The sequence below is a fragment of the Flavobacterium micromati genome (assembly GCF_900129585.1).
In the GTDB taxonomy this organism is placed as follows: domain Bacteria; phylum Bacteroidota; class Bacteroidia; order Flavobacteriales; family Flavobacteriaceae; genus Flavobacterium; species Flavobacterium micromati.
The window spans coordinates 115,344-346,029 of record NZ_FQWF01000002.1; the positions used below are offsets into that span (position 1 = coordinate 115,344).

Annotated in this window: 206 protein-coding genes and 3 tRNA genes (1 of these 209 running past the window's edge); 93 read left to right on the forward strand and 116 right to left on the reverse strand. The window is 32.5% G+C overall.

Annotated features, from left to right (window positions below):
• The 4 genes from BUB42_RS02700 to BUB42_RS16360 all read left to right on the forward strand — a co-directional run.
• A protein-coding gene (locus tag BUB42_RS02700) for a DNA-binding protein (protein WP_073016943.1) crosses the window boundary here: on the forward strand, positions 1-701 show its 3' portion. The gene continues 301 nt to the left of window position 1, outside the view; the window shows 701 of its 1,002 coding nt (coding positions 302-1,002); its start codon lies off the left edge, out of view; its stop codon occupies positions 699-701.
• Positions 702-703: 2 nt separating this feature from the next.
• Positions 704-1,186, forward strand: a complete 483-nt coding sequence (locus BUB42_RS02705; protein ID WP_073016945.1) for a type II toxin-antitoxin system death-on-curing family toxin — start codon at positions 704-706, stop codon at positions 1,184-1,186.
• 97 nt (positions 1,187-1,283) lie between these two features.
• Positions 1,284-4,643 (forward strand): helicase-related protein, encoded by a 3,360-nt coding sequence (locus tag BUB42_RS02710; RefSeq protein WP_073016947.1) that lies wholly within the window; start codon positions 1,284-1,286, stop codon positions 4,641-4,643.
• Between the two features lie 182 nt (positions 4,644-4,825).
• On the forward strand, positions 4,826-4,972 hold the full coding sequence (locus tag BUB42_RS16360) for a hypothetical protein (RefSeq protein ID WP_170857175.1): 147 nt from the start codon (positions 4,826-4,828) through the stop codon (positions 4,970-4,972).
• 56 nt (positions 4,973-5,028) lie between these two features.
• Here the strand turns inward: BUB42_RS16360 and carB are convergent, their stop codons facing one another.
• Positions 5,029-7,881, reverse strand: coding sequence for a carbamoyl-phosphate synthase large subunit (gene carB, locus BUB42_RS02715; RefSeq protein WP_073016948.1), 2,853 nt, complete (start codon positions 7,879-7,881; stop codon positions 5,029-5,031).
• Between the two features lie 156 nt (positions 7,882-8,037).
• The gene (gene rpmH / locus BUB42_RS02720; protein ID WP_007136275.1) at positions 8,038-8,199 is read right to left on the reverse strand and encodes a 50S ribosomal protein L34; all 162 of its coding nucleotides are present in this window, start codon (positions 8,197-8,199) and stop codon (positions 8,038-8,040) included.
• A 162-nt stretch (positions 8,200-8,361) separates the two neighbouring features.
• Between rpmH and BUB42_RS02725 the strand changes: the two genes are divergently transcribed.
• On the forward strand, positions 8,362-8,877 hold the full coding sequence (locus BUB42_RS02725; RefSeq protein ID WP_073016949.1) for a hypothetical protein: 516 nt from the start codon (positions 8,362-8,364) through the stop codon (positions 8,875-8,877).
• Between the two features lie 50 nt (positions 8,878-8,927).
• Here BUB42_RS02725 and BUB42_RS02730 read toward each other — a convergent pair whose 3' ends face one another.
• Both BUB42_RS02730 and BUB42_RS02735 read right to left on the reverse strand, forming a co-directional pair.
• Complete coding sequence (locus BUB42_RS02730) at positions 8,928-9,821, reverse strand: lytic transglycosylase domain-containing protein (RefSeq protein WP_073016950.1); 894 nt, start codon at positions 9,819-9,821, stop codon at positions 8,928-8,930.
• A gap of 41 nt (positions 9,822-9,862) precedes the next feature.
• Positions 9,863-10,531 carry an alpha/beta hydrolase gene (locus BUB42_RS02735; protein ID WP_073016951.1) on the reverse strand — a complete coding sequence of 223 codons (669 nt, stop codon included), beginning with the start codon at positions 10,529-10,531 and terminating at the stop codon, positions 9,863-9,865.
• Between the two features lie 112 nt (positions 10,532-10,643).
• On the opposite strand from BUB42_RS02735, the gene BUB42_RS02740 reads away from it, so the two are divergent.
• The 6 genes from BUB42_RS02740 (at position 10,644) to BUB42_RS02765 (ending at position 16,049) form a co-directional block, all read left to right on the forward strand.
• Positions 10,644-11,360, forward strand: coding sequence for a pirin family protein (locus BUB42_RS02740; protein WP_073016952.1), 717 nt, complete (start codon positions 10,644-10,646; stop codon positions 11,358-11,360).
• A 29-nt stretch (positions 11,361-11,389) separates the two neighbouring features.
• On the forward strand, positions 11,390-11,674 hold the full coding sequence (locus tag BUB42_RS02745; RefSeq protein WP_073017354.1) for a GNAT family N-acetyltransferase: 285 nt from the start codon (positions 11,390-11,392) through the stop codon (positions 11,672-11,674).
• Between the two features lie 414 nt (positions 11,675-12,088).
• Positions 12,089-12,535, forward strand: coding sequence for a MarR family winged helix-turn-helix transcriptional regulator (locus BUB42_RS02750; RefSeq protein ID WP_073016954.1), 447 nt, complete (start codon positions 12,089-12,091; stop codon positions 12,533-12,535).
• 1 nt (position 12,536) lies between these two features.
• The gene (locus BUB42_RS02755) at positions 12,537-13,922 is read left to right on the forward strand and encodes a TolC family protein (RefSeq protein WP_073016955.1); all 1,386 of its coding nucleotides are present in this window, start codon (positions 12,537-12,539) and stop codon (positions 13,920-13,922) included.
• Positions 13,923-13,934: 12 nt separating this feature from the next.
• Positions 13,935-14,888 carry an HlyD family secretion protein gene (locus BUB42_RS02760; RefSeq protein WP_073017356.1) on the forward strand — a complete coding sequence of 318 codons (954 nt, stop codon included), beginning with the start codon at positions 13,935-13,937 and terminating at the stop codon, positions 14,886-14,888.
• Between the two features lie 3 nt (positions 14,889-14,891).
• Positions 14,892-16,049 carry an ABC transporter permease gene (locus BUB42_RS02765; RefSeq protein WP_073016956.1) on the forward strand — a complete coding sequence of 386 codons (1,158 nt, stop codon included), beginning with the start codon at positions 14,892-14,894 and terminating at the stop codon, positions 16,047-16,049.
• Positions 16,050-16,140: 91 nt separating this feature from the next.
• Here the strand turns inward: BUB42_RS02765 and BUB42_RS02770 are convergent, their stop codons facing one another.
• The 5 genes from BUB42_RS02770 to BUB42_RS02790 form a co-directional block, all read right to left on the reverse strand.
• Positions 16,141-17,775 carry an ABC-F family ATP-binding cassette domain-containing protein gene (locus BUB42_RS02770; RefSeq protein WP_073016957.1) on the reverse strand — a complete coding sequence of 545 codons (1,635 nt, stop codon included), beginning with the start codon at positions 17,773-17,775 and terminating at the stop codon, positions 16,141-16,143.
• Between the two features lie 164 nt (positions 17,776-17,939).
• Positions 17,940-19,406 (reverse strand): alanine/glycine:cation symporter family protein, encoded by a 1,467-nt coding sequence (locus tag BUB42_RS02775; protein WP_073016958.1) that lies wholly within the window; start codon positions 19,404-19,406, stop codon positions 17,940-17,942.
• A gap of 334 nt (positions 19,407-19,740) precedes the next feature.
• A complete protein-coding gene (locus tag BUB42_RS02780; protein WP_073016960.1) occupies positions 19,741-21,204 on the reverse strand; it encodes an alanine/glycine:cation symporter family protein in 1,464 nt (487 codons plus the stop codon).
• Between the two features lie 464 nt (positions 21,205-21,668).
• Positions 21,669-22,844, reverse strand: a complete 1,176-nt coding sequence (locus tag BUB42_RS02785; RefSeq protein ID WP_073016963.1) for a GlmU family protein — start codon at positions 22,842-22,844, stop codon at positions 21,669-21,671.
• 171 nt (positions 22,845-23,015) lie between these two features.
• On the reverse strand, positions 23,016-23,267 hold the full coding sequence (locus BUB42_RS02790; protein WP_073016965.1) for a type B 50S ribosomal protein L31: 252 nt from the start codon (positions 23,265-23,267) through the stop codon (positions 23,016-23,018).
• 238 nt (positions 23,268-23,505) lie between these two features.
• Here BUB42_RS02790 and BUB42_RS02795 point away from each other — a divergent pair, with 238 nt between their 5' ends.
• The 10 genes from BUB42_RS02795 (at position 23,506) to BUB42_RS02840 (ending at position 32,308) form a co-directional block, all read left to right on the forward strand.
• Positions 23,506-24,048, forward strand: a complete 543-nt coding sequence (locus tag BUB42_RS02795) for a DUF4199 domain-containing protein (protein ID WP_073016967.1) — start codon at positions 23,506-23,508, stop codon at positions 24,046-24,048.
• A 4-nt stretch (positions 24,049-24,052) separates the two neighbouring features.
• Entirely contained in the window at positions 24,053-25,012 is a 960-nt protein-coding gene (locus tag BUB42_RS02800) for a glycosyltransferase family 2 protein (RefSeq protein ID WP_073016969.1), read from the forward strand.
• 76 nt (positions 25,013-25,088) lie between these two features.
• The gene (locus tag BUB42_RS02805) at positions 25,089-25,544 is read left to right on the forward strand and encodes an ORF6N domain-containing protein (protein WP_244533870.1); all 456 of its coding nucleotides are present in this window, start codon (positions 25,089-25,091) and stop codon (positions 25,542-25,544) included.
• Positions 25,545-25,678: 134 nt separating this feature from the next.
• Positions 25,679-27,406, forward strand: coding sequence for a phospho-sugar mutase (locus BUB42_RS02810; RefSeq protein ID WP_073016971.1), 1,728 nt, complete (start codon positions 25,679-25,681; stop codon positions 27,404-27,406).
• Positions 27,407-27,525: 119 nt separating this feature from the next.
• A complete protein-coding gene (locus BUB42_RS16665) occupies positions 27,526-27,693 on the forward strand; it encodes a DUF1016 N-terminal domain-containing protein (RefSeq protein ID WP_244533871.1) in 168 nt (55 codons plus the stop codon).
• 234 nt (positions 27,694-27,927) lie between these two features.
• Positions 27,928-29,754: an ABC transporter ATP-binding protein gene (locus tag BUB42_RS02820; RefSeq protein WP_073016973.1), complete on the forward strand. Its 1,827-nt coding sequence runs from the start codon at positions 27,928-27,930 to the stop codon at positions 29,752-29,754.
• Positions 29,755-29,796: 42 nt separating this feature from the next.
• Positions 29,797-30,498, forward strand: coding sequence for a hypothetical protein (locus BUB42_RS02825; RefSeq protein ID WP_073016975.1), 702 nt, complete (start codon positions 29,797-29,799; stop codon positions 30,496-30,498).
• A gap of 418 nt (positions 30,499-30,916) precedes the next feature.
• Positions 30,917-31,168: a hypothetical protein gene (locus BUB42_RS02830; protein ID WP_073016977.1), complete on the forward strand. Its 252-nt coding sequence runs from the start codon at positions 30,917-30,919 to the stop codon at positions 31,166-31,168.
• 66 nt (positions 31,169-31,234) lie between these two features.
• A complete protein-coding gene (locus BUB42_RS02835; RefSeq protein WP_073016979.1) occupies positions 31,235-31,495 on the forward strand; it encodes a hypothetical protein in 261 nt (86 codons plus the stop codon).
• 15 nt (positions 31,496-31,510) lie between these two features.
• Complete coding sequence (locus BUB42_RS02840) at positions 31,511-32,308, forward strand: DUF3667 domain-containing protein (protein ID WP_073016981.1); 798 nt, start codon at positions 31,511-31,513, stop codon at positions 32,306-32,308.
• A gap of 134 nt (positions 32,309-32,442) precedes the next feature.
• On the opposite strand, the gene BUB42_RS02845 is transcribed toward BUB42_RS02840, so the two are convergent.
• The 3 genes from BUB42_RS02845 to BUB42_RS02855 form a co-directional block, all read right to left on the reverse strand.
• On the reverse strand, positions 32,443-33,165 hold the full coding sequence (locus BUB42_RS02845) for a hypothetical protein (RefSeq protein ID WP_073016982.1): 723 nt from the start codon (positions 33,163-33,165) through the stop codon (positions 32,443-32,445).
• A gap of 121 nt (positions 33,166-33,286) precedes the next feature.
• Positions 33,287-35,755, reverse strand: coding sequence for a TonB-dependent receptor (locus tag BUB42_RS02850; protein WP_073016984.1), 2,469 nt, complete (start codon positions 35,753-35,755; stop codon positions 33,287-33,289).
• A 12-nt stretch (positions 35,756-35,767) separates the two neighbouring features.
• Positions 35,768-37,465: a M23 family metallopeptidase gene (locus BUB42_RS02855; protein WP_073016986.1), complete on the reverse strand. Its 1,698-nt coding sequence runs from the start codon at positions 37,463-37,465 to the stop codon at positions 35,768-35,770.
• A 175-nt stretch (positions 37,466-37,640) separates the two neighbouring features.
• On the opposite strand from BUB42_RS02855, the gene BUB42_RS02860 reads away from it, so the two are divergent.
• The 3 genes from BUB42_RS02860 to rny all read left to right on the forward strand — a co-directional run bounded on the left by BUB42_RS02860 (position 37,641) and on the right by rny (position 40,009).
• Complete coding sequence (locus BUB42_RS02860) at positions 37,641-37,931, forward strand: hypothetical protein (RefSeq protein ID WP_073016988.1); 291 nt, start codon at positions 37,641-37,643, stop codon at positions 37,929-37,931.
• Between the two features lie 8 nt (positions 37,932-37,939).
• On the forward strand, positions 37,940-38,233 hold the full coding sequence (locus tag BUB42_RS02865) for a cell division protein ZapA (protein WP_073016989.1): 294 nt from the start codon (positions 37,940-37,942) through the stop codon (positions 38,231-38,233).
• 210 nt (positions 38,234-38,443) lie between these two features.
• Entirely contained in the window at positions 38,444-40,009 is a 1,566-nt protein-coding gene (gene rny / locus BUB42_RS02870; RefSeq protein WP_073016991.1) for a ribonuclease Y, read from the forward strand.
• A 127-nt stretch (positions 40,010-40,136) separates the two neighbouring features.
• On the opposite strand, the gene xerD is transcribed toward rny, so the two are convergent.
• Entirely contained in the window at positions 40,137-41,039 is a 903-nt protein-coding gene (gene xerD, locus BUB42_RS02875; protein ID WP_073016993.1) for a site-specific tyrosine recombinase XerD, read from the reverse strand.
• A gap of 77 nt (positions 41,040-41,116) precedes the next feature.
• The gene (locus BUB42_RS02880) at positions 41,117-41,668 is read right to left on the reverse strand and encodes a DUF3575 domain-containing protein (RefSeq protein ID WP_073016995.1); all 552 of its coding nucleotides are present in this window, start codon (positions 41,666-41,668) and stop codon (positions 41,117-41,119) included.
• A 480-nt stretch (positions 41,669-42,148) separates the two neighbouring features.
• On the opposite strand from BUB42_RS02880, the gene BUB42_RS02885 reads away from it, so the two are divergent.
• The 3 genes from BUB42_RS02885 (at position 42,149) to BUB42_RS02895 (ending at position 45,785) form a co-directional block, all read left to right on the forward strand.
• A complete protein-coding gene (locus tag BUB42_RS02885) occupies positions 42,149-42,712 on the forward strand; it encodes a porin family protein (protein WP_073016997.1) in 564 nt (187 codons plus the stop codon).
• 78 nt (positions 42,713-42,790) lie between these two features.
• Complete coding sequence (gene aroQ / locus BUB42_RS02890; protein ID WP_073017007.1) at positions 42,791-43,204, forward strand: type II 3-dehydroquinate dehydratase; 414 nt, start codon at positions 42,791-42,793, stop codon at positions 43,202-43,204.
• Between the two features lie 94 nt (positions 43,205-43,298).
• Positions 43,299-45,785: a DUF5686 and carboxypeptidase regulatory-like domain-containing protein gene (locus BUB42_RS02895; protein WP_073017018.1), complete on the forward strand. Its 2,487-nt coding sequence runs from the start codon at positions 43,299-43,301 to the stop codon at positions 45,783-45,785.
• A gap of 261 nt (positions 45,786-46,046) precedes the next feature.
• On the opposite strand, the gene BUB42_RS02900 is transcribed toward BUB42_RS02895, so the two are convergent.
• The 4 genes from BUB42_RS02900 to BUB42_RS02915 all read right to left on the reverse strand — a co-directional run bounded on the left by BUB42_RS02900 (position 46,047) and on the right by BUB42_RS02915 (position 49,500).
• Positions 46,047-46,916, reverse strand: coding sequence for a cation diffusion facilitator family transporter (locus BUB42_RS02900; protein WP_073017020.1), 870 nt, complete (start codon positions 46,914-46,916; stop codon positions 46,047-46,049).
• Between the two features lie 114 nt (positions 46,917-47,030).
• Entirely contained in the window at positions 47,031-48,341 is a 1,311-nt protein-coding gene (gene murA / locus BUB42_RS02905; RefSeq protein ID WP_073017022.1) for a UDP-N-acetylglucosamine 1-carboxyvinyltransferase, read from the reverse strand.
• A gap of 66 nt (positions 48,342-48,407) precedes the next feature.
• On the reverse strand, positions 48,408-49,133 hold the full coding sequence (locus tag BUB42_RS02910; protein ID WP_073017024.1) for a DUF4290 domain-containing protein: 726 nt from the start codon (positions 49,131-49,133) through the stop codon (positions 48,408-48,410).
• An 82-nt stretch (positions 49,134-49,215) separates the two neighbouring features.
• A complete protein-coding gene (locus BUB42_RS02915) occupies positions 49,216-49,500 on the reverse strand; it encodes a DUF493 family protein (protein ID WP_073017026.1) in 285 nt (94 codons plus the stop codon).
• 145 nt (positions 49,501-49,645) lie between these two features.
• Between BUB42_RS02915 and BUB42_RS02920 the strand changes: the two genes are divergently transcribed.
• The 5 genes from BUB42_RS02920 (at position 49,646) to BUB42_RS02940 (ending at position 54,217) form a co-directional block, all read left to right on the forward strand.
• Positions 49,646-50,185 (forward strand): AAA family ATPase, encoded by a 540-nt coding sequence (locus tag BUB42_RS02920; RefSeq protein WP_073017027.1) that lies wholly within the window; start codon positions 49,646-49,648, stop codon positions 50,183-50,185.
• Positions 50,186-50,244: 59 nt separating this feature from the next.
• A complete protein-coding gene (locus BUB42_RS02925; RefSeq protein ID WP_073017029.1) occupies positions 50,245-52,140 on the forward strand; it encodes a RecQ family ATP-dependent DNA helicase in 1,896 nt (631 codons plus the stop codon).
• Positions 52,140-53,087, forward strand: a complete 948-nt coding sequence (fmt, locus tag BUB42_RS02930; RefSeq protein WP_073017031.1) for a methionyl-tRNA formyltransferase — start codon at positions 52,140-52,142, stop codon at positions 53,085-53,087. The genes BUB42_RS02925 and fmt overlap by 1 nt, the downstream gene beginning before the upstream one ends.
• A gap of 178 nt (positions 53,088-53,265) precedes the next feature.
• Positions 53,266-53,538 (forward strand): HU family DNA-binding protein, encoded by a 273-nt coding sequence (locus BUB42_RS02935; RefSeq protein WP_073017033.1) that lies wholly within the window; start codon positions 53,266-53,268, stop codon positions 53,536-53,538.
• A gap of 118 nt (positions 53,539-53,656) precedes the next feature.
• Positions 53,657-54,217, forward strand: coding sequence for a YqgE/AlgH family protein (locus BUB42_RS02940; RefSeq protein WP_073017359.1), 561 nt, complete (start codon positions 53,657-53,659; stop codon positions 54,215-54,217).
• Here the strand turns inward: BUB42_RS02940 and BUB42_RS02945 are convergent.
• Positions 54,214-55,053 (reverse strand): aminotransferase class IV, encoded by an 840-nt coding sequence (locus BUB42_RS02945; protein ID WP_073017034.1) that lies wholly within the window; start codon positions 55,051-55,053, stop codon positions 54,214-54,216. The two genes, BUB42_RS02940 and BUB42_RS02945, sit on opposite strands and share 4 nt — an antisense overlap.
• A gap of 55 nt (positions 55,054-55,108) precedes the next feature.
• Positions 55,109-55,501: an START-like domain-containing protein gene (locus BUB42_RS02950; protein ID WP_073017036.1), complete on the reverse strand. Its 393-nt coding sequence runs from the start codon at positions 55,499-55,501 to the stop codon at positions 55,109-55,111.
• Positions 55,502-55,652: 151 nt separating this feature from the next.
• Here BUB42_RS02950 and BUB42_RS02955 point away from each other — a divergent pair.
• Positions 55,653-55,726: transfer RNA gene (locus BUB42_RS02955), tRNA-Met, on the forward strand.
• A gap of 560 nt (positions 55,727-56,286) precedes the next feature.
• Positions 56,287-57,825 (forward strand): Fic family protein, encoded by a 1,539-nt coding sequence (locus tag BUB42_RS02960; RefSeq protein ID WP_073017038.1) that lies wholly within the window; start codon positions 56,287-56,289, stop codon positions 57,823-57,825.
• Positions 57,826-58,628: 803 nt separating this feature from the next.
• Here the strand turns inward: BUB42_RS02960 and BUB42_RS02965 are convergent.
• Entirely contained in the window at positions 58,629-58,829 is a 201-nt protein-coding gene (locus tag BUB42_RS02965; RefSeq protein WP_073017040.1) for a hypothetical protein, read from the reverse strand.
• Positions 58,830-60,273: 1,444 nt separating this feature from the next.
• On the opposite strand from BUB42_RS02965, the gene BUB42_RS02970 reads away from it, so the two are divergent.
• Positions 60,274-60,450: a histone H1 gene (locus tag BUB42_RS02970; protein WP_073017042.1), complete on the forward strand. Its 177-nt coding sequence runs from the start codon at positions 60,274-60,276 to the stop codon at positions 60,448-60,450.
• 278 nt (positions 60,451-60,728) lie between these two features.
• Here the strand turns inward: BUB42_RS02970 and BUB42_RS02975 are convergent, their stop codons facing one another.
• The 3 genes from BUB42_RS02975 to BUB42_RS02985 form a co-directional block, all read right to left on the reverse strand.
• Positions 60,729-61,715, reverse strand: coding sequence for an OmpA family protein (locus BUB42_RS02975; protein WP_084118274.1), 987 nt, complete (start codon positions 61,713-61,715; stop codon positions 60,729-60,731).
• 4 nt (positions 61,716-61,719) lie between these two features.
• Positions 61,720-64,002 (reverse strand): outer membrane beta-barrel protein, encoded by a 2,283-nt coding sequence (locus tag BUB42_RS02980; RefSeq protein WP_073017046.1) that lies wholly within the window; start codon positions 64,000-64,002, stop codon positions 61,720-61,722.
• Between the two features lie 1,021 nt (positions 64,003-65,023).
• The gene (locus BUB42_RS02985) at positions 65,024-65,476 is read right to left on the reverse strand and encodes a DUF4442 domain-containing protein (RefSeq protein WP_073017048.1); all 453 of its coding nucleotides are present in this window, start codon (positions 65,474-65,476) and stop codon (positions 65,024-65,026) included.
• Between the two features lie 194 nt (positions 65,477-65,670).
• Between BUB42_RS02985 and BUB42_RS02990 the strand changes: the two genes are divergently transcribed.
• From BUB42_RS02990 to BUB42_RS03010, 5 genes are all read left to right on the forward strand, one after another.
• Positions 65,671-66,126, forward strand: coding sequence for a DUF4870 domain-containing protein (locus BUB42_RS02990; RefSeq protein ID WP_073017050.1), 456 nt, complete (start codon positions 65,671-65,673; stop codon positions 66,124-66,126).
• A 224-nt stretch (positions 66,127-66,350) separates the two neighbouring features.
• Positions 66,351-66,683, forward strand: a complete 333-nt coding sequence (locus BUB42_RS02995) for a PadR family transcriptional regulator (RefSeq protein WP_073017052.1) — start codon at positions 66,351-66,353, stop codon at positions 66,681-66,683.
• Between the two features lie 2 nt (positions 66,684-66,685).
• Positions 66,686-68,413 carry a PspC domain-containing protein gene (locus BUB42_RS03000; RefSeq protein WP_073017054.1) on the forward strand — a complete coding sequence of 576 codons (1,728 nt, stop codon included), beginning with the start codon at positions 66,686-66,688 and terminating at the stop codon, positions 68,411-68,413.
• 20 nt (positions 68,414-68,433) lie between these two features.
• A complete protein-coding gene (locus tag BUB42_RS03005) occupies positions 68,434-69,156 on the forward strand; it encodes a head GIN domain-containing protein (protein WP_244533872.1) in 723 nt (240 codons plus the stop codon).
• An 83-nt stretch (positions 69,157-69,239) separates the two neighbouring features.
• Entirely contained in the window at positions 69,240-70,073 is an 834-nt protein-coding gene (locus BUB42_RS03010) for a GIN domain-containing protein (RefSeq protein WP_073017057.1), read from the forward strand.
• Positions 70,074-70,207: 134 nt separating this feature from the next.
• Here BUB42_RS03010 and trxB read toward each other — a convergent pair whose 3' ends face one another.
• The 3 genes from trxB to BUB42_RS03025 all read right to left on the reverse strand — a co-directional run bounded on the left by trxB (position 70,208) and on the right by BUB42_RS03025 (position 73,069).
• Entirely contained in the window at positions 70,208-71,155 is a 948-nt protein-coding gene (gene trxB / locus BUB42_RS03015; RefSeq protein WP_073017059.1) for a thioredoxin-disulfide reductase, read from the reverse strand.
• 579 nt (positions 71,156-71,734) lie between these two features.
• On the reverse strand, positions 71,735-72,178 hold the full coding sequence (locus BUB42_RS03020; protein WP_073017061.1) for a hypothetical protein: 444 nt from the start codon (positions 72,176-72,178) through the stop codon (positions 71,735-71,737).
• An 816-nt stretch (positions 72,179-72,994) separates the two neighbouring features.
• Positions 72,995-73,069, reverse strand: a tRNA-Pro gene (locus BUB42_RS03025).
• Between the two features lie 320 nt (positions 73,070-73,389).
• Here BUB42_RS03025 and BUB42_RS03030 point away from each other — a divergent pair.
• The 7 genes from BUB42_RS03030 to BUB42_RS03060 all read left to right on the forward strand — a co-directional run bounded on the left by BUB42_RS03030 (position 73,390) and on the right by BUB42_RS03060 (position 78,940).
• Positions 73,390-74,157, forward strand: a complete 768-nt coding sequence (locus BUB42_RS03030) for a ParA family protein (protein ID WP_073017062.1) — start codon at positions 73,390-73,392, stop codon at positions 74,155-74,157.
• Between the two features lie 4 nt (positions 74,158-74,161).
• On the forward strand, positions 74,162-75,061 hold the full coding sequence (locus tag BUB42_RS03035; RefSeq protein WP_073017064.1) for a ParB/RepB/Spo0J family partition protein: 900 nt from the start codon (positions 74,162-74,164) through the stop codon (positions 75,059-75,061).
• On the forward strand, positions 75,061-75,621 hold the full coding sequence (locus BUB42_RS03040) for a DUF5683 domain-containing protein (RefSeq protein WP_073017066.1): 561 nt from the start codon (positions 75,061-75,063) through the stop codon (positions 75,619-75,621). The genes BUB42_RS03035 and BUB42_RS03040 overlap by 1 nt, the downstream gene beginning before the upstream one ends.
• 42 nt (positions 75,622-75,663) lie before the next feature.
• Positions 75,664-75,867, forward strand: coding sequence for a hypothetical protein (locus BUB42_RS03045; protein WP_073017068.1), 204 nt, complete (start codon positions 75,664-75,666; stop codon positions 75,865-75,867).
• Positions 75,868-76,578: a 4-hydroxy-tetrahydrodipicolinate reductase gene (dapB, locus tag BUB42_RS03050; protein WP_073017070.1), complete on the forward strand. Its 711-nt coding sequence runs from the start codon at positions 75,868-75,870 to the stop codon at positions 76,576-76,578.
• Between the two features lie 116 nt (positions 76,579-76,694).
• Positions 76,695-78,248, forward strand: a complete 1,554-nt coding sequence (lepB, locus tag BUB42_RS03055) for a signal peptidase I (RefSeq protein WP_073017072.1) — start codon at positions 76,695-76,697, stop codon at positions 78,246-78,248.
• A gap of 68 nt (positions 78,249-78,316) precedes the next feature.
• Positions 78,317-78,940 (forward strand): WbqC family protein, encoded by a 624-nt coding sequence (locus BUB42_RS03060; RefSeq protein ID WP_073017074.1) that lies wholly within the window; start codon positions 78,317-78,319, stop codon positions 78,938-78,940.
• Positions 78,941-79,102: 162 nt separating this feature from the next.
• Here BUB42_RS03060 and BUB42_RS03065 read toward each other — a convergent pair whose 3' ends face one another.
• The 6 genes from BUB42_RS03065 to BUB42_RS03090 all read right to left on the reverse strand — a co-directional run bounded on the left by BUB42_RS03065 (position 79,103) and on the right by BUB42_RS03090 (position 85,289).
• Entirely contained in the window at positions 79,103-80,149 is a 1,047-nt protein-coding gene (locus tag BUB42_RS03065; RefSeq protein ID WP_073017361.1) for an endonuclease/exonuclease/phosphatase family protein, read from the reverse strand.
• A 40-nt stretch (positions 80,150-80,189) separates the two neighbouring features.
• The gene (locus BUB42_RS03070; RefSeq protein ID WP_073017076.1) at positions 80,190-81,059 is read right to left on the reverse strand and encodes a rhomboid family intramembrane serine protease; all 870 of its coding nucleotides are present in this window, start codon (positions 81,057-81,059) and stop codon (positions 80,190-80,192) included.
• A gap of 26 nt (positions 81,060-81,085) precedes the next feature.
• Positions 81,086-81,832, reverse strand: a complete 747-nt coding sequence (locus BUB42_RS03075) for a rhomboid family intramembrane serine protease (RefSeq protein ID WP_073017077.1) — start codon at positions 81,830-81,832, stop codon at positions 81,086-81,088.
• Positions 81,829-83,670, reverse strand: a complete 1,842-nt coding sequence (gene mutL, locus BUB42_RS03080; protein ID WP_073017079.1) for a DNA mismatch repair endonuclease MutL — start codon at positions 83,668-83,670, stop codon at positions 81,829-81,831. The genes BUB42_RS03075 and mutL overlap by 4 nt, the downstream gene beginning before the upstream one ends.
• A 164-nt stretch (positions 83,671-83,834) precedes the next feature.
• Positions 83,835-84,407 carry a 6,7-dimethyl-8-ribityllumazine synthase gene (ribH, locus tag BUB42_RS03085; protein ID WP_073017081.1) on the reverse strand — a complete coding sequence of 191 codons (573 nt, stop codon included), beginning with the start codon at positions 84,405-84,407 and terminating at the stop codon, positions 83,835-83,837.
• A 105-nt stretch (positions 84,408-84,512) separates the two neighbouring features.
• Positions 84,513-85,289, reverse strand: coding sequence for a tetratricopeptide repeat protein (locus tag BUB42_RS03090; protein ID WP_073017083.1), 777 nt, complete (start codon positions 85,287-85,289; stop codon positions 84,513-84,515).
• 232 nt (positions 85,290-85,521) lie between these two features.
• Here BUB42_RS03090 and recF point away from each other — a divergent pair, with 232 nt between their 5' ends.
• The 6 genes from recF to murB all read left to right on the forward strand — a co-directional run bounded on the left by recF (position 85,522) and on the right by murB (position 92,041).
• Positions 85,522-86,601, forward strand: coding sequence for a DNA replication/repair protein RecF (gene recF, locus BUB42_RS03095; protein WP_073017085.1), 1,080 nt, complete (start codon positions 85,522-85,524; stop codon positions 86,599-86,601).
• 78 nt (positions 86,602-86,679) lie between these two features.
• Positions 86,680-87,378, forward strand: coding sequence for a thioredoxin domain-containing protein (locus BUB42_RS03100; RefSeq protein ID WP_073017087.1), 699 nt, complete (start codon positions 86,680-86,682; stop codon positions 87,376-87,378).
• Between the two features lie 5 nt (positions 87,379-87,383).
• Positions 87,384-88,055: a DUF2461 domain-containing protein gene (locus tag BUB42_RS03105; protein ID WP_073017089.1), complete on the forward strand. Its 672-nt coding sequence runs from the start codon at positions 87,384-87,386 to the stop codon at positions 88,053-88,055.
• Between the two features lie 14 nt (positions 88,056-88,069).
• Entirely contained in the window at positions 88,070-89,137 is a 1,068-nt protein-coding gene (locus BUB42_RS03110) for a glycosyltransferase (RefSeq protein WP_073017091.1), read from the forward strand.
• Positions 89,138-89,139: 2 nt separating this feature from the next.
• Positions 89,140-90,987: an asparagine synthase (glutamine-hydrolyzing) gene (gene asnB / locus BUB42_RS03115; RefSeq protein WP_073017092.1), complete on the forward strand. Its 1,848-nt coding sequence runs from the start codon at positions 89,140-89,142 to the stop codon at positions 90,985-90,987.
• Between the two features lie 40 nt (positions 90,988-91,027).
• The gene (gene murB / locus BUB42_RS03120) at positions 91,028-92,041 is read left to right on the forward strand and encodes a UDP-N-acetylmuramate dehydrogenase (protein ID WP_073017094.1); all 1,014 of its coding nucleotides are present in this window, start codon (positions 91,028-91,030) and stop codon (positions 92,039-92,041) included.
• Between the two features lie 416 nt (positions 92,042-92,457).
• Here murB and BUB42_RS03125 read toward each other — a convergent pair whose 3' ends face one another.
• Positions 92,458-92,895, reverse strand: a complete 438-nt coding sequence (locus tag BUB42_RS03125; protein WP_244533873.1) for a cupin domain-containing protein — start codon at positions 92,893-92,895, stop codon at positions 92,458-92,460.
• Positions 92,896-93,608: 713 nt separating this feature from the next.
• On the opposite strand from BUB42_RS03125, the gene BUB42_RS03130 reads away from it, so the two are divergent.
• From BUB42_RS03130 to BUB42_RS03155, 6 genes are all read left to right on the forward strand, one after another.
• Positions 93,609-94,715, forward strand: a complete 1,107-nt coding sequence (locus BUB42_RS03130; protein ID WP_073017096.1) for a glycosyltransferase — start codon at positions 93,609-93,611, stop codon at positions 94,713-94,715.
• A complete protein-coding gene (locus tag BUB42_RS03135; RefSeq protein ID WP_073017098.1) occupies positions 94,706-95,257 on the forward strand; it encodes an RNA polymerase sigma factor in 552 nt (183 codons plus the stop codon). The genes BUB42_RS03130 and BUB42_RS03135 overlap by 10 nt, the downstream gene beginning before the upstream one ends.
• Positions 95,258-95,430: 173 nt before the next feature.
• Positions 95,431-96,261, forward strand: a complete 831-nt coding sequence (locus BUB42_RS03140) for an energy transducer TonB (protein ID WP_073017100.1) — start codon at positions 95,431-95,433, stop codon at positions 96,259-96,261.
• A 412-nt stretch (positions 96,262-96,673) separates the two neighbouring features.
• A complete protein-coding gene (gene lipA, locus BUB42_RS03145; protein WP_073017102.1) occupies positions 96,674-97,573 on the forward strand; it encodes a lipoyl synthase in 900 nt (299 codons plus the stop codon).
• A gap of 35 nt (positions 97,574-97,608) precedes the next feature.
• Complete coding sequence (gene gap / locus BUB42_RS03150; RefSeq protein WP_073017104.1) at positions 97,609-98,613, forward strand: type I glyceraldehyde-3-phosphate dehydrogenase; 1,005 nt, start codon at positions 97,609-97,611, stop codon at positions 98,611-98,613.
• 16 nt (positions 98,614-98,629) lie between these two features.
• Entirely contained in the window at positions 98,630-100,795 is a 2,166-nt protein-coding gene (locus BUB42_RS03155; RefSeq protein WP_073017106.1) for a tetratricopeptide repeat-containing hybrid sensor histidine kinase/response regulator, read from the forward strand.
• A gap of 4 nt (positions 100,796-100,799) precedes the next feature.
• Here the strand turns inward: BUB42_RS03155 and BUB42_RS03160 are convergent, their stop codons facing one another.
• Together BUB42_RS03160 and lpxK are read right to left on the reverse strand one after the other, a co-directional pair.
• Positions 100,800-101,612: a purine-nucleoside phosphorylase gene (locus BUB42_RS03160; protein ID WP_073017108.1), complete on the reverse strand. Its 813-nt coding sequence runs from the start codon at positions 101,610-101,612 to the stop codon at positions 100,800-100,802.
• Positions 101,584-102,621, reverse strand: a complete 1,038-nt coding sequence (gene lpxK / locus BUB42_RS03165) for a tetraacyldisaccharide 4'-kinase (RefSeq protein WP_073017110.1) — start codon at positions 102,619-102,621, stop codon at positions 101,584-101,586. Before lpxK ends, BUB42_RS03160 begins: the two co-directional genes overlap by 29 nt.
• A gap of 335 nt (positions 102,622-102,956) precedes the next feature.
• On the opposite strand from lpxK, the gene BUB42_RS03170 reads away from it, so the two are divergent.
• From BUB42_RS03170 to rluF, 4 genes are all read left to right on the forward strand, one after another.
• On the forward strand, positions 102,957-104,051 hold the full coding sequence (locus tag BUB42_RS03170; RefSeq protein ID WP_073017112.1) for a Nif3-like dinuclear metal center hexameric protein: 1,095 nt from the start codon (positions 102,957-102,959) through the stop codon (positions 104,049-104,051).
• 3 nt (positions 104,052-104,054) lie between these two features.
• Entirely contained in the window at positions 104,055-104,834 is a 780-nt protein-coding gene (locus tag BUB42_RS03175; protein ID WP_073017114.1) for a zinc ribbon domain-containing protein, read from the forward strand.
• 95 nt (positions 104,835-104,929) lie between these two features.
• On the forward strand, positions 104,930-105,778 hold the full coding sequence (locus BUB42_RS03180; protein WP_073017116.1) for an alpha/beta fold hydrolase: 849 nt from the start codon (positions 104,930-104,932) through the stop codon (positions 105,776-105,778).
• A 95-nt stretch (positions 105,779-105,873) separates the two neighbouring features.
• Positions 105,874-106,689 carry a 23S rRNA pseudouridine(2604) synthase RluF gene (rluF, locus tag BUB42_RS03185; protein ID WP_073017125.1) on the forward strand — a complete coding sequence of 272 codons (816 nt, stop codon included), beginning with the start codon at positions 105,874-105,876 and terminating at the stop codon, positions 106,687-106,689.
• 66 nt (positions 106,690-106,755) lie between these two features.
• On the opposite strand, the gene BUB42_RS03190 is transcribed toward rluF, so the two are convergent.
• Both BUB42_RS03190 and ffh read right to left on the reverse strand, forming a co-directional pair.
• Positions 106,756-107,637, reverse strand: coding sequence for a bifunctional 5,10-methylenetetrahydrofolate dehydrogenase/5,10-methenyltetrahydrofolate cyclohydrolase (locus tag BUB42_RS03190; RefSeq protein WP_073017127.1), 882 nt, complete (start codon positions 107,635-107,637; stop codon positions 106,756-106,758).
• A 150-nt stretch (positions 107,638-107,787) separates the two neighbouring features.
• On the reverse strand, positions 107,788-109,149 hold the full coding sequence (gene ffh / locus BUB42_RS03195; RefSeq protein WP_073017128.1) for a signal recognition particle protein: 1,362 nt from the start codon (positions 109,147-109,149) through the stop codon (positions 107,788-107,790).
• Between the two features lie 599 nt (positions 109,150-109,748).
• Here ffh and BUB42_RS03200 point away from each other — a divergent pair.
• The gene (locus BUB42_RS03200; RefSeq protein ID WP_073017130.1) at positions 109,749-110,399 is read left to right on the forward strand and encodes a TolC family protein; all 651 of its coding nucleotides are present in this window, start codon (positions 109,749-109,751) and stop codon (positions 110,397-110,399) included.
• Positions 110,400-110,811: 412 nt separating this feature from the next.
• On the opposite strand, the gene secDF is transcribed toward BUB42_RS03200, so the two are convergent.
• The 12 genes from secDF to BUB42_RS03260 form a co-directional block, all read right to left on the reverse strand.
• The gene (secDF, locus tag BUB42_RS03205; RefSeq protein ID WP_073017132.1) at positions 110,812-113,784 is read right to left on the reverse strand and encodes a protein translocase subunit SecDF; all 2,973 of its coding nucleotides are present in this window, start codon (positions 113,782-113,784) and stop codon (positions 110,812-110,814) included.
• A 226-nt stretch (positions 113,785-114,010) separates the two neighbouring features.
• Positions 114,011-114,946 (reverse strand): malate dehydrogenase, encoded by a 936-nt coding sequence (gene mdh / locus BUB42_RS03210; RefSeq protein ID WP_073017134.1) that lies wholly within the window; start codon positions 114,944-114,946, stop codon positions 114,011-114,013.
• Positions 114,947-115,028: 82 nt separating this feature from the next.
• Positions 115,029-116,972 (reverse strand): DNA topoisomerase (ATP-hydrolyzing) subunit B, encoded by a 1,944-nt coding sequence (gyrB, locus tag BUB42_RS03215; RefSeq protein ID WP_073017135.1) that lies wholly within the window; start codon positions 116,970-116,972, stop codon positions 115,029-115,031.
• 551 nt (positions 116,973-117,523) lie between these two features.
• A complete protein-coding gene (locus tag BUB42_RS03220; RefSeq protein WP_073017137.1) occupies positions 117,524-118,807 on the reverse strand; it encodes an amidohydrolase family protein in 1,284 nt (427 codons plus the stop codon).
• Between the two features lie 3 nt (positions 118,808-118,810).
• Positions 118,811-119,935 carry a hypothetical protein gene (locus tag BUB42_RS03225; protein WP_139257262.1) on the reverse strand — a complete coding sequence of 375 codons (1,125 nt, stop codon included), beginning with the start codon at positions 119,933-119,935 and terminating at the stop codon, positions 118,811-118,813.
• A 733-nt stretch (positions 119,936-120,668) separates the two neighbouring features.
• Positions 120,669-122,285, reverse strand: a complete 1,617-nt coding sequence (asnB, locus tag BUB42_RS03230; RefSeq protein WP_073017141.1) for an asparagine synthase B — start codon at positions 122,283-122,285, stop codon at positions 120,669-120,671.
• A gap of 173 nt (positions 122,286-122,458) precedes the next feature.
• A complete protein-coding gene (locus tag BUB42_RS03235) occupies positions 122,459-124,084 on the reverse strand; it encodes an amidohydrolase (RefSeq protein ID WP_073017143.1) in 1,626 nt (541 codons plus the stop codon).
• Between the two features lie 332 nt (positions 124,085-124,416).
• Positions 124,417-124,602, reverse strand: a complete 186-nt coding sequence (locus tag BUB42_RS16885; RefSeq protein ID WP_396177516.1) for a hypothetical protein — start codon at positions 124,600-124,602, stop codon at positions 124,417-124,419.
• Between the two features lie 94 nt (positions 124,603-124,696).
• Positions 124,697-125,020, reverse strand: a complete 324-nt coding sequence (locus BUB42_RS03245) for a type II toxin-antitoxin system RelE/ParE family toxin (RefSeq protein ID WP_073017145.1) — start codon at positions 125,018-125,020, stop codon at positions 124,697-124,699.
• Entirely contained in the window at positions 125,017-125,244 is a 228-nt protein-coding gene (locus tag BUB42_RS03250) for an addiction module component CHP02574 family protein (RefSeq protein WP_073017146.1), read from the reverse strand. Before BUB42_RS03250 ends, BUB42_RS03245 begins: the two co-directional genes overlap by 4 nt.
• A gap of 426 nt (positions 125,245-125,670) precedes the next feature.
• Complete coding sequence (asnB, locus tag BUB42_RS03255; RefSeq protein WP_073017148.1) at positions 125,671-127,347, reverse strand: asparagine synthase B; 1,677 nt, start codon at positions 127,345-127,347, stop codon at positions 125,671-125,673.
• A 361-nt stretch (positions 127,348-127,708) separates the two neighbouring features.
• The gene (locus tag BUB42_RS03260) at positions 127,709-128,158 is read right to left on the reverse strand and encodes a hypothetical protein (RefSeq protein ID WP_073017150.1); all 450 of its coding nucleotides are present in this window, start codon (positions 128,156-128,158) and stop codon (positions 127,709-127,711) included.
• A gap of 214 nt (positions 128,159-128,372) precedes the next feature.
• Between BUB42_RS03260 and BUB42_RS03265 the strand changes: the two genes are divergently transcribed.
• Positions 128,373-128,918, forward strand: a complete 546-nt coding sequence (locus BUB42_RS03265) for a DUF2911 domain-containing protein (protein ID WP_073017152.1) — start codon at positions 128,373-128,375, stop codon at positions 128,916-128,918.
• Positions 128,919-128,996: 78 nt separating this feature from the next.
• Here BUB42_RS03265 and BUB42_RS03270 read toward each other — a convergent pair whose 3' ends face one another.
• The 3 genes from BUB42_RS03270 to BUB42_RS03280 all read right to left on the reverse strand — a co-directional run bounded on the left by BUB42_RS03270 (position 128,997) and on the right by BUB42_RS03280 (position 134,794).
• The gene (locus BUB42_RS03270) at positions 128,997-130,802 is read right to left on the reverse strand and encodes a TonB-dependent receptor (protein WP_317614888.1); all 1,806 of its coding nucleotides are present in this window, start codon (positions 130,800-130,802) and stop codon (positions 128,997-128,999) included.
• Between the two features lie 40 nt (positions 130,803-130,842).
• Positions 130,843-131,706: a PhzF family phenazine biosynthesis protein gene (locus tag BUB42_RS03275; RefSeq protein WP_073017154.1), complete on the reverse strand. Its 864-nt coding sequence runs from the start codon at positions 131,704-131,706 to the stop codon at positions 130,843-130,845.
• Positions 131,707-131,779: 73 nt separating this feature from the next.
• On the reverse strand, positions 131,780-134,794 hold the full coding sequence (locus BUB42_RS03280) for a tetratricopeptide repeat protein (protein ID WP_073017155.1): 3,015 nt from the start codon (positions 134,792-134,794) through the stop codon (positions 131,780-131,782).
• Positions 134,795-135,037: 243 nt separating this feature from the next.
• On the opposite strand from BUB42_RS03280, the gene BUB42_RS03285 reads away from it, so the two are divergent.
• From BUB42_RS03285 to BUB42_RS03295, 3 genes are all read left to right on the forward strand, one after another.
• Complete coding sequence (locus BUB42_RS03285) at positions 135,038-135,724, forward strand: cell division ATP-binding protein FtsE (RefSeq protein WP_073017157.1); 687 nt, start codon at positions 135,038-135,040, stop codon at positions 135,722-135,724.
• On the forward strand, positions 135,724-136,611 hold the full coding sequence (locus BUB42_RS03290; RefSeq protein WP_073017159.1) for a glycosyltransferase family 2 protein: 888 nt from the start codon (positions 135,724-135,726) through the stop codon (positions 136,609-136,611). The genes BUB42_RS03285 and BUB42_RS03290 overlap by 1 nt, the downstream gene beginning before the upstream one ends.
• A 76-nt stretch (positions 136,612-136,687) precedes the next feature.
• On the forward strand, positions 136,688-137,623 hold the full coding sequence (locus tag BUB42_RS03295) for a glycosyltransferase family 2 protein (protein WP_073017160.1): 936 nt from the start codon (positions 136,688-136,690) through the stop codon (positions 137,621-137,623).
• On the opposite strand, the gene BUB42_RS03300 is transcribed toward BUB42_RS03295, so the two are convergent.
• Positions 137,610-138,014, reverse strand: a complete 405-nt coding sequence (locus tag BUB42_RS03300) for a sugar 3,4-ketoisomerase (RefSeq protein WP_073017162.1) — start codon at positions 138,012-138,014, stop codon at positions 137,610-137,612. The genes BUB42_RS03295 and BUB42_RS03300 overlap by 14 nt on opposite strands.
• Position 138,015: 1 nt before the next feature.
• A complete protein-coding gene (locus BUB42_RS03305) occupies positions 138,016-139,095 on the reverse strand; it encodes a glycosyltransferase (protein ID WP_073017164.1) in 1,080 nt (359 codons plus the stop codon).
• A 49-nt stretch (positions 139,096-139,144) separates the two neighbouring features.
• Between BUB42_RS03305 and BUB42_RS03310 the strand changes: the two genes are divergently transcribed.
• Positions 139,145-140,047, forward strand: a complete 903-nt coding sequence (locus tag BUB42_RS03310) for a glycosyltransferase family 2 protein (RefSeq protein WP_073017166.1) — start codon at positions 139,145-139,147, stop codon at positions 140,045-140,047.
• Here BUB42_RS03310 and BUB42_RS03315 read toward each other — a convergent pair.
• From BUB42_RS03315 to BUB42_RS03330, 4 genes are all read right to left on the reverse strand, one after another.
• Entirely contained in the window at positions 140,040-141,500 is a 1,461-nt protein-coding gene (locus BUB42_RS03315; protein ID WP_073017168.1) for an oligosaccharide flippase family protein, read from the reverse strand. The genes BUB42_RS03310 and BUB42_RS03315 overlap by 8 nt on opposite strands.
• A gap of 196 nt (positions 141,501-141,696) precedes the next feature.
• Positions 141,697-142,842, reverse strand: a complete 1,146-nt coding sequence (locus tag BUB42_RS03320; RefSeq protein ID WP_073017170.1) for a DegT/DnrJ/EryC1/StrS family aminotransferase — start codon at positions 142,840-142,842, stop codon at positions 141,697-141,699.
• Positions 142,839-143,789: a FemAB family protein gene (locus BUB42_RS03325; RefSeq protein WP_139257266.1), complete on the reverse strand. Its 951-nt coding sequence runs from the start codon at positions 143,787-143,789 to the stop codon at positions 142,839-142,841. The genes BUB42_RS03320 and BUB42_RS03325 overlap by 4 nt, the downstream gene beginning before the upstream one ends.
• A 35-nt stretch (positions 143,790-143,824) precedes the next feature.
• A complete protein-coding gene (locus BUB42_RS03330) occupies positions 143,825-144,427 on the reverse strand; it encodes a trimeric intracellular cation channel family protein (RefSeq protein WP_073017173.1) in 603 nt (200 codons plus the stop codon).
• A 179-nt stretch (positions 144,428-144,606) separates the two neighbouring features.
• On the opposite strand from BUB42_RS03330, the gene BUB42_RS03335 reads away from it, so the two are divergent.
• From BUB42_RS03335 to BUB42_RS03365, 7 genes are all read left to right on the forward strand, one after another.
• On the forward strand, positions 144,607-145,392 hold the full coding sequence (locus BUB42_RS03335; RefSeq protein WP_073017366.1) for a TrmH family RNA methyltransferase: 786 nt from the start codon (positions 144,607-144,609) through the stop codon (positions 145,390-145,392).
• A gap of 174 nt (positions 145,393-145,566) precedes the next feature.
• Positions 145,567-147,120 (forward strand): serine hydrolase, encoded by a 1,554-nt coding sequence (locus tag BUB42_RS03340; RefSeq protein ID WP_073017368.1) that lies wholly within the window; start codon positions 145,567-145,569, stop codon positions 147,118-147,120.
• 258 nt (positions 147,121-147,378) lie between these two features.
• The gene (locus BUB42_RS03345) at positions 147,379-149,601 is read left to right on the forward strand and encodes a RelA/SpoT family protein (RefSeq protein ID WP_073017370.1); all 2,223 of its coding nucleotides are present in this window, start codon (positions 147,379-147,381) and stop codon (positions 149,599-149,601) included.
• 104 nt (positions 149,602-149,705) lie between these two features.
• Positions 149,706-150,173, forward strand: coding sequence for a Fur family transcriptional regulator (locus tag BUB42_RS03350; protein WP_073017175.1), 468 nt, complete (start codon positions 149,706-149,708; stop codon positions 150,171-150,173).
• A gap of 41 nt (positions 150,174-150,214) precedes the next feature.
• A complete protein-coding gene (locus BUB42_RS03355) occupies positions 150,215-151,486 on the forward strand; it encodes an adenylosuccinate synthase (protein ID WP_073017177.1) in 1,272 nt (423 codons plus the stop codon).
• Between the two features lie 98 nt (positions 151,487-151,584).
• A complete protein-coding gene (locus tag BUB42_RS03360) occupies positions 151,585-152,616 on the forward strand; it encodes a cellulase family glycosylhydrolase (RefSeq protein ID WP_073017178.1) in 1,032 nt (343 codons plus the stop codon).
• Between the two features lie 31 nt (positions 152,617-152,647).
• Positions 152,648-153,229 carry an NUDIX domain-containing protein gene (locus BUB42_RS03365; protein ID WP_073017180.1) on the forward strand — a complete coding sequence of 194 codons (582 nt, stop codon included), beginning with the start codon at positions 152,648-152,650 and terminating at the stop codon, positions 153,227-153,229.
• 19 nt (positions 153,230-153,248) lie between these two features.
• On the opposite strand, the gene BUB42_RS03370 is transcribed toward BUB42_RS03365, so the two are convergent.
• The 4 genes from BUB42_RS03370 to BUB42_RS03385 all read right to left on the reverse strand — a co-directional run bounded on the left by BUB42_RS03370 (position 153,249) and on the right by BUB42_RS03385 (position 156,926).
• Positions 153,249-153,887, reverse strand: coding sequence for a peroxiredoxin (locus BUB42_RS03370; protein ID WP_073017182.1), 639 nt, complete (start codon positions 153,885-153,887; stop codon positions 153,249-153,251).
• Positions 153,888-154,124: 237 nt separating this feature from the next.
• On the reverse strand, positions 154,125-155,336 hold the full coding sequence (locus tag BUB42_RS03375) for an MFS transporter (RefSeq protein ID WP_073017184.1): 1,212 nt from the start codon (positions 155,334-155,336) through the stop codon (positions 154,125-154,127).
• A 44-nt stretch (positions 155,337-155,380) separates the two neighbouring features.
• On the reverse strand, positions 155,381-156,289 hold the full coding sequence (locus tag BUB42_RS03380) for an AEC family transporter (protein WP_073017371.1): 909 nt from the start codon (positions 156,287-156,289) through the stop codon (positions 155,381-155,383).
• Positions 156,290-156,479: 190 nt separating this feature from the next.
• Positions 156,480-156,926, reverse strand: a complete 447-nt coding sequence (locus BUB42_RS03385; RefSeq protein WP_073017186.1) for a hypothetical protein — start codon at positions 156,924-156,926, stop codon at positions 156,480-156,482.
• A 287-nt stretch (positions 156,927-157,213) separates the two neighbouring features.
• Between BUB42_RS03385 and meaB the strand changes: the two genes are divergently transcribed.
• The gene (gene meaB, locus BUB42_RS03390; RefSeq protein ID WP_073017187.1) at positions 157,214-158,326 is read left to right on the forward strand and encodes a methylmalonyl Co-A mutase-associated GTPase MeaB; all 1,113 of its coding nucleotides are present in this window, start codon (positions 157,214-157,216) and stop codon (positions 158,324-158,326) included.
• 288 nt (positions 158,327-158,614) lie between these two features.
• On the opposite strand, the gene BUB42_RS03395 is transcribed toward meaB, so the two are convergent.
• From BUB42_RS03395 to BUB42_RS03410, 4 genes are all read right to left on the reverse strand, one after another.
• The gene (locus BUB42_RS03395) at positions 158,615-161,695 is read right to left on the reverse strand and encodes a WD40/YVTN/BNR-like repeat-containing protein (RefSeq protein WP_073017189.1); all 3,081 of its coding nucleotides are present in this window, start codon (positions 161,693-161,695) and stop codon (positions 158,615-158,617) included.
• A 62-nt stretch (positions 161,696-161,757) separates the two neighbouring features.
• On the reverse strand, positions 161,758-162,498 hold the full coding sequence (locus BUB42_RS03400; protein ID WP_073017191.1) for an outer membrane lipoprotein-sorting protein: 741 nt from the start codon (positions 162,496-162,498) through the stop codon (positions 161,758-161,760).
• A 270-nt stretch (positions 162,499-162,768) separates the two neighbouring features.
• Positions 162,769-162,999, reverse strand: a complete 231-nt coding sequence (locus tag BUB42_RS03405; RefSeq protein ID WP_072990014.1) for a hypothetical protein — start codon at positions 162,997-162,999, stop codon at positions 162,769-162,771.
• Between the two features lie 7 nt (positions 163,000-163,006).
• A complete protein-coding gene (locus tag BUB42_RS03410; RefSeq protein ID WP_073017193.1) occupies positions 163,007-164,401 on the reverse strand; it encodes an MATE family efflux transporter in 1,395 nt (464 codons plus the stop codon).
• A 218-nt stretch (positions 164,402-164,619) separates the two neighbouring features.
• Here BUB42_RS03410 and BUB42_RS03415 point away from each other — a divergent pair, with 218 nt between their 5' ends.
• Complete coding sequence (locus tag BUB42_RS03415) at positions 164,620-165,129, forward strand: hypothetical protein (protein WP_073017194.1); 510 nt, start codon at positions 164,620-164,622, stop codon at positions 165,127-165,129.
• 50 nt (positions 165,130-165,179) lie between these two features.
• Here BUB42_RS03415 and BUB42_RS03420 read toward each other — a convergent pair whose 3' ends face one another.
• Positions 165,180-166,058, reverse strand: coding sequence for a PPK2 family polyphosphate kinase (locus BUB42_RS03420; protein WP_073017196.1), 879 nt, complete (start codon positions 166,056-166,058; stop codon positions 165,180-165,182).
• 141 nt (positions 166,059-166,199) lie between these two features.
• Between BUB42_RS03420 and BUB42_RS03425 the strand changes: the two genes are divergently transcribed.
• From BUB42_RS03425 to BUB42_RS03435, 3 genes are all read left to right on the forward strand, one after another.
• A complete protein-coding gene (locus BUB42_RS03425) occupies positions 166,200-167,048 on the forward strand; it encodes a DUF6929 family protein (protein WP_073017198.1) in 849 nt (282 codons plus the stop codon).
• A gap of 69 nt (positions 167,049-167,117) precedes the next feature.
• Positions 167,118-168,983, forward strand: coding sequence for a M61 family metallopeptidase (locus BUB42_RS03430; protein WP_073017200.1), 1,866 nt, complete (start codon positions 167,118-167,120; stop codon positions 168,981-168,983).
• A gap of 202 nt (positions 168,984-169,185) precedes the next feature.
• Entirely contained in the window at positions 169,186-169,896 is a 711-nt protein-coding gene (locus BUB42_RS03435; RefSeq protein WP_073017202.1) for a DUF4369 domain-containing protein, read from the forward strand.
• A gap of 274 nt (positions 169,897-170,170) precedes the next feature.
• Here the strand turns inward: BUB42_RS03435 and BUB42_RS03440 are convergent.
• From BUB42_RS03440 to idi, 6 genes are all read right to left on the reverse strand, one after another.
• Positions 170,171-170,244 (reverse strand) — tRNA-Thr (locus tag BUB42_RS03440).
• 78 nt (positions 170,245-170,322) lie between these two features.
• Complete coding sequence (locus tag BUB42_RS03445) at positions 170,323-170,589, reverse strand: hypothetical protein (RefSeq protein WP_073017203.1); 267 nt, start codon at positions 170,587-170,589, stop codon at positions 170,323-170,325.
• A gap of 160 nt (positions 170,590-170,749) precedes the next feature.
• Positions 170,750-171,712 (reverse strand): type I phosphomannose isomerase catalytic subunit, encoded by a 963-nt coding sequence (locus tag BUB42_RS03450; protein ID WP_073017205.1) that lies wholly within the window; start codon positions 171,710-171,712, stop codon positions 170,750-170,752.
• 137 nt (positions 171,713-171,849) lie between these two features.
• Positions 171,850-172,308 (reverse strand): peroxiredoxin, encoded by a 459-nt coding sequence (locus BUB42_RS03455; RefSeq protein WP_073017207.1) that lies wholly within the window; start codon positions 172,306-172,308, stop codon positions 171,850-171,852.
• Entirely contained in the window at positions 172,308-172,718 is a 411-nt protein-coding gene (locus BUB42_RS03460) for a 6-pyruvoyl trahydropterin synthase family protein (protein WP_073017209.1), read from the reverse strand. The genes BUB42_RS03455 and BUB42_RS03460 overlap by 1 nt, the downstream gene beginning before the upstream one ends.
• Positions 172,719-172,740: 22 nt before the next feature.
• Positions 172,741-173,292: an isopentenyl-diphosphate Delta-isomerase gene (idi, locus tag BUB42_RS03465; RefSeq protein WP_073017211.1), complete on the reverse strand. Its 552-nt coding sequence runs from the start codon at positions 173,290-173,292 to the stop codon at positions 172,741-172,743.
• A 166-nt stretch (positions 173,293-173,458) separates the two neighbouring features.
• Between idi and BUB42_RS03470 the strand changes: the two genes are divergently transcribed.
• A complete protein-coding gene (locus BUB42_RS03470) occupies positions 173,459-173,920 on the forward strand; it encodes a GNAT family N-acetyltransferase (RefSeq protein WP_073017213.1) in 462 nt (153 codons plus the stop codon).
• 146 nt (positions 173,921-174,066) lie between these two features.
• The gene (gene msrB, locus BUB42_RS03475) at positions 174,067-174,633 is read left to right on the forward strand and encodes a peptide-methionine (R)-S-oxide reductase MsrB (protein ID WP_073017215.1); all 567 of its coding nucleotides are present in this window, start codon (positions 174,067-174,069) and stop codon (positions 174,631-174,633) included.
• A gap of 244 nt (positions 174,634-174,877) precedes the next feature.
• Here msrB and BUB42_RS03480 read toward each other — a convergent pair whose 3' ends face one another.
• The 3 genes from BUB42_RS03480 to BUB42_RS03490 are packed head-to-tail and all read right to left on the reverse strand — an operon-like array spanning position 174,878 to position 176,961.
• Entirely contained in the window at positions 174,878-176,437 is a 1,560-nt protein-coding gene (locus tag BUB42_RS03480; protein WP_073017217.1) for an NAD(P)/FAD-dependent oxidoreductase, read from the reverse strand.
• 9 nt (positions 176,438-176,446) lie between these two features.
• Entirely contained in the window at positions 176,447-176,713 is a 267-nt protein-coding gene (locus BUB42_RS03485) for a type II toxin-antitoxin system RelE family toxin (RefSeq protein WP_073017219.1), read from the reverse strand.
• On the reverse strand, positions 176,710-176,961 hold the full coding sequence (locus tag BUB42_RS03490) for a hypothetical protein (RefSeq protein WP_073017221.1): 252 nt from the start codon (positions 176,959-176,961) through the stop codon (positions 176,710-176,712). The genes BUB42_RS03485 and BUB42_RS03490 overlap by 4 nt, the downstream gene beginning before the upstream one ends.
• 91 nt (positions 176,962-177,052) lie before the next feature.
• Here BUB42_RS03490 and BUB42_RS03495 point away from each other — a divergent pair, with 91 nt between their 5' ends.
• Positions 177,053-177,289 (forward strand): hypothetical protein, encoded by a 237-nt coding sequence (locus BUB42_RS03495; protein WP_073017223.1) that lies wholly within the window; start codon positions 177,053-177,055, stop codon positions 177,287-177,289.
• Positions 177,290-177,531: 242 nt separating this feature from the next.
• On the opposite strand, the gene BUB42_RS03500 is transcribed toward BUB42_RS03495, so the two are convergent.
• The gene (locus tag BUB42_RS03500) at positions 177,532-179,727 is read right to left on the reverse strand and encodes an ATP-dependent DNA helicase RecQ (protein ID WP_073017224.1); all 2,196 of its coding nucleotides are present in this window, start codon (positions 179,725-179,727) and stop codon (positions 177,532-177,534) included.
• An 84-nt stretch (positions 179,728-179,811) separates the two neighbouring features.
• Here BUB42_RS03500 and BUB42_RS03505 point away from each other — a divergent pair, with 84 nt between their 5' ends.
• From BUB42_RS03505 to BUB42_RS03525, 5 genes are all read left to right on the forward strand, one after another.
• Positions 179,812-180,777 (forward strand): KpsF/GutQ family sugar-phosphate isomerase, encoded by a 966-nt coding sequence (locus tag BUB42_RS03505; protein WP_073017226.1) that lies wholly within the window; start codon positions 179,812-179,814, stop codon positions 180,775-180,777.
• Positions 180,777-181,592: a twin-arginine translocase subunit TatC gene (gene tatC, locus BUB42_RS03510; protein ID WP_073017228.1), complete on the forward strand. Its 816-nt coding sequence runs from the start codon at positions 180,777-180,779 to the stop codon at positions 181,590-181,592. The genes BUB42_RS03505 and tatC overlap by 1 nt, the downstream gene beginning before the upstream one ends.
• Positions 181,585-181,938 (forward strand): carboxymuconolactone decarboxylase family protein, encoded by a 354-nt coding sequence (locus BUB42_RS03515; protein WP_073017230.1) that lies wholly within the window; start codon positions 181,585-181,587, stop codon positions 181,936-181,938. Before tatC ends, BUB42_RS03515 begins: the two co-directional genes overlap by 8 nt.
• Before the next feature lie 145 nt (positions 181,939-182,083).
• Positions 182,084-182,824 (forward strand): LPS export ABC transporter ATP-binding protein, encoded by a 741-nt coding sequence (lptB, locus tag BUB42_RS03520; protein ID WP_073017231.1) that lies wholly within the window; start codon positions 182,084-182,086, stop codon positions 182,822-182,824.
• An 88-nt stretch (positions 182,825-182,912) separates the two neighbouring features.
• Positions 182,913-183,137, forward strand: coding sequence for a DUF5808 domain-containing protein (locus BUB42_RS03525; protein WP_073017233.1), 225 nt, complete (start codon positions 182,913-182,915; stop codon positions 183,135-183,137).
• A 16-nt stretch (positions 183,138-183,153) separates the two neighbouring features.
• On the opposite strand, the gene BUB42_RS03530 is transcribed toward BUB42_RS03525, so the two are convergent.
• A complete protein-coding gene (locus BUB42_RS03530; protein ID WP_073017235.1) occupies positions 183,154-184,017 on the reverse strand; it encodes a glycoside hydrolase family 25 protein in 864 nt (287 codons plus the stop codon).
• Between the two features lie 8 nt (positions 184,018-184,025).
• Positions 184,026-184,742, reverse strand: coding sequence for a CDP-alcohol phosphatidyltransferase family protein (locus BUB42_RS03535; protein ID WP_073017237.1), 717 nt, complete (start codon positions 184,740-184,742; stop codon positions 184,026-184,028).
• A gap of 324 nt (positions 184,743-185,066) precedes the next feature.
• On the opposite strand from BUB42_RS03535, the gene BUB42_RS03540 reads away from it, so the two are divergent.
• A complete protein-coding gene (locus tag BUB42_RS03540) occupies positions 185,067-186,146 on the forward strand; it encodes a putative type IX sorting system protein PorV2 (RefSeq protein ID WP_244533874.1) in 1,080 nt (359 codons plus the stop codon).
• Between the two features lie 88 nt (positions 186,147-186,234).
• Positions 186,235-187,374: a lipoprotein N-acyltransferase Lnb domain-containing protein gene (locus tag BUB42_RS03545; protein ID WP_084118278.1), complete on the forward strand. Its 1,140-nt coding sequence runs from the start codon at positions 186,235-186,237 to the stop codon at positions 187,372-187,374.
• Between the two features lie 146 nt (positions 187,375-187,520).
• Here the strand turns inward: BUB42_RS03545 and BUB42_RS03550 are convergent, their stop codons facing one another.
• From BUB42_RS03550 to BUB42_RS03705, 32 genes are all read right to left on the reverse strand, one after another.
• Positions 187,521-188,915, reverse strand: a complete 1,395-nt coding sequence (locus tag BUB42_RS03550) for an exopolysaccharide biosynthesis polyprenyl glycosylphosphotransferase (RefSeq protein ID WP_073017239.1) — start codon at positions 188,913-188,915, stop codon at positions 187,521-187,523.
• A 233-nt stretch (positions 188,916-189,148) separates the two neighbouring features.
• Entirely contained in the window at positions 189,149-190,489 is a 1,341-nt protein-coding gene (locus BUB42_RS03555) for an O-antigen ligase family protein (protein WP_073017240.1), read from the reverse strand.
• Positions 190,490-190,491: 2 nt separating this feature from the next.
• Complete coding sequence (locus BUB42_RS03560) at positions 190,492-191,571, reverse strand: glycosyltransferase (protein WP_073017242.1); 1,080 nt, start codon at positions 191,569-191,571, stop codon at positions 190,492-190,494.
• Positions 191,571-192,686 (reverse strand): glycosyltransferase family 4 protein, encoded by a 1,116-nt coding sequence (locus BUB42_RS03565; protein WP_073017244.1) that lies wholly within the window; start codon positions 192,684-192,686, stop codon positions 191,571-191,573. The genes BUB42_RS03560 and BUB42_RS03565 overlap by 1 nt, the downstream gene beginning before the upstream one ends.
• Complete coding sequence (locus tag BUB42_RS03570; protein WP_073017246.1) at positions 192,686-193,687, reverse strand: glycosyltransferase family 2 protein; 1,002 nt, start codon at positions 193,685-193,687, stop codon at positions 192,686-192,688. The genes BUB42_RS03565 and BUB42_RS03570 overlap by 1 nt, the downstream gene beginning before the upstream one ends.
• Complete coding sequence (locus BUB42_RS03575) at positions 193,684-195,219, reverse strand: glycosyltransferase family 2 protein (RefSeq protein WP_073017248.1); 1,536 nt, start codon at positions 195,217-195,219, stop codon at positions 193,684-193,686. Before BUB42_RS03575 ends, BUB42_RS03570 begins: the two co-directional genes overlap by 4 nt.
• The gene (locus BUB42_RS03580) at positions 195,216-196,385 is read right to left on the reverse strand and encodes a glycosyltransferase family 4 protein (RefSeq protein ID WP_073017250.1); all 1,170 of its coding nucleotides are present in this window, start codon (positions 196,383-196,385) and stop codon (positions 195,216-195,218) included. Before BUB42_RS03580 ends, BUB42_RS03575 begins: the two co-directional genes overlap by 4 nt.
• Before the next feature lie 61 nt (positions 196,386-196,446).
• A complete protein-coding gene (locus BUB42_RS03585; RefSeq protein ID WP_073017252.1) occupies positions 196,447-197,316 on the reverse strand; it encodes a hypothetical protein in 870 nt (289 codons plus the stop codon).
• Positions 197,317-197,590: 274 nt separating this feature from the next.
• Positions 197,591-198,007 (reverse strand): GxxExxY protein, encoded by a 417-nt coding sequence (locus BUB42_RS03590; protein ID WP_073017254.1) that lies wholly within the window; start codon positions 198,005-198,007, stop codon positions 197,591-197,593.
• A 1,233-nt stretch (positions 198,008-199,240) separates the two neighbouring features.
• Positions 199,241-200,674: an MBOAT family O-acyltransferase gene (locus BUB42_RS03595; protein WP_073017255.1), complete on the reverse strand. Its 1,434-nt coding sequence runs from the start codon at positions 200,672-200,674 to the stop codon at positions 199,241-199,243.
• A gap of 22 nt (positions 200,675-200,696) precedes the next feature.
• Positions 200,697-201,773, reverse strand: coding sequence for a glycosyltransferase family 4 protein (locus BUB42_RS03600; RefSeq protein ID WP_244533875.1), 1,077 nt, complete (start codon positions 201,771-201,773; stop codon positions 200,697-200,699).
• Positions 201,764-203,155, reverse strand: coding sequence for a hypothetical protein (locus tag BUB42_RS03605; protein ID WP_073017257.1), 1,392 nt, complete (start codon positions 203,153-203,155; stop codon positions 201,764-201,766). The genes BUB42_RS03600 and BUB42_RS03605 overlap by 10 nt, the downstream gene beginning before the upstream one ends.
• Positions 203,156-203,191: 36 nt before the next feature.
• Positions 203,192-204,313 (reverse strand): UDP-N-acetylglucosamine 2-epimerase, encoded by a 1,122-nt coding sequence (neuC, locus tag BUB42_RS03610; protein WP_073017267.1) that lies wholly within the window; start codon positions 204,311-204,313, stop codon positions 203,192-203,194.
• Positions 204,314-204,691: 378 nt separating this feature from the next.
• On the reverse strand, positions 204,692-205,024 hold the full coding sequence (locus tag BUB42_RS03615) for a GIY-YIG nuclease family protein (protein WP_073017268.1): 333 nt from the start codon (positions 205,022-205,024) through the stop codon (positions 204,692-204,694).
• A 420-nt stretch (positions 205,025-205,444) separates the two neighbouring features.
• Positions 205,445-206,494, reverse strand: coding sequence for an N-acetylneuraminate synthase family protein (locus BUB42_RS03620; protein ID WP_073017270.1), 1,050 nt, complete (start codon positions 206,492-206,494; stop codon positions 205,445-205,447).
• 185 nt (positions 206,495-206,679) lie between these two features.
• Positions 206,680-207,321, reverse strand: a complete 642-nt coding sequence (locus tag BUB42_RS03625) for a hypothetical protein (RefSeq protein ID WP_073017272.1) — start codon at positions 207,319-207,321, stop codon at positions 206,680-206,682.
• Entirely contained in the window at positions 207,311-207,991 is a 681-nt protein-coding gene (locus tag BUB42_RS03630; RefSeq protein WP_073017273.1) for an acylneuraminate cytidylyltransferase family protein, read from the reverse strand. The genes BUB42_RS03625 and BUB42_RS03630 overlap by 11 nt, the downstream gene beginning before the upstream one ends.
• A gap of 1 nt (position 207,992) precedes the next feature.
• The gene (locus tag BUB42_RS03635; RefSeq protein WP_073017275.1) at positions 207,993-208,877 is read right to left on the reverse strand and encodes a glycosyltransferase family 2 protein; all 885 of its coding nucleotides are present in this window, start codon (positions 208,875-208,877) and stop codon (positions 207,993-207,995) included.
• 49 nt (positions 208,878-208,926) lie between these two features.
• Entirely contained in the window at positions 208,927-210,162 is a 1,236-nt protein-coding gene (locus tag BUB42_RS03640; RefSeq protein ID WP_073017277.1) for a glycosyltransferase family protein, read from the reverse strand.
• Positions 210,159-211,271 carry a non-hydrolyzing UDP-N-acetylglucosamine 2-epimerase gene (gene wecB / locus BUB42_RS03645; RefSeq protein WP_073017279.1) on the reverse strand — a complete coding sequence of 371 codons (1,113 nt, stop codon included), beginning with the start codon at positions 211,269-211,271 and terminating at the stop codon, positions 210,159-210,161. Before wecB ends, BUB42_RS03640 begins: the two co-directional genes overlap by 4 nt.
• A 5-nt stretch (positions 211,272-211,276) precedes the next feature.
• Positions 211,277-212,191 carry a glycosyltransferase family 2 protein gene (locus tag BUB42_RS03650; RefSeq protein WP_073017281.1) on the reverse strand — a complete coding sequence of 305 codons (915 nt, stop codon included), beginning with the start codon at positions 212,189-212,191 and terminating at the stop codon, positions 211,277-211,279.
• Positions 212,188-213,132 carry a glycosyltransferase family 2 protein gene (locus tag BUB42_RS03655; protein WP_073017283.1) on the reverse strand — a complete coding sequence of 315 codons (945 nt, stop codon included), beginning with the start codon at positions 213,130-213,132 and terminating at the stop codon, positions 212,188-212,190. Before BUB42_RS03655 ends, BUB42_RS03650 begins: the two co-directional genes overlap by 4 nt.
• Positions 213,133-213,972, reverse strand: a complete 840-nt coding sequence (locus tag BUB42_RS03660) for a glycosyltransferase family 2 protein (RefSeq protein WP_073017285.1) — start codon at positions 213,970-213,972, stop codon at positions 213,133-213,135. It lies immediately after the preceding gene.
• Positions 213,973-214,575, reverse strand: a complete 603-nt coding sequence (locus BUB42_RS16365; RefSeq protein WP_170857177.1) for a glycosyltransferase — start codon at positions 214,573-214,575, stop codon at positions 213,973-213,975.
• A gap of 538 nt (positions 214,576-215,113) precedes the next feature.
• Positions 215,114-216,052, reverse strand: coding sequence for a glycosyltransferase family 2 protein (locus tag BUB42_RS03670; protein ID WP_073017289.1), 939 nt, complete (start codon positions 216,050-216,052; stop codon positions 215,114-215,116).
• 29 nt (positions 216,053-216,081) lie between these two features.
• Positions 216,082-216,906 carry a glycosyltransferase family 2 protein gene (locus BUB42_RS03675; protein ID WP_073017291.1) on the reverse strand — a complete coding sequence of 275 codons (825 nt, stop codon included), beginning with the start codon at positions 216,904-216,906 and terminating at the stop codon, positions 216,082-216,084.
• Positions 216,907-216,930: 24 nt separating this feature from the next.
• The gene (locus tag BUB42_RS03680; protein ID WP_170857178.1) at positions 216,931-218,136 is read right to left on the reverse strand and encodes an ATP-binding protein; all 1,206 of its coding nucleotides are present in this window, start codon (positions 218,134-218,136) and stop codon (positions 216,931-216,933) included.
• A gap of 177 nt (positions 218,137-218,313) precedes the next feature.
• Positions 218,314-219,369: a glycosyltransferase family 4 protein gene (locus tag BUB42_RS03685; RefSeq protein WP_073017293.1), complete on the reverse strand. Its 1,056-nt coding sequence runs from the start codon at positions 219,367-219,369 to the stop codon at positions 218,314-218,316.
• 10 nt (positions 219,370-219,379) lie between these two features.
• Entirely contained in the window at positions 219,380-220,465 is a 1,086-nt protein-coding gene (locus tag BUB42_RS03690; protein ID WP_073017295.1) for a glycosyltransferase, read from the reverse strand.
• A complete protein-coding gene (gene glf, locus BUB42_RS03695) occupies positions 220,458-221,567 on the reverse strand; it encodes a UDP-galactopyranose mutase (RefSeq protein ID WP_073017388.1) in 1,110 nt (369 codons plus the stop codon). The genes BUB42_RS03690 and glf overlap by 8 nt, the downstream gene beginning before the upstream one ends.
• Positions 221,568-221,571: 4 nt before the next feature.
• Positions 221,572-222,822, reverse strand: a complete 1,251-nt coding sequence (locus tag BUB42_RS16670) for an ABC transporter ATP-binding protein (protein ID WP_244533876.1) — start codon at positions 222,820-222,822, stop codon at positions 221,572-221,574.
• Positions 222,823-223,045: 223 nt separating this feature from the next.
• The gene (locus tag BUB42_RS03705; RefSeq protein WP_073017297.1) at positions 223,046-223,915 is read right to left on the reverse strand and encodes an ABC transporter permease; all 870 of its coding nucleotides are present in this window, start codon (positions 223,913-223,915) and stop codon (positions 223,046-223,048) included.
• Positions 223,916-224,139: 224 nt separating this feature from the next.
• Between BUB42_RS03705 and BUB42_RS03710 the strand changes: the two genes are divergently transcribed.
• The gene (locus BUB42_RS03710; RefSeq protein WP_073017390.1) at positions 224,140-224,817 is read left to right on the forward strand and encodes a ribonuclease HII; all 678 of its coding nucleotides are present in this window, start codon (positions 224,140-224,142) and stop codon (positions 224,815-224,817) included.
• Positions 224,818-225,820: 1,003 nt separating this feature from the next.
• On the opposite strand, the gene lipB is transcribed toward BUB42_RS03710, so the two are convergent.
• The 4 genes from lipB to BUB42_RS03725 form a co-directional block, all read right to left on the reverse strand.
• Positions 225,821-226,522, reverse strand: coding sequence for a lipoyl(octanoyl) transferase LipB (gene lipB / locus BUB42_RS03715; protein ID WP_073017392.1), 702 nt, complete (start codon positions 226,520-226,522; stop codon positions 225,821-225,823).
• Between the two features lie 631 nt (positions 226,523-227,153).
• The gene (locus tag BUB42_RS16370; protein WP_170857179.1) at positions 227,154-227,300 is read right to left on the reverse strand and encodes a hypothetical protein; all 147 of its coding nucleotides are present in this window, start codon (positions 227,298-227,300) and stop codon (positions 227,154-227,156) included.
• Positions 227,301-227,389: 89 nt separating this feature from the next.
• Positions 227,390-227,920, reverse strand: a complete 531-nt coding sequence (locus BUB42_RS03720) for a hypothetical protein (RefSeq protein WP_073017298.1) — start codon at positions 227,918-227,920, stop codon at positions 227,390-227,392.
• Between the two features lie 115 nt (positions 227,921-228,035).
• Positions 228,036-228,770 (reverse strand): hypothetical protein, encoded by a 735-nt coding sequence (locus tag BUB42_RS03725; RefSeq protein ID WP_073017300.1) that lies wholly within the window; start codon positions 228,768-228,770, stop codon positions 228,036-228,038.
• A gap of 205 nt (positions 228,771-228,975) precedes the next feature.
• On the opposite strand from BUB42_RS03725, the gene lysS reads away from it, so the two are divergent.
• Positions 228,976-230,673: a lysine--tRNA ligase gene (gene lysS / locus BUB42_RS03730; protein WP_073017302.1), complete on the forward strand. Its 1,698-nt coding sequence runs from the start codon at positions 228,976-228,978 to the stop codon at positions 230,671-230,673.
• Positions 230,674-230,686: the final 13 nt, after the last annotated feature.

Here is a 230,686-nt window from a genome sequence, read left to right on the forward strand (position 1 = left end):
TGGGCTTATTCAATTTTCGCTCACTTTTAAACATTGGAATGCTACTGGTAGAAAGCGAAATGGCAAAAGCACTTCGTAGCAAAATGTTAGATATTGTTATTGATAGTCTAAACCAAAAAACAGGTGGTTCTACTAAATACATCAACCAACGCGATGAAGATTTTTTAAATGCAATTCTCAAAGAACCACAGTATCGTAAAGAGTTTACAAATGCTTTGAACGAGTATCTTGATTTGGGTGCTTTCAAATATTCCTATTATACCGATAAAATATACCAAGCCGTTTTCAAAGAAAAATCAGAAGAGTACAAACGAATTTTGAAGTTAGAAGCTAAAGACAACGTACGAGATACAATGTATGCCGAAGTTTTAAAACTAATAGCTTCTTTTGAAACAGGTATGGCTCACGAAATGAAATTACTTTCAGAGAAAGAAGGTAGAAAAATTACAAAGGTAGAAATGGATAACTTGCTAATAAGTTTTGCAATACATCCACTATATAAACCATTGATAGATGATGCTCGAACCAAAATGGCAACCAGAGATTATGGTTTCCGCAGAGTATTACACGATAATCTGGAGCAGTACATTGATACAGTTTCCAAAACTGATTTCGATAGATTTTTGGGTGAAAAAAGTAAAACACTCGAAGAGCGTATTGACGAAAATATTGATGTGTTCAAAAGACTTAAAAATAGATAAAGATGGCATACAATTATTTTGATGTCGACTATGCGATAAAAGAACACGACTATATTATTGAAAAGTCAGGTGGTTTGTCCGGAATAAAAGACAAAGGGCATTTAGAAGCAGTTTTAGATTTTGTGCAAAGCGATATGTATTATCCAACATTTGAAGAAAAAGCGGCTTATCTTTTTTATGCATTAAATAAAAATCACGCATTTACAGATGGAAATAAAAGAGCTTCCATAGTATTAACGGCTTACTTTTTCGAATTAAACCAATTAGATTTTATCGTAGGTCGGTTTATAAGAGAAATAGAAAATATAGCGGTTGACGTAGCAGATAATGCGATTGATAGAGATTTGCTTTTTGAAATTATAACTTCATTTATTTACGAAGATGATTTTAGTATAGAATTAAAAATGAAAATTATTGAAGCAAAAACAATTCATTTAGAAAATAAAACACTTTTAGAAAATGACAATAACCAACACCAAGAGTAACAATAATTATATTGAGCAAATAATGCAATATAATCAATAGTATGGACAATAGAATGCGCAATATTAATTAAAATAAGAGTTTAAGTAAATTACAACGATGGCAAACAATTTCATAACCAATAATAAAACTCATAAATCACTAAAAGGACGATTAAATACATTAATCGGAATTAGTGACGAACTTAAATTTCTAGTAGGTTTCTTCTATTTTTCGGGTTGGCAAGAACTTTTTGAAAATCTAAAAAAGAACGAAAATTTAACCTTAAAATTATTGGTAGGTTTACAAGTAGACCAAATCCTAAATAAAATTGTAGAACACGGCAGTCAAGAAGAAGAGTTATCACAAGACGACCAGTTCAACCAGTTTATGACTTCAATGGGTAATGCCATTAACAACGAAGAAATGGACACAGAAGCATTCTACAACCAAGTAGAATTCTTTTTGCAAATGCTAAACGAAAAACGATTGACTATTCGTAAAACCGAAAACTCAAACCACGCCAAATTATACCTATTCCGTTTAAACGAGGAACAGGCAGAAATACAAGCAATGTCTGGTCAATTTATAACAGGAAGTAGTAATTTAACACGTGCGGGTTTATCAGGTCAAGAAGAATTTAATGTCGAGATAAAAGATTATGGTTTCAACGATGCAGAAACATATTTTGATGAACTTTGGGAACGAGCTATTCCAATTTCAGAAATCGAAAACAGAAAAGAATTCCTAATTCAATTCATTCAACACAAATCACAAGCAGCTTCTGTAACACCATTTGAAGCCTATGTTTTAATCTTAAAAACCTATTTAGACCTTCAACAACAAAAACAAATTAAACCCGAAGTAGAAAATCTATTGGAGGAAATTGGATATAAAAAATACAGTTATCAAACCGATGCAGTAAACCAAGCATTATCAATAATAGAAGAATACAACGGCGTTATTATTGCCGATGTGGTAGGTTTAGGAAAATCGGTAATTGCTTCTTTAATAGCCAAAAATTTAGGTAAAAGAGGAATGGTTATTTGTCCTCCAGGACTTATAGGTGACAAGACATATAGCTCGGGTTGGTGGGGATATATCAACGATTTTAAACTATACGATTGGGAAGTAGAAAGTCGTGGTAAATTAGAAGATTTGGCAGACACTATCCAAACCAAAGGAATTGAAGTAGTAATTGTCGATGAAGCACATTATTTTAGAAACCAAGATACTGCCGATTATGAAGCATTACTTACTATTTGTAGAGACAGAACTGTTATTTTATTAACGGCTACACCATTTAATAATTCTCCTGCGGATATATTTTCATTGTTGAAATTATTTATTGTTCCGGGTAAATCTGGGATAACTATTGATGACAATTTAGAAGGATTGTTTCGTGGATTTAATTACAAATACAAACGCCTTTCAGACATCATCAAAAATTGGAATTCAAATAAACCACAAAAAAGACAAAAAGCAGAAGCACTTTATGTTACAATGCTAAACAAGGAATTACCAGTTGATATTTATATTGTAAGACACGAAACCAAAATATTAGCCAATCAAATTAAAAATATAATTGCATCAGTTGTAATTCGTAGAAACCGTTTGGATTTAAAGGAAGATTACGTTTATAAAGCTGAAGTTGGTGATTTATCAATAGTAAAAGACCCAGTGGAATTATTTTATCATTTAACACACGAACAAAGTACATTTTATGACAGAATTCTAAACGAATATTTTGAAGAAAACGGAAGGTTCAAAGGGGCAATTTACCAACCTTTCAGTTATGAAAAAATTGTTGATGAAGAAAAATTAGACGAACAAGGAAACAGACAATTCCAACAACAACAAAACTTATTTGACTTTATGAGACGTTTATTGGTAAAACGTTTCGAAAGTTCTTTTGGAGCGTTCAGTCAATCCATCGATAGATTTTTACAAGTACATATATTGGTTAGAGATTTTATTGAAAAATCAAATGGTAAATACATATTAGATAGAGGTTTAATAGATAAAATTAAATCGTATGACGAAGATGATATTGATAGAGTTTTAGGTGAATATTCTAAAGACTTATTAAACAAAAAAGTACCTAAAAACAATACGGTTTATGATGTAAATGATTTTCAACGTAAAACGGAGTTTCTGCAAGATATAGAAAATGATATAGTGGTATTTCAGGAAATTCAAGCCCAATTAAAAGTCTTGAAAATTGTAGATAATGATCCAAAAAGAGAACGTATTGCGGAAGAAATAAAAGCAGTTCTAGCAGCTGATAAAAACAGAAAAGTGATATTGTTTTCAGAATATGTCGATACAATAAAACATTTAGAACCTTATTTCCGTGAAAAATTCGGAATAAGATTGTTAGTTTGTGATGGAAAGGTCTCAAAAGAATTAGCTAAAAACTTAAACACAGATTACAATGCGCAATACAAAGGAACTCAAACCAACCATTTTGATGTATTGCTAACCAGTGACAAGCTTTCAGAAGGATTTAATTTGAACCGAGCTGGAGTAATTGTCAATTATGATATTCCTTGGAACCCAACAAGAGTAATACAAAGAGTTGGTCGTATCAATCGTATCGGAACTAAAGTATTTGATGAATTGTATATCTATAACTTCTTTCCATCGGAAATAGGTGCTGATATAGTAAAATCAAGAGAGATAGCAGCTCAAAAAATGTTCTTAATTCACAGTTCATTGGGTGAAGATGCCAAAATGTTTGATGAAGAAGAGGAGCCAACAGCATCAGGACTATTCAATAAATTAAATCAAAACCCGGATGAAGGAGGCGAAGTAAACACATCAACTCATATCAGAAATACATACAAGGATATTGAAGAGAAATATCCAGAGGTTATCAAAAAAATTAGCAATTTACCAACAAGAGTAAAAACAAGTAAGGCATTTGATAAATACCAATTGAATGTATTAAGAAAAAAAGGATTAAGTCTATTTGCTCAAATTATTGAAAAGGAAGAAGGAATTCATACGAATATTACAGAAGTAACATTTGAAGAGTTAGTAGTTCATTCACAATGTGAATTCGATGAAAACAAATTACCATTATCAAAAGATTTTTGGAATAATTATGAAAATATTAAAACCTTCAAACCCAATTACAAAACAGGTAGAAGTGATATTGCTTTGGAATCAAAAGCATTAGAAAATTTAAAAGTATATTTGAAAGTATTGGCAGGTAATGAAGAAAGCTTAGCAAACTTCGTAAAAATGCTAATAAAGGATTTAAAAAAATACCATACACTTTCAGTAAGAACACTTGGCAGATTAGGAAGAAAAACAATTGATATAAAATCAAGCGAAAAAGAAATTAAAGCACTAACCAACGAGATTAATTGGGTTAGAAACCATTTTGGAGATGATTATTTAGATAGAATTTTAAAAAGAGTAGACAATCAAAAAAATGAGGTAATTATTGCGGTGGAGAATAAAATTAATATCTAAAACCAGATAACTAATTAAATTATTTAGTAAAAATTTGTTTAACTTTATTTGTTGATGATGTCTCACAATAAATTATGTATTGGATTTTAAATTTACATTATTTAACTTTACAGAAAGTTGTTTAACTACGAATTTCATTTCAAAAAAATGAATCATTCTGATAAACCCTAAAAAAAATTGGAATGAAAGAATATAAGAGATCGCTGGACCAACAAAAAATTATTGATTCAATGAGCAAAGTATACGAGAAACTAATCGAGTTCAAAAAGAAGTCAAATAGTGAATTAATCATCATGAAGGACAATAAAATAGTTAGCGTTAAGCCATGAAGAAACACAAAAAAAGCCCCAATTAAGGGGCTTTTTTACTATCTATATTTCAAGTATTATTTACTCAAATACATTTTTCTTCTCGAATACAATTCATAAAACTGATCGTCTTTCAAGTCATCAATAAACAAGATGCTTTCTCCTGTTGATTTCATCTCTGGGCCTAATGCCTTGTTGACATTATGGAACTTACTGAAAGAGAAAACCGGTTGCTTGATTGCATATCCTTTTAATTGCGGGTTGAAAGTAAAATCAGTTACTTTATTGTGACCTAACATCACTTTTGTCGCATAATTCACATACGGTTCGCCATACGCTTTTGCGATAAATGGAACGGTACGAGACGCTCTTGGATTGGCTTCAATGATATAAACGATTTCGTCTTTTATAGCAAACTGTATATTAATTAAACCTACTGTTCGCAAGGCCAACGCTATTTTCTTCGTATGATCTTTTATTTGTTGCATTACAAGTTCGCCTAAGTTGAATGGTGGCAACGTAGCATTACTATCGCCTGAATGCACTCCGCAAGGTTCTATGTGCTCCATAATTCCTATGATATACACATTTTCACCATCGCAAATGGCATCTGCTTCAGCTTCAATAGCACCATCAAGATAATGGTCTAAAAGCAATTTATTCCCTGGAATAGTTTTCAATAAATTAATAACGTGCTCTTCGAGTTCTTGCTTGTTGATTACAATTTTCATTCCCTGACCACCTAACACATACGACGGACGAATCAATAATGGAAAGTCTAAAGTATCTGCTAAAGCAGAAGCTTCATCAGCAGTTTCAGCAATCCCAAATTGTGGAAACGGAATATCTAATTCAGTTAGCAATTCAGAGAAACGGCCTCTATCTTCGGCTAAATCCAAAGCATCAAAGCTTGTTCCTATAATTTTGATTCCATATTTAGACAATTTTTCTGCTAATTTTAAAGCGGTTTGTCCGCCCAGTTGTACGATAACGCCTTCTGGTTTTTCATGTTGGATAATATCGTAAATATGTTCCCAAAAAACCGGTTCGAAGTACAATTTATCGGCGGTGTCAAAGTCAGTCGAAACTGTTTCTGGATTACAGTTAATCATGATCGTTTCATAGCCACATTCTTTGGCGGCAAGCACACCATGCACACATGAATAATCAAACTCAATTCCTTGTCCAATTCTATTTGGCCCTGAGCCAAGAACTACAATTTTCTTTTTATCAGTAACAATACTTTCGTTATCAACGTAACGTGTTCCGTCTGCTTTTTCAATTTCAGCTTCAAAAGTCGAATAGTAATATGGTGTTTTTGCTTTAAATTCGGCTGCACACGTATCTACTAATTTGAAAACTCTGTTAATATTCATGTCCATTCGCAGCGTATGAACCTGACTTTCAAGACAACCCATCATGTGCGCAATTTGTCTGTCGGCAAATCCTTTTTGCTTCGCTTCCAGCAATATTTCTCTTGGTAAAGAATCAATTTTATAATTAGAAATTTCTTTTTCTAAAGTGTAAAGCTCTTCATATTGCTTCAAAAACCACATATCAATTTTTGTGATTTCATGAATACGACTCAATGGAATTCCAAGAGCGATTGCATCATAAATCACAAAAACACGATCCCAACTCGCATAAGTTAGTTTCTCAATAATTTGCTCGTAGTTTGTATATCCTTTTCCGTCTGCTCCTAACCCATTTCTTTTTATTTCCAATGATTGAGTAGCTTTGTGTAACGCTTCTTGGAACGAACGTCCAATTCCCATTACTTCCCCCACGGATTTCATTTGAAGTCCTAAAGTTCTGTCGGCGCCCTCAAATTTATCGAAGTTCCAACGTGGAATTTTCACAATCACATAATCTAATGTCGGTTCGAATAAAGCAGAAGTTGATTTGGTGATTTGGTTTTGCAATTCATCTAAATAGTATCCTAGCGCCAATTTAGAAGCAATTTTTGCAATAGGATAACCAGTCGCTTTTGATGCTAATGCAGAAGAACGCGACACACGAGGATTAATTTCAATGGCTACAATATCTTCTTTTTCGTCAGGCGAAACGGCAAATTGCACATTACAACCTCCTGCAAAATTCCCAATACTGCGCATCATCAAAATGGCATAATCACGCATTCTTTGAAAAGTACGATCCGATAATGTCATTGCTGGAGCAACCGTAATCGAATCACCAGTGTGGATTCCCATGGGATCCATATTTTCAATTGAACAGATAATGACAACATTGTCGTTCTTGTCTCTCAACAATTCCAACTCATATTCTTTCCAACCCATTAAAGCTTTGTCAATTAAAACCTCATGGATAGGTGACGCTTCTAAACCTCGAGTTAAAAGTTCATTAAAATCTTCTTTCTTGTAGACAATCGCGGCTCCAGTTCCACCAAGGGTAAACGAAGGACGAATCACTAATGGAAACCCAAATTCCTGCGCAATTTCTTTTCCTCTTAAATACGAAGTACAAATTTCGGCAGGTGCAGAAGGGACATTTATTTTTTTAAGCAACTGTTTGAACTGCTCTCTGTCTTCGGTAATGTTGATGGCGTTAACGTCAACACCTATCATTTTTACTCCAAAATCAGCCCAAATTCCTTTCTCATCCGCTTCTAAACACAAGTTTAAAGCGGTTTGTCCGCCCATTGTAGGCAAAACCGAATCGATTTGTGGATGTGCTTTTAAGATTTCAATAATGGATTTTGTAGTCAGCGGTTTCAAATAGATATGATCGGCCATCGATGGATCGGTCATAATTGTAGCTGGATTCGAATTGATTAAGATGACCTCAATTCCCTCTTCACGAATAGAACGAGCTGATTGTGATCCTGCATAATCAAATTCACAGGCTTGACCAATAACAATAGGCCCTGAACCTATTATCAAAACGGATTTAATGGATGTGTCTTTTGGCATTTTGTAGTGTGTTGTGTAGTTGTAGTATTTTATCGTAACTGTAAATTCTGTTTTTTAGTAGCCTAGTAGGCTGATTTTAAGACATTACGAGCCGACAAGGTATAAAAAAAGGCGATACTAAAAAAAGTAACGCCTTATTTATGTTTAAAAAAAACATTATTTTTTGTGTCTTGGTTCACAAGAAACAGTCAATTTATGTCTTCCTTTAGCTCTTCTTCTAGCAAGAACTTTTCTTCCATTCGCAGAAGCCATTCTGTCCATAAATCCGTGCTTATTTCTTCTTTTTCTTTTCGATGGTTGAAACGTTCTTTTGCTCATTGCTTTGTATCTTTAAAATCTTATTTATAGCTCTTCTTAATTTGGATACCGTTACCCGAAATCCGAGTGCAAATATACAAAGACTTTTTTTCCTCACAAGTAGTTTTGTAAAAATATTTTCAATTCATTTTACTATATTTGTGATCTTAAAATAATCACAACATGTTTCACAGAAATATTAAACTTATTCTAGCCGGACTTATTATTGTTACTGGCGTTTGGCAATTTACAGAGAACAATATTGGCAACGGAATTTTCCTTTTACTAATAAGTGCATTCCCTATTTTCCTTTATTTCAAAAATGAATTTATTCTTTTAGCTTTTTTAAAACTAAGAAAACAAGATTTTGAAGGTGCTAAAAAATGGTTGGCTTACATAAAAAATCCAGAAACTGCTTTAATACAAAAGCAACAAGGTTACTTTAACTATTTACATGGAATTATGCTTTCTCAAACAAATATTATTCAAGCGGAGAAATATTTCAAGAAAGCAATCGCATTAGGATTATCTATGGATATGGATTTGGCTGTAGCCAAATTAAATCTAGCTGGCGTTGCAATGTCCCGAAGAAGAAAACTAGAAGCTACTACTTTGTTAAACGAAGCAAAAAAGCTTGACAAACAAAATATGTTGAAAGAGCAAATCACAATGATGAAAGATCAAATGAAAAAATTATAGTTTTTAAAAGAGCCAAATGTTTGACATTTGGCTCTTTTTTTATAATCAAATCAATATCCACTTAAGGGAATTTCGATTTGGTATTTGTTACTAGTATTGTTTAACAATCTTGTTTCCCGGAGCCAAGGATTGTGAATCTTCAAAATTTTATAATTGATCCCTTGACTATTAGCAAAATCAGCCAAATCGGTAATAGAACTATCAATTATAATTTTTTGAGTTGGCAAAGATTCATATAAATCCTCGGATGCAATAGCAAAACCATATTTTTGCGGATTTTGCATAATTCCTTTTAAGGCTAAAATCCTAAAAACATAGCGAGCCGTTTCTTCGGTGAGAAGTAAATCATAATAATTAGATACTTTTTGAATCGAAATTTGTTTATTTACACCGCCCATTCCGCCGTTATAAGAGGCTGCGGCCAAAGTCCATGTACCAAATTTAGCTTTTGCTTTTAGCAAATAAGTGCATGCCGCTTGAGTTGATTTTTCTAAATCATAACGTTGATCCACATTTTCATTGACTTCCATTCCGAGTTCTCTAGCCGTTTCTGGCATGAATTGCCAAATACCTCTCGCTCCTGCTGATGAAACTGCATTGACCAGTCCACTTTCGATAACTGCTAAATATTTAAAATCATCAGGAATACCGTTCTTTTTTAAAATAGGCTCAATTACAGGAAAAGCACGATTTGCTCTTTTTATAGCCAAAATAGTGGAAGAGTGTAGATTTACATTTATCAGCAACTCTCGATCCATACGCTCTTTAACATCTGATATTTTCATCGGTGTTTCTTCCGCTGCAAAATCCAATTTCATTGGTAAAATATAACCAATTTCATTGGTAATATCTTTATTTTCTTTAGAATTTGATGCGGCAAAAATAAATATTCCACTGACAAAAATCACGATCAGGATTATTGCAACTTTATTAATTAATTTCATCTTTTCTATTATTTTAATTTCATGTAATCATAAAAGTACATTTATTTCTTTTCTGCTGCTAATATTATCGATGGTAGATTTTCGTTAAGCCATTTATATTTACTTAAAATCATGATGTGAGTTCCGCCTTTTACAACAATACACTTGTTTATATATTTGATAGGGAAAACATCATCGGTATCGCCGTGAATATGAATTACATTTTCATCAATTACTGTTCTATCCCATAAAATTATTTGTTCTACCGCCCATTTCAAATAGCGAATATCGCGCACTGCTAGAAATTTTTCATATAATTTAAGTCGTTTGTTAATAGTTGCACCAAACGAAAATTTAGCTAAATTTTCGATGTTCAAAATTAAACTCATTGGAATAAACTTATAAGCTTTAGTAGTTTTAGCCAATTTAAATCTTCTAGGAAATTCGAGATTACTTTTTACACTTGAAATAATAATTACTTTTTTAGCGTCAACAAAACGAGCCATTTCTTGAACTAAAATTCCACCAAATGAAACTCCAATTAACACTGGATTTGGATGTTTTATATTATTCGCAATACGCTCTGCGTAATTCTTTAAAGATTCGTGATCAAATGGTATTTCCCATTTTAATAGATGTACTTCAAAATCGGCTTCTGGCAGAATGATTCTTTCAAAAATGGAAGTGCTTGCTGCCAATCCTGGCATCATATAAACGTGTATTTTACTCATAGTGTTTTTAACGATTTTATAACGTTATTCCGTTTTATAATCTCGAATTTTGCCTAAAATTAAATTTTTATTTTAAACTTTCCCCACTTTCTTTTTTAATTAGTGATACTTTATGACAACACAACTTTATCCATCAAGCTCAAGAGGCACGGCCGATTACGGTTGGCTCAAAGCCAATTTCTCCTTTTCTTTCGGAAATTATCACAATCCTAACCGCATGCAATTTGGACTGCTTCGCGTTCTCAATGACGACATGATCGACGGCGGAACAGGCTTTGGCACACATGGTCACGCAAATATGGAAATTATTACAATTCCACTTGAAGGTGCGCTAAAGCACCGCGATAGCATGGGTAATGATGGAATTATTCGCTTTGGTGAAGTGCAGGTTATGAGTGCGGGTAGCGGGATAGAACATTCTGAAATGAATGCTAGTGAAACCGATAAGACAAAAATGCTACAATTATGGGTATTCCCTGATAGAGAAAATGTAAGTCCGAGATATGACCAAAAATCATTTGATATTGATAATCAAATCAATACCTTTGTAAACATTGTTTCGCCAAATGATATGAACGATGGAAATGCACTTTGGGTTTACCAAAAAACCTTTTTTCACTTAGGGATTTTCGATAGCAATACTCAATCGACCTATACAGTTCGAATTCCTGAAAATGGTGTCTATTTATTTTTAATCGAAGGCGAAATAGAAATTAATAACCAAGTTTTGAAGGCAAGAGATGCCATGGGAATAACCGATTTTGAGTCATTTGAAATTAAAGTTGTTTCCAAATCAAAAATACTTTTGGTAGAAGTACCAATGAATTAGATTTAAATATTATGAATGTAGAGCACCCTATGGAAATCAAAGACAACACTTTTTCAAGACAATTTGAGACTACAGTAAACGAGGGATTAATTACAGTTGAATATTCTTTTCAAGAGAAAAAAATATTTTTAACAAAAATAAACGTTCCAGAAGGATTTGAAAACGAAGAAGTTATTTCTGATTTCCTAAAAAACATTATGGAAATCGCGACCGAACGAAAATTGAAAGTAGTTCCTATCCTTCCTAAAATAGTAGTTTTTTTTAAAAAGAATCCCATTTATAAAGAGCTGCTTCCCCCAGGAATAAGACTATAAAAAAAGCGACTGTATCCTAAAATACAGTCGCTTTTTCTTTAAATGCATAAAACAAAATTAATAACACATTTTGTTACTTCCTTTTAGCCAACGATAAACCTTGCTGCATAGTCGGCCTGATTGGATCTGCAAAAAACTACACAATAATTCAAGAAATATTTATGTACTTAAATTGTTTATTAAATACTTCAAAACTTTTGTAATTGAAATCAGAATACGTAACCATACCTCTTTGAAATAGAATCGTACTGATAAACCAATAGTTACATAAATAACCCTGTAAAAAATTCAGCATGATTTAATGAAATTAGACCTTTAAAGGCTAAATCAGTTGTTCATTTAAAAGAAAAAACATAATAACAACAATTATTGAGAAAAACTCAATATCTTTTTAGTTGTTTAAACAACCTTATTATGGAAACTATTTATTCTATTGAAAATCTGCATACTATATTATCAGGAAGAACTCACTCTGCTTTCAATAGAGCACTACTGTCTAATTTCAGAAAAAACAATATCCTATTAACTAGAGAACAGTGGACGATTTTGGGCGTTTTATGGAAAAATGACGGCTGTACACAACAAACCTTAGCAAATCAAACCTCCACAGACAAACCTGGTATAACGCGCTTAATTGATAATTTAGAAAAAGAAAACCTAGTAGAACGACATCCTGACACCAATGACAAACGATTGAAATTAATTTATCTCACACCCAAGGGAAAATCAATTGAAGAAGAAGTATTGAATGTCGTCAATCAAACTCTCACTGAGGCAGTAAAAGATATTGAATCCGAAAGGCTTCAAATAGTAAAAGAAACTTTCCAACAGATCTATGATAATTTAGAAACAAAAAAATAAGATGAAAAAATATTTAGCCCTTTCCGTCCTTCTGCTATTTTCATTTACGACCAGTTATGCTCAAATAGAAGTTTCAACTTCCTTGCAAGAAGCAGTTCAAAAAGCAATTGAAAAGAACAGTTCTATAAAAAATAAAGAACTCGAAATCGAAAAACTAAACCTTCAGGAAAAGAGCGTTTGGAATAAATATATCCCAACTGTTGAAGCGAGTGCTATTTATTCTTATTATGATAATAAAACTACGATAGATCTTCCCACCACGACAGTGCCCATTATTAATAATCCGCTGTTTGAAGGCAAATCAACTTTCGATAATTATGGAAACATTTTTAATGGAGGTTTGATGGCAAAAACCGTTCTATTTAGCGGCATGCAAATTCCTAACGGGGCCAAAGCGCTGAAACAAAAAGCCATAGGAACGGAATACCTCAAAGAATCAGAAAAAGACGTTATTATAAAAGACGTCATTAATACTTTTGACCAAATTGCTTTATTAAATGAAGTGGAAAAACTCCTAAATGATAGTGAAAAAAGACTGGAAACAGAAACCAAAAGAGTTTCAAAAGCTATCGAACAAGGTCTTGCTATTCCTTATGACAGAGATAAAATAAAATTAGCTTCATTAGAATTGGGCTCAAAAAGAGTAGAACTAGAAGGAAAACGCAAACTAGTCTATAGAAAAATCCGCTATCTTACTGGCTTTAAGGATTCAGAGATAAATACTGTTCAATATAATTTGGTTCCTTATCTAATTACAGCAGACAAATTAAATACCGAAAACAAACAGGAAATTAAAGCCTTAGAATCATTCAAGTTGGCGTACGAATATTTGTTAAAGAAAGAAAAAGGCACTTATCTTCCTACTTTAGGCGTTTTTGGAGGAGTCACTCATTCTAGTCTATTTAATGCAAATACGACAACTCCTATAATCACCGGCATAAATGCTGCGCTCTATTTAGGCTTAAATGAATTGACAATAAGTCCAAATTGGATGATTGGAGCAGGAATGAAATGGGAAGTATTTGCCGGTTTTGAACGAAAACACAAAGTTCATGAAGCCAAGATAAACATCGAACAAGTTCAAAACCAAATTGATGATACCAAAGAAAAATTGCAATTGCTCCTAGAAAACAACCTAGTAAACTATTCTGTTTTGAATCAAAAACTAGAAATAGTCTCGCAACAAGATAAAATCGCCAGTAACAATTTGAACTTAGCCATCAAACAATATAAAGAGGGCCTAATAAATATTTCTGAGCGTTTAGAAGCCGAAAATGATTCTTACAAAGCATCGCTAAACAAAATAAACACACTCATAGAGCAGCGATTGGCAGCTATTGAAACAATTATAGCAACAGGTGAATTAACAAAACATATTTCAAATTAAATGCAAGAAGCTATGAAAAAAATGATCACTTTGGTGGCAATCTCAACTTTACTTATGGGTTGTGGAAAATCAAAAAACGAGACTCAAATTCAAGGAAAGGTTGAAAAGGAACAAATTGCAGTCGTCAGTAAGATTCCCGGAAAGATTGTAAAAATATTTGTAAAAGAAGGTGATGTGGTAAAAAAAGGAGATACACTTGCCCTCCTTGACATTCCAGAAGTTGACGCAAAAAAGAATCAGGCAGAAGGCGCAGTTACCTCAGCAAGAGCGCAGTACAATATGGCTGTAAAAGGAGCAACTGAAAATCAGATTAAACAACTTGAAGCCAAAAAACAAGGACTAAAAGAACAATATGACTTTGCTCAAAAATCCATAAAACGTTTGAGTAATATGCTCAAAGACTCCTTGGTTTCACAACAAACTTATGATGAAACATTTGCCAAAAATCAAGGGGCACAGGCTCAATATGCAGCAGTGCAAGCAGAATTAGACGAAGCAAAAAGAGGCGGACGAATTGAGCAACAAACTATGGCTCTTGGCCAACAAGACAAGGCTATTGGCGCATTACAGGAAGTAGAAACTGCTGACAAAGAACGCTATATCCTTGCTCCCCAAGATATGAGTATCGAAACCATTACATTAAACTTGGGCGAGCTTGCATTACCGGGCTATACTTTGTTTAACGGTTATATAACGGATAGTATTTACTTCCGTTTTACCGTCGCGGAAAGCCAATTGGATAAAGTAAAAAAAGGACAGGAAATAACAGTTCATGTTCCCTACAAAAAGAAAGACCTTAAAGGAACTGTCACTATAATAAAACAATTAGGAGCTTATGGAAATATTGCAACTGCTTATCCTGATTATGAAATACAGGAAAGTTTGTTCGAAATAAAAGTAACTCCTTCGAATGGCGAAGAAGCAAAAGACCTGATTACAAAAACCACTGTAACTTTATCCCTATAAATTATGCAAAACTTCCTGTCACTTCTCAAAAGAGAATTCAAACTCTTTTGGCAGAATAAAGTACTACGATTGCTTTTTATTGGAGCCCCATTGCTTTATGGTATTTTGTTAGGCTACGTTTATGGCAAGGGAAAAGTAACTGATTTACCCATTATTGTGGTCGATGAAGATCGCAGTGAAATGAGTTCAAAAGCATTGCAAATGTTTGACGATAATGAAGTCCTTAATATCACTTCATTATTATATGACCAAAGTAATCTTTCCCAAATCGCCATAGACAAAGAAGCGGCATGCGTAGTGATTATTCCCAAGGGATTCGAAAAAATGGTATTGACAAAAAAATATCCTGAAATTGTAACGATTGTAAATACCTCAAATGTTTTAACTGCCAATTATGCTTCTACGGCTTTGCAAGTTTGTTTAGGGACCTTAAAAGCTGGAATCCAAATAGAAACGTTACGCAAACAAGGAGTACCGGAAAATTTGGTTGCAACACAATACGAACCGTTTAAAACAACATTCGTAAAAAAGTTCAATCGAAGTACGAACTACATGTATTTTCTTTGGCCTGGAGTATTAGCAGCTGTTTTGCAACAAGTTTTATTACTGGGTTTAGCGTTGGCATTTGCATCAGAATATGAAAATGGTACCTTCAAGGAATTAGTTGAAAAATGTCCCTCGTTACTAAAATTAATGAGCGTGAAAATTATTCCTTATTTGATTATGAGCTTCGGACTGTGGCTATTGTATTGGTTATTTACTTTGTGGTTCAGAATTCCTTTCTATGACAATCTGCTTCCGCTTACGTTTGTCGCAGGAATATTTGTGATTTCTGTGTGCTTCATCGGAATTTTAGTCAGTATTCTGGTTCCGAACCAGCTAAAAGCAACTGAGATCTTAATGGTAATTGCTACACCGAGTTTTATTTTAAGCGGTTTTACCTGGCCTTTAAGTCAGATGCCTGTTTGGGTCCAAGACATAGCCAATTGCATTCCTTTAACCCATTTCTTAAAAGCTTTCCGGGTTTTAATTATCGAAAACGGTACACTTTCACAAACTTATAGCTCTATCTGGAATATGATCGTGATAGGCCTAGTTTGCGGTTTTTTAGCATATATCGCTCTGTATTTCAAAAGAAAAAACATCCTAAAGGAAATTTAATTCCCTACTTTACTAAACACAAAAGGCATAAGAATTCACTTATGCCTTTTTTATATCTATAAACAGTTATTCAAAATCTATTTTCTAAACACTACTTCTCGATCTCTTTCATGCTATCTATCTTCTTGTGCGCCAAGAAACCCGTGATATCTTCAAAATGCTCCACTACTCTTTTATTTCCAAACTCAAAAACCTTTGTCGCTAATCCGTCAAGGAAATCCCTGTCGTGAGAAACTAAGATTAAAGTTCCATCAAAATCACGTAACGCATCTTTGATAATATCTTTAGTTTTCATGTCCAAGTGATTCGAAGGTTCATCCAGAATCAATAAGTTTACTGGTTCCAGCAACAATTTAATCATCGCTAAACGTGTTTTTTCTCCACCAGAAAGCACTTTTACTTTTTTAGTCACATCATCACCATGAAACATAAAAGCGCCTAAAATATCTTTGATTTTTGTTCGAACATCACCAACGGCAATATCATCAATAGTTTCAAAAATAGTAGCATTTTCATTTAGTAATGACGCCTGATTTTGTGCAAAATACCCAATTTGAGCGTTGTGGCCTATCTCAAGACTACCACCATTTATTTCGATTTGCTTCATGATGGCTTTGATCATCGTTGATTTTCCTTCACCATTTTTGCCTACAAAAGCTACTTTTTCGCCTCTTTCAATAACGATATTTGCATCTTTAAAAACTACATGATCTCCATAAGATTTTGATAAATCTTTTACAATTACCGGATATTGACCAGAACGAACTGCAGCTGGAAATTTAAGTTTTAGCGCCGAAGTATCGACTTCATCAACTTGAACGATAACTAATTTTTCTAACATTTTAACGCGTGATTGAACCGCGTCTGTTTTAGAAAAAGTACCTTTAAATCGGTCGATAAAAGTTCTATTATCAGCAATCATTCGCTGCTGTTCATCGTACGCTTTTTGTTGATGCATTCTACGATCCTTTCGCAACTCCAAATAATGAGTATACTTTGCTTTATAATCGTAAATACGACCCATAGTAACTTCGATCGTTCGATTCGTGATATTATCGACAAAAGTCTTGTCGTGTGAAATTACCACAACGGCCTTAGCTGAATTAATCAAGAAATCCTCAAGCCATTGAATACTTTCAATATCCATGTGATTTGTAGGTTCATCTAGCAAAATTAAGTCTGGTTTTTGCAAAAGGATTTTTGCGAGTTCAATACGCATTCTCCAACCACCTGAAAATTCAGAGGTTTGACGGGTAAAATCTTCGCGCATAAATCCTAAGCCAACTAGTATTTTCTCGACTTCAGCTTCATAATTCACTTCTTCAATCGCGTAAAATTTCTCACTAAGGTCAGAAACTCGTTCGATTAATTTCATGTAAGCATCACTCTCATAGTCCGTTCTAATGGTCAATTGTTCGTTGATTTCGTCAATTTCTGCTTTCATCGAAAAAATTTCGCCAAAAGCTTTAGAAGTTTCTTCCATTACGGTTGCGCCATCAGTAGTCAATAAGTGTTGAGGCAAATAAGCCACAATCGCATCTTTTGGTGCCGATATATTTCCTGTTGAAGGTTTGCTTTGCCCAGCGATAATCTTAAGTAGCGTAGATTTTCCTGCTCCATTTTTGCCCATCAAGGCAATTTTATCATTTTCATTTATTGCAAAAGAAACATCACTAAAAAGCGTTGTGCCACCAAACTGCACAGAAATATCGTTAACTGTAATCATTGAATTGTTGATTTGAAGATTCGGCTTTTCGTTACTCTAAAAACCGATTTGTTATAAAAAGTGCAAAGATAGATTAATTAGTAATTTGTTTGCTAAAAAATAAAAGCTTCTAAAAACAGATTAAATTCTGCTTATTAGAAGCTGTTAAGCTATTAGTTAATAAATTATTTCTCGTCATTCTTTTTATTAATAGAATTCCAAATATGGGCATTAGACACTCCAATATCATCAGGATGAAAAACAGGGTCATTTCCGGCTTTTCGTTGTTTTTCGTAATCTTTCAACGCTAACAATGCTGGTTTCTGTAAAAGAAGAATGGCAATAATATTGAACCAAGCCATTAATCCTACTCCTAAGTCGCCTATGTTCCAAGCTAGTTTAGCTTGATTGATAGAACCATAAATAATAACTACCATCATCAATACTTTCAGCAAATGAGTATAAATAGGAGATTTTAAATTCCTAGTTAAATAAGAAATGTTTGTCTCGGCTATATAGTAGTAAGCTAACAAGGTCGTAAAAGCGAAGAAAAACAACGCTATAGCAACAAAATAGGAACCAAAACCAGGCAAAACACTATCCATTGCTATTTGAGTAAATCCAGCACCCGCCGAAACATTTTGGGCTCCAGAAAATAAATACTCAGTAGCTCCATCCGGACCTAAAACTGGATTGATCACGTTGTATTTTCCGGTGATGAGTAACATAAATCCTGTGGCTGAACACACTAATAAAGTATCAATATATACTGAAAATGACTGAACTAAACCTTGTTTAGTAGGATGTGAAACATTTGCGGCAGCAGCAATATGTGGTGCAGTTCCTTGACCTGCTTCATTTGAATAAATCCCTCTTTTTACTCCCCATTGGATTGCCAAGCCAAAAACCGCTCCAAATCCAGCTTCCATGTCAAAAGCACTTTTAAAAACAAGAGCTACAACACCTGGAAGTTTATCAATATCAATTGCAATGATTACTAATACAATTACAATGTACGCAATCGCCATTAGTGGGACAACAAATTCAGTAACCTTTGCGATTCTTTTTACACCACCAAAAACGATGGCACCAAATATTAGAGCCACTACTAATCCTGATTTCCAAGTATCTATTTCAAATGCATTTTGTATTCCATCTGCAACAGAATTAGCTTGAACACCCGGTAATAAGAACCCTGCAGAAATGATAGAAACGACCGCAAAAAGGACACTAAACCATTTTACGCCCAATCCTCTTTCAATATAAAAAGCTGGTCCTCCACGAAATTCTCCCAAATGCTTTTCCTTGTAAATTTGAGCTAAAGTAGCCTCCACAAAAGCGGTACTTGCTCCAAAAAAAGCAACCATCCACATCCAAAATAATGCTCCAGGTCCTCCAAAAGCTATTGCCGTAGCAACGCCTGCGATATTTCCGGTACCTACTCTACCCGCTAATGACATTGACAACGCCTGAAAAGAAGAAACCCCAGATTCAGAACTTTTACCGTCAAATAATAACCTAAACATCTCCTTAATATGACGTAGCTGTAGAAAACGAGTCCTAACAGAAAAATACAAACCCGTCCCTAAACACAAAATAATTAATGCATTACTCCACACAATACTATTCAATATCCCAATAATCTCTTCCATAAATCTCTTACTTTATTACTAATTTAAACGGAGTAGATTGTACTCGTTTTTAATTATTTTTATAAAAATAAAGCTTTAAGTTAAAAAAAACTAACTCTGAGGCTCTAAAAGGGAATTGATGAATAAAAGAGAGTTGTACTAAATCCCTAAAAAGTTAAAAATAAAGAATACAACCAGAACATAAGTTGGTAATTAAATGCTTAATTGTACAAATTATTGAATAGTTGTAAAAATAAATGAAAAAAAATAAACTGAATCCATAAATCAATTTCTTTGCAAGTATTCCTTTTTAAATCTATTGTTGGTGCAACAATACAATATGATTACAGATTAGTTAAACGTGCTTACTTTTAGTTATGGTATTCCATATATGTGCATTATGCACTCCAATATCGTTGGGGTTAAAAGTAGGATCTAGTCCCAGCTTCTTTTGCTTTTCATAATCTTTTAAGGCAGCCAATGCTGGTTTTTGTAACAAAATAATTGCCACGATATTAAACCAAGCCATTAATCCAACACCAATATCACCAATATCCCAAGCTAATTTTGCTTGATTGATTGAACCATACATAATCACAAGCATCATAATTGCTTTCAATGCATAATTATAAACAGGCGATTCAAATTTTCTTGTCAAATAAGAGACATTAGTTTCAGCAATATAATAGTAGGCAATAATAGTTGTAAAAGCGAAGAAAAATAAAGCTACCGCAACAAAGTAAGATCCAAAACCAGGGAAAACACTATCCATTGCACTTTGTGTAAAACCAGGTCCCACAGCAACATTTTGCGCACCAGAGTATAAAAATTCATTTGTATTCGAAGATCCAAAAGCTGGATTGTAAACATTATACTTCCCAGTTATCAATAGCATAAATCCAGTTGCTGAGCAAACTAACAGCGTATCAATATAAACTGAAAAAGACTGCACTAATCCTTGTTTCACAGGATGCGAAACATTTGCGGCAGCGGCAATATGAGGAGCAGTTCCCTGACCCGCTTCATTAGAATAAATCCCTCTTTTTACGCCCCATTGAATTGCTAAGCCAAATACAGCTCCAAAACCAGCATCCATATTAAAAGCACTTTTAAATACTAGCGCAATTACATCAGGAAGTTGTTTTATATCAATTGCGATTATTATAACGGCAATCAATATATATCCTATTGCCATAAAAGGAACAATATATTCGGTGAATTTGGCAATTCTTTTTACACCACCAAAAACAATAGCGGCAAAGATCAAAACAACACCTAATCCAGTAATCCATGTATCTAATTGAAAAGCATTTTTAATCCCATCAGCAACTGAATTTGCCTGAACTCCTGGTAATAAGATACCAGCAGAGATCACAGAAACGATTGCAAATAGTACACCAAACCATTTCACTCCTAATCCACGTTCGATATAAAAAGCAGGACCTCCACGAAATTCTCCTAAATGTTTTTCTTTATAAATTTGGGCTAATGTTGCTTCAATGAATGCGGTGCTTGCTCCAAGAAATGCGACTAACCACATCCAGAACATTGCTCCTGGACCACCAAATGCAATGGCAGTTGCAACACCTGCGATATTTCCAGTACCCACTCTACCCGCTAATGACATCGATAAAGCCTGAAAAGAAGAAACACCAGATTCAGTACTTTTTCCGTCAAATAACAAGCGAAACATTTCCTTGAAATGCCGCACTTGCAGAAATCGGGTACGATACGAAAAATACAGCCCTGTCCCTAAACATAATATAATCAATGCATTACTCCAAACAATTGCATTAACAGCAGCAACAAAATCCTCCATAAATTCAGTTTTGTAAATATTCTAAGAGATCAATAAAACAATTGATTTATCCTTTTCTATCTAATTTTTTGTTATTTAATATTTCTAAAATTTGCTTACCTAAATGATATTCTTGGCATATTCCACAGTCGAAGACATACAGATCAATGATAATTCACTTTGATTTAAAAAAAATAATGCTACCACTTAAATTTTTACAGTATTCGTGGGGCGTTTTCTTTACTATTTTTCGCTAAAACTAAAACATACCAATAAAAAAAACTAGCGTAGAACAAATAAAAAAACGATTTCTAAATTAACGTACTAGAAATCAACTCGTAATGAACTATATTAATTTTAGTTTATAGCTAGACTATTAAGAAATAACCTCGCTATTATCAACTTGCGCTAGTAAGTACAAGGCATAAAAAAACTGTCTCTTCGCAAAGTAGACAGTTTTAGGTTTGATTTTTTTTATTGCTGAATTATTCTTTTCGCCACTTTTTACTTTCCTCAAAAATATGTTCCAAGATAGCTGCTTCTCTTTCATCAAATTCAATTCCGCGGCGACTCATTACCAGTCTGGCAGTCTCAAAAGCTTTTTTAGTTAAGTAAGTCGTAAATCCAGCAGCTCCGCCCCATGAAAAACTTGGTACAAAATTTCGAGGAAACCCACTTCCAAAAATATTTGCACTCACGCCAACCACTGTTCCTGTGTTAAACATGGTATTAATTCCGCATTTACTATGATCCCCCATCATCAAGCCACAAAACTGAAGTCCTGTTTTTGCAAATCCTTCGGTTTCATAACTCCATAATTTTACTTCTTCGTAATTGTTTTTCAGATTAGAATTATTCGTATCAGCGCCTAAGTTACACCATTCACCAATAACAGAATCGCCTAGATATCCTTCGTGTCCTTTATTGGCATGAGCAAAAAGAACGGCATTTTTTACTTCACCACCAATTCTTGAATACGGCCCAACTGTTGTAGCGCCATACACTTTAGATCCCATTTTCACTTGGGCATTTTCGCATAAAGCAAATGGTCCTCTAATAACAGATCCTTCCATAATTTCAGAATCCTTACCTATATATATCGGTCCAGCAGAAGCGTTAAGAGTTACGAATTCTAATGTTGCTCCGTCTTCGATGAAGATATTTTCAGCAGCAATAACATTAACACTTTTAGGAATTGGCTGTGACTTTCTGTCTTCGGTTAGGTAATCAAAATCCTCTTGTATTGCCAAATTGTTTTTCGAAAAAATGTCCCAAGTGTTTTTCACTGTGATACAATCTTCTTCAAATTCTAAAATTTCGTAAGTGTCAAAATCTACTTCTTCTTGCTCATCATTAGTGTAAAAAGCAATAACTTCATCTCCCTTAAAAATAGCCTGATTTGTCTCCAAATTACTTACCATTTCAGTCAAGATAGCATTAGGCAAGAACGAAGCATTGATCATCACATTTTCTTCTAATTCAACCATTGGATATTTCTCAGATAAATATTCCTCTGTTAATGTCGTTGTCGTAGAACCCAAACGCAATTCCCATTTTTGACGAATAGTCATAATTCCAATTAGGATATCAGCAACTGGACGTGTAAAAGTAAAAGGCAACAGTGCGTTTCTTGCTGGGCCATCAAAGAGGATATAATTCATAAAAAAGATATATTATAGGTTTGTTTTAGATACTTTTCAGAACACAAAAATAATTATAAAAAATAGTTTTATGTTTTAATTAAACCAGAAAGTTAAAAGCTTTTGGTTTACTGCAAAAATAAAAGCCACGCTTTTAGGCGTGGCTTTATTATATTCATCAACATGCTACAATTATTTAGCGTGTTTAGCGTATTTAGTTTTGAATTTATCAATACGTCCTGCAGTATCAATAAGTTTAGATTTCCCTGTGTAAAAAGGGTGAGAAGTTCTAGAGATTTCCATTTTTACAACTGGATATTCAACACCATCGTGAGTTATAGTTTCTTTAGTATCTGCAGTAGATTTAGTGATAAAAACTTCGTCATTTGACATGTCTTTAAATGCAACTAATCTGTAATTTTCTGGGTGAATTCCTTGTTTCATCTTGTTGATCTTTTTTATTTGTTGATTATAACTTGTCTTGAAGCTTTTCCTGTAACAGAAAAGGTATAAACTCGCTACAACCTTTTGATTTACATTATTATTTTGAGTCTGCAAATTTACAATTATTTTTCAATAAACAATTCATTGAGTCATTTTTTTTTATAATCGTTAATAGTAATTTTTAGATGGCTATATATTGGGAATTGTTATATTTGTGGCTTAATAAATGAAGTTAAAAATGGAAAAAAAAATATCCCCAGCAAAATCTGGACTAATATTCGGTGTTTTATTTGGCGTAATAATGGTTTTAGAGTTTGTCATAATGTATACCATCGGCATGAAATCTCTCGTTGGAACAAGTGTAGGTATGGTTGTAAATGTTGCTAATTATTTAATCTTACCGTTCTTATTTATTTATCTAGGATGCAATAATTATAAAAAAAACATAAATAATGGGTTTATATCTTTTGGCGAATGCTTAAAAACTGGAGTTTCAATAACTTTTGTTGCGGCTTTGATTTACGCCATTTTTAGCGTTATTTTCAATTTAATTTTTCCAGAATTTATCGCTGAAATGCTTTCAATATCAAAAAGTGAAATGATCAAGACAACACCTAATATAACGAGTGAACAACTAGAATTAGGATTAAATATGATTGAAAAATTCATGAATCCGCTAATTGTTTTTCCCGTTACTCTTGCCATGTATTCCTTTTTTGGATTGATTTATTCACTAATTGTAGGTGTAATTGTAAAGAACGAAAATCCGCAAAGTCTCTAATTAAATGAATTTATCCATACTTATACCTCTTCTTAACGAAGAGGAATCACTTAAAGAATTGTACACTTGGATCATAAAAGTGATGCAAGAACATAACTATGCGTACGAAATTATTTTTCTCGATGATGGAAGCACTGATAGTTCTTGGGCTATAATTGAAGAATTTGCTCAAGATAATAGTAATGTGAAAGGGATTCGTTTCATGAAAAACTTTGGAAAATCGCAAGCTTTGCATGCTGGTTTTGCTAAAGCGCAAGGTGACGTAATTATTACTATGGATGCTGATTTACAAGACAGTCCAGAAGAAATTCCGGGATTATATGAAATGATTGTAAATGGCAAATATGATTTGGTTTCCGGTTGGAAAAAAAAGCGATATGATTCTGTTGTCGCTAAGAATCTACCCTCAAAATTATTCAATTGGGCTGCGAGAAAAACATCGGGAGTTGAATTGAATGATTTTAATTGCGGACTCAAAGCTTACAAAAACATTGTGGTAAAAAACATTGAAGTTTCTGGTGAGATGCACCGCTATATTCCTGTATTGGCAAAGAATGCTGGTTTTGGAAAAATTGGTGAAAAAGTGGTTCAGCATCAAGCTAGAAAATATGGCGAAACTAAATTTGGAATGGAACGTTTTATCAACGGATTTCTGGATTTAATTACGATATGGTTTTTATCCCGTTTTGGCAAACGACCAATGCACTTGTTTGGCGCTTTAGGCTCGGTAATGTTTATTATTGGTTTTATGCTTGCAGGCTTCATCGGTATTTCAAAACTATACTATATGTATAATGACATGCGATATAGCTTAGTTACTAACAATCCGTGGTTTTTTATCGCATTAACATCAATGATTTTGGGAACACAATTGTTTTTAGCTGGATTTCTGGGCGAAATAATTTTACGTACCAAAAATAATGAGGAACGGTATAAAGTGGCTTCCGAAGTTAATTTTATATAATTAAAACTTCTTGTTGAAAGAATATGGATATATAAAAAGCTATGTATGGAAATTGAAATCATCAAAAATAAAATCTTTGAAATTCGCGGCTGTCATGCTTGATTTTGATTTAGCGGCTTTGTATCTTGTAGATAATAAAAGACTTAAAGCTTCTGTAAGAAGAAATATAAGTCGTTTCCCAGAAGATTTTATGTTTGAGCTTACAAAAATTGAGTTTGATAACTTGAGGACTAAATTTTCGTCCTCAAGTTATGGAGGTGTAAGATACATGCCATTTGCTTTTACAGAACATGGAATTGCAATGCTTTCTAGTGTTTTGAATAGTGAAAAAGCAATAGAAGTCAACATTTCAATTATTAGAGCGTTTGTAACTTTCAGACAGTTCTCATTAACGTATAGCGAATTAAAAGATAGAATTTTAGCCATAGAAAATCAGTTTCCAGATATCTATAAAGCGTTAAATTATTTAGTTGATAAAGACAGCGACACTAAAAAACACATAGAGAGAAACAAAATAGGATATAAAAAATAAAGTTCTTGATTAATTAACTAGCCCTGAAGTAGCGGCATCCTTTTTCTTTTTTTCTTAAAAAAGAAAAAGATACAGCGTCTCGAAGCTTCGGAAACAGGATAAGCTCCTAAAACTTAAACTAAAAAAAATATAAAATGGAAATCAAACAAAACATTTTAGACGCATTAAATGAATGGCTTACGCCAACATTTGACAACGAAACTCAAGAAGCAGTAAAGGAACTAATGACAACTTCTCCGGTAGAACTAGTAGAAAGTTTCTATAAAAATTTAGAGTTTGGAACTGGCGGAATGCGCGGTGTTATGGGCGTTGGTAACAATCGTATCAATAAATACACGCTTGGAAAAAGTACCCAAGGTCTTTCTAATTATATGCATAAAGTTTTCCCAAACAAGGATTTGAAAGTTGCAATTGCTTATGATTGCCGACACAACAGTAAATCGTTGGCAAAAGTTGTTGCTGATGTTTTTACTGCCAATGGGATTTCGGTGTACTTATTTTCAGATTTACGACCAACTCCTGAGCTATCATTTACTGTAAAACATTTAGGTTGCCAAGCTGGAATCGTGCTCACCGCTTCTCACAATCCGCCGGAATACAATGGTTACAAAGTGTACTGGGAAGATGGTGGGCAAATAGTGCCGCCAGAAGATGAAGCTATAATTAACACTATTGAAAATTTGAATTACAGTGAAATCAAGTTCGATGCTAATGACAATTTGATACACTATATAGATATCGAAGTTGATAAAGCTTTTATCAAATCATCGATTGAAAATGCAAGTTTTAATACACCGGCTGCAGCCAAAGAAAATCTAAATATTGTTTTTACATCATTACACGGAACTTCTATCACGTTAGTTCCTGACACTTTATCGCAAGCTGGATATACTAATGTGAACATTGTTCCAGAGCAAGCAGTTCCAAATGGCGATTTCCCAACTGTAAAATCTCCAAATCCAGAGGAGCCAGAAGCTTTATCAATGGCAACTGCATTAGCTGATAAATTGCAAGCTGATATTGTGATTGGGACTGATCCTGATTGCGATCGTTTAGGTGTTGCCGTTCGAAATAACGAGGGACAAATGACGTTGTTAAATGGAAATCAAACGATGATTTTAATGACTGCTTTTTTATTAGAACAATGGAAAAAAGCAGATAAAATTACTGGTAAACAGTTTGTAGGATCCACTATAGTTTCCACACCTATGATGATGGAATTAGCGACAAACTACGTCGTAGAATGCAAAGTAGGATTGACTGGTTTCAAATGGATTGCTAAAATGATCAAGGATTTCCCAGAGTTAGAATTTATAGGTGGCGGCGAAGAAAGTTTTGGCTTTATGGTGGGTGATGCTGTTCGTGATAAGGATGCGGTTGCAGCAACTCTATTGATATGTGAAATGGCGGCTCAAGCCAAAGCAAAAGGAAGTTCGATTTACAAAGAACTACTGAAATTGTATGTTGACAACGGATTTTACAAAGAGCATTTGGTTTCGTTAACCAAAAAAGGAATCGACGGGTTGCTGGAAATTGGTCAAATGATGATTGACATGAGAGAAAATCCATTGAAAGAAATTAACGGACAAAGAGTTATTATACTTGAAGACTATCAATCATCAACTGCTAAAAACTTATTGGATGGAACGGAAACTTTAATGGATATTCCAAAATCGAATGTATTGATTTATTACACTGAGGATGGTTCCAAAATTTGTGCAAGACCAAGCGGAACCGAACCAAAAATTAAATTTTATATAAGTGTAAACACCGAATTAGAAGATGTGCAAGATTTTGATGAAGTCGAAAGTATTTTAGATAACAAAATAAAAAATATCATTGCAGCGATGCAATTGAACTAAATTTACAAGTGGAAAAATTGGATACAAATGACGCTCCAAAACTATTAGAATCAATAATTGGTTTAATAGATCAAACGCGTAATTAAGTAGCCAAAACTGTCCATCAAGAACTCAAGTTATTGTATTGGAATATTGAAAAAACTATCAACGAAGAGGTTTTAAATAATGATAGAGCCTATTATGGAAAGAAATTAATTCCCGTATTAAGTGAAGCACTTACTGAAAAATATGGAGTGGGTTTCAACAAAAGAAATTTACAAAGCTTAATTAAATACTCTAATAGATGACCTTGCAATTGCGCACACAGCGCCTGCAAAATTGAGCTGGTCACACATTAGGAATTTCATTTACATCACCAACACTGCTAAAATGGAGTTTTATATTCAAGTGCCTATCTGAAAAAATGAATAATTCTCACTTAAGCGCAAATAAAAGTTGCAGAATAACTGACACTGTTTCCTGAAAAAAGAATATTATTAGAAAAAGCTATAGCCATAGCAGAACACAACAATAAAAAATAAATGAGCAATCTCAAGAAATTATTACCTTATACAAAACCCTATAAATCGCACATCATTTGGAATGTGATTTATAACATTTTATACGCTTTGTTTAGCACTATTTCAATGCTTACGCTACTTCCCGTTATGGACGTACTTTTTGGGAAAACAAAAACAGTGCTTATAAAACCAATTTACTCAGGAATAGGCGATATAAAACAATTTGGAACAGATTATATGCACTTCCAAATTTCTACATTGACAAAAGGAAACAGCATTGAAGTTGCCTTATTATTTGTAGTTCTTTTGATAATGACAACATTTCTATTTAAAAACTTATTCAATTATTTGGCGTCTTACCATATCATGCATCTTAAAAACGGCGTGTTAAAGGATTTGCGGAAATCAATGTATAATAAAATTATAGAATTACCAATTTCGTTCTATTCGGAGAAACGAAAAGGAGATATTATGGCTCGAATGCTAGGAGATGTAAATGAGGTACAAAACTCCTTTTTTTCGATTTTAGAATTGATAATAAAAGAACCTTTAACTATTATTTTTGCGCTTGTTACAATGTTTATCATTAGCACTAAACTAACGTTATTCGTTTTAATTTTTTTACCAATATCAGGATATATCATTTCCAAATTAGCGAAAAATTTAAGAGCACAATCATTAGAGGCGCAACGAGAAAGTGGATTTTTAATATCCATAGTTGATGAAACTTTGGGCGGATTGAAAGTAATTAAAAGCTACAATGCCGAACCCAATTTTAAAAGCAGATTCAATGATTCCGTAACACGATTATTAGATTTATCCAACAGCATAGGCGGTAGAAATAATTTAGCTACGCCATTAAGTGAGTTTCTGGGTGTAACAACTATCGCAATTTTACTTTTTTACGGGGGTAACTTGGTTTTAATTGAAAAAACTTTGGATGGATCATCATTCATTGTTTATCTAACATTAGCATTTAATATTTTAACTCCGGCAAAAGCAATTTCTAAAGCTTCGTATGCTGTAAAAAATGGTTTAGCTGCGGCAGAGCGTGTTTTTGAAGTTCTAGAAGTTGAAAACGAAATAACATCTAAAGAAAATGCTGTTCAGAAAAATTCTTTTGAATCGGATATTACGATAAAAAATATCAACTTTAAATATGAAGATGAGAACGTTCTAAAAAACTTTTCACTGCAAGTCAAAAAAGGTCAAACGATCGCGCTTGTGGGACAATCAGGAAGTGGAAAAAGTACGATTGCCAATTTATTAACTCGATTCTACGATGTCAACGAAGGAACAATTACGATTGATGGAATAGACATAAAAGACCTGCATTTGCAATCGCTACGCGGTTTAATGGGACTTGTTACGCAAGACAGTATTTTATTTAATGATACGATTAAAGCTAATATTTCTTTAGGACAACTTGATGCAACTGATGAGGAAATTATCGAAGCTTTGAAAATTGCGAATGCTTATGAATTTGTAAAAGATTTACCAAAAGGAATTCACACCAACATTGGCGACAGCGGAAACAAGCTTTCTGGTGGACAAAAACAAAGATTGTCAATAGCGAGAGCGGTTTTGAAAAACCCGCCAATTATGATTTTGGACGAGGCTACCTCAGCATTAGATACTGAAAGTGAAAAATTTGTGCAAGTTGCATTAGAAAATATGATGCAAAATAGAACTTCTATTGTCATTGCGCACAGACTTTCCACTATTCAAAAAGCAGATACGATTGTGGTAATGCAAAAAGGAAAAATTGTAGAACAAGGCAATCACGAAGAATTAATTGCAATGAACGGAGTTTATAATAAATTAGTAAGCTTACAATCTTTGGAATAGAAAAAGAGTTTGGAGCTGTTTACTTATTTTAAAAATTAAAAAATGTACATCAACAATCCATGCATTAAGCTTCCCAATGATACAAATACCGTTGTATGGAAATATCTTGATTTGTCAAAATTTTTAGATTTACTACTATCGCATAAACTATTCATGTCGCGCTCAGATAAATTTGAGGATCAGTATGAAGGTACTTTTAGCGAACCAACATTTGAGGAAATCAAGAAGCTTGCAATAGATAATCCTGATTTTTTAAATCACTACAAAACGCACAGAGAAAAAGTAGCAGTTAGTAGTTGGCATATAAATGAATACGAATCATTTGCGATGTGGCAAATTTTTACACAAAACAGTGAAGGATTAGCTATTCAATCCACTATTGGTCGCTTGCAGCGATCATTACGTCCTGAAACTGATTTTGAGCAATACATTGGCGAAGTTAACTACATTGATTACAAGAAGGAACTCATTCCGTTTGATGATTCATTTTTCCCTTTTTTGTTTAAACGAAAGAGTTTTCAATATGAACGAGAAGTTCGCGTTATTACTGATATTGGCGAAAGCGACCTACAAATTAATGAGGGATTAAAGATTAGTGTGGATATAAACGAACTGATCGAAAAGATATACATACACCCGAAATCAGAAAACTGGTATAAAAACTTGGTGATTCAATTAGTGAAACAATTGGGATTTAAATTTACTATTGAAAAATCAGATTTAGAAAGTGATATTTTGATTTAATTTCGAACTATCACTCTTAGGCTTCATCCTTTTATTTTGAAATCCTTTTTGAACTTTAAGCAATTGCATTCTTTTCATTTTCAGTAATATTTCTGCATCATCTTGGCCTTCACTTGAAGCGATGCCAAAAAATTAGATAAGTAGTTCCATCTTTTTAATAAAATTTTAAAAAAAATCCATTTGGACGAAACTTGACCTATTTTGCAAATCAATAAATCTGGAATCTGTGCGATTTTAAAGCAACCCTTACTATTGACTAATTAAATTAAACAACCTAGAGGTAATTGCATTTCACTTAAATTAGTAGAAGAAAAAAAAATAATACTAGCACAATAGTTTTTTTTTAAATAATTGAGAGTTATTTAGCATAATAATGTATTTTAGCCGCAAAATATTAACAAATTAAGCATTACAAAAAATGGAACATAATGATCTCAAAAACTTGACTAACGAAGATTTAGAAATAGAATTTAAAAAAAGAAAATCAGCTCGCACATTTGCTGGTTTTTATACTGGGATGTTTATTGGTATTGCAGTTTGGAGTACCGTAAAAAACGGATTCGGCTTGTTGACTTTTTTACCTATTCTGGTATCATATTTTTTTAGAAAAACGAGCACGAATTATAATGAAATCAAACAAGAAATGGCAATTAGAAAAAGCACCTTGTAAACTACCTTTAAACTATTGCAAATCAAAAAAATTAATCAGCTATCAAATTTAAACCAACTCAAAATTATGAAAAAAAATACCTTGGCAGAAATATCAAATGAAGAACTTTTAAAAAAAAGAGATTTGATGAAAGGAGTAACAATTGGGTTTTCGATTATATACCTTTTTGTCCTGGCTTTCATCCTTTATCTTGTCTTGACAAGAGGCTTTAAAAACATTTCACCTGTCGTATTATTTACTCCTGTCTTTATTTGCACTATAACATTAATGCCATTCCTAATCTATTTTGGAATGTTGAAAAAAGAAATGAAATCCAGACAACTTTAATTCACCTCACAATCAATGGAACAAAATTGTCAAAACTGCAGCACTCTAATTCTTAATAATTTCTGCGATAATTGTGGACAGAAAAAATTTAAAAAAATAGACCGAAAATACATTTGGGATGAGATTCAATACACTTTCTTACATACCAATAAAGGATTTCTATATTCGATAAAAAACATTATCAAGAATCCAGGGAAAACAGCGAGAGCGTTCATTGACGGAAATAGAGTAAATCATTATAAACCAATATTGTTGGTATTTGTGTTAAGTGGTATCTCCACTTTTATCTCGGTAAAAATAATTGGTTTCGAAAAAATCATGAGTGCATTTTATGCGAAGGAAACTCTCAACTCTGGATATATGAATGATGTAATAACTTCTCTTAAAAGCTATAATTCAATTTTGATGCTATTGTTTGTTCCCGTCTTTGCATTAACGACCAAACTTGCATTTAGAAAATGGGGAAATAACTATTATGAACACATGGTAATGAATGCTTATATTGTTTGCGTTTACACTCTCTTTAGCATTATGATAATTAGTCCGTTACTCTATCTTTTCAAAAATAATATGGACTATTTTACAGTGATCTCAAGTTTGACAATGTTAAGTGTTCCTTTTATTTTAATTTGGTTTTTTAAAGGATTTTATCCAGACAAGTCACTAAAAAGTATTTTTGGTAGTGTACTTATAACTTTTACTTTTTTATCTGTTTTGTTTTTACTTTTAATGGTACTTGCGGTTATTGGAGGTGTTATTTATGCCATGGTCGCTGGACCGGAAGCACTAGAGTATTTCAAGCCTAAACAATAATTATAAGTATATATTTAAAGCGAATAATTATAAAAAAAACCTAGTTGTTTGAACAATTAAAACAGCTAGGTTTTGAATTTTGATATTGAAATCGAAAAATCAGACTTGGAAAGTGAGATTTTAATCTAACATTTTTATACAGGCTCATAACTAATCGCTTCCCATTCCTTTTTTGATAAGTCGATGTAGTAATAATTTACTACATCTTTCTTGTCAAATTGGCCGTTTTTATTCGTATCCTCAACTGTTCTATAATACAATCTGTTTTTAGATTCGATCAATTTCCAATCGATTAATTCCTGAAAATCAATTGAAATTTTCGTGAATTTTTCGCCACTTATTTTACTTAAGTACAGTGCTTTTATATCACTAGTGTCCAGTTTTCCATCTTTGTTAGTGTCGATGTCAAACATTGTATAAACCATAATTTGATTATTTGTTCTTTCAGCAACTTTTTTTAAATAAGTGGCAGTTTGAATTAAAACTGGTTTTTCAGTCAATTTTTTAATAGAATCGGAATCGATTTTTTGAAATTTAATATTTTGTAAAAAACCAGTAATTTCAAATTCCCCATAATTCGATATAGTGAAACTCAAGTCATTTACACTTGACGAACCATACCGAGCCTTAGTTCCTTTTTCCCGAATACTTAAATCGGCAATTGGATGAAGTAAATAGTCAGTTCCCTCCATTTGCAGTGGTAAATCAGCGATTTGTATCTGTGATGAATCCGATCTCGCCACTAATTTTTCTTTTGCATTTTGGTCGTAAGTCACTTTTGGTTTTTCAACTTCCTCTTTGCAACTTGCTAAAAGTAAAACTGCTATTGCTATAAATGTAAAATGTAATTTTTTCATGATTTGATACTATTAAAATTCAAATGTAGTCATTTTAAAAAAATGGCAACATTATTCAAGACCTGATTTGCAAAATTAAACTAAACTCAAAAAGTTAAATATAAGTGCTAGTAATCTTCAGTTACAACTTAGCTGTCAGTTTTATATTAAAAACACGCGTTGTCATAAAATTCGGAATTGCATACTGATTTTTTGAGTAAACATCTCTCACCCATGTGTTAGTAATTGCATTTTGATTATTAAAAAGATTGAATATTTCCAATCCAATAGCTAATTCTTTGAAATCTTTGAATAACTTATTTTTTATTTCTCCCGATGTGTTATCAATAAAAACTTTTGAAAAACCTACATCCACTCGGCGATAATCATTCAATCTGTTTTGGTACAAGTAAGGATCAGTATAAGATGGCGATCCACCGGGCAATCCTGTATTATAAACTAAATTTAAATACAATTTTATGCTAGGAATATTTGGCATATAATCTTGAAATAAAAGCGCAAATTTCAATCGCTGATCTGTCGGTCTTGCAATAAAACCTCTGTCATTACTATTTTCCTCTGTTTTTAAATAACCAAAACTAATCCATGATTCTGTTCCTGGAACAAATTCACCATTTAACCGCAAATCTAAGCCTTGGGCGAAAGCCGTAGCATTGTTATTAGCAGCATAACGCAACCGAACGTTGTCTATTGTATACGTATTGACATCAGTCAATGATTTATAATACAGTTCTGAAACGAGTTTAAAAGGCCGACTCCACATTTTAAAACTAAAATCATTCGCCAGCACAAAATGAATAGATTGTTGCGCTTTCGTATTGGGTTGCACCATTCCCGCAGCATCTCTTAATTCTCTGTAAAATGGCGGCTGATGGTAAAATCCACCTGAAAATCTAAAAAGCATATCCCTATCCCAATTCGGTTTTATGGCAAATTGCGCTCTTGGACTAAAAGTAGTTTGAGATCTTGAAGCTGTTGCGGCTCCCTGAACTTCCCAATTGTGCATCCTAACGCCAGCATTATACCAAACTTCACTCGATCCAATTAATGATTTTAAACTCCATTGCGCGTAACCAGAAAATCTATTGATTGTATTAAAATTCGTAGCACGTATGTTTTGAAAAGGAATAAGCGGTCCCGTGTAAGGTGAATATGGTTGGTCATTTCTGGGCAAATCAATAATGGGAGGATTTAAAGAAAACCCCGCTGAATCTATGACCTCCCACTCTATTACTCGGTCTCTAATAGATTCTCTCGTGTATTTAATTCCCCATTCAATTTGGCTTTCTTTCCAATCGTGAAAACCTTTGATTTCTGTATTTACGATTAATGCATCCAAATCGTTTCGAGCGTGATTTAGCTGCGAGCCTATTCCCCTAGTAAACGAAACCTCTCCAAAAGTTTCTGAACCAATGCTAGCATCCACTTCGCCTAATCTATACTGCGCAAAAATATCAAAATATTCTTGTTCTAAAGTGTGAAAAGCGGAACCAATAAACTTCAAAGTGAAATTATCAGATACATTAAAAGTTGTTTTTATTGCTCCAAAATAAGTATCGTATTTATCCTTTTCCTGACCTTGATAAAAAACAGTTAGCGCTAAAGGATTACTTATAGTTCCAAAATTAGTTTGCCGCGTAAGAGGCTGAAATTGGTATTTATTTTGCGAAATGTTGCCCAGAAAACTCCATTGCCACCTAGCCGAAGATTGATAGTTAATATTCGTTTGGATATCAGCAAACGAAGGTGTAAAATTAGTTTGTGTCTCTTGGCTGTTTACCAAAAGGCTGTTGTTGCGGTATCGTATTCCTGTTACTGCTGACCACTTCTTATCTTTAGAAACCGCATCGACAGCAACGCTTCCACCAAGGAAACTGGCTTCGAGGCTTGCGCCAAATTGAATTGGCTTTCTGTACGTGATATCGAGAACAGATGATAATTTATCGCCAAATTTAGCTTGGAAACCACCAGCTGAGAAATCAACGTTTTGGACTAAATCAGTGTTTGTAAAACTCAATCCCTCTTGCTGCCCAGAGCGAATAAGAAAAGGACGATACACTTCAATTTCATTGACATAAACTAGATTTTCATCATAATTCCCTCCACGAACGGCATATTGAGTACTCAATTCGTTATTAGAGTTTACGCCAGGCAAAGACTTTAATATGTTTTCAATTCCAGCATTAGCTCCTGGAATCTTCCGAATTATTTCGGGTTCAATCGTTGTAACACCTTGTGTTATTTTTCTGTTTTTAGCTGAAACGATAACTTCACCCATTTGCTCCTCTTGATCGCTCATAACGGGATTGAACTCTTTTTGCTCATTTGCATTAAAAGTAAAACTCATCGTGATTTTTTTTAACGAAATGTGGGTAAAAACAACTACTACTTTCTGATTAGCGGGAATTTTCAAATCGTAAAAACCATTACTATTAGACTGTGAAATGACATTAAGACAAGAAACATTGACATTTTCAACTGGTTGTTTATTTTTGTCTAAAATAACCCCTCTAACCCTAGCAGTTTGTGCAGACAGAGTTAAAGTTGCTAAAAACAAAAAGAAAACTGATACAAATTGATGTGCGCTCAAAGGTTTTACTTTTTATTTTTTTTGATTTCTAAAAAATTTTGTTTCAAAGGTAGTTGAATTGCCTACATTATCAGTGACAACTACTATCAAATCATTGGCACCTTCAGCCACAATTCCATCATCAAAGTAGTGCGTTATTTTTCTAGTTTTGTTATCGTATTCCATCAAAATCCACTTCCCGTTTAAATAACCATTATATGATTTTATTCCAGATCGCTCATCATAAATTGAAAGTTGAATCGTTTTTTGAGCGCTAATCCATTTTCCTTCTATCGGTGTAGCAATACTTATTTTAGGTGCAATAGTGTCAGAAACTAAAGCATACTTTCCAAGAATTTTTACTTTCGTATTAAAATTGTTATCGGTTCTGTAGGTTGAATTATAAATTATTCTTTTGCCATCAATTCTGGCTATAAACATTTTTTCTTTCTGAGCTTCAGTTGAAATAGAATCTTGAATTGTTACAGTAAAATTAGTATGAGCTGGAACTGTATCATCATGCAATGTCATTGTATCATTTGCAACAGCAAAATTAAACTCAAAATCATCATAAAAAGTATTAGCTGGAAAAAATACTGACATATTCTTTAACGCAAAATTACTGTCTTTATTCGCTTTGATAAAATAATTTGACTGTACAAGTTCTTTGCTAATAACCGTTGGTACTAAATCATATTGAATAGGAACAGAAATCACTTTTGAGTTACCAAATAAATCAGACACCTCGATCCGATAAATTGAAGCTAAATTGGGAGAAACTTGTAAAATACCGTTATTCTCAGCCGCTTTTATAATGCTCAAATTATAAGGATTTTTCATAAATAGTTTCTGAACACGCTGCTTGGTCTGTTTATACCGAGAGTAATCTATTAATGTATTGATATACCTCATTTCATCAAATGAGTAAGTTGTGAATTCGTAACCAAAATTTGGCTGACCGTTATAAAACGACTGAACTTTATACACTCCATTATTATTAAATGAAACATCATCGGTATCAAACGTAGAAATTCCAAAACCTATTGTTCCGTTTGCAACCACTTTTTCAGCAATATAAGTTCCATCTTTTTGAAGGGCAACATTAAGTAATACTGGACGTTTAGCACGATTTACAGTCGTATTTATATCTAAAGGGTAAACGTAAACACTAGAAATGGTGGGTTTCTTAGTGTCTTTTATAAAATTATTGTATCCAAAAAACATTGGATTAATTACAAACTCTGACGCAGTATCTCTAAACTCAAAATGTAAATGAGGTCCTTCAGAAGCGCCAGTATTTCCAGAAAAACCAATTACCTGACCTTTAGTGACCATCATTTCATCTGGTTTGAAGAACATTTCAATTTCAAAATTTTCTTCTTTGTAATGAATTTTCTTAATGTAATTTTCTATGTCGCCATTCGTCTTTTTTAAATGACCATAAACAGAAGTGTAACCATTAGGATGGTTTATGTAAATTGTTTTTCCATTGCCAAAAGTAGAAATCTTGATTCTCGAAATGTAACCATCAGCCACGCTGTAAACATTTAAGCCTTCTTTTTGTTGCGTCTTTAAATCGAAACCAGCATGAAAATGATTGGGTCTCAACTCACCAAAGTTTCCTGATAATTGCATCGGAATATCTAAGGGCGACCTAAAATAATCCTTTGGATAATCTACTTGTGCAAAAACTGCAATATTAAAAATTAGAAAAAATAAAGAAAATTTCATTGTTTTACATTTTTGCTAAGATAAAAAAAGTATTCAAAAAAGTACAAAAAAAAAGAATTTACAACAATTTGATTTATAATTATTTAACTAATTTTAGGCAAAAAAAATAATAAAATATTGCAAAATTAAAAAGGAATACTAACTTTGTATGATTAAGTAATGAATACGAGATATAATGAGTATAATTGCAGAAATTCTTGATACTCTTGAAATTAAAGTTCAAAACCTTTTCATAAAAATGAAAATTTTAGAGCAAAATAATCAAGATTTGAAAGATGAAATAATTAAAACTGCAACCGTCTTAAAAGCTCAATCAGAAGAGATTGAAGCTCTTAAAAAGCAATACGAAACACTCAAAATAGCCAATTCATTATTAGGCAGTGATAATAATAAAAGAGATACAAAGTTTAAAATAAATTCATTAATTCGCGAAATTGATTATTGTATAGCGCAGCTATCAGATTAATAAAAGATATGGACGAAAAGCTTAAAATTAAAATATCAATTGCAGATAGGGTTTATCCTTTAACGGTAGATTTATCGCAAGAAGAAGGATTGAGAAGTGCTTCAAAAAAAATTGATAAAATGATTAAGCAATTTGAAGAAAACTACGCGGTGCGAGATAAACAGGATGTTTTAGCGATGTGCGCTTTACAATTTGCCTCGCAAACAGAGCAAAAACAAATTGATAAAACCATTGATGGAGAAGCAACCATAGAAAGAATTAAAAAAATCAATGCAATTTTAGATCAATATCTCGACAAATAAACGTTCTTTACAAAAACTAAGATACTGCCTACATTAGTTCACATTTGGTAAACTCAACACTAACAATTTAGAATGAGCAAATCATCACTACTAAAGCATGCCACGCTTCGGCGAGGAAACTTGAACAGTGAGTTAGCTCAAAACTTGTCTTTTCGAGTTTATTCAATCATACTGATGTAGGCTTTTTTTATATATAAATTTTAAACAAACATGGACAACATACTAACGATCGTTATTGCAGGAATAATAGGCATTGTGGCGGGTTTTGCAATCGCAAAATTGATAGAGAAAAGCAATATTTCTAACTTAATTAATAATTCAAAAAAAGAGGCAGCCTCTATTTTGAAAGATGCCAATCTGGAAGCCGAAAATATTAAAAAAGATAAAATTCTTCAAGCAAAAGAAAAATTTATCGAATTAAAAGCAGATCACGAACAAGTAATATTGTCACGAGATAAAAAAGTAGCTGAAATAGAGAAAAGGGTTCGCGATAAGGAATCTCAAATTTCTAATGAATTATCAAAAGCTAGAAAAGTAAATGATGACTTTGAATCCAAGAGTTTAGAATTCAGTACTAAAATTGAAAATTTAGACAAAAAACAATTTGAAGTTGATAAACTGCACAAAACTCAGCTGCAACAACTAGAAGTTATTTCAGGTTTATCAGCTGAAGAAGCTAAAAACCAATTAGTGGAAGGACTAAAAGCCGAAGCAAAAAGCAAAGCAATGTCCCATATTCAAGATACTATTGAGGAAGCTAAACTTACTGCTCAGCAAGAGGCCAAAAAAATTATCATAAATACGATACAGAGAGTTGGAACAGAAGAAGCGGTCGAAAACTGTGTTTCTGTTTTTAACATTGAATCTGATGATGTTAAAGGTAGAATTATTGGTAGAGAAGGACGAAATATACGCGCATTAGAAGCGGCAACTGGAGTAGAAATTATTGTAGATGATACACCAGAGGCTATCATTTTATCTTGTTTTGATCCAGTTCGTAGAGAAATAGCACGTTTAGCATTGCATAAATTAGTAACTGACGGTAGGATTCACCCAGCGCGTATTGAAGAAGTTGTTGCAAAAACAGCGAAACAAATCGACGATGAAATTATAGAAGTTGGTAAACGTACCGTAATTGACTTAGGGATTCACGGCTTGCATCCTGAATTAATAAAAGTGGTAGGACGCATGAAATACCGTTCTTCTTACGGACAAAATTTATTGCAGCACTCGCGTGAAGTATCAAAACTATGCGGAATTATGGCTGCTGAACTTGGACTGAATGTAAAACTGGCCAAAAGAGCAGGTTTATTGCACGATATAGGTAAAGTACCAGATGCAGAAAGTGATTTACCACACGCTTTGTTAGGAATGCAATGGGCTGAAAAATACGGAGAAAAAGAAGAAGTTTGTAACGCTATAGGTGCGCACCACGATGAAATAGAAATGAAATCGTTATTGTCTCCAATTATTCAGGTTTGTGATGCTATATCGGGTGCGAGACCAGGTGCTAGAAGACAAGTATTGGATTCGTACATTCAAAGATTAAAAGATCTTGAAGAAGTAGCATACGGATTTACCGGAGTAAAAAATGCGTACGCTATTCAAGCTGGTAGAGAACTTCGTGTTATCGTGGAAAGCGAAAAGGTTTCAGATGAAAACGCAGCGACATTATCATTTGAAATCTCACAAAAAATCCAAACCGAAATGACTTATCCAGGGCAGGTAAAAGTTACGGTAATTAGAGAAACAAGAGCTGTGAATATTGCAAAATAATTCTCCCAGAGTCACTAAAAAAGAAGAAAACAAAAAAAGACCTAATGAATTTTGATTCAATAGGTCTTTTTTTTGCCTTTTCATTTCTGTAAAAACGCTTACTATTTATGGCTTCTTTTAAATGACTTTACGCGTTTTTTCTGGGGTGAAATGAATGCAACACGTTGGTCAAAAACTTTCTGTCAAGATGCACGTAGATTTCAGTTGTTGTTATCGATTCATGACCTAACATTAATTGTATAGACCGCAAGTCGGCACCGTTTTCTAATAAATGTGTTGCAAACGAATGGCGCAAAGTATGCGGACTTATAGTTTTATTTAATTTTATTTTGACAGCTAAATTTTTGATAATAGTAAAAATCATTGCACGCGTTAGCTGTCGTCCTCGCCTATTCAAAAACAAAGTATCTTCATACCCTTTTTGAATATTTACATGAATTCTCACTGTTTCTCGATACATTTCGATGTATTTCTGGGTCACTTCGCTAATAGGAACAAAGCGTTGTTTATTTCCTTTTCCCGTGATTTTAATAAACCCTTCTTCAAAAAACAAGTCTGAGTTTTTCAAAGTTATCAATTCTGAGACCCGCAAACCGCAACCGTATAGTGTTTCAATCATAGCCCGATTGCGTTCGCCTTCACTTGAAGATAAATCAATTGCCGCAATGAGATTGTCAATTTCTTCAACTGATAAAGTGTCTGGAAGTTTCCGACCCGTTTTAGGCGAATCTATAAGTTCCAACGGATTGTTCGACCTAAGATCTTCGAATATTAAATAACTAAAAAAACTTTTTAATCCAGATATTATTCTGGATTGCGAGCGTGTATTTACCTGTTTTGACACAGCGTAGATAAACTGCTGCACTGATTCTTCGGTAATTTTTATTGGTGATACATCAATTTTATTTTCTTTTAAAAATGAAACTAAGCGCTCTATGTCGTACGAATAATTTTCGATCGTATTTTTAGACAAACCACGCTCAATTCTTAAATATGATTGAAAGTTTTTTATGTGTATAATCCATTCCATGTTGACAAAGGAACGCTTTTTAATCATAAAAAAACCTCCCAAGTTGGGAGGTTTTAATTGTACGGTATATTTTTCAATTAGAATCCGTAACCAAGAGCAAATCCGAAGTTAGGTAAAACACCACTAGCTTTTAAAGTAGAGAATGATGAATCTGAATTTTTATAATTAAAGTTGTTATACGCTAAACCTAAGTTTAGATCTAAAGAAAAACCACTTTCCCAAATCCACTGATAACCGCCTTTAGCACCAACTTTAAACGCACCAAAATTCGTTTCATTTGTAGATGAATTCATATTTCCTTGATCATCAAAGGAAAAACTATTCTCTATTTCAACTTTTCCAGCTGAATATCCTGCCTGACCTCCCGCATAAAAACCTCGTAATGCTTCATTAAAATAATAACGGTATTGAACTTCACCACCAAAATTTGAATATTTTGCATCTCCAATTTTAAATCCACCAATTCCAGCTCCAACAACGAAAGATGAGTTTTCTCCTAATTTATGCTCGAAGCTAACTAAATCAGTACCACCTAATATTGAAAGCGGATTAACCTTAACAACATTTTCTTGTGCACTTACAAATCCAAAAGCCATTACTGCAATTGCTGATAAAATAATTTTCTTCATTTTTATATTTTTAAATATTTAGAGCGCTAACATACATATAACCTTGTTAATATAAACTAACTTTTTACAAAAATTTTAAGAAAAAAAATAAAAATAATAACTGGTTTTTACGACAAATGTTATCTAAAATATTAATTTACATTGTATTATAAACTTATCATATCACTAAAATTAGTGATAAAAAATTGAGACAAAATAATGTAGAATTTGAAAGAAAATATTTATGTTTAAAATTTTATTTAAAAAATTAAAAAAATAAAATAGCAGAAAACTTTAAATTAAATACCAGCTAAAGAAACGCTAATAATTCTAAAAACTCATTTCTTGAAATTGAATACCATTTTTAAAAGATATTTAAATGTAGTTGTTTTATTTTACTTTTATAAATAGAATTATTTATTACCTTGCAATAATTTTGAAATAAACTAGTTTAAAGTAAGAGTCCTATTTCAATTATTAATAACCATTAACAAACAAATTATGAAAAAAATAATTCTAACTGCAGTTGTTATTTTTGCAGCATCTTTAAGCTCTCAAGCACAATTAGTAAAATTTGGTATCAAAGCGGGTTTAAATTACGCTAATCAAACAGGTAGTGATATTAACATCACAGCTGCTAATTATGACAATGAAGCTATAACCAGTTATCATGCTGGTTTAATCGCAGAAATTACACTTACTGAGGGTTTCGCTATACAGCCTGAATTGTTATATTCTACTCAAGGGGCAACTTATAAAAACGCAGCGGAAGAGTTTACAAATAAATTGGGATACCTTTCTATTCCTGTTCTTGCTAAATTCAGTCTTAACAAAAGCATTAGTTTAGATCTTGGTCCTCAAGCTTCCTTTTTATTAAGTGAAAGAAAAAATGTAAACTTTAAAGAATCTGAAACTTTTGAATTTGGAGTTGTAGGTGGATTAACTTTAAATATAACAAAAAGTATCTTTGTTCAAGGTCGCTACGTTTTAGGTTTGACCGAAGCTACTCAAGATGCAACTGTTAAAAATTCAGTTGTTCAAGTTTCAGCTGGATTTAAATTCTAAAATTTAGAAAAAAAAAAAAAAAATCAGGAACCGTTCTATAATTAGAACGGTTTTTTTATTTTTACAAAAACAGGAATTATGAAAATCAGTATCATCAATGGACCCAATTTAAATCTTCTCGGCAAACGCGAACCAGAAGTTTATGGAAACTTAACTTTTGAAGAATATTTTACCACTTTGCAGATAAAATTTCCGGCAATCGAATTTACTTATTTCCAAAGCAATATTGAGGGAGAATTAATTGATAAAATACAGGAACTTGGGTTTTCATTTGATGGAATTATTTTAAACGCTGCTGCTTACACCCACACATCAATAGGAATTGGAGATGCAGTAAAAGCAATAACAACTCCAGTTATTGAAGTGCATATTTCTAATACCTTTTCTCGTGAAAGTTTTAGACATCAATCTTATATTTCAGGCAATGCCAAAGGAGTAATTTTAGGCTTTGGCTTAAAAAGTTACGAACTAGCAGTTCAGTCATTTTTATAAAACGCCGAGGTATCTCCTTTCGATACAAATATTTAACAAATAATTAATATACTGTTTTTAAAGTTCTTCTATTTTTGTGAGAGAAAAAACTTTCATGAAAAAATATTGTTTATTACTTCTTTTTTTAGGTTCTTTTGCGATTCAAGCACAACTAAAAGGCACCGTTACTGATGACAAAGGAAATCCTCTCCCATTTGTTACTATTTTCCAGCAAGACACTTACAATGGCACAACGTCAAATGAATTAGGCTCTTACGAATTCAATTTGCGGAAAAAAGAAAAGCCAACTGTTGTTTTTCAGTTTTTAGGTTTTAAAACTCAAAAAGTTACAATAGATATTGATAAGCTTCCTTACATTTTAAATATAAAAATGGTTGAAGAAAGTTTTTCACTTAATGAAGTTGTAATAAACAACAAAGTTAATCCAGCCCTAGCCATCATTAAGAACGCAATTGCTAACAGAAAACAAAATACAGAAAAGATCAATAGGTTTAATGCCGATTTCTATTCCAGAGGGATTTTTAAATTAAAAAATGCGCCAAAAAAAATCTTAGGACAAAAAATTGGCGATCTAAACGGCGCTTTAGATTCTACAGGAACGGGAATTATTTCATTATCGGAAACGTTTTCAAAAATATCATTTGAAAAACCAGATAACTTAAAAGAAGTGGTTACTGCATCTAAAGTTAGCGGAAAAGATAATGGCTACAGCTATAATACCGCTCGTTCTTCTTTTTACGATTTTTATGATAATGCCATTGATTTTGGGGTTCAAATGATCTCTCCAATTGCTACTAATGCATTCAATTATTATAATTATAAATTGGAAAGTACCTTTTTTGACGAAAATAAAAAGATGATCAACAAGATAAAAGTAAATGCAAAGCGAGACAGTGAACCTGTTTTTGAAGGTTACATTTACATTGTAGAAGATTCTTGGGCCATTTATGCTGTAGATTTGGATATAAAAGGCTATCGAATGAAAGAGGAATTTTTAGATGTAATGACGCTAAAGCAAAATTTTAGTTATAACAACAGCAATAAAATCTGGGCAAAAAATACGCAAAGCCTTGAAATCACAGCTGGAGCATTTGGAATAAAATTTTCAGGAAAATATAATTATGTGTACAGCAACTATGAATTTATTGATTCTTTTGTTCCCAAAACGTTTACCAATGAAATTACGCGAATTGAAATAAATGCAAATAAGAAAGACACACTTTTTTGGAACGCAAACAGACCTATTCCGTTAACATTGGAGGAAACCACGGATTACGTTCGAAAAGATAGTATTTACAAAGTGCGAAATTCTCAAAAATATCTCGATTCAGTTGACACAAAAGAGAATAAATTCAAAATCCTAAAATTACTCACTGGCTACACTTTTAAAAACAGTTCCGAAAAATATAGTCTCGCTTACGAAGGATTATTGAGTTTAGGTTCGCTTAGTTTTAATACCGTACAAGGCTATAATTTTGATTCAGGATTTAAATATACCAATTATAAAAACCAAGAAACAACTGGAAAATATACTTCAGTAAGCACCAAATTTAATTATGGTTTTGCTGATGATCGTTTGCGCGTAACTGGGCAGTTTATCCACCGATTTAACAATCAAAATTATGCGACTTTGTATCTGACAGGAGGAAGTTCTGTAAAGCAATTTAATGCCAATGAGCCTATTAGTAAGATCATCAATAGTATTAGTTCGCTTGCTTTTAAAAACAACTTTATGAAACTATATAATTTAGAGGCCGCCGCAATAGGTTACACGCGAGACATTGCCAATGGTGTAAATATAAATGGGAAAGTAGAATACCAGCAGCGTAAACCGCTATTTAACAATACTGATTACTCGACTTTTAAAAGAGATGACCTATATACTAGCAATAACCCACTGGCACCAAATGATTTTATAACATCTCCTTTTGAGCAACATCATTTGACCAAATTAAATTTGCTTGCAAGAATTAATTTTGGCAACACCTATTCTTCGCGCCCCGATGGAAAGTTTAATATTCGAAATGAAAAATACCCCACGCTCTATGTAGGTTATGAAAAAGCTGTCGCTGCAAGTGAAAATAAATATGAGTTTGATCAAATAAGTACCAGAGTTACTTACGATTTAAAACTAGCAAATAAGGGACTTTTAGGTTTTAATCTAAAAGCTGGTAAATTTTTCAATGCCGAAAACATTGCTTTTATAGACTTTAAACATTTTAATGGAAATCTAACCCGAGTAGGTCAAACAGAACGCTATTTGAATGTATTTAATTTGCTGCCGTATTATTCAAACAGTACTAATGATCGCTACTTTGAATTTCATAGTGAGTACAATGATAGAGGTTTTATAATGAATAAAATTCCACTGTTGAACAAGCTTAAATCGACCTTAAATATTGGTGCTCATGCGCTCTCAACCTCTAATAACAAAACTTACACTGAATTTACAGTTGGCTTAGACAATTTAGGATTTGGCAAATTTAAGATGCTCCGTTTAGATTACGTTCGTTCCTATCAAAATGGCTTTCAAGGTGACGGAGTTGTTTTTGGGCTAAAATTTTTAAATATATTGGAGTAATAGAATAATTATAGAAAACCGATTTTAAATTAAATATTTACCTCTCAATAATTATCTCCAGCATGAAATTATTTTTAAACTGGAGATAATTTATATCCAATATTAGCACTAAAATTTAAATTCAATATGAAAGCAAGTGTATTTGTTATAGTGCAAAAGTCTCAATGCTCAAGAGCAACTTAATTGAGACACATTCATCAGCATTACAACTTAAAATTAGATTATAAACTTATCTACTGCAATACTAATTTTTATAATAATCTATTCATTAGGTTCAATGTGGATCAAAACTTGACCTAATTCTGTAATGCGTTCGCGTAAAGTATCTTTCAGTTTATGAGCTAGATCATGACCTTCTTTTACTGTGATCTTAGAATCAACGGTTGCATGCAAATCGACGTGATATTGCATACCTGCTTTTCTAATAAAACATTTTTCAGTGCCTATAATCCCATTTACTTCTAATGATACTTCTCTAATTTGAGCAATCAAATCATCATACAAATGTTCATCCATTATTTCGCCTAAAGCGGGTCGGAAAATTTTGTAACTATTATAAACAATAAATCCGGATGCAAATAGCGCAGCCCAATCATCAGCTGATTCAAAACCAGTTCCAAAAAATAACGCTACCGAAATTCCAATAAAAGCAGCCACTGAAGTGATTGCATCACTCCGATGGTGCCATGCATCGGCTTTTAAAGAAGAACTATTGGTTTGAATACTTCGTTTCATCACAACTCGAAAGGAGTATTCTTTCCAAATAATTATCGCGCTTAATACAATTAATGTCCAGGGTTCTGGTAATTGATGCGGCGTTTGTATGTTTTGAATACTTTCATACGCAATAATCACAGCCGACGAAATTAGAAAACCAACTACAATAAAAGTAATCAAAGGCTCAGCTCTTCCGTGCCCGTACGGGTGATTATCATCGGCAGGTTTATTAGAATATTTTATACCAAACAAAACTAAAAGAGATGCGAAAATATCAGTTGTCGATTCAATTGCATCTGCAATCAAAGCATAGGAATTTCCAAAAAAACCAGCAAGACCTTTAATAATGGCCAAAGCTGAATTTCCGATAATACTGAAATATGTTGCTCTAATTGCTGTTTTTTCGCTTGTCATGCGTTATTTTTATATGATGTATTAAAAATAAAATCGTTTAAATAAACTAAGCAAGATTTAAAAATAAAATCTTTATTGGTTTATTTAAACGAAATTTTAAATGATTTATGTTATTTATTCCCGCACAATGTGAGCGCCAATAGCTCTCAATCGTTCGTCTATGCGTTCATATCCACGATCGATTTGTTCAATATTTTGAATTGTACTTGTACCTTTTGCGGAAAGCGCTGCGATCAGCAATGAAATTCCAGCACGAATATCTGGTGATGACATTGTAGTTGCTTTTAATTGTGATTCAAAATTATGTCCCATAACAACCGCCCGATGGGGATCGCACAACATTATTTTAGCACCCATATCAATCAACTTATCCACAAAAAATAATCTACTTTCAAACATTTTTTGATGAATTAGCACATCTCCTTTTGCCTGAGTTGCAACTACTAGAACGATACTCAATAAATCTGGCGTAAATCCAGGCCATGGTGCATCAGCAATAGTTAATATAGAACCATCAATATCTGTTTTTACCTCATATCCATCAACGTGAGCAGGAATGTAAATATCATCTCCTCTTCGTTCTAATGTGATTCCTAATTTTCTAAAGGTATTTGGGATTAATCCTAAGTTATCCCAACTCACATTCTTAATTGTAATTTCTGATTTTGTCATAGCAGCTAGACCAATCCAGCTTCCTATTTCGATCATGTCTGGAAGAATTCGGTGCTCGCAACCACCTAAGTTTTGTACACCTTCAATAGTCAATAAGTTAGAACCCACACCAGATATTTTAGCACCCATAGAATTCAGCATCTTACATAATTGTTGCAAGTAAGGTTCGCAAGCTGCGTTGTATAGCGTTGTAACACCTTTAGCTAAAACTGCCGCCATAACAATATTTGCAGTGCCAGTTACAGATGCTTCGTCTAATAGCATATCGGAACCTGTTAATCCTTTTGGTGCTTCTACTCCATAAAAGTGATCTTCTCTATTATATCTAAATGTAGCTCCAAGATTGATAAATCCTTCAAAATGCGTATCTAATCTTCTGCGTCCTATTTTATCTCCACCTGGTTTTGGAATATAACCTTTTCCAAAACGCGCTAACAATGGACCAACAATCATAATCGAACCTCTCAACGAACCGCCTTCTTTTTTAAAAGCTTCGGTTTCTAAATACTGCATATTTACATCGTCAGCTTGAAAAGTATAAGAACCATGCGCTGTTTTTTCAATTTTAACTCCTAAATTTCCTAAAAGAGTAATTAATTTATTAATATCGATAATATCAGGAATATTATTGATCATCACTTTTTCAGCTGTTAAAAGAACAGCACATAATATTTGCAGCGCTTCATTTTTAGCTCCTTGAGGTGTAATTTCTCCTTTTAGGCTAATTCCTCCTTCTATTTTAAATATTCCCATTCTGTTTTAATTTATAGGTTACGGGTTCCAAATTAAAAAAACTTTAATTCTTTACCAATAACAATTTTATAAAGGTTTTCTGTTTTGATTTTTATGAACTGGATTTGGTTTTCCAGTTTTACTATTTTTATTACTCAGAATTTTTGGCTGACCAACAGGTAAAATTTTATTTGAAACGCGCTTGTTAGTACGCAACAAATCAGTAGTGTTCAATAATTCTTCCTCACTTTGAATCAAATTTAATTTACCATCAGACAGTTCAAATAAATGTTCGAAAATTACATCATCTTTTACGGTGTCTTTATTCCAACTTAAATATGATTTTTTCATGTGATTAGCGATAACTTTTACCAAAGCATTTTTCATATCACCGTCCTCCCACTTATTAGCCACATCAATCATGTACTTTATGTTGTTGCCATAAAATCTATATTTTGGAAAATTTTGAGGGTATTTTAAAACATCTGGTTTTAATTGCAAAACTTCGCGCGACGGAATAGGATATGGAGAGTCAGCAACTAACTTAAAATCGGACATGATAAAAAGCTGATCCCACAATTTATGCTGAAAATCAGGAACGTCGCGTAAATGAGGATTTAAACTTCCCATCACCTGAATAATGTATTTTGCCGCTTTGTTGCGCTCAATATCATCTTCAATTTGAGTTGCTTGATCGATCAATTTTTGCAAATGACGGCCATATTCTGGAATGAGTAAATGTGATCGCTCTGCATTATATTCCAAATGATGAACCACATCGTTTGAGTTTTCTTTAATATATTTTGAATTCATATTTGGATGTATATTTTAAATTTTAACGATAAAAGTCTAAACAATGCTTCTTAGCCAAAATATCTTTTAAAATTATTTTTATTTAAAGGGAGACGATACCTTCAATTGTAGAAACTTCTAGGTATTTTTCTACTATTTCTTGTGAATCTTTCATCGTAACATCAACAGATATACTAGTGTATTTTCCGGTTTTTGATTTTTTTGTATTAATGACAGCACCCATACAATCAAAGGCATGTTCAACTCGTTCTACATTGTCATTTACAGTAGGTACAATAAATTTAAACAAATAAATCGTTGGCCAAGTATTACTCATATCCAACTCTACTTTTAATCTATCGTAAAATTCTTTTGTTTTTTGATCCATTATTTATTTGAAAAGAAAAGCAAAGATACAGTTTCGAAAGCAAAATATGAATTTTGGATATATTTTTTTACTTCTGCCAATTTATAAGCTTTGATTTTTTTAAATACCAATTAATTAAAGTAATTTTGCGCCTTATTTTTAAAAAGTGCAGAAGAAAATTATAGTTATTATCGGCGGTCCCGGAACAGGTAAAACCACTATTATAGATGGGTTAGTCGATAAAGGGCATTGTTGTTATCCAGAAATTTCTAGAGAAGTAACATTAGAAGCTAAAAAACAAGGAATTGAACAATTATTTCTTGAAAAACCTTTACTATTTAGCGAATTACTGCTGGAAGGAAGAAAAAAACAATTTCAAAATGCGACAGACGAAGCCCATGAAGTTGTATTTATTGACCGCGGAATTCCAGATGTGCTAGCTTACATGCACTACATAGGCGATAGTTATCCTGCAACTTTTGATCACGCTTGTCGTGAACATAAATACTCAAAAATATTTCTCCTTCCGCCGTGGGAAGAAATTTATATCAGCGATGATGCGCGTTACGAAAATTTTGAACAAGCAAAACTAATCTACTCTCATCTTGTGGAAACTTATCAAAATTACGGTTACGAATTGATAGAAGTACCAAAAGACACGATGAATAACAGAATTCTTTTTATCTTAGATGAAATTTCTAAATAAACCTCGGTTAAATATTGTGTAATTGAGCTTGTTTTTTACTGAATTGAAAACTGTAATTTATGCTAGAAGCATTAGCGCTACTTCAAAAATACTGGAAACACGATAAATTTAGATCACTCCAAAACGAAATAATCGCATCAGTTTTGAGCGGTCAAGACACTTTTGCATTGATGCCAACTGGTGGCGGAAAATCAGTTTGTTTCCAAATTCCAGCTTTGATGAACGATGGAATTTGTTTAGTTGTTTCGCCTTTGGTCGCATTAATGAAAGACCAAGTAGCCAATTTGCAGCAGCGAAATATCAAAGCAATTGCCCTTACAGGAGGAATCAGATCAGAGGAAATGATTGACTTGCTTGATAATTGCCAATTTGGAAATTACAAATTTCTTTATCTATCTCCAGAACGTTTGCAATCCGACTGGATTTTAGAGCGGATAAAAAGTTTACCTATTAATTTAATTACCATTGACGAAGCACATTGTGTATCTCAATGGGGACATGATTTTCGTCCTGCCTATTTAAAAATTTCATTACTTAAAAAGCATTTTCCAAAAACGCCTTTCCTCGCATTAACCGCTACTGCAACTCCAAGAGTAAAAACCGATATTATAACCGAGTTAGGATTACATAATCCTCAAATATTTGAGAAATCATTTGCTAGAGAGAATATTGCATATATGGTTTTTGAACTTGAAGATAAAATTTTTAGAATAGAACAAATTCTTAAAAAAAACCCCGAACCTTCTATTATTTACGTTCGAAATAGAAAATCGTGTTTAGATATTTCGTCTCAATTACAGTCATTAGGTTTTAAAGCAACATATTATCATGGAGGACTTTCGTCCAAAGAAAAAGATAAAAATATGCAATCTTGGATGAATGAAGACGTTCAAATTATTGTCGCTACAAATGCTTTTGGAATGGGGATTGACAAAGCCAATGTTAAAACAGTAATTCATATTCAATTACCAGAAAATATAGAGAATTATTATCAAGAAGCTGGGCGCGCTGGACGAAATGGAGAAAGAGCTTTTGCGATTCTTTTGACCAGTCCATCTGATATTATTCAAGCAAAGAATCAGTTTATCAATATTTTACCTGATAAAAAGTTTTTAAATTTAATGTATCTTAAACTAAATAATTATTTCCAAGTTGCTTACGGAGAAGGAATTAATGAGCAGTTTACATTCAATTTACATCATTTTTGTTTACGATATGAATTTCCTACGTTGAAAACGTATAATGCACTACAGTTTTTAGATCGGCAAGGAATTATCACTTTGTCTCAAGAATTTAGCGAAAAAATCACACTGCAGTTTCTTATTCCGTCTAAAGAAGTGATTCGATATGTGAGCTTAAATGTAAATGATGAAGAAATAATTCTAGCTATTTTACGCACCTATCCTGGAATTTATGAAATGCAAACTGCTTTTAACTTACAATTAATTGCAAAAAAATCAAATCATAAAGAAGCGGAAATTCTGGCTGTTTTAAAGAAATTAAAAGAAAAAGAAATTATAGAATATCACTCCAAAAATAACGATGCTACCATTTTATTCAATGAAGTGCGAGAAGATGAGCGAACTATTAGTCGAGTTTCAAAACATTTGGAAAACCAAAATCTTCTAAAAAAAGAGCAATTACAAGCTGTTTATCATTATATAAATGAAAGAGCGATTTGTAAAAATAAGTTGATTTTAAATTATTTTGGTGAAAAAATAATTACTGATTGTGGTATTTGCTCCTTTTGCATCACAAAGAAAATTAAGAAAAAAGATGTTACTTTATTGTCTAAAGAAATTATTACATTACTTAAAATCGAAGACTTAAACTCAAGAGATATTCAAAATAAAACAAAAAATAATCCAGAGGACGTTATCTTTGTACTGCAGGAATTATTAGAAAACGATTTTATTTTGGTTAAACCAAATAATAAATATACACTGAAATCATAATGGAAAAAGTACGAATTGTTTTTATGGGAACCCCAGAATTTGCGGTCGGAATTCTAGAAACTATAATTAAAAATAATTATGAAGTTGTTGGCGTTATCACCGCAGCTGATAAACCGGCTGGGCGTGGACAAAAAATAAAATATTCAGCCGTAAAAGAATTTGCAATAGCAAATAATCTAACTTTATTACAGCCAACCAACTTAAAAGATGAAAGTTTTTTACTAGACTTAAAGGCTTTGAATGCTAATTTACAAATTGTGGTGGCTTTTAGAATGTTGCCAAAAGTAGTTTGGGAAATGCCATTTTTAGGAACATTTAATCTTCATGCGTCCATATTACCTAATTACCGCGGTGCAGCACCTATTAATTGGGCGATTATTAATGGAGAGACAAAAACTGGTGTTACTACTTTCTTTATAGATGACAAAATCGATACCGGAGCGATGATATTAAGCTCAGAAATACCGATAGATAATGACGAAAATGCAGGACAATTGCACGATCGGTTAATGTTTTTAGGAAGTTCAACTGTTATTGATACGTTGAAATTAATAGAACAAGGATCTGTAAAAACCATAATCCAGACAGACAATACTGAAGTAAAGACTGCTTATAAGCTCGATAAGGAGAATTGTAAAATTGATTGGTCTAAATCAGCAGTTGAAATAAACAATTTAATTCGCGGTTTGAGCCCCTATCCTGCAGCTTGGTGTTTTTTTAGAGACCTTATTGAGGAATGGAATGTTAAAATTTATGAAAGCAAGATTATTTCTGATCAGCATGCTCATGCGATTGGCACTTTGATTTGTACCAAAAAAGAAATTAAGGTTGCAGTAAAAGAGGGATTTATTCAAATACTGCAATTGCAATTAGCGGGTAAAAAGAAAATGAGCGCTTCAGAATTACTAAATGGAATGAAATTTTCTGCAGAAGTAAAAGCATACTGACTCCACTAAACAAAGGACTTTTTAGCTTTTAATGCAAAAATTCTTTCTTTTATGAACAAAAAATATAAGTTATTAACAAATTAAATTAAAATACCATAAAATACTTGCAAAGGCCGTTATTCCTATTAAATTTGTGTATTAACAATATTGTATAACCAACAATTAATAACTATTTATTATGAACAAATCAGAATTAATCGATGCTATTGCTGCAGATGCAGGAATCACAAAAGCTGCAGCTAAACTAGCTTTAGAGTCATTTTTAGGAAACGTAGGAGGGACTTTAAAAAAAGGTGGTAGAGTTTCTTTAGTAGGTTTCGGATCATGGTCTGTTTCTGCAAGAGCTGCCAGAGATGGTAGAAACCCTCAAACAGGAAAAACGATCCAAATCGCTGCTAAAAATGTAGTGAAGTTTAAAGCAGGTGCAGAATTAGAAGGTGCAGTAAACTAATTTAAGTTCCTACTATATAAACAAAACCTCCCCTTCGGGAGGTTTTTTTATGTGTTTCAACGATTATATTTGGCATCCTTATAATAAAAAACTTAACTTTAATAAAAAATCGAATCCAATGATTAGAGATAAGTTAAAAAAAGGCTATTTGCTTATTGCTGAGCCAACGATTATCGGAGATGTGTCATTTAATAGATCAGTAATTTTATTAGCGGATTATAATGAGGAGGGATCTATTGGTTTCATCATAAATAAGCCGTTAAAGTACACTATTCAAGATTTAATTCCAGAGATCGAGGCCCGATTTAAGATTTATAATGGTGGACCTGTTGAACAAGACAACCTTTATTTTATTCACAATATTCCTGAATTGATCCCTAATAGTATTGAGATCTCTAACGGAATATATTGGGGAGGTGATTTTGAATCGGCAAAAGAGCTAATCAATAAAGGCGAAATAAGCAATAACAATATTCGTTTCTTTTTAGGTTACACTGGCTGGCACGAAAAACAGTTAGAAAGCGAAATGGAAAGTAATTCTTGGATTATTAACTCGAACAGTTATAAAAATAAAATAATAGGAAAATCAGCAACTCATTTCTGGAAGGAGCAAATTAAGGAACTTGGTGGCGATTATCTGATATGGTTAAATGCTCCTGAAAATCCTTACCTTAATTAAATACTGCTAATCATTTCGTTTAATTTTTCCAATAATTCTATCGATTTATTTGTAGCAAAACTTTTTTTACGATACTGCGTAATAGGCTGAATTCCCTTTATAACATTGGTAATAAATAGCTCATCGGCTTTTTGAAGATCAAATGGAGAAATTACTTCCTCAACTACCTCTAAATTTTCTATTTTTTTAGCCACATTCAAAACTTGTTTTCTCATAACGCCATTAAGACATCCTTCAGAAATAGGCGGAGTGATTAATTTATTTCCTAAAAGCATAAAAATATTCCCTTGCAATGCTTCCACAACATTCTTACTATCGTTTAATAACAAACAATTGTCCAAGCCATTTTCAGATGCAAAAATACTTCCTGTAATATTTATTATCTTATTAGTTGTTTTTATCGATGAAAGTAATTGCTTAGTTATGTAAAAGTCTTTGTACAAATCGACCTCGTAATTAATTTTCTCTATTGTGTATAAAGTATTTTCGAGGGCTACAGCACTAATTAAAAAAGATATTGAATTATTTCTTGGTAAATAATAACCTCCGTCATTTCGATAAACAGTAATTCGAGCACGAGATGAAGACTGTATTGAATTTGCATTTACAACAGAAAGAATCTGTTCTTCAAGATACTCCATCGTAAAATTCATTGGAATTTCCATTCGAACTACTCGCATTGATGACATTAGCCTAAAATAATGATCTTCTAAAAAAAGAATTTTATTATTTAGTATTTTGATTGTCTCAAAAACCCCGTCACCATATAAAAAAGCACGATTATTTGTAAGCACAGTAGCATCCTGAGACACGATATTTCCATTAAAATTAATCATAAAAAAAGCCCTAATTAATATTTAGGGCAAATATAAGTTATAAAATAGGATTTATCTATACAGATCCTATGAGATGTTTTAAATCTGAAATTTGATTTTCCCATAATAAAGTTGCTTCGTCTACCTCATCTTGCTCAGCAAAATCTACAACCATCAACGAAACATCTTTAGTAAGCTCATCAACTAAGATATGTAGCTCAAAAAAATATTCCGTATCGTTCCCGCTATCATCAACCCATTTAAATTTTACTTTTTCGCCAGTTTTCTTTGAAGCGAGTCTCGCCTTTTCTTCGGAGTCATTCCAAATAAAGGTAAAAAATTCACCACGTGAATTTACATTATCAGCAAACCATTCAGACAACCCTGATGGCGTTGATATATATTGATATAATAATTGAGGCGAGGAATTTATGGGGAACTCGATTTCGTAACGTACTTTCTGGTCCATGAGCTGCATTTAATTTTCCCGAAATATATAGAATAAAACTACAAGAAAAAAGCCTTTTAAGAAATATTTTTTTTTCTTTAAAATATGTTTGCACGCTTTAATAAAATATCTATATTTGCACCCGCGTTCAAGGCAGTGTTCTTGGATATTTGGCGAGGTAGCTCAGTCGGTTAGAGCGCAGGATTCATAACCCTGAGGTCACGAGTTCAAATCTCGTTCTCGCTACACAAACAAACCCTTAAACATCAACTGTTTAAGGGTTTTTTCATTTAAATAAATTCGTCACTCCATGACAAATTGGAGTGACGAATATACAAAAAACGAACGTGTTATCACCTTAATAATGTGAACAATACACCTTACAGACCGCAGGAATATTACTGTTCAGTCTTCGTAAGAGTATTATAATTTATAAACTCATACCCTTTTTTAAAAGAAAGGATTTATAATTTGGACAGAATTACTTAATCTTAATATTTTACATAAATAAAACAGTTTTGATAAAATTATTTCATTCAAACTAAACAAGACTATTTCCTAATTTCATTTGATTTTAGATTGATTCATGTTTACAACTAAGCTTTTTAAAGTTATTTACTTAAATTATCATTCAGGACTGAATCGCTATTATCTAATCAGTTGCTAAAATTTTATTTATATTCATTTCACATAATTAAGTCCATAACAATAAGTATTTTTTCTCTAAATTGATAAAAAACAAGTTCTTTTCACCAGATATAAGTATTTTTCACTTATTTTTGAATAATCAATTTTCACCAATAGACATGATTACTAATCAATTTTCACTAAAAATAAGTGTTTTTCACGGTCGTAAAGCACCTGAAGAAGGAATACTGGTAGGTTATGGTGCTTTAATAGAAGCTTTAACTCTCGCTATGCCATTCCCAAATCGTTTATCATTGATAAGTACTAAAAAACGTCAATATAAAACTGATCATTGGCAAGTGCTTACTTCGCGTCACGAACCAGAAGACACTCTTTATAAACAATTAGTATTTGCTTTAAAATACGAAGGAATAAATTTATTGTTTTTTAAAAAACTATTTGAACAACTATCAGAAGAAACCATAACTTCCGTGGTGCAAATAGAGCCGCAAGGACAATACAGTCGTAAAGTTTGGTTCTTATACGAATGGCTTATGGGGAAGTCACTTCCAATTCCAGATTTAAATAAAGGAAATTTCATTACTCTAATTGATGAAGATATACAATTTGCTTTGCCTATAAGTACAAATTCCAGCCGCCATCGTATAAAAAACAACTTGCCTGGTACTGTTGATTTTTGTCCGCTAATATTTAAAACTCCAAAGTTGAATGACTATATAGCTGATGATCTTTCCCATAAAAAAAATAGTTATTTAAACGCAATTCGCAAAGACGTACTACAACGAGCATCAGCATTTTTGTTGCTAAAAGATTCCAAAGCATCTTTTACCATAGAAGGAGAAACCCCCTCTAATAATAGAGCAATTAGGTGGGGAAAAGCCATAGGTCAAGCAGGTTCAAAACCATTAGAAAAAGAGGAACTATTGCGATTACAGCAAATAGTGATAGAAAATAGTCGCTTCCTAAAAATGGGCTTTAGAGATGAAGGTGGCTTTGTAGGAGAACATGACAGAACAAACGGAGAACCAATGCCAGAACATATTTCAGCAAAATGGCAAGATATCGAAAAGTTGATAGACGGATTAATTGCAAGTTATAAAAACATTGAAGAAACTGGCTTTAATGCTGTTTTGGCAGCTGCAAAAATAGCTTTTGGATTTATTTTTATTCATCCTTTTGTAGATGGCAACGGAAGAATACACCGATATATAATACATCATATTTTAACCAAAATGCAATTTGCACAACAAGGAATAATCTTCCCGGTGTCTGCTTCTATTTTAAATCATATTGACGATTATAGAATCGTATTAGAATCTTATTCACATCCATTATTGGACTTTATAGAATGGAAAACTACAGAATCTAACAATGTAGCGGTATTGAACGAGACAATTGATTATTACCGCTATTTTGACGCAACAAAACAAGCAGAGTTCTTATTTGATTGCGTTAATGATACTATTGTAAATGTAATTCCCAATGAGGTAAACTATCTACAGAAATATGATGCTATGAAAAAATATTTGGATGATATTTTTCAAATGCCAGACAAAACAGTTGCATTACTAACTCGGTTTTTAGAACAAAATAATGGGATACTTTCAAAAAGAGCTCTAGAAAAAGAGTTTAATGTCCTATCTGAAATTGAGATAAAGGAAATTGAAGAAAATTACAATTCAATTTTTAATAATTAATTTTCATCACCACACTAGCTAAAACTTGTTTTAACAACCTTTTTACCCTTACTATTTCGACAAATAAAGGAGTGACGAAAAAGAGTGACGAAATCATCTTAAAACTAGTCAAAACAAGATTATCAATAAAACTAAATATTTAATTAACAACGTTTTATATATTTAAAAAATCATAAATCTGGGATTCATAACCCTGAGGTCACGGGTTCAAATCCCGTCCTCGCTACAAAACAAACCCTTAAACTTCAATTGTTTAAGGGTTTTTTGTTGAAATTCAGTTTTAATTAAATACAACTTTCATAATAATGCCAGCGAGAAATAAAATTCTACATCTGCACGTTTTGCATTAGTCACTCCACTCGTAAATTGTTCTTTTTAGCCGTATTTACTTTCTACACTTATCTTGTCTCTTTTTTCCTTAATTGATTTTAAGAAGTCTGTGGTCTTTCAAAATTTGTTGTAAAACTAAATAAATTGATCACTTTTTTTAAATAGATAGTGCGCTCTAGTAATTACAAACAATTAAAAAAAAATATTGTATTTGATGAAAAAAAAATATAATGGTAGACTTTACCGAAGTTATGTCAAGAGATTTAAAAAAACACTGAAACAGCGTACATGAAAAATTTAAAAATTAATTTTAAATTGCTAACTACGATAATTTTTTAAAATTGATTGCTATTCAAAAAAAAATAGGTTTCCTAGGATAGAAACCTACTGTTAATGGAATTAAATATTTAATTTAAAAATGATTTTTAGAGTCAAGTTCCTTAGAAAGGTCTTAGCTTTGTCGCAAAACTATTTTAAACTTCTTTTTCAAGCCCATTTTTAAGCTCATTCTTAAGCTCATTCTCAAGCTCACCTTTTTTAGAGATTTGTTTTTCTCTAACGGTTGGATAACTTTCTTCTCTTTGTTTGCTGTTGGAATAATAAATATTCCAAATAGTAAAGTACAGATAAATTGAAAAAATTATTGCTCCAATAATAAAAAACCCAATACTCATGTTGTTCTTCTTTGACGAATAGCTATTGCGAACAATAAAATTGTACCCGGCCAATGCGCTGAATATAAAGCTTCTTGTTCTCTTCCTAAAATACCCAATGTAATTGAATAGAGCATGCATATAAATGCTAATATGACAGGGTACCATGTAAAAATAAATAATTTCATCTTGTTTTGTTTATTAATTAGTTGTGAATTTAGTTAAAAAAAATTGTGAAAATTATTTTTTTTATTTTATTTAATAATTGTTTGATTACACAAGAAAATAAAAATAGTTAGTTTAAAATTATGTTTATATTTAGCAAACTCGCTTAACTTTTATTGCCGACGTTGCGATAAATGTCAAAATCATAAAATCTAAGTAAAATTTCTCCAATATATCATTTGTTAAGAGCGATGTGAGTAAATCTGTCTTAAATCCCAATTTTTTATTGATCTTCCTGATATTGGTTTTACGTAGGTTTTTGGGACGTTATTTATTCTTACATCATCCTCCAATTATAAATTGAGTAAATAATTTAATAATTACAACTATCAGTATTTTGGTTCTTTGTATAATGATAAATTTGTAGAAAATGCTCAGATATAAACGTAAAGAAGCCTACTACAAATTAGAAAATATCTTGACTTGCTAGAATAACAAAAAAAAGACTAACGAAAATATTAAAAACAGCAAAACTTAAATTTATATAAAAAAACCTCGATTTAAAAATAATTAATCTAAAGTGAGATTATAAATTTGCGATCCATAACCCCAAAGCCACGGGTTCAATTTTTAATCAGTACAAAGTTTTTCTTCATACAATCATTTCCAGTATTTTAAGTACCTATTGCATTTGCATTCGCCCTTCCTATAAAACCAAACTATTTTAAACCAAAAATCTTTACTGGAAGAATTCTGAAAATATTAAATGATTTGTTTAACCAAAAAATCCCATTTGATGCTAATCGCTCCTATTGTTTAGAAGCTTAGCGTTTTTGGGCAAAGTTTGAAAACTGGAATTATCAATAAACGTATTGTCATAGAACTGAAAAAAAAATCTCACGGAAAGACTTCTATGGGAAACCCAGTTCTTTACTAGTTTTGTCTTAAAAAAATATTCCACACCTTATACGTAATAAAAATGGTTTGTTAAAATTTGAAAATAAATAAAACAATAACGTTCTCAAGATTTTTGAAAATCAAAGTTTAGTTATAATTAAGTAGACAGTCGATTAAAAATTAAACGATTTATAAAGATTAATGTCTTTTTGCATGAAAGTTCAGCACTGGCGTATTTAAAAGCCAGACCTTTAAATAAAAAAGAATTTCTAAAATTCATTATAAAAAAGTGTTTAGTATTAAATTGACACATTTAAATTTAAAAAACTACGAAATTTTCGTACTATCATCTTTGAATATTGGTTTCATTTCAGTATTTTTGTTTTAATAAATTAAAAAAAATATGAAAGATCTTATTGAAAAAATCAACGCTGAATTTGAAACATTTAAAACAGAAACTGTTTCATTGACAGAAAAAGGAGTTAAAGCTGCTGGAGCAAGAGCTCGTAAATCAACTTTAGAGCTTGAGAAAATGCTTAAAGAATTTAGAAAAGTTTCAATAGAAGAGGCAAAAAAATAATTTCCTGAAAAGCAATTTATATATAAAGCTAACCATCTTGGTTGGCTTTATTTATTTTTACTCATTGAAATGGAAGTTGATTTTGGATACATCAAGTACCTCTATTCGTAGTTTCTAAAGTCGATTAATGTCCTAAAATTTATTTGGCTTTCATTCGTATTTAAAATGAATTCCGACTTTAATTTTACAATAATCAAAACAAAAAACCCCTAAAATCCGAAGATCTTGGGGTTTTTCTCTCTACAATTATAATTTAAAAAGCAGTTGCCTTCCATTATCTATCGCACAATTATCGACATTTCAACACGTCTTGCTTGCTCTGCTGTTGACTTTCGATCTTCACCTTTAAAAGAAGTTAGAATTCTACTTGCCTGTATTTTGTTGTTGATGAACGCTTTTTCAACAGATTCTGCCCTTCGCATGGATAACTGCTTGTTGTAATTAACACTGCCTACAGGACTGGCCCAACCTTCAAGTAAAATTTTTGCTTCTGGATATTGAATCAAAATTTGTGTTAGATCTTGCACATATTTTAAATACTCAGCCTCAAGCGATTCTGAATTGTTGGCAAAATACACTTGCTGCCTAAAATAAGTTCTGTTTTTATCTGATGATCCACTTTTAATTTTGGAATTCATTTTTGATTCCAAACTATCCATTTGTCGTCTTACATCATTCAATCTAGAATTGACATTTTTTAATGAATCGGCTAAAGAACCATTATTACTAAGGCTAGTTCTTCCATTTTCAACAGCCTTCAAAGAATCAATTTTCCGCTGTAAGTCTTTAATTTTACTATTGTTTGATGGAATAACTGTTGTTGCATTATTACCATTTGGATTATACATTGGGCTCGTAGCAGCATTACCAGGCATAATGATAGTCGAATTGTCTCTCGCCATAGAAGGAAATCTACTGTCTCGCGGACTTAAATTATCAATTCGCTGGTTTAAGTACCTAATTTCCCTCAGTAATTGTTCATTCGTAATGTTATACTGACCGTAATTCTCCGCAGGATAACGTTGTTGATAATTTGATCTTAACTCAGACAAATTTGATTTGTTTTGATTATTTTCTCTCTCTTTTAATTGAGAGCGTCTAGCATCCGCCACCGTGCTCAAAAAAGAGTTCAGTTCAGATTTTGTCATTACAATTTTACTCTTCGTAGGACTCTTTTCGCTTTGCGCAAAAAGAGCCATTGAAAATAACATACATACAAAAAGTACTATTGTTTTTACTTTATCTAGCGTGTTTACTTCTAGCATCCTATTAAAATTTTAGTTTATAGCCTATAGATATTCTGTGTATATCAACAAAATTGTGCGCTGTATAATCAGCAAACAACTTACCACCAAATACATTAAATGTTGTACCTAAAACTAAGTTAGGAGCAAAAGTACTTTCACCAGCAACATCATTGTATCCAAGTCCTAATCCAGCGTAAGGCTCTAAAATAACGCCCGCGTCAACTTTAAAAGGTAAAACTACGTTTGCGTTTACTCCAAATCCAGTATTTTTGCCTGGCGCTAAATATAAGTCGGGCATGAATTTAAACGGAGAATTGGTAAAGGCATAATTGCCTCTTAAACCTACAATCATTGCGACATCGCTAGCTATTGCAACACCTGTGAACACTGATAATCCTTCATTAACTACCCATCCAGCCGCCATTCCTTGATTAGCAGTATCAGTTTTAACCACGGTATTTCCATCCACATCAGTTGTTACACTAGTTTGTGCAGGTTGAATCATTTGTGGAGCTACCGGTGCGGTTTGACCTGATGATATTACAACAGTTTTATCTTCATTTTGCGCTTGTGGAGCATTATTTAAATTATCAATCCTATCAGTATTTCTATCTATTTTTTTATCTAGTTCGTTTAATTTATCAAGAATTTTTTGTGAAGCATCTTCTTGACGATCTGGTGAAAGATTTTGTCTATAAGTTCCCGTATTAATTTGTAGTAACAAACTTTCTAAACGATCCATACGATCCTCGATAGATTGTGGTTTACGAGATTCCTCATCAACACCTTGTATAACTTTTTCAATTAACTCTTCTAATTCTTTAGGAGTCATTTCTACTCGTGATTCAAGTTTTTCCGCTTTTACTGTTGAGGTAGATTCCTGACCATCATTCAATTTGCGATCTAAATCTTTTTTCTCCTCTATAATTTCAACCGCTTTTTTAGTGTCATTATTTTTATACGCCTCAGATAATTCAGACTGTAATTGATCTATTCGATCTTGATACACCTGCGTTCTATCATCTACTCTTCGATCTACTGTATTCTGCAGAATTTGATCAGTATCAGCGGCTCTTTTTCCTAATTGAAAACGAAGCCCAACGCTGTACATTGCATGCTGTCTAAGCTCATCTGGAGAGATAGTATTTTGAAGATCGTCTCCATCGCGTCTAGAAGTAAACATTAAATTAGCATCACCAAATGCCTCAAGATTTCTACCAAGAGGGACATTCAAGCCTAGACCACCTTTTGCAAAATACCCAGAAGCGGCTGCCGTTAATCCATTTTTACCTGTATAACTATTTTGATTAACATTTAAATATCCTCCACCTACGCTTATGTAAGGAACTAAACCACGGGAAACATTCAGTTTAGCAATAAAGTCTCCACCATACATTGCCACATCATCAAAATCAAATGATATTTTTTCATTTTGTGTAGCTTGGTAAAAATAACCTCTTACACCGATGTAATTATTTAGATCAAAACCTACTTTTCCTCCCAGAAAGTAAGAGTCACGTAAATTACTAGCATTATCAAAGTTCACATAAGCTCCAGATGGTTCAAAAATTAATTTAAATCCACCCAAACCACCAGAAAATTTATTTCTATAAGCCCGATCTAATGCACTTAATTCTTCTGGAGCGCGACCGCCAAGATATAGTTGTAAACCAGCTAAAACTGACCAATTGTACATTCTAGAATTATTGTTGTCATTTAACCAATCTTCAATATCACTTTGATCTTGGCCATCTTGAAATAAGACTGAAGCAGGATTCATATTAAAAACTGTGTTTTTAGCTTCTAAATTTAAAAACAAACGGGTACCAAGCTTAATTTGTGTACCTAATCCTAAACCAACATAAATTTGCTCTGATTTTTGCTCATTTGATGGCGCATTAGCAGCAGCAATATCTACCTTTAATTTTTGCACACCCGCACCTAAGGTTATATAAGGTACAAAAGTACCGCGTGTTGGAATATTAGCTTTGAATTCTCCACCAATACGTTCAATGTCTACGCTTCTAGAATTAAAATTATTGACAAAATCATCTGAAAATACGTTAAAACCATCTACTGTATTCTTTAGATCTGCTGATCTCTCGTAAATACCCCGAAGTTCAATTGCTTCACCAAATCCAAAACCCACTCTACCACCATACATAACACCATCTTCAATTGCAGTGTTTTTGTCAAACCAATTATAACTCGCTGTAGGCTGAAGCGTTACTGTCACATCTTTCATTTGCGCCTGTACATTTGCTCCAAGAAAAGCGAAAGTACAAATTGTAAAAATTTTCTTCATATCATTAAAATTTATATTAATAAAATTGTACCTCATTAATTCCTTATCTTTTTAGTTTAAGATTAACAAGCTTACAGCTAAAACAAATAATTCATTTTCGTACTAATTATTTTTTTTTAGAGACCAAATTTCTATTTATAACCTGGAAATGAAAATAAGATTAAACGTAGAGTTAAATTTTTTTCCACTTTATATTGAAAATGCGAAAAAAGGATTTTAATAACAACACTTCATCAGGCATTCTCTACTATAATTATAATTTTGGAAGAAAAAAAATTAGTTAATTTATTGATTTTGCTATGGTACAAAGATAAATCAAGTAATATCCTAGTTTTTTATAGGATTCAAGAAGATACTTATACAATTTACTTATGAAAACTTTATGATTTAAACTGCAACTTAATCGATCGTCTTTAGTGATGTAAGGGAAGAAAAGTGATTCTAATTAACTAAGAACCTTAAAATAATGCCTATTCCAGTTAAGAATTTATATAAAGTATTTATGGTTGGATAAAATTATTGACAATAACAATTTACTATAATCACATTTAAAACCATCAAGATAAAAAAATAGTAACAATCGTACCAATTGGATTTTTTAGTGTTGCTGTAAGTGCGCATGAGTTTAAAGCTGTAGTAAAGGATAAAACCAAGATTAGAATCTTGTTGTGCAAAAAAAGATAGCAAGTCAAAGGCGATGACGGCTGACGAAGTAGCTAGGTGTCAAGCTCAAAGCAAATCAGACGGAAAAAAATGCGAAACAGGATCAGGTAAAAAATGTTAGTTTAGAATATTCAAGGATCTTAAAATACAAATGCCGCTGAAATATCAGCGGCATTTTTCTTTATAAATTTATGTAATATTAAAAAAATAATTATCGGAATAATGCAAAACATAATTGTTTTTAAATGATTCCGAATTTTAACCCCGACTGGGCTTAACTAACTTAATGCTCTTAATGGTTTAGGAAAATCTATTAGTTGGAATAGCTAGATTTTTACCAAATTGTAAATGATGCAAATTACTTGATTCTAACACTCCACTCAAAATCCATTTCAGAAACTTGAATTCCTTTTTCATCAGTTGCAATAGACTTCATCCAGAAGGTTTGCCCTTCTCCTGTTGCGATTGTTTCTTCAATTGCTTTTTCAATAAGATGACCATCGTTACAAACAAATGTTATTCTTCCAGTTGCCTTTTTTGTAAAATTGCTTTTATTATTAGCAACCAACATTGATATTTTTCTACCGCTCTTTTGAATTTGGAACATCACTAACGCGCCAGTTGATAGCTCAGCAGCCATTGCTTGCACTGCAAAATACATTGAGTTGAAAGGATTTTGATTGATCCAGCGGTGTTTGACAGATACTGCGCATTTATTTTCATCGATTGCTTTTACACGAACTCCGCAAATAAATGCGGACGGCAATTTAAATAATAGAAATTGATTGAGTTTAGACGCTGTAAGTTTCATTATCAGTAGATTTTTTGCTAAAATACAAAATAATACTATGCATACATAATAATATAATATGTTAAAAATAAGTTAATTTATAGTACTATGCGAAACAAGATACTGTCTTTTAAATATATATTTGCATAAGAAATTACTAGGTAAGCTATCAGGAATTTAATACTACGTTTCAATCATCATTAAAAATCAAAAAAATGGAATCAACAACTGAAAAAAACATCGCTACTTTTACTCATTTGAGTACATTAACTCAATATTTTATCCCGTTTGGGAATTATATTTTTCCCATAATTTTATGGAGCACTAAAAAAGAGCAGTCGGAATTTGTGGATCATCACGGTAAACAAGTGCTCAATTTTCAATTGAGTTTATTACTTTATTCTCTCGTATTACTTATGATTGCAATTCCTTCTTTTCTAATTTCGGTATTTAATAATATGTCATTAAACGCTTTGATAAACGATCACGATTTAAATATATCTAATTTTAATTTTGAAGGTAATATTATTCTGCTAACACTGGGATTACTTTGCATATTGCTTTTTGGGTTTTTGAAAGTGGCTGAGTTTTTTCTAATCATTTACGCTTCTGTAAAAACCTCAAACGGCGAAAAATACCAATATCCAATTACGATTTCTTTTATAAAATAGATAAAAATCACAATTAAGAAAATAGACGTCATTATCCAGTAAATACCCTAGCCCTGATTGAAATGAAAATCCTTTTTTCTCGCTGCGGCGAAAAAAAAGATTGTAATGGAAAGCGGGAAATAGCTCCAAAAAAAGAATCAAGTCATCATCAAGCCAGATAATCGAGCTGGCAAATCAATCAAAAAATGAACAGTTTAATCAACTAAAAAACAAAAAATTGAATTATGAACATTGAAAACACAAAAGCTCAAATGCGCAAAGGTGTTCTCGAGTTTTGCATCCTATCGGTATTGAAAGAGAAAGATGCATACACATCGGAAATATTAGACACTTTAAAAAACGCAAAATTGTTAGTCGTGGAAGGAACGATTTATCCATTGCTAACCCGACTCAAAAACGACGGTTTACTCAGCTATCGCTGGGAAGAATCAACTTCAGGACCACCTAGAAAATATTACGGTCTCACTGAAATAGGACAAACATTTTTAAACGAACTAGATAGTACTTGGACTGAATTATCCGATGCTGTAAACCTTATAACCAACCAAAAACAATAGTCATGAACAAAACTGTAAATATAAACATAGGCGGAATGTTTTTTCATATTGATGAAGATGCATACCAAAAATTAACCCGCTATTTTGATGCTATAAAACGCTCTTTGTCCAACTCATCTGGGCATGACGAAATCATTAAAGACATTGAAATGCGCGTTTCGGAATTATTGCACGAGAAGCAATTGAGTGATAAACACGTAATAGGTTTGAAAGATGTTGATGAAGTTATTGCGGTAATGGGACAACCAGAAGATTACATTATTGAAGATAATAATGCTGCAGAACCTCATTACAGCTCAACTTCAAGAAGGACTAAAAAACTATATCGAGATAAGGAAAAAGGTATGATTGGTGGTGTATCATCCGGTTTAGGATATTATTTTGGGATTGATGCGGTGTGGATTAGGATTGTCCTGATTCTATTAGTTTTTGCTGGTTTCGGAACAGGAATTTTAGCGTATATCATACTTTGGATTGTCACTCCAGAAGCCATCACTACATCAGAAAAACTGGAAATGACGGGAGAACCCGTCACGATTTCGAATATCGAAAAAAAAGTAAGAGCCGAATTTGATACTGTTTCTGATAAATTCAAAAATGTGGATTATGACAAATACGGAAACCAAATAAAGACGGGTGCTGAGAAATTTGGAAGCTCGTTCAGTGATTTTATAATGACTGTTTTTAAAATTTTCGCGAAATTCTTAGGGGTGATTTTAATTTTTACGGGTATTGCCACTTTAGTTTCCCTTTTAATTGCTGTTTTCACTGTGGGATCCTCTGATTTTATTAATGTTCCATGGCAAAATTTTATAGAAGCAGGAAATTTTACTGATTATCCTATTTGGGCCTTTGGACTTTTAATGTTCTTTGCCATTGGAATACCTTTCTTTTTTCTAACAATATTAGGTTTTAAATTACTTGCACCCAATATAAAATCAGTTGGAAATATTGTAAAATATACCTTGCTTGCGCTATGGCTTATCGCAGTATCTCTAGCAATATCTATTGGAATTAAACAAGCTAGTGCGTTTACAGTTGATGGTAGAATGGTCAAAAAAGAAACAATTAACATAAATCCTACTGACACACTTTTTATTAAATTTATACACAATGATTATTTTGCCAAAAATTTGGACGATCGCAATGATTTTATGGTCACTCAAGATTCCACAGGCACAGATATTATCTACTCAAATGAAGTAAGTTTAAAAATCGAAAGAACAGATGAAAAATCACCTTATATCCAAATCGAAAAACAAGCAAAAGGAAAATCATTATCAGAAGCTAAGAAGAGAGCCGAGCAAATAAAATACGGTTATAGAATTGAGGGTAGTCGATTAATTTTTGACAATTATTTAATAACTGATTTAAAAAACAAATACCGAGATCAAGAAATTGAAATCATATTATTTTTACCAAAAGGTACTCTGGTTAAACCAGACGATTCCATGCAAAATTACAATCGAACTGATAGCGATTACCTTATATGGAATCCGGGATCTAGCAATGAGGTTTTTAGAGTTGAAGACAACATAATGAGGTGTACAAACTGTGTGACTGATGAAAACAAGCAAAACAATAGTAATGAAGCTGCGGATAGCACACAAACTTCCATCACAATAGATGAAAATGGAGTTTCTATAAAAGGGGACACTATTATTGAATCTAAGAAAAAATTCAAGGGACTGACTATAAACAAAGATGGAATAATAATTAAAACCAATTAGTTATGTTAAAAATAATCACAATGATCACAAAATTTATTTTGGTGGCATTAACAGCACTACTTTTTTCATCATGCAATCATTCTGTCAATTGGAACACAATAGAAGGGAGTGGAAATGTAACGACTGAAAAAAGAACAATAGAGGGTAAATTCACAAATGTGGAAGTAAATAATGGAATTGATCTGACTATTGAACAATCACAAACTACTGAAATAATAGTAGAGGCCGATGATAATTTACAGGAACATATCACAACTACAATCGAAAATGGAACACTTATCATTTCCTGTGACAAAAATTCATTAATAGATTTAACCTCAAAAAAAGTAACAGTAAAAATGCCTATTATTGAAGCGCTGGAAGCAACAAGCAGTTCTACTATATCAAGCGCAAACACATTGATGGGTGAAAATATTACAATACACAGTTCAAGCGGTGCAACGATTGAAATAGACCTTGAAGCGGATACAATTATATGTGACAGCAGTAGCGGAAGTGATATCACTATTAACGGAAAAGCGCTTGAACTAAAAACAACTGCCTCTAGTGGAAGCGACATCAAAGCAATTAATCTATTAGCTAATAATGTAACAGCCGATGTTTCAAGTGGCGCAAGCATTAGCGTGCATGCGATTGTGAACTTGAACGCACAAGCATCAAGCGGAGGAGATATTAAGTATGCAGTTGAACCAAAAAAAACTGTAAAATATGTTAGCTCTGGAGGAAGTATCAAAAAAGGATAACATTTTTATTCCAAATACTATAAAATCATCCATCGTAAATGGATGATTTTTTTATATTTGTGAATACATTTAAATAAACTAAAATGAAAAAACACTTTACTCTATTACTAGTCGTCTTGTTTACAACAGTACTATTGGCACAATCAAAGGAAAAAATAAAAGGTTCAAAAATTGTAACAATTGCGAGTAGAGAAATTGGTGATTTTGAAGCGTTAGTAGTTGAAGATAATTTAGAAATAAGTCTGGAACGTGGCGAGAAGGCGGAAATCAAAATTGAAGCTGATGAAAACTTACATGAAATTATTGTAGCAGAAGTATCTACTAATACGTTGCGTATTCATACTACAAAACAAGCTATAAATTTTAAGAAACTATTGATACGAGTAACTTACACTGATAAACTGAATTTTATTACTGCCAAAAATGAAACCGTTATCAATGCAATTCAAGAACTTTTACTGGATTCCATTACTTTAAAAGCCGAGGATGAATCCAAATTATTTATTAATGCCAGCGTAACTAACTTTATTCTTGAAGCCGATGGTAAATCTAAAACGGAATTGAACTTAAAGTCTACAACTGCCAAAATCGGATTACTTAAGAATTCGACTTTGAAAGCATTAATTAACACAGTCGATTTAAAAATAGACCAATATCAAAAATCAATTGCAACGCTAGAGGGAGCCTCTGAAAACGTTATAATTCGTGTAGATAATAACTCCGCTTTTATTGGAAATAAGTTTACCACTAAAAAAGCTGAAATCACTACTGAAAGTTATACGAACTGCAGTTTATTTGTTGAAAACGCGGTTATAATAACGGCAACGGATAAATCGGAAATTCAACTTTTAGGCTCACCAAAAATCGAGATACAAAAATTTCTGGATGAAGCAAAGTTATTTAAGAAATTGAAATAGAATAAAATGAGTGCGCGGTATTAGTAGTACATATAATCTTGACAATTTGTTTACCTGATTAAAAAAATACTTAAATAAAAAGAGTCCCAATTTTTTAAAATTGAGACTCTTTTTATTAAGCTTATCTTTTATAATTATTCTTTAGCAGCCAAATATCTTTCAGCATCTAAGGCAGCCATGCATCCTGTTCCAGCAGCAGTAATTGCCTGACGATAAACATGATCGGCAGCGTCACCAGATACAAAAACACCTTCAACATTCGTTCTTGAACTTCCCGGAGTATTCACAATATAACCTGTTTCGTCTAATGTGATATAATCCTTAAAAATATCTGTATTGGGAGTGTGACCAATAGCAACGAAGAAACCAGTCGCTTCAATGTCAAAAGTTTCTCCAGTTGTTTTATTCAGTGCTCTCACGCCTGTAACCACTTGGTCATCACCTAAAACTTCTACAGTATCGTGGTTCATTAGGATAGTAATGTTTTCTGTTTTACGAACGCGGGCTTCCATGATTTTAGAAGCTCTAAATTTTTCGCTACGAACTAACATTGTTACTTTCTTGCACAATTTAGATAAATAGTGAGCCTCTTCACAAGCTGAATCCCCTGCTCCAACGATTACTACTTCCTGATTTCTATAGAAAAAACCGTCGCAAACTGCACAAGCAGAAACGCCACCACCCATTTTTAAGTAATGTTGCTCTGATGGCAACCCTAAGTATTTAGCTGAAGCTCCAGTAGAAATAATCACTGTTTCACAATGCAATTCTTTTTCGTCATTGATCCACACTTTAAAAACATCACCAGAAAAATCAACTTTAGTAGCCCAACCATCCCGCACATCAGTACCAAAACGTTGTGCCTGAGCTTGTAAACCCACCATCATTTCTGGACCTGTAATTCCCTCGGGATTTCCGGGCCAGTTTTCTACTTCGTTAGTTGTTGTAAGTTGGCCTCCAGGCTGAATTCCTTGGTATAAAACTGGAAACATATTAGCTCTAGCGGCATAAATTCCAGCAGTGTAACCTGCAGGACCAGAACCTATAATAAGACATTTAATTTTCTCGATTGTATCTGACATAGTAGAATTATTTCATTTTTGATGGTGCAAAAATAAGATATAATTACTGTAAAAAACAGGTTCAAGTATCAGTTTTAATTATTGTCTAATAAAAAATTTCCTTGTGTAATAAAATAGAAAGGATTTTTTGCCTGATTGCCAGAGTTGATTCCAAAAAACGGAAATTCAAATCTGCGCCACCCTTTAGGTAAGATATGTAACGTTTTGCTAAGCTTGGATTTTAAAATCTTAACTCTTTAGATCTTATACTTATTAACCTTAAAATCTTTAGGTATTAAGGTAGATAAAATGCCATACTTTTTAGAAAATTAACATCACAAGGTTTGCTAATAAATGAGTAATCTGCCCGATATAAAACATTGGTATTCTGTGATGGTTCACTTTTAGGAAGGCGTAATTAGCCAACTAGTTCGAATTATTTTTTTCGGTAATTCAATGGAAACATCTTCTAACCCTTATCCATAATTAGTTTTTCATATTATGTTTGTCTCATCTCCTTATATTCCGTCTCAATTAAAGCTAAATATATAAACCCCGCCAGAATATCTGACAGGGTCAACTTTAACTTATTCAATATTATTAATTTCCTTCACTGAGTGAAAAACTGCCATCACCACTAAAGTTAGTTAACGTAATGGTGACGGTCCAAATCCCAGACGTACCTGACGATGTAACACCATCTATAGAATCAGGTTCAGTATCGCTATTAATTGTGCGATTGAGTACGATATTCCCCTTAGAATCCTCCACTATCATGACAAAGGTACCTTTCGAAGTTGCTGTGATATCAGCATTGTAGTCAGCCGTGTTGAGTTTGTTGTTCCAAATAAATGAACGAGATACGGTGCCTACGTTACCTGTAAAACTTGCATCAATATCGCCATTAAAATCTGATCTATCGCCATTCAGTAATGTTCCATTCACAGATACCCTTGCAAAGGTGTCGTCATCATTGCTGCACGCCACAAAAAATACTACTGCAACTAAAAGCGCTGCTATTTTTAAAAATCCTCTACTTTTCATAAAAAAATATTTTAATTAATTGTATTTAAATATAACGGCACATAAAGAATCATATTGGATAATAAATTCTCCTATGAAGTACAACTATTGCTCATTTAAGTTGCCACAAGATAAAATCTCATAAAAAAAATTACGAAATAAGTAGTTGTTATACAATGTATTTTCAGTTTACGAAAAGTAACTTAAGCCTTTCTGTAAGTAAATTTTGTTTTACAATAAGTTGATTTTTGGGATGTTAAAGTTTTCATCCGTTTTATTTTAAAAATTAAAACCTAAGTTAAATCATTGCATTAGGTCACATTTTTTATGTACTGTAGAACTCGGTAACTAAATGAGTCACATTTAAATCAAACCAAATAAAATGATTACCTCAAAATTACAAAATGCCAATAATCATTTAATAAACAAGCTTTTATAACTATTTGATTTATTAAAAAGCCGGTGTGGCAGAGTTGATTCCAAAAAATGGAAATTCAAATCTGCGACCTTCCTGATTTTTAATTGGGACGTAATAACTACATTTTCTTTAAAATCAATTCCGTTATTTTCACACTAATTTTTTCCATTTCTTTATTTCTTACGCGCAAACAATTCCTTGGATTTTAAATTCAAATGACTAAAAATAAACAAATTCGCAATCATTATAAATTGCTGTAAAACCATCATGCAAACTCAAATGACGCTGTGATCTTTTTAGTAAAATCAGGGAAGTACAACCAACTTAATATGCGCGAATTGCATTTGAATAGAGAATTTAGACTTAAAACATAATTTTAGCGCATAAAAAAACCTTCTTGGTTTACAAGAAGGTTTTTGTCGGGGTGGCAGGATTCGAACCTGCGGCCTCCTGCTCCCAAAGCAGGCGCGATAACCGAGCTACGCTACACCCCGAAAGCGGGTGCAAATATACAATTATTTTTTGCATCTACAAGCTATTTGAGAAAATTAGAATCAAAATTAACTTTATGATTCAGTTTAGTTTTCCTTGTAAAAATAACTTTAATCATCGTCATAATAAATAGTTTCTGGATCTCTATAAATTTCTAAAATACCTGAAACGGTCTAGCTGGTTTAGCTCTTAAAAAATCTAATGATTAAAAGAAATTGAAATGAATACACACCATGCAATCCAACATTATCAATTGTTAACAAAATAGATTTTCATAAACCATAAATAATTGTATTTTTACGCTTCAAAAATTACACGACAAATGGGCAAAATCATTGCGATTGCTAATCAAAAAGGAGGCGTTGGAAAGACTACAACATCAGTTAATCTTGCTGCTTCATTAGGGGTTTTAGAAAAAAAAGTACTTCTTATCGATGCTGATCCACAGGCAAATGCCAGTTCTGGTTTAGGTATTGATGTTGATTCAGTTGAAATTGGGACCTACCAAATTTTAGAACACAGTCACGCTCCAAGAGAGGCTATCATTCAATGTTCGGCTCCAAATGTCGATGTTATTCCCGCTCATATTGACCTTGTTGCAATCGAAATCGAATTGGTAGACAAGGAGAATAGAGAATATATGTTCAAAAAAGCATTAGAAAGTGTAAAAGACGACTACGATTACATTATTATTGATTGTGCTCCGTCTTTAGGACTTCTGACTGTAAACGCCCTGACAGCTGCTGATTCGGTAATTATTCCTATCCAATGTGAATATTTTGCATTAGAAGGTTTAGGGAAATTATTGAATACAATTAAAAGTATCCAAAAAATTCACAACCCAGATCTAGATATTGAAGGTTTGCTTTTGACAATGTTTGATTCTAGATTGCGTTTATCCAATCAAGTTGTTGAAGAAGTTCAGAAGCATTTTAATGACATGGTTTTTACAACTATCATTCAACGCAATGTAAAGCTAAGTGAAGCACCAAGTTTTGGCGAAAGTATCATAAACTATGATGCAACCAGTAAAGGAGCAGTCAATTATCTTGACTTAGCGCAAGAGATTATAAAGAAAAATAGCAAATAATTTTATGGCACAAGCAATAAAAAAACAAGCCCTTGGAAGAGGATTATCGGCATTATTAAAAGATCCAGAAAACGATATAAAATCTGTTGATGATAAAAATGCAGATAAAGTTGTAGGAAATATTATTGAGCTTGATATTACAGCTATTGAAATAAATCCGTTCCAACCTAGAAGTAATTTTAATGAAGAATCACTAAGAGAATTAGCTACTTCAATAAAAGAATTAGGTGTTATTCAGCCTATTACTGTTCGGAAATTAGAATTTAATAAATACCAGTTAATCTCAGGAGAACGTCGTCTCCGAGCCTCTACTTTGGTAGGAATAACTACTGTTCCAGCTTACATTCGAATTGCAAATGACAACGAATCACTTGTTATGGCGCTTGTCGAGAATATACAACGTCATGATTTAGATCCAATAGAAATTGCACTTTCATATCAACGCTTAATTGATGAAATTCAATTGACTCAGGAACAAATGAGTGATCGTGTGGGTAAAAAAAGATCTACAATTGCTAACTATTTGCGACTTTTAAAACTAGATCCAATAATCCAAACTGGGATTCGGGATGGTTTTATAAGTATGGGTCACGGTCGTGCGATTATAAATGTCGAAGATCAAGACGTTCAAACTGATATTTATCAAAAAATAGTTAGTCGAAATTTATCAGTTCGGGATACCGAAGCCTTGGTCAAAAACTACCAAGAAAGTTTAAAACCAAAAACAGCTGGAAAACCAAAAGCAACTTCTTTTGAAATTCCCGACGATCAGAAAAGTACATTTACTAACTATTTTGGAACCAAAGTAGACGTAAAGGTGGCAGGAAATGGAAAAGGAAAAATTACGATTCCATTCCATTCAGAAGAAGACTTCAACAGAATTATCAAATTAATAAACGGATAGTGAATAAGTTTATTTTCACAATATTTATTTTTTTAAATATAGGAACTGCAACTGTTTTTGCCCAAGAAAAAACAACTGCAGTTCTTGTAGCAAAAGACACTTTAAAATCAAATGATATCGATCCTTTGACTCCAGCTAAAGCAGCTTTTTACTCTGCTATACTGCCTGGTTTAGGTCAAGCATACAATAAAAAATATTGGAAAATACCGCTTGTATATGGTGCTTTAGGAACGAGTATTTACTTTTATATTGATAACAATAGACAATATATACAGCTACGAGATGCTTATAAACGTAGACTAGAAGGATACACTGACGATAAATTTGCTTTTTTAAGCGATTCTAGATTAATAACTGCACAAAGGGGTTATCAACGTAACCGCGATTTATCCGCATTACTTACAGTTGCACTTTATGCTTTAAATATTATAGACGCCAATGTGGATGCCGCTTTACTCCAATTTAACGTTGATGAAAATATATCTATCCGCCCTACAATTTATCCAAATGATGTAACATTTAAAACAAATGTTGGACTAACACTTAATTATAATTTCTAGTTTACTTTAAAACTACACTTGAATAAAATAAACCTACTTACCATGTCATTACTTAATAAAATAGGAAAAAAAATGTTTTTTATGATCGTTACAGTTTTACTGATAATGACCTTAATTAATTATTCAAATTTTGAAAGATTTAATGTTATCAGGATGAATGAATTCTTTTCTGGATTTTTTGCAGGAACTTTATTAGCTCTTTTGATTGCAGGGATGCTCAATTACACTAAAATAAAAAATAAATAAATGAAAATTGCGCTTTTAGGATATGGGAAAATGGGTCAAGTAATTGAGCGAATAGCGCTTGAAAGAGGACACGAAATCGTTTTGAAAAAGGACGAAAATAATACTTTTGAAGGTCTTTCCCTTGCTGATGTTGCAATCGATTTTAGTATTCCAACGGCTGCAGTAACTAATATTTCAAGCTGTTTCAATAACAATGTTCCAGTAATATCAGGAACAACTGGTTGGCTGGAGCACTATGATGAAATGGTGGCACTTTGTAAAGCTACAAAAGGGGCGTTCATTTCTAGTTCTAATTTTAGTTTAGGTGTAAATGTATTCTTTGAAATCAACGAATATTTAGCAAAAATCATGTCTAAGTTTGATTCGTATTCGGTTACAATGGAGGAAATTCATCATACTCAAAAACTAGATGCACCTAGTGGAACTGCAATTTCATTAGCTAAAGGGGTGATTGAAAACAGTTCCTATACTAATTGGACACTGGAAATTCCCGACAGTAATCAAATTCACATTGAAGCAAAACGAATAGAAAATATTCCAGGAACACATACTGTAAGATACAATTCACCCGTAGATGCAATAGAAATTAAACACACAGCGCACAATCGCGAGGGTTTTGCACTAGGAGCTATAATTGCCGCCGAGTGGCTTGTGGGAAAACAAGGGGTTTACACAATGAAAGACGTTCTTGAATTGCAAAGTTTACAATAAAAAAAAGAGAATAATTCAAGAGATTTCTAAATTTTAGTTTTTCAGTTAACAGTAATTAGAGCGATTATTAGTTTGCACTAATTTTAAAAATTATCACTTAAAAAAAATAACGTATTATGTCTACATATCAATGGTTTGTGTTTTTCTTACTTATCCAAATTATTCATTTTCTTGGAACATGGAAATTATATAAGAGCGCAGGTAGGAAAAGCTGGGAAGCTGCCATTCCCGTTTACAATGCCATCGTTTTGATGAAAATAATTAAACGTCCTACTTGGTGGACTATTTTATTATTCGTTCCAATTATCAATTTGATTATTTTTCCTGTAATCTGGGTCGAGACTTTACGAAGCTTTGGAAAAAGATCAACATTAGACACTTTTTTAGGCATTGTAACTCTTGGACTTTATATTTATTACGTCAATTACACTCAAAAGTTAAATTACGTTGCTGATAGAAGTTTGATTCCTCAAAATAAAACTGCCGATACTATCAGTTCGTTACTTTTTGCAGTAATTGTCGCAACTCTTGTACATACGTACCTAATTCAGCCGTTTACTATACCAACTTCGTCATTAGAAAAATCATTGTTAGTAGGTGACTTTTTATTTGTGAGCAAGATGAATTACGGAGCTAGAGTTCCTATGACTACGATTGCATTACCTATGGTTCACGATTCGATTCCGTTTACAAAATTAAAATCGTACTTGATTAAACCACAGTTACCTTATATGAGATTGCCAGGAATTCAAAACATTGATCGTACAGATATTGTTGTTTTCAATTGGCCTGTGGATACCGTGTTTAAGTTTTTTGACACATCAAAAAGACGCGCATATAAACCGGTTGATAAAAAATCAAACTATGTTAAAAGATGCGTAGGAATTCCAGGAGATAATTTATTAATCAAAGATGGGATTATTTACATTGATGGAAAAATTTTGCAATTAACAGAAAGAGCTAAACCTCAGTTTTCTTATAAAGTTGCTTTTGATGGTAAAACACCAGTAAATCTTGAATATTTATTCCAAGATTTAAGTATCACCGATCCGGCGTTTTTTACAAACGACACGAAGAGAGATACCCTGTTTTTGAGCGCACTAACTGAAATTGGCGCTGAACGTTTTAAAAATACACCAGGAATAACCGCGGTTATTAGACAAATTTCAACTGCAGCTGATTTTAGCGTTTTCCCTCACAATAATAAATGGAATCGCGATAATTATGGTCCTATTTATATTCCTGAACAAGGAAAAACAGTTCCTTTAAATGCGGAAACATTGCCATTTTACAAAGCAATCATAACTGATTATGAAAATAACGATTTAAAAGTAAATGGTTCAGAGATTCGAATAAATGGTAAAATTGCTACTAGTTACACTTTTGGACAAAATTATTATTGGATGATGGGAGATAACCGCCACAATTCAGAAGATAGCCGTTACTGGGGATTTGTACCTCAAAACCACATTGTAGGAAAACCTGTTTTTATCTGGCTAAGTGTTGACCCAAATGGAAAAGGATTAAACAAAATACGTTGGGACAGAGTTTTTACAACAGTGAGTGGCGAAGGTCAACCACAATCGTACTTTAAATTATTTTTACTTGGGCTGGTAATCTTTTTTGTAGGAGAATATTTCTGGAAAAAGAGAAAAGCGGCGAAAATTTAAATAAAATTAAAAGTTTAAGGTTTTAAATAAAATTAGAACCTTAGACTTTTTGCTTTAAATAAATCAACATGAACACTTTAATACATCCCTGTTATTTTCCATCAATCAGTCATTTTGTAGCACTCGCACAATCGGAGGAAGTTACATTTGAAGTTGCCGATAATTTTCAAAAACAAACCAACAGAAATCGAACCTATATTTACAGCCCAAACGGAATTCAGTTATTGAATATTCCAATAAAACACTGTAAAGACTCGCGTCAGAAAACGAAAGACGTTAGAATTGAACCCGACTTCGACTGGCAGAAACAGCATTTTAAATCGCTTGAAGCCGCTTACAGAAGCTCACCATTCTTTGAATTTTTTGAAGCTGATATTCGTCCTATTTTTGAAAAAAAACACGAATTTCTACTGGATTTGAACTTTGAATCATTAGAAATTGTTTTCAAATGTTTGCGAATGAAAGTTGAATTTAATAAAACAGCTGAATATTTCACGCATGTAGACTCTACTAAAACGGATTTTAGAAATTTAGTTGAAGGTAAAAAAGATAGTTCCACATTTACAAAATACACCCAAGTTTTTGATGATAAACATGGATTTATTAATAATCTAAGCGTTCTTGATTTAATCTTTAATGAAGGTAAATATGCTATGGATTATTTAAAAGAACAAACGCTGATAGTTAAATAGATACTTTTTAAGGATTAAAGGATCATAATTTGGGCGTGTTCGCCGCGGCGAACTGGGCTTTACGTTCCCGCTTTTTTTTATAAAGCGATAAAAATCGCATCATAAAAAAAAAGCTCCACTTCAATCCCTCACGCAAAAAATCGTGAAAAGAAAAATTTGCTTTTATTCATAAGTCAAACGCGCCATGATAGGAAAGTGATCTGAGTTTATAAAGTCGGGGAAATTTTCAAAATTTTTAACAGTCATTTTTTCATCGGCAAAAATATAATCAATGCGAGCTGGATAATATCTGAATTTATAGGTTGCTCCAAATCCTGTACCAGCTTCTTCAAAACCATCCTTCATATTACCTTTGATACTTCTGTAAACATACGAAAAGGCACTGTTATTCATATCACCACAAATAATAGTAGGATAAATCGATTTTAATTTATGTTCCCTCAAAATTTCTGCTTGCTGCTGCTGCTGTTTAAAAGCTTTACTTATTCTATTTAAAAGTTTTTGTGATTTCTGCTGATTGATCACATCGATATTTTCATCGATTTCATTCACATCAGGTGATATTTTTATCGATTGTAAATGCATATTGTAAACTCTGATAATATCCTTACCTTTTTTTATATCAGCATAGACAACATTGTTACTTGAATTTGGAAAAATAATATTTCCTTGATTTATAATCGGGAATTTAGAAAAAATAGCTTGACCAGATTTTATTTGGTTTCCAGTGGTGTAAATATATCGATGTCGATACACTTTTAAATCAATATTAGCTGAAGGAGCGTATTCCTGAATGCATAAAATATCAGGATTTTTGTCATTGATAAAATCCACTATATCCGAAGGTACATCATCACGATCAATCCAATTGAAAACATTCAGCAATCGCACATTGTAACTCATTACGGTAAAGTCTTTTTCTTCAATTACAAAAGTAGCTGCAGAAAATTTGTAGAATTTATTGATAAATGTAATTCCTAGCAATAGAACTAAACCAGATACGATCAATCTCTTTTTAAATTGCACTGCCCAGTACACAAAAAACATCGCATTAAGTATAAAGAAAATAGGCATAAAAAGCGTTAGAACAGATAAAATTGGAAATGATTTAGGAGCTAAAAAAGGTAAGACGTACGCGATAAAAGTCACAAGAATAACAACAATATTTAGAAAAAACATTCCTTTGTTAAACCATGATAAATTTTTCATTCTACTATTTTTTATTTTTACAAAAAATTCTTTTTGGATTTTACTTACCAACTTTAAACAAAAATTCTTTTTCCTCTTTCGTCAAACTGTCATACCCAGATTGACTTATTTTATCCAATATATCATCAATTTGTTGCTGTGATTTGTCCTTTGTAATAATTTTCGAAACGCTTTTTTCAATTGGTTTGCTATAATTTTTATGTACTTTTCTAAAAGGTGTCGATTCCTTTTTTTGAAACAGAGTAGCAAAAAAATTTAAAACCGAAGAGACAATTTTACTTAGATCAAATCCACTTTCTAGCAATTTAATGAATATAAATCCAAACAAAGCTCCCGCAAGATGAGAAATATGTCCGCCCATATTTTCAGATCGAATTTGCATTAAATCAATAATCAGAATTACCGCTGTGACATGCCACAACTTTACATTTCCAATTATCAGTAATCTAAGTTCCATCATTGGATTATAAGTGGTTGTTGCAACTAATATCGCCATTATTGCGGCAGAGGCACCAACAAGGGGAGCACTAATATTAAGAACATAAAAGATTAAAACATAACTAACACCAGCAAAAATAGCACTTAATACATACAAACCTAATAATTGCTTTCCTGTAAAATAAGTCATAAACAATCGGCCTGCAAAATTCAGCACTAACAAGTTAAAAATGATATGCATTATTCCTGCATGAAAAAAAGCGTAGGTCAGCAAAGACCATGGTTTCCAAATCAGATTTGCAGGATTAGAGGACAAACTTACATATTGAACATAATCAATATCAATTCCTACTAGAGATAAAAGTCCAAACAGTGCCCACGGAAGTACAAACAAAGCAGCATTCCAAAAGATGAGCTGCGTTACAATCCCTCCTACTTTATATTGTAATTTTATGTCGTCAATTATATCCATACTTTTATTCAATTTAAAATTAAATTCTAGTTCCAGCGATTATCATTAAACTGATTTTTTTTCCAATACCACATAATTATAAAACCAAACAAAGCGCCACCAACGTGCGCAAAATGTGCAATTCCGCCACCTCCAAAAATAGACTTTCCAGAAATCCCTAAATACAAATCAATTAAAACAATACCCGGAACAAAATATTTAGCTTTTATTGGAACAGGAATAAACAATAAGGCTAATTCAGCGTTAGGAAACATAAAGGCAAATGCGACAATCGTTCCATATATTGCACCTGATGCTCCCACCGCAGTTCCTGCATAAGCACTAGTGAATTTATTAAAATCAGATACGGTGAGCAATTCTTGCCAACCTGTATTAATTTTTCCTTCGCTTAATATTTGTAAAATGTCTTGCTTTGAAAATCCATTAGCGATGAGCGTATTCAAACCATCCTGAAAATAATAGTAATTTACAGAAGTATGTACCAAAGCCGCTCCTAAACCGCATGAAATATAGAAAAATAGGAATTTTTTACTCCCCCAAACGTTTTCTAAAGCTGATCCAAACGAATATAAAGCAAACATATTAAAAAGAATATGCATTAAGCCGCCATGCATAAACATGTGTGATAGTATTTGCCAATACTCAAAACCAGGGTTTTCTGGAAAATACAATGCTAAATATTTATAGGCAACATCGCCTAAAAAAAGGGTTCCAACAAAAAACAAAACATTTATAATTACTAATTGTTTTACGGTTTCAGTGACGTTTCTCATAATGCAAATTTTTTATCTAAATCTTCCACACGCATCGTGATGAAAGTGGGTTTATGAAATGGCGATACATTGGGATCTTTACAGGCAAAAAGCCCATTAACCAAGTTTTCTTGTTCTTTTTCAGTTAAGTATGATCCTGTTTTTACAGCTAAACTTTTAGCCATTGATTTAGCGATCGAATCATTTTGACTAAAACTACTTTCTGGAATTCCATCTTGTAAATCGTTTAATAACTGCTCTAAAACTATTGAAACTTCACTCTCCGTTACATTTACAGGAATTCCTGATATAACTATATGATCCGTATCATTTTCTTCAAATACAAATCCAGTATTTATTAATGAAAGTTGTAATCCAGAGATCAGTTCCATTTCACTACTTGAATAAAACAAATTCAATGGAAACAACAACTGCTGACTCGATGCCTGTTTTACCGTCATATTCAGTAAAAATTGCTCATACAAAACCCGCTGATGCGCGCGCTGCTGATCTACAATTACCATTCCTGATTTGATTGACGAAATAATGTATTTTTTATGAATTTGATACGTTTTATGAACAGAATTTTCTACTTCTTCATCTTGAAACAATGAAGAAGTAATTTCTTCATTTTCAAATGTTAGGTGTTGACTTTCGTTTGGATTCTCGTCTAATCCCACATATAAGCTTTCCCAATTAGCCGTTGATTCTGGTTTCTTATAAGTTGAAAATTGCTTGCTTGGCCTTTCTTCAGAAAACGGATTAAAATTTCCATCAACCTGAATTGTAGGTGTCGCGCCGTCAAAATCTTTATAATGATAAGGTGTATCTAAATTTGAATCCCTATCAAAATCTAAAACTGGTGCAACATTAAACTGACCTAAACCATGTTTAATAGAAGCCCGTAAGATGGCGTATAATGCTTGTTCATCATCGAACTTAATTTCGGTTTTAGTGGGATGAATATTAATATCAATAGTATGGGGTGGCAATGTAAGATTTAAAAAATAACTAGGTTGTGCACCGTCTTTTAAAATTCCATCATAAGCAGCCATCACCGCATGATGCAAATAGCCACTTTTTATAAATCGGTCGTTGACAAAGAAAAACTGCTCACCCCTACTTTTCTTGGCAAATTCAGGTTTGCTTACAAATCCTTCAATAGTTACAATTTCTGTTTCCTCTTGAACTGGTATCAGCTTTTCATTGGTTTTACCCGCAAAAACAGCAACAATTCGCTGGCGTGAAGTTGCTGGAGCTAAATTGAACATTTCACTACCGTTATGATAAAAAGTAAAATGAATTTTTGGGTGGGCCAATGCTATACGCTGAAATTCATCAACAACATGGCGGTATTCCACCGTATCTGATTTCAGGAAATTACGCCTTGCAGGAATATTAAAGAATAAATTTTTAACAGCAAAAGAAGTTCCTTTAGGCAAAACAGCCGCATCTTGGGATATAAATTTACTACCTTCAATAATTATATGATTTCCCAGTTCCTCCTGATCTTGCTTAGTTTTCATCTCCACATGTGCAATTGCGGCAATTGATGCTAATGCCTCACCTCGAAAACCTTTTGTATGCAATGAAAATAAATCCTCTGCCTGACGGATCTTAGATGTAGCATGACGCTCAAAACACAATCGAGCATCAGTAACACTCATTCCTAAACCATTATCAATGACTTGTACCAATGCTTTTCCAGCATCTTTTATGATCAATTTGATATCTGTTGCACGCGCATCAACTGCATTTTCAAGTAACTCTTTCACCACCGAAGCGGGTCTTTGAACTACTTCACCAGCAGCAATCTGATTCGCGACATGATCAGGAAGTAATTGAATAATACTCGACATTAATGAATTGGGTTTAGAATTTTGAGTTAATATTTTTAAAACGTAGCAATGCAAATTTAATGAATTTCCATTCGCAATAGTAGCTTATTAAGTCATAATTAAAACAAAAAACCTACACTATTGAAAACAGTATAGGTTTGTTAATTTATAAACATTTCAACTATTTATTCCTTCAATTCTAATGGCAGGTTTTCTATTTGTAAAGCTCCTGATGATAATAAATGTTGATCATCTATTTGATGTGTAAACGAAGCTTGCTGACGAATGTATGCCATCTTTATAGCTGCAATAGCGGCTTCGGTACCTTTATTGCCATGGATTCCTCCACTTCGATCAATGGATTGTTGCATTGTATTATCAGTCAAAACACAAAAGATAACAGGAATATCAGTTTGAACATTTAAATCTTTAATTCCTTGGGTTACTCCTTCACAAACAAAATCAAAATGCTTAGTTTGCCCTTGAATTACGCATCCAATAGCAATAACAGCATCAACATTTTGCGTTTGTAACATTTTTTTTGAGCCATAAATAAGTTCAAAACTTCCTGGAACATTCCACCTAATAATATGATGAGCTGGAACTTGGTTTTCTAATAATGCTTTAACAGCTCCTTTACAAAGTCCTTCGGTAATAGTCTCATTCCATTCTGAAACAACAATCCCAAACCGAAAATCTTTCGCATTTGGGATTGAATTTTTGTCGTACTCAGATAAATTTTTATTTACAGTAGCCATTTGATTGTCGTTTTAAATTTCAGAGTTATATTTTGTCATGTTAAAGGTAGCATTTTGAAATCAAAAATATACTCCCGCGCATCACCAATCTAAAATCCTTATTTACTATTGCGCTAATCCTATTAACACATCAATTGAAGCTGCTTCTGGTGATGCGTCATAATTTTCCTTAATATCAGTAAAATATTTTAGGGCATCTGCTTTATTTCCTAGAGTTAGAGCTACTTTTCCAGCTTTTAATAAAAAACGTGGCGTAGTAAAATCATTTTTATTTGACTCCGCAGCTTTTAGGTAATTTTCTAAAGCTTCTTTCGGCTGGTTCTTTTCAGAGTATGCATCTCCAATCGCTCCTTTTGCTAAAGCTCCTAAAACAATATCATCTGAATTGAATTTACTTAAATAATCAATTGCTTCAGTATATTTTCCCGTATTCAAATAAGCAATTCCAGCATAATAATTTGCTAAATTTCCAGCGTCTGTGCCTGAATATTCATCGGCTATCTTCAAAAATCCAAATTTCCCTTCAGATCCATTTAATGATAATTTATATAAAGAATCACTTGACACGCCATCAGTTGCTTTTTGAAAATTTTGCTGCGCAACAAACATTTCATTAGCGGCTTCTTCTTGTTGTGGCGCTGCAATAAATCGTTGGTATCCTAAATAACCAATCATGATAATAGCAGTTGCGGCAACCAATCCAATAATGATTTTTTGATTTTTAGCAACCCAATCCTCAGTTATTGTCGCTGTTTCATCTAATTTTGAAAAAACTTCAGCTGTTGTGCTGTCTTTGTCATCGATTACTTTTGCTTCAATTCCTTCTTCGTTAACCTCTTTTTCTTTTGGTGCTTTATATCCTCGTTTATTGTACGTTGCCATTTTTTATAATTTAGTGAAGCGCAAAAATAAAATTTTTATTCAAACTCACGCAAGAAATATGCTTTTATATTAAAAAAAAATGCTACAATCGAAACTTTCGGTGAACTATCGCATTAAATAATTTGAGAATGCATTCAAAAAGTATTTAATTTCGAAAATTTTCGATAATTTGCGCTCTTATTGAAAAAACTTCGCACAATTAGCAAAGTTCTCAATATCAGCCAGTCCACTCATGTATTTAAAAAGTATTTCATTATTTAATTATAAGAATTTTGCTGAAGCAAACTTCGACTTCGACCGAAAGATAAATTGTTTTGTAGGCAAAAACGGAATTGGAAAGACCAATGTTCTGGATGCTATCTATCATTTATCCTATGGGAAAAGCTACTTTAATCCGTTAGCCGTTCAAAATATAAAGCATGGCGAAGAGTTCTTTGTAATTGATGCCGAGTTTGAAAAAAAGGAACGAATTGAACAAATTGTTTGTAGTTTAAAAAAAGGTCAGAAAAAAATATTAAAGCGTAATGGCAAAGCATACGATAAATTTTCAGACCACATCGGGTTTATTCCTCTTGTGATAATTTCTCCAGCAGATAGAGATCTAATTGTAGAAGGCAGCGAAACCCGACGCAAATTTATGGACAGTGTGATTTCACAGTTGGATTCACAATATTTAAAACAACTTATTCAGTACCAAAAAGTAATTAGTCAGCGCAATGCATTGCTGAAATATTTTGCTTTAAATCATGTTTTTGAAAACGATACATTATCTATATATAATGAGCAGCTAATCATCTATGGAAAATATATCTTTGAAAAACGAAAAGAATTTATTGAACAATTTATCCCTACTTTTAACAAACACCATCAAGCGATAACGGGTTCAGAAGAAACGGTTCAATTAGTTTACGAAAGTCATTTGCACGAAAAAGATTTATTAATCCTTTTACAAGAAAATATAAATAAAGATAGAGCATTACATTATACTAGCGTGGGCATTCATAAAGACGATCTTGCATTTGAAATTGATAATCATCCCATAAAGAAATTTGGTTCACAAGGTCAGCAAAAATCGTATTTGATCGCTCTTAAATTAGCACAATTTGAATTTTTAAAAAAGCAAAGCGGTGTAAAACCATTACTGTTATTTGATGATATTTTTGATAAATTAGACGAAAGTCGGGTCAGTAAAATAATAGAAATGGTCAATAGCGATACTTTTGGACAGCTTTTTATATCAGACACACACCCCGAGCGCACTGAAAATATCTTAAAATCGACAAATCAATCTTATAAAATTTTTAATTTGTAACTTTTTTTTATTGATCCCAAAGATTTTGAAGCTCAATAATTAACTACTTTTACACAATCAATTTTAAATATAATAACCTTGAAATTTAATCCAATATTACTAGTAATTGTATCTTTTATACTATTTTCATGTAATGGTCAAACAGCAAATAATAGCCAAATTTTAGATGCTAAAACCTTTTCAGAAAAAATTGTTGCCACGCCAAATGCCCAAATTCTAGATGTCAGAACTGCAACTGAATTTTCATCAGATCATATTGATCAGGCTGTAAATGCTGACTGGCTAGGAAATAATTTCATTGATGGCACCAGCAAATTAGATAGAACTAAACCTCTATTTGTTTACTGTAAAAGTGGTGTAAGAAGTCAAAGCGCTGCAACAAAATTAGAAGAATTGGGCTTTACTAAAATTTATCTCTTGCAAGGCGGGATTTTGAAATGGGATGCAGCAGGTTTGTCAAAACCTAGTACTGAAGCAATAGGAATGACAGCGCGAGAATATAGTGAATTACTAAATTCTGATAAAAAAGTGCTGATTAATTTCTACGCGGAATGGTGTGCACCTTGCAAAAAAATGGCTCCTTACGTCAAAACAATGCAAACTGAATTTGCTGACAACGTAACAATTATCAGATTGGATGCCGACAAAAATAAAACGCTCATGAACGAAATGAAAATTAGTGAACTTCCCACCTTACTTTTATATGACAAGAAAGAAATAAAATGGAGACAATCTGGTTTTGTTAGCGAAGATGATTTACGAAAACAAATACAATAGTTACGATGCTTTCAAAAGACACACTTCAATTCTTAGATGATTTAAAAGCTAATAACAATCGGGATTGGTTTTTAGAAAATAAAAAAAGATACGAGATTTTTAAAAATGATTATTTACAAACAGCTAATGATTTGCTAGATGCTTTAAAGCCGCTCGATCCATCACTAGAAATGCTAGAAGGTAAAAAGTGCACTTTTAGAATCAATCGTGATATTCGGTTTTCAAAAGACAAAACACCTTATAAAACGCATTTAAGTTTTTGGTTTTCATCTGGAGCCAAAGGTCAAAATCGTTCCGGATATTATATTCATCTAGAGAAAGGAGCAAGTTTTATTGCCGGTGGATTGTATTGTCCAGAAGCAGGTGATTTAAAAAAGATACGCAAAGAAATCGCCTTTTTTTATGATGATTTAGAAGCAATTCTTGATGAAAAGGATTTTAAAAGAGAATTTACCGATTTTGCTCGGGAGGAAAAAAACACATTGAAAAATCCGCCAAGAGGATATGAAAAAGAGCATCCCGCAATTGATTTACTAAAATTAAAAAGCTTTGAATCAGCACAAAAAATTGAAATAACAGCAGCTACAAAAAAAGATTTTGTTGCTGTAATGAGCCAAAAATTAATCGTTTTAAAACCTTTAAACGATTTTCTCAACCGCGCTTTAACTTCTGAGTAATTTACGTAGGATCGATGAAAAAAAAGAAAATACTTTTTCTTGGCGAATCATTTCGAGCGGATGCCATAACATGGATAAATGGCCTAAGGGAATTTGGCGATTTCGAAATTATAACTTGGGAATTAAAAACGCCCAGTAATAATAAAACGAACCGCATTTTGAGATTACTAGAATTTATCTTCGCTGTTTTCAAAATAAAAAAAATAATTAAAACAGAGAATCCTGATATGGTTATCGCTGAACGCACAACTAGTTATGGTTTTCTAGCGGCAATGACAGGAATACATCCAATGGCAATCGCACAGCAAGGTCAAACTGATTTGTGGCCTGCAAAGACCGTTACAATTCCTTTTAAAAAGTTAATTCAGGGTTATGCTTTTAATCAAGCAGATTTAATTCATGCTTGGGGTGAAGTGATGACACTTACGATGAAAGAATCAAATGTTGATATGAATAAAGTGTTGGTTTTACCAAAGGGAATTGATTTAGATGTCTTTGCAAATCAGAATAACGCTAATCCACAAAAAATTTGTGCCATCGTTACAAGATCTCTTTTACCTGAATACCGTCACGATATTATTTTAAAAGCTTTTGGTGTTTTAAATAGAGAAGGAATTGACTTTTTACTAATTGTTGTTGGCGACGGAACGCAACTTCCTATTTTAAAACAGTTAGCAAGACAAATTAAAATACATGAAAAAGTGATTTTTACGGGTCGAATCCCAAATACGCAATTACCACAATTATTACAAGAGTCCAATATTTACATTAGCATGCCAACAACTGAAGGAGTTTCGGCATCTTTATTTGAAGCAATGGCTTGTAATTGCTATCCAATAGTGACTGATATCGCAGGAAATAGAAATTGGATCCAGCACCGTGAAAATGGAAATTTAGTTCCAGTTGATGATTGTAACGCTCTTGCGGAAGAACTTATTTGGTCTTTTGAAAATAAAACTCATAGAGAACAAGCGGTTCTAATAAATAGAAAAACCGTTGAACATAAAGCTAATTACAAAACAAACATGAAAATTATTTCCAATAAATATCACAATTTAATCAATTTATATACTACTAAGTAAATATGTGCGGAATTAATGGAATTTTACACTTGCAATCGCAAAAAAATGTTGACGAACGTGTTTTACTTAAAATGCGCGATTCGCTTGAACATCGAGGCCCAGACGACAAAGGATTTTTTATAGATAAAAACATTGGATTGGGACATAGACGTCTTTCCATCCTCGATACTTCAACTGCCGGACATCAGCCTTTTTTATCAGAAAACGGACGATATGTGCTGACTTATAACGGAGAAATTTACAATTTTACAACATTTTACTCCGAATTGAAAAGTAACGGTTTCAATATTAAAACATCGTCGGATACCGAGGTTTTAATGAAATTATTTGAGTTGTATGGCGTAAATATGTTTCATCGCCTCAACGGAATGTTTGCTTTTGCGATTTGGGATAAATTAGAAAAAAAACTTACTGTCGTTCGGGATCGAATGGGTGTAAAACCACTATATTATTCTTTTTACAACGAAACTTTTTATTTTGCATCAGAGCAAAAAGCACTTTTTACTGCTGGTATTCCACTAAAAATAGCGCAAAACGGTTTAGAAGAATATATTTTCAATCGGTTTGTTGCTGGAGAAAATACGATGTATCAAAATATATACAAGTTACTTCCGGGACATTTTATGACAATACCTGAAAGCGGAAAAGTTACCACCACAAAATGGTGGAATCTAAAAGAAGAAATTCTCAATCAGTCTGAAATAAAAAATCCCGTTGAATGGTTTCGTGAAACATTTGACGACGCAGTGAGTTTGCGCATGGTAAGTGATGTTCCTGTTGGGGTTTTATTAAGTGGCGGACTTGATTCTTCATCAATTATAGCGTCGCTGCATCAGCAAAAATTCCAAGATATTCAAGCTTTTAATATGGGTTTTGAGGAGAAGAAACACAATGAAGCTCACTTAGCAGAACTACTAGCTCACAAAATGGATTATGGATTTCATACGATGCAACTGCAAAATCAAGATCTTTTTGACAAATTAATGAGTGCCACTTATTTTCAAGACGAACCAGTTATGCATCTAAGTGAGCCACATATTTTAGCAGTTGCTCAAATGGCAAGACCTAAAGTTAAAGTGTTATTATCAGGCGAAGGCGCAGATGAACTTATGGGCGGATATGTACGCTACAAACCATTAAAATATCCTACATTACTTCAGTCCATTGCCACCGTTAGTAATTCCTCCTTTTTGCAAAATAAACCGCGCTATGAAAAACTAGCCCGTTACTCACAAATTGAAACAAATTCGGATTTAATTTTATTTAACGGCTGCAATATTTATCCAAAAGATATAGCGGAAAATTTTGGAATAAATGCACCACCAAAAAACGAATATCGCAAGCAACTTTACAAGGAAGCAAAGTCTCTCTATCCAAAAAATCTGCGAAGGCAAGCACTTTACTTTGACCAACATACCTATTTATGTTCACTTCTTGATCGAAATGACCGCTGTACAATGGGTGCTTCAATAGAATGCAGAGAGCCATTTCTAGACCCAAGATTAATTATTGGACTGGGATCGCTGGATGACAATTGGCTTTTTAAAGGAAAAAAATGGAAATATATCTTGAAAAAATCGATGGAGGATCGTTTGCCTAAAGAAATCCTCAAATTTAAGAAAGTAGGTCTCAGTGCACCATGGGGAGATTATATCACTCAAAGTCCAGCTTTTAAAGATGAATTGGAGTCTTTTAAAAAAAGTGATGTTTTCAAAATGCCTTACTTTGAGCACATCAATATAAAGAAATTAGTGCAACAATTACAAAATGGCGACACTCAAATGACACCTTACATAATGCCACTATTCATGATGCATATCTGGATGAAAACCTATACAACTAAATTTTAATTCTTACTTTTGAATTCAGATTCAAAAAAGCGCAATTTTCATGGAAATCCAGTATCAATATTCGTTAAAAAACCTTAATACTTTTGGCATTGAAGCCAAAGCAAAGCAGTTTATAGCCGTTCACTCTATTGAGGAATTACAATTAGTTTTAGATCAAAACAAAACGCAAAAAAAATTCATTTTAGGCGGTGGTAGTAATATGCTTTTGACAAAAGATATTGACGCTTTAGTGATTCACATAGATTTAAAGGGAATAAAAATTATTGATGAGGATGAAAATTATGTTTGGGTAGAAAGTCAAGCTGGCGAAAACTGGCATGAATTTGTACTTTACACTATCGATCACAATTTTGGCGGATTAGAAAACATGTCGCTCATTCCGGGAAATGTAGGTACAACGCCTGTGCAAAATATAGGTGCTTATGGAACTGAAATCAAGGACACTTTTGTTTCGTGTCAAGCTGTAGCAATAGATAGCCAAGAAACTAAAACTTTTACTAAAGAAGAATGTAGTTTTGGCTACAGAGAAAGTATCTTTAAAAATGAAGTAAAAGATCACTACATAATTACGTCAGTAGTTTTTAAATTGACTAAAAAGGATCACAAAATCAACACTTCTTATGGAGATATAATTGCTGAGTTGGCTAAGAATAAGATCACGAAGCCATCATTAAAAGACGTTAGTGATGCAGTAATTGCGATCAGAAAAAGTAAATTACCAGATCCAAAAGAGCTTGGAAATAGCGGTAGTTTTTTTAAAAATCCTATTCTACTAAAATCGGAATTTGAAAAAATTCATAAGCAATTTCCTGAAATGAAATACTACGATATTTCAGAAACCGAGGTAAAAGTTCCGGCAGGTTGGCTTATTGAACAAGCCGGATTTAAGGGAAAGCGTTTTGGTGACGCAGGGATTCATAAAAATCAAGCCTTAGTTTTAGTAAATTATGGCAATGCAACTGGGCAAGAAATTCTAGAAATTTCGAGAAACATTCAAGATACAATATTTAAAAAATTTGGTATTTATATTGAAGCTGAAGTAAATGTGATTTAAGTTCTTGCATTCCATATTTAGTTCAAATAAGAAGTAGAAGATAAATTTATTTCAAATTGTCAATATCTAAATGTTATTTTAACAATACTTGGTCACAGGCTCAAGCTATTTACTCCAGCAATCTATAAAAAACGAAAATCAGCAAAAAATTAAAAAATTTCTTCAATAAAATAGCTTTCTTCTTATACTCATTCTCAACAATGTCGCGTTCTATACAGTAAATATTGCTTTGAAATTGGTGAAATTTATAAAAGTCCAGCATCTTTAATACAGAGAAGATCATAGAACAATTTACACTTCCATTTTTTTTCAGGTCAAGACCATATTTAAGAGTATTTTCAAAAACTTACAGGAATATTTCGTCCTCTTGAACTATTATGAGAAAACTCGATCATTTTCGTTGTAAAATTTAGGATTCACCCTTTGGTCATTTCAATCATATGATCAATTACATGAATGTGTTCGTGCTGAGGGCTAAACATAACAATTTCTGCATCTGCAATGACCTTAACATTATGCCCTGCTGGCCAATAAAAAAGATCGTTTGAATTTACGGTCTCTTCTGCTCCGCTAGCATCTGTAGTAGTTACTTGACCACTCACGATATATCCCCAATGTGGACACTGGCATAAATTTCCTTCTAGTCCTATAAATAAGGGAGTAGTATCGACTCCCTGAGCAAGGCTAAAATACTCGCCGCTAATCTTACCAAAACCAGTAGCATCTCCAAAATCAGTTTTTACTCTAAGAACAGCTCCGGGAATTTGCATTTTCACATCAATCTCATCTTTAGCAATTTTCATAATTTCATTTGTTTTAATTATATTTATCAAGGAAAGCAGAAAGTGTTTCATTATACTCCATTATGGACAAAAACCATTTGTTAGAATAAAATAAAAATTTTCATACTACACATCCAAGATAGATAAATAAATCTGATTATCAACACTTTAAAAAAAAATATAATTATAAAACAGCTTCTCAGTGTAACTTAGTTAACATATCCAAGAGAAAAAGTTGTTCTACCCATTTGTTAGTTTTGTAGTCAATGAAAAACTATTTACTTATCTTCGTTTTTTTGAAGCGAAAAAAAACAGTCGATTAGTCGCTATTAAAAATTGACTAAAAACAACCTTAAAAATGCATCAACACAAAGATGTTTTGCAGTTCATTTAAGAGGGAAAATGAAAATTATAGCGGTAAAAAGCTTAATCGAATCCATAAAAAAACTATTTTATAAGTACAAAAAAATACTAAGAACTTTGTTCATGTAAAAATTTATTTGAAAACCCATTATTTAATTGTGAGGTTTCCTTGCATTAAAAATTGAAATAATCGAGAACCAAGCTAAAAAAAAATCTTAAAAAGGAAAAAAGAAAATCATTACACCATAATTTCTACGTCAGAAAAAATAACTGAATCAAAAATAGTTATTACAAATAAGATGAGAAAATAGAGAGTATAAATTCTTTTCGAAATTCACATATTCTCTTTAACAATTCCTATTTGTATTCATACCTTTGCACCTCCCGAAATTTCGGGCATTTAAAAACTCACTAAACTCAAAATGCTTATACTTATTCTTTACTTTTTTATTATTATCGTTGCAGTTCAAATTTTGTTTTACCTTGGAATCTTTGGAAAATTTGCTTTCGCGAAAGCACAAATTATAACTCCAAAAATAGTTTCTATTTCAGTAATAGTTTGCGCCAAAAATGAAGCAGAAAATGTTAGCAATTTTATTCCATTGTTAATAGAACAAGATTACCCTGATTTTGAAATTGTTTTGATTGACGACGCATCAAGCGACAATACTTTAGAAATTTTTGAAACGTATGAAAAACAGCATTCTAATATTCGTTTAGTAAAAGTTCAAAATAATGAAGCTTTTTGGGGAAACAAAAAGTACGCGTTAACTCTCGGAATAAAAGCCGCCCAAAAAGAATACCTGTTATTCACAGATGCTGATTGTTATCCTACTTCTAAGGATTGGATTACTGCAATGAGTTCGCAAATCACGATGCAAAAAACTATTGTTTTAGGCTACGGTAAATATGAGACAATTGCTAATTCCTATTTAAATAAAGTAATTCGTTTTGAGACTTTAATCACCGCAATTCAGTATTTTTCATGGGCAAAAACGGGACGCGCATACATGGGAGTTGGAAGAAATTTAGCCTATAAAAAAGAAGAGTTTTATAATGTAAACGGCTTTATTTCTCATATTCATGTTCGCTCTGGTGATGATGATTTATTCATCAATGAAGCTGCTAAATCTAGAAATACAACAATTGTATACGCTGCTGAAAGTTTCACACTTTCAAAACCTAAAACGACTTATAAAGAGTGGTTCATACAGAAAAGACGTCACATCGCTACTGCAAATTATTATAAAACATTTGATAAAATTCAACTTGGAGTCTTCTACTTTTCCCAATTTTTATTTTTAATATTGCCAATAATTTTATTATTATGGGAATTTGAATGGATTCTTGTACTAAGTTTGATAGGACTTCGTTATTTAGTAACGTGGTTAGTGATAGGATTTTCGGCTGCAAAATTAAAAGAAAAAGATGTCGTTTATTTGTATCCAATAATTGAACTGACGCTCGTACTTACTCAAATAAATATTTTTATCACAAACGTATTCTCAAAACCAGTACAGTGGAAGTAAAACAACAAATAGAAAAGGCAAAACAAGGCGATCAAGTGGCCTTCACTTTTCTATTGAATCACTATTGGAATGAAGTTTATGGTTTCATGCTTAAGCGTACCGAAAATGAAACTACTGCCGAAGACATTACCATTGAAACTTTCTCGAAAGCGTTTGACAAAATAATCACTTACAACCCCGAATTTCAATTCAATACTTGGCTTATCGCTATTGCAAAAAACGTACATATTGATTTATTACGCAAAAGAAAAGCCAGTCTTTTTATTGAAATCACTGACGACGAAAACCAACAAGCTTATAATATCGCAGATACAACTCCATCTGCCGAAGATGAATTAATCACTGAGCAAAATCTTTCACTCTTACTGCAGTATATTAAAGAACTAAAACCGCATTATCAGGAGGTAATTCAGTTACGGTATTTTCAAGAGTTGAGTTACCAAGAAATCGCTACTAAAATCGATGAACCATTAAGTAATGTGAAAGTCAAATTGCTTCGCGCCAAAAAACTACTGGCTGAAATTATACGAAACAAACGGTAAAATTCATTATCGGGAAGAATTTAATTAAACAACTACTATTTTGCTAATAATATTTTTTTATCTTTAAGAAAAAAAATAAAATATTGATACTAAAATTCTTATTTATGCGTTGGTAATTAAAACACCGTTTGCTTATGATGTGAATGCTACTTAACCATTAAAAACCACACATTATGTCAAAATTAAGTATTTACGAAACCGGCTGGATTGATTTAGTTTTTCAAGACAGAAACAAAAAGTACGGCGCATATCAATTGCGTCAAGATAGCGCAAAAACTTCATTTTTAGCGCTTTTTACTGGAGTGGCACTTCTATTTGGAGCAATGACAATCCCTAAAATTTTAAATTACATTAATCCTGATGTGCAAGTAATTACAATTACACCAGAAATTATTGATAAAATTGTCCAATTATCTAGTGTAAAACCAAACGAGCCTAAACCGATGGAAACACTTCCGGCGGTAAAAAGTATCCCAGCAACAGAAATTGTCAAAACGATACAATTGCGCAATCCTGAAATTGTTGAAGCGACTACAGCCACACCAGATATTGCAAAAAATATTGATTATAAAAATACAACAACTTTAGCTAATGATGGATCAGGAATAACAGGTTTAAATCCTGCTCCTGCTGATGGAAATGGCGCATCAATAAATCCTATTGCTGTAGCATATAACGAAAATAACATTGTCAATAGCGGAGTACTTGATAAACTACCAGAATTTCCTGGAGGCATCAGTAAATTTTATTCCTATGTAGGTAATAATTTTGAAAAACCAGAAATCGAAAATACTACAAATACTATGCGCATTTTTGTTTCGTTTGTCATCGAAAAAGATGGAAAAATGACTGATATTCAAGTTTTAAAAGATCCTGGCTACGGTTTGGGAAAAGAAGCTATTAGAGTGCTAAAATCATTGCGAACTAAATGGATTCCCGGAATGCTCGGAGGCAAAGCGGTTCGCACTGCATATAACTTACCTATTTCGGTGCAAATGCAGTAATTAATAATATGAAATTTTAAAAGCAGTATCGCAAGATGCTGCTTTTTTAGTTTGATCTATATTATCTTTTCTTGTAGTTTAGTTTTTTATGGCTCAAACTTGTTGGCCTTTATCAACAATTATTTTTTATGATAAATCTACAAAGCAGAAAACGTTTAGTGCAACTTACTAGTTTTTTAAAAAAAACGAACTTTAGGACTTCAAAACGTATATTAGAGCTCTGATGATCCCGAAGCGTCTGGAGATATCCTCGCAGTGCAACGGAGAAATAATGGCGAAAGCAGGACCATTTAAAAATGAAAAAATAAAAACAGCTGCTCCTAAAAGAACTATTGAATTTTGTTTAAATAAAAGCGCAAACCATTGAACAAATAAACTACATTCCTTATCTTTGCAGTCTTAAAAATAATATATGGAAACTGTTTTAGAAAATACTTTAGCTGTTACAACCCTCAATAAAACTGAACAACCATTAGCCAAGCCAAAATGGTTGAAGGTAAAACTTCCAATAGGCCAGAAATATACTGAACTCCGCAGTTTAGTTGATAAATATAGCTTGAATACAATATGTACTTCAGGCAGTTGCCCTAATATGGGCGAATGCTGGGGCGAAGGAACGGCGACATTTATGATATTAGGAAATATATGTACGCGTTCATGCGGTTTTTGTGGTGTAAAAACGGGACGACCTGAAACGGTTGATTGGGATGAACCAGAGAAAGTGGCGCGTTCTATCAAAATCATGAAGATAAAACATGCCGTAATTACCAGCGTGGATAGAGATGACTTGAAAGATGGCGGTTCTATCATTTGGATTGAGACGGTAAAAGCCATTAGAAGAATGAATCCTACTACTACGCTAGAAACATTGATTCCTGACTTTCAAGGCAATGAAAGAAATATTGATCGCATTGTCGAGGCTAACCCTGAAGTAGTTTCACATAATGTAGAAACTGTGCGTAGGTTGACTCGTGAAGTGCGAATTCAAGCAAAATATGATAAAAGTTTAGAAGTTTTACGCTATTTAAAAGAAAAAGGAATTAATAGAACTAAGTCGGGGATTATGCTTGGCCTAGGTGAACTTGAAGAGGAAGTGTATCAAACGATGCGTGATTTACGCGCTGTAAATGTTGATATTGTAACAATTGGACAGTACTTGCAACCTAGTAAAAAACACTTGCCAGTTAAAGAATTTATTACTCCTGAACAATTCGAAAAATATGAAAAGTATGGTTTAGAACTTGGTTTCCGTCACGTTGAAAGCGGACCATTAGTGCGATCATCATACAAAGCTCAAAAACATATTCTATAATCCTCTACCACTTAAAAAGGAAAAAAATTAAAAAATTGAAAACAAGAATTGCTATTAACGGTTTTGGAAGAATAGGACGAAATTTATTTAGATTACTTATAAACCATCCCGAAATTGAAGTCATTGCCATAAATGATGTTGCTAACACAAAAACAATGGCTCATTTAATAAAATACGATAGTATTCACGGGGTTTTACCATATACTGTGAGCAGTGATGACAAGGGGATTATTGTTGATGGAAAACAGTATTTATTTTTTCATGAAAAGAAGATTATTAATCTTGACTGGAAAAGTATTAACATTGATTACGTTATTGAATCAACGGGGAAATTCAAAACATTTGATGAATTGAATGCGCATATTTTGGCTGGTGCCAAAAAAGTAATTCTTTCTGCTCCCTCTGAATGTGACTCTATAAAAACGGTAGTTCTTGGTGTGAATGACAAAATCCTTGATGGCACCGAAACAATAATTTCTAACGCTAGTTGTACTACAAATAATGCCGCACCAATGATGAAAGTTATTGATGAACTTTGTGGAATAAAGCAAGCATATATTACAACAATTCATTCTTATACAACAGATCAAAGTTTGCACGATCAACCGCACAAAGACTTACGTCGAGCGCGCGGCGCGAGTCAGTCTATAGTTCCTACAACAACAGGCGCTGCAAAAGCTTTGACAAAAATATTCCCAGAATTCGAAGGGAAAATTGGCGGTTGCGGTATAAGAGTACCGGTTCCCGATGGTTCTTTGACTGATATCACCTTTAATGTAAATAGAGCGGTTACTATTGAAGAAATAAATTTAGCATTTAAAACTGCGGCAAACACTACGCTAAAAGGCATTTTAGAATACACTGAAGATCCAATTGTGTCCGTCGATGTTATTGGCAATAGAAATTCATGTATATTTGATGCACAACTAACCTCCGTTATCGAAAAAATGGTAAAAGTAGTAGGTTGGTACGATAATGAAATAGGATATTCCTCTAGAATTATTGACTTAATTAAATTGACAAACATCAAAAGCAAATAAAAAAAACCGGTAGCAAATGAAATGGATCTGTGTTTACTTACTTTTTTTAAACACAATATTGTACTCTCAAAAATCAGAGAGTGCAGATCGCTTTGCGTACTATAGCGGATCAAATTACCCTGTTGTTATAAATAATAATTATAGAGAGGCTTTAGCACTAACGAAGAAAGCGATTATTGCAGCAGAAGAGAAGGATAATAATGCTGTCCAAGCTTCTGAAAATTATAAATTAGGAAAGTTATATTTTAACATAAATAAGTACAACGATGCTATCGCATCACTATCAAAAAGTATTGTTTTGTTTTCGAAACAAGAACAAAACACAAAACAAGCAGCAGCATATTACACGTTAGGTTTATGTTTTATGGCTACAAAAAATTTCGAGCGAGCTAATCTCTACTTTAATATCAGCAAAGTAATTCTTACGTTTCTTGATGCAAAAGAAGCACTACCACTAATTAGTTTACAAAAAGGTAAAATTTATGCTGCTAAAAACAGAATGGATCTTGCGTTGCCAATTTTCAAAGCTATACTTGTATTGCCAAATGATCTTATAGTTTTAGATACTAGATCGGAGGCTTTTTATCAGATGGGCGTAATTGAAGAAAAAAATAACCGCCTTTTCTTAGCTAACAATTATTTTAAAAAAGGTTTGCAATTAAATGGATTTTCAGAAAATTTTGAACAAAGATCTAAGTTATTACTTGCACTGAGTAACGTTTTTGAGAGAATGCTAGATAAAAAAACGGCGTATTCTTATTTAAAGCAACATATCAATGTCAACGAGAGCATTTCTATAAGAAACAGTTTACGACTTGGAATAGATGACTACACAAAATTTCAAGAGGCAGAAAGCTTAAAGGAAGTTATTAAAACTGCACAAGCAATAAAAGAGCAAGAGAAAACCGCTAAATTCTCTAAACTGATTAGTATTTTTGCTATTGCTATCATTTCAATTTTGTCTTTGTTGAGTCTTTCCTTATATAAAAACAACAAAATAAGAATTCAGTCTAACTTATTACTTCAAGATAAGAATAACGAATTAGAAATTGCGAAGAATAAAGCGGAAAAGGCATCGCAGGCAAGGGCAGAGTTTCTCTCAACAGTAAGCCACGAACTTCGCACACCGTTGAACGCAATTAACGGAATTGCACATTTATTACTAGAGGAAAATCCCCGAAAAACTCAAATGGATTATTTATCTTCTCTAAAATTTTCTGGAGATTATTTAACAAGATTTATTAATGAAATCTTAGAAATAAATAAAATTGAATCTCACAGCACCCAAATCGAGGAAATAAATTTTGATTTAAAAGTACTTTTATCAGGTATTCGAAATTCGCTAAAAGAGCTCGCTTTAACCAATAAAAATAGTTTGATTTTCGAAATTGATCGTGCGATTCCAGATTATTTGATTGGTGATCCAACTAAATTGTCTCAAATAATTTTAAACTTAATAAATAATGCTTTAAAATTTAGTAAAAATGGTGAAGTTAAAGTAATTGTAAAACAAACCGACAGTTCTGAAGAGGAGGCAAATTTATATTTTGAAATCAGCGATACGGGTATTGGGATACCAGAAGATAAATTAGAAAGTGTTTTCGAAAGTTTTTCTCAAGGTTCAATCGAAGTTAACCGTAAATATGGTGGAACAGGATTAGGATTAACGATTGTCAAGAAATTAATAAAAATACTTGGTGGAAAAATAAGCGTAAAAAGTGTTGTAAATCAAGGTAGTACGTTTTCGTTTAACTTAGCTTTTCAAATTGGTGAGCAGCTATTACCTGTGGTTAAACTGTCAAAAATTGATTATAATGAAAAACTAAAAAATAAAAAAATATTATTAGTTGAAGATAATAAAATCAACCAAATGATTACCAAAAAAATGCTTCACAATAAAAATATAATTTGTGAAATCATTGACAATGGTGAAGATGCAATTCATTCAGCGAGACATAATAAATTTGATTTGATTTTGATGGATGTTCATCTCCCAGGAATTAACGGAACGATTGCAGCAGAAATGATTCGCAATTTTGATAAAATTACTCCTATAATTGCTTTGACTGCCATATCACTTCACGAAAACAGAGAAATGTTATTATCCTTTGGAATGAATGAAGTGATCACAAAACCGTTCATCCCAGAGGAATTTTATACTGTAATTGCTGAGCACATTTAAAATTCTAGTAGTTTAGAATTAACTCCTTAATTAAACTTCTAACTTTTGGTTCTGCGGCTTTAGCAGCTTCTAAAACTTCATCATGAGAGATTGTACCGATACTTTCTTCGTTACCCATATCCGTAATTACTGATATTCCAAAAGTTTCTAAATCCATATGACGCGCAACAATAACTTCTGGAACAGTTGACATTCCTACGCAGTCAGCACCGAGAATTTTTACCATTTTATATTCGGCTAATGTTTCAAATGTTGGTCCTTGCAATCCTAAATATATTCCCTCCTGCACCTCAATATTTAGCTGTTGCGCTAACTCAGTTGTTTTCGCAATCATTTTTCTAGAATACGGTTCGCTCATATTTACAAATCGCGGTCCAAAACGTTCGTCATTTTTTCCACGTAAAGGGTGTTCTGGTGTCATATTAATGTGATCTGTAATCATAACAATGGAGCCCACTTTATAATTTGGATTTACACCACCGGATGCATTAGAAACTACTAATTTCTGCACACCTAAAAATTTCATCACACGCACTGGAAAAGTAACTTCGGTCATCGAATATCCTTCATAAAAATGAAATCTTCCTTGCATTGCCACTACTTTTTTATCGCCAATTGTTCCAAAAACTAACGCACCTTTATGACCTTGAACAGTTGATACCGGAAAATTTGGAATTTCATCGTAAGGCAAAGAATGTTCTACGTTCATTTCTTCAGTAAAACTGCCTAATCCCGATCCTAATATTACACCATATTCTGGCTTGAAATTGATTTTCTCGTTAATAAAATTAACGGTTTCTTGAACTTGTTCCCACATAATTTAAAATTGTTTTATCAAAATTATCCCCCGAGGATGCAGATTTGGAAAGAAAACGACTTTGTATTGGTAAATAAAAAAGTTGTCCGCCTGGTAAAATTCCTTTTAATCTTACATAATCTTTCTCGGTCGAAATAATGATTTTGTTTTGAGCTAAATTTTTAATTTTTAAAATGTCTTTATCTGTAAAATGATGATGATCTGGAAAAGACAAACAGATATCATTTTTATTATCAAAAAAGGCAAAAAATGAATCTGGCTTTGCAATTCCTGCAAGTAGTACTTTGGGAGTTGTTTTAATTTCATCAACTTTCACTTTGCGACTTTCGCTTAGGATAAAATTATCATAACTGATAAAAGTAAAATATAATTCTTGTTTTTCGGAAAGTTTTAACTTATTTCTGATCATTTGTTGTTCCTCAATTGAAAGCGAGGAAGGGCATTTTGTAACAATAATTATAGAGGCTCGCTGAGCACCACTGCTACTTTCACGTAAGTTTCCGGTGGGCAAAATAAAATCATTTACATAAAGATCTCCGTACGAAGTTAGTAAAATGTATAATCCTGCTTTGACTTTTCGGTGTTGAAAAGCGTCGTCCAGCAAAATAATGTCTGGTTTGTTTTTTTGCAAAAGCAATTGTTCGATACCTTTTTTTCGATCGGCATCAACTGCAACTTGAATATTTGGGAATTTATTAAAAAATTGAAAAGGCTCGTCACCTAGAATTGCTGCAGTAGTATTGGTTTGTGCCAAAATAAAACCAGAAGATTGCCTTTTATAACCCCGACTTAGAGTTGCAACTTTATATTTATCACACAGCAACCGAATCAAATATTCAATTTGAGGAGTTTTACCAGTGCCTCCAACACTTAGATTCCCAACAGCAATAATAGGCACATCAAATGAATGTGATTTTAAAATATCATTATCAAATAGAATATTCCGAATACACGTAATCAAACCATATAAAATGGAGAAAGGAAAGAGTATTTTTCTAAGAAAGTTCATAGCGCGAAAATAGCAATTTGATCTGAAACGACGAATTTAATCCTTTTTATTTCATCAAATGATTTATATTTGGTCTTGTTGTTTTTACATTTCATTCTTAGCTTTAGTAAAACTTTCTACACAGCCAATTGCAAAAAAATGATAAAGCAAAAGGCGTTACTGAAAATGCAAAAGCAAGAAAAAAAGGTGTAGCTGTTATTATAAATGCGAGATTAGGAAAAAACTGCGAAAAATACAAATACGGGCGAAAGTTTTTATGGGATACAAAGGGCAAATTGAACACCTAAATATACGATTGACTGTTATAAAATTGAAAATAATAATTTTACTATAAAATGAAAATAAAAGAAATTATAGCTGTACTTGAAGAAATGGCACCACTCGCCTATGCCGAAGATTTTGACAACGTTGGTTTATTAATTGGTGATCAAGAATCAGAAGCGACCGGAATATTAGTTTGTCATGATGCATTAGAAAATATAATTGATGAGGCAATAGCTAAGCAATGTAATTTGGTTGTCTGTTTTCATCCAATTTTATTTTCTGGATTGAAAAAAATTACGGGTAAAAATTATGTAGAACGTGCGGTGATAAAAGCAATAAAAAATGATGTTGCCATTTATGCTATCCACACCGCTTTAGACAATCATCAATATGGAGTCAATAAAATTTTCTGTGATGCTTTAGGTTTAGTAAACAATAAAGTTCTAATTCCCAAACAGCGTTTTATTAAGAAATTAATAACTTTCACTATTCCTGAAAATGCGGAACAAGTTAGGAACGCTTTATTTGCTGCTGGAGCTGGAAATATAGGAAATTATGAAAATTGCAGCTTTAATTCAAAGGGCATAGGGACTTTTAAGGGTAATGAACAAAGCGATCCAAAAATAGGGGAACGATTTGAATTTGTTCAAACTGAAGAAATCAAAATTGAAGTCACTTTCGAAAAACATCGAGAAATTGAAATTTTGAAAGCCTTGTTTCAAAGTCATGTTTATGAAGAAGTCGCTTATGAAATTTATGATTTACAAAACGAACATCAAAACATTGGACTAGGAATGATGGGTGAATTGGAAATCCCAATGCAAGAGCAAGACTTTTTACTATTTGTAAAAGAAAAAATGCAAGCTGATGGAATTCGCCATTCTAGCTTTTTAGGCAAACAAGTAAAAAAAGTAGCTGTTTTAGGGGGAGCTGGAAGTTTTGCAATAAAAAATGCAATTCAAGCTGGAGCTGACGTCTTTTTAACTGCTGATTTAAAGTACCATCAGTTTTATGAAGCCGAAAACAGGCTTTTATTAGCCGATATTGGACATTTTGAAAGCGAACGCTATACAAAAAATTATATTGTAGAGTATCTTCGAAAAAAAATCCTTAATTTTGCAGTTATTTTAGCAGAAGAAAATTCAAATCCAGTTAAGTACTTATAGAATATGGCGAATACGAAAGAATTAAGTGTTGAGGACAAGTTAAGAGCGATTTACGATTTACAACTGATTGACTCTAGAATTGACGAAATTAGAAATGTAAGAGGAGAACTTCCTTTAGAGGTAGAAGATTTAGAAGATGAAGTGGCTGGTTTAAGCACACGATCAGAGAAATTGAAGGGAGAGCTTGAGGTTGTCGAGAATCTGATCAAAGTAAAAAAGAATGCCATTGATGAGCATAAAGAAGCCATCAAAAAATATACTAAGCAGCAAGAAACTGTTCGCAACAACAGAGAATTTAATTCGTTGACTAAAGAAGTTGAATTTCAAGAATTAGAAATTCAATTGTCTGAAAAGCAAATTAAAGAAATGAAAGCTTCTATTGAACACAAGAAAGAAGTGATTTTAAATTCTAAAGAGAAATTAGAAGCAAAATCAAATCACTTGAAACACAAAAAATCAGAGCTAGATGCTATAATGGCAGAAACGGCAAAAGAAGAGGCATTTTTATCAGAGAAATCAGCAGAATATCAAGATTTAATTGAAGAGCGCTTATTGAAAGCTTACACTAGAATTAGATCAAGTGTTCGTAACGGATTAGCTGTTGTTTCAATTGAAAGAGGTGCATCTGCAGGGTCGTTTTTTACAATCCCGCCACAAACACAGGTTGAAATTGCTTCGCGAAAGAAAATTATAACAGATGAGCATTCTGGAAGAATTTTGGTCGATAGCACATTAGCCGATGAAGAAAAAGAAAAAATGGAGCAACTATTTGCTAAGTTTTAAATAATTTAGGTCCCGACTCAGATCGGGACTTTTTTTATATAATATTAGTCTGCAATGCAGACTTTTTTCGTTTTGCACGTTTGATAAATTTATACATGAAAAAAACATTTTATTTTTTATTGACTAAATCAGTAGGGACTTATATTAACATGCTGATGTACCTATTTCCAAAAAAGGCGATCCAAATTGCACACGGTCATTTTAGCGAACCTAAAAAGGGTAAAATTACTGCAAGTAATCTTCCTAAAACATTACAAACTGCTATTTTAGAAACTATTGTTGAAAATGGAAATGTAATTCAGACTTACATTTGGAAAGGGAATGAAAACATTATTATGCTGATACATGGCTGGGAAAGCAACTCTTCTCGATGGAAAAAAATGCTGCCTTATTTAATACAATCAAGGAGTACAGTAATTGCAATAGATGGCCCAGGCCAGGGATTGTCGAACGGCAAAGAATTCACAGTTCCAAAATATGCTGAATTTATTGATATTGTTGCAAAAAGATATTCACCTCAATATTTAATTGGACATTCTATGGGAGGACAAACCAGCTTGTATTATCAATATAAATATCAAAATCCGACTATTCAAAAAATGGTTATTCTAGGTGCTCCAAGTGATTTTACAATCATTTTAGCTAACTTTATTAACCTCCTAAGTTTAAATAAAAAAGTTACGAAATCACTAGAAAATAAATATACAAAAGTTTTAGATCTTGATTTAAAGGAGTTTGCTTCTAAGCAATTTGTCTCAAAAATAAAAGTAAAAGGTTTATTAGCGCATGATATTGATGACACTGTTGTTTTATTTAGCGAAGGAAAAAAAATTGCCGACGCATGGAAAGATGTTCAATTTGAGCAAACCAAAGGATTAGGTCATAAATTGCATGACGCTGATTTATATGAAAAAGTGAGTAAGTTCCTCTTCAGCAAAACTTAATCGAATTTAAATTTGTAACTAAATAAGTTTTTATCTAGTCAGCAAATTATCTATTTTTCTAATTAACTAATTTTCTAATTACCTATTTTTGCACCATGGAAGAAAATCTAAAACGGCTCAATAAATTTATAGGCGAAACAGGCTTTTGCTCTCGTCGTGAAGCCGATAAAATAATTGAAGAAGGTAGAGTAACCATTAACGGAATTGTTCCTGAACTCGGGACAAAGGTTTCACCTGATGATGAAGTGCGCATCGATGGGAAATTAATTCGTGAAAAAAATGAGAAACCTGTTTACCTTGCTTTTAATAAGCCCGTTGGGATTGAATGCACGACAAATTTAGAAGTTCGTAATAATATTGTAGATTATATTAATTATCCATCACGTATTTTCCCTATTGGTCGTTTAGATAAAGCATCGGAAGGATTAATTTTTATGACCAATGATGGCGATATCGTTAATAAAATATTACGTGCTAGAAACAATCACGAAAAAGAATATACAGTAACTTTAAATAAATTAATCACAGATCGTTTTATTGAAAAAATGGGGAATGGAATTCCTATTTTGGATACCGTTACTAAAAAATGCAAAGTAGAAAAAATCAGTTCCACTACTTTTAAAATTATTTTGACGCAAGGCTTAAATCGCCAAATTAGAAGGATGACAGAATATCTAGGTTATGACGTCGTTGCTTTAAAACGCATCCGAATTATCAACATTTCATTAGATGTTCCCGTGGGAAGGTTTCGTGATTTAACCGATGCGGAGATTAAAGAGTTAAATGAACTTATTGAGCCTTCCAGTAAAACTGAAGAAGCAAGCCTACCTAAACCGGAACCTGTTGTAAAAAGAAGAACCGAATTTATAAAAAGAGACGATCCAAGGTTTAAAAAGAGAGGTGATTATTGATAGTACAAAAAAAGCGTTTCAATGGTTTGAAACGCTTTTAAATATAACAATTATCCGCAAAAAACTCTATTTATTACGTCTCATTTCCCGTGCTAAAAGTGTGTTTTTCAATAACATTGCAATAGTCATAGGTCCCACTCCACCTGGAACTGGAGTAATAAACGATGATTTTTTACTCACTTCTTCAAAATCTACATCACCTGTAATTACATATCCTTTTTCATTAGATTCATCTGGGACACGAGTGATACCTACATCAATTACTACTACGCCATCTTTCACCATATTAGCTTTTAAATAATTAGGAACACCAAGTGCTGTAATAATGATATCTGCTTGAATGGTAATGTCTTCAATATTTTTAGTGTAACTGTGTGTAAGTGTAACGGTTGAATTCCCAGGAAACCCTTTTCTTCCCATTAATATACTCATTGGTCTTCCTACAATATGACTTCGTCCAATAACTACTGTATGTTTTCCTTTAGTTTCTACTCCGTATCTTTCTAATAATTCTAATATCCCGAAAGGCGTTGCTGGAATAAACGTGCTCATGTCTAAGGCCATTTTGCCAAAATTCTCTGGATGAAAACCATCCACATCTTTGTTTGGATCAACGGCCATTAATACTTTTTGTTCGTTGATCTGCTCTGGTAAAGGCAACTGCACAATGAAGCCATCTATTTCATCATTATCATTTAATTCCTTTATTTTTTTCAGTAATTCAACTTCAGTGATAGTGCTTGGCATTTTTACTAATGTAGATTCAAAACCAACTCTTTCGCAAGCTTTGACTTTACTTCCCACATACGTTAAACTTGCGCCATCGTTACCAACAATTATGGCTGCTAAATGGGGAACTTTTTCCCCTTTATCCTTCATCTTTTGAACTTCGACAGCGATTTCAATTTTTATGTCTTCTGCCGTTTTTTTCCCGTCTAGTAGTTGCATTTTGATTTTAGTTTAAAACACGAATCTGTTTTATTTTAATTCTTTTGGAACTTACAATAAATACATCTTCATTGAATATAGTTGTAGTTGTTTGTCAAAAAAAATAAGGTTTAAAGTTTCATTAATGAAAGTTTAAACCTTAGATAAGTATTATCTCATTCCGGGCATTCCTCCTGGCATTCCGCCTTTCATTCCACCCATCATTTTCATTAAGTTTTTCCCACCAGGACCTTGCATCATTTTCATCATCTTGCTCATTTGCTCAAACTGCTTCATCAATTGATTTACTTGTTCAATCTTCGTTCCAGATCCTTTAGCAATTCGCGCTTTTCTTTTCACGTCAATTAAAGTCGGCTTACTTCTTTCAATGGGAGTCATAGAATGAATAATTGCCTCAATGTGTTTGAAAGCATCGTCTTCTATTTCTACATCTTTCATGGCTTTTGATGCACCTGGTATCATTCCTACCAAGTCTTTCATATTACCCATTTTCTTTACCTGCTGAATTTGAGAAAGGAAATCATCAAAACCAAATTCATTTTTGGCAATTTTCTTTTGGATTTTTCTAGCTTCATCTTCATCAAATTGTTCCTGAGCTCTTTCGACCAAAGTTACAACGTCACCCATTCCTAAAATTCTTTCGGCCATACGAATAGGATAGAAAACATCAATAGCATCCATCTTTTCGCCTGTACCTACAAATTTAATAGGTTTATTAACAATGGTTTTTATCGAAAGTGCCGCTCCACCACGTGTATCACCATCTAATTTAGTTAAGATGACACCATCAAAATTCAATCTATCGTTAAATATTTTTGCTGTATTTACAGCATCTTGACCTGTCATTGCATCCACTACAAATAAGGTTTCATGCGGTTGAATCGCTTTATGAACGCGTTCAATTTCGTTCATCATTTCCTCATCAACAGCTAGACGGCCGGCAGTATCGACAATAACAACATTAAATCCATTTGCTTTAGCGTGTTTGATTGCGTTTTGAGCAATTTCAACTGGATTTTTATTTTCTGGTTCAGAGTAGACTTCAACACCTATCGAATCTCCTACAACATATAATTGCTGAATCGCAGCCGGACGATAAATATCACAAGCAACTAATAAGGGTTTTTTATTTTTTTTATTAAGAAGATAATTAGCTAATTTTCCAGAGAAAGTTGTTTTTCCTGAACCTTGCAGTCCAGACATCAAAATAACCGTTGGATTTCCAGAAAGATTGATTCCTGCAACATCTCCACCCATTAATTCTGTTAGTTCATCTTTAACAAGCTTTACTAACAACTGCCCCGGCTGAAGAGTTGTAAGTACATCTTGACCTAGCGCTTTTTCTTTAACTTTTGTGGTAAAATCTTTAGCTATTTTAAAGTTAACATCGGCGTCAAGCAGAGCTCTACGAACTTCCTTCAGAGTATCGGCTACATTTATCTCCGTGATTTTTCCGTGACCTTTTAATATATGAAAGGCTTTGTCTAATTTATCGCTTAAATTATCGAACATAGTATTGATTTATTTTGAATTGCAAATATAAACTAAATAGGTAATTAGGCAATTAGATAAATTAGATAATTGCTGGCTGTTTTAATAGTTTTTTGACCAAAAAAAATTGATTTTGCGCTAATTCCAAAATCAAAAGTTTGTGTAAATGGCTAGGACTTTCTACGAAGAACACTAATTTGTTACTATTAGTTCCAATATGTAACAAGAGCGTTTTGACAATTAAAAACTGAAAAACACAACCTTAAAGTTGGAAACGTTGAGGAGCGGACAAGATGTTTAAGACAAACTACTTACCAATAAAAAAGCAGCAATTGCGGGTTTTACTGGAACTTTAGAAGGCCAAAATGCTATTCAAACTTCGCTAATTGCCGAAGTTGCTTTCACTTATTTTGAATTACTAGCACTTAACAATGAGTTGGATATCATGAGAAACAATCATTATACAACAAGCGACACTGGATATTATCCGTGTAAAAAAAGAAGCAGCTGTTTTAAATGAACTACCGGTAAAACAATTTGAAGGCCAAGTTTCAAACTCAAAAGGTTTTGAATTTGAAATTCTCCAGCAAATTACAATAGTTGAGAATAAACTGAATTTCTTGTGTCGTCAATTCCCAACAACGATTGTGCGGAATAAAAGTAAATTTAATACTTACGATACTGTTGCGATTAATTTGGGAATACCTTCACAATTACTTCAAAACAGACCTGATATCAGGCACCCAGAATTGGAATTAGCGGCTTCTAAATTTGATGTAAAATCAGTCAAAGCAGCTTTTTATCCGTCATTTGTGATGAATGGAAGTATAGGTTATCAGGCATTCAATACTGCATTGCTATTTCAGTCACCACAATCATTAGCATACACTATTTTTGGAAATTTGACTGCTCCCTTATTAAATCGGAGTGCCATTAAAGCAAAATTTAATACTGCAAAAGCAAAGCAAACAGAAGCCTTGCTGAACTACCAAAAAATTATTTTGAATGGATATGTAGAAGTGGCCAACGAAATATGGAACATTAATAATCTAGAAAAATTATATGAGTTAAAAAACCAAGAAGTATATTTTTATACTCAATCAACTGAGATTGCTAATGATTTATTTGAGTCTGGTAGAGCAACCCATTTAGAGGTTTTGTTGACCCAGCGCACTGCATTAGAGTCAAAGATCAATTTAATTACTACAAAAAAAATGCAGCATCAAGCAATAATTAATTTGTATAAAGCATTAGGCGGTGGCTGGCAGTAAAAAGAATACGACTTGGACATATTATATTCTAGGAAATTTTAATCATACAATTTTAAGATTTCCTAGAATTTATAAATTTTGATCAGTTATAATTGTAATATCTCAATTTTTAAAATATTCATCTTTTGTAAATCTAACTTTTTTAGAAACTGCAGAAATGAAGAAGATCTATAATATATTATCAAATCTCAAAACATCTTAGCTATTTGTAAAAAAGTTAAAATTAATAATTGTTGGATTACTTGAATGTAAAAATTAAAACTTTTACTTCTGTTTGAATTACAACTTCAAAAACAATACTCTTTTAAACGAAAACTTATTATTGAGAATTCTGAGTAATCATTTATATCTAAAAAAAAAGAGATTCAACTTTCGTTGAATCTCTTTTTTTATCTATTCTAAAAACTTTATTTTAAGCTTCTAAATGTGAATTTTCAACTCTTTTCTTATCTTCTTTAGAAATTGTATCCACTAGTATTGGAGTAGCTATAAATAATGAAGAATAAGTACCTACTAAAATACCAATCAACATCGCAAATATAAATCCTCTAATAGATTCTCCTCCAAAGATGAACATAATTAATAAAACCACAATCATTGTCAACGATGTATTAATGGTTCTAGACATTGTAGTATTAACTGACTGGTTTACAATTTCAGAGAAATTACCTTTTGTTTTTCCAGCTAGAAATTCACGAACTCTATCAAATACAATAACGGTGTCATTCATTGAATATCCAATAACAGTAAGGATTGCAGCGATAAAATGCTGATCAATCTCCATTCCAAAAGGCATGAATTTATAACACAGAGAGTAAATTCCTAATACAAAAATAACATCATGCGCAACAGCAGCAATTGCACCTAAACTATACTGCCATTTTCTATAACTGATCATTAAATATAAGAATACCAAAGCCATTGCTCCTATTACAGCCCAATAAGCATTAGTTTTAATATCTTCTGCAACTGTTGGCCCTACTTTAGACGCTTGCAAAATTCCTAGATTTTTTCCATCATAGGCATTTACAAATTTTTCGTAAGTCATATTAGCAGAAAAATGCTTTTTTAAAGTTGTGAACAACAATTTATTTACTTCTTCATCAGCTTTACTTCCTGACTCTTGTACTTTATATTTAGTAGTAATTTTTAATTGGTTATCACTACCAAAAACTTTTACTTCAGCACTGCCATCAAATACTTGCGCTAATTCTGCTTTTACAGTTTCAGTTTCAATTGGTTTTTCAAAACGCACTTGGAAAGTTCTTCCACCTACAAAATCGACTCCTTGATCTAAACCATTAATTGCCAATGATGAAAAACTTACTATTACAATAATTGAAGAAATGATATACGTCATTTTCTTTTTGCCTAGGAAATCAAAATTAAACTTAGTGAACATATTCTTAGAGAAATTGGTCACAAATGTCAAATTATTCTTTTTGTTAATGTTCCAGTCAATAAATATTCGAGCTATAAAAATAGAGGTAAACAATGAAGTTACAATACCAATTAACAACGTAGTAGCAAAACCTTTAATAGGCCCTGAACCAAATATAAATAAGACAGCTCCAGTTAAAATGTGCGTCACATTTGCATCAGTAATCGATGACATTGCACCGGTCCAACTATATGAAGTTTTAATAGCTTGCTCAAGTGTTTTACCATCTCTTAACTCTTCCTTCGCCCTTTCATAGATAATAATATTCGCATCTACAGCAGTACCCATTGTTAAAACGATACCAGCAATTCCAGGTAAAGTTAGCACTGCACCAATACTTGCAAGAATTCCAAATAAGAAAAGTAAGTTAACCGCCAATGCAATATTAGCGTACCAACCCGCTTTACCATAATAAATCATCATCCAAAGTGAAACGATAAGTAATCCTATGATTGCAGAATTTGTACCGTTATCAATAGCTTCTTGTCCTAATGATGGTCCTACCACTTCTGACTGAACGATATCAGCAGCAGCTGGTAATTTACCTGCTCTTAAAACATTCGCTAAATCTTTAGTTTGTGTTACATCAAATGCACCAGAAATTTCAGATCTTCCACCTGAAATTGGTCCACTAGAAACTCCTGGAGCAGAATAAACGACATCATCAAGAACGATAGCAATATTACTTTTTTGAGTATATGCCCTTCCTGTTAACTCTTCCCAAGATTTTGCTCCTTGCCCATTCATTTGCATAGAAACAGCTGGTTTTCCCAATTGGTCAAAAGTATCACTTGCATCAGTTACAACACCACCGCTCATTGCAGGAACATTATCTCTATTTCCTTTTAATGCATACAATTCTACAGCATCGATATCTTTACCTTTTTCGTCTTTTATAGGAGTTGGAATACCCCAAACAAATTTAGCATAACGTTGATCTCCAGCTAACAAAATTCTAATGTCAGCTCTTTTCAAATAACCATTTACAACAGCAGTGTCTTTTGGTGAAAATAAACCTAAAACAGGACCGCCACCTTGACCAATTATTTTATCTAATAATGGATTATTTCCTTTTGAAGCAACAGCTGAATCTTTACCGTCAGACAATAAGGCACTTAACGAGTCTTTGACAACCGGTTTTACCTCAGTAGTTTTAATCTCCGTTTTTTTCAATGTCTCATTAGCAGCCATCAAGAAATTCCCTATCTCTTCAATTTTATAGGTTTCCCAAAACTCTAATTGAGCTGTACTTTGTAATAACTTTTTGATTCTATCAACATCTTTAGCACCTGGAAGTTCTACTAGAATTCTTCCTGATTCTCCTAATTTTTGAATGTTAGGCTGTGTTACACCAAATTTATCGATACGTTTTCTAAGTACTCCAAAAGCACTTTCTACCGATTCATCAACTTTTCTAGAGATTACCTTTTTTACATCTGCATCCGACATTTGGAAATCAACACCACCTTCACCTTGCAAACTTCTGTTTGCAAAAATATCGGGAGAAGCAAGCTTTACAGTTCCTTTTGAATTTGCATCAAAAGCGTCGTAAAAAGCATCTAGATAAGTTTGATTTCCTTTTTGATTTGCAGTTGCATCAGCCAAAGACTTGTTGAAAACTGGGTTTTTAGAATTATTAGATAATCCTTTTAATATGTCTTTAACTGAAATTTGAAGAATAACATTTATTCCTCCTTCTAAGTCAAGACCTTTGTTGATTTGTTTATCACTAACTTCATTGAAAGTAAAATTGGTAAAACCGAGATTAAATACGCTCTCCTTACCTATGGAGTCTAAATATTTAACTTCCTTTTCAGAATCTCCATTAGCAAAAGATTTTGCATCGTTTTTTACTTTACTTGCAACAAAAGTGAAAGAAAGTTGGTAAATACTCACCAATGCAAATAGAATTGCGAAAAATTTAATAAGTCCTTTATTCTGCATTATTACTAAAAATTAATTATTTTTTATTTATTTATTTTTGCTTTAAACCCTATACAGCAACGTTTTATATTTCTTTATACTAATCGAAAGAAATCCAGCAAGTCGCATAATTTTTTTTAAACCGAGCAAATATATAATTAACGCTAAGATTAACCAATTTATTTATTCATTAATCTCAAGAAAAAAGACTGCAAAGTTGCAGTCTTCCATTTCTATTGCGTAATTATTATACTAAAATCGTTTTTAAGGCGTCATTCATTTGTCTAACAGCGTCTGCGCTTTTAGCAAATAATGCTTTTTCAGTTTCATCAAGTTCGATGGCTAAAATTTCTTCTATTCCATTTTTACCAATGATACATGGAACACCAATACAGATATCATTTTGTCCATACTCGCCTTCTACAAAAACAGAACAAGCAATCATTTTCTTTTGATCGTTCAAAATACTATCTACTAAAAAAGCAACTGAAGCTCCAGGAGCATACCAAGCTGATGTTCCTAAAAGTCCAGTAAGGGTTGCGCCTCCTACCATGGTATCAGCAGCAACTTTTTGTAATTGTTCTTCTGAAAGAAATTGAGAAACTGGAATTCCGTTATATGAAGCTAAACGAGTTAATGGAATCATAGTCGTATCACCATGCCCACCAATAACCATTGCTGAAATATCATTTGCTGGTTTATCCAAAGCCAACGACAAATAGGTTCTAAAACGAGAGCTGTCTAAAGCACCACCCATTCCAATAATTCTGTTTTTTGGCAATCCAGTAGATTTCAATGCTAAATAAGTCATTGTATCCATAGGATTAGAAACTACCACAATAATTGTATCTGGAGAATGTTTTAATACATTTTCAGCTACAGTTTTTACAATACCTGCATTAATTCCTATCAATTCTTCTCTAGTCATTCCCGGTTTTCTTGGAATTCCTGATGTAATTACGACTACATCACTTCCAGCAGTTTTCGAGTAATCGTTAGTAACCCCTGATACTTTTGTATTAAAACCTGTATTAGTGGCACATTGCATAATATCTAATGCTTTACCCTCAGCAAAACCTTCCTTAATATCGAGCAACACAACTTCACTAGCAATTCCTCGATAAGAAATCACATCTGCACAAGTTGCGCCTACATTTCCTGCGCCTACAATGGTAACTTTCATATTTTAAAGTTTATTCGGTTATAATTAAATTTAGTTAATATTTTTATTTAATTTCTTTTCAGCTGCAAACGACTATTTATCGTTAGGCATCAATATTTGCATAAACGGCATTCTTCTCTATAAATTCTCTTCTTGGTGGAACCTCATCGCCCATCAACATAGAGAAAACTCTATCGGCCTCAGCTAAACTGTCAATGGTCACTTGACGTAAAGTTCTAAAGTTAGGATCCATAGTTGTTTCCCACAATTGTTCGGCATTCATTTCCCCAAGACCTTTGTAACGTTGAATTCCTGCGCTTCCGCCCATTCTTTCATTTGCTTGATCACGTTGTAAGTCATTCCAAGCATATTCTTTTTTGTTTCCTTTTTTAACTAAATATAAAGGTGGTGCTGCAATATAAATGTGACCATGCTCGATTAATTCCTTCATAAATCTAAAGAAGAATGTCAAAATCAATGTAGAGATGTGACTACCATCGACATCGGCATCACACATAATGATTACTTTATGGTAGCGTAGTTTAGAAATATTTAAGGCTTTACTATCTTCTTCGGTACCAACAGTAACTCCAAGAGCAGTAAATATGTTTCGAATCTCTTCGTTTTCAAAAACTTTATGATGCATTGCTTTCTCCACATTCAAAATCTTACCACGCAATGGTAAAATTGCCTGAAAAGCACGATCACGTCCCTGTTTTGCTGTTCCACCAGCCGAATCTCCCTCTACAAGATATACTTCACATTTTGCAGGATCTTGTTCTGAACAATCCGATAATTTCCCTGGTAATCCACCGCCACCCATTACGGTTTTACGTTGCACCATTTCACGAGCTTTCTTAGCAGCATGACGCGCCTGAGCAGCAAGAATTACTTTTTGAACAATGATTCGAGCATCATTTGGATTTTCTTCCAAATAATTTTCAATCATTTCCGAAACTGCTTGCGAAACCGGAGAAACAACTTCCCTATTACCCAGTTTAGTCTTGGTTTGTCCTTCAAATTGTGGTTCCTGAACTTTTACAGAAATAATAGCTGTAAGTCCCTCACGGAAATCATCTCCTGAAATATCAAATTTTAATTTGTCTAACATTCCAGAGGCATCTGCGTATTTTTTCAAAGATCTTGTAAGACCTGTTCTAAAACCTTGCAAATGCGTTCCTCCTTCGTGTGTGTTGATATTGTTTACGTAAGAGAATATATTTTCAGTATAACTAGTGTTGTAAATTAATGCCACCTCAACCGGAACTTCTCCTTTTTCATTATCCATAGAAATTACGTGTGCAATGATAGGCTCACGGTTTCCATCTAAGTATCTAATATATTCCTTTAAACCCTCATCAGAATGAAAAATTTCAGAGACGAAATTTCCATCTTTATCCAATTCTCTTTTATCGGTAAAAGTGACCGTAATCCCTTTGTTCAGATAAGACAATTCACGCATTCTCGCCGATAAAGTATCGTAAGAATACTCTACTGTTTGAGTAAAAATAGTTGGATCAGGATAAAAAGTAACAATCGTTCCTCTTTTAGTAGTTTCCCCTATTTGTTTAACAGGATACAATGCTTTTCCCTTTTCGTATTCTTGCTCGTATATTTTACCATCACTACTATGAACAGTTGCTCTTAGATGATTTGATAAAGCATTTACCACAGAAACACCCACACCGTGAAGTCCACCAGATACTTTATAAGAATCTTTATCAAATTTCCCTCCAGCACCAATTTTGGTCATTACCACTTCAAGTGCTGAAACACCTTCTTTTTTATGAATACCAACAGGAATTCCACGACCGTTATCCTCAACTGTGATCGATCCATCTTCATTGATATCCACTATAATTGTGTCACAATGGCCTCCCATTGCTTCATCAATTGAGTTATCTACTACTTCATAAACTAAATGGTGTAACCCACGAACTCCCACATCTCCAATATACATCGACGGGCGCATTCTTACATGCTCCATTCCTTCTAATGCCTGAATACTATCCGCTGAATAACTGTCCTTCTTGATTTCTTCGCTCATATTTTCAATTCTAAAAAAATGTAATTTTTGTCTAACAGGCAAATATATAAAAACGCAATTTATATAACCGTTAAAATCCTTTTTAAAGCCTTTAAGTTATTAACATTTGTTCAGTTAAAACTAAAAAAAAAACTTCTAAATTTGAAAGCATTTTCGATCGTTTTGTATCGTTTATGGAATTATTAATTGTCTACAATTGCTTTAGCAATTTTCTTATCCTTTTAAACACCACGGCATTTACTCGTACTACAAGAATTAAGGATTTGTTAATATTTTACAATCAATTTTATAACCTTTTATAAAGCAGCAACTTGCATGTAAAATCTATTATAAATTGATCGATAAAGGATCTGTTTTTTATTGCAATTATATTTTGTAGACTGCAAATGATTTCCAAAATAGCCGCTTCTATTGAACAATATCAGTGTTAGCTATTTTTTCTGTCTCCTCGATGTTCTACTAACTTTTATATTTAAAAATATTAATTATTCTTGTAGTTTATCAATCAACAAAATTAGTTTTTCTACTACAATATATTATTTTCCCAGATTTTAGGGATAATATTTACTTTTTAAATATAGATTTGGATTAGTCCTTGCCATTTGCTCCCAAAGATTATTACCGTTAGATAAGTAGTTTTGCGAAGCATAGTTTCTAAATCCTTGTACAGCATCTTGCTCTAGGCTATCTTTTTCGGTCATAAAATAATCAGTGCCAAAAAGAATTTGGTTGCCGTAAGTTTGTTTAGCTTCTTTCAAAAAAACATCATACAATAAATTATTTCCGTTCTTTTTTTCTAATGCTTCTGCCACGTTATACGAAATATCAGCGTAAACATTAGGATGTTGCGCCATTAAGTTTTGAACTTGATTAAACCAATTTATTTTTGCCACACCGTAAGGTGCTTTTTGTTCATTGTCTTTCTCTAAACCCAGCGAAGCTCTGATTTGGTTGACGCCTCCATAATGTGCGAAACATATTTTGAGTTTATCGGGACGGTTTGCAAAATAATTCAACATCGATTGATAGGAATAGGGCTCCAGAAAATACGAACACGATTTACGACAATTTGCTTTACGATTTAGGTTCAACTTGCGAGAAATCCATTTTCCTTCTTCTATAAATTTTGGAACAATGTAGCGTTGATTTGCATACACATCAAAAATATTCAAATTATTACTAATGTAATTTTTATCAAAATTATAGATTCCGCCTAAATAATAGCAATGTGACATCACAGGTACACCATTTTCAGCCGCCCACTCAAAGGTTTCTTTAAGTTTCTCATCGAAAATATAATGTCCAGTGCTGCAATAAATTTTTAACCCGTGGAACGGATAAACTTGGGTTCCACCTACTTCGATTTTGGTTTCAAAATAGCTTTCAACTGTTTTTCTTATTTCGGTGCCGTTACTTTTCCACCTTGGGTCAAGCCCAAAAAACGGTAAGATATCATTGGGATACGTTTTTTTGATACTTAGCACCTCTTCTATTTGACCTTCAAAACCACTGATTGATCTTCCTACTCCGAGATATTCTAGATTTTGACACAGCGTAATAAATTGCATCGTTTCATTAGGATAACGGGACATCAGATTTTCAAAAACGGTGATTTGGTCGCTGCTTTTTCCAATTTGTAAAAAAGTTGCATATCGCTTAAACATTCCTGAATTAAGTTTTGCTGCTTGACGAATTACCCATGCGCCTGCCTCAGTATTAGTAAACGTATCAACGCGCTTTGCTAAAAAAGCCGGCATATACAACTGCAAAAAATCTTTCGGTGCATTATGCATTGTAAATATGTGCGTGTGTGCATTTTTATATTTATCATTCATGACTTAGACTTTTTTAATTATGGTACTAGTAACGGTTGTTGCTTTTTTAAGTAAATCAAACCAAAAAGGAGCGCCAATGCTAGCGGCAAAGGCCGAAATTATAAAGCCAAGTATTTTAAATAGTATGGCGGCAAGAGGAATGCCAAAAAAAATAAGACCTCCGGAATTTTTAGGTGCTTTTTGCGTACCATCTGTTTTACTAATTACAGCGTTTTGCTGAATTATATTAGAATTCACTTTCATCGTTTCACGAAAAGCTTGATCCCATCCAATAGGTAATTCGAGATCGTTTTTTAAACTATCCATTTGTTTTGCTAGTCCTGCAATGTTTGCTTTTGTGTCGATCAATGCCAATGAATCTGTTTGTGTAACTTCAGTTACTGTATTGTATTTAACACTAAAAGCCTCTAATTGCAATTTATTTTTAGCGTAAAATTCTATCATTGCTATCCTAGCGGTGGGATTTCCTTTGTAATATTCAAACAACGCAACGCTATCGACATTAGCAGCTAATGCAACAAGAAATCCAACCGCAAATAAGCGTTTTTGAGATAATTTTTTATACCAAGCCGATGTTCTGTTGTTGAATTGCTCAAACCAAATTGTAAGTTCATCGATGAGAATACTGTAAATTTTTTCTTCGTTAAAAGATTGATTTTCAATCCCCTTTATTTTAGCCTTATCGAAAGTTTTACGTAGCATTACGATAACATCACTTTGTCCTAAATTAGTTGTCGCAAAATCAAAATCGTTTAATAATTTCTGCTGAAAGAGGGCAGCTTGATTTGGATGATTAAATTTCAAAATTTTCGCAGCTTGACAATTTGCAACTATATCAACCAATACTTCGGCCATTGTTTTGGGATCGATTCCAACCGGCGGTGCTTTTTCAGATTTAGTAAATAATTTGATAGAGCTGTGATTGTAAATCAAAATTCCCCAATTAATTTGATTAGATCCATCAAATAATTTTTCGTTGATTTTGGTTCTGTAGAAACGACCTCTTTCACTTTTTAAGCGTACTATAACTTCATGAATCATACTGCACAATAAGGCGAAGAGCGCCCAGCTTATAATTACTGATATTGCGACTTGAACAATGGTTGAAGAAAAAAAACCTATTTCCATATTTCCATTAATTTATGTTTATAACTCTATTTAATCAATTTAGAATTTTAATTTGACTATAAAATTAGCTTGCCACTTTCAAGATGCGTTACATAATCCAGAGCCAGTTCATTACACTTTTTCTTGACATTCATTAAATCAGAGCAAAAAAATGTCGGTTTTTAAAACACATTAGAAATATATGAACACGAAAGTTTTTGCTATATTTTTGTAATTAAAGGACTTACTTGCTTTATGTATTGAAATTAAAAGTTTAAGTTCGTAAACATCGAACTAAATAGTTCTAATAATTTCAATAAAATAATACAATTGAACCCTCAAATTTTTTAAAAATAAAATATATAGATTGTGTTGTTTAGCTTTTAAAATTTTATTCCATCTTAATCCCATTAGAAAATCAATGCCTGTAACGATGATGCAAATTTTAGCTAACTAATTAACTATTATGATGTTAAGAGCGAATAAAAGTAATAAAAAATAGTTTATTTCTTTAAAATTATGAAATATATTTAGCTAAATTAGATAGTTTCCCTTAGTAAATTGATCGAGCGGTAAAGATCAAGCCTTGCTTTTATTAGTTTTTAATTTAGAGCTTATAAAAGATAAAAATGAAATCCTGCGATGAGTTAGCAGTTGCCCAGATATAAAGGAACAAAGTGCAGAAACCATGTCCAATAACGGACGATTATTTAAAACTTGACTTACGATAAGAATGACAATTCAAATTATTATTTTAAATTTCATTGTTATTTTTAGCAATTCCAAAATCAGCTTGAACATGAGCCGCATTAGCTCTACCGCTTGGATCAAGATTTTCTTGCCATTTTGGAATCCATTTTCTAACTGTTTGCGCAGCGCTGACTTGTGGAAAATATTTATTAAAAATAGATCTGTAGAGGTATGCTTCTTTTGTTGTGGGTGTATTGTAAAAAAATTCGGTTGGGGCGCCTAATAATTGCTCATCACTTACTTGAGTTGCACAGTACTTTATCATCTGATCAATCCAATTATAGCCAACTCCATCAGAAAATTGTTCTTTTTGTCGCCATAAAACTTCATTCGGCAAATATGGATCTTCTGGTGTATCAAATGCCTTTCGCAATATATATTTTTCTTTGCCACCATACGTTTTCGGCATTTTTTCTTCAGCTTTTATTCGAATCGCGACATCTAAGAATTCTTTATCTAAAAACGGAACTCTAGTTTCAAGGCCATGAGCCATAGTAGATTTGTCAGCTCTTAGCAAATCAGCGGTAAATAATTTTTGTACACGTTCGATGGTTTCTTTTTGAAAATCTTCAGCTGATGGCGCGTTTCCAAAATACAAATAACCACCAAAAATCTCATCGGCTCCTTCTCCTGAAAGCACCACTTTTATTCCTAAGTCAGCAATTACTTTGGACAGAAAGTACATTGGAACACTTGCTCTAATTGTTGTTACATCATAGGTTTCCAAATGCCAAATTAATTTATCTAATATTTCAAAACCTTCCTCAACTGCGAAATAAATTTCATGATGTTCCGTTCCTAAAAAATCAGCTACTGTTTTAGCTGCTTTAACATCTGGCGCATCTGAGCTTAATCCTATAGAGAATGAATGTAATTTTTGTCCGCTCTTCGCTAGAAGTCTAGATGCAATTGCAGTTGTTAGAGATGAGTCTAAACCGCCAGAAAGTAGCACTCCAATGGGCACATCACTCATTAAACGCTTTCGCACAGAATTAGTTAATGTTTCCCTTATAAGATCCAAGTTAAGCTCCAAATCGGCTTTATTAAAATCTTCAAATTCTGGATTATGATACTTTACAAAACCCGTTTTTTGGGTGTAATAATGTCCGGGCGGAAAAGTAGAAAGCGTTTTGACCTGATCTGCGATAGATTTCATTTCAGAGGCAAAATAAATCCGACCTCTTTCATCCAGACCATAATATAAAGGTTTAACGCCCATTGGGTCTCTTGCAACCATAAAATCGTTGCCATCAACTACAACAAAAGCCCAATCACCATCAAGCATATTACAAAAACCATAATTAAATTCCTCGTACAAATGAACAATAACCTCCGAATCTGATTTGGTTTTAAAAATATGATCTTTTAAAATTCCATCTCGTAATTCTTGATGATTGTAAATTTCTCCATTGTGAATTACGTATGCAGTTCTACTACCTTTTATTGGTTGTTTTCCAGAATGAAGATCAATAATTGACAAACGTTCGTGACTTAAAATATGGCCGTTTTCAGTTATTAGCAAATCACTTTCATCAGGTCCACGATGTGCCATTCTTTTTGAAAGTTCTCTAAACAATTGTTCTTCTTTTCCTTTGCCAATAATAGCTAATATTCCACACATAACTCTTCAATTTTTATTTAATACAATTCTTCAAATATGCGATAGCAACTATAAGTATTAAACACAAATAGTGCATCAAGTTACTTTTTAAAACAAAAACTTCGCATTTTAATATAACATGTAACTGTAGTAACATTTAAAAATACTATATGATCTTTTATAAAGCAGTTCTTCTATTTAACTTTACTGCCCTTTATAAAAGTAGTAACAGCTTTCAATTTCACTAATTTATTTTCTGCAATTTTCATTAAATCTTGATCAAAAATTACAAAATCTGCCCATTTGCCAACTTCTAAACTTCCCTTTTCTTTTTCTTCAAAATTAGAGAAGGCTGCCCAAATTGTCATTCCTTTCAAAGTTTCAGTTCTGGTTAGCGCGTTTTCAATTTGAAATCCACCTTTCGGATATTCTTTGCTATCTTTTCTCGCTACGGCAGCATGAAAAGTCAACATAGGATTTACCTCTTCTACAGGAAAATCAGTTCCTAAAGCGACTATTCCCGCTTTTTGAAGTAATTTTTTATAAGCATAAGCATTTTTAATTCTCTGTTTCCCCAATCGATCTTCTGCCCAATACATATCTGAAGTGGCGTGTGTAGGCTGAACCGAAGGAATAATTCCGAGTTTGAAATAATCAAAATCAGCCTCACGCAATACTTGTGCATGTTCAATTTTCCATCGGCGGTCTTTTTTATTGGTTAGCACTTCTTTATATATTTTTAAAATCACTGTATTTGCCGAATCGCCAATAGCGTGTGTATTCAACTGAAAATTAGAAGCTGCAATTTGTAGAGCAACAGCCTTTAATGCTGGTCCTTTTGCCAGTAAAGCTCCATATTGTTTTGCTTGATCAGAATACGGTTTGTGCATACAAGCGCCGCGAGAACCAAGTGCGCCATCACCGTACATTTTAAAAGAGCGCACGTTTAAATTATCGGTTTTATAAATTCCTTTTTTAAAGTACAAATCCATATTTTTTTGATTCGCAGTAAGCATAGCATAAATATTGATTTTAAGTAGTTTTACTTTTTGCAAACTATCCATTAGATGAATAATATCTGGATCTAATCCTGCGTCATTGACTGTGGTCAGACCATAATCGAACATCACTTTTTCGGCATCTAATAATGCTGCTATTTGGATTTTCCGATTTGGTTTAGGAATTATTTTAAACACTAATTCCATCGGATTATCAACTAAAATACCCGTTGGTTCGCCGTTAGCAATTTCGATTTGACCACCATCGGCATTTGTATCTTTTGTAATTCCCGCTAATTTCAGAGCGCTACTATTCACGATGATTGCATGTCCATCTATTCTATTTAACACCACTGGAATATTTGGAAATGCTGCATCTAAATCAGCTTTTGTTGGGAACTTTTTTATTTCCCAATCGTTTTGATCCCAACCATTTCCCACGATAAATGCTGGGTTTTTATTTTTTTGAAAATCTTTTAAACGAGTTATGATTTCATCCATGCTTTTTGTACCACGTAGATCTGCTTCTTGCAAACTCAAACCGAAATTATAAAAATGGCAATGCGCATCAATTAAACCGGGATAAATAAATTTTCCTTTTGCCTCAATTGTATTTTTAGATTTATACTTTTTAGTGATTTCATCATCAGTTCCAACTGCTACTATTTTTCCATCTTGGATTGCGATGGCTTCAGCAGTGCTAAATGTATCATTAACGGTATAAATTTTGGCGTTTTTAATTATAGTATCAACATCAATTTTACTTTCTTGATTACAAGAAATCAATAAAATTAAAGCAAAAAAGAAGGGAATAGATTTCATATTTAACAGTTTATTTAGGCTAATATAAAAAACTGCTTTCAATTTTGATCATTTGAAGAGAAATAAACAATAAATTCCAGTTAAAAATGAGTCCTCTATCTTATTACCATAAAAAAAATGCTCTCAATTTTGAGAGCATTTAGGGTTTTTCAACTGCGAAAGAACTGCTTTTTTAAATTATTCTAGTAAAATATTTTTAGCAATCTTATCAAATTTTCCATTCATATCTATCGTTAGCCGTTTTTCTTGTTGAAAATTTGAGATACACTACTTTTTCCTCCCATGATTCCGACCAAATCTTTCTGTTTAAAGTTCATTTCCTCCACTCTAATCTACATTGCTTCAATTTGGTTCGGAGTGTCAATAGGGAAGTGCTTATTTTCATAATTATCAATTAGCATCGTCAAAATTTCCGCTTCATCTCCTTCAATTGAAATAGAAGCGGCATCAAAAATAACTTCAAGTCTTTTGAGAGCTTTCTCGTAATCATTTTCTTTTTTAATAGATGTAATTTCCATAATTTTAAATTGTGCCTGTGCTTAGTTTATCACATAAACATATCCCAGCAAAATCATTCATCAAAGGAGGAAAGGTTACAAATTGAGAATCGTTTTAAACTAAAGGATTTTTACTGGTATGTAAAATAGTAAGAATTATAATTTTGTTGTTGTTGTTGTTGTTGTTGTTGTTGTTGTTGTTGTTGTTATTGTTATCAAATTGATAATGTACACCAAAAGGGAATATTTTTGTAAACGCTACTCTTGTGTTTCTGTATTTTACTTCAAATAAAAGTGGATTTACACTAATATAACTAATCGTTTCTTTTACAGCTAAAGAAAAACGTTTTTCTAATCCTGCTTGTTGTTCTTTGTACCATTTTTTATTTTTTCTAATGTCGTTTTCAGCATCAGTATGATAAATTATTTGGTATTTCATATTTCTTCGTCTAACACATCAAATAAGTATTCAATAGATTTAAACTTCTCAGGATTATTTAAATCGGATAAACGAGCATCTAAAATATCTTTTTGCCATTCAGGCAACTCTTCATTGACGTTTTCAATACTTGGGTAACTTTTTTTAATGCTTTCCCAATCTTCTATAGCAACTACAACAGCGGTCTTATTACCTAAATTATCTGATATATACTGAACATTCATAATAATTGGATTAAAATAACTTTCTCAAAGATAAGAAAAAATTTAATGCCTTAAATTGTATTTTCAACCAAAGAGATCTATAGTCTTCTAGAAATAGCAATTTCAAATAAAATGCAAAAGTCTTTGTAAAAACAAATGTACAATCATAGATAATATTACAGGAATTGTTTTATTAGCATTGTTTTATTTGCGCTTGATTGCGAGCGCAACAATAATTTCGGTGCTTTCAGCTTACCGATGCTCGGATTTGTCGAAAACTATAGTATCGATTTCTAATTTGATAGCGCAAGTTTTCAATCCGCACGCAAAAGCAAAAGCATCAACTAGCAACACCATAATACAAAACTAAAAAACCGAGCGATTGCTCGGTTTTTGTATAATTCTAATCAATTATTTATTTCCACATTGAATTAGAAGTTTATTACATTAGGCTTTAACATAAGCATCATCATGTACGCTTGCCACTGCTCTACCAGATGGATCATTCATATTTTTAAAAGCTTCATCCCATTCTAAGGCAATTTTTGTACTACAAGCCACACTCGCTTCCTGCGGAACACATAAAGCGGCAGCATCACTAGGGAAATGATCATGGAAAATAGAACGGTAATAGTATTCCTCTTTGGATGTTGGCGTTTGCAGTGGAAACTTATATTTAGCATTTGCCAACTGTTCATCTGAGATTTCAACAGCAACTGTTGCTTTTAAAGTGTCAATCCAGCTGTATCCTACACCATCACTAAACTGTTCTTTTTGTCTCCAAGCTACACTTGGCGGAAGCATTTCTTCAAAAGCTTTACGAAGCACCCATTTTTCCATTGGATGCTCCTTGTTTATCATTTTATCTTGTGGATTAATTCGCATGGCTACATCCATAAATTCTTTATCTAAAAAGGGTACACGCCCTTCAATTCCCCAAGCTGCTAAACTTTTATTAGCACGCAAACAGTCATACATGTGTAATTTCCCTAATTTACGAACGTTTTCTTCGTGAAATTCTCTTGCATTAGGTGCTTTGTGGAAGTATAAATATCCTCCAAAAAGTTCATCGGCTCCTTCACCAGATAACACCATTTTAATTCCCATCGATTTTATAACTCTGGCCATTAACCACATTGGGATGGATGCTCTTATAGTTGTAACATCGTAAGTTTCTAGGTTGTAAATTACATCTCTAATGGCGTCCAAACCTTCTTGAATGGTGAATTTAATTTCGTGATGAATGGTTTTGATATGATCTGCAACAATTTGCGCTGCTGCTAAATCTGGAGACCCTTCTAATCCCACCGAGAAGGAATGCAACTGAGGATACCAAGCATCAGCAACATCGCCAGATTCAATTCGTTTTTGCGCATATTTTTTGGCCACAGCCGAAGTAATAGACGAATCTAAACCCCCTGAAAGAAGCACTCCGTAAGGCACATCACTCATTAATTGCCTGTGAACCGCTGCCTCTAGTGCTATTTTTATATCTGTAATATTTGTTTCGTTATCTTTTACAGCATCATAATCCGTCCATTCTCTTTTGTACCACTGAACAAATTCTCCGTCTGTACTTGTCATGTAATGTCCTGGAGGAAACAACTGGATTTTTGTACAATATCCTTCAAGTGCTTTCAACTCTGAAGCCACATAAAAAGTTCCGTGCTCGTCCCAACCAATATATAATGGAATAATCCCCATGTGATCGCGGGCGACAAAATATTCATCTTTGTCCACATCATAAATTGCAAATCCAAATATTCCGTTCATTTCATCTAGGAAATGAGGTCCTTTTTCTTTGTACAACGCCAATATAACTTCGCAATCACTCTCGGTTTGAAAGTTGTATTTACCTTCAAATTGTTTGCGCAGTTCTCTGTGGTTGTAAATTTCGCCGTTAGCTGCCAGAACTAATTTTCCATCTTCGCTAAACAAAGGTTGTTTTCCAGAAGCGGGATCAACTATTGCCAACCTTTCATGAGATAAAATCGCTTTTTCATTACTAAAAATTCCACTCCAATCCGGTCCACGGTGACGAATAATTTTAGACATTTCTAAGACTTTTGGTCTCAAAGTTTCAGCGTTTTGCTTTAAATCAAAGGCACATACTATTCCGCACATAACTATATATTTTTAAGAGATTTGTTTATTTTGATAGGGCAAAGATGTCGATACAGTTTAAATCGGAAAACATAAACTTTAATATTGGTTACAAATGGCAAACAAAAAATACTATTTACATTAAAAATGTAATTAAATGATAAATTAAATAGAGTTAAAGTGAAAAATTGTTAAAACAAATATTATCGGATCTTTAAAATGCCATGGCTGACATTATGTTTTTTTGAAACAATAAAAAATCGCGCGAGTTGCAGTGCTTTACAATGAATTTGCAATAGCTGCATACAATAAAAGTTGAATCGAAATTAGTTTAGACAGCATATTGATGGAATTACACCCACCAAATTATTTACTTTATAATTTATCTAATTTCCTCCACCAAATACTTCGTTCCATTAATCTCAAAAGTAAAACCTTCTTGATTACTCAGCAGTTTGTTTCCCAATGGAGATTGCGGAGAAAGCGCAATAACATTAATCCCATCAACCGTGATTTTTGGCAATGCCACGCTTAGGTACAAGTAAATCCCATTTGCCTTTACTAAACTTCCTAAAATAATTGTTTTAGAATCATGAGAACTATCAATTTTATCTAAGATTGCTTTTTGATCTAAAACTTCTCTCAATTTTCTATTGATTTTTTCCTGCTCAATGTGCATCATCGACAGTGCGGTTTCATGTTTATCTCCAGCGGAACCTTTGGCATCATTTTTAGAATCCTCAGTTAATGCCGCAATCATATCTTTAAAAACATCGATTCTATCTTGTACCAATTGTAAATATTGTAGGTGTATTTTATATTTAAAAGTCATGATTTTTTGTTTTATTAATCTTTAAAGGTATTTAAAAGAGAAGTTTATTTTGCAAAAAAAATCTTTTTTTCTGTCTTTTAAAATCTAAGATCAATCTGTGTATTTACAGAACTATTTTTTTGAAAATCCAGATATACTTTTCAATAACTTTCGAAAGTAATTTTTAACTTTACAAACTAAAATTAAATTTTAACCATTAACATATTAAAAAATTATGAGAAAATCCACATTTATTGCCACAGCTGTCTGCTCACTGACAATACTTTTATCGATTGATGCCAACGCACAAAAATTTCCAGATCTTGATAAAAGTCCGCTCGATGCTGCATGGTATCCTAATGATTATAAAGAAACGAATAAAGCAGCTAGAATAATTTATGGCCGTCCACAGCTTAAAGGACGGAGCGTTAATGAACTTGCGCCAAATGGTAAAGTTTGGAGAACTGGAGCTAATGAAGCTGCCGAAATTACCTTTTACACCGATATGGTTTTAGACAAAACTAAAATTGCCGCAGGAGTTTATACGCTTTACACAATTCCTGGGGAAAAAGAATGGACTGTTATCATAAACAAAGACAAAAACGTTTGGGGAGCTTATACTTATAATGCTAAAAACGATGTAGCCCGTTTGTCAATTCCTACTACCACAGCGGCTGATTCCCTCGAAGCTTTTTCAATGGTTTTCACTAAAGCTGATAAAGGTGTTGTGCTAAATATAGGTTGGGGAACAATGAGACTTGCTGTTCCTTTTACCAATTAATAAACGAACTCTACAAAAAAACAGACTATCTAATTAAGGTAGTCTGTTTTTTTATGCATATTAAAAATAATTTCTGATTTAAAAATCAAATTTATAATTAGCACCTAGAAGTATTTGAAACCTTTGAACTGGAAAATTCAACCATTGTTGGTAACCATTGTTTGTAATATTGTTTGCTCTAATAAAAGCAGTTAAACGATCACTATAATTATAACCAACATTGGCATTTACATCAAAAAATGATTTTAAAACTATTGGAGCAGCATTATTAACAAAAGCAGTATTCACTTGAAATTCCTTGCGCTCGCCCACATAGAAAACATTAGCGCCCGCAAACCATTTTTCAGTTATTTTAAAATCGAGACTTGAATTAATTCTTACAGCAGGTAAATTCCATGCTTCACTTTCAAAATCAGTTGTAAAACTTCTAAAGCTTCCATTGATTCCGAAAGTGACATTTTCAGAAAAATCAGCTTTCACTTCGCCGTACAAATTCAATGTTCGCACGTTATCATAAACCACTTGAAAAGAATTTCCAAAAGCATAATTCTCATTAGAGCTGTTTTCAGTATAATCATTACTTTTAAACAATGCTTTATTTCTTTCGTTTAAATAAGATCCTTTGATATTATAACTTACAGTATTGGTCAATTTACCTTTTAAACCCGCAAAAACATCATACTGCTGATCTGTTGGTGCGATCATTAAGGTTGGTGACAAGAACGGATTTACATCAACAAAATCTTGATAGGAATTTTGTCTTAAATCTCCCTCGGCGCCAGCGTAGAAAATCATTAAATCTCCCACAACTTTATAAGATGCATTGAACTTAGGGTAAATTAATAATCTGTTATTGTTGTTTTCAATGTCCATACTATAAAACACTGCCGCACCAATATTTAAAGTCCAATCCTCTTTTAACATTACAAAACTAGGCGAAACTCCTAGATTTGTGAAACCATATTTTAGCGGCTGAATCATATTGAGATAATTTTTTTCGAAACTTCCTTGAACATAATCTACAATTAAATCAGTTTTTACAGCGCTGTCCATTACGTCAAACTCAACCGTTGGTTTGGCATAAAATCGGTTTTCAGCTGAGTTATAGATATCTGTAAAGCGACTAAATTTAGCACTCATATTTTTTAAGATACTTTCATTAAATTCGACTTTTCCAGCTAATGAAAAAGTGCTGTAGGATTGCCTTGTATCAATTTCATTGAGCAAAGATCTTCGATCCTGAGGCGAAAGTACGCTACCAAAATCGGTTGGAATTCCATACCAATTAACAATTTGGTTTTTCACTCCTAAATCGATGTTCCACGATACTTCTTTTTGATTCGAACCATACATTAAATTTAGCGATGTGTCATAAAATTTATCATCAAGTTCCACTTCTTGTATACCGCCTTGAGACGAATGATGACGAAACATTCCACCTACATAGTCAGTATTGTTGAGATCGTAATTTACAAATAATTCTCCTACTAGTGTGCCATAATTCCCCACGCCCAGAGTAGCATAGTTTTTATATAAATAGGCTTGCTTTTCTTTTTCGACACCTTCGGCTTTTCCTTTAGACGGTGTAAAAGTAGAAGCAACAGGAAATGAAAAAATAGAATACTTTACAGTTTCCTTTTTAGTCGTAATCTCGTCATCTAAATCGGCAATTTCTTTCACTTTGGATGCATCCGAAATTTTTGGCGTGTAAGGCTTAACCACGTTTACCGTTTCAGTTGCGATTTGTTTTTTGTCTTGTGCAAATGAAAATTGACAGACAAGCATGAGTACTAATCCAAACCCAACTTTTTTAGTAACTTTATCAGTCATAAAAATGGTTTTTTTATTTAATACAGTTCTTATTTTGAAATCTTTAATTGTCATGTTATATTTTTTTACTTTTTAAGTATGTATCTCCTTACTATTAAACTGACCATTCCCCTTTAGCAATGAATTTTATTTTTCCACCTATTCTAATGTCAAAGTGATCCTCTGAAAACATTCCGTTAAAATAGATTTGGGAGGGTCTATTAATAAAATCGCCTTGATAATTAATTGTTTTTATTTCTGAAGAATGGTATTTTAAAAGAAACGCCTGTAAACACGAACTAGCGCTTCCCGTCGCGGCATCTTCTACCAGTTGGTTATTTTCTATGCAAAACATTCTGCTGCTTAATTTTTCATCTTCTAAACAAAAGAAATATAAAGCTCTATGATTTGTGACACAGTTTGTGCGCATCCAAATATCCATTTTGTCTTTGTCCAAATTTAAATTTTCTAAAATTTTTAAACTTTTCAAAGCAACAATAACAAATGCGCTACCTGTCGAAACTTCTTGAATGGAAAATCTAGAATCAAAATCATCCACAGTTAGATTACTAAATAATAAAAAATCTTCTTTATTTGAGCTGTTTAAAAATTCTGGCTGTGCGGCTTGTAGCCAAACCAAATCTGTTTCTTGAAAAACTGGAATATGACCTATTGGAACTGATATAGTAATCTCCTGAGGATTATTTTCTAACACCTTGTTCATCAAAACCCATGATGTACCTATAATAGGATGACCAGCAAATTGCATTTCATGTTGAGGAGTAAAAATTCTAATAGTTGCCATTGCACTTTCAGGAAATAACGCAGTGACAAATGTGCTTTCAGCAAAATTAATTTCTCGTGTGATTTTAAGCATCTCTTCATCACTTAATTTCTCAGCATCTAAAAACACAGCAAGTTGATTACCTGCATATTTATTTTCTGCAAAAACATCAACTATATAAAAGGGTATTGTCATTGTTTAATGATTTGTAAAATGGATTTTAGAAATTTATCTATGAGCGTATTTTCAAAAACTCATACAACTTAATTTATTTTTCTATCGATGAATTAGTTTTTGATTCTTCCGCTTTAATAGCGCTTAGCGTAGTTTTAGCTTCAGCGACAACCTCTGGAAAATCAGTGAAATTTTTGATTACATTTTCTAAAATATAGGTCGCTTGAAAGCTATCTTTCAGTCCGTAGAAATTTTTTGCCATCAGAACTAATCCTTTGGCGCCGTAAAATTTATAGCTAGAATAATTCTTTGCTAATTTTTGCACCGCTACATTTGATGCCTCGTAATTTGATTCTTTATTTTTGAAAAATGCGTCGTAATATAAGGCTTCAGCAGCTAACTCGCCTTTGGCACTTGCCATAACTTTGGCGTAAGCAACTTTGGCTTTGGCTTCATCTCCAGTTTCCATAGCAGCGCGGGCAATAATAATTTGCGCATCACTTTTTACTTTATCATCTGCTTTAGGATTTTCCAAGACTTTTTCGGCATAAATTACTGAGTTTAAAAAATCTTTTTTATCATAATACGACTTCATCAAATTAGATTGAGCATACGTTTTATTTTGCGCAACATCTGCTTCATTTTCTAAACGCAAAAGGATAGTAATTGCTTTATCAGTTTGTTTATCCTTGAGAAAAATTTGCGCTAGTCGCGATAAAGACTGCTCTGTAAATTCGCTTGAAGATTGCGCGATAATATATTCATAGTATACAATTGCTTTGTTTAAAGAACCTTCGGCAAAGTAAGATTGACCAAGATAATAATTAGCTTTCAAAGCATGTAGGCCTCGTGGAAATTGGCTTACATAACTATTAAATCCGGCAATAGCTTGCTTGCTATTCCCTTGCTGGAATTGTTTTTCAGCAGCTTCGAAGGTATCATTGTCTAATTCAACATCAGTTACTGCTACAAAATCTAAAGTGCGTACCCAAGTTGCATATTCATCAACTCTACCGCCGTCTACATAAATTAACCTTGCCGTTGCAACCGCTTCAAGTGCTTCAGGAGTACGTGGGAAATCAGCAGCGACTTTTTTAAATTTCACCAAAGCCTGATCGTTTTTATCAGTATTGTAATACACTAATCCTTGGCGCAAAATTGCTCTGGAAGTAAACAATCCCTTTTTAAATTCAACATTCAAGCGCTCATAAGTTTTTATAGCCAAGTCGTTTTTATCGTCAGCAACATAAGTGTTGGCCAATTCAAATAGTGCATCATCTTTATATTCAGATTTTGGGTACAGTTGTACAAATGAATTTAGTTCGGCTATTTTTTTATCATTTTCACCCAAAAATCCATAAGAAATTGCTTTTTGAAAATAAGCATAATCCGCGTCAATACTTTTAGATGCAATTACCTTATTATAAGCGTCCATTGCCTCACTATATTTTGAAGTAACAAAACGACAATCCGCTAAACGCAAATACGAATCATTCAATCGAACTTTATCACCGGGTGATTTTGCTATCTGACTTTCAAAAAAGTTTCCTGCTTGATCGTACTCCTTCAATTTAAAATAGCAATAAGCAATATTGTAATTATGGTTTTTATATTCGGGGGTTTTTGAAGCTAAAGTAGAACTTGCAAATTGCTTGTAACTCAATAATGCCTCTTTGAAATCATTTAAAACATATTCTGATTCTCCTCGCCAAAAAGTGGCTCTGCTAGTAAAAACCGGATCTTTTTGTTCAGTTGTCGCTTTGGTAAACATTTTTAAGGCTTCTTGATAATTTCCATCAGTATATAATTCCAGTCCTCTGTAAAAAAGCACTTTTTGAAACGCTAGTTTGTTTTCTGGTGATTTATTTTTCTCTAATAAAACCAAAGCTTCTTTGTAGTTCTTAGAAGAAATATACGAATCTATGATTAATTTTTCAATCTCTTGACGATTAGAATTTTCAGGATATTTGTTCAAGAACGCTTGTAAAATTGCAGGCACGCTTTGATACGCATTGCCTAATTCATAGCTCAGTTTAGCATAATTTAAACTGGCATCTTCTTGTATGGCCAAGTCAAAATCCATTTCAGAAGCATTTTTAAAAGCGTTTAAAGCTTCTTGCTTTTTATTAGTATTTAAATAACTTTCACCTAAATGATAATAAGCATTTTGAGCAACAAAATCATTCCCACCAACAATTTTATTGAACTGTGAAATGGCATTTTCATAATCTTTCTGTTTGTAATAGGCGTATCCTAATTGATAATAATCTGTATTATTCCACCTTCCTTTTTTGCCTTTGTAAGCAACTAAAAACGGAATTGCAGCATCGTATTTTTTTAAGTTAAAATAGCTTTCGCCAATGATTTTATTCAGCTCTGATTTTTCTAGAGGTGTTGACTTGGCCATTGCTTTTGAACCTAAATCAATTGCTTTTTCGAAATTACCAAGTTTAAAATTCATGTCGGCTTGATAATACGACAGTTTTTCTTTATACTTTTCTTCTCCTGAAACCTCGTCAAAATACTTTGTTGCCTGTTTGTAATCATCACCTTCATAAGCCATAAAACCAAGATAGTATTTAGCTTGCGACCCATATTCAGCGGAGTTGATGACCTTATTAAAATACGTCGTAGCTTCTTTTTTCTTTTTGGCATTAAAAAAGCTATATCCTTTTTGGAAATTATATTTTTCTTGATCATTGCGGCTCAAACTACTTTCATCAACTTTTTCAAACCATTGTAAAGCTTGTGGATAATTGCCTTGTTTAAAATGAAATTGTGCTACTTCGATGTAAGCTTGATTTTGTTTCACACTCGTGGGATAATCCGAAACAAATTGCTCCATTAGTTCATCTCCATTTGCCTGATTGGTTCTAATAGCACAATTAGCAGCGTAATATGCACAATCTGATTTTAGCTCTTCGGTTGCAGCAGTTTCTTTGACTTTATTGAATAAAAGTTGTGCCGATGCATATTGTTGTTCCTTAAACAATGCTACAGCTTTGTTAAAATCTTTTGACTCATGTGTGTAAATCGTCGATTTTTGTGCCGTAACTGACAAAGAAAATATAAATAGTAAAAAGAAGAAGTTCCAAGAAAATATCCGCATTGTGTTTGTATTTAAAGAATTCAAATATATTATATTTTGAATGCTATAACGAATCAAAACTTACTTTTATTATGAAAATGCCAACAACTGTTTGCATTTCTATATTACAAAATGATACTTTTTTGAGAATCAAATAACTGTATTTCATTTTCTCTGTTTTTTAAGATTCTGTTTAATACAATAGAATTTATTTTGAATAGAACCGTTATCTTATTACTTTTACCCCATAAACAAATGCAAATTATGTCACAATCCGTACTGTCTTTAAAAAATGTAACTATTTATCAAGAATCAAAATCTGTTTTATCAGAGGTAAACTTAGAGGTAAATCACGGAGAATTTCTTTACATCATAGGAAAAACAGGTTCCGGCAAAAGTAGTTTGATGAAAACTTTGTACGCTGAGCTTGCTTTAACTGAAGGATCAGGCAGCGTTGTGGGATTTGATTTAGCTTCTTTAAAAGAAAATGATATTCCATTTTTAAGAAGAAAAATTGGAATTGTTTTTCAAGATTTCAAATTGCTTCCAGATCGTACAGTAGATGAGAACATGTTATTTGTGCTCAAAGCCACAGGCTGGGAAGACAAAATTGAAATGCAAAATAAAATTGACGAAGTATTGAGTAAGGTAGGTATGAAAGATTTTGGTAAAAAAATGCCACATCAACTTTCTGGTGGAGAACAACAACGTGTGGCAATTGCTCGTGCTTTATTGAATGATCCAGAATTAATCTTAGCTGATGAGCCTACAGGAAATTTAGACCCACAAACTAGTGTTGAAGTGCTCGAAGTACTTAAAAAAATCAATGCTAATGGTAAAACGATTATTATGGTAACGCACGATTACGCATTGTTGATGAAATTCCCTTTCAAAACTTTAAAGTGTGAAGACACTAAAATGTTTGAAGTAATTCAGCAGAGAGCGGTTTAATGTTATCGATTTTAATTACGATTTATAACTATAATCTTTTGCCACTTGTAAAAGAACTTCATCGTGAATGTTTGCAATTAGGTATTGTTTTTGAAATTTTAACGCAAGATGATGCATCGAATTCATTACATAACATAAAGAATATTGAAATTAATAAACTACCTCATTGTAGTTATTGTTCTTTAGAGGAAAATGTTGGTTATCGTGAAAATAAGAATATTTTAGTAAGTAAATCAAAGTACGATATTTTACTAATTCTAGATGGAGATTGTATATTACCCAACGCCAATTTCATTAAAAATTATATAGATCACATTGATGATTTTGAAGTAATTTACGGAGGCCGAATTCATGCGCAAAATCCTCCTTCGGCTACGCAATTGCTTCGGTGGAAATACGGCAAGTTTATGGAAGATCAAACCGTAGCACAAAGAGAAAAAAATACTTATGGTGCAACATTGTTCAATAATACTTTGATAAAAAAAGCAATTTTCAATTTAATAAAGTTCGATAGCTCTTTTAAAAAATATGGTAATGATGATACTTTATTTTCATTTGAATTGCAGAAACGAAATGTACAAATAAAACATATCTATAATCCAGTTCAACATGATGACATTGATACAAATGTTATTTACTTGGAAAAAACAAAACATTCCTTAGAGAATTTGAAATTACTTTATCAAAAACAACTTATTCCTCAAGATTACAGCAAAATGTTGCGTTTAACTTCAAAATTACATCGTTATAAACTAACCTATCCTTTGAGCATATTTTATACAATTTTTGGAAAATTAGTTGAAAATAATCTAAAAGGAAACAATCCTTCACTGCTTGTATTTAATGTTTTCCGACTCAGTTTTTTCAGCAAATTATATATGAAATGAAAATTCTTTTAGTTGATAACTTTAGTAGTGAGAATATTATTGGAAATATATTGTTTTTAACAAAAAATGTAGCTAAATGCCTTTATTTTCGGTCATAATCCCATTGTATAACAAAGAAAATTTCATTCAAAATACTTTACAAAGTGTTTTGGATCAATCTTTTGTTGATTTTGAAATAATTATTGTAAACGATGGATCAACTGATAAAAGCGAAGAGATTGTTTTAGCGTTTACCGATCCTCGCATCACTTATTTTTCAAAACTAAATGAAGGAGTTTCAGCGGCACGAAATTACGGAATTCAGCAATCTAAAGGAATTTATGTTGCTTTTTTAGATGGTGATGATTTATGGTTCCCCCAGCATTTAGAGACTTTGCATGCGCTGATTGTAAAAAATCCAAAGGCGGGAATTTTTGCTGCTCGATATCAATTAATTTTTCAAAATCAAAGTATTTATATTCCAAAATTCAGCACCATCCCTGAAAATTATAGCGGAATTATATCCGATTATTTTGAATCTAGTTTGCAATATGCCGTAGCAACCTCTTCTAGTATTGCAATTCCAAAAGCGGTTTTTAAAAATGTAGGTTATTTTGATACTGAAATCAACGTTGGCGAAGATACTGATATGTGGACACGAATTGCTTTACAATATTCAGTAGCTATTACTAATGAAGTTACAGTTTCTTATTTACATTATGTCCAAAATAGTTTATCTAAACAATCGATTTTAAATAAAAAAATTAAGGATTTTACTTTTTATAAAGAAGCTGAAAAACAAAATTCTAGTCTCAAAAAATATCAAGATCTATATCGATTGGAATATGCGTTACAATACAAAATGGCAAATAAACATCAAATTGCAAACCTACTATATGCCGAAATAGAGCCAAAAAGCATACGACTAAAAAATAAAATATTGTTCTTTACGCCAAAAATAATTTTGATTTTACTCAAAAAGTTTAAAATTTTTCTTCGAAACAATGGAATCGAATTTTCTATTTATCACTAATTAATTGATGAGCTAAAAAATCGTCAAAATCTCTAATATAATCATCTTCATCAAAAACGGCAGAAGCAATAACTAAACATACACTTCCTGACGAAAAATTATTAAGCTCTCGCCAAATTTCCTGATTAATTAACAATCCTTGAAAAGGTTTATTTAAAGTTATTGTTTGTTGCTCTTTCCCATCAGCCATTACTACATCAAAACTACCGCTAAGAGCAACAAGAAATTCTTTTTGTTCTTTATGCGAATGTCCTCCACGTTCGGCAGCACTTGGCACATCATATAAATAATATACACGCTTCATCTCAAAAGGCAAGATATCGAGTTCAATAACAGATAAATTCCCTCGAATATCTTCAATTTTTGGAATCGAAATTAATTCTATATTCATTTTAATTAGTTTTGTTTTTTAGTAAATCAATCCATTTTTTACAAATATTTTCAGATGAAAATTTTGCTATAGAAGCCTTTGCATTGTTTTTGCACGATGTGTAAAGTGGAGTTTCATTTACCATTCTATTCATAGCTGCTTTTAATGCTTCAAAATTCTGATTTTCTACTAATAATCCATTCCTTTCATCTACAATCATTTCACTAGGTCCATTTTCACAGTCAAAAGAAATAGCTGGCGTTCCCACTGATAAAGCCTCTAAAATGACCATCCCAAATCCTTCATATTGACTTGTTAAGATTAAAAACATAGCTTCTTTACAATACAAAAGTATATTTTCCTTAAAACCTAAAAGATGAATATAATTTGAATAGGAGCTTTCTAGTATTTGTATTCGCAATCGCTCTTGTTCTTCGCCATTGCCTAAAATTACTAAGTGAATTTCGTTTCTTGGCAAGTCACTGTTACAATAGATTTCAATCAATTTATCAAACTGTTTCATCGCTACTAATCTCCCTATTGCTATGCAATACTTGAATTGAATAATTGAATCTGTTCTTTCAGAATCTACTTTGTTTAGAGAAATTGAATTCGGTATAACAACGCCTTTTTCAAAATTATACTGTTTTTTAATTTTGTTATTCATTTCAACTGAAACCGAGACTATTTTATAAACTTTAATAAAAATTTGCTTTGCAACCCATTTTTTTGAAGTGAGATAGTGTGCTAATTTACTACTGTGAATGGTATAAATAATTTTAAAACTAGAATAGATATAGTATAAAAAAGCCAATTCCATCCAAGGATTGATTCGGTAACGAAAATCAATGATATGATCAAATTGATGCTTGTTTAAATACTTTTTTAGTTTAAAATATTTCTGGAATTTAGAATACATTCCTAGATTAACTAGTGTACCGTAATAGGCATAAGCTACTTTATTTTCTAAAATTATTACGTGAACTTCAAAATCAGAATCGCTCAACACCTCAGATAATGAAGCAAACGCACGTTCCAATCCGCCATCGGCTAATGTATATCCTACTAGCGCTATTTTATTCTTTTTACCTTGCTTTACCAATCGTGAATTATTAGATTCGTAACAAATATAAAACTCTTACTTCAACATTATGCACAACAATCCGCTAGTTTCCGTAATTTGTTTGTGTTATAATCACGCACCATTTGTTGTTGAGGCTTTGGAATCAGTATTAAATCAAACCTATACAAATGTAGAATTAATTATAGCTGACGATTTTAGTACTGATAACTCAACAGAGATAATTATGAATTGGTTAAAAAATCACCCTGAAATTTCGTTTATTTTGAATTCTCAAAATATCGGAAACACAAAAACCTTTAACAAGGGTTTGAAATTAGCGAATGGAGAATATATAATTGATCTTGCCGCTGATGACGTTTTGACACGCGACTGCATTGCGAATCAATTAAAAGGTTTTGCAGAAAGCAAATATAAAAATCTAGGTTTAGTTTACGGTAATGCAGAATGGATCTCAGAAACAGGAAAACACATTCACAACTATTTTGAAACTGATAAAAATGGAAAAGGATTAGTCTCTCAACCCACCGGCGATATCTATATTAATTTACTCAATGGCAAAACGAAACTTTGCTCCGTGGCTGCTCTTGTAAAACGCGAAGTTTTTGATCAACTCAATGGTTACGATGAAAACCTAGCGTATGAAGATTATGATTTGTGGATTCGTGCGGCGAGAAATTATAATTTTGATTATATCGATGAAATTTTAGTTCAAAAAAGAATCTTAGACAATTCAATGTATACGTTATTATTACAAAGAAATAATTCAAGGACTCGTCGTTTCAACTACTCCACTTATGTTGTTTTAAAGAAAGCATTTGTTTTAAACCGCAACAAAGCTGAATTTAAAGCGATGTTAAAACGCATTCGTACAGAAATGAAAGTGACTATTCATACTCGAGATTTTCAATTATTAGTGAATTATATTTTTTTGGATATTCAAGTGCGTTTGAAAGTAAGTAGTTTTATTTAGATCTCCATTTATCTTTAATTTTTCGGCAATATTCATTAACATTAATTCTTTTGTTTAATTCCGCATAGGATAAATAAATAGATGCTATACACAAAACGCCAAGAAACCAGATAGCATAAGGGTAATCAATCAAAACAACTGTAGCAGATGCTATAGCCCCTAGAATAACAGACTTGAAAATAATTTCTAAGGTGTTTTTACGAAAACTGAACTGAAATTTATTTTTGACTACTCTGTAAACATAACAACTATATAAGATGTAATTTAATAAAGTAGCTAGGCCAATTCCTAGTAAGTCTAGATACTCATACAATAGTATGGTGAGAGTTATATTAAGTAAATGACTGAATATTTCTTGTTGAAGATAAAGTTTTTTTTCTCCTTTTGCCAAAATTATAAATGCAAGCGGCCACATAATGGCTTTTATTATGACAGCTAACAAGGCGAATTTCAGAATTAGAACTACATCAAGAAATTCTTTAGAATATAATAATTTAATGATAAAAGGCGCAAGAAAATAAAATCCGATAATAAGCGGAGTGATCAGTATTAGTCCAATTTCAATTTGATCATTTACCATGCTTTTTACTTGTAAATTGTCATCTTGCGCATTAGTTAATCTTGGGTAAAAATCAGTGGACATTGCAGTAAAAATCATCCCAGTATAAGTCACTAATAAAGTTGAAGAGACTACATACAAACCCAAAACTGTATTTGATTCATTCTGAAAATTAAAATACAATGCAAGTAAATAAGAAATGAAATGTCCTATAATCACATTTACCGATAATAATAAACCTAATTGGATCATTTCCACACCACGTAAAACAGTTTCACTTACACTGATTTGAACAGGAATTGTTTCAATTTTTTTTGCAAAAAACCAATTGATTAAATAATTCAGAATCGTTGTTAAAATTAAAACAGCAACAATTCCGTCCAATCTAAAATAATAGTAAATTGGAATAGAAACGGCAGTAACTGAAATAGCGTAAATAACTGATGAAATAGCAATAGCTTTCATTGAACGAGTGGCTTGCAAAATCACCATTTTTTCAACAGCTAAACTTGAAAAAATAAAATTTATAGATAGGACAAGAAACCAATTTACATATTCAGTCGACCCAAAAGTCCATATACTTAAGGGTTTTGCTAAAAAAAAACAGATTAGCACGCCTAGAATACCGCTTGCAATTGACCATCTCCTAAGTACTATTATTGTTTTTGAAAATTCCTCTTGATTTCTATTAGAATGTGCAATAGCCACCATTCTTACGCCGCTTATGTTAATTCCAAAAGAGGTAATGGATGAAATAATAGCTAGCGTATTTTGTAAAATTCCTATAATCCCTATTCCTGTTGTTCCCAAGAATACAGCGATAAATTTAGAGCCTACCAATCCTACAAGAATTCTCAGTACCTGCGAAAAGCCAAAAACTCCTGTAGCTTTCAAAATGATTTTATGACTTTGATTCGTTTCTATTTGTGTTATTTGGTTTATAGATTTCTATTACTGTTGTGCCTTTGGTTTTAGTGACATAAAATGAAATCATTCGTTTCATTTATGTCTTTATATATCTTAGTTAATAATATGTAGAAAAGATAACCATGAAATTTAATGCAGTCTAATCTAATCAAAAATATTCAAATTAAAATTTATTTAAAATTTCAATAATATAATCTACCTCACTCATCGTAATCACTGGATTTACTGGCAAGCTCAACACTTCATCATGAATTTTTTCAGTTATGGGTAGAGATAAAAGATTATATTGTTTTAAAGCTTTTTGCTTGTGAGGCGGCACGGGATAATGAATTACAGTTTGAATACCGTTTTCGCTCAAATAATTTTGTAATTCAGCTCTGTTGCTTGTGCGAATCACAAACAAGTGAAAAACATGATTTGCAGAATTATCATAAAAAGGCAACGTAATCTTATCATTTTTGATTTCAGCAATATATCGCCTTGCAATCACGCGTCGCTTTTCATTGTCAGCATCTAAATGCGGTAATTTCACGTTTAGGAAAGCCGCTTGAATTTCGTCTAATCTTGAGTTTACTCCAATATAATCATTGTAATATTTAGTTTCAGAACCATAATTACGCAATGACCGAATCACCTTCGCCAATTCTGAATCATTTGTAACCACAGCGCCTGCGTCACCTAATGCTCCTAAATTTTTCCCGGGATAAAAACTGTAAGCGATTGCAGATTGTTGATTAACGATTTTTGATTTTTGATTTGCTTCTAATTCTACATCGGAATTTGGAATTTTAGTATTGGAAATTGTGACAGCCCCATGAGCTTGAGCTGCATCTTCAATTACTAGTAGATTATTTTCAAAAGCAATTATGTTTATTGCATCCATTTCAGCCAACTGCCCGTATATGTGAACCGCTAAAATAGCTTTCGTTTTTTGAGTGATTTTTTCAACAATCAACTCTGGATTTATGTTGTAAGTTTCTAATTTTGGCTCGACCAAAACTGGAACTAAATCAGCTTGTAAAATAGCGAGAATACTAGCAACATAAGTATTTGCTGGCACAATAACTTCGTCGCCTTCGTTCAATTTTCCTAGTTGAATATATCCTTTAAAAATCAATACCAATGCATCTAAACCATTTCCCGTTCCAATGCAGTGTTTTGTTCCGCAATAGTGAGCAAAATTATTTTCAAATGTCTCCACTTCGTTCCCTAAAATGTACCAACCACCTTCCAAAACCGATTTCAATTTTTCTTGAAAAGCTGTTTCGTAAGGTTCATTGATCTTTTTTAAATCGAGAAATGGTATCATACTAAATTCATTTTATAAAAATCCTGACTGTAAACTGAGCAACCTAATTCTTCTTTTTGTTTTAATAGTCCTGCACTATATCCTTTTTCATTATCGTCGTTTACAATTCCCATATCAAAAAAAAGTTTTCCACTATCCTTATACGTTCGTATTAAATTTATAAGTAAATAATCCAGTGCACGTAAGCGCTCCCCTTTTTCAGTAGTAGCTCCATACTGCGATTTTATAACTGATTCTGATTCAAATATCGTAATTCCAGCAACAATATCATTCTCATGATAAACGGAAAACTGTTTAATATTTTCGGGGAAACTTTTCTTTAATTTTGCTATTTCTAATAAACTGTGAACGGGCTTAGCATTGTGCTTTTTTAATAATCGAGGTTGTAAAACAAGGTTCCAAAAAGAATCAAAATTTTGTTCCTCTATTATTTCCAAATCAAGTTCCTCTACTCTTCTAAAATGCTTCAACTTACTTTTTGAAATTGTCAATGGTTGAGAAAGATTTACAGCCAAATTCATTTCTTTCCGATCTAAATAAGCTCCCTTTTTTAGTAGAAAAAAATCAATTTCACTATTGCCGATAGGAAAATAAAAAGATGGAATTGGTTTGAAATAAAAAGCAGAAAAATCATTATTACTGAGATAAGAAAGTATTGTATCTAGGATAGTGCCTATTACTTCTCCATTAGTTTTTTTTAAATAAACTAATCCTCCATAAGTCAAACCTTGATGAGAATAAATCGTGCTTCCAACTCGGTTAGCAGGCAAAACAGCAATTAATTTTTGATTATCATAAACCATCAGTGAAAAATCATCAAATCGATCTTTATGGTATTCCATAAAATCACGATGAAATAAAAAAGTAGCATTCTTGGCTTCACTTACAAAGTCATTCCATTTTAAATAATCACTTTGCTGGTATTGTTTGACGAAATAATTTTTCACGATTTGCTTTTAAACTTTGGAAAATTAAGCATTTTTTATTTATTCTCTATCGCAGGCAAATACCATTTATATTTTACAGCCATTAATCGAATGGAAATAATGACAAGCGAAGTGGTTAGGTATAGAACATCGTTTTCCAAATTCATTTTTCGAAGTATAAAGAACACAATTCCGCCTAGAATACATATTGTGGCATAAATTTCCCTTCTAAAAATTACTGGAATTTCATTGCACAAAATATCACGAATAACGCCTCCAAAACAAGCTGTCATGGTTCCTAAAGCTATACAAATAATGGGGTGAAGACCAATATTAATTCCTTTTTCAAGACCTATTAATGTAAAAACACCCAATCCTATCGTGTCAAATAAAAATAAAGAAGTTCGCAACCGGTCGAATTTTTTTCTAAATAATATGGCCAAAATAAATCCCACACTAATTACATAAACATATTTAAAATCAAGCATCCATCCTACGGGCGTTCTCCCAATCATGATATCGCGCAAGGTTCCGCCGCCAACTGCCGTTACAAATGCAATGATAAAAACGCCAAAAGGATCCAGCTTTTTATTCATAGCTGTCAACGCGCCAGACATAGCAAAAGCCATTGTACCGATAATATCTAATAATTGAAACATTTAAAGAGGAATTTTTAATTTCATATAATTGCGCAAAAATAAAGAAAATAGCTGGCAAATCAATTGGAAACTACTGTAAATGCCGATTCTATTAGTGAGAATGAAATTTTGTAAACCTAAAATATAAACTGGAATTTGTATGTGTATATTTGTGCCTATTAATTCAATAATTGTACGTTTTGAAACAAATCACTTCAATACAAAATTCATTTATCAAATCGTTAGTCCAATTACAGGAAAAAGCGAAAGCCCGTAGGCAATCAGGAACATTTTTAATGGAGGGAAAACGTGAAATTTCAATTGCGGTTAAAGGCGGTTATGAAATAGAAACACTATTGTTTTTACCTGAAATATGTTCAGAAGCTGATGCACATGCGTTATCGAAAAATGCTGAGGTGATCGAAATCAATAAGGAAGTATATCAAAAATTAGCGTATCGAGATACCACTGAAGGTATTTTGGCTGTAGCCAAAACAAAAATGCTAAAACTATCTGATTTAAAATTGTCAATAAATCCACTGATTTTAGTCGCAGAAGCTCCAGAAAAACCAGGAAATATTGGTGCATTACTGCGTACTGCCGATGCGGCAAATCTCGATGCTGTGATTATTGCCAATCCAAAAAGTGATTTATACAACCCTAATATCGTGCGTTCTAGCGTAGGCTGCCTTTTTACAAACCAAATTGCAACTGGAACAACATCGGAGATTATCGCATTTTTAAAAGAGCGAAAAATCAATTTTTATTGCGCTACTTTACAAAATTCGACTGGATATCATACCCAAGATTACACCACACCCACTGCATTAGTAGTTGGCACAGAAGCCACTGGTTTAACGGATGAATGGCGCAAAGAAGCCACAAAAAATATTATAATTCCCATGCAAGGCGAAATTGATTCGATGAATGTTTCGGTTGCAGCAGCGATTTTAATCTTTGAAGCCAAAAGGCAAAGAGGGTTTTGATTTTTGATTGAAGATTTTAGATTGAAGATTTTAGATTGAAGATTTCAGATTGAAGATTTGAGATTGAGGATTGAGGATTGAAGATTACAGATTGCAGATTGGAGATTGGAGATTGAAGATTGTTTTTAGATTGCAGATTTTAAGGAATACAGAATGAATCACAAATTACGAATTATGAAAAAATATACACTTGCAATACTACTTTTAGTCGCTCTAAATACCAATAGTTATGCACAAATTAGTTCATTACAAATAGATGAATTAGTGGAAAGAACTCTAAAAACTTTTACTGTTCCGGGGATTGCAGTTGCGATTGTGAAAGATGGAAAAATAATCCATTCGAAAGGATATGGTGTTAAATCTATTTTGACAAATGAAAAAGTAGATGCAAATACACTTTTTGGAATCGCTTCAAACAGTAAAGCATTTACCAGCGCGGCTTTGGCAATGCTTGTTGACGAAGGCAAAATAAACTGGGATGATAAAGTCGTTCAATATCTACCTAATTTCAAAATGTATAATGAATATGTAACAAATGAATTTACAATTCGGGATTTATTAACGCACCGCAGCGGATTGGGCCTTGGTGCGGGTGATTTAATGATCTGGCCAGACGGAAGCGATTTCACTGCAAAAGATATCGTTCAAAATTTACAGTATTTAAGACCTGTTTCGGCTTTTAGAACACAGTACGATTATGATAATTTACTTTATATTGTTGCTGGAGAAGTGATTCAAGTGGCTAGTGGTATAAGCTGGTGCGATTTTATAGAAAAACGAATCATGCAACCTTTAGAAATGAACAATAGTGCTGCTTCTTATTTGAGACTTGTAGATTCTACTAACATTATTGCACCTCACGTTCCTATAAATGGAAAATTAAAAGTTATCAAGCGTTATCAAAACCAACTTTTTGATGCCGCAGCAGGAATTTATTCTAGTGTAAATGATTTGAGTAAATGGACGATTATACAATTAAATAATGGACAATTTGGACCTAGTAATCAGCAATTATTTTCTAAAAAAGAGCATAATGAAATGTGGCAATTGCAGACTATCATTCCTGTAAATCCAAAACCTCCATATAACACCCATTTTAGCGGTTACGGACTAGGTTGGTTTTTAAGTGATGTAAAGGGATACAAGCAAGTAAGTCATACCGGCGGTTTAGAAGGAATTGTAACTCAGGTAACGCTAATGCCAGAATTAAATTTGGGAATTATTGTTTTAACAAATCAACAATCTGGCGCTGCATTTAGAGCAATCACAAATACCATAAAAGACAGTTATTTAGGAATAACATCAGAAGATTATGTCGCTACTTACAGCGCAAGTTTGAAGACAAATGAAGCTAATGCAGATAAAAAAACAGATGAAGTTTGGGCAGCAGTTGCAAAAAACAAAAAAGAAAAAAGAAAGATAGATTTCAAAACAATCGTAGGCACTTACACTGACAATTGGTTTGGGGATATTGTTCTTTCAGAGAAACAAGGGAAATTATATTTTGCCTCAAAACGTTCTCCACAACTTTCAGGCGAAGTTTTTTTCTATACAGAAAATAATTACGTAGTAAAATGGAATAATGCTTATTTCCATGCCGATGCGCATTTATTTATTGAGTGTGATGCATCAGGAAAAGCAGTTCGATTGACTATGAAAGCAATTTCTGAATTAACAGATTTTAGTTATGATTTTCATGATTTAGATTTTAGATTGTCTTCTAAGTAAACGGTCTCTTTTACAATAGAAATAATTTTGATTGTGGAATTGAAAATACGAATCGTTCTTGTTAATTTCTTTTTTTGCGTTAGGGATAAAAGTGGAAATCCTTTTTTATTGTGGAGCGCGAGCGGAATAATAAAAAAGATTGAAACGGATAGCCCGATTCGCCGCGGCGAAAACGCCCAAATAAAATCATAATACTCTGTGTTTACCCTTGTGTATATCCTAAATAATCTCTATTTTTAAAAAATGAACCGTGCTGTTATGATAGAAATCGATTTAGAAAAGGAAAACAAAGCAATTGCTCAAGAATATAAGGAATTGCTGCGCATAAGTTATCAAACTTTGACAGCTGAGGATAAAAAACTTATCCGTAAAGCTTTTGATGTCTCAGTTGAGGCGCACAAAGAACAACGAAGAAAATCAGGTGAAGCTTACATCTTTCATCCTATTGCTGTTGCAAAAATTGTAGCTTCGGAAATAGGTTTAGGAGCAACATCGATTGCCGCAGCTTTACTGCATGACGTTGTAGAAGACACGGACTTAACTGTTCATGATATTGAACGCATGTTTAATTCTAAAGTGGCACAACTTGTTGAAGGATTGACTAAAATATCGATGGTTCAAAAAGATTTGAATATGTCAATGCAAGCGGAAAATTTTCGCAAAATGATTTTGACGTTGAACGATGATGTACGTGTTATTTTGATTAAACTGGCTGATCGTTTGCACAACATGCAAACTATGGACTCCATGCGCGAAGACAAACAAACTAAAATCGCATCAGAGACTTTATACATTTACGCTCCATTGGCTCATAGACTCGGTTTGTATAATATCAAGACTAAGTTAGAGGATTTAGGATTAAAATATACTGAACCAGTTATTTACAATGATATCATTAGTAAAATTAAAGAAACTAAAGAGGAGCAAGATGATTATATCAAATCTATTTCTGAAGTACTCAAAAAATCATTGAATGACGAGGGCGTTGAATACATTATAAAAGGTCGCCCAAAATCTATATATTCTATTCGGAGAAAAATGCTAGCTCAAAACGTAAGTTTCGAGGAGGTGTATGATAAATTTGCTTTACGAATTGTCTATAAAGCAAATCAGCATGATGAAAAATTTATCGCTTGGAAAATTTATTCGATCGTCACTGATCATTATAGACCGAGTCCTAGCCGATTGCGTGACTGGATTTCGTCGCCAAAATCAACTGGTTATGAAGCACTTCACATCACGGTGATGGGGCCAAAAGGTCGCTGGGTAGAGGTACAAGTGCGGAGTGAACGAATGGATGAAATAGCTGAAAAAGGATATGCCGCTCACTATAAATATAAAAATGGCGCTACCGAAGAAAGCGGTTTAGATGTTTGGCTTAATTTACTAAAAGAAGCATTAGAAAATTCAGAGACGAACGCGGTTGATTTTGTTGAAGATTTTAAAATGAATTTGTATTCCAAAGAAATTTTTGTTTTTACACCAAAGGGCGAAATTAAATCATTGCCAAAAGGTGCTACATCACTGGATTTTGCATTCAGTATTCACTCGGAAATAGGAATCAGGACTAGAGGCACTCGTGTAAACGGTAAATTAGTTCCATTAAATTTTGAACTAAAAAGTGGTGACCAAATTGAAGTTATTACTTCTCAGCATCAAAAACCGACCATTAACTGGATCGATTATGTAACTACTTCCAGAGCGAAAACGAAGATTAAAAATGTTTTAAATGAAAACACCAAAAAAATTGGTGAAGAAGGGAAAGAATTATTGACCCGTAAATTAAAACATTTAAAAATAACAATGAGCGAGCAGGTTATAAATGAACTTGTTAATTTTTTTAAATTAAAAACAAGTTTAGATCTTTTTTATCGAGTTGGAATTGGTGCTATTGAAAATCAGCAGTTGAAGGATTTCGCTGCCCAAAAAAGCAACACTTTCATCAATTTCTTTAAGAATAAAATGAAGCGCTCTTCAAGCAATACAGCCGATGAAGACATACACCGACCGATAGTTAACAGCAATTATGATGTACTTGTTTTTGGCAAAGACCAAGATAAACTAGATTATAAATTGTCGCCTTGCTGCAATCCTATTCCTGGTGATGACGTTTTTGGGTTTGTAACGATTAATGAAGGGATAAAAGTGCACAAAAAAGATTGCCCAAATGCTATAGGAATGCAATCAAACTACGCCTATAGGATTATGCTAGCTAAGTGGATCGATTCTTCACAAGAAGAATTTAAGGCGATTATTAATGTTACAGGTATGGACGTTTTAGGACTTACAAATCAGTTAACTAAAGTAATTTCAAATAATATGCATGTCAATATTCAAAGTATAGCTTTGAGCACTGATGCTGGGATTTTTAACGGCCAAATTACTGTCATTGTACAAAACAACACTATTTTAAAAAAAATGATTACCAATATCAAAAAAATTGACGGGGTAGACAAAGTGACGAGAGAATATAAGACCTAGAGTAAGACTGATGTTTACTTTTAGAAATACAAATTGAACAAACTTCAAACATAACAAACCGGAAGCTTTAAACTTTAAACTAAAAATTTTATCTTTGCCAGCATATGACACTTATTTCCATAGATAACAGCAAAAACCAAGAAATTGTAAAAAATGTTTTTACAATGTATCTTGAGAAAAAAGGACATCGCAAAACGCCAGAACGTTATGCAATCCTTCAGGAAATTTACGATAGCGAAGAACATTTTGATGTGGAAAATCTTTACATCAAGATGAAAAATAAAAACTACCGCGTGAGTAGAGCAACGCTTTATAACACTATTGAATTGTTGCTAGATTGCGCACTAGTAAGAAAACACCAGTTTGGACAAAATCAAGCACATTATGAAAAATCATACTTTGACAAACAGCATGATCATATTATCATGACTGACACTGGTGAAGTAATTGAGTTTTGTGATCCTCGAATTCAAACTATAAAAAAAACTATTGAGGAAATTTTTGATATCGAAATCACGAATCACTCTTTGTATTTATACGGCATCAAGAAGCCTAAAACCGATTTGGAATAACAACTTTACAAACATAAAATTAACTACAAATAACACATAGAATGACCGTAGATTTATTACTAGGATTACAATGGGGAGATGAAGGAAAAGGTAAAATTGTTGACGTTCTTACTTCAAAATACGATATTATTGCTCGTTTTCAAGGCGGACCTAATGCTGGACACACCTTAGAATTTGACGGTATAAAACATGTACTAAGAACCATTCCTTCTGGAATTTTTCACGGCAACAACATTAACATTATTGGTAATGGAGTTGTAATCGATCCTGTAGTTTTTAAAAGTGAAGTTGATGGTCTAGCCAAATTTAATTTGGATTTAAAATCAAAATTAATTATTTCAAGAAAAGCTCATTTAATTTTACCAACGCACCGTTTATTAGACGCTGTATCAGAAGCTTCAAAAGGAAAAGCAAAAATAGGTTCAACACTTAAAGGAATTGGTCCAACATACATGGACAAAACGGGTAGAAACGGAATTCGCGTTGGTGACATCGAACTAGAAGATTTTGCTGATCGTTATAGAGCTCTCGCTGATAAACATGAAGCCATGATCGCATTTTATGATGTGGACATTCAATATAATCTACCAGAATTAGAAAAGGAATTTTTTGAGGCGATCGAAGACTTAAAAAAATTAGATTTTATTGATAGCGAAGAATATTTGCACCAAGCTCAAAAAGCTGGTAAATCAATATTGTGTGAAGGTGCACAAGGTTCTTTGCTTGATGTTGATTTTGGAACTTATCCATTTGTAACCTCGTCAAATACTACAGCAGCTGGTGCTTGTACTGGTTTGGGAATTGCTCCAAATAAAATTAAAGAAGTTTATGGAATCTTCAAAGCTTACGTTACACGGGTTGGTAGCGGACCTTTCCCAACAGAACTTTTTGATCAAGATGGAATAACGATGGCTAGTGTAGGAAATGAATTTGGATCAGTTACAGGAAGACAAAGACGTTGCGGATGGTTAGATTTAGTTGCGCTTAAATACGCGGTTCAAGTCAATGGTGTCACGCAGTTAATGATGATGAAAGGCGATGTACTTTCAGGATTTGAAACTTTAAAAGTTTGCACAGACTACAATTATAAAGGAGAGAAAATTTCTCATTTTCCATATAATATTGAACCAGAAAATGTAACTCCTGTTTATAAAGAATTTAAAGGATGGAAACAAGATTTAACGGGTATGACAACTTACGATGAATTACCTATTGAATTAAAAGAATATATCGAATTCATTGAAAAAGAAGTCGAAGTTCCTATCAAAATTGTTTCGGTGGGACCAGATAGAAAGCAAACCATTCTAAAATAATATCTTAAACGCTCTGAAATTCAGAGCGTTTTTTTTTCTAAAAATAGCTATCTTTTATTTAGTTTTTAAAATTGTCAGAATTAAATAACTTTACTTTTATGGTCACACGCAAAATCTTACCATTCCATTTTTTAATTATATGCGGTTTAAGTATTTTCTTTTCTTGCAAGACTGACAATGACGACATTATTTTGAATAATTCCTCTCAAAAATATAGTGTTACAGGATCAAAAATACTTGAAGAAACAAAACCCATTCAACTTATTGGTTCAAATTCTTTTCACACGTTTTCTCCTGGAAGTACTGCTATGAATAGCTGGAACATCGATGTTGCAAGGGAATTTATTGGCAACAGTAAGGAAAATCCTTTAACCGGGAGTCCAATAAAAGATTCAAATGGTGCTTATTTGCATTCGTTACAAAGTGTTGTCGACGGTAATAGAATAAATAATAGAATCACAATTTTATGTGGGTTTGGCTGGGACGGAACTACCGTTACAGAATTTACTGGGAAAAGCCCCTCACAAACCTATTGGTGGAATGCATATAAAACAAAATTGCAGCAGTGGGCAAACCATTTTAAAAACCAACAAGATGTATGGATTGAAGTGTGGAATGAACCCTACAGATACGATAGAGCGGATGGATACACCGATGAAATTTGGGAGAAAGATATGAATGAATTGGTTGCGCAAATCCGAAATACAGGAAATTCTAATATAATTTTAGTCCCTTGTGCAGAGCAAGGTCAGGACGAAAGTGTACTAATAAATAAAGGAAAATTATTTTTGACAAATAAAGAAAATATAATTTTTGATATTCACGCTTATGAAAAATGGCTTTTAGATACTGATGTTTCTATTAATAATCGCTTGGATCAGCTAAAACAGCGAAATTTACCAATCTTTATCGGTGAAATAGCACCTATGAATGCTGGGATTTTAATGAATCCGAAATCATTTCTAGATATTATATCCAATCGTGGTATTTCTGTTTGCGGTTGGGTTTGGAAGAACGACGAGAATGATCAAAATGCTTTGCTAACGAAATCAGGTTTACCAAATAACAACAACAATAATAATTGGGGAACTATCTATAAAAATCTAGCTGTAAAGTCACGTAATCCCTAAGTTTAAAAACATCTGAATTAATTATTTTTAAATGAAAAATCCATCAATTAAAATTCAAAAAACCGAATTGCTTTCTGATAACCATTATGTTTTAAATAAGGTGACTTTTGATTATCAAAAAAAAGATGAGTCTTGGATATCTCATAAAAGAGAAGTGTATGATAGAGGAAATGGCGCTGCTATTTTACTTTACAATTTACAGCAGAAAACAATTCTTTTAACACGGCAGTTTAGATTGCCTACCTATTTAAATGGCAACAAATCAGGTATGATGATCGAAGTTTGTGCAGGATTGTTAGATCAAGACAGTCCTGAACAATGCATAATAAGAGAAACTGAAGAAGAAACTGGATATAGAATTGCTAAGGTGAAAAAAATAATGGAAACGTATACGTCTCCTGGAGCAGTAACTGAAATTTTACATTTATTTATCGGAGAATATGATGAGTCTATGAAAGTCACTGAAGGTGGTGGCTTAGAATCAGAACAAGAGAATATTGACGTGATAGAATTGTTATTTGACGAAGCATATATCAAGATCGGCAACGGAGAAATTAATGATGCAAAAACAGTAATTTTATTACAGTATGCCAAGATCAATTTGGATTTGTAATTTTATAAAGTTTGTGTATTTATTTATTTGGTTGCGGTGTCATTCTTAAATATGGCTTAATTACTTCGCACCCTTTTGGAAACTTCTCAGCAATGTCTTCATCTTTTATAGACGACGAAATTACTACTTTATCGCCGTCTTTCCAGTTAGCGGGTGTTGCAACGCTATAATTAGCTGTTAATTGTAGGCTATCAATTACACGTAGCAACTCATCAAAATTTCTTCCGGTAGAAGCTGGATAATTCAATGTTAATTTAACCTTTTTGTCAGGACTTATAATAAATACAGATCGAACGGTAAAACTGTCACTTGCATTGGGATGCATCATATCATATAATTCCGCTATTCGCTTGTCTTCATCAGCAATTATAGGAAAGTTAACTATAGTGTGTTGCGTTTCATTAATATCATTAATCCACTTCAGGTGTGATTCTACCCCATCAACACTTAATGCGATTACCTTCACATTTCGTTTTTCAAACTCAGGATAATAGTTAGCTACTGTGCCTAATTCAGTTGTGCAAACTGGCGTGAAATCAGCAGGATGCGAAAATAATATACACCATGAGTCGCCAATCCATTCGTGAAATTTTATTTTTCCCATTGAAGTTTCTGCTTCAAAATCAGGGGCGATATCGCCTAATCGTACTGTTGCCATAATAATTAATTTAAGTAATTAATAAAAATGTAAGTTATTGAAATTTACCTTATAAAGTTGAAAACTAGACTTAAAAGTTTATTAATTATTTAGTTGGAAGAGAGCATTTGATTAAAAAAAATATTCTTTACAGTTTAAATAACCTAGCTCTGATCGTCCCGAAATTTCGGGAGCATCTCACGCATTTTCTTTATGGATCTAGTGAAGACCAGGATTATACTCCAAAAAAAATCTAATTTATCTCTTTTTTAAATTAGGTAAAAAGAAAGCAATAATTCCTATCAACGGCAAGTAAGCGCAAAGATAATACACGTACGTTATGCTGGTATGATCAGCAAGATTTCCTAATAAAGCTGACCCTAAGCCACCCATTCCAAAAGCAAAACCATAAAAAAGTCCTGAAACCATTCCGAGTTTTTTTGGTAATAATTCCTGTGCATACACTAAAATAGCAGGAAAAGCGGAAGAAATAATAAGTCCGATTACAACAGATAATACTCCAGTCCAAAATAAATCGACAAATGGTAACAATAACGTGAAAGGTGCTGCTCCCAAAACGGAAAACCAGATCACATATTTTCTACCAAACTTATCACCTAGCGGCCCACCAATTAGTGTTCCAACGGCGCAGGACGCTAAAAATAAAACCAAATGAAATTGGGCATCTTGGACAGATAAATTGAATTTTTCCATTAAGTAAAAGGTAAAATAGCTAGACATGCTAGACATGTAAACAAATTTTGAGAAAATCAAAACCAATAAAATTATAACAGAGATAACAATTTTACTTTGGGACAAATTAGGCAATTCTATTATGGCTTTTTTAGTGCGCCCTAAACTAAGATGATTTTGATACCAAAAAGCGATTTGTCTCAAAACAAATAATCCAACGACAGATGCGGCTAAAAACCAAATAATATATTGTTGCGAATTTGGAACTACAATTAATGCTACTAACAAAGGTCCTATTGCTGTACCGACGTTTCCGCCTAATTGAAATATTGATTGAGCCAAACCTCGTTTTCCTCCAGACGCTAAAAATGAGATTCTAGAAGCTTCCGGATGAAAAATTGACGAGCCTATTCCAACCAATATTACCGAAACGATAATCATAGAAAAGCTAGAAGCATAAGCTAATGATACGATTCCTAACGAGGTAAAAATCATTCCAAAAATTTGAGAAAAAGGTTTTGGCTTTTTATCTGTATACAATCCTACTAAAGGCTGTAACAACGATCCTGCTAATTGGTAAGCCAATGTTATTAATCCAATTTGGGTAAAAGTTAAATTGTAATTTTCTTTTAAAATCGGATATGCTGCTGGAATCACAGCTTGCAATAAATCATTTATTAAATGAGCAAATGCTATCGAGAATAGAATAGGATAAACGGTTTGTTGTGCTTGGACTGTATTGTCAGCTTTAAGGGTGTTAGCAGCGAAAAAATTCATTTTTTTATAAAACTTGATTAATAATTAAAGTGTAAAAATCACTTTTAAATTTGCAATATAAAATACCAGATGGTTAGAGTTATAAATGATATAGGAATCCCATAACCTATCATCATACTACTCAACTTTGGTTTTAAACCATGAGAGGAAGCTAATATACTGGCCGTAATCATAGGCGCCATAGCTGATTCCATTATTGTAACTTCAATAGCTTTTGAATCCTGCTGCAAAATTACGACGTATAGTAAATAGATAAATGCCGGAGTCAATACTAATTTGTATAAAAGTCCTAACCCTAAAAATCTCCAGTGCTGACTTTTGCTGTCAAATTGCAGTTGCAAGCCCACAGAAAACATTGCCAGTGGAGTCATTAAGCTGCCCGCTTTTTGAAAGAAAAACTGCAAATAAGCATCAAAATCATAATTTAAAAAATTCATTCCACAAGCAATAATAAAAGCAATGAATGGAGGAAAAAAGGCAATTTTTTTTATGATTTGAATGCCATTTGGTTTGCCTCTTGAATAAACTGCGGCTATCAAAATTGCGAATGTAGAAAGAATCACAAATGAACCTGGCTGATCTACTAAAATGGCTGTTTTTAACCCATCAGTTCCGTAAAGAGCTTCAATTATGGGATAACCTAAAAATGAAGTGTTGCCTAGACCAGCCGTTATAATTAAGCAACCAATAAGCTTTCTAGACCAACCGAATTTCTTGCCCAAAAAAGTAAAGACCAAATAAGATCCACCAAATGTGATCCAAGCTGCACCAATAGGAAATAATAGGTCTTTACTGACTTCGATTTTAGGAATATAGTACAAGGCAATCGCTGGAAGGCAAAAATAAATTACAACTTTATTAAGGAACTTATAAATAGAAACTGGAAATCCCTTTACGTTTTGAAGAATGAGACCTAAAATTAAGAAAAAGAAAATTATTATGAAATTATACATATACTTATGAACCTGAAAAGATTTTAAATTTTTTAAATTTTTTAAATTGTAGTTGTGTGATGCAAAAATTGTTCTAGTTTGAAGCACTCTTGTATGCCTACAATGAAACACAAATAGTAATTTTTTTAATTGCGAAATACAGTACGATTTATCATTACAGAACTTTAAACACTACAACTACCGCGATTAATTAATACACGGATTCAATATGATATTCCCTTTCATTAAACTTAAATACTGACCCTTTTTTCAGTCCTCGCATAGATGCATAAATTGGAGCCTTAGTCGAGATTCCGAAAACCGTCATATCTTGAACTTTTATTTCCTCGATTGAAACAGAGACATAAAAAGTAAGCTTATCAGTAACAACCAGCGCGCCCAGTTCAACTACAGAACTTTCTTTATTGGAATTTATTGTTTTTAATAATTCCATTTCATGTTTTGCAAAGTCTAGTTCTTTTCCTACCGCGTTTAATAATTCTATTTTACCGGCAGCGCGACTTTCTGTTTGGCTCGGTGAGTGATCAAATTCAAAAACGTCAGACTCCATAGACTCTAACCGACTTTTAAAATTATCGATCAAGTCCTTTTGCTTTTTCAGGCAAGCATCAAGAATTAGATTTTTAGGGATTATCATTTGTTTTTTAGTTTAATTCTCGGTTTTTACAATTGTATAAATATAAGGCATTTTAAACGAGAATCATTCCAATCGTGTTCAAAATAGAAAGTTATAAATTACGGCTCGTTTAAAAAAGACAAAACCATAACTAAATTTAAATTTTGGAAATAAAATTAATAGCTATAATACTTAAATTACGTTTGTAATCACACTATTGCATTAGCTACTGCTATTTATTCTTGCAGTATAATAAAACCATTTTTTACAAGATATTTTACTTATTTTTACGTTTAAAATAATTCGTTTTGTCAAACAAAAAGTCCCTTCGCAGCGCTCTAACTGAAAAACCAGGAGTTCCAACTATAGAAATTGTTAGCGCAATTGCAGTTGGCACTATTCAGCACTTTAGAAAAATACAACCTTCAATAAACGATTTGGTTGTAGGCATTTTAGCGAGAAATATAACAACTTTGAGTCGGGCAATAACCTTAGTCGAAAGTACTAATTCTATTCATTTGGCCAAAGCCAATGAGGTTATCAACGCTTGTTTACCGTATGCAGGAAAATCAATGAGAATAGGAATTACTGGAGTTCCTGGTGTCGGCAAAAGTACGTTTATAGAGGCTTTTGGAAAAATTTTGACAAGTTTAGGTAAAAAAGTAGCTGTTTTGGCAGTTGATCCTAGCAGCACAATAAGTCACGGAAGTATTCTAGGTGATAAAACTAGGATGGAGGAATTAGTTAAAGATAAAAATGCTTACATACGTCCTTCGGCTTCTGGCGAAACGCTTGGAGGTGTTGCTCGAAAAACCAGAGAAACGATAACGCTGTGTGAAGCCGCTGGTTTTGATACGATAATTATTGAAACCGTTGGCGTAGGCCAAAGCGAAACTGCTGTTCACAGTATGGTAGATTTCTTTTTATTGCTAAAAATATCAGGTGCTGGTGACGAACTACAAGGAATTAAACGCGGAATTATGGAAATGGCTGACGCAATTGTTATTAACAAAGCGGATGGCGATAATATAAAGAAAGCACAATTTGCAAAAATGGAATTCAATCGAGCGTTACACCTTTTTCCAGCGAAAAATTCTGGCTGGACACCTACAACTTCAACTTGCAGTTCTATAACACATGAGGGAATTTCAACCGTTTGGGAAACCATAGAACAATTTCTCATCTTGACAAAAGAAAACAACTCGTTCTATACCAAAAGAAAAGAACAAAATCAGTACTGGATGTTAGAAACCATTAACGAGTATTTAAAAACTAGTTTCTACAACCAAAGTGAAATTCAAAATCTTTTAGAATCGACAAAGAAGGCCGTGCAAAATGATGAAATTTCGCCTTTTGCAGCTGCTCAATTATTACTAGATAAATATTTTCACACAGCTGACTCGAACAAAAAAGAAAACTAAAAACGTTTCTGATTTTCAGACAATTGATTTTAAGATATTTTACACCAAAAAGTCTTTGAAATTACTGTCATGTTTTTGTCAAATCAAGCGCAGTCGAGATTACGAACGACTTACAAATAACGTTTCGTGATTGATTACAATCATTGTAACGTGCTCAACCTGACAAATTTCAATTCTTTTTAACAGTAAATTCAAAATATAAATGGTATTATCAAATTAGCGATTTATTTTTACCAAAAAAGAAACGCTAGACTAGCTAGCGTTTTAAAATTGTGTTCATTATAAAATTTATTCAGTCAAAAACTCATCAAAAGTTTTAAGAGTAAATAGAACTTTACTTTCTTCATTTTGCTTTTTATAAGCAAGTTGATGTTTGGTTTTTAAAGCTTTAAATTCATTGATTGCATTATCAAAACGCGATTTTATCACCTCCATATTTTCTAGTTGAGACGGTGACGGAGCCGTAAAATTAGATGCAACTGTAGCGTAAAGCTCCCCTAGTTTTTCTCGCAACTGTGGCTCAGCCGCTCCTACGTAATTGTCGCCAGTAGTTACCACCATTTTAGCTTTCAGCGTTTCAAAGGCAGTTTTTATTTTTGTTCCTTCCTTAGAAAACTTTTTATTTTTCTCCATCAGTTGTTCCAATAATTTAACCGTTTCATCTATTTCATAGACAGTGTAAGCTAACTCCTCATTCATATTAAATAATAGGCGAGTTGTTTCCTTTTGTTTTAATCTGTCGGCTGCAGCAATACTACTTTTTGGATCATTAAGTACCTTAATGTTGTGGGTAAACACCTCTTTCCCTTTGGTTAATACCACTTTATACGTTCCTTCTTGAACTCTAGGTGCTGTAAAACCAGAATATGAAAGTGTTTTTCCTGCAGCTATTTTAGGGAATTTCATATTGTAATTCCAGTTCACGACATTGATTCCTTTTTGTTTACCTGGCGATAAACTGGTAATTTTTTCTCCATTTTCATTATGGATTTCCAAATCCATTTTACCTAAAGTATGACGTTTCTTAAGATAATAAATAATTTGAGCACTTGATGATGGGTTGTTACCTACAAACTCTAATTCAGTGGAAGTACCTCCAAAATTAGATTGCTCTTCGATTACTGCTGGTTTTAGGTCAAAGAAATGAATATTTTGAGCTAATGCTTCTTGCGTTATTTGTCGCAGTGGACTTATATCGTCAAGAACAATGATTCCGCGACCGTGCGTAGCCATAACTAAATCATTCGTTTTTTTGTGCAATTCCATATAATGTATGGCAACTGAAGGCATGTTATTTGTAAAATGGGACCAATTCACTCCACCATCTACAGTAGTGTATAAGCCCTTTTCAGTTCCTAAAAACAACAAATTTTCATTTTTGAAATCTTCCTGAATGTTTCGCACAAAACCATCAATGTCAGCAGAGATTATTGATTTCCACGTTTTACCAAAATCGTTAGTCTTGTAAGTGTATGGCGTGTAATCATTGCTGGAATGTCCTTCAAAAACGGCATAGGCAGTTCCCTCTCCAAAAACGCTGGCTTCAATATGATAACACCAAGTGTTTTTTGGTAAACCTGCAATATTTGCGACAACATTTGTCCATAATTTCCCACCATCTTTAGTTACTTGGATATTACCATCATCAGTACCAGCCCAAATTACTTTTTCATTCAACGGAGATTCCGCAATAGTAAAAATGGTACAATGATTTTCGGCACCAGAATTGTCTTTAGACAAACCTCCAGAGTTTTCTTGATTCATTTTTAACGGATTATTCGTAGTCAAGTCAGGAGAAATTTTCTGCCATGTTCTACCCATATCCTCTGATTTATGAACAAATTGACTTCCCATATAAAATCGATCACCCTGTTTATTGCTGATTTCCATTGGAGCATTCCAGTTAAAACGCAATTTGGGATCCCCTTTTACTGCTAAAGGCTGAACGGTAATAAGTTCTTGTGTGTCTAAATTATAACGCCAAACATTTTCGGCACCTTGCATTTCACTATAAATAATGTTTTTTGTAGGATGTTTTGCAACTCTAAAACCATCCCCTTGACCTATCCGAGTCCAATCTCTAGCTTCAATTCCTCCCGGACTTTTACTTGGACCATACCAAGTACCATTATCCTGTAAACCGCCGTAAACATTATAAGGCTCTTTATCGTCTATGGTAACATGATAAAATTGGGAAACTGGCAAATTACTTACCATTTCCATCGTGCTTCCTGTATCCCAGCTTCTATACACGCCTCCATCAGTCGCACAATAAATCCTGTTACTGTCATTTACATCAAAAGCAATATCATGAATATCGGCATGCATGTACCCCAAGTTTTTGAAAGTCTTCCCACCATCACGGCTTATGGATCCACTTAATCCCGCTTTGACTACTATTTCCGGATTTTTTGGATCAATTACAATTCTCGAAAAATAGAAAGGTCTTACGACTAAACCAAAATCACTATTTAAAAGCTTCCAATTTGCTCCTGCATCATCAGAGCGATAGAGACCATTTTGGTTACTATTTTCTGTTTCTAATACGGAGTATAATATATTCGTATTAGAGGGAGCAACGGCTATTGCTATTCTGCCTAATTTCCCTTTTGGGAAACCGTTTTGGATTTTATTCCAAGTTTTTCCTGCATCTATTGATTTATAAAGTCCCGATTGTGTTCCCCCAGAACTGAAAGACCAACCCGTTCTTCTAAATTCCCAAAAACTAGCATACATAATGTCCGCGTTTTTAGGATCGATAATTAAGTCAGAACAACCTGTTTTCGCGTCAACATAAAATACTTTTTGCCACGTAGTTCCACCGTCGATGGTTTTATAAACGCCTCTTTCATCGCTGTCGCCCCACAACGCGCCCAAGACTCCAACCCAAACGATATCGCCGTTTTTGGGATCAACAATTATAGACGAAATACGATCTGATTTTGGCAGACCCATATTTTTCCAGTTTTGACCTCCATCGGTACTTTTATATATTCCGTCGCCCATGGAAACACTATTTCGAGTCCAAACCTCGCCGGTTCCAACCCAAATATTCTGATCTGGTTTAGAGGCATCTATTGCCACACAGCCTATAGATTGTATGTGATCATCAAAAATTGAGGCAAATGATGCACCACCGTCGCTACTTTTCCAAACTCCACCGCCAGCTGTGGCAGTGTACATGATTTTATTATTGGTAGGATGCATCTCTAAATCGGTAATTCTTCCGCTCATAAGTGCTGGACCGAGATGTCTCGCTTTCATATCACCAAACAATTCTTTGCCTTTAAGAACTATCTTGTCTTGCGCCATTATTGATGTTGCCGATAGTAATGAAATAAAAGCAAAAACTAAATTTATCTTTTTCATATCTTGATTATTTTAAAAAAAAACCCTTAACAAAAGTCAAGGATTATTTGATATAGTTTATACTATTTTTCTACTGGCATTACAAAAGCTGCATCAGCAACAACAGGATTCAAAGTGACTTTTTTAATTTTCATTTCTTGTCCTCCCATGTTCATTGCAAAAGGAAAAAAGAGACCATCTACTTCCTGATAATCGCTCATGGTTGAAACTGATTTCTGTCCTTTAGCTGGACCTTGTTTTACTTCTGTCTCTGTTGCGATTGCTAAGTTATTTTCAGTATCAAAAAAATAATATGAAATATCATCTGTTTTAACGCCATCAACGGTGACAGGTTTTTTAGTGAATTTTACCTTATAACATTCTGTCCCTTCTTTAGTTTCTTTACCTACAAATTCTGCCAAATATCCCTTAGACTTGTAATCTAACATTGCATCAGGAAAATCGTTATTGCTCAATAAAGCATTTGCTGTGGTTTCTGCATCTGCTTTTTCAGCCTTCATTGTCATAAAACTGGTGTTCCAAATTGTTTTTCCATCAGAGGCCATTTGGGTAATTTCTTTTCCCTGCAGATTTATTTTTACGTACATCTTTCCACCTGTTAATTGTACCAATTCAACGGGAATTTCCATTCCACCGCCATTTGTTGTCATTTCCATTTTAACACCCTTTAGAGATTTCAATTTCTCAGCACCACCAATAGTAGTAATATACTTATTGATAATCTCATCTGCATTTTGTGCAAATGTCGCAGTCGAAACCACGGTAAAAAGGAATGTCGCTAAGAATAATTTTGTTGCTTTCATAATTTTTTGTGTTTAGTTAAAATTGTTAGTAGTAAAATTACTAATTTGTTACAATTTCTTTATAAAATAATTGTATTTTTTGAAAAACATTTTAATGTTTCGGCTTGTAAAAAAAAATAGCTAACAAGGAAGAAATTTTATCCTTGTTAGCCACTTTGTAATTCTTAAAATTATAACCTTGCTTTCACTCCTTTATGAAATGGTAATAGTAAACGTGTTTACATATTACTTTTGCAATTTAAAATAATAACATTATTGCTACTATGTTCATTACTCTTTCTCATAACGCTCCATTTCCCTATCGTAAAAATCATTTGCAAGTACTATCAAACCTTCCATTTCAGTATTTAATTCTCCTTCATCAAGATCTTCTGCTTCTTCTATGAACTCCACCTCATCATCTTTTAAATTAATGATAAATCTGGGATAATCAAGATGTATTATAAAAATGTCTTCAGGAAAATCAGTGTTGTCGCCTAGTAAAAATTTTGGTAATTCCATAATATACTTATTTATTAATGCTTTTTTGTTCTGCGTCTAAAATTAATTTTTTAGTTAATCTTGCAAAGCGAATATACAAAAATATTGCTGCTGCGGTTAATCCTGCTAAAAGTCCGATCCAAATTCCCATTGCTTTCAAGTTAGTATATAAACCTAAGTAAATAGAAATTGGAAAACCAATAATCCAATAGGCTACAAAAGTAATATACATGGGTATTTTTACATCTTGCAAACCTCGTAATGCTCCTAGAACAACGACTTGAATTCCGTCCGAAATTTGAAAAAATGCTGCTACAAATAAAAGTTGCGACGCTATATAAATAACTTCTTGAGTTTCTACAAGGTGATTTACATCATTGACATCTACGAAAATTCGAGGTAAATATTGGTAAAAAACCATAAAAATTAGTGCAAAAACAATCTCAACTAATATCGCCAACAAAAATATCGATCGAGCCACTACTTGCAATTTTACAAAATCCATACGTCCTTTTTGATTGCCTACTCTAATCATTACAGCCACACTTAAACCCATGGCAAACATAAAGGTAAGCGAGGCCAAGCTTAGCGCAATTTGATTTGCTGCCTGACTGGTAGTTCCTAAAAGTCCCGAAAGCCACACTGCTGCAGTGAATAATCCTACTTCAAAAAACATTTGCATCGCTGATGGAAAACCTAAGTCTACAATTTTGCGAAGCATTTTAGTTTTAATCTCTTTAAAACTGAAATTTGTAAAATAAGGATGGAATTTTGGCTTTAAAGCCAAAACATAGTGCATGTAAATTAACATCACAATACGAGAAACAATAGTACCAATAGCAGCTCCAACAATGCCCATTTTAGGAAAAAACCAAATCCCATAAATCAAAAAATAATTGATAACTACGTTTACTATATTGCCTATAATAGTTGCCCACATTGAATATTTAGTTTCCGACTTCCCGTCAGCAAATTGCTTGTAACCTTGAAAAATAATCAGTGGAATTAGGGAAAAAGCAACGATATCAAGATAAGGCTTTGCCATTTCGACAACAATATCAGGTTGACCCATAAACGAGATAAGCGGTTTAAAAAAGAAGATTATTAAAAATAATGTAATTCCTAAAACCGAACATAAGAACAAACCATGATGAAATACGCTGCGTCCTTCATCAATGTCATTCTTTCCGTCAGCCTCAGCGGCTAATGGCGTTATCGCTGTCGAAAATCCAATTCCTAACGACATAGCAATAAAAATAAAACTATTTCCGAGAGAAACTGCAGCTAGTTCTGTAGGGCCAAGCTTTCCTACCATAATATTATCTACAATTCCAACTATTGTATGTCCAAGCATTCCTAAAATTATAGGATAAGCTAATCGCAAATTATAAGAAAACTCTTTTGTATACTGGGATAAATTCACTTTTTATTATTTTTTGTGCAAAGGTAATTCTAACATTTGAATTGTGTCGTTACGATTGAATTTTTAAGCTAAATATTTTTTTGAATAAAAATCCTTACCAATAATTCTATAACAAAGTCGTCAAATTCTATAACATTGTCGTTAGATGTAGTTTTACATTTGCATGGTTGTTAAACGCAACACAAAACTAAATAAATAAAATATCTTAAACACGAATTATGAAAATTGGAGGAAGAATTAAAATTGCATTTACACTTACAGTAGCATTATTTTTTGCTAGTCAAACACAAGCTCAAGAAGTTACAAATTACGATCAAGGATTTCGTTTAGGCTTTGGTATTAACGGTGGAGTACCGACTGACGAAAATGTTTATAATTATGCACTAGGAGCTGATGTGAGATTACAATACGATCTTACTAAAAGATATTCAGCAGTTTTAAGCACCGGGTTTACTAATTTGTTCATTAGCAACAATAGACCAGATTTAGGATTTATTCCAATCAAAGCGGGTTTCAAAGCGTTTGTGTGGGACGATCAATTTTATGTTTTAGGTGAAGTTGGTGGTGGTATTGCAGTAACTAATAATGTTAAACAAGACACTTATATTTGGGCTCCTGGATTTGGATATGCTGGAAAAGATATTGATATCAGTTTGCGTTACGAGGCTTACACTGATTACGATACTGAACAAATTGCATTACGAATTGCTTACGGTTTTAAACTGTAATTTTTTAAAAATTGACAACAAAATGCGCTGAATTTCAGCGCATTTTTTATTTATTCCTTTTCTAATATTTCTTTGTAGATATTAATATTGGACTTCACTTTGTCATCCAATTCTGACTCTTTAATGTCTGTATATTTTTTCATTTCCTCCCAAATTATTTTACCCACAATATACCGAGCCATTTCCTTGTCGTCAGCTGGAATTACATACCAAGGATTATTGGTAGTTGATGTTTGATTTATTGCCTCTTCATAAAAATTCATGTATTGATCCCAGTGCTCTCTTTCCTTTAAATCGCCAACAGAAAATTTCCAATTGTGTTTTCCTTTTTCTAAGCGACGAAACAACCGCTGTCTTTGCTCTTCCTTACTTATATTCAAAAAAAACTTTATCACAATGGTGCCGTTTTGACTGATGTGTTTTTCAAAATTTCGAATTTGCTCCATTCGATTTTCCCAGAATTTTGGCGTTATATCGTCAACTTTTTCTATTCCTGGTAAATTTTCTTTTAAAATATATTCTGGATGAACTCGAGTAACCAAAACATTTTCATAATGCGTTCTATTAAAAATTGCAAACTTACCTTTTTCTGGCAAGGCCAAATAATGCCGCCATAAATAATCATGTTCCAACTCATTAGGCTGCGGAGTTTTAAAACTATGCACCACTACTCCACGCGAATTAAATCCATTAAAAACCTCCCGAATTAAACTGTCCTTACCAGAAGTGTCCATTCCTTGAAGGCAAATTAACACACCATATCGATTGTGCGCATACATTATGTCTTGTAACTCGCTCAGTTTTTCACTTACGTTTTCTAACTTTTCTTCTTTTACATTATCACTTTCATTGATCTCTAAATTTGTTGTTAATTGCGACAACTTAATTTTATTAGCTACTTTAAAATCATCGGGGATTATAGACTTCATAAGAAATAATTTAAATTTGTAAAGTCAAATATAACGAAATTTATAACTTATTCCTGCTCAGTACTGCACCCATGGTAAAAAGCGTTAGAGGTTTCTAAATTTTGGGATTATCAGCGCAAGCATTTTACAAAACAAACATAAATGGAAAAATTACAACTCGAATCACTTTTCAAAATTAATGGTATTGGTTCTGCTTCAGGACTTATTTACAAAAATAATTCGCTTTTGATTATTGGAGATAACAGCGGCTTTCTTTATGAATACCAAATCGATTCGAAAGATTTAAAACGGCATCCACTAATTGAAAATCCAACTGAAAATATCCTCAAAAAAGACAAACCAGATTATGAAGCAATCACCAATTTTAGCGAAGACCTTTATATTTTTGGTTCAGGTTCTACTAATATGAGAAATTCAATGGTTCATTTAAATGCAAGTAGCAAGAAAGTAATCGGCATCAATAATTTGAGTGAATTATATGCAGCAATGCAAGATTTAGCGAAAGTAAACGCTGAAGATTTTAATCTTGAGGGCGCGATCTACAATGGAAAAACTTGGTTTTTATTTAACCGCGGTAACGGAGTCGCCAATAGGAATGTACTTTTTATAATCGAAGGTGAAAATCTACAAGATAAACTTTCAATTCGTTCTATTGATTACATTTTACCAGAATTACAAGGAATTCGCACGAGCTTTACAGATGCCATTATAGTTGACAGCATTATTTATTTTTTGGCAACAGCCGAAGACACAGCATCCACTTATGATGACGGCGAAGTTTTAGGAAGTATTATCGGCGGAATAGACTTAAAAACGATGCAAATCAGTTTTACAGAAAAAATAAGCGATAGTCATAAGTTTGAAGGCTTAACTTTGTACAGTCAATCTACGGAAAAAATTGAATTTTTACTTTGTGAAGATACAGACACAGAAGTTTTAGAAACATACATTTACAAGTTAAGCATTGATATAGAGTTGTTACAGAAGTAATGTCTGTTCTATATATGTAACAATTTACAAAAAAATAGACTAACAGATAAAATAAAAAAGCAAGACCAAATGAAAAAAATATTTCTAACCTTAATAGTTGTTTCCGCGCTTTGTAGTTGTAAACCATCGGGAACTGCGACTGCTTCAAAATCGAAAGTCGAAACTATTGATGTTGCGATCAACTTAATTGAAATTAAGGACGATAAAGTAATGGTTACCGTAACAGCTCCAAAATTTAGTACCGAGGAAGTAACTTATAGCATGCCAAAGATTGTTCCTGGAACTTATTCAGAAGATGATTACGGAAAATATATTGATGATTTTAAAGCATTTGATAACAAAGGAATTGTTTTACCAACAACCAAATCAGATGAAAATACTTGGATTATCAAAGACGCCAAAAATGTGGCGAAAGTGACTTATTTAGTTAACGATACATTTGATACTGAAAAAGGAAGTGGTTTTGGTAACGATGATATTTTTTCTCCAGCAGGAACTAACATTGATGCTGATAAAAATTTCATGCTGAATATGCACGGTTTTGTAGGTTATTTTCAAGACAAAAAAGATCTTCATTATAACGTAACTATTTCCCACCCAGAAACACTTTGGGGAGCAACCTCTATGACGGATCTCGATGCAAGCACTACAAATGATATTTTTAAAACATCCCGTTATGCTGAATTAGTTGAGAATCCTATTATGTATGCTAAACCTGACTATACTACTTTCACGGTCGATGGAATGGAAATATTGATTGGTGTTTACTCACCCACTGGTAAAGTAACTGCCGAAAGTATTACTCCTGAAATGAAGAGCATGATGACGGCTCAGAAAACTTTTCTAGGAAAAATCAATGCAACAAAAAAATACACCGTGCTATTGTATTTATCAACAATGACAGCAACTGATGCGAAAGGTTTTGGTGCTTTAGAGCATCCTACCGCAACTACAGTTGTAATGCCAGAAATGCTTCCTAAGGAAGAGTTGCTAAAATCAATGATTGATGTGGTTTCTCATGAATTTTTTCATATAGTAACACCGTTGTCAGTTCATTCAAAGGAGATTCACGATTTTGATTACAATGCTCCAAAGATGTCGCAACATCTATGGATGTATGAAGGAGTTACTGAATATTTTGCAAATTTATTTCAAATCAACCAAGGATTAATTACTGAAGATGATTTTTATAAAAGAATGGCGGAAAAAATTGAACGTGCAAATGCGATGAATGATACTATGCCATTTACAACGATGAGCACAAATGTTTTGACTGAGCCGTATAAAGAACAATATTTGAACGTTTATGAAAAAGGAGCACTTATAGGAATGTGTCTGGATATTATTATCAGAGAAAAAAGTAATGGCGAAAGAGGAATTCTAGATCTAATGCAAAAATTATCAAATGAATACGGTGCTTCAAAACCATTCAATGACAATGAGCTTTTTGCTAAGATCACAACGTTTACTTATCCTGAGGTAGGAGCATTTCTAGAAAAACATGTTGCTGGTGAAACTCCTATTCCTTATGATTTATATTTATCGAAAGTAGGAATCACTAAAACAACTAAAAAAGAACCTACAAATGTTTTCTTGAAAGGACAAATGCCCTACATAACCGTGGATCAGCAAACCAAAGAAATCATCGTAATTCCCAATATGGAATTAAATGATTTTTACAAAAATTTAGACTTAAAAGGAGGAGATATTTTAGTAGCAATAAATGATAAACCATATTCATTGGAAAATATCTACGAAATGATAACGGTAAGTCAAACCTGGAAAGAAGGAGATGCAATCACGGTAAAAATAAAACGTAATGGCAACGAAAAGTTATTAAAAGGAATAGTAAAACTTCCATACGAGGATAAAGAAGGACTTAGCTATACTGACACAACAAAAAAAGCACAAAAAGAAGCCTGGTTAAAAGGATAAAACAATATATTTTTCAGAATACCCAATTTAGAAATAGATTGGGTTTTTTTTTGCTAATTTTATTTTGCAACAGTAAAAATTCCAACAATTTTCTCTATTTTGCGGCACAATTTGATCATCGATTTACGTACGCGATTTGGTTTATGATAGATTGAGAATATTTATAAAATAATGAACTAACAAAAAACAAATTAAACTCCAGATGAAAAAATCGATTATTGCCTTTGCTGCTTTACTACTAGTATTTGCTTGTAGCAAAAATGAACAAAAAGGTAACCTGCATATTACAGGAAATATTAAAGGATTAAAAAAAGGAACACTATACATTCAACGTATTGTAGATACATCCTTAATTATCATAGATACAATAGCAATTGATGGCAGTTCGGCCTTTGAAAGTCATCTCGATCTAAAATCTCCAGAAATGCTATATATGTTTTTAGACCGCGGTACTACTAATTCATTAGACAACAACTTATCGTTTTTTGCTGAACCTGGAAATTTAACGATAAATACTAGTTTAGATAATTATATTGCTGATGCGAAAATTACGGGTTCGAAAAACAACGAAATTTTTGAGGAATATAAAAAGATAAATAGCAGATTTAATGATACTAACCTTTCAATGATTGAACAAAAATTTAATGCGATCAAAAGTAACAATAGCAAAGCAGTCGATAGTATTAATGCCAAACAAAATTCAAATATTAAAAGAAAATATTTATTCGCTACTAATTTTGCTTTGAATAATCGAAACTATGAGGTGGCTCCATATATTGCATTATCTGAGATATATGATATTAATATTAGATTTTTAGATACTATACAAAAAGCGATGTCGCCTAAAGTAGCAAAGTCACTTTACGGAAAAAAATTAACTCAATATGTGGCTACTGTAAAAAGTCAAAATTAAATACGAGTGATATATAAATCAAGGTTATTTTTTCCCATTATGAAAATTAAGCTGCTTTAATCCTCAACTTAACGTAATCATCTTAGTGGTTTTATAGATTTATGCTTGACTGATATTTGATGTATGCATAAATCTTTTTCTACTTAAATAAAAATTAAATTTTAGAAACCATCTTGTGTATCGCAAGATGGTTTTTTATTCTAGAGAATTTTTCATTTTCAAAATGGCATAAAAACAAAAAACCACCTAACAAAAGTTAAGTGGTTTTATTAAGAGCCGGCGGAGGGACTCGAACCCACGACCTGCTGATTACAAATCAGCTGCTCTAGCCAACTGAGCTACGCTGGCGACTCATTACGGGTGCAAATATAAGATTGAATTTCTGTTTTACAAAACAAATTCAGTCTTTTTTTGCTTTTTTTTTGCCTACAAATCGTTGATTTTAGCAATCAATTGATTAGCAGTTTGTTCCAACTCAACATTGATTTGCTTGAAGTGTGCTTTTTTATCTTCTACTTTTTTTGCGTTTACTTTTGTGATTAAAGTATCAAAAGAAGCGATAGCTTCGTCAATTAATGCATTAGTTTCTGTAGTTGGTTTTCCTGTAGTAGAAATTTCAAACAAGTAAACTGCTTCAATAATATCTCCTAAAACGTAGTTGATGTCTTTTTTTAAATTCTTAACGTTTGCCATTTTTATTTTTTTAAAATTTGATTTTTAATTTGCGTCTGCAAAAGTACATATAATCTTTCTATTACCGACTATGAAATCTCCAAAATAGAAAGTTTCTGCAAAAAACAAACAGAAGAAAAAGCGATATCGTCAATGAACAATGGAAAATAAATTTTTACATTTAAGAAATGTAAATTTCTAAAATTGAAGCTTTTCCGCTTAAATGGAACGAATTCAAAGCAGCAGGCATTAGAACCGTATCGCCTTTTTTATATTGAAACTTAGATTCAGAAGTTGTTATTTCGAAATTCCCTTCTATGCACATGTAAACTGTAAATGATTCTCCAGATTTAGAAATAGAAATTTTACCATCTAGTGGAATAAAATTAGTTGTGAAATAAGGACAATCTACAACAGCATTTGACTCATTTACATTTGTTGTATATTCCTTTTTAGTTTCTACAGTGTTGTAATTAATGGCTTCAAGTGCTAAATCAACATGTAATTCTCTTGTATTTCCTGTAACATCTACTCTATCAAAGTCGTACAAACGATAAGTGATGTCTGATGTTTGTTGGATTTCTGCAACGACTAATCCAGCTCCAATAGCGTGAACAGTTCCTGTTTCTAAGAAGAAAACATCTCCTGACTTCACTTTGACATCATTTAGCAGAGAAAGTAACGATTTGTTGTTTAGACTTTCTAAATATTGTTCAGCATTAGAATTTTCTTTAAACCCGACAATAATCCGAGAATCAGTATCAGCTTGCATGATGTACCACATTTCTGTTTTGCCAAAAGAATTATGGCGTTTTTTAGCCAATGCATCATCTGGATGAACTTGGATAGACAAATCCTCACGCGCATCTAAGTATTTAAAAAGAAGTGGAAACTCCATTCCAAAACGAGTGTAAACGGCCGTTCCTAATATTTCATTTGGAAATTCATTAATTATATCTATTAATGATTTACCAATCGATTCGCCATGTGAAACCACACTTACATCGCCTTTCACAGTTGATAACTCCCAGCTTTCGCCAATAGTCTTTGACGGAATTGCTTTGTTTAAAACGGTTTTTAGTTTTTCTCCGCCCCAAATTCTTTCTTTGAAAATAGGGTTGAACTGTAAAGGATAAAATTTCATAACTTATATTTTAAAATTGTGACTTCAATCATCATTACATTATCAAATTAAAATGCTCTTAATTCACTTTTAAAGCAGTAGAATTAAGAGCAAAATAGACTGTTACTAGCAAAATTGACTATTGTGAGATAGGCAATTTATGATACTAATTTTTTTATTGCTTGCAATGCTTTAGGAATATGTTTTGCAGCTAACATGCTGTCAAAAATCATTTTTATCACACCGTTTTTATCAGTTACGTAAGTTACTCTTCCTGGGAGTAAACCAAACATACCTGTTGGCACTCCAAATGCTTTTCTAATCTTTTTGTCAAAATCCGACAAAAGAATAAATGGCAATTTAAATTGTTTACTAAATTTAAGATGGGAAGCAACCGTATCACTACTTATTCCAATAACCTCAGCACCAAGATCTTTAAAATCTTCGTACTGATCTCTAAAACTACAGGCTTGCGTTGTGCAACCTGGAGTATTATCTTTTGGATAAAAATAAATAACTAATGGTTTTTGTCCAACAATGTTTTGACTATCAAAGTCAGTTCCGTTCGCATCTTTTGCTGTAAAATTTGGAATTTTGTCGCCTATTTTTAGTTCCATTATTCTCCTTTATACGTTACAAAATTACGAGGTGTTTCATACAAAACAACTTCCAATTCAAATTCAGGTTTGATTCTTTTTCTAATTTTATTCCAAATAACAACTACTATATTTTCAGCAGTTGGATTTAAATCTTTAAAATCAGGAACGTCTAAATTTAAATTTTTGTGGTCAAATTGATTTTCTACGTCTTCTTTAATAATATCGCTTAAAAACTTCACATCCATAACATAGCCTGTCTCTGGATCGATTTCTCCGGTGACGCTTACAGTTAAATCGTAGTTATGACCGTGAAAATTAGGGTTATTGCATTTTCCAAAAATGGCATCATTTTTTTCAAAAGTCCAATCTTTCCTGTATAATCTGTGTGCCGCATTGAAATGCGCTTTTCTTGAAATTGTAACTTTCATAAAATTGTGTAAATAAGATAATTTATATTCCGTCTTCTGGTAGTAAAGGGCTTTTATGTTCTTCTAAAAAATGATAAAATTCGTCAAAAATGATTTTGAACCAAACTGTGTATAAATCTGGTTGCTGTTCCATATCATTCTTCACATCTTCTATTTTCATCCATTTCCAGCTTTCAACTTCTTCTGGATTTATTGTCGGTTGATCATTATAATAACCAATCATAACGTGATCTAATTCATGCTCAGTCAAACCGTTATCAAAAGGAGCTTTGTAAATAAAATGAAACAGTTCTTTAAGATCCGTCTTAAAACCCATTTCTTCAAATAATCGGCGGCTTCCGGCCTGAATATTGGTTTCGCCTTCACGCTGATGACTGCAACAAGTATTAGTCCATAAAAGTGGAGAATGGTATTTTAACTGTGCTCTTTGTTGTAACATAATTTCGTTTTTGCTGTTTAAAACAAAAACAGAAAAAGCACGATGTAAAACTGCTTTTTCATGCGCTTCAAGCTTTGGCATCAGCCCAATTTGCTCATCGTTCTCATTAACTAAGATTACGTTTTCTTCTGTCATATTAATGTATTTCAGGTCAAAAATACAAAAAATAAATGAGGATAAGTGCCTTTAACGTTCTGTTTCGAATTGTTGACGTTTGCTTATTAGCCTATTGTCAAAATGAGGACAAACCTTCTTTTTCAAAAGAATCTCCGTATTTTTACTGAAATCGCTATACAACATTATGGAAACAATCATCATCCGAAAAGCAAACCTCGACGATTTAAATAAACTATTACTTTTTGAACAAGAAATTATTGAAACTGAACGACCCTTCGATCCCACGTTAAAAGAGGAAAAAATCCATTATTATGACATAGAAAAAATGATTCTAGCAACTGATGTAGAAATACTTGTAGCTGAAATTAATTCGGAAATTGTGGGTTCTGGATATGCAAGAATAGAGGTGGCACAACCCTACTTACAACACTTTAAGTATGCATACCTCGGATTTATGTTTACCGAGGAACGCTTTAGAGGAAAAGGAATAAATGCAAAAATAATCGATGCATTGGTTAACTGGTGTGCACTTATAGACGTGTTCGAAATTAGATTAGATGTTTACAGCCAAAATGCTTCGGCCATTAAAGCTTATGAAAAGGCAGGTTTTTCAAAACATCTCTTAAACATGCGCAAGGCTTTGTAAACATACTGTTCGGTATAAGAAAAATCCAAAGTAGACTTTTACTCGTAGATAGCAATAAAACTTCTTAAACAACTGTTATTTCGAATAGCAGAAAAGAGTGTTTTTATAAAAATCACTTTACATTTGATTCACTAAAAAGAATAGTTATGAAAACAAAAAAAATCCAACTTATTTATCTTTTACTTTTTTTACCCTTTTTTATGTTTACTGCTTGCGGGCAAAGCATGAAAAAACAAAATAATATCAAAAATAAAATAACAATGCAAAATAAAATTGAGAAACCTGGTAATCCATATTATTCAAATACGGATACTGCAAAATTAAATATTACTGACGCTGAATGGAAAAAAGTACTTCCCGAAGATGTTTATAAAGTGACTCGTAATGCCGATACAGAACGACCATTTACAGGTAAATACTGGAACACTGACGAAAAAGGAACCTATTATTGCGCCGCTTGTGGAAATTTATTATTTCGTTCTGGAGCTAAATTTTCTAGTAATTGTGGCTGGCCGAGCTTTTTTGAACAAGAAAATAAAAACAGTGTCGTTTATAAAACAGACAAATCATTTGGAATGGAACGAATTGAAGCCCTCTGCGGGAGATGTGATGGTCATTTAGGTCATCTTTTTGACGACGGTCCTGAACCTACAGGTAAAAGATATTGTATGAATTCAATTGCACTTGATTTTATTCCAGACAGTAAAAAATAAAAAAGATTGAAATATTGACTTAATTCAAAATATGTCGATTGGCTTAAATACTTAGAAATAAAGCTACAGAAGATTAAATTCACAACCGCCTTGTTAATAAAAGCAAGGCGGTTTTTTTTATTGAGTTTAAAATTATAACAATTAAAACTCAACATATAATTGTGAAATACAAAATTTGCACGGGGAAAAGCTAAACTTTTTTAATTTCAATCACAATCATTCTAATTCTGCTTTTGTATTTTATTTATTTTAGTGCTTCAGCAATCATCAGAGCACATTTTTCTCCATCAATTGCCGCCGATATTATTCCGCCAGCGTATCCAGCTCCTTCTCCGCAGGGATACAATCCCTTAATTTGTAAATGTTCGTAAGTATATAAGTCTCTCGGAATTCGAACTGGCGATGAAGTTCTAGATTCTGGAGCATGAATAATTGCTTCATTAGTCAAATAACCCCGCATTGATTTTCCAAATTCAGTAAAACCTTCTCTTAATATTTGAGTTAGATATTCAGGAAAAACCTGACCCATTTCTATCGAAGTTGTTCCTGGAACGTAGGATGTTTTAGGAATTTCAGACGAAACTCTCTTTTGAGTAAAATCGATCATACGCTGCGCCGGAGCTTTTTGCGTTTGCCCGGCTAAATCCCATGCTTTTTGTTCAATACTTTTTTGGAATTCCATTCCGGCCAAAGCACCAAATTTAGCATAAGGCTTGAAATCCTCTAATTTCAACTCGATTACAATTCCAGAATTCGCTGTAGCCTGATCTCTTTTAGATGGAGACCATCCATTAGTAACTACTTCTCCTGGACTTGTAGCGCAAGGTGCAATTACCCCGCCCGGACACATACAAAAAGAATACATTCCGCGACCATTGACTTGCTTTACAATAGAGTAAGGTGCAGGAGGTAAATGTTCACCACGATAATCACAACTGTATTGAATACTATCAATTAACGATTGTGGATGTTCAGCTCTAACGCCTAAGGCAAAAGGTTTAGCTTCAATAAAAACCTCTTTTCGATCTAATAATTCATAAATATCGCGTGCAGAATGTCCAGTTGCAAGAATCAATTTGTTGGCAAGAATTGTATCTCCTTTTTGAGTGACAATTCCTTCAACTTCATTATTTTTGATTAAAATATCGGTGAGTCGCGTTTCAAATAAAACTTGTCCTCCAAATTCAATGATTTTTTCTCTAATGTCCTGAATGATCTGCGGTAATTTATTTGTACCAATGTGTGGATGTGCGTCGACCAAAATATCTGGAGTAGCTCCAAATGCAACAAATAATTCAAGGATCCGAGTGACATCACCTCGCTTTTTAGATCTTGTGTACAACTTTCCGTCAGAATAAGTCCCTGCACCGCCTTCGCCAAAACAATAATTAGAATCCTCATTTACAATATGATCCACATTGATGGCTTTCAAATCACGACGACGACCACGGACTTCTTTTCCTCGTTCAACTACTATAGGTTTCAAACCCAATTCTATCAATTGTAAAGCAGCAAACAATCCAGCTGGACCAGCTCCTACAACAATCACTTCTTGGGCATTCGCCACATTTTTATAATCAGGAATTTGGAATTTAGTTTCTTGAAATGGTTCTCCCTTTAAATAAATCACTACTTTTAAATTGATTCGCACTGTTTTCTGACGTGCATCAATAGATCGTTTTAAGATAGAAACATGCTGAATTTCATTTACCGAAACTTTAAGTTGTTTTGATAAATGTTCTTTTAACAACAATTCATTAGCAGCTATTTCCGGGGTAACTTGTAGAAGAAGTTCTTGTGGCATAAATTAAAATTAGGGGAAAAGTTTATAAATATTTTCTCTTTTTACAAAACGTTCCATTTCAATTTTTTTTCCATTATAATAAAATCCCAGTCTATATTTTCCCAACCGAAATCGATACGCTTCTGGATGTCCTTTTAACTTTTTTATATTAGGAACTTCTAATAAAGAATATGCATTTTTAAACAAGTTAATCGATTCTAAAAGTTGTTTTTTCAATGTATTATCACTTATTTTTTGAATGTCTTTAAGAAACATTTTCGAATACTCAACTATCATGTTTTTAAAACTGCAAAAATCTCTTCTTCTGAAACTTTATCGTCTCGATCGGATTCCTGCATTAACAATAAAAGTCCAATATCCTCTTTTTCTTCGTTAGTTAAATTTCTAAAACGATCAAGTTCCTGATTTTTAACATACGTTTGAACTGCATTTTCTATTAATGCTTTTACACTTAAATTTTTAAAAATAGCAATGAATTTTAACTTAGTGAGGGTTTTTTGATCTAAATCAATTAGTTTTCTCATTATAAATATTTTTAGCAAATATATATAATATATACACAGCACATTAGAACTGTTCGATTTATTTTATAAATTTGCGTTTCAAAACATCAAAATGAAAAAAATAAAATTAATATGGGATTTCCGTGGGCCTGCGTCGGCAAAAACAGCAGAACACCACGAAATTCATTTAAAAGAATATATTACAGTCGAAAAATTACCACTGAACATAACAGGTTTTGAAATTCAAAGCGAAATGCAAGCAATTGCTTTTATGGTAGTAACCGATGAAAATATGATTGATGTTCGCGATGCTTTAAAACCTCATCGAGGTGAAGTTTATGAAGGCTAAATTTGAACAAAAAAATTCCAAATTCCAACTTTGTAACATATTAGAATTTGGAATTTGGCTTTGAGCTTTTAGTAATTAGGTTTTGCTAATTTAAATTTTAGCATTTGGAATTTGAAATTTGGACTTTAATTTTGGAATTTGGAATTTCAATTTTGGAATTTAATTTTTAAAATTTGGAATTTAATTTTTGGACTTTCAATTTTGGAATTTAATTTTTGGAATTTAATTTTTAGAATTTGAATTTAATTCGCAACTTCGCTAATAAACTTGATTCGCATCAATCGCAATTCATGCACATCATAATCACCATCAAATTCTTTGAGTGCTCTTTCAATACTATCTGATTCTGATTCCATGAAATAATCATGAATTTCTTCTTGCTGATCATCATCCAGCATATCATCTACCCAATATTTAATATTCAACTTGGTTCCCGAATAAACAATTTGCTCCATTTCTTTGATCAAGGCATCCATATTTAAGCCTTTTGCAGAAGCAATATCTTTAAGGGATAATTTTCGATCTATATTTTGAATAATATAAAGTTTGTTGACTGAATTCGTTCCTGTGGATTTGACTACTAAATCGTCTGGACGAGTTATATCATTATCATTAACATAACTATTAATTAACTCGAGAAATTCCTTTCCATATTTTTTTGCTTTGCCTTCGCCAACTCCATGAATATTGATCATTTCGAATTGCGAAATAGGATATTTTAACGCCATATCTTCTAGGGAAGGGTCTTGGAAAACCACAAATGGTGGAACTCCTACTTTTTTAGCAACCTTTTTACGTAGATCACGCAACATTCCCATCAAAACTTCGTCAGCAACTGCTGATGATTTAGCTGCAGAAACAATCGCTTCATCAACCGTTTCATTATATTCATGATCCTCAGACATCATAAAAGAATGCGGATTTGCAATGAAATCCAAACCTTTTTGAGTTATTTTAACAATCCCGTAAGTCTCAATATCTTTTGACAAAAATCCCGAAACTAATACTTGACGCAACAATGCCATCCAATATTTCTCATCATGATCTGCACCACATCCAAAAAATGTTTGAACATCTGTTCTATGCGCTTTTATTACGGCATTTACGCGCCCTATTAAAGTAAAAACAACTTCTTTTGATTTGTATAAATGCTTTGTGTCTCGCACTACTTGGAGCAATTTAACAACTTGTTCTTGGGCTTCCACTTTAGTTTTTGGATTGCGCACATTGTCATCCATATCAGCTCCTTCGCCAGTAATATCATCAAATTCTTCTCCGAAATAATGAAGCAAAAATTTACGTCGTGACATTGAGGTTTCGGCGTAAGCCACAACTTCTTGCAACAATGCAAATCCAATTTCTTGTTCAGCAACAGGTTTGCCCGACATGAATTTCTCTAATTTCTCGACATCTTTATAGGAATAATAAGCTAAACAATGACCTTCACCGCCGTCTCGACCACCGCGACCTGTTTCTTGATAATAACTTTCAAGTGATTTTGGAATATCGTGATGAATTACAAATCTCACATCAGGTTTGTCAATTCCCATTCCAAAAGCAATTGTTGCCACTACGACATCCACATCTTCCATCAGGAACATATCTTGATGTCTAGCTCGAGTTTTAGCATCTAAACCAGCGTGGTAAGGAACTGCACTTATGCCATTGACTTGCAAAACTTCGGCGATCGCCTCCACTTTCTTTCGACTGAGGCAATATATAATCCCTGATTTTCCTTTGTGCTGTTTGATGAAACGAATAATATCCGATTCAATATTTTTAGTTTTTGTACGTACTTCGTAGTACAAATTAGGTCTATTGAACGATGCCTTAAAAGTGGTAGCGTCAACCATATCAAGATTTTTAAGAATATCTTCTTGAACTTTAGGCGTTGCAGTGGCGGTTAAACCAATAATAGGAACATCACCTAATTGTTTTATGATATGTTTTAGATTTCTATATTCTGGTCTAAAATCATGACCCCATTCAGAAATACAATGGGCTTCATCAATAGCAACGAAAGAGATTTTGACATTTTTAAGAAAATTGACATATTCCTCCTTTGTTAACGATTCGGGCGCTACATAAAGTAGTTTGGTAAGTCCTGAGGTAATATCCGCTTTAACTTGAGTGATTTCAGTTTTATTGAGCGAAGAGTTTAAAACATGCGCAACTCCGTTTTCAGTAGATAAACTTCGTATTGCATCAACCTGATTTTTCATTAAAGCAATTAATGGAGAAACTACTATGGCTGTTCCTTCCTGCATCAAAGCGGGTAATTGATAACAAAGTGATTTTCCGCCACCTGTAGGCATGATCACAAACGTATTCTGTTTATTGAGAATAGTTCTTATCACTTGTTCTTGTAATCCTTTGAATTGGCCAAAGCCAAAATACTTCTTTAATTCTTTATGGATGTCAATTTCGTTTGGATTCATTCTTTAATGTGTGGTAATTTGTTTAAATTTGCGACATCTAAAGATACAAATTTCTTTTAAACTCACAAATTTAAATATTCTGTTTTGATTACAAGAGAAAATACATTGGCTAGCGCCAAAAAAACAATCTTATCGGAAAGCCAATCTATCGCAAAACTAGCTGATTATCTGGATGAAAACTTTGTAGAGGCTACAAAAAAAATATATAACTCAAAAGGCCGATTAGTAATCACAGGAATAGGTAAAAGTGCTATTATTGCTCAAAAGATCGTAGCTTCATTCAATTCTACGGGAACTCCAGCGCTATTTTTACATGCTTCGGAAGCAATTCACGGCGATTTAGGAATGATTCAAAATGAAGATGTTATTATTTGTATCTCAAAAAGTGGTAATAGTCCAGAGATAAAAGTACTTGTTCCTTTGCTTAAAAGATTTGGAAATAGCTTAATTGCAATAACTGGAAATATGACGTCTTTTTTAGCAAAAGGATCAGATATTGTACTTAACACCACAGTTGATTCTGAGGCGTGTCCTAATAATTTAGCTCCTACTAACAGCACAACTGCGCAATTAGTTATGGGTGACGCACTTGTCGTTTGCCTTATGGAAATGCGAGATTTTCAACCGCAGGATTTTGCTATTTATCATCCAGGCGGTGCACTAGGGAAAAAATTATTGCTGAAAGTAAAAGAGATGCTGGAAAACTCCCTAAAACCTATGGTAGGTCCAGACGCTGCAATAAAAAAAGTTATTTTTGAAATCTCTGAAAAGCGTCTTGGAGTTACAGCGGTAGTTGAAAATGAAAAAGTAATAGGCATAATTACCGATGGTGATATCCGAAGAATGTTGAACGATAGAGACACCTTTACAGATTTGACAGCAAGAGATATTATGACAAAAAATCCGAAAATGACATCATCAAATGCTATGGTTGTTGAAGCACTAAATATAATGGAAGACTTTTCAATCACGCAATTAGTTGTTGTTGATGATGGCGAATACAAAGGAGTGTTGCATTTACATGATATTTTAAAAGAAGGAATAGTATAATGGCTAAAAAAAACTTAAACGAAATGTCGTTTTTAGATCATCTTGAAGAATTAAGATGGTTATTAGTAAGAAGCACAGTTGCAATATTGATCTTAGCTACTTTCACTTTTTTTATAAGTGATTATATATTTGATGTTATCATTTTTGGACCAACTACTCCAAATTTTGTCACTTATCGCTTTTTTTGCGACTTGTCAAATCAATTGGGTTTTGCAGAGAATATATGTGTGACTGAAATGCCTTTCATTATTCAAAACGTAAATATGGAAGGCCAAATAAATGTGCTGATTTGGACTTGTATAACCGCTGGATTCATTCTTGGATTTCCGTTTATATTATGGGAAGTTTGGAAATTTATCAGTCCGGCATTATATACAACAGAAAAAAAACACGCTAAACTCTTTATCTTTTCCTCATCGCTTTTATTTTTTATTGGCGTTTTGTTTGGGTACTTCGTAATTGTACCTATGTCAGTAAACTTTTTTGCTACGTTTACAATTAGTGATGTAGTAAAAAATCAGTTCAGCGTTGATTCCTATATTGGATTGGTAAAAACCAGTGTAATAGCTTGCGGATTATTTTTTGAGTTACCAATAATTATTTATTTCCTGACAAAATTAGGTTTAGTAACTCCGGTTTTCTTGAGGAAATACTGGAAATATGCAGTAATTATAATTCTTATTGTGGCGGCAATTGTTACACCACCAGATGTTGTAAGTCAAATTATAGTAACAATTCCAATGTTGTTGATTTATGAATTGAGTATCTTAATTTCAAAAATAGTAGTAAAAAATCAAAATAAATTAAATGGCTGATATAATAGAAGAATTCAATGAATATCGTTCTAGAATGAACGAAAAATTACTGGCAGACAATAATAAAATTGTGAAGCGCATTTTTAATTTGGATACCAATGCTTACGCTGCGGGCGCATTAGACGTGAAAACTAAAGAGTTACTTGGACTAGTAGCATCAGCAGTTTTACGTTGTGATGATTGCGTAAAATACCATTTAGAAACGAGCCACAAAGAAGGCGTTACCAAAGAAGAAATGATGGAAGCCATGGGAATTGCTACGCTTGTGGGCGGAACAATTGTTGTGCCACATTTGCGCCGTGCATACGAATTTTGGGAAGCGTTAGAAGAAAGTGCAACTAAATAATTTTTTAAGAAGTAAAACGGTTTCTTTGTTTATTCGTTTATGTGATTAATAAACATTTAAACTACTGAACAGTTCAACAACAATTAAACGGTCAAGCAGTTAAACGCCTAACTAATTAAGCTTTAAACAAATAAAACATCAAACGATGAAATTAAGAGCCGAGAATCTTGTCAAAACTTACAAAGGACGCAGTGTTGTCAAAGGGATTTCGGTGGAAGTGAACCAGGGCGAAATTGTTGGACTTCTAGGTCCAAACGGCGCTGGGAAAACTACATCTTTCTATATGATTGTAGGATTAGTAAAACCAAATTCAGGTCATATATTTCTCGATGATTTAGACATTACTGATTACCCAATGTACAAAAGAGCACAACAGGGAATAGGTTATTTAGCACAAGAAGCATCTGTATTTAGAAAATTGAGTATTGAAGATAATATTTTAAGCGTTTTACAGCTAACAAAATTGTCAAAAGCAGAGCAAGAAGCTAAAATGGAAAGCTTAATTGACGAATTTAGCTTGGAACACATTCGCACTAATCGCGGTGATTTACTTTCAGGGGGAGAAAGACGGCGAACTGAAATTGCGCGTTGTCTGGCTACAGATCCAAAATTTATACTTTTAGATGAGCCTTTTGCTGGCGTAGATCCAGTTGCTGTGGAAGATATTCAGCGCATTGTTGCGCAGCTGAAAAATAAGAATATCGGAATTTTAATTACAGACCATAACGTTCAGGAAACACTCGCCATTACTGACAAAACGTATTTGATGTTTGAAGGCGGAATTTTGAAAGCAGGAATTCCAGAAGAATTAGTAGAGGACGAAATGGTTAGACGGGTATATTTAGGACAAAATTTTGAATTGCGAAAAAAGAAATTAGAATTTTAATTTTACGAAAAATTAATCTTCAAATAAAGAAGAAAAGCGCTAAAAAAATGATTTGGATGAATAAAAATTAATCTTAACAAGCTGAGAAATGTCAAATAATAAAGAACCTTCCGATGAAACTAAAAGCAGATGGCATCAAGATCCAAACAATTGGTTTTTGGTGCTATTTTATTTTAACAAAGAAGACAAACGCATTTTTCCACCGAAGAGAATTGCGTGGATGGGTTGGACGATAAATTTTGCAAATCCTTTTTCGGTTGGAGTTTTGTTGTTTTTTTTGTTTCTCGTTTTTATAATGGTTTCATTAAAATAGCACTTTTTAAAAACTATCATTCCACCGTTATAAATTGAAGCTGCTGTAAATCTCCATTGTAAATATTCACGTCAACATTTCCTATAATTCCCGGAATTGCTGCTTTCTCTGTGAATTGCCAAAAAAGCCAATCATTTTCAATTTGCTCTCGATAGAAATTATAATTGGCAATCCAAAAAAGATAATCAGAAAACTCCTCTTTTAAAAAATCATCATAATACCGCTCTCCTGAATAAATTATTGGCTTTACTCCATAATGAGATTCTACTGCGTTCAACCAGCGTCGCAATCCAATTTTCAAGTTGGCAATCGACTGATTTTTAGGTAATTTTTCAATATCAAGTACAGGTGGTAAATCTCCTTTTTGCAATTTTACCGTTTTAATAAATAACGCCGCTTGTTCTAGCGAGTTTTCATTAGGTCTGTAATAGTGATAAGCTCCGCGAATCATTCTATTTTCTTTGGCGCCAAGCCAATTTCTTTTAAATTGACGATCGGGACGATCCATACCCACGGTTGCACGAATAAAAACAAAGTGTAAAGGATATTTATTTTCAATGGTATCTACGTATGACCAACTAATTTTTCCCTGATATTCAGAAACATCAATCCCTATACTTTGACCTTCGCTTTTTTCCAAAACTTGAAAATTACGAACATCGGAAATTCTTTTTGCCTCGCTTGCTTCGGTCAGTGTTTTATTAGATTTAAAACTAAAATAATAAGCTAATCCTATTCTATAATGATAAGTAAGTCCGATAAATAAAAGCACAAGAAAAAAACCAATTACATATCGAAAAGTCTTTCCAGAAAAAAAAGCCCTATTTTTCTGAGACTTACGAACGACATTATTTCTTTTTCGGACAATTTTTTTTCTCATTCAAAAACCTACTTTTTAAGTAATTTATTATTTATGATCGAAAGTAAAACATAAAACAAAATCAGCAACGGAATTCCCAGATACTGAAAGAACATCAGTAGCAAAAGGGAACAAATTAAGAAAACGATTTGTAGCAGATTCTCTTTTAAGTTAAACTTTTTTATTTTTAACGAAAATAGCGGAATTTCAGCATTTAACATATATGCACTTAATAACGTGATTACCAATAAAAACCATTGATTGGTAAGCAATTCAATTACAAAAATGGAATCGGTAAATTTTAAAACGAGTGGTAAACTCAAAATAAAAAGCGCGTTTGCAGGCGTAGGCAAACCTATAAAAGAATCCGTTTGACGTGTATCAATATTAAAATTTGCTAAGCGGTAACAAGAACCCAATGTAATTATAAAACCTACATAAGGAAACCATTGTAAATATCCTTCTACCACTGGTGATAAATGGCTAACCATCATTTGAAACATCACTAATCCAGGAACCGCACCACTAGTTATCATGTCAGCTAAAGAATCAAGTTGTAATCCAAGCGGACTAGAAACTTTGAACAAACGAGCAAAAAAACCATCAAAAAAGTCTAGAAATATTCCTAAGCACACAAAGAAAAATGCCATTTCAAACTGCTTATTGAAAGCAAACATTAGCGCAATACAACCTGAAAAAAGATTGAGTAAAGTGATTACGTTTGGTACCTGTTTTTTGATATTCATGAGTGTAAGTTATATATTTTAGTGATGCTTTGCTCAAAATTAAACTTGGTAAAAGGGAATCAAAACATCAATGCTGGCAAATTTAATATAATAAGTTTAGCAGTGGTACGTTTTTCAATACAGATTTATCGCAGAAGTCTTTCTTTTTTAAAATGGTAGTTGATCAGCTGAAATTATTAGCACTGCAAAATTAAATTTATTGGTGAAAGCCTTACATAGTTTAGATTTTTTATTAGAAATTAATTTTTATTAGCAAAAGAAATAAATCACCTTAATAAAAAGTATATTTTTGATAAAAATTAAAAAAACGTTCCATTTTTACAGATGACAGCATTAAAAAGAAGCTTTTTAATTACAATTTTATTTCTAACTGCATTTTGCTATAGTCAGGCCGTTCGCAAGTATTCAAATGAATTTATGAATATTGGCGTTGATGCAGCTGCACTTGGAATGGCGAATACCGTTGTGGCTTCCACAAATGATGTTAATTCAGGTTACTGGAATCCAGCTGGACTTATTAAGCTTGAAGATCATCAGGCATCAGTAATGCATGCAAGCTATTTTGCTAATATTGCACAATATGACTATTTAGCTTACGCCAGTCCAATTGATGATCGCAGTGCATGGGGATTTTCGGTGATCCGTTTTGGGGTTGATGACATTTTAAATACAACTGAACTAATAGATAGCCAAGGCAATATTGACTACAACCGCATCAGTCTTTTTTCGACAGCTGATTATGGCTTTACTTTTTCTTATGCTCGAAAACTTCCCGTTCCCGGCTTCCAATATGGAGTAAATGCTAAGATCATCCGTCGTATTATAGGAGATTTTGCTAATTCATGGGGATTTGGTTTTGACGCAGGAATTCAATTTGAGAAAAATAACTGGCAATTTGGTTTGATGCTCCGCGATATAACCACAACGTATAATGTGTGGAGTATTGACGAAAAAGAATATCAAAAAATCGCAAATGCTATTCCGGGAGAAAATCAAGATTTACCTGAAAGCACTGAGATTACGATACCAAAAGCACAATTAGGGATTGCAAAGAAATTTATAATTAGATATGACTACAGTATTTTGGCTGCAGCCAATATGAACATGCGATTTGCTCAAACCAATGATATTATTTCTACAGATGTTTTGAGTATCGATCCAGCTTTAGGGCTTGAATTTGGTTACACAAATTTGGTTTTCGTTCGTGCGGGCGCGGGAAATTTTCAAAACATACAGCAATTAGACAATACCGAAAGAGTAGGTTTTCAACCTAACATAGGACTTGGTTTTAAATATAAAGGTGTGCAAATAGATTATGCGTTAACTGATTTAGGTAATCAAAGTGCCGCCTTGTATTCTAACATTTTTTCGGTAAAGGTCGATTTGGGATTGTTTAGAAGATAATTTTTCCAACTAAATAATTCTGCACAAACAAAATATAAATGCTATTAATCCATTGGTGTCGTAAAGACTCCAATTTTAAATTTTATCTGTGAATTTCATATCTATAAAAAATAAAATATTTTTTCTTTTCCTATTTTTAACTATTGTTACGAGTTATGGGCAAACTATTTCCTTGTCAAAAGATGCACATGTCAGCGTCCTTAGCTGTGGAACAGGAAATGAAGTGTATTCTCTTTTTGGACACACAGCACTACGAGTTCAAGATAGTTTAAATGGGATTGACTTAGTTTACAACTATGGAGCTTTTGATTTTAACACTCCAAATTTCATTATGAAATTTACCAAAGGAGACTTACAGTATTTTGCAGTAGTCAACTCGTTTAGTGATTTTATAAATCAATATCATTACGAAAAAAGAAGTGTTTACGAGCAAGAATTAGATATCGCAACAGAACTGAAACAACAACTTTTTGACAACCTCAACACTTCTCTTGTCTCAGGAGAGAGCAATTACACTTATAAATTTATTGATAAAAACTGTACCTCGATGGTTGTGGATATTGTCAATAAAACATTAGGAAGTACTGTTATTACAAAAAAAGAAGATACTAATCTCACCTATAGAAGTATTTTGTATCCTTACTTTGACGGACATTTTTATGAAAAATTAGGAACTAGTATCATTTTTGGTACCAAAGTAGATCAAAAAGGAACTCAAATTTTTCTACCACTTGAACTAAAGAAGAGTTTGGAAACAATTACTTTTCGTAATCAAATATTAGCAAAAGAAAGCAAAACATTGTTAGATTATAAAAATGAAGTTCCTTTTTCATGGTGGAACAACACCTATACTTATCTTATATTATTACTACTCATTATTAGTGTGAACAAGAAAAGTACATCACTATTTTACCTTAGTTTAATGGCAGTTATAGGTCTGTTTTTTGGCTTTGTTGGATTTTATTCCCAGCATCTCGAACTCGGTTATAACTATAATATTCTATTGTTTAATCCCGCTTTATTAGGACTATTATATTTATTTTGGACAAAAAACAGACAAGCACTTTATATATTAGCGCTTTTAAATCTACTTTGTCTAGTTGTGTATTTTTTGATTATAATCAACAAAGCGCATTTGATTTTAGTTTTACCATTGATTATAACAAACGCAATATTGATCAGTAGAATATTAATTGAGAATAGAAAGAGAATTCCAGTGATTATCTAGAAAAAAACACTGAAAAATTAAATTTAGTATTAAAAACGCAGTATAGATTGAGTCAATTATAAAGAGGGCATTTAGCAGAAACTTATATATTCTTAAATTTCATGTATGGTTTAAAGACAACAACATTTTATTTGACTACTTAAATTTTATTGTCCTCTATAAAATAATACAGTCGTTATTGTTTTAAAAGCAATGTTTAAATCTAGGTAAATACTACGATGTTTAATGTAATAAAGATCATATTGCAATTTTATCAAACTGTCATCGATACTTTCCCCGTAGGAATAATTAACTTGCGCCCAACCTGTAAGTCCTGGTTTTATCACATGTCGCGTTTCATAAAAAGGCATTATAGTAGCAATTTCTTTTACAAAAACTGGACGTTCAGGACGAGGTCCTATAACTGCCATGTCTCCTTTTAAAATATTGACAAACTGCGGAAACTCATCAATTCTAGTTTTGCGTAAAAACTTACCAAAGCTTGTTACACGCACATCATTAACGGAAGTAAACACAGCTCCATTTGCTTCTGCATTTTTAACCATTGTGCGAAATTTCAAGATTTTAAAAATGATTCCATCCATTCCGACGCGTTCTTGTGTATAAAATAGTTGTCCCCTATTTGCCATCGCATTTCCTACTAAAATTAACGGCAAAATTATCAAACCAATTCCTAAACCCACAAATGAGATTGCTATTTCGAAAATACGTACAATTATCAAGTAAAGTCTGTTTTGATTACTGCGGCTAAAAGGGAAAAAACGATAAAAATCTCTTGACATAAATTGGACTGGAATACGTTGCGTTATACTTTCATAAACTTGAGTATATTCTCGTATAATGTTTCCCGACTCTAATAGATGAAGTAACTGCTGGTACAAATCTGGCGTGATTCCGTCTGTTTTTTGTGAAGCAATCACAATTTCAACTTTGCCATTTTCCTTGACAAACGTAAACATATTATCTCGTTCAATACGTTGCACATGCTTATAATCAATAGTGTTTTCCTCGATCAAATCTGTACTTACGTAACCTATTATTTTATAATGTGGATCTATGTTCTCCAGACCCTCAATCAGTTCTTGCAGTTGATCTTGATCACATATTAAAATTGCTTTTTGAAAAAATCTATTAGACGCTAAAAATTTAACGTACATCATTCGCCACGTGAACAATGCCAAAAATGTAACTGCAAAAAATAATAAAATCTGGATTCGGTTTGAAGGTAATTGTGGGGAAAAAAATGGTGTCAAAAGATAAACTAAAACAGTAGTAGAAACCGTTAAAAGAATGCTTTTTAAAACTTGGAATTGATTACTAGCAACTTGGAGATTATACATTTCGAAAATTGACCCAAAAGCATTGATGTAAATACCTAGAACAATTGCCCAATAATAATTAGAGGCAGAAATAACAAAATAATCGAACTCAAAGAAAATTCCAGTGATATATAAAGCGACCAAAACAGATAATACATCAAAAATACGAAGAATCATTTTTCGCTCTGAAATTTCGAAGTGTATATTTGAAATGGAAAACATCTTTAACAATTTGCAATTGAACCGCAATTTACGGCTTTTGCTGATTATAATTTTAGAAACAATTCAATAATTAATAGACAAAATTTAATAAAAAGCCGATGATAAGGGATGTTTCAACAAAAAAGTAAGTAAAGATGTTGTAATTTAATAATTAAATGAAATTTTAGATTGAATTCATTATGAAATTACTAATTACATTAGAGGCATTAAAATAAAATGCATTATTGACACGATTAATCTTCCTTGCTTTTACGGAAACTAAATTGAACATTTAGTAGAGATAATGAATACACAAAAGCTGGAGCTGCAATGCGCATAGCAGCATGATTAATTGTTAAAAACCAAAAAGCAACAAAACACATTAGAAATAAGTTGAACTGATTTTCGATGTACAATAGTAAGGGTGTTATAATTAGTATTAATAATCCCATCACTCCCATCATTCCATGTTCTGCTAGTAAGCGCGTTATCTCATTGTGTGATGCGGCCTTTATACCCGTTTCTGCCTCTCGTGTTTCGGCGCCTTTACCAACACCAACACCAAAAACAGGATTTTTCAAAAACATATTAATTTCATTTTCTGCAATTTGCTCTCTACCAGTAAACTGACTTTTTTTTACTCGTCCTGCTGCATCTTGATTTGAATATCTTTTATCAATAAGTCCACCGGTTTGTAGAGAAGTATAAGTCCAAGTACCAACCATTGCAAACGCTACAAAAACAATAATAAAATTCATTTTTAATTTACCTCCTTGATTAGATTTGAAATATAAAAAAGTCAATAATAAAATAATCATAACAAATCCAGTGATCATTCCTCCACGAGAGAAAGTCAACATCCCGCGATATGTAATATTTAAAGCTAGAATCAAATTAACTGCGATTTGGAACTTAGTTTTAGATTCCAACATAAATCTAGAAAAGAAAATAAACATACCTAAACCTAATACGGTTGCGACTTGATTAGGTCCAAAGCCTCCAGAAGTCGTAAAATTAGATTCAGTTCCTGTAATTACTTCTTGCAGATTTGGTGTGTAAAATTTTAAATAAACTACGCAAGTAACGATAGGCAAACCCATACTGAGTAAAATCCTATTCATATCCGCAAGTAAGATCTTTCGTTTAAAAGTATAAAGAGATGCCAATGCTAAACACACCGGTCCCGAAAGATTAAATGCTATCGCTTTCCGAATGTCAGTATCAAAATTTAAAGAAGAAGTTGAAATAATTACACTAGGAACTAATAATAATATAAAAATCCAATAAGGCAGTGCTCCACGTGAAAATCCACTGTAATACATTCCTATCAACATAAAAAAGATCACGCCGTACTTAGAAATCTCGTATAGCGGATTCCCGCCAGTCATTCTCAGGAAAACTTCGCTTCCTACTATGTATGCCGCTGCAAGTAGCACTTCATTGTTTCTATTCTGTTTTTTTATGATATAAATAGTCCAAAAAATAAAAATAGAATAACCGTAAATTTTTGATGAAAAAGGCAATAAATAACCTAATGCACCAATTATTGTATGGAAAAGAATTAAATAGAGATAGGAAAGATCCTCTTTTTTCATTTTTAAGATTTAATTGACTTGTATTCTTGCAATAGTAATTGAATGATTTTTTCTTTAGAATACGTTTTCATCACTTTTTGGTGCAAATTTAAACCTATTTGCAGACGGATTTCAGCGTTACTGGTCAAAATATGAAGTTGCTCTTTTAACTCCTCCTTATCGTGAGGATGAAAAAGCAAACCAGAGAAATTATGTGAAATAAGTGTTGAACAATAACCAACATTAGTTGACAAAACTGCTAATTTTGCTAATCCATATTCTAGTAAGGCAACAGGAAAACCTTCATCTGTAGACGCAAGTATTCCAATTGTAGCTTGAGATAAAATATGCTGAATATCATTTTGAGCATCGTATATAAAAACAGAATCATGCAACTCATTACTATTTATATAGTCTTTTAACGCGCTGGAATAACCATCGTGAAAATCTTTTCCAATAAAGTGCATACTCCAACCTAGCTTGTATAATTGTAATTCATTGAATGCACAGAGAAGTGCAATATGATTTTTAGGCTTTTTTAGATTGGCTACACACACGAGCCGTTTTCCTAATTGTCCTCTCAGTACAGTTTGTCGAGAATTTAAATGAGGAACTTCTGCAAAGTTAGGTATGAAAACAACTTTTTTAGTAAATAAATTTCTTTCTGCCCATTTTTTCATTTTTGGATTCACAACAAAAATTGCTGAAAATGATAATGAAGCCATTACCAAAATAAGATTATTCGTTTTACTCTGTTTAACTCTGGCACCATAATGATCGTGCCAAATCAACTTGATAGTTGGATAAATCAATTTGAGTAAAAAAGCTGTAAAGAACGAGGTACCGTGCGCATGAACAATTTCAATTTTGTTCTTTCTAACGTAATTTCGGAGTTTTAATAAAGCGCTAAAATCTATTGCTCTTTTTTTGTTTAAAAATAAATAAGGAACATTTTTGTTGATTTGGTTTCGTAAGTTTCCCTCTTTTCGGGTTGCCACCAATGCCGAGAATTTGATTTCATTTGCTAAAGCATTTGCGTAACCAACAGCCATACGCTCTGCTCCGCCAGCATCGAGAGAGTCTATGATTTGAATAATGCGCATTACAGTAAAAGTTTTTTTATTTCTGATTCAAAAATGTCAGTTGTGTATTTTCGAGACCATTCTAGTCCACTACTTTGCTTCTCATCATAAAGACGTTGGTTATTTAAAACGCTTTCAATTTGCAAAACATCACTATCTAAATCCATATCAAGTAACACACCTCGATTTCCATTGTCTAGCATATAAGGGACACAAGATATTTTTGTAGCAATAGGAACGCAACCCCAAAACATTCCCTCCGCAATCACTTTCGGCCAGCCTTCACTGTCAGAAGGTAAAATTACAAAATGACTTTGCTGATACGCTTTTTGAATTGTTTCTTTTGTCTGATTTCCTTTAAATGTGATTCTATTTTGTAAATTGTTATCGCTACAGTATTTCTCTATTATATCTCTTTCATACCCATCTCCATAAAGCGTTAAAATAACATTATATCCTTTTTGGATTAATTTTTCAACTAGTCGAATAGCGTACAAAGGATTTTTTCCAGCGACTAGTGTACCTACAAAAACAAACTCAATGGCTTGGTTCAAGTTTCTTTTTTTGATTAATTTTTTGTCCGCTTCAGCATAAGTTGCTGTAAAAAATGGCTTTATATTTTTAGTAGTTCCCTCCCATTGGCCGTAAACCAAAACCTGCATGTTACGGGTTAAAAAAGTATTCGACAAAATCCATTGCTGCAATTTATAAGTCCACGGCTGATTTGATTTGGGATCCCAATTTCCGGCATATTTAGCTGTTTTGAATTTTGATGGAAATGCAATTTGGACTAGGCATCCTAGCAAACCAATATTCCCTGGACAGCGCAAATGAATATGATCAGCGTATTGCATTGCTTTATAAATTTGCAAACTGATTTTAGGGATTTTTATAACGCTATGAAATAATCCTTTTAAACTTAAAATATCGAACGTATTTATTGCAATAAAATTAATTTTTGGATGAGTGTAAGCCCTATCAACCGCAGTTATTTCTGTAGAACTTATTGGCGCCACTATTACTAATTCAAAAACATTTTTTGCCCAAATATTCATTTCATCAACATACGGCGCATAAGCAAAATATTGATTTTGCTCAATTACATGCGGAACATGAGTGATGATGGCGAATTTCATTATTGTTTGATTCTTGGTTTGTTGATTAGTAAGCTCCACCAACCTGCAGTTCGACCCACAGCTTCAGTGAAAGCCTCTTGGCGTGAGGTGCTGGTAAATGTATTGCTAAATCGAATCAATGTCAAAAGTATAGTAATTGAATGCCATTTTAGCTTATGTATTAATAATGGTTTAGGGTTTTTAGTGCGCCAAACGTACCATCCGTTCCTCACTACCATTTTCCCATATTGATATTGATTAGGTCTGCCAGAAGCATCATGATAATGATATAATTGCGCCGCAGTATTCAAATACAAATTTCCTGTTTTAGCCACTCGCAAAGTAAAATCAGCATCTTCATATAAACCGTATCCTTCAAAATAAGTAGAAAATTGCATGGTTTCAAATACTTTTTTCTTGAAAGAAGAAACACCACCCATCAGCATTTCAACTTGGTAAATTTTATTACTTGGAGGCAAGAAACCTACACTTCGACCATGCGAATATAACGATGAATATCCCGGCGGACAATTACTATCTAATCCTAGTTTTTTTCGCAATACAAAACGACTTCCATCTTTGCGCTTCCAACCATCATAATAATATTCATCTGATTTGGGTTTATAATCTAATCCTACAAATTCACATTTAGTTTCGTCAATAATATATCCGCCAACCCCGAGAGCTTCGGGATAAATAGTATACGTTTTTAATAATTCCTGAAAATAATTTTCTGTTAAAACCGTATCGTCATCCAAAAAACAAATTATATCAGCATCGATGTCAACTTTTTTAATTCCAAAATTCCTTTGTCTTGTCAAACCACGACATTCTTCTGGAACAAGAAAATAATTTAAATTAGTAAACCTATTTTGATCGAGAATATCTTTAGTTTCAGTGTTTGTAGAACCGTCAATTATTAAAATCTCATTTGGATACAAACTTTGGGTTGCGACTGATTGTAATAATTTCAGCAAAGGCAACGGGCGCATATATGTGCAAATAATTAAAGAAAATTTCATGATTTTGCTTTTAATTGATTAGCCCAGAACACACTTTGTTTCCATTGTTTTTGGAAATAAAGCAAGTAACTTAATGGATTTTTAATCTTTTGATGTTTGTAATATTTTAAAAACAAAGTTGTTTTGTAACCTAAAAGTTGCTGTTTTGTATTATTGCTGAGAATATACAACATAACGGTTGGCGAAGGCTTAGGTTGCACTTTATCATCTCGCCAAAGTAATTGTGGTTTTGTTCGGAAGCCACCAATTGGTGCTTTCAGATGCAGAATTTCAGGATGCGGCAAATACAAAACGTCGTGACCTTGATGTCGTAATTGCATGCCAAAATCATTGTCCTCGCCATAACCAAATTCAAATCCCATATTAAATTTGGTGTTTTGTAAAATTGCTGCTTTTACTAAACTGCATCCTGAACCAAAACTTCCCCATTGCATCACATTCTTATATATGTGATTCTCTCCTTTTTGCAAACAGCTAAGAGTTGCCATATTCGTTCCAAAATCTATTATCGTTTCAAGAGCATTATTTAAAAAGTCATTGGCAAGTTTGATGTCATCATCTGCTAGGAAAACCCATTCACTTTCAACTTGGCTTAAAGCCAAATTTCTAGCGTTACACGCACCAGCTTGATGAATAAAAAAATGTTGGATTTTAAAAGGCCACTTCTCGTTGTAGATATATTCTAAATTGCTTTTGCTTAATGGATCTGGATTTTGCTCGACGATTATGATTTTTTCAGGCAAATGTGTTTGAACTGCAAAGTCTTTTAGAACAACATACAAATAATCTTCTCTACCAATTGTAGGTATAATTACATCAACAGTTTTCTTATCAATAACCGTTTTAGACGATTTGATTGCAATGTGATCTAAATTAATTCTTCTACTATTTCTCTTCTTATAAAAAAACGAAAAAATCATTGGAAACAAAGGAAATTTTAAATCATAGATCAACATATTAAAAAACAATAAAAATAGCCATCTGGTTTTGTAATGTTGTTTTACAAACCGAAAAAGAGTGTAAATTGACGCGCTATTTTTAGAAAATATTTGTTGATTTTTTAAAAGTGCAGGTTCTGAGTAGCACAATAATCCGTATGGCATCGATAATTTAGCCACCGAGTTGAGATAGTAATCAAAGTCTTGCCCGGGCAAAATTTTATCCTTTATCGCGTTAATTACAGTTGCGTGAATAGCGCCTACTTCACAACACATCTGCCAAGTAGCAAAAGAAACTTTCTTATTGCTATTTGCAAATAAAGACTCTTCAACGTAGCCAATTTCATTGCCGATGTAACTTTGAGATGAATAGGAAAGCATCATTTTATTGTGATGCAATAACAAGGGTATTGCATCTAAATTCAAATTTTCTTTTAAAGCTATGTTACACCAAACTATTGTAGCATCAGGGAACTGCTGTGCTAAAACTGAAAGACCATTGGCAATTGTTCCATTAGAATTAAATGCTATTGACTGATTATCCGCTGTGATTATAGCAGAAATTTTAGAACCCGAATGATAAACTACAATCAAAACTTCTTTGTTACTGTTTTATAAAATGATAAGCTTTGTTTTGCAACAATCTCTATACTAAATCTCTCTAGTGCTTTTTTTCTGGCAGCGTCGCCAAATTGCCTTTGGAGATCATTGTTTATAAGTAAGGTAATTATTTTGTTTGCATATTCTAGATGATTTGTTGGATGCACCGAAAAACCATTAATACCATTATCTATCACTTCATTTGCCCAACCAATATTTGAAGCAACAATCGCCTTTTCCATTGCCATTGCCTCGATCCAAGAAACCGGTAACGCTTCCGCAAAAGAGGGAAAAACGCAAACTGCGGCTTTTTCAATGTGATTTTTGATCTCTTGATAAGGAATGCTTCCAATGAATTCTACCTGAGCTAGCGCTTCTTTAGTAAATAATGGCTGCATCATTTTCCAAGTAGATGAATTTCCCGAAATAATATCTGGAACATCTTTTCCAATCAATTTTAATTTAGCATTTGGAATTTTCAGTATAACCTGATTAAAAATTAACGGAAGTTCAAGCAAACCTTTTTTTCTAATTAAACTGCCAAAATATAGAATCTCATTCGACTCGAAATTTGGAATATTAGAACCATTTTGAGTAGACTTACTTTTAAATTTTTCGACATCAATTCCGTTAGGGATTGTGGTGAATTTTTTATCTAAATTAAAAACTTCATTAGTCAAATCGGCTGTAAACTGACTAACAGCTAACAATCCATCTGCTTTTTTCAGTGCTCTTTTTTCATGAAATTTATTGATCCACTTTACAGGACGCTGATCTAAATGACAAAAATAAGTATCTGAACCGTTTAACCGAATAACAACAGGACATTTTTCTGGTGTAATAAAGGAAGTGATTCCGGTCCAATCCGATGCTTCGACTACATCAATTTGTTTGTCATTGAATAAATCATCAATAATGCGTTCCAGTTTTTTTCGGGTAAGAAACCATGATAATCCTTTAAATTTGATGTTTTTAATTTGCTGAACTGCAATGCCATTGTCATCAAATAGCCGATCTTCGTTTTGACCATAAACTAAAACTCGAACTGTGCAACCTTCGGCCAAAAGACCAGTAGCCAAGTTCTTAATACTAGTTCCAATACCGCCTGAGCTTCCCGTGTAATCATGAGGATATTCCGGGGTTAAGAAAGCAATTTTCATTTTATATACTTATATTTTAACCCTTTCAAAGTTTAAAACTCTAAACGGGTTAACAAAAACGTTAAAAAAAATCTTTGATAATTCTTGATGTAAATAGTTTAGCTCCTTCGTTATTCATGTGCCCGCAGGACGAGAAATATTTATCGTTGTCAACTACGTTCTCATAATTATGGATTTCTGGATAAATCTTATTTGCTTTTTTAAAGTAGTCAAGTCCTTTCGTATTGCTGCACATTGGCGTCATCACGGCAATTAAATTGATTTTATTATCCGCGCAAATTTGTTTTATTTCTTCGTAATATTTGTTTTGAATTGGCTTTAAAGCGCTTAAATTATTTTTCATTTTGCCGTTGTTGCCTTTTAAAGCATAAAAACCTCCATTTTTTAATGTATTTGTTGGTTGGAAAGTTAAACACTTATACATCTCGCGAAAGCCTATCGAAGAATCAAATTTTAAATAGCGATAAAAAGGAATGTAAAACAATTCAGAAAAATCATCTTCCTGACTAAAATGATTTTCTATTAATCTAGAACTATGAATGTATGGCAAAAACTTAGATGCGATGCCTTCCGCTCTTTTTTCATTTGACAAATTGAGATCTGTTTCAATAATCACGTTTTGAATTTTATATTTTCTCTCAATCATCAGTTTTAGCAGTAAAGATGCTTCGAATAAATGACCTCCGCTCATCCCGTAATTAAACGCTTTTAATCCCTTTTCTTCAAATAATTGTGTCACAAAATGATTATTAGCTCTCGAAGATCCTAAAATAACCACATCGTAAATACGAGGCTTAGAATTATAAACATAATCAATTTTACCGCGATTTGATGCTTGTAAATAAACTACCGTGTATAAAACATCTAAAAGTGCTAATAGCAAAAGGATTAGTATTAAAACTTTGGCGGCAAAGCCTATGAATTTTTTCATTTAAGCGTTTATTTTTTCTTGACAACCTAATTACATTATAAATTATAAAACTAGAATTTTTCAAAGTATTATTTTATTTGAAAAAGCTATGTTTATTAAAATCTTACCACATAGAATCATAGATTTCTTAAATGTAGAAGGCATTTCATTTATGATAGAAAAAAATAGTCTAATTAGTGCTAAGATTGGATTTATCATTCTGATAAGATCTAATTTTTAACAATTTTAAATAATTTTCTGACCATAAGAATATCTGGTACTTGCGTTACTATTTTTATTCTATTGGTAATTTTCTATAATATTCGTTTACAAAAGTTTTTTGTCCTTCTCTAAAAATATTGAAACAATTAAAATTTATCAAAACACCTTTTGGAGATTTCAATAAATTCAAATGATTCAAAAGCTTAGCATCAAAAGCAGGATGCATTTCTGTAACAGCTTTTAATTCAACAACTATTAAACCTTCAACAAACAAATCACATCTAAAATCGCATTCCATCTCTTTCCCTTTAAAAACAACAGGAATTTTGAGTTCTGAAACAAAATTAATATTCCTCAATCTTAGCTCTTCTTTTAAACATTGGTGATAAACACTCTCTAGTAATCCTCTACCCATAATTTTATGAACTTCAATTGCTGCTCCAATTATTTTAAAGCTTAATTCGTTTAAATATTTCTGAGTAACCATCATAAATATATTTTAATTAGTTCATGAATTTATTTTTTTTTGGGATTCTCTTTTCTGTAAAAATGAAATGCCTTTTATTCATTCCCTCAATCCTATGATTCTATGTGGTTAAAAATCTTTCTTGTTTTATTCTTTTACTAAAGTTGTTTAAATGAAACAAACCGTTGCAACTTGTTTAAAACTCTCTTTTCTAGAAAAAATGAAATACCTTTTATTCATTCCCACAATCCTATGATTCTATGTGGCTAAAAATTCTTCTTATTTTTATTCTTTTACTAAAGTTGTTTAGATGAAACAAACCGTTGCACCTTTTTTAAAAACTCTGTTTTCTATAAAAAATGAAATGCCTTTTATTTATTAACACGATCCTATGATTCTATGTGGCTAAAAATTCTTCTTATTTTTATTCTTTTACTAATGCTGTTTCAATTAAACAAATTGTTTCAACTTATTTAAAAACTCTGTTTTCTATAAAAAATGGAATGCCTTTTATTTATTAACACGATCCTATGATTCTATGTGGCTAAAAATTCTTCTTATTTTTATTCTTTTACTAATGCTGTTTAGATGAAACAAACCGTTGCACCTTTTTTAAAAACTATGTTTTCTATAAAAAATGAAATGCCTTTTACTTATTAACACGATCCTATGATTCTATGTGGCTAAAAATTCTTCTTATTTTTATTCTTTTACTAATGCTGTTTCAATTAAACAAATTGTTTCAACTTGTTTAAAAACTCTCTTTTCTAAAAAAAATGAAATGCCTTTTATTTATTAACACGATCCTATGATTCTATGTTGTTAAAAATCTTTCTTGTTTTTATTCTTTTACTAAAGTTGTTTAGATGAAACATACCGTTGCACCATTTTAAAAACTATGTTTTCTATAAAAAATGAAATACCTTTTATTTATTAACAAGATCCTATGATTCTATGTGGCTAAAAATTCTTCTTATTTTTATTCTTTTACTAATGCTGTTTCAATTAAACAAATTGTTTCAACTTATTTAAAAACTCTCTTTTCTAAAAAAAATGAAATGCCTTTTATTTATTAACACGATCCTATGATTCTATGTGGCTAAAAATTCTTCTTATTTTTATTCTTTTACTAAAGTTGTTTAGATGAAACAAACCGTTGCACCTTTTTTACAAACTATAAATCTATAAAAAATAAAATGCCTTTTATTTATTAACACGATCCTATGATTCTATGTGGCTAAAAATCTTTCTTGTTTTTTAAAACTGAAAATAAATAAACTCCTTATAATCGCTAAATGTACCAAGCGCAACAATAGCAATCAAACAGAAACTTAATTTCAACCAAGAATTTTTTCCTGAAATAGGTTCAACCTGATTTTTAAAATTCCACTCTACAGCAACAAACGCAAAAATGATTAATAGCAATTCGTAATTATAACGCTCGTTTTCGAGATATTGCGCATCAAAACTGAGATTTGAAAACATCCGTTTGATGTAGTCAAAAGCATCTCCAATCGATTTTGCTCTAAAAAATATCCACGCTAAACAGGTCAATGCAAATGTGCTTAAAATGTTAAAAAAGACTCGCACCGAATTTAAATTCCACCTCAATGAAACCATTTCCATATTAGACCTATTCGTTTTTAGTACTAATAACGGCAGAAAATAAAGCGCATTTATAAATCCCCATGCGATAAAAGTCCAATTAGCGCCATGCCAAAAACCGCTCACTAAAAAAATTATAAAGGTGTTTCTAATTTTCATCGCCATTCCGCCACTACTTCCTCCTAGCGGAATGTATAAATAATCCCGAAACCAAGACGATAGCGAAATATGCCAGCGCCGCCAGAACTCGGCTATGTCTCGAGAGAAATAGGGATAATTAAAATTTCTAAGCAAGTCAATACCAAAAAGCTTGGACATTCCTAAAGCCATATCCGAATATCCTGAAAAATCACCATAGATTTGAAAAGCAAAATAAACAGCACCAAGTACTAATGACAGCGAATTCATCGATTCATGGTTGTCAAAAATAGCATTGGCATAAGTAGCGCAAGTATCTGCAATCACCACTTTTTTTACCAATCCCCAGATAAATTGAAAAACACCCTCCTTCGCTTTTTGAAAATCAAAGTCGCGTTTTACTTTTACTTGTGGTAATAAATGAGTTGCTCTTTCTATTGGTCCAGCAACCAGCAAAGGGAAATAACTAACAAACAACGAATAATCGACAAAGTTATATTCGGCTTTAATTCTTTTTAAATAAATGTCAATTACATAAGATAAACCGTGAAAAGTATAGAAAGAAATACCGACTGGAAGCAAGACGTTTAATAAAATCGGACTGGTTTGTAATCCAAATCCATTCATGAAATCAGAGAAAGAAGTGGAAAAAAAATTATAATATTTAAAAACACCCAAAAGACCAAGATTGATTGTAATGGTAAGCCAAAACCAAAATTTCCGAACGCTTTCTTTTTTTGCTTTCTCAATTTGGATTCCGGTGTAATAAACCAAAAAAGTCGAGAAAACCAGCAAGAATAAGAACCTCCAATCCCAACAAGAATAGAAGTAATAACTTGCAATTATTAAAATAGAGTTTTGGGTACTTTTATTTTTATTAAAAACAAACCAATATAAAATAAATACAATAGGAAGGAAAATGGCAAAAGAAAGGGAATTGAAGAACATCTTGAGTAATTGCGGGGCTTTATTATATTATTTTAAAGTGATTTTCTACCATTTGATTTAACGAAAAAGCATCTTCAACTAATAATCTTGTGTTTTTCGAAATCTTTTTTTCGCCCAAATATACTTTTTTTATTATGTCTTGTAGCATAAAACTGTTTTTTGCCTCAGTAATAAAACCATTGTCTCCATCAGTGATTACTTCTTTATTTCCACCTACATCAGTGGTAATTACAGGAACATTTGCAGCTAAACTTTCTAATATTGAAAGACTAAAACATTCCATGTGCGTGGGTTGTATCATATAATCATAATGACAAAACAGCTCATTTAAATTTGCGGAACTACCCATAAATTGAAAGTTTCTTTTTACTTCCCTATTTTTTGTTTGCATCATTAAAGCATCTTTAAGAGGCCCGTCTCCAAAAATAGCTATTTTAATTTCGCTTTTAATAGCATCTGGTAACTGAGAAACAGCGTCGATTAAATCCTGAATTCCTTTCGATTCTCTTAAATGCGAAGCAACTATAAACGTTGGATTAACCGTATTCCTAGTTGTTCGCACTTGTATATTATCGATCATAACGCCGTTGTAAATAGCGATCGTTTTGTGCTTTAAATAGTTACCAAAATCTTTAACAATCTCGTGAACGGTATAATTAGAGACGCCAATAAACAAATCAATATATCTCGAAAAGAGTATTCCTTTAACTCTTTTTTCTACTATTTTTTTTAATGAATATCCACTCAAAGGTCTTGGATTGTGATCTATTACAATAATTTTTACAGCTGACAACCTTTTGATTTTGTAAAAAAAAGGAGTGCATAATTCTACAAAATGAGTAATCACATGAGTGTAATTCGTTTTGTTTTCTTTGCAAAAAATCAGAAAAAAATTTTCAACATTTTGTTCTTTACTCTCGATTATTTTTAACTTAAAATATTCTCCATGCGTGGAATGATTTGGAAAAAACCAATCTACTTCCACATTATTCTGTTTGCATTTAGCGTCAAATTTCCAGAAAAAATGATCCATTCCGCCCACTCTTTCCGGCAGTAATTCATAGTTGCAAAGGATTGCTATTTTTTTATTTACGACCATTCCAAAAGTTTTTCAGCAATTCTTTTACCTGTATGGGGCAAAGGTTTGCTAACTTGCATTTCTAATAATTGCTTTCTATTCTCTGAATCCAGATTTGAATTTTCTAAGTACTCATTTATTGCTAAAATCAATTCTCCTTCGTTTTTTACAATTTTAGTAGCATTACTATTGACAACATTTGTAATATGTGCATAATTCAAAAATCGTTGATCATCATACAATCCGTTTTTAGCAGTACCAAAAACAGTATTTATTACTGGTTTGTCAAATTGCATAAAGTCTAGACTCATCGTAGACAACATATTTACATTCAAATCAGAATATGCTAAAATTGCTCTCAAGTCTTTTACATCTTCTATCGTTGGAACTCTTTGCGACCATTCTTCTTGATGACCTTCTCGCGATAAACTCCATTTAGGATAGTTCCATTTTATAAAAGGAAATTCCTTAACCAATTTAGCAAACCGAATTGGATCTTCTGCTGGCGAGGTTCTCACTAATAAATTGACTTTTTCTATTTTTCGATTTAAAATAGCAGCGGCAATAGTTTCAATATACAATTCGTCATTTTTACTAGTAGAAATATCGCCACAGCTGAAACAAATTGTTTTTTTGGATGCATCCAAAGCAAATTTAGACTGAAAATCTTCCTTACTAGAGTGATAACGTTCTAAAACATAAGGTTCAAATTGCGGTGTTCCCACAACTTCAATATTTTCTTTCTTGACTAATGTATAAAATTGCCTTAATTCACTCTTCATCAAATCACTCCAAACTAAATAAAAATTAAAATCAGCAGCCATCCGACCTTTAGAAGCCAAATTATCCCACGAAAAAATGAAGGATGCTGTCTTAATTTTCAATTGTTCTGCCTGATAAACTAGCGGCGCTATGTAAGGAGGACGTTGGTGTGTGAAAAATAATAAATCAATATTTTCTTTTTTTAATAACGCTTTGTATTGAACCGTAATTGGATGATTTTTAAAAGTTTGCTGTTGCCAAAAATTGAATCTGCTTATCCATTTTTCGGAATGAAGTTTAACAGCTATTTTAAAAATAAAACGGGTTGCATGACCTCTAACAGTTTTGAAATTAGAATTATTGGTGTGTAAGTTATCTTGAATACCAAAGTTGTCCTTTATGTGCAGTTTTAAATGCGCTATTTCTTTTACTTTTCTAAAAAACCAAGTTTTAAAAGTTTCTTCGAAAACACCCAATTCAATAATTTTTGAGTTTATAGCGAATGTTGAATAAACTTTGGATGGCAAAAAAGAGAGTATAACAACCTCATCGAATGTTTTTTCGGCTTCGGTTAAAAAATCACTTAAAATAAAATTTCTAAAACCTACGCCATCTGTAATTACAATGCCTAATTTTTTCATGCTATAATTCTATCTTAATCCTAAAAGCGGTACACTCTAAATATCCCTAAATTGTTTTTGTTGATTCAACTGCCAAATATCCGATTTTTCAAGATAATCTAGAAATAATTCAGCACTATTTCCATTACCAAAGTCACCATTTACTTTTTGAATTTCATGAGAATCAATGGATGATAATGCTTGCGTAATACTATTTTCTGAATAATCAGTATTTATGATATCAGCATTTACCGCTCTATTTTGCTGTCGTGTCCCTATGTTTATAATTGGAATTCCATAATATGGAGCTTCTCTAATTCCCGCACTACTATTTCCTATAAAGAATTGCGCATTTTTTAATAAGGTCATGAAATATTCAAATCGTAGCGATGGAAAAACACGAAAACGTTTGTTATTATTTAATTTTTGATAAGCATCAAGAATAAATTGACTTCCAAGGTCATTGTTGGGATAAATAACAACATAATTATGCTTGTCGGCTAATAAAGAATTTACAAATGTATTTGCGTAATGCTCCATCTGCTTGATTTCAGTTGTAACTGGATGAAACATAACAATAGCATAATTATAAAAAGGAATTTGATAATATTTTTTTACAATTTCTAAATGTGGTAATTCGTTAGAAAACATAATATCAATATCTGGGGAACCAATTGTAAAAATAGATTCCTTAATTTCTCCCATTTGTAATAATCTTTTCTCAGCCTCACTATTGGACACAAAATGAATGTGACTTAGTTTTGAAACGCTGTGACGAATCAGTTCGTCAACAGTGCCAGAAACTTCTCCCCCTTCAATGTGAGCAACTAAAATATTATTGAGCGAACCTACAATTGCTCCGGCCAGCGTTTCTACTCTATCACCGTGCACTACAATAATATCAGGAAGCACTGCTTTGCAATAGCTTGATAAACCTTCAATAGTTTTAGCAAGTGTTAGATCCATGGTTGACTCATGGGTATAATTTTCAAAAGTGTGTACATTTTTAAAGTTGCACCTTTCAATTTCAATTAACGTATAACCGTATAATTCTTGTAAATGCATCCCAGTTACAAAAACAAAAACTTCAAATAGCGGTTGCTTTTCAAGAATTTGGATTAATGGCTTTATTTTTCCAAAATCAGCACGCGTTCCTGTTAAGAAAAGTATTTTTTTCATTTTAATCTTGTAGTCTAATAAAGGATATTGATTTGTGAAGAAATATCTAAAGCTTCCTTCATTCCAAATTGATCTGCCTTGGAGCTTGTCACGTCGAGCGCAGTCGAGACGATTCATCATGAAATTAATCACAACAGCGCATAATCTCGACTTTAGTCTGCCTTGGAGCTTGTCACGTCGAGCGCAGTCGAGACGCTTCTCACTGTCGTCAATCTGATTGTAATTAATTTCGACATAAATCGATCTCGACTTTAGCCTGCCCTGAGCGATAGTTGAAGGGCTCAATCTCGACTGCGCTCGATTTGACAAAGACAATAGATTTTATTGTCACGTCGAGCGCAGTCGAGACGCTCCCACGTGAATCGCGGTCGAGACACTTTACAAATTGCCCTCGTCCTTCTCCGGACTGTATTTGTAATGAGTCGCATTCCTGCATTCCGATAAATTCTGTATTTGATCAAAATTTTCATCTATTAAAGCTTGCTTTTTAACTCTACTCCATTTCTTGATTTTTTTCTCAAATTCAATCGCTTGATTTGGTTCCGTAAAATCTTGACAAAAAGCTAACGTTACAGGTCTCCTAGAGTGAGTATAAGCATTTGGATATTTCCCCGCATTATGTTCTATAAGTCGTCTTTCAATATCCGAGGTTACTCCAACATAAAGTGAGCCATCGCTACATGATAAAATATACGTATAATAAAATTTCATGATTTAGATTATAAAATTACTTTTAATCCACCACTATTTCCAGTTGTACTTATGTAACCGACTTATGGTTATACTGTCACGTCGAGCGCAGTCGAGACGCTTCTCAAGGTGGTCAGTCTGATTGTAATTAATTTCAACACAAATCAATCTCGACTTTAGCCTTTCCTGAGCGATAGTCGAAGGGCTCAATCTCGACTGCGCTCGATTTGACAAAGACACATAATTAATTGTCACGTCAAGCGCAGTCGAGACGCTTCTCAAGGTGGTCAGTCTGATTGTAATTAATTTCAACACAAATCAATCTCGACTTTAGCCTGTCCTGAGCGATAGTCGAAGGGCTCAATCTCGACTGCGCTCGATTTGACAAAGACACCAGATTTTATTGTCACGTCGAGCGCAGTCGAGACGCTCCCGCGTGAATTAAATTGTAGACGTCACATCATCCCAATATAATTGTTCGTCATTTTCAATGTCTTTCAAAGCTATTTTTCCCAAGATTTCGTCGTAATGTACCGCAAGAATTTCTCCTGTTCCCGGACGCTTTACCCAGATATTTCCTTTGGAAAAAATATCCCCCTTTTTGATGCTCTGAATCGAACACACAGTTGCAAAAGCAAAATCTATTGTAACTTGTTCTTCTTTAGAAGGTTCTTTTGTTCCGCCGCGCATTTGCCAAATTTCATTGGTAGAAAGAATCAATTCGCGACTTGCATTTTCATCCATACTACACACGATATCTGGACCCGTTCGCTGCATTGTATCTGTAAAATGACGTTCTAAAATACTAGCTCCTAATGCCACAGCACCAAGACAAGCATTATTATTTAACGTGTGATCAGATAATCCAAATACTTTTTCTGGAAACGCCTGATGTAGCTGTGTCATAGCGCCCAAACGTACCAAATGTATCGGCGTTGGATATAAATTTGTAGTATGTAACAAAGCAACAGGAATGTTATACTTATCAAAAATTGCAACCGCTTTTTGTACACTTTCAATCGTATTCATGCCAGTACTCAAAATAACTGGTTTACCAAAAGTGGCTATATGTTCCAATAAAGGATAATTGTTACATTCACCAGAACCAATTTTGTAAGCTGGAATATCAAATTTTTTCAGTCGCTCAGCTGCCGCACGAGAAAAAGGTGTCGAAATAAAAATCATCCCTTTACTCTCTGTGTAGTTTTTTAGTTCTAATTCTTCCTCTTCATTGAGTGAACAACGTTCCATTATTTCATAAATAGAAACGGTAGCATTCCCTGGAATCACTTTTTTAGCAGCTCCACTCATTTCATCTGCCACAATATGGGTTTGGTGTTTTACCATCTCAACGCCCGCTCTTTTTGCTGCATCAACCATTTCTTTGGCTACAGCCAAAGATCCTTCATGATTAATCCCAATTTCAGCTATAACCAGTGGTGGATAGTCAGGCCCTATTTTTCGTCCGGCGATTTCTATGTATGGATTCATTTATTTAAAGTTTAAGCGGATTTATCAAAAAAAGTTTCAGTGTACGTAAAATAATCAGAGGTATCAATAGAGGAGGATGCAAAAAAAATATGATTATCTACATGCTGAAACTCATTTTTAAAAATTATTTTTACTGTTAAGAAATTATTAGAGTTTGAGGATGTAGACTGGAAGTGATTATGGATTTATTTTCCACTAATAATTCTTATTTTTCTTTTTATAAATGTTCCTACTTTTTGTTGAAACCAATATTTTCTCATCTGAAAAGTTGGATTTATAAAAAACAATTGTCCACCTCCTTTATAATTGTGGATATTTCCGCCTCCATGTCCATATGGCGAGTTTTTTTCGAGAGTGATCACATTTACATATAAACTTTTAGGGAATATATTTAAAATCTTTGCAGTTTGAGTTGCTCTATCCCCCTCTATAAATAATATTGTAGACTCCGCACAGTACTTCTCTATATCAACTAAAGATTCGTCTAAACCATCTACAATGATCAAATCAAATTTTTTGTTTTTAATATATTTTAATTCAGGAACAAGCGTTATTTTTTTAAAATGTTCAACATTATGAGGTAGAACCTCAAGACAAAAATCATTGTTTTCAGTTCCAAAATAATTAATGTTATTTATTTGATCAAATTTCAAAATTGTATCTGAAACTGAACCGATTCCCATTCCAAGTTCTAAAATATTTTTTACTTTAAAAGTGACAATTAATAGTAAAAGTGATTCTAAAGCAAATTCGCTAGCTATGTAGTCGCTACCTTTAAATGAACAAAACTTTTTATAATTTTCTACTGCAATTTTTTTAATTTTCATACGATATTTTAATGGTTTTTAACAAATTAGTTGCATAGTCAAAATCGTTCTTTGTATCGATATCTATCTCACCAAAAATATGATTTACAATGAAAGGATAAGCATCTTCTGTAATGATTTTATTATCGAGAATTGAGTTGGCTTTAGTAATGTATAGCAATCCATTTTCAAAAAATAACGGCTCTAAATCTTGGCTTCGCTGTCCTATTTTGTAATTAAAAGGTTCAAAACGATTTGCAGCAATAGTACCTAACTTTTTATGACTTTGTGTAACTGTAAATAAACTACGGCAATTTTCTTTTATGAAAACTTCAAAACAATCTTGCAACAAATTGACTGGCCTTAACGGATTAGTAGTTTGTAACAAAATAACATTCTCGATTGTATTGTCATTGATAGTCTCTAAACTATGTTTTAGTGCGGTAACAGTGGGCTCAAAATCTCCAGCTAAATCTGCAGGTCTGTCTATAACTTTAGCTCCATATTTTAAAGCGATCTCCTTAATTGTGACATCATCAGTAGATACGTAAATGTCATCTACAATAGTGCTATTGGCTAAAGCATAATTAATACTATGTGCTAACAACGGTGTACCTCCAAAATCCAGTATGTTTTTTTCGGGTAAGCGTTTTGAGCCACCACGAGCTGGAATTATTACGATAGTTTTCATATTAAAATTTTGGATTACTAAGTTGTTTCATTTTTAATAAAATACCAGAATTTACTGGAGCTCTAAATTTTAAAATTGTCGAAACTTTAGAGAAAACTACAACAATAGTTTTAAAAAATAGATTAAAGTAATGCCAATCTGTTAAAGCATATTTTTTAAAATTGTGCAAGTACAGTCTTATTATTTTAGGTAAAGGATAAGGATAATAAACCAAATAATAAAAAGTTGTGTTTTTTAGTTGCTTTTCAAATCTAAAATAATTCTGTTTATTTAATTTTCTTTCCGCAATATTGACCCGATGATTTACTTTTATTGCGTTAGTATATAAAATATCAAAACCCTCAGCTACAACTTCAATTGACAAACAGGATTCCTCTCCATAAATATCAATCCAAACTGGAAATCCGTTTGTCATATCGTAAACGGACTTTCGAATAGCAAATCCACTTCCAATAAATTCAGAACAAAAAAATTCGATATGCTTATTTTCTGATTGCTTGTATGCCTCTTCATCTGATGAAAATACACCTTTTATTTCTTCAAAAGCTAGAATTCCCAGTTTTGGATTCGCGTGGAAAAGAACTTCTATTTCCCATATAAAGTTTCTAGTTAGCGGATGCGCATCATCATCGAAACCAATTAGAATTTCAGATTTTGAAAGCGGATAAATTTGATGTCTCGCTGCCGATGCTCCAATAGACTTTTCTGAAATAAAAAACCTGACCCAGTTCAATTCATCAATAATACTATTCGAATCATCGGTACAACCATCGAGAAAAACTAAAACCTCAACCGTAGATTTATCAATTAATGAATCAATAATTCTTAAAGTTTTAAGTAATTCTTCTTTTCTGTTTTTAGAAACAATAAGTATTGAGGCTTGCATAAATTTGTATTTTCATCCTTTGCATTCTGCCATATAATTAAACAGATGACTACTGTAAACTTCTAATTATATTTTTCAAATTATCAGCTGATAAGTATTCGACTAAATCTTTCCTATTTAAGTTTAAATTATCTGGATTTACTTTCCATAGTTGATACAAATCTTCAATGATATTAGCAATTACAAAATCTTGATCAACTTCCGCGTAAAATGGATAATCGTTTCCTAACAATCTTCTTGTTTCACTATAATATGGAGCTAGTGATAATATTGCTTTGTTAGCTTCCACACAATGCGGGAATTTCGCAGGAAGAAAAGGACTAATCTCTGATTTTGATTCCAATATCACATTCACTGATGAATTTTTTTGTAGGTTATAAACGGTATCAAAAGCAATATTTCCATTATAAATATAAATTTCAGGATTATTATCTCCATATTCTTTAAGCATTACTGAATGATAAGAAGCATTTCCCAACAAAATTAGTTTCGAATCTTTTCTCGCCTCTGGATTATTTTTTAAAAATAACTTAAAACCTTCAATTAAGCCTTTTGGCGATCGTTGTTTCATTAAATTTCCAGCGTGCAAAATATTGAATTTTGTATTATCAAAATACTTAGGAAAACTGGTGCCTTGAATTTGATATTTTGCATTTTGATGCGGCATTATAATTCCTGTCTTTAAAAAATTATCAAAATAACTACCCATCCATTCCTTAAGCAACTGACTGGGAAATCCACTAAATTTTGCTTTCTCAGAAACAGATCGAAAAAAAGCTTCTTTTAGTTGATAACCAGGTTCAACCCAATTATAAGGTCGTGGATAATAATGAAAAGGATAGGGATCATGAATATATGCGAGCCATTTAGAATGGAGTTCTGGCATTTTTAAAATAGCATAATGCGGTCTAAAACTAGCTCCTTTACTTAATGTTATGACTAAATCAGGCTTAAAAGTGCTTTGTTTTAATGCTTTAAAAATACTGTTGGTATCGTTGAAAAAAGTAAACGAAAAGCCAAATATTTTTTCAAAAAACGGCATTAAGTTCCAACCGAAATTTCTAGCTAGAACACGTTGCGTACGGCTTAAAAAATAATAAGGACTAAATTTAATTTCTGGTATAGCAAAGCATAAAATGTCTGATAATTGAATGTTTTTTAGCGTGTAATGATACACCGAAACTTCAAATCCTGCGGACGCTAAATTTTGAATCATTGCTACATTAGCTTTAGAACCACTACTGTCCTCAATATTTATAGAATCAACTACTACTAAAATCTTCATTTTAGATTTTTTAGTAAGTAATCAACAATTTGTTGAGATGCATTGCCATTGCCGTAAGGATTATTCAAGTTTTCAAAACCATTAAAATTATTTAAAAGATCTTCAACAGTCTTTACAATTACAGCGGTGTCAGTTCCAACTAAAGTTGAAAACCCAGCTATAATTCCCTCCGGTCTTTCTGAAACTGTTCGAGTCACAATAACTGGTTTTCCTAATGATGGTGCTTCCTCTTGAATTCCTCCAGAATCAGTAATAATAATAAACGATTGCTTCATTAACCACACAAAGGCTGGGTAAGAAATAGGCGAAATTAATATAATGTTTTTCTGTTTAGACAATAAGTCATATACCACTTCTTTTATATTGGGATTTAAATGAACGGGATAAATAATAATTACATCGTCGCGCTTCGAGGTTTGTATTAGCGCTTCACAGAGATTTTTTATTCCCTCTCCAAAATTTTCACGGCGATGTCCCGTTACTAAAATTAACTTTTTATCTATTAAGATTACTTTCTTTAGATCTTCAATTTCTTGATGTTTGTAATTTTCTTTTTCGATTTTATTAATAGTCCAAAACAATGCGTCAATTACCGTATTTCCTGTCTCAATAATTGCTTTACTAGCTAAGCCTTCATTCAATAAATTTTGAGTTGCTGTATTCGTTGGTGTAAAGTGATAATCAGCAATTCTACTCGTTATTTGTCTATTTATTTCCTCGGGAAATGGAGATAGTTTCTTGTATGTTCTCAGTCCAGCCTCTACGTGACCTACCTTAATTCCTAAATGGAAAGCTGCTAAAGCCACCATTGTGGACGTAGTTGTATCGCCATGCACTAAGACTAGATCTGGTTTTTCTGTATTCAAAACATGATCAATACTTGCAAGAATGTTGGCACTTAACCCATTTAAGGTTTGATTAGGCTGCATTAAATCTAAATCATAATCAGGAATGATCTCAAAAAAATTTAAAACTTGATCCAGCATTTGGCGGTGTTGTGCCGTGACACACACTTTTACCTCAAAATTACTTTGCTGTAATTCATGATAAAGTGGTGCCATTTTTATAGCTTCGGGGCGTGTGCCAAAACACAGTAGAATTTTCATCATATTTTTTATAATCCTCTTTTCTTAATTCGGTAAACGTAAAGACGTAAAGGCAAAGTAACATAGAATAATTTCCATTTAATTTTCTCAAAAGTTGGCAAATCTAAAATCTTTAAAATCTTTTCAAATAAATTATACTCTGTAAATTCTATTGAAAGAGTAATAAAATAACGTTTTAAAGCAGCTGTGAGTAAACGTTTTTCTTTCAGATTTTGTGTTACCAATAAAATTGCTTCAGTGTAGGATTCTCTTCTAATGGGACTATTAGTATAAAATTCCGCAGTATTTGAATTAGAATGTTTTCTATTGTAATACAAAACATTGCTAATGATTACTCCTTTAAAATTTTCTGAAATTATCCGTATATAACATTCCCACTCTTCGGCGTACATCAAAGATTCATTAAAGCGAATGTTAGCAAAACATTCCTTTGTCCATAAAACAGTGCAAGACGCGAGACCAATTTCTTGAGTTATAACTTTTTTAATAGCATCTTTATTTATATTTCCTTCTACTATTATTTGAGTAGTAGCCATGTCAGGTCTTATATTTTGAAATGAATGCTTTTGATAATGACAGAAATCAGCATTATTTGATTTAATAACCGAAACAACTATTTTTAAGTTATCAGGATGAATAATATCGTCATCATCAAAAAAAATAATATATTCTCCTTTGGCTAGGTCTAGGCCATAATTTCTAGTTCCTGGCAAACCTTTCTGATAGTTGGCTGTCCTGCTATGATATGAAAATCTAGAATCATCATTTAATATAGGAGTAATTATTTCTAAAGTATTATCTGTTCCGCCGTCATCAATAATTAAACATTCCCAATTACTAAAACTTTGTTTTTGAATAGATCGCAACATTTCTGCAATAAAGTGAGCTCTATTATAGGTTGCCATGATTATAGTAACAATCATACTTTAAACTTTACAAGACTATAACCTTTATTAAAAAACTTATATGTGTAGTACCCAAAAAAAACCTTTATAAACTTTAAAAATAAATCTCTATTAATATTTATTTTTAAAAAATGAAATATTTCACTGGAAATTTTATACTTATTTAGTAAACACTCTCTTAACACTGGCACGAGCAAAATGTAAAATCTAAAATACATTTTATGGTTTAAAATTTTCATTTTTTTTAATAATAAAAAATGTTTCTTGTATACATAAAAAACTGAATTAAGTTGACTTTCATCACCCAGTTGGGCTAATGTTCCCAAAGAATCACCAATTCCATAAATATTATACAACAATAATGATTTTTCTAAAAAACCAATATTTGGGTTATTGTAAATATTTCTTAAATTAAAGTCCCAGTCATCCAATGTCTGAACAGATTCATCGAAATACTCCAACACAAAACTTTTTAACCATAGGGGACCACTTACATACCACGAAATATCTCCAAGGACATATGATTCTATTATATTATTTGAAAACACTTTATTGACATTAGTTATAATTTTTTTTTCTATTGAAAAAAAATCTAAAGGTGAAACTACAACATCATATTTTTTATCGTCAATGAGATCTACTTTGTCCTTCAAAAGATTTCGATACATTTTATCATCATCATCAAAAAACTGTACATATTTACCAACTGCATTTTTTAATCCAAAATTTCTACAAGTTGATGGTCCTTTCTTAGAATTTAGAGGTCTTTTAAAAAATTTTATTCTTGATTCGTAACTAATAAACTTCAATATGTTGTTGATATTTTCTTCATTACTGCCATCATCAACAATAATACATTCCCAGTTACTATATGTTTGTTTCATTACAGAGTCTAACGCCTCTTTCAGGAAATGAGCACGATTATATGTTGGGATAATTATTGAAATTAAAGAATCCATTTATTTAAAATTGCGAAAAATTTTATTTAAATTTCGAAAAAAAAAGTGTCCTAGCATATATGAGTTAGAAGTTTTATACCTCAGCGCTTCAATTTTTGATTTTTCAATTTCATCAAGAAAAAAATTTAAAGTTTTTTCATAATTTTTCATTGCTAAATCTTTATGCTTACTAAAAACATATTTTCTAATATTCTTTTGAAAAGCAATGGCTTTAGTGTTTCTAGAATTTTTTGTCAATCGATAATTAAATAAAATGCGTTCTAATACATGTATCTTATAACCTTTTTTTGCAATAGAAATATTGAACTCCCAATCTTCATAACCACTTTTCATTTGCAAATCATATCCTCCAACTTGTCTCCAAACCTCTTTTTTGAACAAACAGCTACCCATGGCATTATTGTAATATAAAATTTCATTGCTGTCTGAACCGGTTGGATGTGTTACATACAGCAAATCTCCACAAGAATTTACCACATTACTCCAACAAGTAATTAAAGCTATACTGTCATTTTCTATAATTTTTCTGTAAGCCAGAGCCAAAAAATCTGGTTCGAAATAATCATCACTGTCTAAAACTAAAATTAAATCTCCTTTTGCCTCTTCAATTCCTACATTTCTTGCAACACATACTCCTTGGTTTTCTTGAGTAATAATTTTGTCAACTTTAGCTTTTAATGTCGAAAGAACTTTTTTAGTTTTTGTATCAGAACCATCATCGACAATAATAACTTCTATATTATTATAGGTTTGATTTAAAGCTGAAGCTACAGCTTGTTCAATATATTGCCAATCATTATAGCAAGGAATTATAATTGATATCAGTTTATTTGACTTCATCTATTTGAAAAGTTGACTTAATTTAAACGCTTTAGTTGAATTACTTAGTTCCAATTTATAAAAATCTCGAAACTCTTTTACAATAGATTGTTTTTCATACTTCGATAAATTTAAAAAACTCAAGGTAGAATGACATAACATATCAAAATTGTGGTTGACAACATAAGGAAAACTACCAAAACGTGCTTGCATTGCACCAATATTATATCCCAAAACACAACAACCTCCGGCGACGGCTTCTAATGCAGTCATTGGACCGCCTTCACTTGTTGAAGTAACTAAGAAAACATCAACTCGCTCATAAAAAAAATGTGTTTGCAGTGGATTAATAAAGTTGCGATTAAATTCAACAAAGTTTTTAAGGTTCAGCTTATCAATTAATAATTCTAAATCTTCTAAATATGAAATATCACCATCGCCTTGAATAATTAATTTACATTTTTTGTTATTTTGGTTATTCAAAAAGTCTATTAGAAATAACATGTCTACAATATTTTTTTCTCTCGAAATCCTACCTAAATATCCAAAAACAAGATAATCCTTTTCAAATTTTTTTGGAGGTAAGTTTAAAAGGTTTGGTTCGTTAAAAATCATAATATCCATACATATTGTTTTTCTTAACAAGTTCTTTTCAATCCAAAATAACTTTTGCTCCTCGTTAAAAACTATAATATTATTAAATTTACTATAAATATTTTTTTGCGATGGTGGCAGTTGTTTATAATGCCACATTGTTATTTTGGCTATATATTTTTTTTTTTCATTATAAAAGTTAAACAAAGGAAAAAAATAACTGCAGTTAGTATAAGTCAACAAAAAAAAACTATTATATTTAATTGAAATAATCATCCAATAGAAATATTCCAAAAAATGAATTTTTAAACCACTTTTCTTAAATATTTTATTAAGGAACAAAACGCTTTTAGAGTTAAAAAAAATAGGATAATGTAATATTCTTATATTTTTGCTCCCTATAATTTCCTTAAAAAATTTATTTTTACATATTAGTGGTGTAAAAATAGTAACCGTTTTAAAACTATTGGTATTGTAAAAGTAGACGGCCATAATTAGTGCCTCTATTTCGGTTCCTCCAATATTATTCAAATATGGTGACGCCACTAAAAGATTTTTTGTCATAGCTTCATCGATCTAAGTAATGGGCACCGATTTTACAATTTATTTTTTTACTTTTTGAAATTTCACAGAAGATTTTTCGACTACTACCAAATTTCCTAATTGTAGACTTCAACTTTTTATAATCAAATGTTACAATAGATGAAAGCAAATCTTTTATCAATATTTTTGTTTGAAACCAAAATATATTAACTGTCGGTGTATAATTTACGTTTGCAAATTTTACCTGCAAATCTTTCGTGTAATCTTGAAAAAATCTTTCAGTGTAAATATATTGCTTATCATGGACCCTAATTTTACTATCATGCCGAATGAAAGATTTTGTCACAACTCCAATTTTAAGATTATGGAATAAAACTCGTTGACAATAATTATCGTCTTCACCATAATGCCAAAAAATTGGATCAAAACCTCCGATTTTCTTAATTGTATCAAGTGGCAACAGCCAAGCAGCTGCGCTGATAAATTCAAAATCATATATACTTTTTATTGATTTACCTATTATAAAATCACTATAAAAATGGGGGTTTTTAATATAATTTACAAAACTAGCAAAATATGTTTCTAATTTTTCTCCTTGTTTATTTAGATGAATAGGGCTCAAAATACCATAAGATCGATTTTTTTCAGAAATAGCTATTAATTCACTTAAAGTATTAATTTCTAAAAAAGCGTCCTGATTCATTAAGAACACGTATTGATAATTATTGTGTAAAGCAAATTGCAAACCAATATTGTTTCCTTTTCCAAAGCCTAAATTGACAGGAGATTCATGAAGAATGATTTTGCTTAAATAGTGTTTCTTCAAATGGGCTACAGTATCATCAGTGCTATTATTATCGATGATAAAAATATCTGGCAAAATATAACTTTTTAAAATGCTTTGCAAACATTCATCTATCCAGTTCACTCCGTTATAAGTAACGATTATAATTAATATTTTCATCAACTATCTTTTCTATAACTTTAACTACATCAATATCTACTAACACCAAAAAATAATTTTAAGACGATTCTCAAAATAAATTTTTTACTTTGCATTTTCTTTTGCCATTCATTCTCATTTTCATAAATCTGCGACCACAGATAATTGATAGATCCCATTTCTTTGATAAACAAATCAGCATGTTTTATGTTAACGTATTCAGTTGAAAATTTTAATTTTTCATTATTTAGTGATTTTACCATAGAAATTGGTTTTATTCTGTAATAAAAACAAACTTCATTTAATCGTTTTACTTGACCGCCATTTTTGAGGATGGCAATCCAAAACTCCCAATCTTCAATTCCATAAATTAGATTAACATCATACCCGCCACAGGACTCCCAATCGCTTTTTTTAAAAAAAGCACAACAAAATATCATGTTTTTTTTTGCAAGATTTTTTAGAGAAAATTCAGGTAAAATCCACTCACCCACTTCATCTCCAAATTTTTCAGCCTTACAGTAAACCACTTTTAGCTCAGAATCTTTCTTAAATTCATCTACGGCTAATGACAAATAGTTTGGTCCAATTCTATCATCAGCATCCAATGGCAAAATAAATTCTCCTTCTGCAATAGTAATTCCCGCGTTTCTGGCGCTACTTAACCCACCATTTTCTTTGTAAATATATTTAAATCGAGTATCTTTTTCCAGCCACTCTTGAGCAACTGCTTCCGTATTATCTGGACTTCCATCATTTACAATAATACATTCCCAACCCTGATAAGTCTGTTCCAACACCGATAACAAAGCCTCCGATAAATATTGGGCTTGGTTATAGCAGGGAACGATTATGGATACTAACGGATTATTCATTTTTTCTTAATTAGAATAAGCTATTTATGACAACAAAAAGTGTTCTAACGAAATAGTTTTTATCCCTTCGTGTGTGTTTCCAGAAAACGAATCAAGCGTAATGACTGTTTTTTGATAGTTGTCTTTGATATTTTTTAAATTTCCGAATTCTCGTTCTATCGTTTTAGTGTCGTTAATGGTCAAGGCGACTTGAAAATAATGTTTCTCGCCATTTTTTTCTGCAATAAAATCAATTTCACATACATTTAGAACCCCTACCACAACCGTATAGCCTTTGAATAACAACTGATTGTAAACCACATTTTCTACAATTTTACCTCGATCTTCTACCCGATAGCCCCATATTCCGTTGCGAATTCCTAAATTTTCGAAATAATATTTTTCTCCAATTTCAAAAATTCGTTTACCCACCATATCATATCTAGCTACTTTATGTACCAAAAAAGCGCTAATTAAGTAATGAGTATAAATTTGTACCTGATTGGCAGGCATATTGGTTTGTTGGGATTTCAAGAAATCGCTAATTTTTTTCACAGAAAAAATACTACCAATATTTCCTGCCAAAAACAAAACCAATTGTTCTAAAAAAGGAACATTCCTCACCGAGTACCTATTGATAATATCACGGTAAACAATAGTACCATAAATGTTTTTTAAATAGTCAAATACTATCGAATCTTCTAGTTCCAAATGCTTTAGATACGGGAGCCCACCATATTTCATATACTTTTCTACACTTATGGAACTCGTTTCTAGAGCATGAAAATCTAAAAACTCGACATAAGAAAGACTATAAACCACAATTTCGATAAACCTTCCGCTCAAATGCCCTGCAATGTCGCCAGACAATAAATTGGCATTGCTTCCGGTGCAATATAAATCTAAGTCTGAGTACAATAACAAGGAACGCAAGGCAGATTCAAAATTTTGAATGTCTTGAATTTCATCTATGAAAACGTAGGTTTTTTGATTTTCAGCTTTATTTTCTAAAACATATTGATGTAAATCTTCTGCTGTTTTTATAAACGAAAAGGCCAAATCTTCTTTGTTGATATAGAGTATGGCAACCGTTTTATCTTTTTGTAATAACTGTATCAATTGAAAAAGCAAATAGCTTTTCCCTACACGTCGTTGTCCAGTAAATACCTTAATTAAATTTTTACCAACAAAGGGCTTTACCTTATCGAGGTAATGCGTTCTATCGTTAATATTTAGCGGTATTTTATTCATTTTTACTATAGCTATGTTTACATCTTTTACACAAAAATACAAAAATAATAGACAAGCCTACAACTTCTGGCTAAAAATGTACTTTTTGAAGTTATGGCTATATTTTTTTGTAGTTTTCAAACTTCCGCTAAATATTGCGCTTGGTTGTAACAAGGAACGATGGTGGAGATTATGGGATTATTCATAAAATAATTCTCTGTATTTACTTTGAAACTTATTTATATTAAAATTAACTACTGCATGATCTCTCGCGTTGAGAGATAGATTAGTGTATAATTCTTTATTCTTTATAAGTTTAAAAATAATTGTTGAAGCAAAATTCAAAAAAGATTTTTTTTCAATTGACCCTATAAATCCATTTTGATAATTAATCAGATGCTCTGAAATACTTCCAACATCAGTTGCTAAAACTGGGATTCCTAATTCCATCGCTTCCATAACAACTAATGGAAAACCTTCACGACTTGAAGTAACTACTAAAAGTGAAATTTCAGAAAATTGTTCTCTAATCAATTCTTTGTTATTACAATTTTCAAAATAAATTACATCTGGAAATTCTTTTTTAAATAAAGCAAAATCATCTCCTATAATTTTTGCTTTAACTTGTGTCTGATTTACAATTTCAAAAAATAATTCTGGCCGTTTCTCCGGCGAATTCCTTCCTACATAACCAATAGTGAAATTTTCCCAACGTGAATTGATTTTATTTTGATAAAACTCTTTTATTTCAATTCCATTTGGTATTATTGAAATTCTTTTTAGTAATTCTTGATTTACATTATTTTTACAATATAACTGCTTATAATCTTCAAAAGTTTTTGAATTGATAACTATTCGCTTGTCTAATAAATTAACATGAGGTAAGGAGGCCATTTCAATCCCTTTTTCAGGAAAAGAAAAAGCATGAGTTAGATCGATAGTCTTACATTTCCCATTAAGTCTAGAGACAAAATTATAAAACAAACCACTATTACAACCAAATAAAGTTACATGAAAGATAGTTCCTAAAAATTGTATAAATTTAAAAGCATACATTCTCCTTTTTGCGCTAGTAATCAAAAAACAATAAGCACTATCCTCAAAATCCTTACCGATTTGATTCGAAGATGAATAATCAAAGAAAACAATTGGTTTGCTTGGTAAGGCTTTAATAATATTCAAATGCACACGCTCTGCACCACCAATATGGTGATGCGGAATAAAAAAGAAGAATAATTTACGTTTTTTTAACATATAAAAAAAATTAAAGATGATTAACTTCGTTATTTAAAATAGTAGTGCACATCTTGTTTAAATTATTTTTAAAAACAATATCCGAGAGAAATTCGTGATAGAATTGTTTTAAAAAAGCCCTATTCTCAATTTTGTAATTTTTGTTTACTAAATTTTTATTCATCAAAACTCCAATTATATTATCATAGTCAACAGAAATAATACCCCTTCGGTTTTTAAAAAAGGTATGCCCTTCACTTGTTGTCATGATTAACGGAGTACCAAGACATATACTTTCGATTACATTTAAATCAAAATAACTTTCCTTATTAAGTGAAATAACAAAATCAACACTATTAATCCAATCAAACGGTCTGTCAGTTATTCCAATATCATAAATATCTTTTCCAATAATTTTCTCCCCATTTCCTGCAATAATTAATCTAATGTCATCTCTAAAAGCAGATGCTTTTTTAAAAGATTCTATTAAAAAATAAAATCCTTTAATTTCATTTTTCCGCCCTATATATAATATATTTATTTTTTGATTATCTAATGGCAATACCACTTTGCTTTCTATTGGTTTTATCCCTGTGGTTAGAAATTTGATTTTATGCTTATCAGAGATGACTGAATTATAAATTACCATAGAATCTTCATTAGGAAAAACTAAATAATTAGCTCTTTTAAACGATATTTTTTCTATTTTTCTAACTAATAAATAATCATTAGCTCCATTCTTAAATCTTTCAGCAGATGGTAATTCAGGCGAATGACTTTGCAAAATTACAATTTGATCTTCATTTATTAAATGTAAAACATCGTACAGATCATAAACACTATGAAAATAAAAAAATTTAAATTCTTTACATTGTAATGAAATGAATTTTGTGTGCAAAGTCGAATTTACTAAATCGTTTTTTTTAAATCTATTTCTAAATTTATTTCGTATTTTTTCAATAATTGAAAATTGTTTCTTTGCAGTGAATACTGACTTCAAAAGAATTATATTGTCAGGTGTGTTTTTGTATAAACATTTATTATAATATCCTATTGGTCCACCTTCATTTTCATTGATAGGATAATCGCAAAAAACTAAGACTTTATCTTCAATCATCGTTACTTAATTTTTTTACTAAACTTAAAGCAGAAGCTATCACTTGGTGCATATCATAATAACGATACTCCGCTAATCTTCCTCCAAAAAACACACTCTTTTCTTTTAGTGCAAGATCTTTATATAGCTTACTTAAAACAGAATTCTTATCATCGTTTATTGGATAATATCTTTCATCACCCATCTGCCATTCTTTTGGATATTCTTTGGTAATGTACGTGGATTTTTGATTCCCAAATTCAAAATGTTTATGTTCAATTATTCGTGTATAAGGAACATTTTTATCTAAATAATTTACAACTGCATTGCCTTGATAATTTTCAATATTTATAGATTCATTATTAAAATCCAAGCTTCGATATTCTAATACTCCAAATTGATAATTATAAAAGGCATCTAGCGCCCCGGTATATACAATGTTTTTTGTTTGCTTAATCCATTGTTTTTTATCCGATAAAAAATCAACATTTGTTTTTACTTCTATTCCTTTTAACATATTTTCAATCATAGGCGTATAACCCCCAATTGGAATTCCTTGGTATTTGTCGCTAAAATAATTATTGTCATATGTAAATCTTAGAGGAAGCCTTTTAATAATAAATGCAGGTAAATCTAATGCAGACCTACCCCACTGTTTTTCTGTGTATCCTTTGATGAAAATTTCGTAAATATCCTTACCAACTAAACTTATTGCTTGTTCCTCTAGATTTTTTGGATTTTTAAAACCAAATTCTTTAATTTGTTTTTCAATTATTTCACGAGCTTCTGAAGGTTTGCTCACTCCCCATAATTGATAAAAAGTATTCATATTAAATGGTAGGTTATACAACTTATTCTTATGTAAACCTAGTGGAGAATTTGTATATCGATTAAACTCTGCATATTTATTTACATAGTTCCAAATGTTTTTATCATCTGTATGAAAAATATGCGCGCCATATTTATGAACATTAATTCCTTCAATAGATTCGGTGTAGACGTTTCCACCGATATGATTCCGCTTTTCAATCACTAGGCATTTAAAACCAGCATCGGTAAGTTCTCTTGCACACACTGAACCAAAAAGGCCTGAGCCAACAATTAAATAATCATATTGAATCATAAATCTATCTATTTGACCAGTCATTATTATTTAACAACATTCCTAAAATCCCATTTCCAGATAATTCGAACCGATTTTTAGGTTCTACAATAATTTTGATAAACCTATCATTTTTTTCATACAAATCATCACTCCTGCAAAAAACTCCTTCCAAATAATAAGTACCCGCTTTCAAAATGTCAATTGGTAGTTTAATTTTTACAAATGATCTATTATCGTCGTTTTTACAAAAATCCTCAAACGGAGACATAGAAACTAGTGCAGTACCATCCGCTGAAAAGATTGTAAAACCCAATGTATATCCTTTATAAAAACTCATAACTAAATCTACATAAAGAAAAACATTTAAATCTCGGATTTGAATTGAGCTCAAGATTTTTTGCTTTTCTTCGGAAAATAAATATAGTTTTTCGATATAATTATCTTTGATTTTTCCTTCGTAAATAGTTTTAATAATGTCAATATTTGAACTATTATAAAAATCTAACGCATTTGCAGTGCTACCCTCAAAAACCACCTTCCCATTCTCCAAAACAATTCCCCTCGTACACAAACTCTTCACCGCCGCCATATTATGACTCACAAATAAAACCGTTCTTCCTCCTTCTCGAGAAATATCCTGCATCTTCCCAATCGCTTTTTTCTGAAAATCAGCATCACCAACGGCTAAAACCTCATCAATTACTAAAATTTCTGGTTCTAGAAAAGCTGCTACTGCAAAAGCCAATCGCACCGTCATTCCCGAGCTGTAGCGTTTTACTGGTGTATCTATGTAACGCTCACAACCTGAGAAATCTATAATTTCATCTAGTTTTGAAGTGATTTCTTTTTTAGTCATTCCTAGAATGGCTCCGTTGAGATAGATATTTTCGCGCCCCGTCATTTCGCCATTAAATCCAGTTCCTACTTCTAGTAATGATGCAATACGTCCGCGGGATTTTATGCTTCCAGTTGTAGGCGCCGTAACTTTAGATAATATTTTTAAAAGAGTAGATTTTCCTGCGCCGTTTTTACCAATTATTCCTAATACTTCGCCCCGTTCTACTTCAAAATTAATGTCTTGAAGTGCCCATACATAATCACTAGATCCTTTTGTGCTTCGGTCATTAACATCGCCTATTTTTAGGTATGGATTTTCCTTGCCACGCACTTGATGCCACCAGCGGTTTAAGTCATGACTCAGCGTGCCAGTTCCCACTTGGCCCAAGCGGTATTGCTTAGAAATGTTTTCGGCTTTGAGAATGATGTCTTTCATTTTTTATTCGATGATCTAATTTGGAGAATCAATAACTATGGATAAATCTTGAATTTCGTTGTAACAGCTTTTCACTATTTAAGTTAGGAATAGCTAAATAATTTCTACCGCTTCGCACTCTGAATCCCAATTTGTATTGACACTAGATACTTTTAGTAACGATATTTTTTTTTTTAGAATTAAAAAAGTCAACTGCTTTTTAAATTCTAAAATGTGTTTTTTATTAAACTGTATCTATAAAACTCTTTTCTGTTTTATTAAAAATTAAAATACCCACTAATAACAAAACTAAGGTCACTATTGTTGTGTATGTCAATCCTAAAATAGAAATTTCGCCCACATTCAATAACATATATCGTGTTGTTTCAATTATATAAGCCAGCGGATTGTAATGAACGAGCCAAGCGTAATTTGGTATTTTTTCTTCAATTAACGATAAAGGATACATCACCGCCGAAATGTACATTAATAGCTGTACTCCAAAACCTATCAGATAACTAAAATCTCTATATTTTGTAACCAAAGATGAAATAAACATTCCTGATCCTAATCCTAAAACACCCATTAAAATAATCAGCAACGGGAAAAACACCACTGAAGGATTTAAGCTCACGGCCGCACCTTGCACGTAATAAAAAATATAAAAAACGATGAATATAAAAAATTGAATTCCGAACTTGATTAAATTAGAAACGACTATAGAAATAGGAACTATGAGTCTTGGGAAATATACTTTTCCAAAAATCCCTGCATTACTGCCAAAGGTATTTGAAGTTCCGGTAAGACAAGCTGTGAAATAATTCCAAATGGTGATTCCTGCTAAATTAAATAAAAATGGAGGAACGGTTCCGGTGCTAATCCCTGCTAAATTATTAAAAATAATAGTAAATGTAATTGAGGTAAATAAAGGTTGTATCAAGTACCAAAGTGGTCCTAAAACGGTTTGCTTGTACATTGTCACCACATCCCTTTTCACAAAAAGAAATAGCAAATCTCTGTATTGCCATACTTCCTTTAGATTAAGAGTGAAAAATTTATTTTTTGGCGTTATTTCGAACAACCAAGTGGTATTTTTTTGTTCTAAATTATTCATTTATTGCTACTGAATATTTCTCTTCGTGATTTTGACACTGGCATTGAAATGCTTTTGCATCGCAAGAAGTCTATATTAATTGGACAAATATAGTACTTTGAATTTGGGAATTTGCTTTAATTAATTATGAAATTTTCTTGGCACAAATTATTTTTTTTCGTCAATGCGCAATGTTATTTTCCGAAAATGTTTATTAAATGGATATTTTTGTCAAAATCAATTTAATGTTAAGTCCTTATTTCTTTTTAAATAGCCTAGAATGCGGAACCGATGAGGCTGGTCGTGGTTGCATCGCGGGACCTGTAACCGCAGCTGCAGTTACACTTCCGGCACATTTTACTAATAAATTTATAAAAGATAGTAAGCTTCTAAATGAAAAAAGTAGAATTGCATTACGACCTATTATTGAGGAACAAGCAATTTGTTTTTCAATAACACATATAGATCCTTTAGAAATTGATGCTATTAACATTTTGAATGCATCAATAAAAGCAATGCAAGAATGTATTAAAAAGCTAAAGCCACGACCTAAATATATTATTGTTGACGGAAATAGTTCTATCAATCACAGCCCAATACTTTGTCCAACCACCGGAATTATTACAAATACGGTAAAGAAATTCTCCGAAGATGGAGACAATTTTTTCAATAAAATACCTTTCAGTTGCATTGTAAAAGGAGATTCTAAATATATGAGTATTGCCGCAGCTTCTATTTTAGCAAAAACGTATCGGGATGATTATATGGACAAAATTCACTTGGAATTCCCCATGTACAATTGGAGGAAAAATAAAGGCTATCCCACTAAGGAACATCGAGAGGCCATAAAGAAATATGGTGTTACAAAATATCATCGAATGAGTTTTCGGTTGTTACCTGAGCAGCTAGAACTGGATTTTTAATCTTAGGAATTGATGTTTTTATTGCCGATAAGAAGCTAGATCAGTAATACACTTGAAATCACAGCTTTTTTGAGATTATTATCTTTCTAATCAAGGACGTTTAAAATGATTTAAGATTGTTGATTAACGATTTTTGATTGCAGATTTTTTACCCGTGAGACATTTGGAATTAAAGCTTTTTTTGAGATTATTATCTTTTTAATCAAGGACGCTCAAAATGATTTAAGATTGCTGATTAACGATTTTTGATTGCAGATTTTATACTCGTGAGACGCTTGGAATCAAAGCTTTTTTTGAGATTATTATCTTTCTAATCAAGCACTTTTAAAATGATTTAAGATTGTTGATTAACGATTTTTGATTGCAGATTTTTTTTGATTGTAGATTTTTTACCCGTGAGAAACTTGGAATTAAAGCTTTTTTTGAGATTATTATCTTTTTAATCAAGGACTTTTAAAATGATTTAAGATTGCTGATTAACGATTTTTGATTGCAGATTTTTCACCCGTGAGAAACTTAAAATTAAAGCTTTTTTTGAGATTATTATCTTTCTAATCAAGCACTTTTAAAATGATTTAAGATTGTTGATTAACGATTTTTGATTGCAGATTTTTTTTGATTGTAGATTTTTTACCCGTGAGAAACTTGGAATCAAAGCTTTTTTTGAGATTATTATCTTTTTAATCAAGGACTTTTAAAATGATTTAAGATTGCTGATTAACGATTTTTGATTGCAGATTTTTCACCCGTGAGAAACTTAAAATTAAAGCTTTTTTTGAGATTATGATCTTTCCTATCAAGGACTTTCAAAATGATTTAAGATTGTTGATTAACGATTTTTGATTGCAGATTTTTTTTGATTGCAGATTTTTTACCGTTGAGACGCTCGGAATCACAGCTTTTTTTGAGATTATTATCTTTTTTATCAAGGACGCTTAAAATGATTTAAGATTGTTGATTAACGATTTTTGATTGCAGATTTTTTTTGATTGCAGATTTTGATTTAAGACGAAAATTCAGCTTCAAATAATTCTTTAAAATGCTTGACGATTTTTTCTTTTACTTCGGATTCGTTCACTTTTTCAACTCCTAATTCTACATTTAACGAAGTCACTGCTTTTCCACGAATGCCACACGGTATGATATTATCAAAATAACCCAAATCAGCATTGACATTCAGTGCAAAGCCGTGCATGGTGACCCAGCGAGAAGCGCGAACGCCCATTGCACAAATTTTTCTCGCAAATGGTGTTCCTACACCTAGCCAAACTCCGGTTTCGCCTTCGCTTCGACCAGAAATTATTCCGTATTCAGCTAGTGTTAGGATAATTGCTTCTTCAAGAAATCGCAAGTATTTATGAATATCAGTAAAGAAATTTTCTAAGTCTAAAATAGGATACCCTACAATTTGTCCTGGCCCGTGGTAAGTAATATCACCACCGCGATTGATTTTATAGAAAGTGGCGCCTTTAGCTTCCAATTGCTTTTCTGACAGTAATAAATTACTTAGATCACCACTTTTTCCAAGTGTATAAACGTGAGGATGTTCTACAAAAAGGAAATGATTTGGTGTTGGTAGATTCAGTTCTTCTCTCCTATTTCTGATTTTTAAGTCAACAATTGCTTTGAATAACTCTTCCTGGTATTCCCAAGTTGCTTTATAGTCTTTGTTTCCTAAATCTTGAAGTTGGATCGTTTTATTCATTTGTAATTGTAGCGAACGCAATTCATTTTTCGTTCTGTTTTTGTGAGCTGCAAAAATACGATTATTTATTTTGTTTTGCCACAAAGGCGCAAAGACACTAAGGGATTTTTATAAAGAAAGTATACACAAACTTACGCTAATAAAAATTTCTTCTACTTTTATAAATTTTGAAAATTATCGGAAGATTTTTAAAATATTGACAAATCTAATTTGTGGTTTTTGATGTAATTAGGACTTCTACTTAATACTTACGCTTATTGTTTTTAAAATTAAATAACACTCGATAGATTTTAAAAATCAGCAAATTTATATTTAAAGACCATAAAAGTAAATGCTTTTATGCCATTGGCGCTTTGCGAAGTTGGAGACTTTATAACAGGATACTTTCTGCTAAACATAATACCAAAAGTCTTTGAAATTACTATCCTGTTTTTGTCAAATCGAGCGCAGTCGAGATTACGAACGATTTACAAACAACGTTTCGTGCTTCATCACAATCATGATGACGTGCTCAACCTGATAAATTTCAATTCTTTTTTACAGAAAATTCAAAACATAAATGGTATAATTTAGAACTGTAATAGCACTAAAGCCCCAGTCACGATAGACGGCTATCCTAGTATCCTTTCTTTTACGTATTTATTTCCTTTTTTTTAAGAGTTTTTTTAGTTGTTTTTTTCTTTTTAAAAAAATCACTTAAAGCTTTTTCTTCTTCTATTGTTAGAGAACCTATTCCACCAATCCTATCAATTTCTAAATCTGATTTTTTAGTTTTCATATGTAATTAATATTTTTTTTATTGGAATATGGAATTCGCATATCTTCATCGGTGTTTGCGACCAAATTTAGGTCATGCTCATTTCATAATTATTTATTTTGAAAATATTTGTTTATTAATTTCAATGCCGATTTTGTTTCAATTATCATAACTCTACCACCAAAATGAAAAGCTCCGAGAGTTTTTTCGTAATGTTCAACCAATTGTGATTTTGACAGAAAAGATATATTTCCATCGTGTCCGCGTTGAAAAGACAATTTACAAATATAAGCAACTAGATTCCCAGCAACACCAGTGTAAACTTTGCTTTGTCCTTTGTTGAATGGGGCATTTTCTAAAAGATGCATAAAAACGTGGTCTGACTTAACTTCTAAACTCACAAGACCTTGAATAATTGTCGAATTTCCAGCTATTGTAAGCTTATAAATATCTCTAACAGGATTCTTAAATTCTTCACTCCAACTGAAAAGCCATCCATTTTTCTTCGTTACAGATTTTAAATCAGTTTTTTGTAGAATAGAAATTTCAGTCTGAAAACTGTCACCAGTAATCACGTTTTCAATTGAGTTTGTTATTTTATCAATAATAAAATCTAATCCTAATTCTGCTTTTTTATCCATTCAGCTAATTTAAGGAATATAATCTTATTCGAAAAATATTCGGGGATTTCTGTGCTTTTTTTGGATTATGTCGTACACTCCGTGGCGAACGGCTGATGATCAAATTACTCATTATTTATTCTAAAACCACTTCAACTGCCGTAATTTCTGGATTTTGCAAACAGTCAGCTAATAAAAACTCAATTCTCAAGCTTTTTTTGTCTTCACTTATTATTGCCTGAGTATTTGAAACCGATTTTATTCTCCGCGGAAAATGGTAGTGTAGAACATACGATTGCACTATTTTAAAACCGGCTAATTGAGTTCTTAATTCTGGAATTTTTTGTTGCTGTTTCGCTAATTCTTCTTGATCAGTAATGATTATTTTTCTTTTAAAAGTACTTCCATCAAATGTGTAACTCACCTGATAGAAATGTTCCTCAGCAGCTAAAGCATAATTGTGTTTTAAATCATCCGCGTAATTTTCTATTTTGTCAAGATCAGGAACTGCTTCAATCTTATCGAATGTTTGGGTAATTGTAGTTCGGAATTCTTTTTCGAAAGAACTTTTTTTGATGTGAACCTTTACGTCTTTGAATTTGTTAAAAATCTCTTTTTCAGCAAGCGGAAGTTTTAAAAAATTCTCTGCATACTGAGTGATATATTCCTTAAAAACGTAGCTTGTGTCGACAAATTTTTCTTCAGAATTATAATTTTCACCCGCTAATTGCATGTAACTTTGTTCATCCCGAAGGCTTATTATTTCTATTGTTCCGCTTCCATCTGGGTTGATGTGAATGGTTTCGGTGACTTGGCAACTTACTATTAGTATCGAAATAATAAATAAGAAAAGGAAATTTTGAGTTTTCAAATTGTATTTGGTTTTATTAAATATTTAAAAACGAAGGTATGAACTTTGTGGGATTTATAGCCCAGATTGAAGTGGAAATCCTTTTTATTGCGAAAGCGAATAAAAAGATTGCAACGGAAAGCTGGAAAGAGCTCCAAAAAACCAATCTCATTTTGCAACTTTGCGACATATAGAGTATCTTTGCGCTCTTAAAAAAAAGCACAAAATGGCCTTATCAGAACAAGAAATTATCCGAAGAGAAAAACTTCAATCCTTACGCAACTTAGGAATCAATCCTTATCCTGCCAATCTTTTTCCTGTAAATCATACTTCCAAACAGATAAAAGAGCAGTTTGAAGATGATAAAAAGGTGACTGTTGCTGGGCGATTGATGAGTGTGAGAGATCAAGGAAAAGCTTGTTTTGCTGAGTTACAAGATAGCGAAGGACGAATCCAATTGTACTTGAACCGCGATGTTTTATGTCCTGGTGATGATAAAACGATGTACAATCAGGTATTTAAAAAATTAACTGATTTAGGTGATTTTATAGGTATTGAAGGTGAATTATTTACAACCATGGTTGGTGCTCAGTGTATTCGGGTGGATGTTTTTACTTTTTTGAGTAAAACATTGCGTCCGTTGCCATTGCCAAAAGTGGATGAAGATGGAAAAGTTCACGATGCATTCAATGATGCGGAACTGCGTTACAGAATGCGTTATGTGGATTTAACAGTAAATGAGCATGTAAAACAGACTTTTATTAAGCGTACCAAATTGTTTAATGCGATGCGTACTTTTTTTAATGACGCTGGTTATCTTGAAGTGGAAACTCCAGTTTTACAGCCTATTGCGGGTGGAGCGGCAGCACGTCCGTTTACAACGCATCACAACTCGCTTGACATTCCTTTGTACATGCGTATTGCCAATGAATTGTATTTAAAAAGATTGATTGTGGGCGGTTTTGACGGTGTTTATGAGTTTTCTAAAAATTTCCGAAACGAGGGAATGGATCGAACGCACAATCCCGAATTTACTGCAATGGAAATATATGTAGCTTACAAAGACTACAACTGGATGATGGAATTTGCCGAAGAACTGCTGGAATATTGCGCAGTTGCGGTAAATGGAACTTCGGACGTAATTTTTGGTGAAAACCAAATTAGTTTTAAAGCACCTTACGCTCGTGTGACCATGACGGATTCTATCAAGCATTTTACTGGTTTTGATATTTCTGGAAAAAGTGAAACAGAACTTTTTGATGCTGCAAGAGGCATGGGAATCGATGTTAATGCTACAATGGGGAAAGGAAAATTGATTGATGAAATTTTTGGTGCTAAATGCGAAGCAAATTATATTCAGCCCACTTTTATTACGGATTATCCAAAAGAAATGTCGCCTTTGTGTAAAGAACACCGCGATAATCCTGAATTAACGGAACGTTTTGAATTGATGGTTTGTGGTAAAGAAGTAGCAAACGCTTACTCCGAATTGAACGACCCGATTGATCAAAGAGCGCGTTTTGAAGATCAAATGCGCCTAGCTGAAAAAGGAGATGATGAAGCAACCGGAATTATAGATGAAGATTTCTTAAGAGCATTAGAATACGGAATGCCACCAACATCAGGAATGGGAATAGGAATGGATCGATTGATTATGTATTTAACAAATAATGCTTCGATTCAAGAAGTACTGTTGTTCCCACAAATGAGACCAGAGAAAAAACAAGTTCAGCTTGAAGAAGACGAGAAATTAATTGTGTCGATCTTGCAGGCTAATGCTAATGTAATGGAATTTGGAGCACTAAAAACCAAATCAGAATTGAGCGGTAAAAAATGGGATAAAGCTATGAAAAACTTATCAGCACTTGGAATGACTGAGGTTGTAGTTGAAGGTGATGTAAAGGCTTGTAGGTTGAAGGGATAGGTTATACTTGTTT

Excerpts from the sequence above, each read along its gene's own strand:
- BUB42_RS03670 (WP_073017289.1), bottom strand. The coding sequence starts at position 216,052 with ATGAAAATATTAATTATAATCGTTACTTATAACGGAGTGAACTGGATA.
- BUB42_RS02840 (WP_073016981.1), top strand. The coding sequence starts at position 31,511 with ATGGAACAAAATTGTCAAAACTGCAGCACTCTAATTCTTAATAATTTC.
- BUB42_RS02970 (WP_073017042.1), top strand. The coding sequence starts at position 60,274 with ATGAAAGATCTTATTGAAAAAATCAACGCTGAATTTGAAACATTTAAA.
- lepB (WP_073017072.1), top strand. The coding sequence starts at position 76,695 with ATGTCTACATATCAATGGTTTGTGTTTTTCTTACTTATCCAAATTATT.
- BUB42_RS02885 (WP_073016997.1), top strand. The coding sequence starts at position 42,149 with ATGAAAAAAATAATTCTAACTGCAGTTGTTATTTTTGCAGCATCTTTA.
- idi (WP_073017211.1), bottom strand. The coding sequence starts at position 173,292 with ATGACAGAAGAAAACGTAATCTTAGTTAATGAGAACGATGAGCAAATT.
- asnB (WP_073017148.1), bottom strand. The coding sequence starts at position 127,347 with ATGTGCGGAATAGTATGTGCCTTTGATTTAAAGCAAAACGCTGAAACT.
- lysS (WP_073017302.1), top strand. The coding sequence starts at position 228,976 with ATGGCCTTATCAGAACAAGAAATTATCCGAAGAGAAAAACTTCAATCC.
- aroQ (WP_073017007.1), top strand. The coding sequence starts at position 42,791 with ATGAAAATCAGTATCATCAATGGACCCAATTTAAATCTTCTCGGCAAA.
- BUB42_RS03615 (WP_073017268.1), bottom strand. The coding sequence starts at position 205,024 with ATGAAATTTTATTATACGTATATTTTATCATGTAGCGATGGCTCACTT.
- BUB42_RS03425 (WP_073017198.1), top strand. The coding sequence starts at position 166,200 with ATGGAAAAATTACAACTCGAATCACTTTTCAAAATTAATGGTATTGGT.
- BUB42_RS03455 (WP_073017207.1), bottom strand. The coding sequence starts at position 172,308 with ATGGAACTAAAAATAGGCGACAAAATTCCAAATTTTACAGCAAAAGAT.
- trxB (WP_073017059.1), bottom strand. The coding sequence starts at position 71,155 with ATGTCAGATACAATCGAGAAAATTAAATGTCTTATTATAGGTTCTGGT.
- tatC (WP_073017228.1), top strand. The coding sequence starts at position 180,777 with ATGGCTAAAAAAAACTTAAACGAAATGTCGTTTTTAGATCATCTTGAA.
- BUB42_RS02750 (WP_073016954.1), top strand. The coding sequence starts at position 12,089 with ATGGAAACTATTTATTCTATTGAAAATCTGCATACTATATTATCAGGA.
- BUB42_RS03500 (WP_073017224.1), bottom strand. The coding sequence starts at position 179,727 with ATGAATCCAAACGAAATTGACATCCATAAAGAATTAAAGAAGTATTTT.
- BUB42_RS03660 (WP_073017285.1), bottom strand. The coding sequence starts at position 213,972 with ATGAAGTCAAATAAACTGATATCAATTATAATTCCTTGCTATAATGAT.
- ribH (WP_073017081.1), bottom strand. The coding sequence starts at position 84,407 with ATGGCTACTGTAAATAAAAATTTATCTGAGTACGACAAAAATTCAATC.
- BUB42_RS03375 (WP_073017184.1), bottom strand. The coding sequence starts at position 155,336 with ATGAATTTTTTCGCTGCTAACACCCTTAAAGCTGACAATACAGTCCAA.
- BUB42_RS03235 (WP_073017143.1), bottom strand. The coding sequence starts at position 124,084 with ATGAAATCTATTCCCTTCTTTTTTGCTTTAATTTTATTGATTTCTTGT.
- BUB42_RS03635 (WP_073017275.1), bottom strand. The coding sequence starts at position 208,877 with ATGCAAGCCTCAATACTTATTGTTTCTAAAAACAGAAAAGAAGAATTA.
- BUB42_RS03310 (WP_073017166.1), top strand. The coding sequence starts at position 139,145 with ATGCACAACAATCCGCTAGTTTCCGTAATTTGTTTGTGTTATAATCAC.
- BUB42_RS02965 (WP_073017040.1), bottom strand. The coding sequence starts at position 58,829 with ATGAGTATTGGGTTTTTTATTATTGGAGCAATAATTTTTTCAATTTAT.
- BUB42_RS03625 (WP_073017272.1), bottom strand. The coding sequence starts at position 207,321 with ATGAAAATTAAAAAAATTGCAGTAGAAAATTATAAAAAGTTTTGTTCA.
- BUB42_RS03680 (WP_170857178.1), bottom strand. The coding sequence starts at position 218,136 with ATGAATAAAATACCGCTAAATATTAACGATAGAACGCATTACCTCGAT.
- BUB42_RS03690 (WP_073017295.1), bottom strand. The coding sequence starts at position 220,465 with ATGATTGAAGATAAAGTCTTAGTTTTTTGCGATTATCCTATCAATGAA.
- BUB42_RS03110 (WP_073017091.1), top strand. The coding sequence starts at position 88,070 with ATGAAAAAAAAGAAAATACTTTTTCTTGGCGAATCATTTCGAGCGGAT.
- BUB42_RS02775 (WP_073016958.1), bottom strand. The coding sequence starts at position 19,406 with ATGGAAGAGATTATTGGGATATTGAATAGTATTGTGTGGAGTAATGCA.
- BUB42_RS03345 (WP_073017370.1), top strand. The coding sequence starts at position 147,379 with ATGATAGAAATCGATTTAGAAAAGGAAAACAAAGCAATTGCTCAAGAA.
- BUB42_RS03470 (WP_073017213.1), top strand. The coding sequence starts at position 173,459 with ATGGAAACAATCATCATCCGAAAAGCAAACCTCGACGATTTAAATAAA.
- BUB42_RS03365 (WP_073017180.1), top strand. The coding sequence starts at position 152,648 with ATGAAAAATCCATCAATTAAAATTCAAAAAACCGAATTGCTTTCTGAT.
- BUB42_RS03175 (WP_073017114.1), top strand. The coding sequence starts at position 104,055 with ATGGCGAATACGAAAGAATTAAGTGTTGAGGACAAGTTAAGAGCGATT.
- BUB42_RS03030 (WP_073017062.1), top strand. The coding sequence starts at position 73,390 with ATGGGCAAAATCATTGCGATTGCTAATCAAAAAGGAGGCGTTGGAAAG.
- BUB42_RS02960 (WP_073017038.1), top strand. The coding sequence starts at position 56,287 with ATGATTACTAATCAATTTTCACTAAAAATAAGTGTTTTTCACGGTCGT.
- BUB42_RS03300 (WP_073017162.1), bottom strand. The coding sequence starts at position 138,014 with ATGAATATAGAATTAATTTCGATTCCAAAAATTGAAGATATTCGAGGG.
- BUB42_RS03125 (WP_244533873.1), bottom strand. The coding sequence starts at position 92,895 with ATGAAACACTTTCTGCTTTCCTTGATAAATATAATTAAAACAAATGAA.
- BUB42_RS03720 (WP_073017298.1), bottom strand. The coding sequence starts at position 227,920 with ATGGATAAAAAAGCAGAATTAGGATTAGATTTTATTATTGATAAAATA.
- BUB42_RS03560 (WP_073017242.1), bottom strand. The coding sequence starts at position 191,571 with ATGCGCATTATTCAAATCATAGACTCTCTCGATGCTGGCGGAGCAGAG.
- BUB42_RS02705 (WP_073016945.1), top strand. The coding sequence starts at position 704 with ATGGCATACAATTATTTTGATGTCGACTATGCGATAAAAGAACACGAC.
- BUB42_RS03705 (WP_073017297.1), bottom strand. The coding sequence starts at position 223,915 with ATGAATAATTTAGAACAAAAAAATACCACTTGGTTGTTCGAAATAACG.
- BUB42_RS03290 (WP_073017159.1), top strand. The coding sequence starts at position 135,724 with ATGTTATCGATTTTAATTACGATTTATAACTATAATCTTTTGCCACTT.
- lptB (WP_073017231.1), top strand. The coding sequence starts at position 182,084 with ATGAAATTAAGAGCCGAGAATCTTGTCAAAACTTACAAAGGACGCAGT.
- BUB42_RS03000 (WP_073017054.1), top strand. The coding sequence starts at position 66,686 with ATGAACAAAACTGTAAATATAAACATAGGCGGAATGTTTTTTCATATT.
- BUB42_RS03395 (WP_073017189.1), bottom strand. The coding sequence starts at position 161,695 with ATGAAAAAGATAAATTTAGTTTTTGCTTTTATTTCATTACTATCGGCA.
- BUB42_RS16360 (WP_170857175.1), top strand. The coding sequence starts at position 4,826 with ATGAAAGAATATAAGAGATCGCTGGACCAACAAAAAATTATTGATTCA.
- recF (WP_073017085.1), top strand. The coding sequence starts at position 85,522 with ATGTATTTAAAAAGTATTTCATTATTTAATTATAAGAATTTTGCTGAA.
- BUB42_RS16670 (WP_244533876.1), bottom strand. The coding sequence starts at position 222,822 with ATGAAAGACATCATTCTCAAAGCCGAAAACATTTCTAAGCAATACCGC.
- BUB42_RS03400 (WP_073017191.1), bottom strand. The coding sequence starts at position 162,498 with ATGAAAGCAACAAAATTATTCTTAGCGACATTCCTTTTTACCGTGGTT.
- BUB42_RS03380 (WP_073017371.1), bottom strand. The coding sequence starts at position 156,289 with ATGTATAATTTCATAATAATTTTCTTTTTCTTAATTTTAGGTCTCATT.
- BUB42_RS03405 (WP_072990014.1), bottom strand. The coding sequence starts at position 162,999 with ATGGAATTACCAAAATTTTTACTAGGCGACAACACTGATTTTCCTGAA.
- BUB42_RS03320 (WP_073017170.1), bottom strand. The coding sequence starts at position 142,842 with ATGATACCATTTCTCGATTTAAAAAAGATCAATGAACCTTACGAAACA.
- BUB42_RS02790 (WP_073016965.1), bottom strand. The coding sequence starts at position 23,267 with ATGAAACAAGGAATTCACCCAGAAAATTACAGATTAGTTGCATTTAAA.
- neuC (WP_073017267.1), bottom strand. The coding sequence starts at position 204,313 with ATGAAAAAAATACTTTTCTTAACAGGAACGCGTGCTGATTTTGGAAAA.
- BUB42_RS03415 (WP_073017194.1), top strand. The coding sequence starts at position 164,620 with ATGAAAATTGGAGGAAGAATTAAAATTGCATTTACACTTACAGTAGCA.
- BUB42_RS02810 (WP_073016971.1), top strand. The coding sequence starts at position 25,679 with ATGGAAATCAAACAAAACATTTTAGACGCATTAAATGAATGGCTTACG.
- BUB42_RS03630 (WP_073017273.1), bottom strand. The coding sequence starts at position 207,991 with ATGAAAACTATCGTAATAATTCCAGCTCGTGGTGGCTCAAAACGCTTA.
- BUB42_RS03225 (WP_139257262.1), bottom strand. The coding sequence starts at position 119,935 with ATGGAAATAGGTTTTTTTTCTTCAACCATTGTTCAAGTCGCAATATCA.
- BUB42_RS03285 (WP_073017157.1), top strand. The coding sequence starts at position 135,038 with ATGTCACAATCCGTACTGTCTTTAAAAAATGTAACTATTTATCAAGAA.
- lipB (WP_073017392.1), bottom strand. The coding sequence starts at position 226,522 with ATGAATAAAACGATCCAACTTCAAGATTTAGGAAACAAAGACTATAAA.
- BUB42_RS02865 (WP_073016989.1), top strand. The coding sequence starts at position 37,940 with ATGGACGAAAAGCTTAAAATTAAAATATCAATTGCAGATAGGGTTTAT.
- BUB42_RS03260 (WP_073017150.1), bottom strand. The coding sequence starts at position 128,158 with ATGACTTTTAAATATAAAATACACCTACAATATTTACAATTGGTACAA.
- BUB42_RS02735 (WP_073016951.1), bottom strand. The coding sequence starts at position 10,531 with ATGAGTAAAATACACGTTTATATGATGCCAGGATTGGCAGCAAGCACT.
- BUB42_RS03600 (WP_244533875.1), bottom strand. The coding sequence starts at position 201,773 with ATGGTCGTAAATAAAAAAATAGCAATCCTTTGCAACTATGAATTACTG.
- BUB42_RS03435 (WP_073017202.1), top strand. The coding sequence starts at position 169,186 with ATGAAAAAATCGATTATTGCCTTTGCTGCTTTACTACTAGTATTTGCT.
- BUB42_RS03420 (WP_073017196.1), bottom strand. The coding sequence starts at position 166,058 with ATGAAGTCTATAATCCCCGATGATTTTAAAGTAGCTAATAAAATTAAG.
- mdh (WP_073017134.1), bottom strand. The coding sequence starts at position 114,946 with ATGAAAGTTACCATTGTAGGCGCAGGAAATGTAGGCGCAACTTGTGCA.
- dapB (WP_073017070.1), top strand. The coding sequence starts at position 75,868 with ATGAAAATTGCGCTTTTAGGATATGGGAAAATGGGTCAAGTAATTGAG.
- mutL (WP_073017079.1), bottom strand. The coding sequence starts at position 83,670 with ATGTCGAGTATTATTCAATTACTTCCTGATCATGTCGCGAATCAGATT.
- lpxK (WP_073017110.1), bottom strand. The coding sequence starts at position 102,621 with ATGAACTTTCTTAGAAAAATACTCTTTCCTTTCTCCATTTTATATGGT.
- BUB42_RS02780 (WP_073016960.1), bottom strand. The coding sequence starts at position 21,204 with ATGGAGGATTTTGTTGCTGCTGTTAATGCAATTGTTTGGAGTAATGCA.
- BUB42_RS03570 (WP_073017246.1), bottom strand. The coding sequence starts at position 193,687 with ATGAAATTTTCTTTAATTATTTGCACATATATGCGCCCGTTGCCTTTG.
- ffh (WP_073017128.1), bottom strand. The coding sequence starts at position 109,149 with ATGTTCGATAATTTAAGCGATAAATTAGACAAAGCCTTTCATATATTA.
- BUB42_RS03685 (WP_073017293.1), bottom strand. The coding sequence starts at position 219,369 with ATGTTAAAAAAACGTAAATTATTCTTCTTTTTTATTCCGCATCACCAT.
- BUB42_RS03565 (WP_073017244.1), bottom strand. The coding sequence starts at position 192,686 with ATGAAATTCGCCATCATCACTCATGTTCCGCATGTAATTGAGCAAAAT.
- BUB42_RS02915 (WP_073017026.1), bottom strand. The coding sequence starts at position 49,500 with ATGGATCAAAAAACAAAAGAATTTTACGATAGATTAAAAGTAGAGTTG.
- BUB42_RS03360 (WP_073017178.1), top strand. The coding sequence starts at position 151,585 with ATGGTCACACGCAAAATCTTACCATTCCATTTTTTAATTATATGCGGT.
- asnB (WP_073017141.1), bottom strand. The coding sequence starts at position 122,285 with ATGTGTGGAATATTAGCTATTATTGGCAAAGGAAAAGAAGAACAATTG.
- murB (WP_073017094.1), top strand. The coding sequence starts at position 91,028 with ATGGAAATCCAGTATCAATATTCGTTAAAAAACCTTAATACTTTTGGC.
- BUB42_RS03485 (WP_073017219.1), bottom strand. The coding sequence starts at position 176,713 with ATGATAGTTGAGTATTCGAAAATGTTTCTTAAAGACATTCAAAAAATA.
- carB (WP_073016948.1), bottom strand. The coding sequence starts at position 7,881 with ATGCCAAAAGACACATCCATTAAATCCGTTTTGATAATAGGTTCAGGG.
- msrB (WP_073017215.1), top strand. The coding sequence starts at position 174,067 with ATGAAAACAAAAAAAATCCAACTTATTTATCTTTTACTTTTTTTACCC.
- BUB42_RS03075 (WP_073017077.1), bottom strand. The coding sequence starts at position 81,832 with ATGAGAAACGTCACTGAAACCGTAAAACAATTAGTAATTATAAATGTT.
- BUB42_RS03245 (WP_073017145.1), bottom strand. The coding sequence starts at position 125,020 with ATGAAATACCAAATAATTTATCATACTGATGCTGAAAACGACATTAGA.
- BUB42_RS02730 (WP_073016950.1), bottom strand. The coding sequence starts at position 9,821 with ATGAAATTAATTAATAAAGTTGCAATAATCCTGATCGTGATTTTTGTC.
- BUB42_RS03160 (WP_073017108.1), bottom strand. The coding sequence starts at position 101,612 with ATGTGGGAACAAGTTCAAGAAACCGTTAATTTTATTAACGAGAAAATC.
- BUB42_RS03070 (WP_073017076.1), bottom strand. The coding sequence starts at position 81,059 with ATGGATATAATTGACGACATAAAATTACAATATAAAGTAGGAGGGATT.
- BUB42_RS02740 (WP_073016952.1), top strand. The coding sequence starts at position 10,644 with ATGACAACACAACTTTATCCATCAAGCTCAAGAGGCACGGCCGATTAC.
- BUB42_RS03155 (WP_073017106.1), top strand. The coding sequence starts at position 98,630 with ATGAAATGGATCTGTGTTTACTTACTTTTTTTAAACACAATATTGTAC.
- gyrB (WP_073017135.1), bottom strand. The coding sequence starts at position 116,972 with ATGAGCGAAGAAATCAAGAAGGACAGTTATTCAGCGGATAGTATTCAG.
- BUB42_RS03265 (WP_073017152.1), top strand. The coding sequence starts at position 128,373 with ATGAGAAAATCCACATTTATTGCCACAGCTGTCTGCTCACTGACAATA.
- secDF (WP_073017132.1), bottom strand. The coding sequence starts at position 113,784 with ATGCAGAATAAAGGACTTATTAAATTTTTCGCAATTCTATTTGCATTG.
- xerD (WP_073016993.1), bottom strand. The coding sequence starts at position 41,039 with ATGGAATGGATTATACACATAAAAAACTTTCAATCATATTTAAGAATT.
- BUB42_RS02795 (WP_073016967.1), top strand. The coding sequence starts at position 23,506 with ATGGAAAAAAAAATATCCCCAGCAAAATCTGGACTAATATTCGGTGTT.
- rny (WP_073016991.1), top strand. The coding sequence starts at position 38,444 with ATGGACAACATACTAACGATCGTTATTGCAGGAATAATAGGCATTGTG.
- BUB42_RS02835 (WP_073016979.1), top strand. The coding sequence starts at position 31,235 with ATGAAAAAAAATACCTTGGCAGAAATATCAAATGAAGAACTTTTAAAA.
- BUB42_RS03295 (WP_073017160.1), top strand. The coding sequence starts at position 136,688 with ATGCCTTTATTTTCGGTCATAATCCCATTGTATAACAAAGAAAATTTC.
- BUB42_RS03530 (WP_073017235.1), bottom strand. The coding sequence starts at position 184,017 with ATGAGAAAAAAAATTGTCCGAAAAAGAAATAATGTCGTTCGTAAGTCT.
- BUB42_RS03445 (WP_073017203.1), bottom strand. The coding sequence starts at position 170,589 with ATGGCAAACGTTAAGAATTTAAAAAAAGACATCAACTACGTTTTAGGA.
- BUB42_RS03495 (WP_073017223.1), top strand. The coding sequence starts at position 177,053 with ATGAAAAAAATAAAATTAATATGGGATTTCCGTGGGCCTGCGTCGGCA.
- BUB42_RS03555 (WP_073017240.1), bottom strand. The coding sequence starts at position 190,489 with ATGAAAAAAGAGGATCTTTCCTATCTCTATTTAATTCTTTTCCATACA.
- BUB42_RS03490 (WP_073017221.1), bottom strand. The coding sequence starts at position 176,961 with ATGAGAAAACTAATTGATTTAGATCAAAAAACCCTCACTAAGTTAAAA.
- BUB42_RS02770 (WP_073016957.1), bottom strand. The coding sequence starts at position 17,775 with ATGATTACAGTTAACGATATTTCTGTGCAGTTTGGTGGCACAACGCTT.
- murA (WP_073017022.1), bottom strand. The coding sequence starts at position 48,341 with ATGGGAATATTTAAAATAGAAGGAGGAATTAGCCTAAAAGGAGAAATT.
- BUB42_RS03640 (WP_073017277.1), bottom strand. The coding sequence starts at position 210,162 with ATGAAGATTTTAGTAGTAGTTGATTCTATAAATATTGAGGACAGTAGT.
- BUB42_RS02895 (WP_073017018.1), top strand. The coding sequence starts at position 43,299 with ATGAAAAAATATTGTTTATTACTTCTTTTTTTAGGTTCTTTTGCGATT.
- wecB (WP_073017279.1), bottom strand. The coding sequence starts at position 211,271 with ATGATGAAAATTCTACTGTGTTTTGGCACACGCCCCGAAGCTATAAAA.
- BUB42_RS02745 (WP_073017354.1), top strand. The coding sequence starts at position 11,390 with ATGGAAATCAAAGACAACACTTTTTCAAGACAATTTGAGACTACAGTA.
- BUB42_RS02980 (WP_073017046.1), bottom strand. The coding sequence starts at position 64,002 with ATGAAGAAAATTTTTACAATTTGTACTTTCGCTTTTCTTGGAGCAAAT.
- BUB42_RS02830 (WP_073016977.1), top strand. The coding sequence starts at position 30,917 with ATGGAACATAATGATCTCAAAAACTTGACTAACGAAGATTTAGAAATA.
- rluF (WP_073017125.1), top strand. The coding sequence starts at position 105,874 with ATGGAAGAAAATCTAAAACGGCTCAATAAATTTATAGGCGAAACAGGC.
- BUB42_RS03280 (WP_073017155.1), bottom strand. The coding sequence starts at position 134,794 with ATGCGGATATTTTCTTGGAACTTCTTCTTTTTACTATTTATATTTTCT.
- BUB42_RS03535 (WP_073017237.1), bottom strand. The coding sequence starts at position 184,742 with ATGAATATCAAAAAACAGGTACCAAACGTAATCACTTTACTCAATCTT.
- BUB42_RS03010 (WP_073017057.1), top strand. The coding sequence starts at position 69,240 with ATGAAAAAACACTTTACTCTATTACTAGTCGTCTTGTTTACAACAGTA.
- lipA (WP_073017102.1), top strand. The coding sequence starts at position 96,674 with ATGGAAACTGTTTTAGAAAATACTTTAGCTGTTACAACCCTCAATAAA.
- BUB42_RS02710 (WP_073016947.1), top strand. The coding sequence starts at position 1,284 with ATGGCAAACAATTTCATAACCAATAATAAAACTCATAAATCACTAAAA.
- BUB42_RS03385 (WP_073017186.1), bottom strand. The coding sequence starts at position 156,926 with ATGATAATCCCTAAAAATCTAATTCTTGATGCTTGCCTGAAAAAGCAA.
- BUB42_RS03595 (WP_073017255.1), bottom strand. The coding sequence starts at position 200,674 with ATGTTCTTCAATTCCCTTTCTTTTGCCATTTTCCTTCCTATTGTATTT.
- BUB42_RS02765 (WP_073016956.1), top strand. The coding sequence starts at position 14,892 with ATGCAAAACTTCCTGTCACTTCTCAAAAGAGAATTCAAACTCTTTTGG.
- BUB42_RS03350 (WP_073017175.1), top strand. The coding sequence starts at position 149,706 with ATGACACTTATTTCCATAGATAACAGCAAAAACCAAGAAATTGTAAAA.
- BUB42_RS03275 (WP_073017154.1), bottom strand. The coding sequence starts at position 131,706 with ATGACAATACCCTTTTATATAGTTGATGTTTTTGCAGAAAATAAATAT.
- BUB42_RS03480 (WP_073017217.1), bottom strand. The coding sequence starts at position 176,437 with ATGCCACAAGAACTTCTTCTACAAGTTACCCCGGAAATAGCTGCTAAT.
- BUB42_RS02725 (WP_073016949.1), top strand. The coding sequence starts at position 8,362 with ATGTTTCACAGAAATATTAAACTTATTCTAGCCGGACTTATTATTGTT.
- BUB42_RS03180 (WP_073017116.1), top strand. The coding sequence starts at position 104,930 with ATGAAAAAAACATTTTATTTTTTATTGACTAAATCAGTAGGGACTTAT.
- BUB42_RS03590 (WP_073017254.1), bottom strand. The coding sequence starts at position 198,007 with ATGATGGTTACTCAGAAATATTTAAACGAATTAAGCTTTAAAATAATT.
- BUB42_RS03340 (WP_073017368.1), top strand. The coding sequence starts at position 145,567 with ATGAAAAAATATACACTTGCAATACTACTTTTAGTCGCTCTAAATACC.
- BUB42_RS02820 (WP_073016973.1), top strand. The coding sequence starts at position 27,928 with ATGAGCAATCTCAAGAAATTATTACCTTATACAAAACCCTATAAATCG.
- BUB42_RS03250 (WP_073017146.1), bottom strand. The coding sequence starts at position 125,244 with ATGAATGTTCAGTATATATCAGATAATTTAGGTAATAAGACCGCTGTT.
- BUB42_RS02945 (WP_073017034.1), bottom strand. The coding sequence starts at position 55,053 with ATGATTAATTTTAATGGAAATATCGTGTCTCAGGATGCTACTGTGCTT.
- BUB42_RS02880 (WP_073016995.1), bottom strand. The coding sequence starts at position 41,668 with ATGAAGAAAATTATTTTATCAGCAATTGCAGTAATGGCTTTTGGATTT.
- BUB42_RS03710 (WP_073017390.1), top strand. The coding sequence starts at position 224,140 with ATGTTAAGTCCTTATTTCTTTTTAAATAGCCTAGAATGCGGAACCGAT.
- BUB42_RS02760 (WP_073017356.1), top strand. The coding sequence starts at position 13,935 with ATGAAAAAAATGATCACTTTGGTGGCAATCTCAACTTTACTTATGGGT.
- BUB42_RS03220 (WP_073017137.1), bottom strand. The coding sequence starts at position 118,807 with ATGAATGATAAATATAAAAATGCACACACGCACATATTTACAATGCAT.
- BUB42_RS16365 (WP_170857177.1), bottom strand. The coding sequence starts at position 214,575 with ATGGATATTATGATTTTTAACGAACCAAACCTTTTAAACTTACCTCCA.
- BUB42_RS03525 (WP_073017233.1), top strand. The coding sequence starts at position 182,913 with ATGTCAAATAATAAAGAACCTTCCGATGAAACTAAAAGCAGATGGCAT.
- BUB42_RS02825 (WP_073016975.1), top strand. The coding sequence starts at position 29,797 with ATGTACATCAACAATCCATGCATTAAGCTTCCCAATGATACAAATACC.
- BUB42_RS03370 (WP_073017182.1), bottom strand. The coding sequence starts at position 153,887 with ATGGCAACAGTACGATTAGGCGATATCGCCCCTGATTTTGAAGCAGAA.
- BUB42_RS03130 (WP_073017096.1), top strand. The coding sequence starts at position 93,609 with ATGCTTATACTTATTCTTTACTTTTTTATTATTATCGTTGCAGTTCAA.
- BUB42_RS03540 (WP_244533874.1), top strand. The coding sequence starts at position 185,067 with ATGACAGCATTAAAAAGAAGCTTTTTAATTACAATTTTATTTCTAACT.
- BUB42_RS02925 (WP_073017029.1), top strand. The coding sequence starts at position 50,245 with ATGCTAGAAGCATTAGCGCTACTTCAAAAATACTGGAAACACGATAAA.
- BUB42_RS03060 (WP_073017074.1), top strand. The coding sequence starts at position 78,317 with ATGAACACTTTAATACATCCCTGTTATTTTCCATCAATCAGTCATTTT.
- BUB42_RS03005 (WP_244533872.1), top strand. The coding sequence starts at position 68,434 with ATGATCACAAAATTTATTTTGGTGGCATTAACAGCACTACTTTTTTCA.
- rpmH (WP_007136275.1), bottom strand. The coding sequence starts at position 8,199 with ATGAGCAAAAGAACGTTTCAACCATCGAAAAGAAAAAGAAGAAATAAG.
- BUB42_RS03450 (WP_073017205.1), bottom strand. The coding sequence starts at position 171,712 with ATGAAATTTTATCCTTTACAGTTCAACCCTATTTTCAAAGAAAGAATT.
- BUB42_RS03460 (WP_073017209.1), bottom strand. The coding sequence starts at position 172,718 with ATGAAAGTTACAATTTCAAGAAAAGCGCATTTCAATGCGGCACACAGA.
- BUB42_RS03515 (WP_073017230.1), top strand. The coding sequence starts at position 181,585 with ATGGCTGATATAATAGAAGAATTCAATGAATATCGTTCTAGAATGAAC.
- BUB42_RS03020 (WP_073017061.1), bottom strand. The coding sequence starts at position 72,178 with ATGAAAAGTAGAGGATTTTTAAAAATAGCAGCGCTTTTAGTTGCAGTA.
- BUB42_RS02845 (WP_073016982.1), bottom strand. The coding sequence starts at position 33,165 with ATGAAAAAATTACATTTTACATTTATAGCAATAGCAGTTTTACTTTTA.
- BUB42_RS03605 (WP_073017257.1), bottom strand. The coding sequence starts at position 203,155 with ATGAAAAAATTAGGCATTGTAATTACAGATGGCGTAGGTTTTAGAAAT.
- BUB42_RS02785 (WP_073016963.1), bottom strand. The coding sequence starts at position 22,844 with ATGAATTATATCCTCTTTGATGGCCCAGCAAGAAACGCACTGTTGCCT.
- BUB42_RS02755 (WP_073016955.1), top strand. The coding sequence starts at position 12,537 with ATGAAAAAATATTTAGCCCTTTCCGTCCTTCTGCTATTTTCATTTACG.
- BUB42_RS03580 (WP_073017250.1), bottom strand. The coding sequence starts at position 196,385 with ATGAAAATTGCTTTCTTAACCCCGGAATATCCTCATGATTACACGGGA.
- BUB42_RS02910 (WP_073017024.1), bottom strand. The coding sequence starts at position 49,133 with ATGAATTCAAAATATATTAAAGAAAACTCAAACGATGTGGTTCATCAT.
- BUB42_RS03330 (WP_073017173.1), bottom strand. The coding sequence starts at position 144,427 with ATGTTTCAATTATTAGATATTATCGGTACAATGGCTTTTGCTATGTCT.
- BUB42_RS03105 (WP_073017089.1), top strand. The coding sequence starts at position 87,384 with ATGCTTTCAAAAGACACACTTCAATTCTTAGATGATTTAAAAGCTAAT.
- BUB42_RS03045 (WP_073017068.1), top strand. The coding sequence starts at position 75,664 with ATGTCATTACTTAATAAAATAGGAAAAAAAATGTTTTTTATGATCGTT.
- BUB42_RS03620 (WP_073017270.1), bottom strand. The coding sequence starts at position 206,494 with ATGAATCCATACATAGAAATCGCCGGACGAAAAATAGGGCCTGACTAT.
- BUB42_RS02985 (WP_073017048.1), bottom strand. The coding sequence starts at position 65,476 with ATGAAACTTACAGCGTCTAAACTCAATCAATTTCTATTATTTAAATTG.
- BUB42_RS02990 (WP_073017050.1), top strand. The coding sequence starts at position 65,671 with ATGGAATCAACAACTGAAAAAAACATCGCTACTTTTACTCATTTGAGT.
- BUB42_RS16885 (WP_396177516.1), bottom strand. The coding sequence starts at position 124,602 with ATGGAAATTACATCTATTAAAAAAGAAAATGATTACGAGAAAGCTCTC.
- BUB42_RS02855 (WP_073016986.1), bottom strand. The coding sequence starts at position 37,465 with ATGAAATTTTCTTTATTTTTTCTAATTTTTAATATTGCAGTTTTTGCA.
- BUB42_RS02995 (WP_073017052.1), top strand. The coding sequence starts at position 66,351 with ATGAACATTGAAAACACAAAAGCTCAAATGCGCAAAGGTGTTCTCGAG.
- glf (WP_073017388.1), bottom strand. The coding sequence starts at position 221,567 with ATGATTCAATATGATTATTTAATTGTTGGCTCAGGCCTTTTTGGTTCA.
- BUB42_RS02935 (WP_073017033.1), top strand. The coding sequence starts at position 53,266 with ATGAACAAATCAGAATTAATCGATGCTATTGCTGCAGATGCAGGAATC.
- BUB42_RS03355 (WP_073017177.1), top strand. The coding sequence starts at position 150,215 with ATGACCGTAGATTTATTACTAGGATTACAATGGGGAGATGAAGGAAAA.
- BUB42_RS03140 (WP_073017100.1), top strand. The coding sequence starts at position 95,431 with ATGTCAAAATTAAGTATTTACGAAACCGGCTGGATTGATTTAGTTTTT.
- BUB42_RS03675 (WP_073017291.1), bottom strand. The coding sequence starts at position 216,906 with ATGAATAATCCGTTAGTATCCATAATCGTTCCCTGCTATAACCAAGCC.
- BUB42_RS03270 (WP_317614888.1), bottom strand. The coding sequence starts at position 130,802 with ATGACAATTAAAGATTTCAAAATAAGAACTGTATTAAATAAAAAAACC.
- BUB42_RS03090 (WP_073017083.1), bottom strand. The coding sequence starts at position 85,289 with ATGGCAACGTACAATAAACGAGGATATAAAGCACCAAAAGAAAAAGAG.
- asnB (WP_073017092.1), top strand. The coding sequence starts at position 89,140 with ATGTGCGGAATTAATGGAATTTTACACTTGCAATCGCAAAAAAATGTT.
- BUB42_RS02950 (WP_073017036.1), bottom strand. The coding sequence starts at position 55,501 with ATGGACCAGAAAGTACGTTACGAAATCGAGTTCCCCATAAATTCCTCG.
- BUB42_RS02800 (WP_073016969.1), top strand. The coding sequence starts at position 24,053 with ATGAATTTATCCATACTTATACCTCTTCTTAACGAAGAGGAATCACTT.
- BUB42_RS03430 (WP_073017200.1), top strand. The coding sequence starts at position 167,118 with ATGAAAAAAATATTTCTAACCTTAATAGTTGTTTCCGCGCTTTGTAGT.
- BUB42_RS03550 (WP_073017239.1), bottom strand. The coding sequence starts at position 188,915 with ATGTTTTCCATTTCAAATATACACTTCGAAATTTCAGAGCGAAAAATG.
- BUB42_RS02900 (WP_073017020.1), bottom strand. The coding sequence starts at position 46,916 with ATGACAAGCGAAAAAACAGCAATTAGAGCAACATATTTCAGTATTATC.
- fmt (WP_073017031.1), top strand. The coding sequence starts at position 52,140 with ATGGAAAAAGTACGAATTGTTTTTATGGGAACCCCAGAATTTGCGGTC.
- BUB42_RS03190 (WP_073017127.1), bottom strand. The coding sequence starts at position 107,637 with ATGCAACTACTAGACGGGAAAAAAACGGCAGAAGACATAAAAATTGAA.
- BUB42_RS03655 (WP_073017283.1), bottom strand. The coding sequence starts at position 213,132 with ATGGATTCTTTAATTTCAATAATTATCCCAACATATAATCGTGCTCAT.
- BUB42_RS03035 (WP_073017064.1), top strand. The coding sequence starts at position 74,162 with ATGGCACAAGCAATAAAAAAACAAGCCCTTGGAAGAGGATTATCGGCA.
- BUB42_RS03065 (WP_073017361.1), bottom strand. The coding sequence starts at position 80,149 with ATGAAAAATTTATCATGGTTTAACAAAGGAATGTTTTTTCTAAATATT.
- BUB42_RS03585 (WP_073017252.1), bottom strand. The coding sequence starts at position 197,316 with ATGAAAAAATTCATAGGCTTTGCCGCCAAAGTTTTAATACTAATCCTT.
- BUB42_RS03650 (WP_073017281.1), bottom strand. The coding sequence starts at position 212,191 with ATGATTGTTACTATAATCATGGCAACCTATAATAGAGCTCACTTTATT.
- BUB42_RS02975 (WP_084118274.1), bottom strand. The coding sequence starts at position 61,715 with ATGCTAGAAGTAAACACGCTAGATAAAGTAAAAACAATAGTACTTTTT.
- BUB42_RS03170 (WP_073017112.1), top strand. The coding sequence starts at position 102,957 with ATGAAAATAAAAGAAATTATAGCTGTACTTGAAGAAATGGCACCACTC.
- BUB42_RS02940 (WP_073017359.1), top strand. The coding sequence starts at position 53,657 with ATGATTAGAGATAAGTTAAAAAAAGGCTATTTGCTTATTGCTGAGCCA.
- BUB42_RS02860 (WP_073016988.1), top strand. The coding sequence starts at position 37,641 with ATGAGTATAATTGCAGAAATTCTTGATACTCTTGAAATTAAAGTTCAA.
- BUB42_RS16370 (WP_170857179.1), bottom strand. The coding sequence starts at position 227,300 with ATGAAAACTAAAAAATCAGATTTAGAAATTGATAGGATTGGTGGAATA.